Consider the following 189,132-nt stretch of genomic DNA (forward strand, 5'->3'; position numbering starts at 1 on the left):
TCTCCTTCGAGGTGCTGGTGCGTGGTCAGAGACCACCAGCATCGAAGGAGACCCGCCCTCATCGGCGGAGCCACACGGGTGAGCACTTACGGTGAGCAGGACTGAGCATTTTCAATGAGCGCCATCATCGGTCCGGCGTCGGATCGTCCTTCGTTCCGGTGTTCACTGCAAAAGCGCCGAGTGCAACGGCAAGTCCAGCCTGAATCGAGAAGAAGAATGTGTTCGCAGTCGCTCGCCGAGCGGAGACGCGGTCGGCCATCTCCACGGCAAGTTTGTACTGTTCGAACACACATGGGTCAAGGGGCTGCGCCGGATCAGCGGGTGTCATCGACTGCCGCCGATCAGGGCCTTCAGGTTGTCCCAGGTCCATCGATAGATCTGGTCCGTAGTCTTCGCTGAAGACGGCTTTCGGCAGGTCTGCCCCGACCGGCCCCAGAGAAGAAAGTAGTTGATTCCTTCCTCCTGGGCGAGGGATAGCTCGTACGCAACGCCACTCGCGGTGTTGGTGTTCGTCCCGCAGATGACCGCAACGACGTCGGACGCGCGGATCCTTCTACGGGCTTCTTCCTTCCACCCCGGCGACGCTGTCTTGATTGACCAGTCACTGATCTCGAACGGAGAGTCGGGATTCTTCGACTGGCCGATCAGGAAGTTCTTTAAGTCGAGGTCGTAATCGTAGTCGAAGCTGACGAACACGCGAGTCTTGGCCACTGCACGCCTTCCAGCGAGATGAGTTCGGGTAGTGCACGGAGTCGGGGGCCACGCCGTAGCGACCATGGATCCGACCGGGGCATCAGGTTACAGCCAGCGTCTGACAGGCTCCGTTCAGAAGGTTCGATACCACTAAATGAACCCCGGCAGGCAACACGTAGAAACCCTGCACGGAACCCTCCTCTCAACATGGTGAAACAGAGGGCCGCAGACACACATCTGTCTGTCAGGGGATGCTGGACGAGATCACCGATGTATCGATCCCGACAAGCGCACGCCCTCGAACAGGGAGCAGTCGACTCCCGTGCGGATAGATTTCGCCCATGAACTTGCTCGACCAGACTGATCGGCCTCAGCGAACATGGATTGCGCCACGACCCACGTCCCCATGGTTTCTTGCCTGGCTCGCCGGGATAACTCTCGCGATCGCGGTGGCAATTGTGTGGATCGGGGCAGAACGCGCTACCTCACCCGGTGTGTCTGTGTTCGAGGCGGATCTCGCTGGACTCGGTCGGGCGGTTGGCCTCATCGGTGCCGTGTCCATCGCAGTCCCCGGCGCTGTCCTCGCATATCGACGTCAACGCTCTCTCGACGAGTCCAACCAAATCAAGGCCGAGGCCGACTATCTCAGCGCCCGTGCGAACTTCCACTCCCGGCGAGACGGTATTGAGCAGGACCGCCGAACCAGATTTGTCTCAATCGCAGAACAACTCGCGGACCCTGCGCCCATCGTGCGGATGGCGGCAATTTCGGCGATGGAAGCCCTTGCCGATGAGTGGCTCGGCGACATGTACGTGGCTGAGCCTCAGCGCCGCCGAGAAGCACAAGCCTGCGTCAACGTGCTGTGCAGCTACCTGCGCTCCCCATACTTGCACTCCGTCGACAGTGACCGCCCTGCCAGCCTCACCAAGAAGGTAACCAAGACGGCTCAGACCGTGGAACACGCCACGATCGAGGAACACCACGAGTACCGACCTAACGATCTTGAGGTGCGTCTGACCATCGTGCGAGTCATCGCAGCGCACCTTCAACCAGTGACACCGCTCCTCAATCGTTCGTACGACGACGGCCGCAGGTACGGCGGTCTATGGAGCCACATGGACCTCGATCTCACTGGGGCCTACCTCTACAACCCGAATTTCAGCTGGTGTCTATTCGACGGGAAGCTGACACTGGACTCTGCGCGATTGACCGGTGACCGGGTGTCGTTCGAAGGAGCACACTTCACTGGCGAGCAGGCGTCGTTCGAAGGCGCGCACTTTGCTGCCGACTGGGTGTTATTCGGCGGGGCGCACTTCACCGGCGATGCAGAGTTCAGCGAGACACAGTTCATAGGAAAACAGGTGCGGTTCCACAAAGCACACTTCACTGGAAAGCAGGTGCGGTTCCACAAGGCACAATTCACCAGCGCACATGTGTGGTTCCACGAGGTGCACTTCGGAATTTTTCAAGGCGATTGAGTCCACCGGGTGTTAAGCGGCGACTTCCTCGGTGTCCGGTTCGGTCGCCGGGTCTTGGACGGGTTTGTTGATCCAGGCGTCGGCGGGTAGGGCCAGGATCGTTGGGTATGGGTCCGTCGTACCGAAGCGCGCGGGGTGGGTGCGGCGGGCGTCGGCGAGCACTCGAGCACGCTCAGTCGCCTTGGGTGCCGCGAGACCGAAGTGCACATCGGCCGGGGTGTGCAATCCGATTCCGGTATGACGGTGATCGTGGTTGTACCACGCGACGAACGAGTCCATGAACTCCCGGGCGTGGTGCACCGAACTGAACCGCTCCGGGAAACCCGGTCCGTATTTCAATGTCTTGAACAATGATTCGGAGTATGGATTGTCATTGGACACCCTCGGCCGCGAGTGCGACCGGACCACATCGAGGTCCGCGAGCAAGGTCGCGACCGACTTGCTCGTCATCGACGTGCCTCGATCCGCGTGCACCACCTCGGGGATCCCGTGGGTGGCGAAGATATCGGTCATGAACTCGACGGCCAGCAGCCCGGATTCATGGGTCTGCACGTGCGCTCCGACGATGTATCGGGAGTAGATGTCGACCATCACATACGCGTCGTAATACACACCCTTGGTTGGGCCGGGCAGTTTCGTGATGTCCCACGAGTACACCTGCCGCGGGGCTCGCGCCACCAATTCCGGACACGCCCGCGCCGGATGTCGCGCCTGCCGACGCCGGTCGCTGACCTGCCGGTTCTCCCGCAGAATCCGGTACATCGTCGCCACCGAACACAGATAGATGCCCTCGTCGAGCAGGGTGGCGTACACCTCGAGCGGCGCCCGGTCGACGAACCGATCCGAGCACAGCACCTCCACGACCCGGCGGCGCTCGAGCGCGGACAGCTTGTTCGCCGGCGCACGCATGACCGCTGAGACGGATGGGACGGAAGCGGCCGGGCGTTCCCGGGTGCGGGTCGCTGTCGAGCGGGCCACAGCGGTCAATGTTGTTGCGGCACGGGTGGTCACACCGGCTGCGGTGAGGGCGTGGTGGGCGGCTGTCAGTGCTTCTTCCGCGTCTCGTCGGCGTCCGCGCTCTCGGAGAGTTGTTCCAAGAGCGCGTGCGCTTTTCCCATGATGGACAGTGCGGTCTCGGTAGTGGCCAGCTTCTTGTTCGCCCGTTCCAGTTCCCGCTTGAGGCGGGCGATCTCCGCCTGTTCGGGGGTCAGTTTGCCGATCTTCGCGCCCGGCTTCTTGCCCGTGAGGACGCCGGCGTCGCGTTGGCGGCGCCATTCGACGATCAGCGACGAGTACAAGCCTTCGCGACGCAGGTACGCCCCACCCTCGTTGGTCTCGCAGGCCTGCTCGTAGGCGTCGAGGTGCGCGAGTTTGTCCGCTGGAGTGAACGTCCGCCGTGGTTGCGGACCGCCGGCCCTGGGATGGTTCGCCTCGTCCTCCATACGGTCATTGTCCAGGACTGTGATCGAGTTGGTCATGATCGCGGTTGGTCCTTCTCTCGCCCTCTATCGTGGGTTGGCTTGCAATGACCCGATGGACTCAACTCACCCTGACATAGAGGGCTTCGCCGGAGAGCGAGTGTCGTTGTCAGCGGTCATGTAATTCCCCAGGTTGAGGGGTTGGTCCGTCACGTAATTCCTCACCCGGCCGTCACGTAATTCCCCACCCCTGGGGCGTGTCGACCGGGGTGTGGGTGCTGCTGCAGGTTCGCTTCTTCCCAAGGTCCACCAAGGGGGCCTGGGAAGGGGCCCGACGGTGGCAAGGAGAACGTGGACAATGACCGATCTGATGGAGTTGTTCCGGCATTGGCATGCCGGCCGCTCCCAGGTGCAGATCTCGACAGCCCTGGGACTCGACCGCAAAACCATCCGCAAGTACCTCACCCCGGCATTGGCGGCGGGGTTGACGCCGGGCGGCGGCGAGAAGTTCGACGAGAACCTGTGGCGCGAGTTGATCACGGCCTGGTTCCCGGAAGTGGTGGACCCGACGGCGCGGGCGGTGACCTGGTCGGCGATCGCCGCCCACCACGCCTGGATCGAGAACCAACTCGACGAGTCGGTGACCGTGGCGACGATCGCTCAACGGCTGCGCGACGATCGCGGTGTTCCGGTGTCGGAATCGACTGTGCGGCGGTATATCACAACACGATTCGCCGATCGTGTCGCAGCGTCGAAGGCCACGTTTCCCCGCGGACCGGTCCCGCCGGGCGACGAGGGTCAGGTCGACTACGGCAAGCTGGGGATGTGGCGCGATCCGGCGACGGACCGGCGGGTGGCGGTGTGGGCGTTCGCGGTGATCCTGGCGTGTTCACGGATGCTGTTCGTCCAACCGGTGCTGCGGATGGATCAAACCTCCTGGTGCTCCTCGCATGTGGCTGCATTCGAGTTCTTCGGTGGCGCTCCGGCGCGGATGGTGTGCGACAACCTCAAGACCGGGGTGGATCGGCCCGATCTCTACGATCCGCAGATCAACCGGGCCTATGCCGAACTCGCCGACTTCTATCAGGTGCTCATCGATCCGGCCCAGGCCGGCAAACCCAAGGACAAACCACGGATCGAGCGCCCGATGCCCTATATCCGGGACTCGTTCTTCCGGGGCCGCGAGTTCACCTCGCTGACGCAGATGGAGGCCGCCGCGCTGACATGGTGCACCGACGTCTACGGCCGGCACCAGCATCGCGGTCTCGGTGGTGCGCACCCGGCGGTGGTGTTCGACGCCGTCGAGAAGCACACCCTGACACCGTTGCCGCCCAGGCCGTTCGAACCGGTGGTCTACTCCACCGGCAAGCTCGCCCCGGACTGCCACGTCAAGGCCGGTAAGGCGTTGTATTCGGCGCCGTGGCGGCTGATCGGCCGGCAACTGCTCGTGCGCACCAGCGGCGATGTGGTGCAGATCTTCCACGACGAGCAGGTCGTGGCCACCCATGTGCGCCGCCCCTCGGGGAGGGCGACGAATCCCGAGCACTACCCGCCGGAGAAGACCGCGTTCACGTTGCAGACGGTGGTGTGGTGCCGGGCCCAGGCCGAGCAGATCGGGCCCGGTGCGGTCGCGATCGTCGACGAGTTGTCGCAGGTCAACGCGATCCATCGGTTGCGGTCGATCCAGGGCATCATCCGGCTGCGGTCGCGCTACGACGATGCCCGCGTCGATGCAGCCTGCGTCCGGGCCCTCGAGGTCGGTGATCCGCGCTATCGCACCGTCAAGGGCATCCTCGTCGCCGGCACCGAACACGACGGGAAGGACGCCACCGATGCCGGGGTCACCGCCCCGGCGTTGCTGCGCGGGCCGGCTGCGTTCGACACCGAACGCTCCGCCTGAGACCTGTTGGCCGACTATCTATGTCCCTGTTCAGGAGGACTCTGTCATGACCATTCACGATCCCAGCCTGCGTGCTGCGTTGAAGACCTTGAAGCTGACCGGCATGCTCGACACCCTCGACGCGCGCCTGGCGCAAACCCGCGACGGGCAGCTCGGGCACCTCGAGTTCCTGCAGGTGCTCTGCGAGGACGAGATCGCCCGCCGGGAAACCGCAGCCTTGGCCCGGCGGGTGCGCAAGGCCAAGTTCGAGCAGCAGGCCACCTTCGAGGACTTCGACTTCACCGCCAATCCGAAACTTCCGGCCGCGATGCTGCGCGATCTCGCTGCGCTGCGGTGGCTCGACGCCGGCGAATCGGTAATCCTCTACGGACCCGTTGGAGTCGGCAAAACCCATGTGGCACAGGCTCTCGGGCATCACGTGGCCCGCCGGGGCGGGGACGTGCGGTTCGTCAAATGTTCCCGGATGCTCGCCGATCTGGCCGGTGGACATGCCGATCGCACCATCGGCCAACGTATGCGCGAATACACCCGGCCACTGGTGTTGATCATCGATGACTTCGCGATGCGCGAGCACACCACCACCCAGTCCGATGATCTCTACGATCTGGTGTCCGATCGGGCGATCGCCGGCAAACCGTTGATTTTGACGAGCAACCGAGCCCCGAAGGACTGGTATCCGCTGTTCCCGAATCCGGTCGTGGCCGAGTCTCTGCTCGATCGATTGATCAACACCAGCCACCAGATCTTGATGGACGGCCCGTCCTACCGGCCACGCAAGCGCCCCGGAAACCGCACCGCGGCCGCGAACTGAACCAACCCGGGCACCGGCACGGTTACCCTCGACTCAGCACACCCGGACATGGGGAATTCCGTGACGGCTACCCCTGAGGAATTACGCGACGGTCGACAGTGTCGTTTGACGAGACGCACTTTACTGGAGAGCGGGTGTCGTTCGACAAGGCCCAATTCCGTGCTGACAGCACGGAATTCAGCGGGGCGCAGTTCACTGTCGATCGGGTGTCGTTTGAAGGGGCACACTTCGTTGGGGCGGTGTGGTTCGAACACGCACGGTTCATCGCCGATCGGGTGCGGTTCAATCAGACGTATTTCGCTGGCCCGGCGATGTTCGTTGGAGCGCAGTTCGCCGGCGAGCGGGCATGGTTCGAGGATGCGCGCTTTACCAACGCGGTGCGGTTCGAGAGGGCGCGCTTCACTGGTGATGCGGAGTTCAGCGGGGCGCAGTTCACCGGCAAGCAAGTGCGATTCCACGAGGCGCAATTCACTGGCAATCGGGCATCGTTCCAGAACACAGCATTTGCCGAGGGGACCGCTTCATTCACCGGCGCCAACTTGACATCTGTCACACATCTACCGGTTGGCAAGAGCATCAAATTTGACAAGGAAACTGTGTGGCCACAAGGAATTGATACCGCGCCCGAGGGCTGGATTCCTGCCTGACTCGCTCCGACGAACGCACCAACAGCCGCAACGGGTACCGGCATCGGGACTTCGATACCCGCGTCGGCACCCTCGACGTGGCCATCCCCAAGCTGCGGCAAGGTTCGTACTTCCCGGACTGGCTGCTCGAGCGGCGCAAGCGGGCCGAACGTGCCCTGACCTGGGTTGTTGCGACCTGCTACCTGCTCGGCGTCTCGACCCGCCGGATGGAAAAACTCGTCGATACCCTCGGGATCACCTCGCTGGGGGTACCTCCCTGCACGAAGTGCTCGGGGGAGCGAAGTCGCAGGTCTCGGTGATGGCGAAAGACCTCGACACCCAGGTCGAGGCCTTCCGGAACCGACCCCTCGATGCGGGCCCGTACACGTTCGTCGCCGCCGACGCCCTGGTCCTCAAGGTCCGCGAGAACGGACGGGTGGTGAACGTGCACGCCCTGGTCGCGGTCGGGGTCAACGCCGACGGCTACCGCGAGATCCTGGGGCTGGACGTCACCTCCGCCGAGGACGGCGCCGGCTGGCTGACCTTCTTCCGCGGGTTGGTCGCCCGCGGCCTGACCGGGGTGCGGTTGGTGACCTCCGATGCCCACGCCGGCCTCGTCGCGGCGATCGGCGCCACCCTGCCCGGCGCCTCCTGGCAGCGGTGCCGCACCCACTACTCGACGAACCTCATGGCCGTCACACCGAAGTCGTCGTGGCCCTGGGTGAAGACGCTGCTGCACTCCGTGTACGACCAGCCCGACGCGGATTCCGTTCACGCCCAATACGATCGAGTGATCGATGCCCTCGAAGCCAAGCTGCCGAAGGTCGCCGAGCACCTCGACGCCGCCCGGGTCGACCTGTTGGCGTTCACCGCGTTCCCCAAGCAGATCTGGCGGCAGATCTGGTCCAACAATCCGCAGGAGCGGCTCAACAAGGAGATCCGCCGCCGCACCGACGTGGTGGGGATCTTCCCGGACCGCACCGCGCTGATCCGACTTGTCGGAGTGGTGCTGGCCGAACAGCACGACGAGTGGATCGAAGGCCGCCGCTACCTCGGCCTCGACGTACTCGCCCGTTCCCGCACCGACAAGCCCGCCGACAGCGTCGCCGAGGACACCGAGGAGGTGACACCGGCCTTGACCGCCTGATCCACCGCCGAGGAATCACGCGACGACGTCGTACACCACCTCACGGGACTTGACCGAGGTCCTTTTCTCAGCCCAGTAGGTGTCGGTATCAGTGAGCCCCCGAGGCTCCAGCCGAGGCGCGGTACGTCTGGTCGTGTACACACCCCGCACCTCCATTCCAGTCTTCTCACCTATTCGGACGTCACCTGCGACGGAGTCGGTGGGTGGGGATCGTCGCCGGTGGGGTGTGGGGCATGGGAGTCCACAGTCGTCGACAGCGGCGCACACAGTGGAGGTTGCCGACCTGCTTGACCGGCATCGACACCACCGGATCGACCTGTCGCTGACGATCAACCCCACAGGGCCCGGCTCCGGGCAGAAGCTCCGCTGCGAAGGGGACTTCGTCAGCCACCGGGGGAGGGCGGCGGGCGTTGTTGTGAGAAGACACGAAGATGTCAGTAGTTTGACGACACGAGAATGTCAGGAATGCCGACAGCGTCCTCGGCCACCCTTCCCAGGTCAGCACTCATAATCAGCTGTCGCCTTCACTGACATCCGACGTCGCCTGCCGCTAACCTGCAATGTCGTTCTCCAGTTCAGGCCGCTGACATCCCGACGTCGCCTCTCAGACCCATCAACACGAGAGCCGAGATTCCTACATGTAGGTTCTCGTCCGATCTGTCACTGACGGAGGTTCGTTGACCTGCGGTTTCTCACCAACAGGTCCCAGGCGAATTCTCAGTAAGGTGTCCCAATCCTCGGACATTCCGGGCACTGCGCGTCTATGCCATCGCTGCGACCTGCACAAACGCCGAGGTGATGTCGTCCTCGGACATGATCTTGAGAAAACGACAAGTTCGAAGAGAAGCCGCAAAACCGACAAAACGGTCCAGGTCTCGCTCACCCGGGGGTTTGTCACTCGTGGTTTGGGCGCGGTCGGTGACGAGAATCGTCCTTCCCACACCGTCTCCTTCGAAACCGCAGCTGAGCGCGTTTTCTGCCGCAGAACTGTCGGAGCACCCCGGTAGGGTGCCCGGCGTGACACTCGACCAGGACAAGACCGACCGCGACGCTGCGGTATGGCCCCTCGCGGCCGCGGCGCCGGTGCTCGCCGAGCCGGTGCAGGCGCGGATCGGCGAGGCGGTGACCGCGGCCCGCTCCGCCGGCACCCGCCGCGCCTACACTGCCGCCTGGCGCCGCTTCACCACCTGGTGCACCGCCGAAGGACATCCGGCGTTGCCGGCGCACCCGGCGACCGTGGCCGCGTACCTGGTCGCCGCCGCCGACACCCTCGGCGAGGACGGTCGGCGGGCGTACGCGCCGTCCACGCTGGCCAAGTGGGTGGCGGCGATCGCGCACGAACACCGCACCGCCGGCCACCACTCCCCCACCAGCCACGAGCTGGTCCGCGCGACCGTGGCCGGGATCCGCCGCGACTACGCCACCGCCGGCGACCGGCCCCCCGCCCCGCGGGCACCGCTGCTCACCGCCGACATCGTCGCGATCGTCGCCAAGGCCCGCGCCGAGGTCGCCGGGTGGGCGGACGAGGTGCTCGAACGCCGCGACAGCGCGATCCTGCTGCTCGGGTACGCCGGGGCGCTGCGCCGCAGCGAACTGGTCGGCTTGACCTACTCGGATGTGCGGATCCACCGGCTCGACGGAGTGCACCTGCGGCTGCGCAAATCCAAGACCGACCAGGAGGGCCGCGGCACGGTCAAAGCCTTGCCGTTCACCGCTTCACACAGCAGTTGCCCGCCGTGCGCGTATCTGCGCTGGGTCCAGGTGGTGGCGGCGTTCGACACCGGCGGCCGGCCCGCGGTGATCCGGCTGCTCGGCACTGCTGCGCCGTTCGACGAGCACCTCTGCCGCGGCCCGCGTCCGCGCACCGCGGCGGAGGCGCCGCTGCTGCGGGCGATCCGCAAGAACGGCAACCTCTCCCCACCGCGTTGTCGGGGGCGGCGGTGCACCAGGCGATCCGTCGCCGCGCCGCCCGTGCCGGCTACGACCCCGAGTTGGTCGCCCAGCTCGGTGGGCATTCGCTGCGGGCCGGGTTCGTCACCCAGGCCTTCCGCAACGGCGCCGACGCGCACGCCATCATGCGCCAGACCGGCCACACGAGGCCCGCGATGCTCGAGGTCTACGCCCGCGAACACGCACCCCTGATCAACAACGCCGTGACGAACCTCGGATTGTGACCGACATGAACAGCTCCGTCGACGATGCGTCCGCCGCGATCGACCCCGCCGAGACGCTGCCGGTCCGGGACCGGCACCCGTGGGCGTTGTTCACCGACTGGTGCACCGCCTTCGGTTACGAGGTGCTGCCCGCCGACCCGCTGACCGTGGCGAAGTTCGTGCGCGACAACCCTGCAGCGGTGGCCACCCAGCGGCGGCGGCTTAGCGTGATCAATACCGTGCACACCCGCGCCGGCCTGCCCTCACCCGGACGCAGTGAGACGATCCGGCAGCTGCTCGACACTGCCCGCCGCACCCGGCTCGCAGAGATCGCCGCGATCGTCGCGAACCGCGTGCCGTCAATCCCCACCACCGGATGGCCGCAGGGCCTGTTCGGCCGCCGCGACCGGCTGCTGATGGTGCTGGCCGCCGCCGGCCTCGGGTTCACGCAGATCAGTCGGCTGCGCCGGGGCGATATCGTCTGCACCAACGACACCGTGTCTGTCGACACGGGCGACGGCCAGCGGCGGGAGCTGACGCAGGCGGTCGCCGGAGTCGATCCGGTGGCGGTGTACCGGGACTGGGCCGAGATCCAGTCCTTCCTCGACGAGCACCCCAACACCAGACTGCTCGCCCAGCACCTGACCGGAGACGACGAATCGTTCGGCACGGTGGTGCCGGACCGGCGCCGAACCTGGCCGCTGCTGACCCCGATCGATCGGTGGGGGCATACCCCGCTGATGCCGCTCGCGATGACCGCTCAGTCGGTTGCCGCTGTGGTGCGGGCACACCTGATCGGCCGGGTGCCTGTGCATCGACCGTTGCCGATCCGCGTACAGCTTGATGAGGATGGTCGGGACGCGTCGTTCACGCAGGACGGCGCCCTCGATCCCGACTACTACGAGCGCGGGGTCGCGGCCCGACACGCCGCCCAGCAACGACTCGGCGACATCGCCGAGGTGTTCGACGAGATCGGACACCGAGCTGACGCCCTGCTCGAGGAACTTCTAACTCTCCTGAACGACGTGCGCGGAGAGCCTGGCCGGGTGGATTTGCCCGCGAAGTAGGCACAGCAGAGGCGGCCGGAACTTCCTGGCTTTCGCGCGCACAGCGTCCGCAGCGGTCCGAGCTCGGGAGGCCACCGGGGGGCTCTCGCAACAGTGTCGACGGAGCTCCCTCGTGTACCGGCCTGCTGATCCTCCCGTCCAGTGTGTGGGCCTCGGGATCGGGTTCGGGGGCATAGCCGGAACGGGGGTCCTGGATCACCTCGGCGCGCCCACGGCCAGCCGGCGTCGTCTCGGTGTTGCGTAGGTCGCCATGAGGAAGCATGGACTCAGCGCGCGGAATTCCGGAGGAGTGGGACAGCTTGGTGAGAATCCGCTAGGTACAGGTCGGTGAGAAAATGCAGGTCAAGGGCCTGCGTCAGTGACAGATGCCACCGTCCGTCTCGCTGACCAAGCCGCCGATAGCATCCTCACCCGGCCTGGGGTGGCTGCTGACGCACGGATGAGCAACTCTCGAGGGTGTCGAACACATTGGGATTCCCCGTTGCATGCTGTGCGCAGTTCGGCGGTCGCCGCTGATGCCTCCGGCAGCCGGTAGAAACAGGAGCCTTGGGGCGTTCCTCTCTGAAGTCCCGGAGGACCGTTGACACGTTCTGTCGTTCAACATACTGTATGCGAATGCATGATACTGAACACACGCAACCTTGCCTGTGAGATTTGGCACAGAGGAACTCTGTGGGGGGGTTCCGCGCCTTGACGCTCCGGTTGGACGAGAAGCAGTCACCGGGCAGCGGGTGAAAGAACCGAATCACATGCGACAGAAATCGAATGGAGTGTTCTAATGACGTCCCACGACGCGGTCGGTCCCGAATCGTCTCGTCCTCCCGCTTCGAGTACGCACTCGAAAAGGATGGAGATACGCGCCGTCACCAGCGGTGCACTGGGTTCTGCCCTCGAGTACTTCGACTTCGCATTGTATGGCGTGCTTTCCGCAACGCTCTTTCCCCAGCTGTTCTTCAGTGACCTGGGGCCGACGGGAAGTCTGCTCGCCTCGTTTGCCACCTTCGGTGTCGGATTCGCCGCCCGGCCACTGGGCGCCCTGGTCTTCGGCTACCTCGGAGATCGGTTCGGGCGCAAGCCGATCTTGCTCACCACGCTGGTGATGATGGGGATCGCGTCCATGTCGATCGGTTTCCTGCCTGCCGGGCAGGGGATCGGCGTCGCAGCGATTCTCGTGGGCTTGCGCTTCATCCAGGGCGTCTCGCTCGGCGGCGAGCTGGTGGGCAATCAGCTGATGACCATGGAACACGGGGATCAGAGCCGGCGTGGTCTGCTCGGATCGGTGATCACCGTCGGCTCACCCTTGAGTCAGGTGCTCGCCAATCTGGCGCTTGTCGCACTGAGTACCTCGCTCACCACGGAACAGTTCGAGTCGTGGGGTTGGCGCATTCCGTTCCTGTCGAGCATTCTGCTGGTGGTCGTCGCCATCTTCATCCGCCTCAAACTCGAGGAGACCCCGGCCTTCGTTGCGGAAGAGGAAACCCGCGCTGCAGCGCCCAGCGCAGGCGGCAAGGGACTGGCCGTGCTGTGGTCGCATCCGCGTACAGTCATCACACTCATCCTGGTCTGGGGCGGTCCCGCACTGTCCTTCTATCTCGTGGCGGTCTACGGGCTCAGCCATCTGACGAAAAACACCGGCATGTCCCGCGACAGCGGCTTCCTGCTGCTGATGATCGCCAACGCGGTGTCGATCGTGGGTTGCCTCGGTGGCGGCTGGCTGTCCGACCGCATCGGACGCAAACCGGTGATGGTCGCCGGCATGTTCGGATGCATCACGGGCATCGCGGTGTTCTTCCCATTCTCGGGACCTGACCACGTCGTCATCACCGGTGCCAGCATGGCCCTGGTGCTCACATCCATCCAGGTCATGGCCGGCGTGCAGCCGGCGCTCTTCGCCGAACAATTCCCCACCGAGGTGCGCTTCTCGGGGGCGGCGCTCTCGCACTCCATCTCGAACTTGATCTTCGCCTCACCGTCCGCGTTCGTCGCCGCAGCTCTGGGAGCGGTCGGCGGCACCGGACTGGTCGCCGGATTCACCTTGGCCATCCTCGTGGTCTCGACCATCGCCGTGACACGGACCCGCGACGGACGCCACCTGGACCTCGCCGCCTACACCGAGATCAAGAAGACAGGCGACAACGGATCGGACTCGGAGTCAGCCCCGGCCCGACAGACGGTGTGAGGTAGTCCCGCGCCGGGTCGGATAGGGTCCGGCGCGACAAGTCCAGCAGTTCCGCCCGGCAGCACCCATTCTGCCGCCGGGGTGGCGGGGGCGGGGGCGGGAACCGAGGGTAGCAACCCGGCTCCCGCCCCCGCCTCGGTGTACGTACCCGAAGCTTTCACACCCTCGTATCCTGATTCACGATTCCGTACATTGGGAGGGGCGGGGACTGCCCCGTCGGGGACGGTCCGCACTCGCGTGAGTGTCATCCGGATGGGCCGACGAAGCCCTGCAAAGATGTGCAGACAAATCAACGAAGAGGTGGAAGTGGGAATGCCCAGCACGGACAACGCGCCGGCCCGCGGGGCCGAGCACAGAACGGTCAGCCGGGTGATGGCGATTCTGGAGGTCGTCATCGCCAGCGAACCGGAAGGTCTGCGTCTCGGTGAACTGTCGGACGCCATCGGGGCGCCCAAATCGTCGATCCACGGATACGCCAGAGGGCTCGTCGCCACCGGTTACCTCCGCGAGCACGAGGGGCGATACCTACAAGGACCCGCAGTGTCGACGTTGCTCGCCCTCGGGGGACAGCAGGTCCCCGTCGGGTACCATCATGCGCTGGAGCAACTTTCGAAGGCGTGCGACGAAACCGCCATCCTCTCGATGCTCGTGGGTGACTCCGCCATCATCGTTGATCTCGTCGAGCCGACCCAGACCATCCGTGCATCACCGCCGTTGCACCAGCGCAACCCGCTGTGGCCTGTGAGCTACGGCAAATGCTTCCTCGCCTTCATGGAGCCGCGGCGCAGAGACGCCTACGTCCGGCGGATCACCGACGACCCCGCCGAACGAGCCCGGATCACCGAGGAACTGGCGACCGTGCACGACACCCACATCGGCTACAACCGCGGCGAACGCTACCCGGATCTTTTCGGCGTGGCGAGCCCGATCCTGCTGCAAGGCCGGGACGTCACCATGGCCATCGGCCTGGCCGGACCGGCCGCAAGGATGGAAGCACAACTCGACAAAATATCGAAGAGCGTCCTCGAAGCCGCGGAGCTGCTGTCGAACACAGGTGTCCGAGGCTGAGGCTCGACTCGATCACGGACAACGGCTCGCGCCTCCCGAAATATGTTCGGGCGGCGCGAGCCGTTGTCCGTGATCATCTTTACGCGGTGCCGTGCAGGTCTCTGACGCTACGGTCGAGCGCCTCACGGTGCTCCGGCGCGGCAATCCGGGCCAGCTTCCGGGCACGCTCGGCATCGGTGCACCCCGTGAGCACGGCGACACCGTACTCGGTGACGACCGCATCCACATCCACCCGCCCCGTCGTGACGAGCCCGGACAACGTGGGGACGATCGTCGAGGTCGCACCCCCGGCCGGCGAGGACACCGTCGAACGCAACGCAATGATCGATCGGCTACCCGTGAGCGCCGCGGCCCGGCTGAAATCCACCTGACCGCCGACAGCTCCGATGTACCGTCCGCGTGCGAGTTCCGCACCGACCTGGCCGGACAGATCGATTTCGATCGCCGAGTTGACGGACACGAACGAGCGCAGCTGTGACAACACCACCGGTGAATGGGTGTACGACGTAGCGCGAAACTCGATGGGCAGCTCTGAAATTCGGAGATATCCGTCGTTGGTGCCGAAGGCCGATCCGGTGACGACGACGCCCGGGTCGATCTCTTTGCGGGCCCCGGTGAGGACGCCTTTGTCGATCAGGTCGAGCACTCTGTCGGTGATGATGCCGCTGTGGAACCCGAGATCGCGGTGGCCCGTCAGCGCGTCGAGTACCGCGTTGGGCAACGACCCCACTCCCATCTGGAGCGTGTCCCCGTCGTCGATGAGCGAGGCGACATGGCCGGCGATCCGTCGATCCACCTCGTCCGGAGCCCTGACGGGAACCTCGAGGAGGGGGCGATCGGTCTCCAGCACGGCAGCGAACATCGACAGCGGCACGCGAGGGCCGCCTGTGGTGGCCGGCATCCTATGGTTGATCTCCGCGATGAGGATCCGCGTGTAGGGTAGAGCGTCGGCCATGTAGTCGACCCCCACCCCCAACGTGACCAGCCCCTTCTTGTCCGGCGGTGAAACCTGGACGATGCCGACATCGCACGGGAGTCGGTCGGCGGCGAACATGCGTGGCAGCGCGGAGTAATGGCAGGGCACCACTTCGAGCCGGCCACCGCGGGAAGGATGGCGCAGCTCGCCGAGGGCCCCGTAGGAGGTCATCGTCAGCGTATCGGGCAGCTCCCCTTTCAGCCGGGGATTCCAGGACGCGCCCACGAAGGCCGTGACGGGACCGATCCGATCGGCGGCGTCGAGTACCGCATCGACCAGGGGAGTCGGCTCGGCGCCGCCCTGGCCCCACCAGATGCCGTCTCCCGAGCGGATCAGGCCCGCAAGATCCATCACGGCTGCACTCACACTCTCTGGACGAGGGTGGCCGTGCCGAGGCCTCCGCCGCAGCACATCGTCACCAGTCCGATCTCCACATCTCGACGCTCCATTTCGGCCAGCAGTGTCGCAAACAAGCGTGACCCGGTGGTGCCGACCGGATGTCCGAGGGCGATGGCGCCTCCGTTGACGTTGACCCGCTCCATGTCGGGCTTGAGTTCCTGCTCCCAGGCGAGCACGACCGAGGCAAAGGCCTCGTTGATTTCGACGAGGTCGATGTCGTCCATCGCCATGCCGTTGCGCTCGAGCAACTTCCGTGTCGCGGGAATCGGACCGGTCAACATGATGGACGGGTCGACGCCGACTGTCGTCTGGTCGACGATGCGGGCGCGCTTCGCCAACCCGAACCGGTCGACGGCATCGTCCGAGGCGAGGACCAGACCGGCGGCACCATCGGTCATCGGTGAGGACGTCCCTGCGGTGACGCGACCGGTGTCGGGCCGGAACACCGGCGTCAGCACCGCGAGAGAGTCCGTGGTGGTGCCGGGGCGGATGCCCTGATCCGACGTGCGCAGTGCACCGTCGAGATGCAGCGGCACCATTTCGCGTTCGAACCGTCCCTCGGCCACCGCGTCGGCGGCACGCCGGTGCGACCGCACGGCGAATTCGTCCATCGCCTCGCGGCTGATGCCCCACTGCTCGGCGATCCGTTCGGCGGCCTCGCCCATGGACGGAAAGTCCCATGCCTCGAGCAGCGCGGCCGGCCATGCCGGGCCGTAGAGTTTTTCGATCTCCCCGGCCGCGGACATCGGGATGTGACCCATGTGCTCGACGCCACCGGCGATCACGACGTCGTGGGTGCCGGAGACGACGAATGCGGCGGCCATGGCGACCGCGGTCTGCGCGGACCCGCAGCGACGGTCCACCTGGACAGCGGGCACGGTGGGTGAGTAGCCCGCCGACAGCCAGGCGTTGCGGCCCACGTTGCGGGACTGTTCACCGAAGGGCGAGGTGGTGCCGACGACGAGGTCCTCGACGTCGGTGTCGGCCAGGCCGGTGCTCGCGAGCAGCGCCTTGTAGACCTCGGCAAGCATCGTGGTGGGGTGCATCTCGCGGTACCACCCCTTCTCACGGTGACCGCGTCCCATCGGTGTGCGGAGCGCCTCGACGATCCAGGCGTTCCGGCCGGCGAAAGCCATCAGATCACCATCCCGCCGTCGACGGGCAGTACCTGTCCGGTGATGTATCCCGCGGCATCACTGGCGAAGAAGACGAACGTGTCGGCGATCTCGTCCGGGTACGCCCATCGGCCGAGAGGGATACGCGCAAGCGTTGTGGCGGCGAGTTTTTCGTCTGTGCGGATCGTCGTCGTCATCTTCGTCGCGGCGAGTGGCGCGACCGCGTTGGCCGTGATCTTCCGTTTGGCGAGTTCCTTGGCGAACGACTTCGTCAGACCGACGATGCCGGCCTTGGCGGCGCTGTAGTTGACCTGTCCGATCGTGCCGACCAGACCCGCCGCGGAGGTCACGTTGATCACGCGGCCGGTACCGTCGTCCGGCAGGTAAGGCAGCGCGGCCTGGGTCACCGTGAACGTGCCGCCGACGTGCACATCGAGGACGAGTCGGAACTTTTCGGGGGTCATCTTGGGGAACATCGCGGGAGCGATGACTCCGGCATTGTTGACCACGATGTTGAGGACGCCGTCGTTGAGGTTCGCTGCCTGCTCGACCGCGGCAGCGGCCTGGTCGGCGTCTGTCACGTCGAGGGCGGCCGCCTGGGCGTGCCCGCCGGCCGCGGTGATCCGGTCCACGACCGCAGCGGCCGCGTCCTTGTCCATATCGGTGACCAGCACAGACGCACCGGCGGCGGCATAGGCTTGGGCCACGGCCGCGCCGATGCCGCCGCCGGCACCGGTGACCAGAGCCGAGCGACCGGTAAGAGTGAACGAATTGGACATCAGTAGCTCCTGGGCAGTCGGAGAACGTGCTCTCCGAGGAAGTTGAGGATCATTTCCTGGCTGATCGGCGCAATCCGGGTCAGCCGCGCTTCCCGGAAGTACCGGGCGACGTGGTATTCCTCCGAATAACCCATACCGCCGTGGGTCTGCAGCGCGCGGTCGGCGGCGTCGAACCCTGCGTCGGCGCACAGGTACTTCGCGGTGTTGGCTTCACGGCCACAGGGCAATCCCTTGTCGTAGAGCCAGGTGGCCTTGCGGAGCATCAGCTCGGCGGCGTCGAGTCGTGCCAGCGAGTCGGCGAGCGGGAATGCGATGCCCTGGTTCTTGCCGATCGGCCGGCCGAAGACTTCACGCTCGTTGCCGTACCGGACCGCGGCGCGCAGGGCGGCGCGTCCGATGCCGAGTGCTTCGGAGGCGATGAGGCACCGCTCGGGATTGAGACCGTCGAGGATGTACTTGAAACCCTGGCCTTCTTCTCCGACGCGATGTTCCTCGGGGATACGCAGATCGTCGATGTACAACTCGTTGGAGGTGACCGCGTTACGCCCCATCTTCCGGATCGGGCGGATGTCGACGTGGGCGCGGTCGAGGTCGGTGAAGAACAGCGTCAGGCCGTCGGTCTTACGGGCCGAGTCCTCGTATTTCGCTGTGCGGGTGAGAAGCAGGATCTTCTCCGACTCGACCGCCTTGGAGATCCACACCTTGCGGCCGTTGACGACGTAATCGCTGCCGTCGCGGCGAGCGAAGGTGGTGATGCGGGTGGTGTCGAGACCGGCACCCGGCTCGGTGACGCCGAAGCAGACGTGCAAATCGCCGTCGGCGATCCGGGGAAGGTTCTCCTTCTTCATCTCCTCGGAGCCGTGCACGATCACCGGGTGCATGCCGAAGATCGACATGTGGATCGAGCTGGCACCGTTCATGCCGGCTCCCGACGCGGCCACTTCCTCGAGCAGGATCGAAGCCTCGGTGATTCCGAAGCCACTGCCGCCGTACTCCTCGGGTGTGGTGATGCCGAGCCACCCACCCTGCGCGAACGCGTCGTAGAACTCGGTGGGGAAATCGTGGGCCTGGTCCTTCTCGAGCCAGTACGTGTCGTCGAATTTCGCGGCCAGTTCGGCCACTGCTTTTCGGATGGTCTGCTGGTCCTCGGTGAGCTCGAAGTCCACGTCCCGGCCTCCTCAGCATTCGTAAGTATGAATGCCGATACGATATAGTGAATGTACGGTATGGTCAACGGGCGGTCGACGACGGTTCTGATCCCAGCTAGCGGACCGGCGATTCGCGCGACCGCGCCGGCAGATGATCGAGATCGATAGAGCGGAGGCTCCATGCGCAACGAAGATGTAGGAGGCCCGGGCCGCACCCGGTCGGCTGCGACCGAGGAGGTGCTGACCGCCGAACCGGCATTCGACACGACCGGACGAGGCTCCCGGCGAATCGTACAGCGCGGCCTGTGGTTCGACGAGATGGAACTCGACACCGTCTACGAGCACCGGCCGGGCCGGACGGTCACCGAAGCCGACAATGTCCTGTTCACGACGCTGACCATGAATACCCAACCGCTCCACCTCGACCAGGCGGAGAGCGAGCAGCTTGCGCCCTTCCATGACCGCCTGGTGAACTCGATGTTCACGTTGTCCACGCTCGTGGGATTGTCGGTGGCGCAGTTGACCCAGGGCACAATTGTGGCCAACCTGGGGTTCTCCGAGGTGAAGTTCCCGCACCCGGTGCGCCACGGCGACACCATCTACGCCGAGACCGTCATCGCGAACAAGCGCGAATCCCGCAGTCTCCCGAACGCCGGCATCGTTACCTTCACCCACGCGGCACGCAACCAACGCGGCGAGATCGTCGCCGAAGCGACCCGCGCCACGCTCGTGAGGAAACAGCCATGAGACAGTGGTCCCCGCCTCCCGGATGGCTGTTCTGCCCCGCCGATCGACCGGAACGATACCGAAAAGCATTGCAGCGGGCCGACATAGTAGTCCTCGACCTCGAGGACGCCGTCGCACCCGAACGTAAGGCCACGGCCCGCCGGGCCGTGGCCGAGCTCGTGAACGATGGCGCCTACGACTTCGAACGAACCGTGCTTCGCATCCACGGTGCCGGCAGCTCCGAACACACAGCCGACCTGCAACTGCTGGGCGAGACCTCCATCGTGCGCATCATGCTGGCCAAAGCCGAGCGGGCCGACGACCTCGCGCCACTCGGCCACCTCAAGGTGATCGCCTTGATCGAAACGCCGCTCGGTGTGGATCAATGCTCATCGCTCGCGGACGCCGCGTGCGTCACCGCTCTGATGTGGGGCGCCGACGACCTCGTCGCCGGCCTCGGCGGACTGTCGTCCCGATACCCCGACGGTCGGTATCGCGACATTGCCCGATACGCCCGGTCGCGGGTTCTCGTTGCCGCCAAAGCCCGCTCCTTGATCGCCATCGATGCCGTCTACATGGACATCCCCGATGTGGATGGACTTCGCACCGAGTGTCTCGACGCGGTGGCGGTGGGTTTCGATGCCACTGTCGCGATCCACCCCACGCAGGTCGACGTCATCCGCGATGCGTACGCGCCGTCCGCCGATCAAGTGCGATGGGCCCGGGACCTGTTGGCGGCGACGAACGACGGCCGCGGCGTGACCACCTTCGAAGGTCGGATGGTCGACGGTCCGGTCTATGCGCAGGCACGCCGCATCCTCGCTCGGTCGCGCCACACCGGCGAGCGAGGCGAACGCGCGACCGAGCCGGCGACGGCCTGACACCCCCGTCGAGAGAAATGTTCAGCGCGGACGCGCTGCACACCAGGAAGTGAAGGACTCGGACATGGCAGTAATGGTGACCGGAACGGGCTTCGTCGGAAGCTACGTCGTCAGAGACCTGTTGAAAGCCGGCAAGGAGGTCGTCCTCTACGGTTACTTCGGCGGCAGGGGAGAACCGGCGGACATCGAGCTGCCCGATCTGAAATTCCTCGACTACCTGCTCGGAGGAGATCTTTTCGACAAGGTCTCCGTCATCGTGGGTGACATCTCGGACCAGGCGGCCGTCAGGTCGGCCGTCGAAACCAACGACATCGACTCGGTCGTGCATCTCGCCTCGATGGTCGGCGCCGCCTCGGAGGCCAACGCGCCGGCCGCCGTGCGGGTCAATGCCGGGGGAACGGCAAACGTCTTCGAGGCCGCCGCCCAGCTCGAGTTGAACAAGGTGGTCTGGGCGAGCTCGGTCACGGTCTTCGGACCCCGTTCGGAGGGACCGCAGGGCGTCATCACCGACGACAGCGACTACGACCCCGACGGCGTCTACGGGGCAACCAAGGTGTTCTCCGAATATCTGGCCACCCGGTACTACGAGAACTTCGGGCTCGACACCGTCGGGCTGCGTTTGAGCCGGGTCTACGGCTTCGGTGAGCACGTCAAGGCGGGTCGGGGATCCGGTACGACGTGGTTGCTCGACGCGCTTCATGCCGCGGCTGTCGAGTCCGGCCCAGCGAGGTTCCTCTTCGGGGATCACAGCCTCGACTTCCATTACGTCGAGGATGTATCCGACGCCTTCGTCCGGGCACTGGAAGGTCCGGACGTCGGCGGCAGATGCTTTCTCACACACGGCGATTACCGTCCCATCAAGGGGGGTTACGAGTTCCTCCGTGCCATGCTGCCGGGGGCGGATCTCTCGTTGGAGAACGGTAGTGGAGCCGACCTGCCCGCCGGCTCCACCATGGCGTGGGCTCGTCGCTACGACGCGAGCAGGGCCGAGGCCGAACTCGGCATTCGCAGCCGTTACTCGATGGAAGAAGGTCTCTACCGGACCGTGAGCCAGTATCGCCGGTATGCAGGGCTACCGGAGGTTTCCCGCCCCGCGGCGAGGTGACCTCTGCCGCTCCGGGATACCGACTCGCCGACCACCTAAGCACCTCGGCCGGAGCCGACCGACCGCGGCGTATGTAATATCGTATGCACATATGTAATCCCGACCGACCCAAAACCTAAACCTAAACCTAAACCTAAACCACGGTAGTTCTCACCCCCGAGCCCACGACGCGGCTCCCGAATCGTGATCCACCGGCGGTGTGGCCGTCCAAGGCTGCACTCCTGATGGAGATTTCCGGGAAGGTGGGAGGACGTCGAAGTCGACGTGGACGAGCCCCGGGCCCACGAAGTGACCTGGCGTATGCGGCAGCAGGTTGGGCGATCGTCGAAGCGGTCGGGTCCAACGTGACACATCCAGGCCCTGCACCACCCGGAATTGAGGGAGACAGATGACCGACACCACCGCACTGCCCGTTCGTCCCGCGAGTTTCGACGAGCTCACGGCGTTGATCGGCAAGGAGCTGGGACCCACCGACTGGCATGACGTCACCCAGGAACGCGTCAATGCCTTCGCCGACGCGACCGGCGACCACCAGTGGATTCACATCGATCCCGAGCGCGCCGCCGCCAGCCTGCTCGGCGGCACGATCGCGCACGGGTTGTACAGCCTGTCCCTCGGACCGGCACTGTCGGCGACCCTGCTGCGGTTCGACGGTTTCGCCCACAGCTTGAACTACGGCTACAACAAGGTGCGTTTCCCCGCGCCGGTGCCGGTGGGTTCACGCATCCGGATGCGCGCCACCGTGCAGTCGGCGGAACAGGTCGGGGGCGGCATTCAGGTGACGATGAGCCAGATCGTCGAGCGCGAAGGCTCCGACAAGCCGGTGGTCGTGTCCGAGTCCGTCGCCCGCGTCGTCGAAGCCGGATAACCCTGATACCGGATGGCGGCGGTCGCCGCGGTTCCGCTCGGCGACGTGAACCGGCTCGGCGCACGGTGCCGCGACGTCGGGCGCGAGCGTCCATACGGTTGAGAAACTGGACGGATCGCTCGATGTGCTGCGGCCAAGTCCAGCCTCGCTACTGCGTATCACGCGTCAGCTCGGCAGTGATGTCACGACCACGCCAACGATTTTCGTCAATTTGTCCAACGCTGACACGGCGGCGCCGATCGCGGGCTCGAGTTCGTGCCACACGCCGAGCGCGCCGCCAGCGAGGACGCACCCGGTCTCGGACCGGGTGGACACCGTGTTCACGCGACCCGCCGCACCCGCCGCCAATTCCCCTATACACCCTCACGAACTCGGGAACGGAGGGTGCGGCCGCCAGGAGGATTCTGTCGACGGGGCCCGGACGTCGGCGACAGATGCTTTCTGACACATGGCGATACTCGGCCCATCGAGATGGGTTACGAGCTCCTCCGCGCACTGCTGCCGAGGGCGGATCCCTCGTTGCAGAAGGGCGGGCGGAGACGACCTGCTCGCCGGCTCGGGTAGACCCGCACAACAGCGACATTGGCTCACGGTCCGGTAGAGACCTGAGGTTTTCCCGCCTCCGCGTCGAGGTGACCTCTCCCGGTCCGGGATGCCGGTTCGCCGGCCGGCGAAGAACCTCTGCCGAAGCGTTGACCGACTGTGATGTACGTTATATCGTATGCAAGTACGTAATCGCGAAGGCCTGCTCCCGACCTCCTGACGCCGCTCCCCACTCGTGAATACACCGGCGGCGGCACCGCGGGCTCAGCCATCGCACGAACCGCGGCGCGACCACCACGCGGCTACGGCGCTCGGACCCCGCAGACCGAGCAGAGCCACCCACCACTGGGCACGTGTCGCCTCCGCGCCAGAGGAACGAAAGGAACGAACCGATGAAGTCCAAGGCTGCACTCCTGATGGAGGTTCCGGGAAAGTGGGAGGTCGTCGAAGTCGACGTGGACGAGCCCCGGGCCAACGAAGTGTTGCTTCGCAACATCGCGGCCGGGCTGTGTCATTCCGATGAGCACCACGCCACCGGAGACAGCGACCGCCAGCACCTGCCGTACTGCGGCGGGCACGAGGGCTCGGCGATCGTCGAAGCGATCGGCCCGGGGGTGACCACGGTCAAGCCCGGCGACCACGTGGTCACGGCATTTCTCCCGAGCTGCGGCCGCTGCCGCTGGTGTGCGCGAGGCATGCAGAATCTGTGCGATGTCGGTGCCCTCATCCCCACCGGCGCGATGCTCGACGGGACGCACCGCATGCATCACGAGGGCCGTGACGTCTCTCAGGCATGCTTTCTGGGTACGTTCTCACAGTGGAGCGTCGTCCCCGAACGCAGCTGTATTCCGATCGACAAGGACATCCCTCTCATCGCGGCCGCTCTCCTCGGATGCGGCGTACCCACCGGCTGGGGATCCGCTGTCACCGCCGGCGGGGTGGTGCCCGGTGACGTCGTCATCGTGATGGGTACCGGCGGTCTCGGAATCAACGCCGTTCAGGGCGCGAAGCATGCCGGTGCCGCGCGGATCATCGCTGCGGACCCGATCGAATTCCGGCGCACCAGTGCACTGTCGTTCGGTGCGACCGACGCCGTGTCCTCGATCGAGGAAGCCACGGACCTCGCACGCTCCCTCACCAACGGTCAGGGTGCTGACGTCGCGATCATCACGACCAGCATCCTCGAAGGCGTCCAGGTCGCCCGAGCGCTCGAGGCAGTCCGGAAAGCCGGAACACTGGTTGTCACCGCGGTTCCCGGCCGCAACCCCGGCGAGCTTCCCATCGATCTCGCGCAGTTCCCCCTCTTCCAGAAGCGCATCCAGGGCTGCTTGTACGGCGCCATGTCGCCCACCCTCGCCGTGCCGAGGCTCCTCGATCTCTACCGCGCCGGGAGCCTGAAACTGGACGAACTGGTCAACCGCACCTTCACTCTCGACGAGATCAACGACGGATGGGCGGCGATGTACGACGGGTCCACACTGCGCGGCATTGTCCTGCACGACACACCGTAGGACGCCTGGCCGGCCCTCCCCAGCGGAGGTGTAGCCGCGCAGTGACGAACATGCCCTGTCCGGACCTGGCCGGACAGGGCATGTTCTTTGTGCAGGAGCATGTTCGCGGTGCGGGATCCCCACGTCTGTACGCTGTCGGTCTCCTGCGCCCCACCATCTACATCACCGGCCCTTGCCAGCTGCGGTGCTGGCCCACCGGCCGGTGCACGATCGACCACGCCGACGGCCCTCGTATGCGGGTGCCGCCGGCTGGTCGATCGTCGGTCAGCGATCGAGGGCCTCGAGAATCGATTTCGTCTCGAGATAGGCATCGAGTCCCTCGACGCTGCCGTCCCTGCCCCAGCCGGACTGCCGATATCCGCCCTGCGGGATGTGAATTCCACCCGCCCGGTGGACGTTCACCCCGACCCGGCCGGCACGCAACTGCCGTGCCACCGCGTGCGCCGACCCGATGTCCCTGGTCCACACGCTCGCGGCCAACCCGTAGTCGGTGTCGTTCGCCAGCGCGACCGCTTCGTCGACCGAGCTGAACCGCATCGCACCGATCACGGGGCCGAAGATCTCCTCCCGCACCACCTTCATCTCGTGGTTCACCTCGGCCATCACGGTCGGTTCGAAGAAGAATCCCTTGCCGTCGACCGGCGATCCACCGCTGACGACACGCGCACCGTCCTCGACGCCGCTGCGGACGTACTCGGCCACCCGGCTCACCTGCCTCGCCGAAATCAACGGCCCCAGGTCGACTCCCGGTTCGCTACCGTGGCCCATCTTCAATGCACGCGCCGCTTCGCCGACACCGTCGACGACCGCGTCGTACACCGAATCGTGGACATACAGTCGCGTCCCGGCCGTGCAGATCTGACCCGCGTTGTAGAAGACGGCCGCGGCCACCGCAGGGATCACCTTGTAGATGTCCGCGTCCGCCAACACCACCACCGGGGATTTACCGCCCAACTCGAGGGTCAGCTTCTTCAGATTTCCGGCAGCAGCGCCGAGAATCAGCTTGCCGACCTCGGTGGAACCGGTGAAGGACACCTTGTCCACACCGCGGTGTGCGGCAATCGCCGCCCCGACCGCCGTCCCCGATCCGGTGACCACGTTCACGACACCGCCGGGTACCCCGGCCTCTTCGAGAAGTGCGGCGACACGCAGCGTCGTCAACGGCGCTTCCATCGCCGGTTTGAGGACGCAGGAGCAGCCCGCGGCCAGGGCGGGGGCAAGCTTCTGCGCCGCCATCACCACGGGGGCGTTCCACGCGGTGATCAACCCTGCGACCCCGATCGGCTCGCGCAGTGTGTACGCATGCACACGCTGCTCCGCCGGGCCGAGCTCGAGGGTTCTGCCGTGGATCTTGTCCGCGAACCCCGCGTAGTAGCGGAACGCGCTGATCGCTTCGCCCACCATCGCATAGGCGTGCGCGAGCGGCAGACCGACGTTCGCACTCTCGAGTCGCGCCAATTCGTCGCGGTGGGATTCGAGGAGATCCGCCACGCGCCAGAGCACAACGCCGCGGTCGGCCGGCGACAGTCGCCGCCACCGACCATCCTCGAACGATCTCCGTGCCACGGCGACGGCCTTGTCCACGTCTTCGGCGTTCCCCCGCGTAACCCGGGCGATGACGTCGCCGGTGCCGGGGTCGAACACGTCGAAGGTCTCACCCGTCAGCGATGCGGTTTCGGCTCCGTCGATGATCATTCCGAGGGGAGTGGCCGGATCGAAGCGTCCGACCTGTGGGGTTACGACGATATCTGTCATCAGAGGTGTTTCGCTTTCGTCAGGAAGGCGTGAGGCGCGCCGGTCGAGGCGTGGTCACCGCGTGCTACTCGCCTCGGAACTGCGGTGTACGGCGTTCCCGAGCCGCGGCGATGCCTTCACGGAAGTCGGCCGTCAGCTTGAGAGCAGTCTGGTCCCTCCAGTCTCTTTCGAGCGTATCGCGCACAGCATCGGCGAGGTCACCGTGAAGTCGTCGACGGATCGCCGCCACCGCCAGTGGGGCCGAGGTGGCGATCTCGGCGGCATAGGACTGGGCCTCGCCGAGCAACTTCTCGTCGTCGGTGAGTCGATCACACAGCCCGATCTGCAGGGCTTCGTCTGCGTAGACCATGCGACCGGTGTAAAGCAGGTCGCTCGCCCGTTGTAACCCGATCAGACGCGGAAGGGTGAGCGAGAGCGCAAATCCTTGGCTGAAGCCCAGTCGTGCGAAGTTGGCGGCGAAGCGGCTCTGGGCGGTGGCGATGCGGAAATCCGCGGCGAGAGCCAACCCGAGGCCGCCGCCGATGGCCGCACCGCGCATCGCCGCGACCACCGGAACGGATCGTTCGAACAGTCTCGGCACCACCTCGTAGATCGGCGAGGTGGCGGCGCCCGGTGCGGCGGTGTCGTTGCTGCCGAAATCGGCTCCCGCGCAGAAGTGCCGGCCGTCGCCGTAGAGCACGATTGCGCGGGCGCCGCGGGTGCTCAGATCGTCGAAGGCATCTGCGAGCGCGGTCAGCAGAGCAGCGCTGAGATAGTTGTAGGGGCCTCGGGCGAAGGTGACGGTACCGACGTGCGAGCTGTCGAGCTCGGTGTCGAGGGCGATGTCGGGTGTCACCGCACTGCCATCTCGACGGCGCTTTCGACCACGTGGTAGTCACCGAGGTCGGCGTTGTTGAGCAGGTGCCAGAACTCGACGAGCTCCCAGGGGTTGTTCCCGACCACGCGTCCCTTGTCGTTGCGGACGTAGGTGGTCATTCCCTGGTGGGTCCAGATCATCTGCTGGTGACGTTCCTGCACGGCCTCGTTGTAGGTCTCGAAGACGTCCTGCCGGCACTCGACTTCGCCGATGCCGGCCTCGAACATCGCTTGCAGGCTCTTGAGGACGTAATTGATCTGGCATTCCATCACGAAGATGAAGGCGCCGCCGTGTCCGAGCTGCGTGTTGGGGCCGTACAGGACGAACAGATTGGGGAAGTCGGGAACGACCGTCCCCAGGTAGGCGCGCGGGTCGGTGTCGTCCCAGGCATCGCGGATGCTCAGGCCGTCGCGGCCCCTGATCGGCAGGGTCGAGAGCATGCGGGCGACGTTGTAGCCGGTCGCCAGGACGATGACGTCGACCTCGTAGCTGTTCCCGTTGCGGGTGTGGATGGTGTTTCCCGAGATGTGGTCGATCCTGTCGTCGGCGTTGTCGACGAGCGTCACCTCAGGACGGGTCAGCATCCGGAACCAGCCGTTGTCGAGCAGCATGCGCTTGCCGTACGGCGGATAGTTCGGGATGACGCGCGGCGCGAGTTCCTGGCGGTCGCCGAGTTCTTCCCGGATGTAGCGTTCGAAGAACCGTCGGTGCCCGGCGTTGATCGCATTGATGGAGTGCTGCGGGTCTTCCCAGTTCGGGTCCTTCTGCAGCGACGGATACACCTTGCTGTCGAAGATCCAGCTGAGCCTGATGCGGTACCAGTGCTGGTACAGGGGGATTTCGCGCATCAGGAACCGGATCGGTTCCGGAACCGGCTTGTGGAACTTCGGGAAGGGTGCCGCCCACTGCCTGGTCCGCTGGAAGATGGTGAGCGACCGAACGTCGTCGACGATGGCGGGCGCCAGTTGCATGGCGCTCGCGCCGGTGCCGATGATCGCGACCCGCTTGTCGGTTAGGTCGAGTGTCGAATCCCAGCGCGCGGTGTGCACCACGGGGCCGTCGAACCCGTCCAGGCCGGGGATATCGGGAACGATCGGCTCGGCGAAGAGCCCGACGGCGCTGATGAGGACGTTGGTACGGACGGTCTCTTCGGTGCCGTCGGGGCCGCGCAGGCGGCTCACCCAGACGTGCTCGCTCTCGTCGTAGTCGGCAGCGAGGACCTCGGTTCCGAACCGGATGTGGTCGTAGATGCCGTTGCGCCGGGCGACGCCACGGAAGTAGTCGTCGATCTCCGCCTGCGGCGGGAAGTACCGGCTCCAGTCGCCCCCGTCGAAGGTGTACGAGTACAGGTGACTCGGCGTGTCGACACTGCACCCCGGGTAGTGGTGCGAGTGCCAGACACCGCCGGTGTCGTTCTGCTTCTCGACGATGATGTACGGAATGCCCGCCTGCTGGAACTTGATCGCCGCGCAGACTCCGGACATCCCGGCTCCGACGATCAGTGCGGTGAAGCCCGGCGGAACGAGTCCGTCCAGCGAGGCGGTGTCCGGTTCGGAGAAGGCCTTCAGGCGGGCGGTCATGATCCCGGCGTACTTGTCGGGAACAGGTGCTCCTTCGGAGGCCGCCATCATCTCGAGCAGCAGCTGCGGCGACGGTTCCGAGATCGCGATCTCACCATTGCGGTGCCAGGCGCGGATCGCGTCGAATGCACCGTTGCGGATCCGGTCCTGGATTTCGGTGGGCAGACCGCCGGTGTCGTTGTCGTCGACACCGCGACTGCGCACCGGCCGGTACGGCTCTTCGAGCCACCGCTTGTCGCCGGTCAGCTGCACCAGCACGAGAAGCAGCGTGGGGATGTTGGCGATGTCGAGTGCTTCGCGCAGCCGGCGGTCGAAGTCGTTGGCTTCCGGCTGGTCCCGGTCTGCGGATTCCGTGGTCGTGTTGGACAAAGCCACACCTTCCCCTCTTGATGAGCGGGCGCCTGATGTTCGCGCTCCGCGATCGCCGATCCAGTGACATACGATATTATGAATACCCATACGGTATATCGAAGATCGTACGGCCGGGTTCCGTTCCGGTCAATACGTGGATCGAGGCGGTTTCGGCCCAGAAGCGGGGTGGATGAAGTGCTGCGGCGACCACCGCGGGGATGCACCGCGGCACGAGGTCCACGCCGGAAAGTGGCGAACACGACGTCAAACCGAGTGGTTTGTCGCAGGATGGAGTGCAGTTTCCCGAAGAATCCGAGCTGCATCGCGCCCGGCGGAACCGAGAGTCGGCCGGTGCTGTGCAATCACCGCCTCGCGATCAGATCGTGGAGACCCTCCCGCAAGGCGACATCCGTCGGCAGCGAGACCTGCCGGTAGAACAGTCTTTTGGTTGCCGCGACGAGGGAGGCGTCGAATCGCGTATACGCCGCAGCCAGCGCGAGCGCCTCCATGTCGGCACGCTGGTCGGCAATGCGATTGACCACGCCGTACGCCAACGCTTCGTCGGCACCGAGCCGGCGACCGGTGGTGACGAGTTCGAAGGCCAGGTTGCGGTTCATGTGCGCGAGAGCACTGGGCATCACCAGCGGCGGATAGGCGCCGTTGGGTAGTTCGGGGTAGCCGAGGGAGAATGCCTCACCTGCTACGACCAGGTCGGCGCTGAGCGCCAACGCGGCACCGGCACCGAGCGCCGGACCGTGGACCGCCGCCACGACGGGAACGGCGAGCGTACTCGGACACGCCAGGACATCCGCCATGATCCTGGCACGGTCGATCACGGCTTCCGTGGGTCCCGTGCGAAATTCCGAGGTGTCGCCACCTGCGCAGAAGACCGGGCCGCACGCCTTCAACACGATCGCCCGCACGGCCGCGTCTGCGGCGGCGGCGGTGTACGCCTCCCGTAATTCGGTGAGAAGCTGCGTGTCGAGCGCATTGCGCTTGGCGGGCCGGTTGAGCGAAATGACGCGCACGCGACCGCTGCCGATTTCCTCGTCCTCGACCAGCACGGTGTTGTGCCCCTCGGATGTCGATCGGGTCATCTCACTCCTCGAAGGGTTCCGTCTTCCGTTGCGGCAGGGGCATGTCCGCTCAGCCTGCGGTGGTCGTGAACGCAGGACGGACCACGCCTTCGCCTGCGGACCCGAACGCTTCACCGGTCACATTCCCGACCTTATGTGTTTGTAATCTCGTATGCAAATACGATAAGATGAATGACGGGTGCCCCGGGGCAGTGCATCGACCGCGAATTCGGTAGCCCGAAAGCACAGATCTCCACGGGCCACGAGTGTGGGTCCGAACGCGAACCGGTAGCGGCGACTGTTTCCGCTCGCACGAATGCGACCGGCCTATGAGAGGACGCAGCAATATGAAACGTGACGCGACAATGCGGTGGCTTGCCGGCGTGCATGTGGTCCAGGTAGGGCGGTCGGTCGCTCTCCAGATTGCCGGCTCTGCCCTGGGACAACTGGGCGCCGTCGTCAAACAGGTGGCCACCCTGCGAGACGTCGACACCAACGCCGACGTCGTCTTGGTCGACCGGATCGAACAACCGGCAGTCCTCCCGGACGGACACGCCCCCAGCGCCGACGAATACCGCGAATTCGTCGCCGCCAACAACCGCAACGTCTGGGTCACCGCCAGCGCATTCGGGCTGACCGATATCCGCGCCGACATGTTCGCATCCGATCTCACACTGCTCGCCGCCAGCGGCATCCTCGGGCACTCGCGCATCGGGGACGAATTCGCCCCTACGGTGCCGCCGGGCACGGTGGCACTCAAGCTCGTCGGTCACGTCACCGCCGTCGCTGCCCTCCACGGACTTCACGCCCGCCGCGCCGGAACAGGCCCGGTGCACGCGGACGTTTCGGCGCAAGCCGCGATCATCGCGACGGGACTGTCGCTTGAGATGGCGCACGCACTGTCGCGTTGCCCGGACGAAGGCGGCAGTGCCCGCTACGGCGCACCCTCGGGCTTCGTCGACTGTCGCGACGGGGCGGTCTACGTTCTCGTGCTGGAAGAACACCAGTGGCGGGCCTTCCGGTCGGTCATGGGGTCCTCGCTCGAATCGGTCACCACCCTGGAAGACGCCCGGCAGCAGTCCGACCACGTCAATGCCCAGCTGACGGCCTGGGCATCGACCCGCACGGCACAGGAGTGCGAGCAAGTCCTCCAGGCGGCGGGTGTCCCCTGCACCGCCGTCAATGCCGTCGAGACCTTCGCCGAGCGCTCACGCGCGCTCGGGCGGAACTTCGACCTGTCCGGACCCGACTGCCCCGTGCTTCCCACCCAGATCACCGAAGTGCCGAAGGACACCGACGACACCGCCGGGCGCAGACGCCTGTCGGACCTTCGGGTGCTCGACGCCGGACATGTTCTCGCAGTACCACTCGCCGGAGCCTGGCTCGGCGCGATGGGCGCGCATGTCGCCAAACTGGAAGACCTCGACCGGCTCGACGTCTACCGCCGCCGAGGCCCGTTCGTCGACGGCACCCCCGGCCCCAACCGCAGCGCATACTTCAATCAGCTCAATTTCTGCAAACATCCACTGCAGTTCTCGGGCGGCGACTCGTCTCGTGCTGTGGACCTCGCCTCGTTCGACGTCGTGATGGAAAACCTCAGCCCCCATCGCGCCCGGGCCATCGGTGTCGACACCACTTCCGTGTTGGCGCAACACTCACCGAAACTCCTGCTCTCCTCCAGTGGGTTCGGGCGCACGGGCGCCTGGGCCGGTTACCGCGCATACGGCCACAACATCCACGCCTTCGCCGGCCTCGTCAATGCCACCAAGGACGCACGGGGCGGTATGGGAGACATCGGCACGCCCTGGGCCGACCCGCTGACCAGCGTCATCCTCGTCACGTGGACACTGGCCTGGTGCCTGGCGGAATCCCACACCTCCAGCTTGGCGCTGGACATCTCCATGGCGGAACTCGTCGCCGTCCAGATCGCCGAACTCGCCGGCCCCGAGGCGGCCGACCCCTACGACCCACGAGAAGCCGAGACCGAGTTCTTCATGCGCGAACACGCCACGGGACGGCTGCTCGCGATCACCCTCCGCAGCGACGAGGAACGCGCCCGCTTCGAAGCCGCTACAGGTGTTCGGCCGCCGGTGATCGACCGCCGCGTTCCCCTCATCGACCAGGTGCCGACAGCTCAGGACGGCCATGACCTCGAGCAGGCACTGCTCGAGCAAGGACTAACGGTGTCCGTGGTCCACACCTCGGCAGGACTGGTTCGAGACGAATTCGTCAGAAGCACCGACCTGTTCCGTTCCGTGGAGAGCCCGAGCGTGGGCCGGTACGAAGTCACCGGTTTGCCGTGGACGCTCGTCGGTGAACAGGTGCAACCACTGCGACCCGCACCCGAACTTCCGACGCGCGGCTGAGGCAACGCGGTGGATGGTGCCCGGTCGGCACTGAACCGGACCGGCACACCAACCGCCGGCGAGCCACCGGGCGGCAGGAACACCGAACCGCACCGACGTGATCCGGCCGCGACATTGGCAATCATCCTCGCGACCTACTTCATGATCGTGTTCGACAACTCGATCATCTTCACGGGCATCCGCGACATTGCGGAAGACCTGGACCTTTCCGCATATGCGATGTCATGGGTGCAGAATGCGTACACCGCCGTGTTCGGCGGGCTGCTCCTGCTCGGGGCACGGACCGGGGACATTCTCGGCCGCAGGACCACCCTCATTGCCGGACTGACGGTGTTCGCGCTTGCATCGCTGCTGGTCGGAGCCGCCCAGAACGGCGCGTGGATCGTTGCTGCCCGAGCGCTGCAAGGAGTGGGTGCCGCTTTCGCGGCGCCCTCCTCCCTGGCGTTGGTCACGGCAGCCGTTCCCGCCGGGAAACCACGGGTTCGTGCTGTCACGGCCTACGGCATGATGGCGGGACTGGGCACCAGCATAGGATTCGTCGTCGGTGGCGCACTGACGCATTGGGTTTCGTGGCGCGCAGGCTTCGCGATCAACGCGCCGATCGGGGTGGCCCTGATTGCGGCTGCGCTGAAATTTCTTCCGCGCACCAGAGCGGTACCCGGGCGCTTCGACATGACCGGCGCGATCACATCGACGGCAGGCATGGCATTGCTCGCATACGGCATCGTCCAGTGCGGCGTATCCGGGTGGACCTCGCCTCTCGCGTTCGGCCCGGTCGCAGCAGCGGTTGTGGTGCTGACGGTGTTCGTCGTCAACGAGGGGCGCGCCGAGCATCCGATCATGCCGTTACGCCTTTTCGCCAGTGGGCAACGGTTCATCGCCTTCGTGGTGCGGTTGCTCTTTGCCGGATCGATGATTCCCTTTTTCTTCTTCGCGTCCCAGTTCCTGCAGGACACATACGGCTGGAATCCGCTGCAGACGGGACTTGCGTTGGTGCCGGCGACTGTTCTGCAATTCGCCACCTCGATGTGGACGACGCGCCTCACAGCCCGATTCGACAATCCGCCATTGATTCTCGTCGGGCTCGCACTCGTCACGGCAGGTACGGCCTGCGCCACCCAGCTCACCGCCACCAGCACGTACGTCGTCGGTGTGCTGGTACCCATGGTATTCATCGGCGTCGGTCAAGGTCTCACATTCGGACCTCTCACCGCAGTAGGAATCTCCGGCGCCCCATCCGAGGATGCCGGTGCCGCATCGGGGTTGGTGAACACCGCGCATCAGCTGGGAAGCACTCTCGGTATTGCTGCGCTGACCGCAGTCTCTGCACAGGCGATCGATACCGCAGAACGTGTTGCCGCCGCATATGCCGCCGGGGCGGTCATTACGGCCGGCGCTATGGCCGTATCGGGTCTCCTGTTGTTGCCCGGCGCACGAAACGCTGGAGGCCGGTCGCAGTATGTCGACAAGGGAACGGTTGACCTGCCGCACCTGGATCGAGCGCTCCATCGGGGACCAGTTGACGGTCGAGGAGAAGACGCTGCTCGACTTTGCTCTCCCCATCAGGAACGGGCGCCGGTTCCACGGCACGGCGGCCGCCGCCCCGCGCAGTAGCGGGTGGGGCGGCTCCGGCGCGAGCACCCGGGCCGACGACGGTCACCGGATGCGCCGGCAACGCGGCATGCCCCTCGGCGGCGCACCACGCGGCGAATTTCGCGTAGGTGCGGCGGGTGCCCGCGGCGCGGGAGCCGGCCACCGCCGCGGCGATCCGGTCGGCGGTGGCCGGTGCGAGGTCCGGTAGCGCGGGCCCCGCCGGGTGTCAGACAACTATCTCGGACGACGCCTTCCGGATGCGACACCTATCTCGGACATCGCACCGACAACGTGGACAAGGACAGTCCCGGCGACCGAAAACGCGCTCAGCTGGGGGTTTGTGGGAATCGCTGCGTAAATGGCATTTTTCAACACCATCCGGTTAGTCGTAGACCGAATTCAGCGGTGTCTTCATCGTCCCCGCAAGCGGGCGGTACCCCCAGGCCACGACGACCTCGGCGTAACAGCCGCGAAGTTCGTCGCGCAGTGGGTGCGGCACCTCTGCCACAAGTCCGCCGGGCAGGGTCGCTCCGATCGCAGACGTCAGCCTGCGAGGGCATCGGAGGTCACCCGCTTCACCCCGGTCAGCCCGCGGGCGACCAGGGATCGGGAAACGTCGGCCAGCCGGCCCCGTCCTCGGCGGAAGTGGCATCCAACCCCAGGATCTCGCGGTAGCCGTTGGCGTTGACTGGACGTCCTGGCTCGTCCCCGCAACGACAAGCCCGCCGAGACCGTCACCGACCCTGCCGAGGAGGTGAGACTGGCCGTGACTGCATGACCCCTCGAGGAGTCACGCGACGACGTCGCACAGCCGGCACCGGCTCGCCGGGGTGCCCGGCCGACGGCAGCTGTACGCGCTCACCGACGCGATCACGGACCCACCCCCGATCGCACACCGGTCCCTCGACCTGTCCGTGCTCGACCGGGCCGTGCTAAGCACCGCCCGGCGCGCACCGCAGGTGCTGCGGGCGGCCGCGGCTCTCGCCCACGCCCGGCAGCACCGGCAGGCGCGGTGAGCATGGACCGGAAGCCGGAACGAACAGGCGAAACCCTCCCCACGGTTCGAGCGGCCTTCCTAGACTCGAAGCATGACAGCGCTGCGAATCTCCGACGAACCCGTCGACCACTCGAAGATCGAGAAGCGGGCACCGTCGGTGGCTCAGCTCTTCCTCGATCGTGTCGCGGCCAGCCCCGGCACGGAGGCGTTCCGGTTCCCGAAGGACGACGGCTGGGAGAGCGTGACGTGGCAGCAGGTCGGTGACCGCGTCCGCCTGCTCACGGCCGGGCTGATCGCGCTCGGCATCGAGCCCGAGGACCGTATCGCGCTGGCGTCGTCGACCCGGTACGAGTGGGTGATCGTCGACCTCGCGGTGATGTGCGCGGGGGCCGCGACCACGACGGTCTATCCCACCACCAAGGCTCCCGACGTGGGGTTCATCGTGTCCAACTCGGGCAGCCGCGTGGTCGTCGCCGAGGACAAGGCACAGGTCGACAAGCTCGTCGAGCAGCGCGCACAGCTACCGGACGTGCAGCAGGTGGTCGTGATCGACGGCCCCGGGGGCGGGGACTGGGTGATCACCCTGGCCGACCTCGAGGAGCGGGGCCGGCAACTGATCGCGGAGTCGCCGAACGTCGTCGAGGATCGGGTCCGGGAGATTCGGCCGGATCACCTTGCCACCCTCATCTACACGTCCGGCACCACCGGCAAGCCCAAGGGCGTGCGGCTGCCGCACTCGGCGTGGACGTACACCGCCGCCGCCGTCGATGCCCTCGACATTCTCGGCCCGGACGATCTGCAGTACCTGTGGTTGCCCCTGTCGCACGTGTTCGGCAAGGTGCTACTGAGCCTGCCCCTGCAGGTAGGCATGCCCACCGCCATCGACGGCCGGGTCGAGAAGATCGTCGAGAACCTCGCGGTCGTGCGGCCAACCTTCATGGGCGCGGCCCCACGCGTCTTCGAGAAGGCCCACGCGCGCATCGAGGCGATGATGGAGGAAGAGGGCGGCATCAAGAAGAAGATCTTCGACTGGGCCGTCGGGGTCGGAATGAGGGTCTCGAAGGCCAAGCAGGAGGATCGCAACCCGTCGCTGCTGGACCGGTTGCAGTACAAAGTCGCCGACAAGCTCGTCTTCTCCAAGATCCGGGAGCGGTTCGGCGGCCGGCTGAGGTTCTTCGTCTCCGGGTCCGCTCCGCTGGACCGCGAGGTCGCACAGTGGTTCGATGCCGTCGGCATCATCGTCCTCGAGGGGTACGGGCTGTCGGAGACCTCCGCCGCGACGTTCCTCAACCGACCGCTCGCCTACCGCTTCGGCACGGTCGGCTGGCCCTTCCCGGAGACCGAGGTCAAGATCGCCGAGGACGGGGAGATCCTCATCAAGGGTCCCGGTGTGATGAGCGGTTACCACGATCGTCCCGACGCGGACGCCGAGGCGTTCGAGGACGACGGCTGGTTCCACACCGGCGACATCGGCGAGGTGGACTCCGACGGGTTCCTGCGGATCACCGACCGCAAGAAGGACATGTTCAAGACCTCGCAGGGCAAGTACGTCGCGCCGTCCGCCATCGCCGCGACCTTCAAGGGCCTGTGCCCGTACGCGAGCGAGATCATCGTCCACGGCGAGGGCCGGCCGTACTGCGTGGCGCTGGTGGGCCTCGATCCGGAGGCGATCCACGAGTGGGCCCAGAAGAACGGCATGGGCGACAAGTCGTTCGCGGAGATCGCCCGGGACGAGAAGACCCGCGAGCTGATCGCCGGGTACATCGACCAGCTCAACGAGCAGCTCAACCGGTGGGAGGAGGTCAAGAAGTTCACCATCATCGACCGCGAACTGTCGGTCGAGGCCGGAGACCTCACGCCGAGCATGAAGCTGCGCCGCAAGATCGTCATCGACAACTTCTCCGACCGGCTCACCGGGCTGTACGGATAGGCGGCCTATCCTCGGATACATGACGAGTAGCGCGCGACCGAGTTTTACCCAGTACGTCGGATACCTGTTCGGCCGCACGCTCCCCGACTCGCTCCAGGACTGGGTCCGCAACGACCTCGTCGGGCCCGGCGCGACGATGCGTTACCTCGTGCGGTTCACCCTGCCGATCGTGCCGTTCCTGGCGCTGTTCCTGCTCATCCCCGGGCCGGTGTGGATTCCGCTGGCGATGATGGCGCTGCTCTTCATCCCGCTGGTGTACTTCGCGATCGCCCTGATGCAGATCTGGCGGCGGCACCGCCTGGAGCAGCACGGCCTCGACCCCAACCTGCTCGGCGAGAAGGCGCGGGTGCGGGCCGACCGCGAACGCAACGAGTACGAGCGGCGATTCGGGCGCTGAGCCGAGCGGGAGTTTCCTGCGCCGAGGGGGCTGCTACGTAGCGCCCCACCCGCATGTCGGCGCGGCAACCTCCCCCTCAACGCGGTGCTCTGGGAGCGCGGTGCCCTGGGAGCGCGGGGTCCTAGGACAGCACCTCGACGAGCGTGGTCGCCGAGTCACCCGTCATGTACCGCTCGACGCTGTCGAGGTGCCTGCGCCAGAACGCTTGCGCCGCCTCGGCATCGTCTCCTCGCAGCAACGTGACGAGCTTGCGGTTGGCGCGCAACGCCGCGGACGCCCCGGGGCGTTCCGCCGAATCGGCGCGCGTGGAGAGATACAGCGCATTGTGTGCGTCCATGATGTCGAGCAGCATCCCCGCGAGCGCCGCCATCGTCTGGTTCCCGGCGAGTTCCATCACCGCCCGGTGCACCTCGGTGTCGTACTTGGCGAAGGCGGCAGCGTCGCCGAGGAGTTCCTCGCCCCGCTCGACCAGTTCGGCGAGCGTGTCGATGCGCCCGGCCGGGGCATCGGCGAGCAGGCCGACGGCGTCCACCTCGAGTTCGGTGCGGGCGCGGTACACGTCGGCCAGCGGGACACCCCGGTACTGCAGCAGCAGTCCGGTGTAGCGGGCGGCGGTCGAGCCGTCCGGCGCCTGCACGCGGGCACCGCCGTGGGCGCCGCGCAGGACGGTGATGATGCCTTCCGACTCGAGAATGCGGAACGCCTCCCGCAACGTGGGCCGGGAAACGCCGAAGCGTTCCATCAGTGCGGCCTCGTTCGGCAACGGCTCGCCGGCGTGCAGTTCCCCGGTGATGATCTGGCGGCGCAGGCTCGCGGCGATCAGTTCACCTGCCTTGGGCACGCGAACAACCGTCGAGCTTCCGTCGAGTGGCATTTCACCGTCCTGTGTGCGTCATCCATCCCAGCCCCGATGGCTCTTAGGATACAAGAATCTACCGGTTTGAAATCTAAAGAGGCAGATGATCTGTCTCTATCCGTCCCCCGCCGAGTGGACGCCGTCACCCCACTACTCTCGGCGGTATGAGCGAACCCTCCACCAACGACGTTCCGGCCACCGCCGACCTCGCCGACGAGATCGGCCCCGACATCCGCAGCTGCGACACGCAGTTCGTCCAGTTCGGCGGCCGCGAGGTCTTCGCCGGCCGGATCACCACCATCCGCTGCTTCCAGGACAACCTGCTCGTCAAGCAGACCCTGAGCGAGCCGGGCAACGGCGGCGTCCTCGTCGTCGACGGCGATGCCAGCGTGCACACCGCCCTCGTCGGCGACATCATCGCCGGCCGCGGCGTCGACAACGGCTGGGCCGGTGTCGTCGTCAACGGCGCCGTCCGCGACTCGGCCATCCTGCGCACCCTCGAGATCGGCATCAAGGCGCTCGGCACCAACCCGCGCAAGAGCACCCAGACCGGGTCCGGCGAGAAGAACGTGCCGGTGGAGTTCGGCGGCGTCACGTTCAACCCGGGCGAGATGCTCTACAGCGACCACGACGGGATCGTCGTCCGCGCCGAGGACTGACAGGGGCCGGCATGCTCATGGCGCTGCGTACGGCGCGGACCTCCCTGCGTGCCCGCAAGGCGGATCCGGTCCGGCCGCACGAGCACGCCACCTGACGTCGCGGGCCGCCGTCCTCGCGGCCGATGGTGGCGAGGTTCGGCGGCAGTGCCCACACTGGAGGGATCACGGCCGCACGTGCGGCCCGCGACCTCAGGAGACCCTCATGGGCGACAACAACCCGTTCGGATTCGACCCGGAGGACCTCGACCGCGTCTTCCGCGATGCCGGGGAAGGGTTGCGGGACCTCGCCGCCAAGATCGGCCGGTTCGTCGAGCAACCGGACGCCGGGATTCCGTGGTCGAGCATCTTCCCCGACCTCGGCGGCGCACCGCGCACCCGCCCGGCACCGCCCACCGCCGGCGAGACCGGCGACGGCGTGTGGGTGATCTACACGCTCGACGGCGACGGAACCGCCCGCGTCGAGCAAGTTTTCCCCACCGAACTCGAGGCGCTGCGCGCCCACAAGAACAACACCGACCCGCTCCGGTCGGTGCGCTTCCTGCCCTACGGCGTCACCGCCGGCATCCTGGACCGGCGCGAGGACAAGGACCCGGACGAAACCGCCTGACAGCACCTCCGAGACAGCCTTCGTCTCCCGCACCCGGGCATCACCTGCGGGCCGAGCCGGTATGGGGAGGTCGACCGAAAACGGGTGCGCCCCGGCCCGTATGCGCGCAAACTGGTAACCAGGAGGTCATCATGCGAGCGCTGAAGGGCCTGCTCAATTCGGTGCTGGGGATCCTCACGGCCGTGCTCGGGGCGGTGGTGGGGATCCTTGCGGCGGTGGTATGGCTCGTCGGTGGGCTGCTGTGCGTGACGATCATCCTGATTCCGCTGGGTATTCCCGTCATGAGGCTCGCCCGCCGGCTGTTCGCCCTTGGCAAACAGGTGCGGCGTCTCCCCTGAACGTCGCAGGGGATTGAGGATTTCGGAGACTGCAGCTGTGGTCGCACCGGCGCTGCAGGCCGTCACCTCGGGCTCACGCCCCGGCCGTCACGCGTGCGGCGGCGGCCCCGATCTCCACGACGTCGCCGACGTGCAGTTGCCGCCCGCGCCGCACCTCCACCTCCCCGTTGACGCTGACGAGTCCGTCGGCGATCACTTCCTTCGCCTCGGCGCCGGATTCGATCAGGCTCGCCAGCTTGAGGAATTGACCGAGCCGGATGGACTCGTCGCGGATGGGCACTTCGAACACGTCGGACATGCGGCCAGTCTCTCACCCGCAGTGCTTTCGACCCGCCCGACCTCGACCCGCCCGCCCGGCCCACGCCGGGCCCCGCTCTCACGCACACTGGACGAGTGAGCCGACCCGGTATCGTCTGGTTCCGCCGTGATCTGCGGCTGCGGGACCTGCCCACCCTGTTGTCCGTCGCCGACACCTCCGACCGGGCACTCGCGCTGTTCGTGCTCGACGAGTCGCTGCTGCGCCCGTCCGGATCCCCGCGCCGCACCTTCCTGATGCGGTGCCTGCGCGCCCTCGACGAGGACCTGGGCGGACGGCTGCTCGTCACCCACGGCGACCCCGTCACCGTCGTCCCGGCACTGGCCCGGGAACTCGACGCCGACGCGGTGCACATCAGTTCCGACCACGGCCCCTACGGCACCCGCCGCGACGAGGCCGTCGAGCGGACGCTCGGCGATGTCCCGCTGGTGCGCACCGGCTCGCCCTACGCCGTCGCGCCCGGCCGCGTCCGTAAGCCCGACGACACCCCCTACAAGGTGTTCACCCCCTTCCAGCGGGCGTGGCACGAGCACGGCTGGCGAGCCCCGGCCGCCACCGACGCCGGCACCGTCGACTGGATCGACCCCGGCGATCTCGACGCGCGCGTACCGATCCCCGCCGACGACGACCTCGACGGGACCACGCTGCCACCCGCCGGGGAAGCCGCCGCGCTGCACCGCTGGCACGAGTTCCGCGACGACGACCTGCCGCACTACGACACCGAGCGGGACCGGCCGGACCTCGACCGCACCAGCCGGCTCTCCCCCTACCTGAAATTCGGGTGCATCCACCCGCGCACCCTGCTGCACGACGTGCGATCCGACCACGGCGGCCCGGCGAACCGGCTGCGCAGCGAACTGGCCTGGCGCGACTTCTATGCGGACGTGCTGTACCACCGGCCCGACACGGCCCGCCGCAACTACAACCGCCGCTTCGACCACATCACCTACGACAGCGGCCCCGACGCCGAACGTGCCTTCGCCGCATGGAAGGAGGGCCGTACCGGCTTCCCCATCGTGGACGCGGGCATGCGGCAGCTGCTCGCCGAGGGCTGGATGCACAACCGGCTCCGCATGATCGTCGCGTCCTTCCTCGCCAAGGATCTGCATCTGCCCTGGTGGTGGGGCGCCCGGCATTTCATGGACCGGCTCGTCGACGGCGACCTGGCCTCGAACCAGCACGGGTGGCAGTGGACGGCCGGCAGCGGCACCGACGCCGCGCCCTACTTCCGGGTGTTCAACCCGATCACGCAGGGGGAGAAGTTCGATCCGACGGGTGAATACGTGCGCCGTTGGGTACCCGAGCTGCGGGGTGTGAACGGCAAACGCGTGCACCGGCTCCCGGATGGTCCGCCGGACGGGTACCCGGCGCCGATCGTCGACCACGCCCACGAACGGCAGGTGGCACTCGACCGGTACGGGCGGATCGGCGGAAAAGGCTGACCCATCCGGGCCGCGCACCGCTCCGAATGCCGATCGGACGGACCCCCCGTACCGGACGGACAACCGAGAGGAACACGACCATGCGAGAACTCGTCGAAACAGCGTTCATGGCAATCCACACTCCTCTGGTGAACGCATACACCATTCTCATCAACATGATTCCCAGCTGATTCCACGGCGGCGCCGGGAGTTCTCCCGGCGCCGCTCCCGCACACCCGGACCAGGCCGAGGAAGGCACGATGGGCATCACGTACTCGAGCGTCGTCGACGCGCCACGCCGCGACGTCTTCGATTGGCACAGCCGACCGGGTGCGGTCAGGCGCCTGCTCCCCCCGTGGCAGCCGCTGCGGGTGATCACCGAATCCGACTCCCTCGAGTCGGGCCGGGCCGTACTCGGCCTGCCGGGCGGATTGCGCTGGATCGCCGTTCACCAGCCCGACGCCTACGACCCGCCCGCGCGGTTCGTCGACAGCGTCGGCCGCGACGGGCTCACGTCGCTGCCCACGGGGATCGTCATGTCGTGGCGGCACGAGCACAACTTCGAGGCTCTCGGCGGCCGTCGCACCCGCGTCACCGACCGGGTCGACACGCCCGTCCCAGAGTCGCTGCTGAAGCAGACCTTCCTCTACCGGCACCGCCAGCTCGCCGACGACCTCGCCGCCCACCAGTGGTCGCACGAGCAGGGGGTGCGGCCCGCCACGGTCGCCGTCACCGGCACGTCGGGCCTGGTCGGCACCGCGCTGACCGCCTACCTGAGCACCGGCGGCTATCGCGTCGTCAGCCTCGTACGCGGCGAACCGCGCGGCGACGACGAACGTCGCTGGGATCCGGACGCCCCCGCACCCGACCTGTTGGAGGGGGTCGACGCCGTCGTCCACCTCGCCGGCGCCTCGATCGCCGGGCGCTTCAGCGACGCCCACAAGACCGCGATCCGGGACAGCAGGATCGAACCCACCCGGCTGCTGGCCGATCTCGCGGCACGCACGCCGAACGGACCCGCGACGTTCGTGTCCGCGTCGGCGATCGGGTTCTACGGCTACGACCGCGGCGACGAGCCGCTCACCGAGGATGCGCAGCGCGGCACCGGGTTCCTCGCCGACGTCGTCGCCGACTGGGAGGCCGCCACCGCGCCCGCCGCCGCGGGCGGGTTGCGCGTGGTACTGGTGCGGACCGGGATCGTGCAGACACCGCGCGGCGGGCCGCTGCAGTTGCAGCGCCCCCTGTTCGAGGCCGGGCTCGGCGGCCGGCTCGGCACCGGCCGGCAGTGGCTGTCGTGGATCGACCTCGACGACCTGCTCGACGTCTACCACCGGGCCCTCGCCGACCCCCGCATCGTAGGCCCCATCAATGCCGTTGCGCCGGAGCCGGTTCGCAACGACGAATACACCCGCACACTGGCGCGGGTGCTGCACCGGCCGGCGCTGCTGCCGGTGCCCGGGTTCGGACCGCGGCTGCTGCTCGGCGAGGAAGGCGCGCGCGAGGTCGCCACGGCCGACCAGTGCGTCGTCCCGCGGTGCCTGGTCGACCACGGGCACCGCTTCCGCCGGCCGAAGCTCGAGGCCTGCCTGCGGCATCAACTCGGCCACATCGTGGAGAACGGATGAGTGGAGAACGGATGAGCGCCCCTCCGCTGCGCATCCTCGTCACCGGGGCTACCGGCTACATCGGGGGCCGGCTCGCCCCGCTGCTGGTCGACGCGGGGCACCGGGTGCGGGTACTGGCCCGTACCCCCGACAAGTTGCGGGACGTGCCGTGGGCCGGCGACGTCGAGATCGTGCGCGGCGACCTGACCGACCCGGAGTCCCTGGCCGTCGCCTGCCGGGACATCGACGTCCTGTACTACCTGGTGCATTCGATGGGCGGGCGCGGCGAATTCATCGACACCGAACGCACGGAGGCCGAGAACGTCGCCGCCGCGGCCCGGGCGGCCGGGGTGCAGCGCATCGTGTATCTCGGTGGGCTGCACCCGGACACGGCCGAGCTCTCCACGCACCTGCGTTCCCGGGAGCAGGTGGGCCGGATCCTCGTGGAGTCCGGCGTGCCCACCCTGGTGCTGCAGGCCGGGGTGGTGATCGGTTCGGGCTCCGCGTCGTTCGAGATGATCCGGCACCTGAGCAACCGCCTGCCCCTGATGACCACCCCGAAGTGGGTGAACAACAAGATCCAGCCCATCGCGGTGCGCGACGTGCTGCACTACCTGGTGGGCGCGGCCACCGCTCCCCTCCCCCGCAGCCGCACCTACGACATCGGCGGCCCGGACGTGCTGCGCTACGGCGAGATGATGCAGGTGTACGCCGAGGTCGCGGGCCTGCGCCGGCGCCGCATCCTGGTGCTGCCCGTTCTCACCCCGAAGCTCGCGGGCCTGTGGATCGGGCTGGTCACCCCGATCCCGCCGTCGCTGGGCCGGGCCCTGATCGAGTCGCTGAGCAACGACGCGGTGGTCGCCGAACACGATATCGACGAGGTGATCCCGCCGCCGCCCGGCGGACTGACCGGATACCGCGAGGCGGTCCGGCTGGCGCTGCACAAGCTCGAGCGCGGCGACGTCGAAACCACCTGGGCGAGCGCGTCGCCCGTCGGCGCCCCCGCCGAACCGCTGCCGTCCGACCCGCACTGGGCGGGGGAGGCGGTCTTCGTCGACGAACGCGCCATCGACTGCGACACCGACGCCGGCACGGTGTGGGAGGTGGTCGAGAGCATCGGCGGCGAGAACGGCTGGTATTCCTTCCCGCTCGCCTGGACGATCCGCGGGTGGCTCGACCGGTTCGCCGGCGGCGTCGGTCTGTCCCGGGGCCGGCGGAACCCGCGCACCCTGCACACCGGGGACGCGCTCGACTTCTGGCGCGTCGAGCGCCTCGAGCGTCCCACCCTGCTGCGGCTGCGGGCCGAGATGCGGGCGCCGGGCGGGGCGTGGCTCGAGTGGCGCATCGAGCCGCTCGATCCCGGCCGGGCCCGGTTGCACCAGCGGGCGATCTTCTTTCCGAAGGGGCTTGCGGGACGCATCTACTGGTACGCGCTCGTGCCGTTCCACGGCATCATCTTCAAGGGCATGCTCGAGAACATCGCCGGCACCGCGCACCGCACAGCGGGGTAGGCGGGCGCACCGAGCTCCTGGCTCCGCCCCCGCCGGTGGCCGAATGTCACATGCGATCGATCGATCCGATGCAATGTGACATTCGGCCGGGCGGAGCGGCACCGGCACGAGTCCGGTACGCGCAGAAGGTGGTTCACACGGTGCAGAGCGGCTTGATCTCCTGCAGGCCCTCGGTGGTGGGCGAGGTGAGCATGAGGCAGCTGTTGTAGCCCTGCTGCTCGACCACGGCCCGGATCTGCTGCCACGCAGCGTCGTCCACGACGGGCGAACGCGAAAGTACGAATCCGGAGATCCGGGTCGGGTCCCCCACGAACGCCCACGAGTAGTCGTCCGCGAGGTAGCTCACGATGTAGTTGCTCGGACCGTCCAGCGAATCCTGGGACGGCACACCGGGGAAGCTCACGTGCAGCGACGCGGTGTCGTTGACCCGCGCGTTGCCGACGATTCCCCGGCGTTCACCTGTGGCGGTGGTGCACGAGTTCTCGACCCGCACGTTGCGCTCGTCGAGCAGCGTGTAGTTCGCCGTGGTGTCGCGCACGCAGTCGAGATTGAACGGAGCGGGATTGGCGGCCAGCTGATACCAGGTGCCCATGTACCGGTTCACGTCCAGCTCCGCCACCGGGGTGAGCGGGGCTGCCTGCGCCGGTGCCGCCACAAGGGCGGCGCCCGCGGCGGCCAGGACGGCCGCCGCGAGGCCTCGGATCATTCGTTTCACGTCGCTCCTCGGGTCCTACCGGGTCCGGGTCACTGCTGCGGCGCCGGCGGCAGCAGGACGGAGTCGACGAGGTAGACGGTCGCGTTGGCCGTCTTCACGCCGCCACAGATAACGTTGGCGTCGTTCACCTTCCATTCCTCGCCTTCACCGGTCACCTCGACGGTACCGCCCTGAACGGTGGTCTGGGTACCTTCGATGTCCGACGGCGCGATCTGGCCGGGCACGACGTGGTAGGTGAGAATGGTGGTGAGGGTGGCCGTATCGGTCTTCAGGCTCTCGATGGTTGCCGGATCGACCTTGGCGAAGGCGTCGTCGACCGGCGCGAACACGGTGAACTCGCCGCTGTTGAGCGTGTCGACGAGATTCACCTGCGGGTTGAGCTGCCCGCTGATCGCCGCGTTCAACTGAGTCAGAATCGGAATGTCGGCGACGGCAGTCCCGACGGGTTGCTGCGCGATGGCCTCCAGCGAGCCCGGCCCGCTGGGAACCTGCTCGGCGTACGCGGCGCAACCCGGACCCACCGGGGCCGACGCCATGGCCTCGGTGGTGGGCGACATCGCCGACGTGGCGCTCTCCATCGCCGACGTGGCCGACGTGGCCGACGTGGCCGACGACGAACCCGAGTCGTCGGACGAGCACGCCGCGACACCCATCATCGCCATTGCGCCGATTCCGACTGCCGCCAAGCTCTTTCGCGTGTTGATAACCATGGCCCCAATTCCCTTCGGTGTCGTGGTCCTTGCGACCACGTCGGTCAGGTGTGTCATCTGCCATTCGGCGCGGGCGGAAGGGCGGATGGGTGGATCTGCAAGATTTTTTCGACCCATCCGATTCCGGCCGCGCTCCGAACAACGGGCATGGAGATCGTATCGAACCGGCCCCGCGCTCATGTGCTGGTTCTGCCAGGCGGCAAGCCGGTCAGCACGTCCGCCGCCCGGCCGTGGCACCTGTCCGCGCTGCGGATGACCTTGCTGACCGAATCCCTGCGTTCCCGGCTGAGCATGTACGACATCACCGTCGGGCAGGTGCGCTACACCCACCGCGGATGGAACGGGGACCGGATGAGTCCCGTCCACGACGCACTGCGCGCCCTCGACGAGGTGCAGCGGCGGCGCGGCGACGTCCGGATCGGGCTCGTGGGCCACTCCATGGGCGGAAGGGTTGCGGCCCACCTCGCGGCACAGCCCGGCGTCGGGGCCGTCGTCGCGCTGGCACCGTGGTGGCCCGACAACGACGGCGCTCTCGTCCCACCCGAGCGACGCCTGCTGGTGGTGCACGGTACCGCCGACACGAGGTGCGATCCGCGCCTGAGCGCGGTCCAGGCGGCCCAGGCCCGCGGACGCGGCGTCGATGCCCAGTTCCGGCCGCTGGCGGGGGCGGGCCACTTCCTGCTCACCAAGCCGGGGTGGTGGCATGCCGTCACCGCCGAGTTCCTCCGTGAATCCCTGGCCCCGGCCGGCCGGCAGGCAGGCGGAGACCATGCCTGACACCCCGCGCGACGTCGCAGTGATCGGCAGCGGTGGCGCCGGCCTGCCGGAACGGGCCGGCGGCGTCACGCTCGAGAATTCGTCCCGGAGGTGATCGCCTTGCTCGATTCGACTCTTGCCTCGCCCGCCGGTCCCGGCCCCCCGAACGGACCGGCCGAGGACGGCTTGAGCCGCCCGAATCGCCCGACTAGGCTTTCGCTCGATGAGCGGACAGGGCCGATGACCGGCGTCGGCGGACGTACCGACACACTCGATGCGCTGCTCGCGCGCGTGGCGGTGCAGGACGCCGCTGCATTCGCCGAGTTCTACGACCTGACCCGCGCCCGCGTGTACGGCATGATCCTGCGCGTCCTGCGCGATCCCGGCTACAGCGAGGAGACCGCGCAGGAGGTCTATCTGCAGGTCTGGCGTTCCGCCTCCGGTTTCGACGCCGCGCAGGGTTCGGCGATGTCCTGGCTGATCACCCTGGCGCACCGCCGGGCCGTCGACCGGGTGCGGTCCGAGCAGTCCGGGGCCGACCGCGAGGCACGCTACGGCGCGAGCAACGTCGACGCGGCGTTCGACGTCGTCAGCGAGGAGGCGGCCCGGCGCGAGGACCGGCAGCAGGTCGCCCACTGCCTGGGCACGCTGACCGATCTGCAGCGTCGGTCCGTCGAACTGGCCTACTTCGGTGGGCTGACGTACCGCGAGGTATCCGAAAAACTTTCGGTCACGCTACCGACCGTGAAATCGAGAATCCGAGACGGACTGCTCCGTCTGCGCAAGTGTCTGGGGGTGCAGGGCGATGACGAGTGAGGCCCGGCCCGGTTTCGGCGATGTGGACCGCGAACTGATCGACCTCGCGGTCGTGTACGCGCTCGACGCGGTGTCCGATGCCGAACGCCGCGACATCGAGTCCCGGGTGGCCGAAGCCGCTCCTGAGGTGGCGGCGGCGTTCGCCCGGGAGACGGCGGCCGTCCGGGAGACCATGGCCGTGGTGTCGGCGTCGACGGCCACCGAGCCGCCGGCCGGACTGCGCGAGCGCCTGCTGGACGCGATCGCCGCCGAATCCGGCCCGCAGGCGCCGCCCGTCGCACCGATCTCGCTGGACGAGCGGCGCGGCCGGCGCCGCAACTTCCTGCTCGCCGCGGCGGCCGCACTGCTGGTCGCCGTGGGCGGATTCGCCGTCGTCGCCCAGCTGCAGGAGGACACCGCACCCACCTCGGCTCAAGTGTTCGCGGCGGAGGACGTGCGCACCACGTCGGGTGAGATCGAGGGTGGCGGAGTCGCCACGGTGGTGTACTCGAAGGACGCCGACGCCGGGGTACTGGTGATGAACAACGTGGCGCCGCCCGCCGAGGGCAGCGTCTACCAGATGTGGCTGATCACCCCCGAGGGCCCGGAGTCCGCGGGCATCATGGACGCCGAGGCGGTGGCTCCGTCCACCACGGCCGTCCTCGAGGGGGTCGGGCATTCGACCGCCCTGGCATTCAGCGTCGAACCGCCGGGCGGGTCGGCGCAGCCGACGCAGATCTTCGCCCAGCTGCCGCTGGACTGACCCGGGGGGACAGACCCCCGCACGCTCGCGGCGGCTCAGCGCTGTGCCGATCGGACCAGTTCGATCAGAAGGGAGCGCAAGGTGGCGGGGTCGGACACCACCGCGGTCGGCTGCGCATCGGTGCGCTCGAGTTCGATCATCGCCCGGTACAACTCGTACCCCGATTCGGTGATCCGGACGCGCATGCGCCGCTCGTCGGCGGGATCGACGGTGCGCGTGGCGAATCCGGACCGCTCGAGGTGCTCGACGGTCCGGCTCATCGTCTGGTCGGTCACGCGGCAGGCCCGGGCGATCTCCCGCTGGGAGCGCGGACCGTCGGCGATCGTATGCAAGGCCACCAGCCCGGCGTGGGTGAGACCGTGGGCGCGCAGAGTCGATTCCCAGGCCTGCTCCACCAGCCGGGCGGCCGTGGACAGCAGCCGGCCGGTCGGCCAGCTCTCGAGGTCGTCGGTCATGAGATACCTTTTCACTATTGTTCAGCTAGCTGAGTAATCTGGGCTCGGCGTACTCGCATTCTCCTGGAGGAAGATTGAACACCGTCACCGCGCCGGCGCGTTCACCTCGTCGCATCCGCTGGCTGCTGCCGGCGCTGCTGCTCATCGCGTGGCTCGCGATCGCCGGCGCCGGCGGCCCCTTCGCCGGCAAGCTCAGCGAAGTCCAGCAGAACGACAACAGCTCGTTCCTCCCGGCCTCCGCGGAATCCACCCGGGCGGGCGAGCTCTATGCGGACTTCACCGACACCCGGTACGTGCCCGCGATCGTCGTGGCCGAACGCCCCTCCGGCATCACCCCCGACGACCTCGCCTACCTCGCGGGGGGGTCGGCCGGCCCGCCACCGGTCCCGTCGCAGGACGGTCAGGCCGCACGCATGATCGTCCCGATCGACAGCACCGGAGAGGTCGGGGACGCCGTCGACGAACTGCGCGCCGAGCTCGCCGATCCGCCCGAGGGGCTGACGGTCTACGTCACCGGTCCCGCCGGGCAGATCGCCGATCTGACGACGGCGTTCGAGGGCATCGACGGCCTGCTGCTGCTGGTCGCCGGTGGCGTGGTGCTGCTGATCCTCGTCGTCGTCTACCGCAGTCCCCTGCTGCCGTTCGTAGTGATCCTCTCGGCGGTGTTCGCCCTAACGCTCGCGAGCCTGCTCGTGTACCTGCTGGCCGGCGCCGACGTCATCGCCCTCAACGGACAGAGCCAGGGCATCCTGTTCATCCTCGTCTTCGGCGCCGCGACCGACTATGCGCTGCTGCTGGTGTCCCGCTACCGCGAGGAACTGCGCCTCGAGCAGGACCGGTTCGCCGCGATGCGCACCGCGTGGCGGGCCACGCTGGAGCCGATCGCCGCGTCGGCGGGCACCGTCATCGCCGGCGTGCTGTGCCTGTTGCTGTCCGACCTGAACTCCAACCGCGGCCTCGGCCCCGTCGCCGCGATCGGCATCGTCGCCTCGTTCGTCGCCTCCATGACGTTCCTGCCGTCCGCACTGGTGCTCCTCGGCCGGGCCGCGTTCTGGCCCAAGCGGCCGACGGCCGACCCCGACGCCGATCGGGACGACCTGGCATCGGCGCACCGGTTCTGGAACGGGCTCGCACAGCGGGTCGGCGCCCATCCGCGGCGGATCTGGGTGGTGTCGAGCCTCGTCCTCGTCGGCTTCGCGATGCTGATGCCGCAGTTCAAGGCCGACGGCGTCGCCCAGTCGGAGATCTTCCTGCTCGAGACCGACTATGTGACCGGCCAGGAGATGCTCGGCAGGCACTTCGACGCCGGCACCGGCTCCCCCACCGTGATCATCACCCGCGAGTCCGCGGCCGGCGACGTCGCCGCCGCTGCCCGCGTCGAGGGCGTCACCGAGGTGGCGCCGGTGACCGGCCCGGACGGTGCGACGACCGTCGTCGACGGCCGCGTCGCACTGCAGGCGACCCTGTCGGATCCCGCCGACTCGACGGCCGCCGAGAACACCGTCGAGCGCATCCGCGACGCGGTCGGCGGAGTGCCGGGGGCCGAGGCCCTCGTGGGCGGGACCACGGCGGTCGATCTGGACACCAAGAACACCGCCACCCGCGACCGCACGGTGATCATTCCCGTCGTCATCGCGGTGGTGCTGCTGATCCTGATCCTGCTGCTGCGGGCACTCGTCGCGCCGGTGCTGCTGATGCTGACGGTCGTCGTGTCCTTCGCGGCGACCCTCGGCGTGTCGTCGCTCGTCTTCGACCATCTGCTCGGGTTCCCCGGCGCCGACCCGGTGGTGCCGCTGTTCGGCTTCGTCTTCCTCGTCGCGCTGGGCATCGACTACAACATCTTCCTGATGACCCGGGTGCGGGAGGAGAGCGCCCGGGTGGGTACCCGGCGCGGCACGCTGCGGGCCCTGACCGTGACCGGCGGGGTGATCACCTCCGCAGGTATCGTCCTGGCCGCGACGTTCTCGGCGCTGGCGGTGATCCCGCTGCTGTTCCTCGCGCAGATCGCGTTCATCGTCGCGTTCGGCGTGCTGCTCGACGCACTGCTGGTCCGGTCGCTGCTCGTGCCGGCGCTGACGATCGACATCGGAAAGCGGATCTGGTGGCCGAGCACGCTCGCGCGCAGGGAGCCGGAGGAGGTCGGCTGACGCGGCCTGTGGGTTGCCCACCCGTACCGAGTTCGGGTGGAATCGACACGACGCAGCGCGCGAAGGCGCGGAGAACGACCTCCGGCCGTACCGACGCGCTCGAGAAGGAGACAGCTCGCGATGCAGATCCAGCTCAACAAGGACAGCCACATCCAGATCGACGACGACATCGCCCGTCGGCTCGAGGAGGAGCTGGCGTCCGCGCTGAACCGGTTCGCCGACCGGATCACCCGGGTGGAGATCCACCTCAGCGACGAGAACGCCGACAAGTTCGGCACCACGGACAAGCGTTGTCTCCTCGAGGCGCGGATCGCCGGCCAGCAACCGATCGCGGTCACCCACAACGCGGGATCGGTGAAGGAGGCCTTCGACGGCGCCGTGCACCGCCTCCACAGCCTGCTCGATTCCAAGCTCGGCCGCTCGACCGACCACAAGGGCGGCCCCTCCATCCGTCACATGGAGGTCGACGAGTAGACGACTCTCCCGGGAGTCGTCGGGACGAGAATCGCCGCGCCGCTCCGGAATCCGCGCCGGGAAACGACTGGGCGGATTCCGGTACGGCGAGCGAATTCCGGTGCGGCGGCGCGGTGGACGCGCCGCAGTTCCTCGTCCCGCACCGTCGACCGTTCAGGACGGCACGACGTGTCCCGCAACGCCGCCCCCGACGGCATTGCGGGACACGCTGGGGGCCGCCGACCCGGCACGGCAGGTATCGCAGGCGCGTGACACGACCCCACGGGACCGAGCGTGTTCAGCTCAACCCGACACCGAGACCGAACGTCACGCTCAGCCACTTGAGGAACGCGCTGAACGCAACGCCCAGATCGAATCCGGCAGACATCGGACTCTCCTTCACCCTCGAAGATCCCGACCCGACCTCAGTGTATTACCATCGAAAGAGTCACACCACCAACGGATTTCGGGCAAATACCCCGGAGGGGACTTCTCGGGCGGTAGCGCGGGCTACGGCCCGAACCCCCACCACCTCGAAAACGGCGCGTCTCCGGCAACACCGCCACCGCAGGCGGGTACCGACGACAGGGCGCCGTTCCGGCGAACTGGACTTTATTTTTTTGTTGGGTATGGTCGGGGCCAGTTTGCGATTGCCGATTCGGAAAGGATTGACAATGGCCGCCAAGTCCGCCGTCAAGAGTTCCAAACAGTCCGCCCGCGCCCTGAAGGAGCGGCGTGCGGAAAAACGAGCCAAGGCGCTCGAGTCCACCCAGTTCCTCCGCAAGCGGAAGAGCTGACCGCGAATCTACGACCACCGATCCGAACGAAATGGATTTCACGACAACAGTTCTCGAGAGACTCTACGCGCAGCTCGGAAGCGAGATCGCCCTCGCGGACCCCGGCGGCGAATTTCTTCCGGGATATCACCGGGGAATTCGGACCGCGCGACTGTACGTCCTCGACGAATTGGCTCGCCATTCCGCACTGCCTGCCACCATCAGAAAAACGACGAGAGAATCGCACCTCCCATGAACACGGCACAGCACGCGCTCGGGAGAATTCGAGCGAACCTGGAAAATGATCTGGAGACCCTCGGCCGCGCCGAGCACACCCGCGGGTTCCGCCGGGGACTGCGCGAGGCGTTGACTCGCGTGACGGAACTCGAGGACGCCACCGCCGCGGGCTGACCCTCCCGGATCCCTCCGCCCCGGCCCGGGCGCTGCGTCCCCGGGCCGGGGCGGAGCGCTTCGCGCCGGAGGCGCCGACCTCGTCACCGTGCCGAAAGCGAAGAATCAGATGCCGCGCCGGTATACCGATGTTGTTGCCACGCCTGCCGAACCGATGCCGTCCCCGGCTCGGGCCGGGGTGCTGAAGGTGATGTTCCTGCCGCTGGACGTCGCAGCGAGCAGGCTTCCTCCCGCCGTTCCCGCCGTTGCCGGCACGGAGCCGTTCCTCCCGGCACGCATAGCCGACGCCCCAGGTGCCGATCACGTCGAGCGGGCACCGAGCCTGCTGGCGTTCCGGCACCTCATGGACCCCGGCGACGGCCCCGTCACCTTCGGACCGGTCCGGCGTCCGGCGGCGGACACTCCACCGTCGGCGCCCGGCCGGACCCATGTCGGCGCGCCCGGCGCGTGTGCGTCCCTGTGGGAGGTGCCCGGCGGCGGACTGGTGCTGGTGTGCGAGGAGCTGACCGCCGAGGCGCCCGGTACCGTGCTGACCTGGCACAGCGATCCCCTCTTCGACGGTGCCGACACCGGATTCCGTCGCGCGCTCGACGCATTTCTGGCGCCGTTCCGGGTGACCGCCGATGCCGGCCTGGTCGACGTGTTCCCCCGGCTCGACACCCGGCTGCCCGACCCCGCGGTGTACCGCCCGCTCAGCGAGGTGGTCGTTCGCACCGCTCGTCCGCTCGAGGCCGAGCGCACCGTCGAGGGACTGGTCGTGGAGGTCGCCGGGGACGGGTCCGAGGCGGTGCGCCGGCTCGTCGGACCTCCCCGCTCCGGCACCCTGGCCGCCGGGGTGTCGCGGGCATCCGGACAGTTGCGCACCTGGCATCCGGAACCGTTGGCCGATGCGCCGGTGCGGACCGGGGCGCGGCTGGGCGTCCGCGACGACGCCCGGGCGATGCTGGTCGATCTCGGCGCCGCAGACCGTCACGGTTACCTCGGGGACGGCACCCGCGAGATGCTCTACCACCTGATCTGCTGGGTCGGCGCCCGGGCACACCTGCACACCGATCGGCGCCGGCTGCTCGGGCACCTGCGCACCCACCGCTCACACGACCGTGCGCAGCTCCTCACCGCGCTCGACGAGGTGGCCGACGTGCGTGCGCGCCTGGTCGAGGTGGCGCTGCTGTGCGCTCCCCCCGACGACGCCCCGGGACGGATCGCGCCGACGCGGTTGCGCTCGCTGCTCGCGCACCGGGCGAGCGCGGAGATCGACGGGGCACGAGCCGAGTTGACCGAGCTGTGCGCCACCGCCGACCTGGTGCTGCACCGGCGCCTGCACACCGCTCGCCCCCGGCCGCAGCCGCTGCCCGCCGCGCCCGCCGTCCTGTCGGCGATCGCACTTCCGGCAGCGGCGACGACGGCGCTGCTCGTCCCGCTGCAGCATCTGCACCCCCCGGCGCTCGTGCCGGCCGCCGTGTCCGCCGCGCTGGCCGTGGCGTTCCTGGCGGCACCGCGACGAGGTGGTGATGCCGCCGGACTCGTGCCGTTCCGGCGTCGGGGCCCGCGGGCGCTGCGCCGCCGGGGTCCCGGACCCGGGGTGTAAAGAACTCGTCAGGACATCGGCCGCGGGCGTCAAGATTCCGTATGGATCGCGGTCCACGGACGGGCGCGGTGCAACAGTGTGGTGCGGGGCGCCGATCGGCGCCTGATTCGTGTCTACGACAAGGGAAGACGACATGGCCGACACCGCGTACGTGGTGCTGATCCTGGCAGGGTTCCTGGTGTGCGCTCTGGTCCTGCGCGCACTGCATGTGCGAGGTGAGAGCCGATGACCTGGGCAGGGGTGGCGAGCGTCGCGCTCGTCGTGCTCGCGACGGCACTGGTGGTGTACCTGCTGATCGCGCTGCTCGATCCGGAGAGGTTCTGACGATCCGATGACTCCAGCTGTTGCCGCGGGACTGCAGATCGGCCTGGTCGTTGCAGTCCTGGCGTTGGCCTACGTTCCACTCGGCGACTACATGGCGAGGGTGTACACGACCGACACCGACCTGCGGTGGAAGGACCTGCGGATCGAGTCCCTGATGTACCGGCTGTGCCGGATCGATCCGCGCGCAGAACAGACCTGGTACGGATACGCCGCGAGTGTGCTCGGTTTCTCGCTTGCGAGCGTGCTCTTCCTGTACACGGTGCAGCGACTCCAGGGTGTCCTGCCGCTCGGCCAGGACCTGGGTGCGGTGAGTCCGTCGGTGGCGTTCAACACGGCGGTCTCGTTCGTCACCAACACCAACTGGCAGTCCTACGTGCCCGAAACGACGATGAGTCCCCTGACCCAGTCCGCCGGGCTCGCGGTGCAGAACTTCGTCTCGGCGGCGGTCGGCATGGCGGTCGTGATCGCCCTGATCCGTGGCCTGGTGCGCGTCGGGCGCGTCGGCGAGATCGGCAACTTCTGGGTGGACCTGGTGCGCGGGACACTGCGGATCCTGCTGCCCTTGGCATTCGTGATCGCCCTGATCCTGCTGAGCCAGGGCGTGATCCAGTCGTACCGCAGCGGCTTCTCGGCCACCGGGCTGGACGGCAACGTGGTGACCAACGCCCTCGCCCCCGTCGCCTCGCAGGAGGCGATCAAGGAACTGGGCACCAACGGCGGCGGCATCCTCGCCGCGAACTCGGCCCATCCGTTCGAGAATCCCACCCCCGTCACCAATATCGTCGAGATCCTCGCGATCCTGCTGATCCCCGTCGCGTTGACCCGCACGTTCGGCACGATGATCGGCAACCGACGGCAGGGCCTGACCGTCCTCGGTGTGATGGCGGTGCTCTACGGCACCGTCCTGGCGGTGGCGCTGGCCGCCGAATCCGGTACGCGGGGTGTGGCGGCGAACGCCGCCGGCGCGATGATGGAGGGCAAGGAAGTCCGGTTCGGGATCCCCGGTTCGGTGCTGTTCGCGGTGTCGACCACCGGCACGAGCACCGGTGCGGTGAACTCGGCGCACGACAGCATGTCCCCGCTCGGCGGTGGGGCCGTCCTGCTGAACATCCTGCTCGGCGAGATCGCGCCCGGCGGGGTCGGCACCGGCCTGTACAGCATGCTGGTGCTCGCGGTGATCGCCGTGTTCGTCGGGGGCCTGCTCGTGGGGCGCACGCCCGAGTTCCTCGGCAAGAAGCTGCGCAGGCGCGAGATCACCCTTGCCGCGCTGGTGGTGCTGGTGATGCCGACGCTGGTGCTGACCGGCACCGCGATCACCGTGATCCTGTCCACCACCACCGGGTACCTCGGCAACTCCGGGGATCCGGGCACTCCGGGCGCGATCCACGGGTTCACCGAGGTGCTCTACGCCTATGCCTCGGCGTCGAACAACAACGGCAGCGCGTTCGGCGGGCTGACCGTGACCAGCGACTGGTTCCAGTCCTCGCTCGGCATGTGCATGCTGCTCGGGCGGTTCCTGCCGATCGTGTTCGTCCTGGCCCTGGCCGGATCGCTGGCCGCCCAGCGGCGCACGCCGGCCGGTGCGGGCACGCTGCCCACCACCGGTGCGGCCTTCGCCGGGCTGCTCACCGGAACGGCCGTCCTCGTTGCGGCTCTCACCTTCTTCCCGGCCCTCGCCCTGGGCCCCGTCGCGGAGGCGTTGCAATGACCCTCGTCTCCCCCTCGGCGCCTCACGCGCACCTGCGGCGCCGCGACCACGGCTCTTCCTCCCGCCCCGCGGCGGAGATCACGGAGATACTTCGGTGACCATCGACCTTCATTCCCACCGGGAGACCATCGCCTCCCACCCGCATCGTGTCGGCGGGGGCGTGTTCAGCCCCCGTCAGCTGGCAGACGCCCTGCCGGGAGCGATCCGCAAGCTCGATCCCCGGCATGTGGCGCGGAATCCGGTGATGTTCGTCGTGCTGGTCGGGTCGGCGGTCGCCACCGTCGCGGCGATCGTCGAACCCACCCTGTTCGCCTGGTCGATCGCGGCGTGGCTGTGGTTCACCGTGCTGTTCGCCAACCTCGCCGAGTCGGTCGCCGAGGGGCGCGGCAAGGCGCAGGCGGCGAGCCTGCGGAAGGTCAAGCAGGACACGACAGCCCGTCGCCTCGCCGGTCCGGCCGCCGAGGAATCCGTATCGGCCACCGAGCTGCGCGTGGGCGATCTCGTCGTGGTGGAGACCGGTCAGACGATCCCCGGCGACGGCGACGTGGTCGAGGGCATCGCCACGGTCGACGAGTCGGCGATCACCGGAGAATCGGCGCCGGTGATCCGCGAGTCGGGTGGCGACCGATGCGCCGTCACCGGCGGCACCACCGTGCTCTCCGACCGCATCGTCGTGCGGATCACCGCACCACCCGGGCAGACCTTCGTGGACCGGATGATCGCTCTCGTCGAGGGGGCCGCCCGGCAGAAGACCCCCAACGAGATCGCCCTGAACATCCTTCTCGCGGCGTTGACGATCGTGTTCCTGCTCGCGGTCGTCGCGATCGGTCCGATGAGTGCGTACGCCGGCGCCGAGCAGGGACCGGTCGAGCTGATCGCGCTGCTGGTGTGCCTGATTCCCACCACGATCGGTGCCCTGCTCTCCGCGATCGGCATCGCCGGGATGGACCGGCTGGTGCAGCGCAACGTGCTGGCCATGTCCGGTCGTGCCGTCGAGGCGGCCGGGGACATCGACACCCTGCTGTTGGACAAGACCGGCACCATCACCTACGGCAACCGACGCGCCACCGCACTGCACCCCGCTCCCGGCGTCACGGATCTCGAAATGGCTTCTGCGGCAAGGCTGTCGAGCCTGTCCGACGGAACCCCCGAGGGGCGCAGCATCGTCGAGCTGTGCGCCGAGCGGTTCCACCTCGATCCGAGCCCGTCGGACGCCGAGCGCTCCGCCGAGTTCGTCGCATTCACCGCGCACACCCGGATGAGCGGCCTCGACACCGCCGGAGACGCCGGCATCCCGGTTCGCATCCGGAAGGGCGCCGCCGACGCGGTGACCCGCTGGGTGGCCGAGCAGGGCGGACGGATGCCCGAGGCGGTGAGCACCGTCGTCGACGACATCGCCCGCGGCGGCGGAACACCGCTCGTGGTGGCCCGATCCGACGATCGCGGCGCATCGGTGGTCGGCGTCGTCGAGCTGTCCGATGTCGTCAAACCCGGCATGGCACAGCGGTTCGCCCAGCTGCGGGCGATGGGCATCCGCACGGTGATGATCACCGGGGACAACCCCCTCACCGCGAAGGCGATCGCGGCCGAGGCGGGGGTCGACGACTTCCTGGCCGAGGCGACCCCCGAGGACAAGCTGGCGCTGATCCGCTCGGAACAGCAGGGCGGACGGCTGGTCGCGATGACCGGTGACGGTACCAACGACGCGCCCGCCCTCGCCCAGGCCGACGTGGGGGTGGCGATGAACACCGGCACCTCCGCGGCCAAGGAGGCGGGGAACATGGTCGACCTCGACTCCGATCCGACGAAGCTGATCGAGGTGGTCGAGATCGGCAAGCAGCTGCTCATCACGCGCGGGGCGCTGACCACCTTCTCGCTGGCGAACGATCTCGCGAAGTACTTCGCGATCCTGCCCGCGTTGTTCAGCGGGATCTACCCACAACTGGCGGGGCTGAACATCATGGGACTGGCCACCCCGCAGAGCGCGATCCTGTCGGCGGTGATCTTCAATGCCCTCGTGATCGTGGCGCTGATACCGCTGGCCCTGAAGGGTGTGCGGTACCGGCCGGCGAACGCGTCGTCGCTGCTGGGACGGAATCTGCTCGTCTACGGCCTCGGCGGGGTGATCACCCCGTTCGTCGGGATCTGGCTGATCGACCTCGTGGTGCGTCTGGGAATCGGGTGACACTGATGGGATTCGGTAACTTCTTCGCAGGGTTGATGCGGCAGGCGCGGGCCGGCCTGCTGATGCTGGTCGCACTGACCGTGATCGTCGGAGTGGCCTATCCGGCGGCGGTGTGGGCGGCGGGACGGCTCGGTTCGGCGAGCGCCGAGGGCTCGCCACTGACCGACACGAACGGTTGCGTCGTCGGCAGCCGGCTGATCGGCGTCGATCCGCAGGTCGCGCCCGGCGAGCCCGATCCGTTCTTCCACACTCGGGTCGTCGGCTCGGTCGCCGACGGAGACGCCGTCGCGCCGGGCGACCCGGCCGCCGCACTGCCGTCCAACCAGGGCCCGAGCAGCGAGGTGCTGGCCGTCTTCGTCGACGAACGGCGTGCCGTGATCGCCGCACGCGAGCAGGTGCCGCCGCAGGAGATTCCGGTCGATGCGGTCACCGGGTCCGGCTCCGGCGTCGACCCCCACATCTCCCCTGCCTACGCCGCGGTGCAGGTGCCGCGGGTGGCGCGGGTCACCGGCATCCCCGAGCAACGGGTCCGGGAGCTGGTCGCCGCGCACACCGAGGGCCGGCAACTCGGGTTCCTCGGCGCCGAACGAGTGAACGTGCCCGAGCTGAACGTGGCGCTGGGACTGACCGCACCCGACTGCGACGAGGTCCCGTCGGGTGGATGATGGCGTCGTGACCGGTACTGCGCGCACCGCCGCCCCCGAGGCGTCGCGCCGGGGGCGGCTGCGGATCTACCTCGGTGCCGCCCCCGGCGCGGGCAAGACGTTCGCCATGCTGGGCGAGGCCCATCGGCGGATCGCCCGGGGCGGTGACGTGGTGGTCGCGATCGTGAACACGCACGGTCGTGCCCGCACCGCCGAACAGCTGGCCGGCCTGGAGACCGTCCCGCCCCGGCGGACGACCTACCGAGGCACCGTGCTCGACGAACTGGACCTCGACGCCGTGCTGGCCCGCCGGCCCGCCGTCGCCCTGGTCGACGAGCTCGCCCACACCAACGTTCCCGGCAGCCGCCACGCGAAACGGTGGCAGGACGTCGAGGAACTGCTCGACGCGGGAATCGACGTGCTGTCGACGGTGAACATCCAGCATCTCGAGTCCCTCAACGACGTGGTCGAACAGATCACCGGCGTGGTGCAGCGCGAGACCGTCCCCGACGACGTCGTGCGCCGCGCCGACCAGGTGGAGCTGGTGGACATCACCCCGCAGGCCCTGCAGCGGCGCCTGGCGCACGGGAACGTGTATGCGCCCGAGAAGGTCGATGCCGCGCTGCGCAACTACTTTCGGGAGGGCAACCTGACCGCCCTGCGCGAGATCGCCCTGCTCTGGCTCGCCGACCAGGTCGACCTCGCGCTCGCCAAGTACCGCGGCGAACACGCCATCACCGACACCTGGGAGGCCCGCGAACGGGTCGTCGTCGCCGTCACCGGTGGACCCGAATCGGAGACCCTGGTCCGGCGCGCGAGCCGGATCGCCGCCAGGGCCGGCGCGGAGCTGATGGTGGTCCATGTCGTCCGTGGTGACGGGCTCACCGGGGTATCGGCGCCGCAGATGGGGAAGGTCCGGGCTCTGGCAGCCAGCCTGGGGGCAAGCCTGCACAGCGTCGTCGGCGACGACGTGCCCACCACGCTGCTCGACTTCGCGCGGGAGGTGAACGCCACCCAGCTGGTGCTCGGCACGTCCCGGCGCCCGCGGTGGGCCCGCATCCTCGACGAGGGCATCGGGGCGGCGGTCGTCCGCGACTCCGGCAAGATCGACGTGCACATGGTGACCCACGAGCACACCGCCCGTGGGCCGAGGATGGCGTTGCTGGGCCGCCACGAGCGGCGACTGCAGTCCTGGATCGCGGCGATCGTCATCCCCGTCGTCGCCACCGGCGTGATGGCGCTGATCGACCACTTCACCGGCTTCGAGGGCCAGAACACGCTGTATTTCGTCGTCGTGCTCGCCGTCGCGCTGTTCGGCGGAATCGGTCCGGCCGTCGTCGCGGCCCTGCTGTCGGCCCTGCTGCTCAACTTCTTCTTCACCGAGCCGCGCTACAGCTTCACCATCGCCGAGCCGGCCAACTTCGTCACCACCGTGGTGCTGCTCGTCATTGCCGTAGCAGTCGCCGCACTGGTCGATGCCGCCGCGGCCCGTGCCCGCGAGTCCCGGCTCGCGTCCCAGGAGGCCGAACTGCTCGCCCTGTTCGCCGGCGCGGTTCTGCGGGGTGCGGACCTGCCCCGGCTGCTCGAGAAGGTCCGGGAAACCTACGCCCAGCACGGCGTCAGCCTCGTCCGCACCGACCGGGAGCCGGCACAGGTGCTGGGGACGGCCGGCTCGGCGCCACCGACGTCGATCCAGGCCGCCGACACCGTCTGCGAAGTCGACGACAGCGCCTATGCCCTCCTGCTCGGTGGACCGCAGCTACGCGCCCGCGACCGCCGGATCCTCACCGCGGTGGCCGGACAGGCCGCCGGACTGGTCCGGCAGCAGGAACTCGCCGCCGAGGCCGCCCAGGCGTCGGCCCTGGCCGAAACCGACCGCCTGCGGCGGCTGTTGCTGTCGGCGGTGAGCCACGACCTGCGCACCCCGCTCGCTGCCGTCAAGGCCGCGGTGTCGAGCCTGCGCAGCACCGATGTCGAGTTCTCCCCCGAGGACACCGCGGAGCTGCTCGCGACCATCGAGGAATCCACCGACCAGCTCACCGGCCTGGTGTCGAACCTGCTCGACTCCTCCCGGCTCGCGGCCGGGGTGATCACGCCCGTCCTGCAGCCGGTGTACCTCGACGAGGTGGTGCACCGGGCCATGGTCACGCTTTCGAGCGGCGGTTCGGACACCGCCCGCAACGTTCGCGAACGCATCGAGGTCGACGTCGACGACACCGTGGTCGGTGCGGACAGCGGGCTGCTCGAACGGGTCCTGGCCAATCTTCTCGACAATGCCCTGCGCTATGCACCCACCGGTCCGATCCGCGTCGGCGCCGACACCTCCGGTGACCGCACCACCGTCACCATCGCGGACTGCGGTCCCGGACTCGCACACGGCGACACCGGCAACGTCTTCGCCGCCTTTCCCCGCGCCGGGGACCACCGCAGCAGCCGCGGGGCGGGGCTCGGGTTGACCGTCGCCCGCGGATTCGCCGAAGCGATGGGCGGGACCGTCACCGCCACCGAGACACCCGGTGGCGGGACGACCATGGTGGTCGAGCTCGCCGCCGCGCCGGCAAGGGTGCCGCGATGACCCGCATCCTCGTCGTCGACGACGAACCACAGATCCTGCGTGCGTTGCGCATCAACCTCGCCGCACGCGGGTACGAGGTGATCACCGCCGGCGACGGACGCTCCGCCCTCCGAGCCGCCGCCCAGCAGCATCCCGATGTGATCGTCCTCGACCTGGGCCTGCCGGACCTCGACGGGATCGAAGTGCTCGCCGGGCTGCGCGGCTGGTGCACGGCCCCCGTCATCGTCCTCTCGGCACGCACCGACGCCCTCGACAAGGTGGCCGCCCTCGATACCGGAGCCGACGACTACGTCACGAAGCCGTTCGGGATGGAGGAGTTCCTCGCCCGCATCCGCGCCGCGGTCCGCCGGGCCGGCACCACCCCGGACACGACCGAACCGACGATCGACACCGACGACTTCACCGTCGACCTCGTCGCGAAGAAGGTCACCCGCGACGGCGCTCCGGTGCACCTGACCCCCACCGAGTGGGGGATGCTCGAGATGCTGGTGCGCAACCGCGGCAAGCTCGTCGGCCAACGGGAACTGCTCGAAGAGGTGTGGGGGCCGTCCTACACGACCCAGACCCATTACCTGCGGGTGTATCTCACGCAGCTGCGCCGCAAACTCGAACCCGATCCTGCCCACCCTCGCCACCTGCTCACCGAACCGGGAATGGGATACCGCTTCGAACCGTGAAGCAACTCTCGCGGGACGAAGCCGGACGGTCCGAGCAGCGCCGCCGGACGTCCGGCACGACGGATTCGTAACCAAATCCCGGTTCCGAGCAGCACGACGTCCCGGGCGGCGCTACCGTCGACGCATGTCAGCGGACGTTGCTGCGGCACCTGCGGCGCACCCCCACCTGCCTGCCCGGCCCCGCGGCCGCATGAACTCGGTCCCGCACGTGGTGGGCCTGACCCTCGGGATCTTCGCCGTCGCGGTGGCGCTGTGGTCGATCTCCCCCACCCTGCGCTACTTCGTCCATACGCCACGGGAATACGTGGACACGTATCTGTTCGACGCTCCCGACACCAGCCTGTCGTACGCGCTGGTGCTCGGCCTGCTCGCGGCGGCACTGGCGAGCCGCAAGCGGATCGCGTGGTGGATCCTCACGGTGTACCTGGCCGGATTCGCGATCTACAACGGGTTCGTGGCGGTGTCGGACCGCAGCATCGACGCGGCGATCGGTCTGGTGCTGCAGGTCGCGGCGGTCGGGCTCCTGCTCGCGGCGTATCCGGAGTTCTACACGCGGGTTCGTCGCGGGGCGGTGTGGAAATCGCTGGGCGTCCTCGTCGCCGGGCTCGCCGTCGGCACCCTGATCGGGTGGGGGCTCGTGGAACTGTTCCCCGGGACCCTGCCGTCCGACGAGCGGTTGCTGTGGGCGGTCAACCGGGTGACCGCCCTGTCCCTGCTCGACAACGACCAGTTCAGCGGGCGCCCACACGGATTCGTCAACACCCTGCTCGGCCTGCTGGGGGCGCTGGCGCTGATCGCGGCGGTGATCGTGCTGTTCCGCTCGCAGCGGGCGACCAACGCACTGACCGGGAGCGACGAATCCGCGATCCGGGGCCTGCTCGAGCGTGGCGGCGACGATTCGCTGGGCTACTTCGCGACCCGCCGCGACAAGGCGGTCGTCTTCGCACCCAGTGGTAAGGCCGCGGTGACCTACCGCGTGGAGGTCGGGGTGTGCCTCGCCAGCGGGGACCCCGTCGGCAATCCGGAGGCGTGGCCGCACGCGATCGACGAGTGGCTCGCGCTCGCTCGGGGTTACGGCTGGGCGCCGGCCGTGATGGGTGCGAGCGAGGCCGGCGCCACCGCCTATCGCCGGGCCGGTCTGTCGGTACTGCAACTCGGCGACGAGGCCATCCTCCACACCGCCGGATTCTCGCTCTCCGGCCGGGAGATGCGGCCCGTGCGCCAGGCCGTCTCGCGTGCCCACAAGCAGGGGGTGACGGTGCGCATCCGCCGGCATCGGGACGTCCCCGAGGCGGAGATGGCACAGGCGATGCGACGTGCGGACGAATGGCGGGACACCGAGACCGAGCGCGGATTCTCGATGGCCCTCGGGCGCCTCGGCGACCCGCTCGACGGGAACTGCCTGCTCGTGGAGGCGATGTCCCACGACGAGGTGGTGGCGATCCTGTCGCTGGTGCCGTGGGGGGCCGACGGCGTGTCGCTCGATCTGATGCGCCGAAACCCGCAGGCGCCCAACGGTGTCGTGGAGATGATGGTGTCGGAGCTCGCCGCCCACGGCGGCGAGTTCGGGATCACGCGGATCTCGTTGAACTTCGCGGTGTTCCGCTCGGTGTTCGAGGAGGGCGCACGGATCGGCGCCGGCCCGGTGCTGCGGCTGTGGCGTTCGGTGCTCGTGTTCTTTTCCCGCTGGTGGCAGCTCGAGGCGCTGTACCGGTCGAACGTGAAGTACCAGCCCGAGTGGGCGCCGCGGTTCCTGTGCTTCGCGGACAACAGGGTGCTGCCCCGGGTCGGGATCGCGTCGGCGATCGCCGAAGGTTTTCTCACGCTGCCCAGCTTCGGCCGGGAACGAAGCGCCCGCCGCCACACCGGGACGCAGACGTCCGCTCCCCCGGTGCTCGTCGAGTCCGGCACCCTGCACGACGACGGTGCCGCCCCCGACGTCGAGCCGGCGCCGGAGTCGCGCACCGGTCCCCGGCGGCCGGAACAGGTGCGGGTGCGGATGACGAAGCTCGAACGGCTCGTGGAGTCGGGTGTCGACCCGTACCCGGTGGCGAACCCCCCGTCGTACACCGCCGCGACGGCCGTCGCCGCACCCGAGGGCACCGCGGTGCGGATCGCCGGCCGCATCCTGCGGCTCCGGGACTTCGGCGGCGTGCTGTTCGCGGTGCTGCGGGACTGGTCGGGCGACGTGCAGATCCTCGTCGACCGCGGCCGCGTCGGCGGCCGCCGCTTCGTGTTCGACCTCGGCGACCTCGTCGAGGTGAGCGGGGTGACGGGCCGCAGCCGCAGCGGCGAGCTCTCGGTGCTCGCGGAGGACTGGCGACTCGACGGCAAGTGCCTGCACCCGCTGCCCGACAAGTGGCGGGGCCTGACCGATCCCGAGGCGCGGGTACGCCAACGGTACGTGGACCTCGCGATCAACCGCACCGCGCGCCGGCTGCTCACGGCCCGCAGCGCGGTGGTGCGGTCGCTGCGCGAGCAGCTGCAGGCCCGCGGCTACCTCGAGGTGGAAACACCGATCCTGCAACCCGTGCACGGCGGCGCCAACGCCGCCCCGTTCACCACCCACATCAACGCCTACGACCTGGACCTGTACCTGCGGATCGCACCCGAGCTGTACCTCAAGCGCCTGTGCGTGGCGGGTATGGAACGGGTCTTCGAGATCGGCCGGGTGTTCCGCAACGAGGGCGCGGATTTCAAGCACAACCCGGAGTTCACGATCCTCGAGGCCTACGAGGCACACGCGAACTACGAGGTCATGCGGGTGCTGGCGCGCGAGCTGATCCAGGCCGCGGCCGTCGCGGCCCACGGACGCGAGGTGATCGTCCGGCCCGGCCCCGACGGGCGGCCCGTCGAGATCGACATCTCCGGCGAGTGGCCGGTGAAGACGTTCCACGGGGCGGTCTCGGAGGCACTCGGCACCGAGATCGACGCGCAGACCCCCGTCGAGGAGTTGCGCCGGCTGTGCGACGAGCACGAGATCCCGTACAACCCCGAGTGGGACGCCGGCGCGACGGCGCAGGAGATGTACGAGCATCTCGTCGAATCCCGAACCGAGTTCCCCACCTTCTACACCGACTTCCCCACATCGGTCTCCCCGCTCACGCGCCCGCACCCGACGAAATCGCTCGTCGCCGCCAAGTGGGACCTCGTCGCGTGGGGCATCGAGCTGGGGACGGCCTACAGCGAGCTGACCGACCCGATCGATCAGCGTGCCCGGCTCACCGATCAGTCGCTGCTCGCCGCGGGCGGCGACGAGGAGGCCATGGAGCTCGACGAGGACTTCCTGCAGGCACTCGAGCACGCCATGCCACCCACGGGCGGCCTCGGCATGGGCGTGGACCGGATCGTCATGCTCGTCACCGGCGGCAGCATCCGCGAGTCCCTCGCGTTCCCCCTCGCCAAGCCGCGCGCTCGACGCTGAGGCCCCGGTTTCACGTGAAACACCGGGTCGACCGAGCGCGCGTTCGGTCGCCGTGGCATCGTGGTGACGTGCAGCTTCTCCTGATTCGCCACGCCCTTCCCGAGCTCGCCCGGGTCAGCGAGGGACGCGCCGACCCGTCGCTGACCGACGAGGGCCACGCACAGGCCGCGCGGCTGCCCACCGCGCTCGAGCCCTACCGCATCGCGCGGCTGTTCAGCAGTCCGCAGCGCCGCGCCCTCGAGACCGCGGTGCCGCTCGCCGAGATCCGGGGGCTGCCGATCACGCAGCTCGAGGGCCTGGCGGAGTACGACTACCACCTCGACCACTACATCCCGTTCCACGTCGCGCAGGAACTCGCGCCGGATGCCGTGGCGCGCATCCGCGCCGGTCAGCTGCCCGATTTCGTGGATGCGGAAGAATTCCGCACCCGCGTTCTCGCCGCCACGCAGCACATCGTCGACACCTGCGACCACGGGGACACCGTCGCCGTGTTCGCCCACGGGGGCGTCATCAACGTCCTGCTCCAGGATCTGCTCGGGCTCGACCGGCCGCTGATGTTCCCCATCGAGTACACGTCGGTGACCCGCATCCTCGTCTCCCGTAACGGCGCCCGGCGGGCCGCATCGGTCAACGAGACCGGGCACGTGCGCGACATGCTCCGCGTCTGATCCGGCCGGATGCCGGTAGTTCGTCGCAACCGGTGTGAAGCGGACCGGATCCGGGTATCGGTACGAGGTGGGCGGAGCCGCGACGACGCGGGCTCCGCGAGGGCGCAGCCGACCGGGCGGTGAGTATCCGTCGGGGGGCGACCGCTGGCCGGCGTCGACGATGCCGGGCCTCACGACCGAGAATCGACGAGCAGGAGATTGCCATGATGAGAGCTCTGACCTTCGCCGCCGGCGCCGCCGTGGGCTTCGTAGTGGGCACCAGGGCCGGGCGCGACACCTACGAGAAGATGCGGGACCAGTCCGCGCAGCTGTGGAACAAGCCTGCCGTGCAGCAGAAGGTCACCGAAGCGAGGGCGACCGTGCAGGAGAAGGCACCGCAGGTGCAGGAGAAGGCCGGCGACCTGGCGAAGAAGGCCGCCGAGAAGGCCCACCTCTCGGGTGGCGGCAACATGGCGCCCGACGCCGCCGGGGGTGGGCCCGCCGTGACTTCCCCCGCCGTCGGCGCGCCGATCGTCCCGCCTGCGCCGGAGGGCAAGCACTCGCTGTAGAACCCCGGCCGCGAATCGGCCCGGTGCCGCATCGGCCGCATTCCGATGCGGCACCGGCGTGCGTACTCGCGTGCCGAACGGGTACACCGAGCGCATACGAGCCGGGTACGAACGGCCCGGCCCGACACGATTGCCACAGGAGGCGACATGACCAGACCCGACGGCGACGGCGACCCGGCAACCACCGACACCGGCAGCGGAGCCCCGGGCGCCGACGACGACGTCCTGTCCGACCCCGCCGAGTGGTCCGGGGAAGGCGGCGCCACCGAGGAGGGCCCGTCCACCGACGTCGAGAACGGGTGAGATCGGACCGGTCTCGAGCCGCTACGCCACGACCGTGAGCGGATGGATCACCGGCGCGGCCGCGAGATGCTCCCCCACGGTCGCCAAGGCGGACGTGAGGTGCCGGGAGGTCATGTGCGCATCGAACGCCTCCTGACCCGTCCAGACCTCAACCGTGACGAACGTGCCGGGCGCCGAGGCGGATTCGAACACCTCGTACGAGACGCAGCCGTCCTCGTCGCGGCTCGCGGCGGCCAGCGCCGCCAGCGCGCCGCGCACCGCATCCTCCGACCCGGGCTTCGCCGGAATGGTCGCAACCACGCGCAGTTCCGTCATCTCTCGACGGTACCGCGCGCGCTTGCCGTGCACGAGCGGCCCGGGCGAGGAAGATGTAACCCATGGGATCGCGGATCGCGGAGATGCGCCGATGGCGCGCAGGGACAGTGGTACATCAGCGCCTGCACGACCTGACCGGGACGCTCGCCGTGGTCACCGGGGCGGGCAGCGGTATCGGCCGCGCGACGGCCCGGGCGTTCTCCGACGTGGGGGCGATCGTCGTGGTCGCCGACCGCAACCTCGACACCGCCCGCGAGACCGCCGAGATGCTCAACACGCCCGACCCCCAGGCCGGCGCCTCCCGGACGGTTTTCGGCGGCGGCGCGCACGCGTACGAACTCGACGTCGCCGACGAGGAGCAGGTGCGGCGGTTCGCCGCGACGGTCCGCTCCCAGCACGGCGTGCCGGACGTGCTCGTCAACAACGCCGGCATCGCCGTGATCGGCACCTTCACCGGCACACCGCAGGAGACGTTCGAGCATGTCATGGACGTCAACTTCTGGGGTGTGGTGTACGGGTGCCGGGCGTTCGGGGAGCAGATGCTCGAGCGCGGCACCGGCGGGCATATCGTGAACGTCGCGTCGGCGGCCGCGTTCACCCCACAGAAGAGCCTCGTCGCCTACTCGACGAGCAAGGCCGCGGTACTGATGTTCACGGACTGCCTGCGGGCGGAACTGATGGTCCACGGGATCGGCGTGAGCGCGATCTGTCCGGGGCTGGTGGGCACCAACCTGGTTCCCAGCGCCGAGATGGTGGGACTCGGCCTCCGGGAGCAGCGCAAGCTCCGCGAGCGGGTCACGGCGCTGTATCGCACCCGAAGCTACCCACCGCAGAAGGTCGGTGAGGCGATCGTCGCCGCGGTGCGGCACAACCGAGCCCTGGTCACCGTGATGCCGGAAGCGAAGGCCCGGCAGTGGATCAGCCGGCTCGCCCCACCGGCGATGCGATTCGGCGCGCGCTTCGAACTGGACCGATGAGCGCCGTGCGGTGCTGCACCGGCCGGCGCAGCACCGCACGGCGTTCTACTTGGCGAGGAACTCGAGCAGGGCCGCGTTGACCTCTTCGCCGTGCGTCCACAGCAGCCCGTGCGGGGCGCCTTCGATCTCGACGTAGTCGGCTGCGGGCAGGCGCTTGGCGAACTCCCGAGCGGTGGCGTCGATGGGCAGGATGTTGTCGGCGGTGCCGTGGACGATCAGTGCCGGCACGTCGATCTTCGGGATGTCCTCGCGGAAGTCGGTGAGCCAGGTGGGTTGGGCGGCGACCGACGCATACGGTGAGGCCCCCGCGGCCACCTGCCAGCTGGCTCGCAGAGCCTCCTCGCTCAGTCGAGTGCCGAGGTAGTCGTCGGTGTTGAAGAAGTTCCGGAAGAAGTCCGTGAAGAAGGCGTACCGATCCGCCTCGACCGCGGCCCGCAGACCGTCGAAGACCTCCCGGGGTACACCGGTCGGATTGTCGTCGGTGCGTAGCAGGAACGGTTCGAGGGATCCGAGGAAGGCCGCCTTCGCCACCCGCTGCGAGCCGTGGGTCCCCAGGTAGCGGCCGACCTCACCGGTGCCCATGGAGAAACCGACGAGTACCACGTCCCGCAGATCGAGGGTGGACAGGACGGTGTGAAGGTCCGCGGCGAAGGTGTCGTAGTCGTAGCCGATCGTCGGCTTGCTCGAGCGTCCGAAGCCCCGACGGTCGTAGGTGATGACGCGGTAGCCGGCCTCGAGCAATACGGCGGTCTGCTTCTCCCACGACGTGCCGCTCAGCGGATAGCCGTGGATGAGTACCACCGGTTGCCCGGAACCGTGGTCCTCGTAGTAGAGCTCGATCGGGGTGGAGTTCTCGGTGCCGACGGCGATGTAGCCCATCATGGTCCTCTCGTAGCTGGAGACGTACCACTGGTTTCGGAAAGCCAGGTGCGAGCCTATAGCGATCTCTCGGACATCTCCGCCCGTCACCACGAATTGACCGCCGACACCGGCATACCCGTGTACTTCTGCGAGCCACACCCACCCTGGCACCGAGGAACATCGATCGGGAGACCCTGCGCGAACTGGCCGATGCGGGCAACGGGATCGCTCTGGACCGGCTGGCCGACCTCGCCGATACAGCCGGTGACCTCGGGGAGCTGAGCGAGTTGTTGGACGAGGGAGCCGTGCACGCCGGGTTCCTGCTCACTCGGCTCGCGGACCTGACGGTCCGTCAGACCTTGGACGCCAGCCAGTTCCGCAGCCACGTCGTGGCCGAGGTGCCGTTCACGTCGACCGCGTAGTTGGAGTAGTCCTGGTGGATCTGCGACTCGTAGAACTGCCGGAGCTTGATCTCGCGTTCGTCGTTGGCCTGCTCGGTGAGCTGGGACTGCAGGATGGGCAGACCGCCCGCGTTCATCAGGTCCAGGTAGATGGCGTCGGCCTCGGCGCGGTACCGGTCGACGGCGGACGGGTCGCCGCCGGAGGCCATCGCGAGGAATCCGGCGGCGCGCGTGACGAAATCGTCCTTGGGCGTCGAGCAGTACAGGTCGCCCACGGCGCAGAAGGTGCGGACGTCGCCGCTGACGAATCCGAACCCGCCCATGCGGGGCCCGCCGGCGCCGTTGCCCGCGACGGGCGGGCCGACCAGGGTGTCCGCCTCGGAACGGCGCGGGTCGGAGAGCAGGCCGACCGCGGCAAGCCGATGCGGCGGGACCACACCGAAGCCCGTGCCGATCTCGGCGGCGAGATCGCCGGCCGCGTCGGCGCCCTGGCTGTAGCCGACGAGGGCGAACCGGGCGCCGGGGCACGCGGCCGCGGTGGCGGCGACGATGCCGCGGGCGTTGTCGACGGCCTCCTGCCGCGAGGCACCGTAGACCTCACCCTCCCACGGGAACGCCGTCGCGGCGTACCGGACGTAGTCCACCCGGGTGCCGGCGGGAAGGCCGGAGGTGACCGCGGCGAGCATGCCGTTGCCCCGCTGGGGATCGGGGGTGTTCGAGGTTTCCCACGTGCCCGGCACGGCGACGACCTGTAGCTTCGGGCATCCGGCCGGGTCGGCCTGGGCCGCGGGGGCCGTCGCGACCGACCCCACCACGGTCGCCGCGGCGACCGCCACCAGCGTCAACGCACTTCTCAACCCCACCACGGCCCCCTGAGGTCTCCTGCCGATTTCGACTCCGTCACGAAATGATGCCTAAGAAATATGACACAAAGATGAACGGGATGGGAGAGCATCTTTACTCGCGCAGGACGGTCACCACTCCTCCGCCGATGTTGGTGACGAACACGTTCCCCGCCCCGTAGTCGACCGCCGTCCCCACCGTGCCGCGGTCCACCACGCGCTGCAGCTGCCCCGGACGGTCCACGACGGTCACCGCCGAGCCGCCGATGTTGGTGACGAAGACGTTGCCGGTCAACGGATCCGTGACCACGACGCCGGGAGGCAGCAGCTCCGCCGGCAGCGGTCCGACGGTCGGATCGTGGTCCGCGATCGTCACGTTGCCGGCGCCGATGTTCGTCACGTAGACGCCGTCGGTGCCGGCGTCGAGCGTGAGTTCGGGGGTGAGGCCCGCGAGCGGGGACGCCGCCGGCCTCTCCGCGGACGGCGGCGGCCCGGCGAGAGTGCGGTCGCGGTCGACGGTGACCGTGCCGACGCCGAGATTGGTGACCGCGACGTTGCCGTTACCGCCGTCCACGCGCATCTCGACGGGCGCGCCGGAGGACTCACCGGCCGCACTGGTGGCCGGCCGCGGCGGCACGGTCACCGACACGCCACCCGGTCCCAGGTTCGTGATGCACGAGTTACCCGCTCCCCCATCGACTCCGAGGAGGCGCAGGCCGTCGTACCCGACCACCGGCGGGGCCTGCGGCGTGCCGTTCACGGTGACGGCGCCGCCGACGTTGCGTACGCACTCGCCGGGGGCCTGCGCGCCGGCGGGAGCGGCCGCCAGTACCGCCACGGTTCCGGCCCCGAGCATTCCGGCCGCAAGTGATCGTCTCGTGATCCGGTGACCCATGCGCACGACCATAACGCGCGAACCGTCCCGAACGGACGAAACGGAAAGGGCGCGCCCACCGGATTTCCGGTGGGCGCGCCCGTCGTGGGTTCTGCTACCTCAGCGCTGTCACACCGAGCGCTCAGCGCTGTCGCATTGAGCGCTCAGCGCTGCGGCATCGTGGTGGTGGTGATCGGCGAAGGGAGCACCGTTGCACCCTCGAGGTACCGATCGACCGCCGCCGCGCAGGAACGACCCTCCGCGATGGCCCACACGATGAGCGACTGACCACGGCCCATGTCGCCGGCGACGAAGACGCCGTCGACGTTGGTGGCCCACTCCGTCGAGCGGGCGACGTTGCCGCGCTCGTTCAGGTCCACGCCGAGGTCGGTGAGCAGGCCCGGCTTCTCGGGGCCGACGAAGCCCATGGCGAGCAGCACCAGATCGGCCTCGAGTTCGAAGTCGGTGCCCTCGACCTTCTCGAAGCGGCCGTTCACCATCTTCACCTCGTGCGCCTTCAGGGCGGCGACCTTGCCGTCCTTGCCGACGAACTGCTCGGTGTTGACGGAGAACACGCGCTCGCCGCCCTCCTCGTGCGCGGAGGACACGCGGTACATCAGCGGGTAGGTCGGCCACGGGGTCGACTCGGCGCGCTGCTCCGGCGGACGCGGCATGATCTCGAACTGGTGCACGCTGGCCGCGCCCTGACGATGCGAGGTGCCGAGGCAGTCGGCGCCGGTGTCACCGCCACCGATGATGACGACCTTCTTGCCCTTCGCCGTGATGGTCGGCTCCGGCAGGTCGCCGAGCTGCACGCGGTTGGCGATCGGCAGGAACTCCATCGCCTGGTGGATGCCGTCGAGCTCACGACCGGGGATCGGCAGGTCGCGGGCCGCGGTGGCGCCACCGGCGAGCACGACCGCGTCGAACTGCTCGCGCAGCTCGTCGGCGGTGATGTCGACACCGACGTTGACGCCCGCCTTGAAGACGGTGCCCTCGGCCTCCATCTGCGTGAGGCGGCGGTCGATGACGGCCTTCTCCATCTTGAACTCGGGGATGCCGTAGCGCAGCAGACCACCGATGCGGTCCTCGCGCTCGAACACGGTCACGGCGTGGCCGGCGCGGGTGAGCTGCTGCGCTGCAGCCAGACCCGCCGGACCGGAGCCGACGACCGCGACCTTCTTGCCGGTCAGCTTCGACGGCATGACCGGCGCGACCCAGCCCTCGTCGAAGGCCTTCTCGATGAGCTCGACCTCGACCTGCTTGATGGTCACCGGGTCCTGGTTGATGCCCAGGACACACGAGGCCTCACACGGCGCGGGGCACAGCCGGCCGGTGAACTCCGGGAAGTTGTTGGTGGCGTGCAGACGTTCGATGCCGTCGTTCCACTTGCCCTTGTAGGCCAGGTCGTTCCACTCGGGAATCAGGTTCCCGAGGGGGCAACCGTTGTGGCAGAACGGGATACCGCAGTCCATGCAGCGGCTGGCCTGGACCTGGAGGGTGTCGAGCGGGAACGGCTCGTACACCTCCTTCCAGTCGAGCAGCCGCAGCGGAACCGGCCGGCGCACAGGGGTTTCGCGCGAGCCGTGCTTGAGGAAACCGGTCGGATCAGCCACGAGCCGCCTCCATGATCGCCTCGTCCACGTTCGCGCCTCGAATCTCGGCGTCCTTGATTGCCATGAGTACCTTCTTGTAATCGCGAGGCATGACCTTCGCGAAGTGACTGACCTGCTGCGACCAGTCGGCCAGAATGCGGGCTGCAACCTCGGAGCCCGTCTCGTCACGATGGCGCTCGATGGCGCCCTTGAGCCAGAGGAAGTCCTCGCCCTCGAGGTCCTCGAGATCGACCAGCTCGGTGTTCAGGTTGTCCTCGAAGTCGCGATCGGGGTTGTACACGAACGCAACACCACCGGACATGCCGGCGCCGAAGTTGCGTCCGGTCTTGCCCAGAATGACCACCTTGCCACCGGTCATGTACTCGCAGCCGTGGTCGCCGACGCCTTCGACGACGGCCGTGGCACCCGAGTTACGCACGGCGAACCGCTCACCCGCCACGCCGCGGATGAGGGCCTCGCCCCTGGTGGCACCGAACAGGATCACGTTGCCGGCGACGATGTTGTCCTCGGCGACGAAGCCCGGCGCCGCGTTCAGCGGCGGGCGGACGACGATCCGGCCACCGGACAGGCCCTTGCCGACGAAGTCGTTGGCGTCGCCGAACAGCCGCAGCGTGATGCCCTTGGGCACGAACGCGCCGAAGCTGTTGCCGGCCGAACCGGTGAAGGTGATGTCGATCGTGTTGTCCGGCAAGCCCTCCCCGCCGTACACCTTGGTGAGCTCGTGGCCGAGCATGGTGCCGACGGTGCGGTTGACGTTGGCGATCTTGGTCTCGATCGTCACCGGCGTACCCGACTCGAGCGCCGGCCTCGCCTGCGTGATGAGCTCGTTGTCGAGCGCCTTGTCCAGCGCGTGGTCCTGCTCCTTGGTGCAGTGCAGGTCCTGCTCGCTGAAGATCGGCGAACGGGTCTGCTCCAGCAGCGGCGACAGGTCCAGCTTCGAGGCACGGTAATGGTCGACGGCCTTGGTGGTGTCGAGCATGTCGACCCGGCCGATCGCCTCGTCGAGGGAGCGGAAGCCCAGCTCGGCCAGGTACTCGCGCACCTCCTCGGCGATGTAGAGCATGAAGTTCTCGACGAACTCCGGCTTGCCGGTGAACCGCTTGCGCAGCACCGGGTTCTGCGTCGCCACGCCCACCGGGCAGGTGTCGAGATGGCACACGCGCATCATGATGCAGCCGGACACCACCAGCGGAGCGGTGGCGAAGCCGAACTCCTCACCGCCGAGCAGGGCGGCGATGACCACGTCGCGGCCGGTCTTCATCTGCCCGTCCACCTGCACGACGATGCGGTCGCGCAGACCGTTGAGCAGCAGCGTCTGCTGCGTCTCGGCGAGGCCGAGCTCCCACGGCGCACCCGCGTGCTTGAGCGAGGTCAGCGGGGAGGCACCGGTGCCACCGTCGTGACCGGAGATCAGCACCACATCGGCGTGGGCCTTCGACACACCCGCGGCGACGGTGCCGACACCGATCTCGGAGACCAGCTTCACGTGGATGCGGGCCTGCGGGTTGGCGTTCTTCAGGTCGTGGATCAGCTGCGCGAGATCCTCGATCGAGTAGATGTCGTGGTGCGGCGGCGGCGAGATCAGGCCCACGCCCGGCGTCGAACCACGCACCTCGGCGACCCACGGGTACACCTTGTGCGGCGGCAGCTGACCACCCTCACCCGGCTTGGCGCCCTGCGCCATCTTGATCTGGATGTCGGTGCAGTTCGTCAGGTAGTGCGCGGTGACACCGAACCGGCCGGAGGCGACCTGCTTGATCGCCGAGCGACGCCAGTCGCCGTTCTCGTCCGGGGTGAAGCGGTCCGGATGCTCGCCGCCCTCACCGGAGTTCGAGCGGGCGCCGAGACGGTTCATGGCGATCGCGAGGGTCTCGTGCGCCTCCGCGGAGATCGAGCCGTAGCTCATCGCGCCCGTGGAGAACCGCTTGACGATCTCGCTCGCCGGCTCGACCTCCTCGAGCGGCACCGCCGGGCGGGCATCCTTGCGGAACTCGAACAGGCCACGCAGCGACGCGAGCCGCTCCGACTGGTCGTCGACCAGCTTGGTGTACTCCTTGAAGATCGAGTACTGCCCGGTGCGGGTGGCGTGCTGGAGCTTGAACACCGTGTCCGGGTTGAACAGGTGGTACTCACCCTCGCGGCGCCACTGGTACTCGCCGCCGACCTCGAGCTCGCGGTGGGCGTGCTCCGACGGACGGTCCATGAAGGCGAGGGAGTGCCGGGCGGCGACGTCCTGGGCGATCTCGTCGAGGCCGATGCCTCCGAGCTGCGACTGCATCCCGGTGAAGTACTCGTCGACGATCTCCTGCGAGAGGCCGATCACCTGGAACAGCTGCGCACCGGTGTAGGAGGCGAGCGTGGAGATGCCCATCTTGGACATCACCTTGAGCACGCCCTTCGACGCGGCCTTGATGTAGTTCGCGAGGGCCTTGTCGAGGGTGATGCCGTCCGGCAGGTCGCCGTTCTGCAGCAGCTCGTCGATGGTCTCGAAGGCCATGTACGGGTTGACCACGGCCGCACCGAAACCGCACAGCGCGGCGATGTGGTGCACCTCGCGGGCGTCGCCGGCCTCGACGAGCAGGCCCACCTTGGTGCGGGTCTTCTCGCGGACGAGGTGGTGGTGCACCGCGGAGGTGAGCAGCAGCGACGGGATCGGCGCGAGATTCTCGTCGGACTCGCGGTCCGACAGCAGGATCAGGCGCGCGCCCTTCTCGATGGCCTCGGAGACCTCGCCGCGGATGTTCTCGAGCGCGCGGCGCAGACCCTCGCCGCCCTCGGCGACGGGGTACAGACCACGGATGATGACGCTGTTGAAGCCGGGGAACTTACCGTCGTCGTTGACGTGGATCAGCTTCTGCAGGTCGTCGTTGTCGATGACCGGAGCGGAGACGAGGATCTGCCGGCACGAGTCGGCGGTCGGGTTCAGCAGGTCGCCCTCGGGCCCGAGCATGCCGCCCAGGCTGGTGACGACCTCCTCGCGGATGGCGTCGAGCGGCGGATTGGTGACCTGCGCGAACAGCTGCGAGAAGTAGTCGAACAGCATCCGCGGACGCGAGGAGAGCACCGCGATGGGGGTGTCGGTGCCCATCGAGCCGAGCGCCTCGATGCCGGTCGCCGCCATCGGCTTGACGAGGAGGTCGACCTCTTCGTTGGTGTAGCCGAACACCTGCTGCCGCAACACGACCCGCTCGTGCGACATATAGGTGTACTTGCTCTCGGGCAGATCCTCGAGCCGGGCGATGCCCTGGTCGATCCACTCCTGGTAGGGGTGCTCGGCGGCGAGGGCGCTCTTGATCTCCTCGTCGTCGATGATGCGGCCCTGCGAGGTGTCGACGAGGAACATGCGACCGGGCTGCATGCGCAGCTTGCGCACGACCTTCTGCGGTTCGATGTCGAGCACGCCCACCTCGGAGGCCATGATCACGAGGCCGTCGTCGGTGACCCACACGCGCGACGGGCGCAGGCCGTTGCGGTCGAGGACCGCGCCGACGACGGTGCCGTCGGTGAAGCACACCGACGCCGGACCGTCCCACGGCTCCATGAGCGCCGCGTGGTACTCGTAGAACGCGCGACGGGCCGGGTCCATGGACTCGTGCCGCTCCCACGCCTCGGGGATCATCATGAGCACGGCGTGCGGCAGGCTGCGGCCGCCGAGGTGCAGGAGCTCGAGCACCTCGTCGAAGCGGGCCGTGTCGGACGCGCCCTCGGTGCAGACCGGGAAGATCTTCTCGAGCTTCTCGCTGCCGCCGAACACGTCGGAGTCGATGAGCGCCTCGCGGGCACGCATCCAGTTGGCATTGCCGGTGACGGTGTTGATCTCGCCGTTGTGGGCGACGCGGCGGAACGGGTGCGCCAGCGGCCACGACGGGAAGGTGTTGGTGGAGAAGCGCGAGTGCACCAGGCCCAGCGCCGACTCGACGCGCTGGTCCTGCAGATCGAGGTAGAAGCCCTCGAGCTGCGGCGTGGTGAGCATGCCCTTGTAGACGAAGGTCGACGCCGACAGGCTCGGGAAGTACACCGTCTCGCTGCCGGGGCCGTCCTGGCCGGCGCCTTCGCGGCCGAGCTCGTGCTCGGTGCGCTTGCGGACCACGTAGGCCCGGCGCTCGAGCTCGAGGCCACCGAGGGTCCGGTCGGGCGAGGTGACGAAGATCTGGCGGAAGCTCGGCATCGCCTGCCGGGCCAGCGTTCCCAGGTCGGCGGGGTCGACGGGAACCTCGCGCCAGCCGAGGACCTGCAGGCCCTCCTCGGCGACGATCGCGTCGACCGCGGCGACGGCCTCGTCGGCGGCCTTCTCGTCCTGCGGCAGGAAGGCGATGCCGGTGGCGTAGAAGCCGATCGGCGGCAGGTCGAAGTCGACGACCTCACGGAGGAAGCGGTCGGGGACCTGGATGAGAATGCCGGCACCGTCGCCGGTGTTCGACTCGGAGCCCGCTGCGCCGCGGTGCTCGAGGTTCACCAGGGCGGTGATCGCCTTCTCCACGATGTCCCGGCTGCGGCGACCATGCATGTCGACGACGAATGCGACACCACAGGAGTCGTGCTCGTTCGCCGGGTGGTAGAGCCCTTGCGGCCCGGGAAGATGCTTCATACCTAGCCTTCGTTGCGTTAGATTGCAGCGACGACCAGCAGCGCTGATGGCCATCTACTTGCGTGAGCAAGTACCGACACGTGGTGGATCGGCACCGATCACCGTTCAGTATCCGCCCTTCCGCGACGATGCGGGTGCCAATTTTCGGCAGCTCGGGCCGGACCTCCCGGTCGGCTTGGACGTCGTGTGTCCACCGTGTTGCATACAACGATATGTCAGTCTCCGGGGGACGACGCAACCAAGGCTATCCTATCCATCCCTAACGAGCCGGTGACCGCCCGTTAACACGCGGTTGACGCGCGGCCGGGCGGCGCGCCTCGTCACCGCAGCGCGCGCACCATCCGGCGGAGGTCGTCGCGCGGGTCGAGATCCGCATCGTCCGAGGTCAGACGGTGCAGGATCATCCCGTCGAGGTGGTCGGTGAGCACGCGCGCCCCGGCGACGGGATCCGAGGATCCGAGGGCGGCGAGCACCGCCAGACCCATGCCCCGCAGTTCGTCGCGGCGTCGCTGCACGGACCGTCGCAGCGACGGCGAGGCGGTGGCCTCGACGAACAGCGCGAACCGGGCGCGGGTACGTACGGCATCGGGGCCTGTCGCGAACATCACGTACCCGGCGAGCATTTCGACGAGCTCCTCCTCGGTGCGCGGGAGGTTTCCGCCGCCGAGGACGGCGACGTCGGCCCGGTCACGCTCGACAAGGCGGTCGAGGACGCCCTCGAGCAGGGCCCGGCGGGTGCGGAAGTAGTTCGACGTGGAACCGGCCGGCACGCCGGCGGCCGCGTCCGCCCCGCGATGGGTGAGCCCGCGCAACCCTTCCCGGCCGAGCAGGTCGATCGCGGCGTCGAGCACCGCTGCGCGCTTGTCGGTCACCTCTCGATACTACAACAGTAGTGACATGACACTACATCCGTAGTACCTTGACTTCATGACCAGGAACAACAGCGGCAAGGCCGCGATCCTCGGCGGGGGCATCGGCGGGCTCACCGCAGCGAATGCACTGATCCGGCGGGGCTGGCACGTCGACGTGTTCGAGCGCTCCCCGGCGCTGCCGCCCACCGGGACGGCCCTGGGAATGTGGCCGGCCGCGCTCGACGCACTCGCCTCGGCAGGGCTCGGCGGCGGCGTCGAGCGCCTCGGCGTCGCACTGGACCGCGGCGCGATCCTGCGGCCCGACGGCCGCGAGCTCGCACGGTTTCGCACCCGGCGTCCCGCCGTACTGCTCTCCCGGCCGGCCCTGCTGGACCTGCTCGCCGCGGGCCTGCCCGACGAGGTGGTACGGCTCGGCCGGTCCGCTCCGCCGCTGACCGAGCTCGCCGGCTACGACGTCGTGATCGGCGCGGACGGCATCAACAGCCCGACCCGTGACGCCCTCTTCGGCCCGGACCGCCGGCCCGTCCACGCCGGCATCGCGGCGTGGCGCGGCTGGGTGGACGGCACCGTGGACACCGCGACCGAGACGTGGGGGGCGGGCGCGCTGTTCGGGATCACGCCCCGCGAGGGTGGCCTGATCAACTGGTTCGCAGCCGTCCGTGCGCCGGCCGGCACCACCGGCGGCGTCGGCGACCTCGTCGCCCGGTTCGGCGACTGGCATCCGGCCGTGCGCGACGTGCTGAACCGCCTGGATCCGGCGACGGTGCTCCACCACGAGATCTACCAGTCCCCGCCGCTGCCGTCGTACGTGCGCGGCAACGTCGCACTGCTCGGCGACGCCGCCCACGCCATGACCCCCAACCTCGGCCGCGGTGCCTGCGAGGCGATCGTCGACGCGGCCACCCTGGCGGATCTGCTCGCCCGGTTCGACGTGCCCGAGGCGCTCGGCCGCTACGACCGGGCCCGGCGACGCACCACCCGGCTCCTCGTGCGGGCGTCGCACGCGGCGAGCCGGGTGACCACCGCCGAGCGCTGGACGGGCCTGCGCGACGCAGTGGTCGGCCTCGCGACCCGGCGAGGGGCGTGACGCGTCCACCGGTGCGTCTGACCTGCTGTACTGCAACAACTTTCGAACGGAAGCCGACGTCCGCACCGGACCCCCGGCCCGGCGACCACGCTCGTGTTCCCCCGAACCCGCCCCACGGCACTGCACGCGGCCGTACCCTTCGCGCCATGAGCCCGGACCTCGAGGGGCACGGCGGCGATCACGCCGCGGCGGTGGCCCGCGCCCACGGTGTCGAGACGATGTTCACCCTCTCCGGCGCGCACGTGTTCCCGCTGTACGACGCCGCGGTCAAGGGTGAAGCACGCATGCGGCTCATCGACGTGCGCCACGAGCAGACCGCGGTGTTCGCCGCCGAGGCCACCGGCAAGCTCCTGCGGCATCCCGGGCTGGCCGTGCTCACCGCCGGGCCGGGCGTGACGAACGGCGTCAGTGCCGTCACCCAGGCGTACTTCGCGGGGTCGCCGCTGGTCGTGCTCGGCGGCCGCGCACCCAACGCCCGCTGGGGCACGGGCAGCCTGCAGGAACTCGACCAGCCGCCGCTGCTGTCCACCGTCACGAAGGTGTCCGAGACGGCGGCGACCGTGGCGCGCATCGGCCCGCTGGTCGACGAGGCGTTCACGGCGGCCCGCACGTCGCACCGGGGGCCGGCGTTCGTGGACGTGCCGATGGACGAACTGTTCGGCCGCGCCACCCTGCCGCGTCCGTCGCCGCCGGCTGCGGTCCGGCTCGAGCCCGACTCCGAGGCGCTGACGGAGATCGCCGCCCTGCTCGCCGAGGCACGGCGGCCGCTGCTGGTGCTGGGCACCGACGTGTGGGCCGATCACGCCGAGGAGGCGGCACTGCGGTTCGTCGACGAGGCCGGCATCCCGGTGATCACCAACGGCATGGGCCGCGGGGTGGTCCCGGGTGGGCATCCCCTGCTCGTCACCAAGGCCCGCGGCACCGCGGTGGGGGCCTGCGACCTGGCGATCGTCGTGGGCACGCCGCTGGACTTCCGCCTCGGCTACGGCCGGTTCGGTGGGCGCGACGGCGCGCCCGCGGCCCGAGTGGTGCACGTGGCCGACTCCCCCGGTCAGGTGTCGGCACACGCCGAACTCGCCGGCTCGGTGTCCGGCGACCTCACGGCGTGCCTCGACGGCATCCTCTCGGCGCTGTCCTCGCGCCCGGACACGGACGTCTGGGTGACCGGACTGCGCGACGAAGCAACAGCCGCCGCGGAGCGCGACGCCGCCCTGTTGGCCGCCGAGGCCGATCCGATCCACCCGGCCCGGATCTACGGTGAACTGCTGCCGCGGCTGGCCGACGACGCCGTGGTCATCGGCGACGGCGGCGACTTCGTGTCGTTCGCGGGCAAGTTCGTCGAGCCGAAGCGGCCCGGGCAGTGGCTCGATCCGGGGCCGTACGGATGTCTCGGCGCCGGCCTCGGCGCGGCCGTCGCGGCGCGGGTGGCGCGGCCGTCGAGTCAGGTGGTGCTGCTGCTCGGCGACGGTGCTGCCGGTCTGTCGCTGATGGACATCGACACCCTCGTGCGGCACGAGCTGCCCGTGGTGATCGTGGTGGGCAACAACTCGGCGTGGGGGCTCGAGAAGGGACCGATGCAGCTGCTGTACGGGTACGACGTGGCAGCCGACCTGGCGCCGGGCACGCGGTACGACCTGGTTGCGACCGCGCTCGGGGCGGGCGGTGAGCTGGTGACGGATCCGCGGGAGCTCGGTCCGGCGCTGGACCGGGCCTTCGCGTCCGGGGTGCCGTATCTGGTGAACGTGCTGACGGACGTCGCGGCGGCGTATCCGCGGGGCACCACAGGAATCTGAGAGCGGCCGGATCATCTAGCACGCGAACGTAACAACCCCATAAATAACAACTGACCGCAGCGATTAAATCAACTGCGGTCAGCGGTATCGAAAGGGTAACAGGGGGTGGTTAGGGTACGGAAACAAAAGTTCCGTGAAGTGAGTCACATCAGGTTTGGCCCTGTTCAGCCCCGGGAACCGTCCCCGGATGCGGTTACACGGAGATGTCCGTCACGCAGAAACTGATTGAACACTCAACTATCTGGGAAAATGTCCCGAGTCGGGCAAAACAGTCCGTGCATCCTGCATGTAGGACGCAGGTACGTGCCAGACTGCTCGCCATGAGCACGACCCGCATGGCAACCCGCACGACCGCCCGGCCCGCGCGAGGGGGCGCGACGAACCTCGTCGACCTCGCGGCGGCCGCCGACGAGCACGCCGTCGCCGACGCCCATCAGGGCCAGGTGTTCCTCGGCATCCTCCACCGCGAGAACGACAGCGTCGCCGCGGCACTCACGACCGCCGAGACCTGCGCGCGGATCGAACGCGGCAGCGGCTCCGTCGCCGCCGCACAGCGATACGAGGCGGAGGCCCGGCGGCTGCGCGAGACCCAGCGGGAGCTGCACTGCATGATCGCGAACCTGCGGACGCGCTTCGCGGCGTCCGGCTCGTGAGCGGACGCGCCGAGCGACCGGACAACGACTCGGGCCCCCGATCCGTGTGGATCGGGGGCCCGAGGTGATGGTGGGCGAAGGGGGACTTGAACCCCCACGTCCCGAAGGACACTGGCACCTGAAGCCAGCGCGTCTGCCATTCCGCCACTCGCCCGAGCGACTGGAGAACAGTAACACACCCTCCCGCCGAACAACGATTCGCCTGTACAGAGGTCCTTTGCCGGCGCTGCACCGGCCCGCCGGGGCAGGGCCGCCCCCTCCACCGGGCCGGATCGGACGAAAAGTCGATACCATGCAGAAGCGAGCTCTGCATTGCGACACGCAGACCGGAAAGGGGGTCGCCGTGGGTATCGCGCAGCGATTCGAGCGCAAGCTGCAGGCTGCCGTCAGCGACGTGTTCGCGCGCGTCTTCGGTGGCGGTGTAGTTCCGCAGGAAGTGGAGGCCGCGCTCCAGCGCGAGGCCACCGACGGCGTCCAGCAGCTCGACCGGGGCCACATGCTGGCTCCCAACCGGTACGTGATCACGATCAGCGAATCCGATCACGAAGCCCTCGCCGCGGATCGGGACTTGACGGTGAAGGCGTTCGCGCGTCACCTTGAGGACTTCATCCGCGAGCAGGGGTGGCAGACCTACGGTCAGATCCAGGTCGCATTCGAGTCGTCGGCGGCACTGCACACCGGGCAGTTCCGCACGCACGGGTCGGTCGACCCCGACGTCGGGCGCTCACCGGTGCGCGCCCCGGCCTCGCGGACACCGCACAACCGTTCAACCGTGACCCCCGACCCAGGAGTTGGCTCGATGACGCAGAATCCAGGCTACGACCCAAGCCGTGACCCCGCCGAGAGCGCCGAACCGCAGTACGCGCGGAACGGTCACGCGCACGTAGGCCAGGATCAGCGCTACCAGCAGGGCCAGCGGAACGGCGGGGCGTACCCCGCCGCGCAGGCGCCCTACGGCGGCGAGCAGCAGGGCGGTTACGACGCCGGCGGCTACGACCAGCAGGACTACGGCCGGGCCGGCGGCCACGAGGACCGGGGCTACGGCGAGGAGCGGGGATACGGCGGCCACTCCGGACAGGCGTACAGCCAGGACTACGGGCGCGACTACTCCCCGCAGTACCCGTCGCAGCAGGCCTACGGCGACGACCGCTACCAGGGCGGGTACGGCCAGCCCGGCGGCTACGACCAGGGCTACGCCGACCAGGGTTACGGCCAGCAGGGCTACGCCGGACAGGGCTACCCCGACCAGGGCTACGCGGATCAGGGTTACGGCCAGCAGGCCTACCCAGACCAGGGCTACGCGGATCAGGGCTATGCGGATCAGGGCTACGGCGCCGGCGCGTACCAGCCGCCGCAGGCCGGCCGGGTGCTGACCGCGACGCTCCAGCTCGAGGACGGCAGCGGGCGCTACTACCAGCTCCGGGAGGGCAGCAACATCGTCGGACGCGGGCAGGACGCCCAGTTCCGGCTGCCGGACACCGGTGTCTCCCGGCGCCACATCGACATTCGCTGGGACGGGCAGGTGGCCATGCTCTCGGATCTCGGTTCGACCAACGGCACCACCGTCAACGGTGCGCCCGTGCAGGACTGGCAGCTCGCCGACGGCGACGTGGTCCGGGCGGGACACTCGGAGATCCTGGTGCGCATTCTCTGAGCGCCGGGGACCGAGACCCGATCGGAACCGGCACGAGACCCATCCGACGCGTCGGCAACGCGCCGGACGATGCGTCTCGTCGCCCGGGGTCCGTATTGTGGGTGACCGCAGCGCACCGGACGACACCGCACCGGGCCGATACGCAGAAGGAGGGCGAGCCGTGCAGGGGCTGATTCTGCAGCTGACCCGGGCGGGGTTCCTGCTCCTGCTGTGGTTGTTCATCTGGGCGATCCTGCGCACGCTGCGGTCGGACATCTACGCCGGTGCCGCGCGTCCGGTCCCGCGTTACTCGCCGCGCAACCAGTCGGTGCTGCCTTCGCTGGGCCGCGGCAAGTCCGCGAAGTTCCTGGTGGTGACCCAGGGCGCGCTCGCGGGCACCCGCATCACGCTCGGCACCCAACCGGTCCTGATCGGCCGGGCCGACGACTCGACCCTCGTCCTCACCGACGACTACGCGTCCACCCGGCACGCCCGCCTGTCGCCGCGTGGGTCGGACTGGTACGTCGAGGACCTGGGGTCGACCAACGGCACGTACCTGGACCGTGCCAAGGTCACCACCGCCGTCCGCGTACCCCTGGGCACTCCTGTCCGGGTCGGGAAGACCGTGATCGAGCTGCGCCCGTGACCCTCGTACTGCGTTACGCCGCCCGTAGCGACCGCGGCTTGGTTCGTTCCAACAACGAAGATTCCGTGTACGCGGGGGCCCGCCTGCTCGCCCTCGCCGACGGAATGGGTGGCCACGCCGCCGGCGAGGTCGCCTCGCAGCTGATGATCGCGGCGCTCGCCCACCTCGACGACGACGAACCCGGCGGGGACCTGCTCGGCAAGCTCGCCGCCGCCGTGCGCGAGGGCAACGCCGCCATCGCCGATCAGGTCGAGGAGGAACCCGAACTCGACGGCATGGGCACCACGCTCACCGCCATCCTCTTCGCCGGCAGCAAGCTCGGCCTCGCCCACATCGGCGATTCGCGCGCCTACCTGCTGCGCGACGGCCAGCTCACCCAGATCACCCGCGACGACACCTTCGTGCAGTCCCTCGTCGACGAGGGCCGCATCACGCCCGAGCAGGCGCACAGCCACCCGCAGCGGTCGCTGATCATGCGCGCCCTCACCGGCAGCGAGGTCGAACCGACGCTCACCGTGCGCGAGGCGCGCGCCGGCGACCGCTACCTCATCTGCTCCGACGGCCTGTCCGACGTCGTCAGCGACGAGACCATCGCCAACACCCTGAGCGAGGGCACGCAGGACGAGTGCGCCGACCGGCTCATCGAACTCGCCCTGCGCAGCGGCGGCCCCGACAATGTCACCGTCGTCGTCGCCGACGTCATCGACCTCGACTACGGCCAGAGCCACCCGATCGTCGCCGGCGCCGCGTCCGGGGACGACGAGGACACCCCGCCGCCCAACACTGCCGCGGGCCGCGCCGCCGCGATGCGTCCGCCGCGGGCCACGCCCAAGCGCGTCGTCGTGCAGAACGAGCCCGAGCCCAAGCGCAAGCGCAGCCGGATGTGGTTCCCGCTCGTCGCGATCGTGGTGCTCGGACTGCTCGTCGCCGGGGCCGCCGTGGGCCGCACGATGATCCGCAGCTACTACTACGTCGGCGACGAGGACGGCCGCGTCACGGTGCTGCGCGGCGTGCCCGGCAACATCCTCGGCTACTCGCTGCAGGAACAGTCCCTCGTCGGCTGTCTCGCCGACGACGGAACCTTGACCCTGACCTCCCCGCAGGAGGCCGACTGCCGCGTCATGCTGGTCGACGACCTGCAGCCGGCCGCCCGCGAGCAGGTGCGGGCGGGCCTGCCCTCCGGATCCCTCGACGACGCGCGCACCCAGATGAACCGCCTCGCCGAGAACGACCTGCTCCCGGTGTGCGTCGAGGAACAGCCGGCGCCCGCACCGGCTCCGGCTCCGGCGCCCGAACCGGCGCCCGCACCGGCCCCGACGACCCCGCCGGCAGCTCCCGCGTCGGAGCCCGCACCCGCCGCGGCACCGGCCCCCGCACCGACCCCGACGCCCGAGCCGACGCCGGCGGTTCCGCAGGTGCCGGGCCAGAACTGCCGGGTGGGCGCCTGATGTCGGTGTCCCACGCACCCGGAGCCTCCTTCCCCAGTCCTCCCGGAGGTTTCGCCCCGGCTCCCGTCGTGTCCACGCGGCGGGGCACGGAGCTGCTGCTCATCGTCGCCGCCATCGCGATCACCACGGTGTCGCTGATGCTGGTCGAGGCGAGCCAGGAACAGACCGTGACCCTGGATCTGGCCAAGTACGGGCTGACGTACGCGGTGCTGTTCCTCGCCGCGCACCTGGCGGTGCGCCGGTTCGCGCCGTACGCCGACCCGCTGTTGCTCCCGATCGTCGCGCTGCTCAACGGCCTCGGACTGGTGCTGATCCACCGGCTCGACCTCGCCGACGAGGAGAACGCGCTCTACCTCGGTCAGCCGATCCCCTCCCCCGACGCCAACCAGCAGGTGCTGTGGACGGCGCTCGCCATCGCCGGCTTCGTCGCGGTCCTCGCGCTGCTGCACGACTACCGGCTCCTCGCCCGGTTCAGCTACACGCTGGGCCTGATCGGCCTCGTCGCCCTCGCCGTCCCGGCCCTGCTGCCGTCCCGCTTCTCCGAGGTCAACGGCGCCAAGATCTGGATCCGGCTGCCCGGGTTCAGCATCCAGCCCGGCGAGTTCGCCAAGATCCTGCTCATCATCTTCTTCGCCTCCGTGCTGGTGGCGAAGCGCGACCTGTTCACCACCGCCGGCAAACACGTGCTCGGCATGGACTTCCCCCGCGCCCGCGACCTGGGCCCGATCCTGGCCGCGTGGATCCTCTCGATCGGCGTCATGGTGTTCGAGAAGGACCTCGGCACGTCGCTGCTGCTGTTCGGCACGGTGCTGGTGATGCTGTACATCGCGACCGAGCGGGTGGGCTGGCTGCTCATCGGCGGTGCCCTGCTCGTCGTCGGCTTCTACTTCGCGTACCAGATGTTCGGGCACGTGCGGGTGCGGGTGGAGACCTGGCTCGACCCGCTGGCCGACTACAACAACACCGGCTACCAGATCTCGCAGTCGCTGTTCGGTCTCGCCACCGGCGGCGTCGCCGGCACCGGGCTCGGCAGCGGACGGCCCGCGCAGGTGCCGTTCGCCAAGACCGACTTCATCGTCGCCGCGATCGGTGAGGAACTCGGGCTCATCGGCCTCAGCGCCATCCTCGTCCTGTTCCTGATCCTGATCATTCGGGGATTGCGCACCGCGATCGCCGTCCGTGACAGCTTCGGCAAGCTGCTGGCAGCCGGCCTGTCGTTCACCATCGCGATCCAGCTGTTCGTCGTCGTCGGCGGCGTCACCAAGCTGATCCCCCTCACCGGTCTCACCACGCCGTTCATGTCCTACGGCGGCTCGTCGCTGCTGGCGAACTACCTCCTGCTGGCACTGCTGGTGAAGATCTCCAACGCGGCCCGCGAACCCGCCGCACCACGCAAGAAGGCACCGCCACCGATCGCGGACGCGCCGACGGAAATGCTGGGGCGCGGATGAACGCACCGCTCCGCAAGGTCGCGATGGCGGTGATGTTCATGGTCGTCGCGCTGCTCGCAAACGCCACCTACGTGCAGGTCATCAAGGCCGACGACCTGCGCACCGACCCGCGCAACTCCCGGGTGCTCATCGACGAGTACTCACGCCAGCGCGGCCAGATCTCCGCGAGCGGACAGGTCCTGGCGGTGTCGGTCCCCACCGACAGCCGCTACAAGTACCTGCGCACGTACCCGGCCGCACCCGAACAGCCGATGAGCCCGCTCGCCTATGCACCCGTGACCGGGTTCTACTCGATGCAGTACGGCAGTACCGGGCTCGAGCGCACCGAGGACGAGGTCCTCAACGGCTCCGACAACCGACTGTTCGGCCGGCGCTTCTTCGATCTGGTCTCCGGGCGGGACCCGCGCGGCGGGAACGTGGTCACCACCGTCGACCCGGTCATGCAGCAGGTGGCCTACGACGAGCTCACCTCCAAGGGCTACACCGGCTCGGTCGTGGCCATCGAACCGAGCACCGGCCGCATCCTGGCGATGGTGAGCACCCCGAGCTACGACCCCAACCGGCTCTCGGGTCACGACGGCGCCGCCACCTCGCAGGCGTGGGAGGAACTCAACGCCGACCCCGACAAGCCCATGCTCAACCGCGCCATCTCGCAGACCTACCCGCCCGGCTCGACGTTCAAGGTCGTGGTGACCGCCGCGGCCCTCGCTGCGGGCACCACCCCCGACGACCAGTTCACCGCCGCGCCGAACATCACCCTCCCCGACACCGCGACCACGCTGGAGAACTACGGCGGCGCGACGTGCGGCGGCGGCCCCACCGCCACCCTGCGCGAGGCCTTCGCCCGCTCCTGCAACACCGCCTTCGTCGAGATGGGCCTGAAGACCGGCAAGGACGCCCTCGCCGAACAGGCCGAGGCGCTGGGCATCGGCGAGTCCGTGGACATCCCCGTCCCCGTCGCGGCGAGCACGATCGGGCCGATCCCCGACGGCGCCGCGCTCGGCCAGTCGAGCATCGGTCAGCGTGACGTCGCGCTCACCCCGCTGCAGAGCGCCGTGATTGCCGCCACAGTCGCCAACGGCGGCGTCCGGATGCAGCCGCATCTGGTGTCGCAGTTGCAGTCGCCGGACCTGTCGGTGCTGGCGGAGACCACGCCGGTCTCGGCGGGACAGGCGATGTCGCCGCAGGTCGCGGCCACCCTGACCGACCTGATGATCGGATCCGAGAACTTCTCCGGCGGCGAGGGGAAGATCCCGGGGGTCCAGATCGCGTCGAAGACCGGTACCGCCGAGCACGGCGACGACCCCCGTAACACTCCCCCGCACACGTGGTATATCGCCTTTGCGCCCGCCCAGCAGCCGACAGTTGCCGTGGCGGTCATCGTGGAAGACGGTGGCGACCGCGCACTCGCCGCCACGGGAGGCTCGGTTGCCGCGCCGATCGGACGTGCCGTGATCGCGGCGGGAATGCAGAGAGGCTGATTATGGCTTTGCACAGCGGCGCCATGATCGCCGACCGTTACCGGCTGCAACGGCTCATCGCCACCGGCGGCATGGGACAGGTGTGGGAGGGGCTCGACACCCGTCTCGACCGCCGGGTGGCGGTGAAGGTCCTCAAGGCCGAGCTCTCCGGCGACGCCGACTTCCTGACCCGCTTCCGGTTCGAGGCCCGCACCACCGCACAGCTCAATCACCCCGGCATCGCCGGCGTGTTCGACTACGGCGAGACCACCGACGCCGAGGGCCAGTCCATCGCGTACCTGGTGATGGAACTCGTGCACGGCGAGCCCCTCAACGCCGTCCTCGCCCGGGTGGGCCGCCTGTCGCTGCCGCACACCCTGGACATGCTCGAGCAGACCGGGCGGGCGCTGCAGGCTGCCCACGACGCCGGAGTCGTGCACCGCGACGTCAAACCCGGGAACATCCTCATCACCCCCACCGGCCAGGTGAAGATCACCGACTTCGGCATCGCCAAGGCCGTCGACGCGTCGCCGGTGACGCGCACCGGCATGGTCATGGGCACCGCTCAGTACATCGCGCCCGAGCAGGCTCTCGGCCAGGAGGCGACGTCGGCGAGCGACGTGTATTCGCTCGGCGTCGTCGGGTACGAGGCCCTCGCCGGCCGGCGACCGTTCCTCGGCGACAGCGTCGTCACCGTCGCGATGAAGCACGTGCAGGAGACGCCCGCGCCGCTGCCCACCGACCTGCCGGCGGGGGTGCGTGAGCTCATCGAGATCGCCATGACGAAGGATCCGGCGTACCGGTACACCAGCGGCGGCGAGTTCGCCGACGCCGTCTCCGCGGTGCGCGCCGGCCGGCCGGTGCCGCCGCCGGGCAACGTGCCGCCGGTCACCGGTGCCACGCGGATCCTGCCGCCCGGGGTGCCGGGCACCACCGCGCCCACCGCCGCGACCCGCGCGCTCGGTCCGACCCCGCCTCCGCCGTCGCGGCCGTACTACGCCCCGACGTACGCGAACGGCGGCGACCGGCCGCCCACCGGACCCACCCCGTCCGGCGACAAGCGCTCCCCCAGCCCGAAGACCCTCGCCTGGGCGGCCGGGGCGGCGGTGGCCCTGGCGCTCGTCGCGTTGGCGCTGGTGCTGCTGGGCGGCGACAATTCGGGTGACGCGGGCCCCGCGCGGTCCACGACGACCACGCAGGCCCCGGCGACCACCACCCGCGCCACGACGACCACGCGGCCGCCGCGGACCACCACCGCGACGGAGGAACCGACCACCACGGCTCCTCCCACCACGACGCAGGCGCCCACCACGACCCCCGAGCCGACGACGACCACTCCGCCGCCGACCACGACGGAGGCGCCGACGACCACCACGGCGCCGACCACGACGACGGCCACGACGACCACTGCCGCCACCACCACGACGGCCGAGACGACCACCACCACGGTCTCGTTGCCGGAGGACGGCGACGGTGGTCTCGAACCCGGAGCCATAGACAACCCGTTCACCCCGATCGAGCCAGTCACCCGAGGACAGTCATGACCACACCCCGCAAGCTCTCTTCCCGCTACGAGTTGGGTGAGATCCTCGGCTTCGGTGGCATGTCGGAGGTGCACCTGGCCCGGGATCTGCGGCTCGACCGCGACGTGGCGATCAAGGTGCTGCGCGCCGACCTCGCCCGCGACCCCACGTTCTATCTCCGGTTCCGCCGCGAAGCCCAGAACGCGGCCGCGCTGAACCACCCGGCGATCGTCGCCGTGTACGACACCGGCGAGGCGGAGACCGAGGCCGGCCCGCTGCCGTACATCGTCATGGAGTACGTCGAGGGCGATACGCTGCGCGACATCGTGCGCTCCCAGGGGCCGATGACCCCGAAGCGGGCCATGGAGGTCGTGGCCGACGTGTGCGCCGCCCTGGACTTCAGCCACCGCAACATGATCGTCCACCGCGACGTCAAGCCCGCGAACGTCATGATCACCCGTTCCGGCGCGGTCAAGGTGATGGACTTCGGCATCGCCCGGGCCATCTCGGACGCCGCGAGCCCGATGACGCAGACGGCCGCGGTGATCGGCACCGCCCAGTACCTGTCGCCGGAGCAGGCCCGCGGCGAGCAGGTCGACGCCCGCTCCGACGTGTACTCGGTGGGCTGTGTGCTGTTCGAGATCCTCACCGGCAAGCCGCCGTTCCAGGGCGACTCCCCGGTGGCCGTCGCGTACCAGCATGTCCGTGAGGATCCGCCGCTGCCGTCGTCGGTGAACTCCGCCGTCCCGCCGGAGCTGAACTCGGTGATCCTCAAGGCGATGGCGAAGAACCCCGCCAACCGCTACCAGAGCGCCGCCGAGATGCGCAGCGACCTGATCCGCGTGCTCAGCGGCCAGAAGCCCAGCGCGCCGATGGTGATGACCGACGAGGACCGCACCACCATCCTCGGGGCCGTCGACGGCGCCGGGACACCGCGCAACGGCGCGGACCGCGGGGCCGCCGGAGTCGTCGCGGGTGGGACTGCGGCCGCGCCGCAGCGTTCCCGGGCACTGCGCAACACGCTGCTGGGCCTGGCCGCGGTCGTGATCGTCGGCATCGTCGGCGTGTTCCTGTGGACCTCGGGCCCCGGCTCGAGCGCCGCGCAGATCCCCGTCCCCGACGTGCGCAACCTCGCCGCGGAGATCGCGGAGAGCAGGCTGCAGGATGCCGGGTTCGAGGTGTCGGTGCAGATGAAGCCCGACGCGGTGGTCGCCAGCGGCAACGTCGTCAACACCCGGCCGGTCGCCGGGGTCCAGGCCGAGGAGGGCAGCACCGTCACGCTCGAGGTCTCGAGCGGGCCCGAACAGGTGCAGATCCCGCGGCTCGCGGGCATGAACCAGCAGGAGGCGCTGCAGACACTGGCCGAGGCCGGGCTGCGGCTCGATCCGAATGTGGCGCGGGCGCCGTCGTCGGCGGCCGAACGCGACACGGTCGTCGACCAGAGTCCCGCCGCGGGAGCGGACGCCGACCGCGACAGCGCGGTGAGCGTGACGCTCGGCAGCGGTCCCGAGCAGATCCGCGTGCCCAACGTCGTGGGTCAGGCCACCGAGGTGGCTCGCGACAACATCGAGGCCGCGGGCTTCACCGTCGTGGTCGACGAGATCGACTCGAGCCAGCCGGCCGGGACGGTCGTGTCGAGCAGCCCGGCAGGCGGAACCAGCGCGACGAAGGGCGACACGGTCACCATCCAGGTGTCCAACGGGAATCGCATCGAGATGCCGGCGTTGACGAACAGGACGGTGTCCGAGGCGCTGACGGCGCTGCGGGCGGCCGGCTGGACGGGTTCGCCGGCGCAGCTCGTGCAGAACCGTGAGGCCACCCTCGACCCGGAGCTCGTGGGCAAGGTCATCGCCCAGCAGCAGCCCCCGGGGTCGGAGATCTCCAAGTCGGAGACCATCACCGTGGGTGTGGGCGTGCTGGGTATCCGCTGAGCTGCGCTCCGGATGTCGGTCCGCGAAGCGGACGGCTCAGGCGGCGCCGCCCGCGAGCGCCTTCGCCATCTCCGCCTCCAGCCGGGCCACCAGCTGCTCGTCCGGCGCCTCGCCGCACACGGCCAGCCAGTTCGCCAGCATCCGGTGACCGCCCTGGGTGAGGACCGACTCGGGGTGGAACTGGACGCCATGGATCGGCAGCTCGCGATGCCGCAGGGCCATGACGATGCCGCTCTCGGTGTACCCGGTCGGCACGAGCTCGTCGGGCATCGTCTGCGGTAGCACCGTGAGCGAGTGGTAGCGCGTCGCGGTGAACGGATCCGGCAGGCCGGCCAGCACACCGGTGCCGTCGTGCCACACCGAGCTGGTCTTGCCGTGCAGCAGCTCCGGGGCACGGTCGACGGTCGCGCCGAAGGCGGCACCGATCGCCTGATGGCCCAGGCAGACGCCGAGCAGCGGTGTGCTCGCGTCGGCGCAGGCACGCACGAGGTCCATGCTGGCGCCGGCCCGCTGCGGGGTGCCCGGACCGGGGCTGAGGAGGATCCCGTCGAACTCGGCCGCGATCCGGTCCGCGGCGCCGGGGCCGGTGAGTCGCTCGTCGTCGTTGCGCCACACCTCGGCCCGGGTACCGAGCTGCCCCAGGTACTGCACGAGGTTGAAGACGAAGCTGTCGTAGTTGTCGACGACGAGGATGCGCATGCGGAAAGGGTACCGACCCGTCAGCGCAGCGTCGTTCCGCCCGTGTAGGCGGGTACCGACAGGGAATCGGACGCCTGCTGCGTGTAGCCCAGCCCGTAGCGGGCCGCGTACTGCTTGTACACGCGGATGCCCGGCTCGGCGGCCAGCGCCGCCTCGAGCCGTGCGGGGTCGCCCAGCGCGGTGATCACGTACGGCGGGGAGTACGTGCGGCCGTGCAGCAGCAGGGTGTTGCCGATGCAGCGCGGCGCCGACGTCGCGACGATCCGCTGATCCTGCATGGCGATCGCCTCCGCCCCGCCGGCCCACATCGCGTTGAGCACGCTCTGCACGTCCTGCTGGTGCACCACGAGATCGTCGGGCGACGCGTCCGCCGGATACCGGCCGTCGGCGCCGCGCGGGGCATCGGTGAGGCTGACGGTGACCCCCGGGCCACGGCGTGCGGTCAGCCCGGCCGGGTCCTCGAGGGCGGCGGTGTCGGCGAGCACCGCGGCGACGTCGTCGTCGGTGGCCGCGGCCTGCGCCTGCAGCTCGGCGACGCGTCCCGCGAGGTCGTCGCGGGTGGCGGCGAGCTCATCGGCCTTGGCCTGCGCCGCCCGCACGAGATCGGACAGCCGCGCGGAGTCGCTCACGCGCAGTTCCGCACCGTCGGAGACCCCGCGGGTGGTGCCGAGCAGCAACCCGGCGAGCAGGCACACGGCCAGCGCGGCGGCAGTCCACCCGAGCGCGCGGGCCCGGCCGTCCGACACGTGGACCCTCCGTTCCGGATTCTGCGTTAGCGTGTACTCACACTGGCAGTACACATCAGGTAGCTGCCCAACCTACCTGTCCGCCCCGCGCGGTACCGCACGAACGAGGACGTCATGCCCAAGTCGAAGGTCCGGAAGAAGACCGACTACACGATCAACCCGGTGAGCCGAACCCCCGTGAAGGTGAAGGCGGGCCCGTCGAGCACCTGGTACGTCGCGCTGATGCTCGGCTTCATGCTCGTCGGCCTGGCCTGGCTGGTGGTGTACTACCTCGCGGCCGAGCAGATCTCGTGGATGAACGACCTCGGTGCGTACAACTTCCTCATCGGCTTCGGGTTCATGATCGTCGGCCTGATCATGACCATGAGATGGCGGTGAGGTTACAGGGATGTAGTTCATCCCCACCTGTGGACAAACCTGTGGATGAACTGGGGAAAGCTCCCCGTGGCGACTGAACCGCTCCGCTGGTCCACACCCCCGCTCGCGATCGCCGCGCTCACGGCGGGCGGAATCGTGCTCGCCGTCGCCGCGGCAACGACGGCCGATGCCGCCGGTCGCACGCTCGTCGGGCTCGCGGCCGTGGTGGCGTTCGCGGTCGCGGCCCTCGCGGCCCGTCAGCGCCCGCGGCTCGAGGTGCTTCCGGACGGCGCCGGGCTGGCCGTCACCCGTCTGTCGGGACGACACGAGCTGCCCCGCGCGTCCCTGATGCGGGTGCGGATCGTCGCGTATCCGCGGCTCGGCCGTCGCGTGCCGATGCTGGAGATCGACGTGCGCGATCCCCGCGGCGACGAGCAACTGCTGATCTTCGGGCGCTGGGACCTCGGCACCGACCCCCGCACGGTGTACGACGCGCTCGCGGTGCGGGGGCTGGCGCCGGATCAGACGCCGAGCTGAGCCCGCAGGCGCAGGACCGCCAGTACGAGGACCAGCACGGTGACCACCGTGACGGCTGCCAGCGCGAGCCAGCCCGTCCGGACGAAGCGGGCACGGTCGTCGCCCGCGCCCAGCGCCCGCGGCGCGAACAACAGCGCCGCCGTCGCCGCCGCACCCGCGGCCAGGCCGCCGAGGTGTCCCCACAGGGAGATGCCCGGGATGGTGATGCTGATGACGACGTTGAGGACGACGATCATCAGCACCGGCGCGGGGCTGCGCCGCAGCCGCATCAGGATCACCGCCTGCGCGCCCAGCAGGCCGAACACGGCGCCGGAGGCACCGGCGGTCACGGCGTCGGTCTGGAGCAGCATCACCGCGGCGGAACCGCCGAGGATGGACACCAGGTATACGGCCAGGTACCGGAGCCGGCCGAGGACGAGTTCGGTGTCACGCCCGATCACGTACAGCGCGAACATATTGACCGCGAGGTGCAGCACACCGAAGTGCAGGAACCCGCTGCCGAGCACGCGGATGTACTCGTCGCGCACCGCGATCATCGGCGGCCACAGCGCCCACTCGAAGAACAGGCTCGACGAGCGCTCGTTGTTCATCACGCTGCCGGACTGGGCGGCGGTGATCGCGAAGATCGCGGTGTTCAGCGCGATCAGGATGTACGTCACGAGGGGGGTGTTCGTCTGCGCCCGCATGGGCGCCCCCGCGACGGTGCGGGCCTGCGGGACATCGCGCTGGGCGGCCACGACGCAGTCGACGCATTGCTGACCGACCGCGGCGGGCCGCAGGCAGTCGGGGCAGGCCGGTCGCCCGCATCGGCTGCACGAGAGCAGGGTCGGGCGATCGGGATGCCGGACGCACCGCGGCTGGGGCGGGTGGCCGCCCCCGCCGGCCGCGTGGCCCCAGCCGGGGTTCGTCATATCGGTCTCTTCCGGAGATTCAGGAGATGGTGATGCTCTCGATGACGACGGGCTCGACCGGGCGGTCCGCGCGGTCCGTCGCCGTCGTGGCGATCGCGTCGACGACCTTCTTCGACGCCTCGTCGGCGACCTCACCGAAGATGGTGTGGCGCCGGTTCAGGTGCGGGGTCGGCCCGACGGTGATGAAGAACTGCGAACCGTTGGTGCCCGGGCCGGCGTTGGCCATGGCCAGCAGGTAGCTGCGGTCGAACTGCAGCTCGGGGTGGAACTCGTCGGCGAACTGGTAGCCCGGGCCGCCACGACCGGTGCCGGTCGGGTCGCCGCCCTGGATCATGAAGCCGTCGATGACGCGGTGGAAAACCGCACCGTCGTAGAACGGGCCACTGGTCTCCCCCTTGGCGTTCTGGGTCTTGTACTCCTTGGTGCCGTTCGCGAGGCCGACGAAGTTCTCGACAGTCTTCGGAGCGTGGTTGCCGAAGAGCGAGATCACGATGTCGCCGCGGTTGGTGTGCAGAGTCGCGGTTGCGGTCTTTTGAGGTGAAGTCACCCCTCCATCGTGCCATCCGGGTCTGCGACACCGGGGCGGTCCGTCTCGCGAACCCCGGCCGCGGGGGTCCGCTGTGCAAAAGTGGGTACATGACGAGTGTGAGCGAGTCCAGAACCATGATCGGGTCCGGCGCCGGCAGCGAACTCGTGCGCCCCCCGAAGAAGTCCGAGGGCGCCGGTGGCTACCTGAAGCTCGCAGGGCAGGGCGCTACCGCCCTCGCGCGGGGGCCGCTCTTCACCGGCCTGTTGGTCGCCCGCAAGGGTCTCGGCATCGCCCGGAACATGGCCGGAAGCCGGGAGTGCCGCCGCGCGCGAGCCGCGGCGACGATCGAGGCAGCGCCCCGCGGACGGGGCCGCAGGATCCTGGTGACGGTCGGCGCGCTCGGCGTCGTCGCCGCCGGCGGAGTGGTGTTCTACCGCAGCCGCCTCGGGGATCATCCGCCTGTCGCGCCGGAGCCGCCGCGGATCGAGCCGGTCACCCCCGAGCCCGGGCCGGTCGCGACACCGGAGGCGGCCGCGCCGAAGCCTGCGGCTGCCACGCCCGAGGCGAAGCCCGGGCCGGCCACGACGCCCGAGGCCGTGGCCCCGAAGCCCGAATCGGCCGCGCCGGGGAAGGCCGCACCTCGGGCCGAGGGCGGGACGGCCGCCCCCGCCGTGCCCGCGCCGACGCCGAAGGCGACCCCGACGGCAGCCGCGACGCCGAAGGGCGAGCCCACCACCGTCCCGAAGGGGACGGCCGATGCGCCCGCCGCCCCGAAGGGGACCGCCGATGCGCCCCCGACCGGAAAGCACGCGGCCAAGGAGGAAACGGCTCCGAAGCCGGCCGCCGAGCCGAAGAGCGAGGCCGTCGGCAACAAGGGAACCGCCGCGAAGCCGAAGCCGTCGGCCGGTCCCGCGGGGGGCCCGAAGAAGCAGGACTGAGTTCCGCCCGGCGTCACGGGACGGAATCGGATCCGGGGCAGGTCGCGTCGATCGCGGCCTGCCCTTCCTTCTGCAGTTGTCGTTCGGTGACGCGCACTTCCAGGTCGACGATCCGGCCGGCCACGACATAGATCAGGACGGTCAGCAGCAGCACAACGGGTACGGACGCGAGGAATTCCATGTCGGCCTCCAGCGGTGGTCCGCGCGGGCGGGAAGGTGGAGGTGCTCGGGTACGTCGTCGATGACATGTCCAGCGTACGGACACGAGCGGGGGCTCTGTCGCGACGGCAGCCCCGCCAGACCGTGATCCGCCCCACACCCGCGCCGTCGGTTACTCATGGGTACCGATCCGCCGAATCGCGTGATGTACCTCACAGAACAGGTGGATACTCGCCGGTAGCAGTCCTATCGGGGAGGCATCACATGGCACAACAAATACACGCCAGCGAGGAACAGTCGCGCGCGCTCGCAGAGGAGTCCCGCGAGACCAGCTGGCACAAGCCGTCGTTCGCAAAGGAGTTGTTTCTCGGACGTCTGACCCTCGACCTCATCCATCCGTTCCCGCGGCCCACCCCCGACGAGGAGGCCCGTACCGAAGGGTTCCTGGCAGAGCTTCGCCGCTTCTGCGAGGGTGTGGACGGTAGCCGCATCGAGCGCGAGGCCCGGATCCCCGACGAATACGTCGCCGGATTGGCCGAGCTCGGCTGCTTCGGCATGAAGATCTCCCAGGAGTACGGCGGCCTGGGACTGTCGCAGGTTGCCTACAACCGCGCGCTGATGCTCGTGGCCAGCGCCCACCCGAGCCTGGGCGTCCTGCTGTCGGCGCATCAGTCCATCGGAGTGCCCGAACCCTTGAAGCTGGCCGGGACACCCGAGCAGAAGCGCGCCTTCCTCCCGCGGTGTGCGCGGGGGGCGATCTCGGCCTTCCTGCTGACCGAGCCCGACGTGGGTTCCGATCCCGCCCGTCTCGCCTCGACTGCGGTGCCGGTGGAGAACGGCGACGCGTACGAACTCGACGGCTTGAAGCTGTGGACCACCAACGGAGTGGTCGCCGAACTGCTGGTGGTGATGGCGCGGGTGCCGCGCAGCGAGGGCCACCGCGGTGGCATCTCGGCGTTCGTCGTCGAGGCGAACACCCCGGGCATCACCGTCGAACGCCGCAACTCGTTCCTGGGCCTGAAGGGGATCGAGAACGGGCTCACGCGGCTGTACAAGGTGCGGGTGCCGAAGGAGAACCTCATCGGCCGCGAGGGCGACGGCCTGAAGATCGCCCTGACCACCCTCAACGCCGGCCGGCTCGCGATCCCGTCGATGTGCGCCGGTGCCGGCAAGTGGGCACTCAAGATCGCCCGGGAATGGTCCGGCACCCGCGTCCAGTGGGGTCGACCGGTGGGCCGGCACGATGCGATCGCCGGCAAGATCGGATACATCGCCGCCACCACGTTCGCCCTCGAGGCCGTGGTGGAACTGACCGGCCAGATGTGCGACGAGGACCGCAACGACATCCGCATCGAGGCGGCACTGGCCAAGCTGTGGTCCAGCGAGGTGGCCTGCGAGATCGCCGACGAGCTGATGCAGATCCGAGGGGGACGCGGCTACGAGACGGCGGCGTCGCTCGCGGCCCGGGGCGAGCGGATGGTGCCCGCCGAGCAGCTCCTGCGGGACCTGCGGATCAACCGGATCTTCGAGGGTTCGAGCGAGATCATGCGGCTCTTCGTCGCCCGCGAAGCCGTCGATGCCCACCTGCGGGTGGCGGGTGAGCTGGCGGATCCGAAAGCCACTCTGGACACGAAGGCCCGGGCCGCCGCCAAGGCGAGCGGCTTCTACGCCAGGTGGCTGCCCCAGTTGGTGGCGGGCAAGGGCCAGCTACCCACCTCGTACGGCGAATTCGGTCCCCTGGCACACCATCTGCGCTACGTGGAGCGGAGTTCACGCAAGCTCGCTCGGTCCACGTTCTACGGCATGGCCCGGTGGCAGGGTGGTCTGGAGAAGCGGCAGAATTTCCTGGGGCGGCTCGTCGATATCGGCGCGGAACTGTTCGCCATGTCGGCGAGTTGCGTGCGGGCGCAGATGTACCACACCGACGGCCACCCCGATACGGACGCGGCCTACGAACTCGCCGACGTCTTCTGCCTCCAGGCGAAGCTCCGGGTGGACTCGCTGTTCGCCGCGTTGTGGACGCACACCGACGATGCCGACCGGCAGCTCACGGCCGACGTCCTCGACGGACGCTACACCTGGCTGGAGAAGGGCGTGATCGATCCCAGCGAGGGCACGGGCCCGTGGATCGCCGAATGGTCGCCCGGGCCGTCGGTGGAGCAGAACCTCGCCCGCAGATTCTTCGCCGCCGACCATCCGGTGGTGTGAACGGGCCGCCGGCCGCGCGGGCTCCGGTCAGCCGCGACAGCAATCGCTGTCGCGGCTGACCGCCCTGTCCGCGGATCCGGCGCCGTCGTGGGTCAGAAGGCGCCGCAGCTGGACGGGGCGGGCCGATCCGCGAACCGGTCGTTCAGGTAGGCGACCGCCTCGGGCATCCCCGTGACCAGAGGAAGCGCGTGATTGACGGCCAGGCCCGGCAGGACGGGCGGGGTGGTGTTCGGGGAGAACTGGACGGTGGCGCCGAGTGCGCACCAGTCCACCGCGAGCTGGTGGCCCTGTCCGTAGGGCACGATGTCGTCCATCGTCCCGTGCTGCACGAGTACCGGCACCGACGGCTGCAGACGTCCGATCCGCTGCGCGGCGATGGCTTCCTTCGCCTCCGGCAACCGATCGACGACCACGCTCAGCGGCTCACCCGTGCGGGTGTAGTCGCTCGTGCGCTGGAAGCCGTAACGGAAGATCGTCTCCGGCGCGCACTGGTTCGCCACCGAATGCAGCATCTCGCGTCCACGGTCGTTGACCTCGGCGTCGATGAGATCCCGGAGCTCGGGGTAGGCCTCGCCGAGGCCGTTGATCGTGTAGCCGATCACGCCGGTGAGCGCCGTTCCGTCGACCTGGCTGAGCGTGGCCTCGAGGTCCGCGGGCGGCGCGCCGGCATAGGCTCCCACGACGTTCAGCTCGGGCGCGTAGGTCGGCTGCAGTTCTGCGGCCGCAGCCACGGCACCGCCGCCCTGGGAGTACCCCCACAGGCCGACGGGACCCTCGGGGGTGATGGACGTGGCGGGCAGGCTCTGCGCCGCCCGGACCGCATCCAGCACCGCGTGCGCCTCGGCGAGCCGGTTGACGTACGTGTGGTGCCCCGGCGTGCCGAGCCCGTCGTAGTCGGTGACGACGACGGCGATGCCCTGGAGCAGCATGGTGTTGATCGAGAGCAGTTCGTACTCGGTGAACAGGTCGAGCGGCGGGGTGTAGGACACGAGCGAGTTCAGCTGCTTGGACGGGGCACACTGGTCGCCCTGGCCCTGGGTGCCCGGCGCGATGGCGACGAGCGGTCGCGGGCCCGGCCCGTTCCAGGGCAGCGACGGCTCGAGATAGGTGCCGCCGACGGCGCCGGGTTCGCCGTTCGCGTCGAGGCTGCGGTACAGCAGCCGGGTGCCCTGCGCGGGGAACACGCCCTGCGGCGACGGGACGCGAATGGAGAGGTCGGACGGCTCGCTGCGGAGGACGTCGCCGGAGGCCCCGACCAGATCGAGCGGAGGATCGTAGAAGTTCGCGTCCGCGCTCGCCGTCGCGGGCGTGGCAAGCATCGCTCCTGTCAGTGCCGCGGTCGTCGCCGCAGCGCCGATCCACCGTCTGGTGCGCCCCATCCCCATCCCCATGGTCCCTTCACAGGTAGCTATCCGTGTGTCGGACGACACAAGCGGTACGCACTGTAACACCTAACTTACCGGCGCGTAAGTACGTGATCCGGGGCTCGCGAACCCCGATTCGAACCGCGGTCCGTCGTTCGCCCCCGGGCATCGCCGCTGGTCGGGGACAATCCGGTCATGACCGGGGAGCGCAGCGAACCGCAACTGCACCGACTGACCACACCGCACACCGCCGCCGTCGTCGGGATCGTGTTCGCCGTCCTGTTCGCGACGAGCATCGTCCTGATCCGTCAGGCGATCCCCGCCGATCCCTTCGGCAGCACCGAGTGGCTGGACGCCGGCCGCTCACGGCTCACCGTCGCGCTGACGCTGGCCCAGTTCGCCTGCATCGCGTTCCTGTGGTTCATCGGTGCGCTCCGGCATCGGCTGGGAGACCTCGAGGACCAGTTCTTCTCGACGGTCTTCGTCGGCAGCGGCCTGTTGTTCCTGGCGCTGATCCTCGTCACGATGGCCAGCGCCGGCGGGCTGCTCCTGGCGGACCAGGCGGAGGCGGTGCCCGCCCAGGAATCCGCTGCCTTCGCGCACGCACTGATCCTGCAGATCAGCAACGTCTATTCGATCCGCATGGCCGCGGTCTTCATGATCTCGCTGGCCACCATCTGGCTGCGCACCGGACTCATGCCCCGATGGCTGGTACTACCCACGTACCTGCTCGCCCTGGTCCTGCTGTTCGCGGTGACCGAGGCGCTGTGGCTCACGCTCGTCTTCCCGGCGTGGGTGATCGTGATCAGCGTGTTCCTGCTGACCCACGCCCGGCAGGCGTTCCCGCCCCGGCGGGCGTTCCGGCCGAGAACCTGACGGTGCCGCGGCGGCGGAGCGGCGTCAGTCGTCGCCGGGCTGGGCGGACAGGGCGTTCTGCACCCGGTGGGTGGCCGCGTCGTCCCAGCCGTCGGGGGTGAGGATGTCCGCCCACAACTGCGCGGCGTCCGGGCCGTACGCGTGCCCGAACCCGGACGGGACCTCGGCGGAGAACACCATGTCGAGCGTGACCTGCCAGAACGTGACGAACGGCAGCCACCGCATGCCCGGATCCACATCCGGGCCGAGCGGCTCGCGCAACCAGTCCGGCTCCCGCAGCAACAGCCCGCTCGACCACCAGGTGATCGGATCGCTCGCATGCTGCCAGAACACGATCCGCGGGAACGCCCACGCCCCGGGCAGGTCCGCATCGCCGGGGCGGGACGCGAACCGGAGGTGGCGGCCGCCCTCGACCACCGGTAGCCGCTCGAGCGACCCCGGGTCGCGGTCCGCGGTGATCTCCCCCCACGGCTGCGCGAAGTTCGGGGTACCCACCAGCAACGCCCCGTCGGTCCGGGCGACCAGGTCCGGCCCCGACGCGAACGCCGCCTGACCGCCGTACGAGCCCAGGCTCTCGCCGAACACCACCAGCGTCGGCCGCTCCGGCTCGGGCCGCGCCGACCACGCCGCATACACCGCCTCGAACAGCGCCCGCCCCGCCAGCCGGGGCGTGTCCCGGTCGGCGACGAACGACAACGCACTCGGCAGGAACGAGTACTGCATCGCCGCGATCGCCGAATCCCCGCCGGCGACGTACTCGAAGGCCCCGGCGACGTTCGCGTTGACCCAGCCGCGGCCGGTGGTGGTCACCACCGCCAGCACCCGGCGGTCGAACGCGTTCGTGCGCTCGAGCTCGGCGACGACCCGGGCCGCGATGCCCTCGACCGTGGCGGCGGACTCACGGCCGGCATAGACCCGGATCGGGGTGCGCGCCGGCGCCCCCGTGACGGTCTCGATCTGCTCGGCGCTCGGCCCGCCCACGACGAAGGTGCGGCCCTCCCGGCCCAGGGTGTCCCACGCCTCGTGCGAGGCCGGGGATCCGGACCGTTCCGGCAGCCCGGGCTGCACCACACCCGGTGCGGTGCCCTGATCGGCCACCTCCGCCGAGCGTTCCGCCAGCCCCAGGACGACCCGGTTCACAAACCCGTTGAGGAACAGGACCACGAGCACCACCACGGCGATCAGCGCCCCGAGCCGAGCGGCCGGCGCCGGGACGTGCCGGCCCCCGTACCGGATGAGGTGCCGAGTCCCCGAGCGCAGTCCCCGACCCACCGCCAGTAACGCCAGCGCCACCGGCACCGCGATGACCGGCACCAGCAGATAGAGCCATCGGGAAGCACGCTCGACCCCGACGAGATCATGGACGATCTGCTGCCACCACGATCCCAGGATCAGGAACAGGGGAACCACCACGAGGGCGATGCCCGCCAGAATCCGCCAGCCGACCCGCCGGGTCCGCTCCGACCACCGCGGGTCGATGCCGCACCCCCGGACCACCCAGGCGATCAGGCAACCGATCCCGTAGCCGGTCACCAGGCTCAACCCCGACGCCACGCCCTGCAGATACCACACCCGCGGCAGCAACGACGGCGTCAGCGACCAGACGAAGAACAACAGCGCGAACCCCAGACCGACCGGATGGAACAGGCGCCCGTAGGCGCGCACGCGCTGCGCTGACGTCACGCGCGGATCCTAGTGGGCACGGCAATCTCCCGCGCGGTCCTACGGCGCGGCTTCCCCGGACGTGGCCGAGTCGGTAGCAAGATGTACGCCGATCGTTGTCTACGGGAGGTTTGACATGGCTGTGGGAGTCGGTCTCCGGATCGGGAGCGTGGTGTCCACCGCGGTGCTCGCCTCCAACGACCCCGGCAGCCCCGATCCCGTCGTCATAGCCCGTGACACCGTCCTGCACATCGACTCCGACGGCACCACCGTCCTCGGCGGCGCCCCGCATCCCGCCGGCGAGGCCCGCTACCTGTCGGGCTTCCTCGGCCGCGTCGGCGATCCCGCCGGCGTCACCGCCAGTGACGGGCGCATCTACCGGGCCGAGGACTCGATGGCCACGGCGATCGCCTGCCTGTTGCACGAGTGCCAGCCGCTGCCGCCGGACGGCGGGCCCGACGGGGGTCTGCCCGCTGTCACCGCCACCTACCCGTCGCGGTGGGACCAGTCCACGGTGGCCGCGCTGCGGGCCGCGCTCGACTACGCGGATCTGCGGCACATCGCCCTCGTCTCGGACGCCGAGGCCGCGGCCACCTGGTACGCCTCGGAGATCTCGGAGACCCCCGGACAACTCGTCGGCATCTTCCACGTCGACGACGGCGGCTCGACCGTCAATCTCGTGCGCTCCGGTGTCTCGGCCGGCAAGGCGTTCCGCTTCGCCGCCAAAAGCGCCCCGTCCCCCGCGGCCCAGCTGGCCACCGCGCTCGGCGCGTTCGGCTGGCTTTCGCACAACCTCGACGCCGTGGTGGTGATGGGCGACGGGTTCGTCGCGCGCGACCGCTCGCATGTGCAGTCCATCGCGGACAGCCTCGCCGCGAAACTCGGCGTGCGCACCCTCGTCGGCCCCGGCCCCGAGCAGACCGCCGCCCTCGGTGCCGCCATCCTGGCGGCGGGTTTCACGCCCGCGCGCGTGGTCAAGGCGCGGATCGGACTGCCACCGTCGTACGACGTCACCGACGTCCTCACCGGTGGCATCCCACGTATCCGTGAACTCGAAGCGGCCGAACGAGCGAGGGCCGAGGCGGCCGCGGAACGAGACCGGGCGGCCGGCGCACCGGCGAGCCCCGCACCCGTCCCGGCGACGACCGCCTCCGACCTCCGGTCCGGCGACGCCCGGTCCGATGACACCCGGTCCGATGACACCAGCGCCGACGAGGCCTCGGGGGCGACGGTCACCACCGTCACGACGCGGCCGAGCCGGAACTACCCGGCGATCGGGGCCGTGGTGGCAGTGATCCTGCTGCTGGCCTTCGCGGCCGTCGCGCTGCTCTGACCATTCGGGTTGTTACTACCGCGGAGTTCAGCCCTCCGTCAGCGAGTTCAGCGCCGCGGCGTCCTCCGCGCCGAACTTGTCCTCGAGCACCTCGGGGCTGTAGTCGAGGTCGATCTCCTCGAGTGGTCGGCCGCGCGCGGATTCGATGGCCCCGAGCCGCCGCTGGGCCCGGTCGGCCGCGTAGGCGACGAACTCGTCGGGGTCGAGGCCGAAGGGCTGCTCCTCGAACTGGTCGTTGACCCACTGGATCATGCCGAGCGCCAGCGGCAGCAACTCCCCCATGCGTTGCTGCACGACATCCCAGTTCGAGTCGTCGGCAGCGACGTGGCGGCGGCACGTGAACGTGCCCCATGCCATGTGCCGGCGTTCGTCGTCGCCGATCCGACGCACGAGTTCCTGCATGCCGGGCAGGATTCCGCGTTTCGTGCACACCTTCTGCCAGGCGTAGTACCCGGTGAGGGCGAGACTGCCCTCGATGACGTGGTTGTAGGTGACGCTGGCGCGGACCTGGTTGGCGGGACTCGGATCGGTCTCGAGGACGCGCAACGAATGGGGCAGTTCCTCGTAGAACAGCTGCCGGTAGTACGGATTGTCCGCGACGTAGGGGTGCAGGTCCGCGGTCAGGCCCACCGCGTCCATCCACAGGCGGAAGACCTGGGTGTGCTTGGCCTCCTCGAAGCAGAACTGGGTCAGGTACATCTCGTCGCCGAGCCGGCCCTCGGCGGCCATCGCCCGTAGGAACGGCTGGATGTCCTGTGTGACGGCCTCCTCGCCGGCTACGAACTGCGCGACGAGATAGGTGGCGCTGCGGTGCTGTTCGCTGTTGAGCTCGTTCCAGTCGGCCGCGTCCCGGCTGAAGTCCAGCTCGAGCGGATCCCAGAACTTCGCATTTCCCTTCGCGAACAGCCGGAGCGGGAAGGCGTCCCAGTGCAGACCTCCCGCGCGCAGGGTTCCGAAGCCCTGACGTTCCGGCAGTGCTGTGGTCATGAGCGTGCCCGCCTTCCCTCGACCCGGATGGACGCGTGTCCATATCGACGGTAGCGCCATTTCGGCGGGGCGTGACGGGAACCATACAAACTGTAGGTACGACGAACCCCCGGCCGGATTGTCGAGCAGATCCCGGCCGGGGGCGCTGCCCGTCAGCCCTCGAGCAGGGTGTCCCCCGGATATCCGCCGGGGCCGAATCCGGGTGGGACGGCGAACACCGCCGACCCGATCGGCGTGATCCACGGGTTCAGCGCGTCGTGCTCGGCGAGCCGCTGCTGCACCGGAACGAACTGGGCGTCCACGTCGGCCTGGTACGACGCGAACAGCAGCCCGGCGCCGTCCGGGTCGTCATAGTTGTAGCCGCGCCGCAGGAACCGCTCGTTCGCGTTCCGGGGCCGCGCCCGCGCGAGGTGCGATTCCGGTGGGATCACCGGAATGCCGTGGACGTCGGTGGCGGCGAAGTCCGGATCGTCGTGCTCCCGGTTGCCGGTCAACGGCGCCCCTGAGGCCAGGTCCCGGCCCACTGCGAGTTCACGGGCCGGCCGGTCCAGCTCGTCCCACGTGTCGAGTTCCATGCGGATACGCCGCACCACCACGGACGTGCCCCCGGCCAGCCAGGCCGGGGTGCCGGGATTCCACACCTGCCGGTCGAAGTCCGTGCTTCCCGCGGCCGGGTTGACCGTGCCGTCGACCTGGCCCATGAGGTTGCGCATCGTAGTGCCGGCGGGCTTGGTGCCCGCCGCGTTGCGGAACCCGCGCTGAACCCAGCGCACGGTGGCCAGCGACCGCACGCTCTTGGCGAGGGTGCGGGTCGCGTGCGAGACGGTGACCGGGTCGTCGGCGCAGACCTGCACCAGCAGATCACCGCCCGACCAGCGCTCCTCGAGGCGATCGATCGAGAACGCGGGCAGCGGCCGCAGCCACTCGGGCCGCTGCGCCGCGAGGCCGGCCGCGTCGAACACGGCGGGACCGAATCCGACGGTCACGGTCAGCCGCGCGGGATCGTGGGCGAGTTCGGGCTCGGTGTCACCGAGGGCAGGACTGCCCTCGGTGAGCCGGCGGCCGTCCTCGGCCCACACCTTCATGATCCCGACGAGCGCCCGCCGGTCGAGGCCCGGGCGCAGATCCAGGGCGACGAACGCGGCGAAGGCCTGCGGTTCGGTGTCGATGCCGGCCTGGTGCACACCGTGGAAGGCGACGGTGCGCCCGCCGGTGGGCTCGGGCTCCCGCGTGGCGGCATAGCCGAGGCCCGTCCCGATCCCGGCCGCGCCGATGCCCGCGACGCCGAGGACGGCGGCGCCGCCCCCGAGGAGGCGCCGCCGGCTCAGCTCAGCCACCGTGGTTCGCCCCCATGCCGGCGCTCGGCTGGTAGTTCTCCCGCGCGCCGGAGAAGTCGCGGACCTGCGCGGTGAACTCGGTGGTCGAGCCGTCCTCGAAGGTCAGCTCGAAGGTCACGTCGGTGCCGGGCAGGACGGGCTCGACGAGGTCCATCAGCATCAGGTGGTCGTTGCCGGGTGCGAGGGAGTGGGTGCTGTGCGCGGGGATGACCAGGCCGTCCTCCTTTTCGCGCATCACCATGGCGCCGCCGTCGCCGGCCGCCATCTCGTGGATCTCGGTGCGTGCCGAACTGGGGCTGGCGGCGGAAACGATGTGGATGTCGGTGTCGCCGGTGTTCTCGAGCTCGGCGAAAGCGCCGGTCATGCCGGATTCGGCGGCCTTCGCCCACGCCGAGGAGACGGTGAGCGAGTCCGCGGAGGCGGCGGCCGGCTCGTCGGACGAGCATCCGGCGGCGAACAGGGTCGCGGCCGCGGCGGCAGCGAGGAACAGGGTCTTCTTCATGAGGTTCTCCGAAATCGGTCCGGGTGCGCACGCGTGCGCGCGGTCCCGCGTAGCGGTGACCGTGAGGTGGGCTGGGATCAGACCGTGAGGGGAGGACCTCGAGTGCCCAGACCTGCGGCGACGAGCAGGCCGCGCCGCACCCGGGGATGGTGTGCGACGGGCGTCCAGCCGGGAACGGCGACGGGCGCCGGCGCGAACGGCGGCACAATCGCGCGCCGCACCGCGGTGAGCCCGACGCGGCAGCCGTGTTCGGCGCCGCGGACGAGCAGCGCCGCGACGACGATCGCGGCCGTGTGGGCGGCCAGCATGCCTGCGCCGGGAACGTGGACGTGTCCCGCGTCGAGGGAGAGGACGCCGTGGCCCACCACCTGCCCGGCGGCCAGCACGCCGACGATCGGCAGGCGCGTGCCCGCGGCGAGCAGACCCACCGCGGCCGCGGCGGCGAGCAGCAGCACCGCGGATGCCTGTCCCGGCGCGGACCCGCCGGCGAGCGCGTGGGCGGCGATGCTCACCGCCCCCGACATGCCGCCGACGAAGGCGCCGCGCACGCGTGCGACGAAGTCCTTCTCGGCAGACATGCAGCCAGGATACGCGCCCACTACTACCGGAAGTAGTAACCGGCCTCACAGAACTTGTCGACACGTTGTCGATATGATGTCGACTGTCCGTCGATAAAACCCTTCCTCAGGAGCCCCCATGTTCCTCGCGCTGCGCGAACTATGGTTCGCGCGCACCCGCTTCCTCCTCATGGGAGCCGTCGTAGCCCTGGTGGCGGTGCTGATGGTCATCCTGTCCGGCCTGTCGTCCGGCCTCGTGGCAGACGGCGTCTCGGCCCTCCAGCGCACCCCGGTCCAAGCCTTCGCCTTCGCCGAGGGCACCCGCACCGACTCGGCGTTCTCGCGATCCGTCGTCACCGAGGACCAGGCCGCCGCGTGGCGCGCGCGGCCGGACGTCGCCGACGCCGCGCTGCTCGGCAATACCATCGTCAACGCCCGGACCGCGTCCGGCACACCGGTCGACCTCACGCTCTTCGGCGTCGAACCCGGCTCGTTCCTCGAACCGGCGCCCGCCGAGGGGCGTCCCCTCACCGGCGACACCGACGTCCTGGTCAGCGACACCGTGCGCGAGGCGGGCATCGCCGTCGGCGACACCATCGTCCTCGAGCGCCTCGGCACCGAACTCACGGTCGCCGGCTTCACCGCCGACAAGCGCACCTTCGGCCACGTGGACGTCGCCTACCTGCCGCTGCGAACCTGGCAGGCGATCCATGCCGGCACGCGCGCCGGCGAGCTACCCGATCCGCGCGTCTACACCGAGGCGAGCGTCGTCGCCGTCCGGGGTGTCGACGACCGACTGCCCGACCTCGCCGCGGGCGATGCCGCGGCCGGCACCGCCGCCAACACCCTCGAGGAATCCTTCGACGCCTCCCCCGGCTACTCCGCCGAGATGATGACGATGGCCCTCATCAAGAGCTTCCTGTACGCGATCTCCGCCCTCGTCGTCGGCGCCTTCTTCAGCATCTGGACCGTCCAACGCTCGCGGGAACTGGCCGTGCTGCGGGCCATGGGCGCCTCCACGGGTTTCCTCCTGCGCGACGGCCTGGCACAGGCGATGGTCGTGCTCCTCGCGTCGGTGACCGCCGGAGTCCTCCTCGGCCTCGGCCTCGGGTCGGGCCTCGAGGGCAGCGGCATGCCGTTCGCGCTCGAGACCGGCCCCGTCGCGTCCGGCGCCGCGATCCTGGTCCTGCTGGGACTGCTGGGCGCGGCCGTCGCCGTCGTCCGCGTCACCCGCGTCGATCCCCTCACCGCACTCGGAGAGAACCGATGACCACCTCGACCATCCCCACCACCGGCCTGGCCCTGTCCGGCGTCACCCTCCGCTTCGGTGACGGCGACAACACCGTCGTGGCACTGGACGACGTGAACCTGCACGTCGCCGCCGGTGAGCTCGTCGCGATCGTCGGGCCCTCGGGCGCCGGCAAGTCGAGTCTGCTGGCCGTCGCCGGCGGTCTCACCCGCCCCACCACGGGCGTCGTCACGCTGGCGGGGATCGACGTCTCCGCCCTGCCGGATCGGGCACTGACCCGGCTGCGGCGAGAGCGCGTGGGCTTCGTCTTCCAGTCCGGGAACCTCGTTCCCGCCCTGACCGCCCGCGACCAGCTCCGGCTGGTCCCGAAGATCACCGGTCGCCCCGGACGTGATCCGGACGAACTGCTCGGGGCGGTCGGGATGAGCCCTCGCGCCGACCGGCGACCCGGACAGCTCTCCGGCGGCGAACGCCAGCGGGTCGGCATCGCCCGGGCCCTCGTCTCGCGGCCGGCTCTGCTGCTCGTCGACGAACCGACCGCCGCCCTCGACCGCACCCGCAGCCACGAGGTGGTCGAGTTGCTTGCCCGGGAAACCCACGATGCGGGGGTGGCTGGCATCATGGTCACCCACGACCACGACGTGCTGGAGCACTGCGACCGCATCCTGGAGATGGTGGACGGCAGGCTGCACGCCCGCGGCTGACCGCACGAGGAGGGCCCGTGCCGAAGATCTCTGCGGCTACCGTCGCCGAGCATCGCGCAACCCAACTGCGGGCACTCCTCGATGCGGCTCACGCACTGTTGACCGAGTCGCCGGAGCGCCCGCCGGGCCTGGGCGAGGTCGCGGCCCGGGCCGGACTCGCCCGCTCCAGCGTCTACCACTACTTCCGGTCGCGGGAGGATCTGCTGCGCGCGGTCGTCGAGGACATGTTCCCGCGCTGGAACGCGAAGGTGATCGCCGCCATGGACGAGGCCGGCGATCCGGCCGGCCGGGTACTCGCGTACGTCGACGCCAACCTCCGGCTCGTCGCCGAGGGCGAGCACGCGCTCGTCGGAGCGCTCGCCACCGTCACGCCGCAGGCCTTCACCGACGAACGCATGCAGACGCTGCACCGCGATCTCGTACTCCCCCTCGTCGAGGCCCTTCGTGAGCACGGGACCACGCATCCGGAACTGGCCGCCGAACTGGTCGGCGCCGTGGTCCACAAGGGCACCGAACTCATCGAATCCGGCCGGAACCTGGAGGAGGTCCGCCGGGCGGTCCGCGATCTGCTCGAGCTCATCGACGTTTCACGTGAAACGCGCTGAAATCGTCCGGGTGCCTCTATTGACAATAGACTGTCAAATTGACAGCATATTGTCATGACTGAGACAGTGCATGTCGCCGTGTACGACACCTTCGCCGACTGGGAGGTCGGCCATGCGATCGCCCACATCAACAAGCCCCTCTGGCACAAGCACCCCGGCCGCTACGCCGTCGCCACCGTCGGCGCCACGCGCGAACCCGTCACCACCATGGGCGGAATCCGCATCCTCCCCGACACCATCCTGGACGAGGTGCGGCCGGAGAACAGCGCGATGCTCGTCCTGGCCGGCAACGATATCTGGAACACCGAGCAGTTCACCCCCTTCGCCGAACGGGCGCGCGACTTCCTCGAGGCCGGGGTCCCGGTGGCCGCGATCTGCGGGGCCACGGGCGGGCTCGCCCTCGCCGGCCTGCTCGACGATCGCGCGCACACGAGCAACGCCGCCGAGTTCCTGGCGAGTGTGGGCTACGCGGGCGGGGGTCTCTACCGCGACGAACCGGCCGTCACCGATCGGAATCTGATCACCGCGAGTGCCACCGCCCCGGTCGAGTTCGCCCGCGCGATCCTCGAACGCCTCGAGGTGTTCGAGCCGCACGTCCTCGAATCCTGGTTCAAGCTCTACGGCCGACGCGACCCCGCCGGATTCTACGAACTCATGGCCGGATGAGCGAGCATCCGGAACAGGAACTGCTCAGCGGCCTCGCCCTGACGTCGTTCCGGCTCAACGGACAGTTCCTCGAGGTCGCCGAATCCCTCGCGCGTCCGGCCGGGCTCACCGCGGCGTGGTGGCAGGTCCTCGGTGCCGTGCTGCGCGAACCCCTGCCGGTCGCCGGCATCGCCCGCGCGATGGGGATCACCCGCCAGAGCGTGCAGCGGATCGCCGACCTGCTCGTCGAGCGAGGCCTCGCCGAGTACCTGCCCAACCCGGCCCACCGGCGCGCCAAGCTCGTCGCGCCGACCCCGGCGGGACGCGAGGCGGTGACCGGGATCGATCCGGCGCATGCCGCCTTCGCCCGTCGCCTGGCCGACGCCGTGGGCGAGGAGGACCTGGCCGGCGCACTGGCCGCGATGCGCCGACTCTCGGCGGTCCTCGACGAGCTCGCCGAGTAGAAGTGACCGGGCACGACGACAGGCCCGGACATCCGTGATGTCCGGGCCTGTCATCGATATTCGAGTGTGCGTTGTGGAGCCTAGGAGATTCGAACTCCTGACATCTGCCTTGCAAAGGCAGCGCTCTACCAACTGAGCTAAGGCCCCGTCTGCCGCCTCAGCGGCCGGTGACCTCGTGCCATTCGTCCTCGCTCCGCAACATCCAGGCGAGTCCGACGGCCACCAGCACCACGGTTCCCACAGTGAGAAGAACCTTCATGCTCGCTGCCCTTTCGGCACGGGGAGTGGGCCTAGGAGGACTTGAACCTCCGACCTCTTCGTTATCAGCGAAGCGCTCTAACCGCCTGAGCTATAGGCCCTCGAACCGAGTTGGAACACTACCCCACCGAGCCGCGAAGTCCAAAATCGGCTCGGCGGGGTCACGTTTTCCCAGCTCAGTCCGGGTCTGCGAGGGTGACCTGCACGCCCCCGACGAGGTCGGTGCACAGGTTGTAGATGAACGCCCCCAGGGTGGCCAGAGCGGTCAGCAGGATCGTGTTGACCAGCCCGATCACCGTCGCGTACCCGAAGACCTGCCCGGCAGTGATGAGGCCGCCCCCACCGGTGTCGGACACCATGTCGGTGAAGGCGCTGTTGAGCCGTTCCCACACGCCCATGCCCGCGAGCACGCCGTACAGCAGGCCCACGGCGACCATCCACACGAAGAACAACGAGACGGAGATCACCGAGGAGATCTTCAGCATCGACCACGGATCGATGCGGCGCAGCTGCACGGTCGCGCGCAACGGCTCACCCGGGACCCGGGCCGCGGCCGCTACCGCGGCAGCCGGTTGCGCAGCCGTGGATTCCTCGGCCGGCGCGGACGGCAGCGGATGCTTCACCGTCGACAGATCCGGCAGGTCCTTAGCCAGGTCCTTGCGTTCGATGTGCCGCGTCGGACCGTCGATGACGGCCGCCTTCGTCTTGGCCGCCGACCGGTCCGCACCCGGCATCCCCGTCGTGGGCGCGTTCATCGAGGCGGCCGCCGTGCCGGTGACCACCGGGCGGGTGGGCGGCGTCGCGGCACCGGACCGGCCGCCGGCCGGATTCACACCGGGGCGAGCCGCCGCCGGCTTCGCCGGGGCCGCGCCGGGCCGCGTGGCGGGCTTGTCACCCCCGGGCCGCGTGGCGGGCTTGTCACCCACAGCATCGCCCGACGTGGGCACCGCGGGACGCCCGGTCGAGGACGACGTCTGACCCGGGCGGGCCAGATTCGTCTGCGGCACGTTCTGCGGCGCCTCCTGCTGACTCCCGCGCTGCCACGGCGGCGTGGGAGACCCGCCCGGCCGTTGCTGCCCGGGACGCCCCACCGGCGATGTCCCGCTCTCCGGCGTGGCGGGACCCTGCTTCGTCGCGCCGTCGGCCGGCGCGCCCGGGTTCGCTCCCGCGAGGGGGTTCCGGGCGGCACCCGGCGGGTCCGACGGCGCCGCGGCGCCCTCCGGCTTCACCTCGGGAGCCTGCTTCCCGGGCACCTCTCGTCCGTTCTGCCCCTTCGGCGGCTGAGCGGGCGGCCCCTGCTCGGCCCCGTTCGGTCCCTGGGGAGTGCTCACTTACGACTCCTTCGCTTCGAGTACGGCGCTCTCCTCGGGCTCGTCGGCGTTGCGTGCGATCGCCAGCAACGTGTCCCCCTCCCCCAGGTTCATCAACCGCACACCCTTCGTCTGTCGGCCGGCCTTGCGCACCTGCTTCGCGGGGGTCCGGATGACACCACCGCCCGAGGTGATCGCGTACAGCTCGTCGTCGTCGTCCACGATGAGCGCTCCGACCAGAGTGCCACGCTTGCGGTCGTACTGGATGGTCAGCACGCCCTTGCCGCCGCGGCCCTGTGCCATGTAGTCCTCGATCGGGGTGCGCTTGGCGTACCCGCCGGACGTCGCGACCAGCAGGTACGTGCCCTCGCGGACCACGTTGAGGGAGAGCAGGGCGTCGTCCTCGTTGAACCGCATGCCCTGCACACCGGAGGTCGCCCGGCCCATCGGCCGCAGCGCCTCGTCGCTCGCCGCGAAACGGATCGACTGTCCCTTGGCGGAGACCAGCAGCAGGTCGTCGTCCGACGAGCACAGCACCGCGCCGACCAGTTCGTCGTCGCCGCGCAGGTTGATCGCGACGATGCCGCCGGACCGGTTGGAGTCGAAGTCCGACAGGCGCGACTTCTTGACCAGGCCGTTGCGGGTCGCGAGCACCAGGTACGGGGCGTCCTCGTAGGTCTTGAGCCGGATGACGCCCTGGATCCGCTCGTCCGGCTGGAAGGCCAGCAGGTTGGCCACGTGCTGGCCGCGCGCGGTGCGGTTGGCCTCCGGCAGCTCGTAGGCCTTCGCCCGGTACACCCGGCCCTTGGTGGTGAAGAACAGCAGCCAGTCGTGCGTGGACGTCACGAAGAAGTGCTTGACGATGTCGTCCTGCTTGAGGTCGGCACCCTTGACGCCCTTGCCGCCGCGCTTCTGGGACCGGTACAGATCGGTCTTGGTGCGCTTGGCGTAGCCGGTCTCGGTGATGGTGACGACCACGTCCTCGCGGGCGATGAGGTCCTCGTCGGAGACGTCGCCGTCGGCCGCGACGATGCGGGTGCGACGGTCGTCGCCGTACTTGTCGACGATCTCCTTCAGCTCGTCCCGCACGATCGCGCGTTGGCGCTCGGGCTTGGCGAGGATGTCCTTGAGGTCGTCGATCTCGCGCTCGATCTCGGCGAGTTCGTCGACGATCTTCTGTCGTTCCAGGGCGGCGAGGCGGCGCAGCTGCATCGCCAGGATCGCGTCGGCCTGGATCTCGTCGACGTCGAGCAGCCCGATCAGGCCGGTGCGCGCGTCCTCCACCGTCGCCGAGGCGCGGATCAGCGCGATGACCTCGTCGAGCGCATCGAGCGCCTTGACGAGACCGCGCAGGATGTGGGCCCGCTCCTCCGCCTTGCGCAGCAGGTACCGCGTCCGGCGGACGATGACCTCGACCTGATGGTTGACGTACAACCGGATCATCTGGTCGAGCCGCAGGGTGCGCGGCACGCCGTCGACGATCGAGAGCATGTTGCAGCCGAAGCCGGTCTGCAGCTGCGTGTGCTTGTAGAGGTTGTTGAGGACGACCTTCGCCACGGCGTCACGGCGGACGGTGACGACGATGCGCATGCCCACACGGTCCGACGACTCGTCGTGGATGTCGGAAATGCCGGCGATCTTGCCGTCCCGGACCTGCTCGGCGATCGAGGTGATCAGGTTGTCCGGGTTGACCTGGTACGGCAGTTCGGTGATGACGATGGAGGTCTTCCCCCGGGCGTCCTCCTCGATCTCCACGACACCGCGCATCCGCACCGAGCCGCGACCGGTGGTGTACGCGTCCTTGATGCCCTGGCCGCCGACGATCAGGCCCGCCGTCGGGAAGTCCGGCCCCTTGATGCGCTCCATGACGGCCGCCAGGGTGGCTTCCTCGTCGGCCTCGTAGTTCTCGAGCGCCCAGTAGATCGCGTCGGCCACCTCACGGAGGTTGTGCGGCGGGATGTTGGTGGCCATGCCCACCGCGATGCCGCCGGAACCGTTGATCAACAGGTTGGGGATACGGCTGGGGAGAACCACCGGCTCGAGCGTGCGGCCGTCGTAGTTCGGCTGGAAATCGACCGTCTCGTGGTCGATCTCCCGCAGCATCTCCATCGCGAGCGGCGTGAGCCGGCACTCGGTGTACCTCATGGCGGCTGCGCCGTCGTTGCCGCGGGAACCGAAGTTGCCCTGGCCGTCCACGAGCGGGTAGCGCATCGACCACGGCTGCGCGAGTCGCACGAGCGTGTCGTAGATCGAGGCGTCGCCGTGCGGGTGGTAGTTGCCCATCGTCTCGGCGACGGCACGTGCCGACTTCACGTAGCCGCGGTCCGGGCGGAACCCGTTGTCGTACATTGCGTACAGGACGCGGCGGTGCACCGGCTTGAGACCGTCCCGCACATCGGGCAGGGCGCGGCCCACGATCACGCTCATCGCGTAATCGATGTAGCTGCTCTGCATCTCCTGCTGGATGTCGACGGGCTCGATGCGGTCGTGCCCCGGCCCCTCCGGCGGCAACGTGGTGTCGGTCATGAGCTCCTTCTTCTACTCGGCTCGAACGCCGCGGGCTTCCGCCCGGCGCGCGTCTCGCAACCACACGAGTCTATAGGTGCAGGTCAGCTCGCACACCGACCGATGCGGCGATTCCGCTCGACCGACCCTGCACGTCGCCCGGAATTCGCGTCACGATCGCGCCGGAACGGTCCGCGACGAGTCGGTGCCGTCGTCGTCGGTGGTCCAGCGGGCGAACTCCTGTTCCAGTGCCAGATCCCTCCGGCTGGGGGCGAGCAGCAGCGCCGCGATGGGCACGGTGAGAACGACGATGCCGAGCACGAAGGAGGGGAACAGCAGGGCGGTGACGGTCTGGCCCGCCGGCAGCGGGACGGTCGGATCGACCTGGACGCGCACACCGGCCATGCCGGTGTAGTGCAGCGCGACGACCGCGCAGCCCATGAGCAGGGCGGCCGGCACCCGGAGCGTCCACCGGTCCGCGGCCTGCGCGAGCCACAGGGCGACCGTGGCCGCGACGACACCGATGGCCACCGAGGCCACGACGAACGCCGTGTCGTGCTCGAGCGAGCCCTGGATCCGGATGGCCCACATGCCGCTGTAGTGCATGAGGCTGACCGCCAGGCCCATCCCGACGCCGCCGACGAACAGGCGGACGAGCGACGGGACGCGGTTCACCCACGCGGCGCGGGAGCTCACGAGCCAGAGCCCGAACCAGGTGGCGCCCACCGACAGCGCGACGGAGAAGACGGTCGGTCCCAGCGCGTAACGGACCGCGGTACCCGGGACGTCGAAGCCCATCATCCCGATGAAGTGCATGAGCCAGACGGCCACACCGCCGACGGACAGGGCGGCCATGGCCATCCAGCGGCGGTGGCCGCGGCCGGTCGGGGCGATCAGCGCCTGGCGGGCGCAGGAGAGCCCGACGAACGATCCGACGACGGAGGTGGCATAGGCGAGGAAGAACACCCACATCCCCATGGAGAAGTGGTGCATTTCGTGCGACATCGTGACCTTCTGAGCGTGGCACGCGGAAGTCGGTCCGCACTCGTGCGGTGGCGCGCCACACCGAATCGATACGGGCTGCGACTTCGCCCCCTCGACAGCGATCGGAGCGTATCGCATCGATGTAATTCGGACGGGGGCAGGTCCCGCCCCCGTGCGCTCAGGTGGCCGGATGCCGGGGATCGGCCGGGCTGTGCTGCTGCGCCCACGCCTCGGCCTCGGCCTCCAGTGCGGCCGCCACCCGGTCGGGAGCCATGAGCAACGCCATGATCGGGACCGTCAGGATCAGCATGCCGAGCACGAATACCGGGAAGAGGACGGCGAACACCTCGACCCCCGACGGCGCCGCGGTCGCCGGATCCACCGTCACCTGCACCGCCGCCATCGCGAGGAAGTGCACGCCGATCACCGCCGCGCCGGCGAAGATGCTGCCGACGATCCGCATCCACCTGCTGTCGGCGACCGTGACCAGCCACAGGACCACCACCGCGGTAAGGCAGGCCGCCACCACGGACGCCGCCACGTAGGTCATGTCGTATGCGACAGTGCCCTGCAGTTCCATCGCCCACATGATCGAGTAGTGCACGCCGGCGATCCCGGCGCCGAGGACCAGCGACCCGCCCAGCAGCCGTGCCGCCACGGCACCGCGCGACGGCCGGGCCCGGCGCGACACCCGCTTCGGCTGCACGACCACCATGGCGACGAAGGCGGACACCAGCGCCACCGCCATCGAGAAGACGATGCCGAGCAGGTCGTATCGGATGATGCTGCCGTCCACCGTGAAACCCGCCATCGGCAGGAAGTGCGCCAGCCACACCCCGACACCCCCGGTCGAGAGCGCGGCTCGCATCAGCCAGTACAGCCGCGCCCGTTCCGAACCGGCGGACAACGACTTACGGGCACTGGCCAGTCCGACGAGCAACCCGATCGCCGACGTCACGTACGCCAGGACGATCACCCACGTGCCCATGCCGAACAGGTGCACGTGCGTGTCCATCAGGGCGCTACCGGCTGGTGCAGCTTGCGCAGCGCGTACTCGGTGACCGTCACGAGCGCCGACTTGGCGGACTCGCGCTGCCGAGCGTCGATCGAGACGATCGGCACGTCCGCCGAGACCGCCAGGGCCTGACGGATGTCCTCGGTCGGGTACCGCGGGGCGTCGTCGAATTCGTTGATCGCGACGATGAACGGCAGGTTCCGGGCCTCGAAGAAGTCGACCGCCGCGAAGCTCTCGTCCAGACGCCGGGTGTCGATGAGCACGATGGCACCGATGGCACCTCGGATCAGGTCGTCCCACATGAACCAGAACCGGTGCTGCCCCGGCGTACCGAACAGGTACAGCACGAGATCCTCGGCGAGGCTGATCCGGCCGAAGTCCATCGCGACGGTCGTGGTGGCCTTCTGCGGCGTCGCGCTCAGGTTGTCGACGCCGTCGCTGGCGTTGGTGACCAGCGCTTCGGTGCGCAGCGGAACGATCTCCGAGACCGCCCCCACCAACGTGGTCTTGCCGACACCGAAGCCCCCGGCGATCACGATCTTCGTCGAGGTCACCCGCTTCGGGGAGTTAGAGTTCGCGAAGTCCACTGAGGACCCTTTCAATCAGCTCACGACGCTCCGCGTCGCTCGAATCGTCTTTCAGGGTGGCCAGGATCCGTACGTGCCCGGCTTCGACGAGATCCGCCACGAGTACGCGCGCCACCCCGATCGGCACACCCACCCGCGCCGCGATCTCGGCGACCGACGGGGACTCTCTGCACAAAGCCACGATCGTGGCATTGATGTTGTCCAGGTCCCGGGCACGGTCGTCCGTACCCGGGAGGACCTGGATCAGTGCCTCCAACGCCAGCTCGACCGCGGGGCTGGTCCGTCCCGAAGTCAGTGAGTACGGCCGGACCAGACTGGGCTGGGCCGGCGGCGACTCCGGCTTGCGTTCTTCCATGGCCACCTCGACGTCAGGACCCCAGACCGATGCGCGGAGTGGCCTCGACCGACGCCCCCACACGATCGACCAGGAGTGCCATCTCGTAACCGACCTGTCCGATGTCGCACTCCGAGGCGGTCAGGGTCGCAAGGTGCGAGCCGTCACCCACGCTCATCAGCAGCAGGTAACCGTGCTGCATCTCCACGACGGACTGGAGCACTCCGCCGCCCTCGAAGAGCTGGGACACGCCGTTGGACAGGCTGGCCAGGCCGGACGTGACGGCAGCGAGCTGCTCGGCACGGTCGACAGGCAGGTGTGCGCTGGCCGCCATCAGGAGGCCGTCCGCGGACACGAGCACGGCGTGGGAGACGCCGGGAACCTCGCGCGCGAAGTTCGACACCAACCAGTCCAGAGGACGAGTTACGTCGGATCCATGGTCAATGTTCATCGAACTCCCTGTTCGTCGGTCTGGGTGGACGCGTGCGCGGAGGCCCGCCCGTTGCGAACCCCTTGCTGGTGACGGCTCAGGTTGGCCCGGATGGCCTCCGGGTCGCGCCGCCGAACAGCCGGCACAGATCCGGTCGCCGGGGAGGCGACCGCACCGGGCACCAGCCTATGACCGGGTGCACGTCGCGGAAGACCCGCGGTGGTGAGTTGCTCCACCGGGGCTTGCGCCGCCTCCTGGGCGGCCCTCCAACCGACGTCCGCCCGCGAGTTCCACTCCGGCCGACGGTCCTCCGGCAGGCTCGTCGGATCGACGAGCCAGCTCGACATCATGTCGGCGAAGATCGGCGTGCCGGCACCCGGACGCAGCGTGTTGACGTCGGGCCGCGGCTGGAAGAACGCGGCCGTCTTGGCCGGGTTCGTCCGGTACCGATGCCGTGCGGCGCGGCCCGGCTGCCCGTCGGCTGCTGCGCTGCCGTGGCCGGCGGACGGGTCTGCGGCCTGCTCGGAATACTGCTGCGGCAGGGAGGAATCGGCGGCGGCCGGCGGCGTCGGCAGCCCGGGAGTGCTCCCGGGCCGGCGCTGCGGCAGACCATTGCCCGAAGCACCGTTCCCCGGCACAGCAGCGGACGGCTGCGGCGACAGGCCCGGCGTAGCCCCCGGCCGGCGCTGCGGCAGACCATTGCCCGCGGTGACCGGAACCGGCTGCGGCGACAGGCCCGGCGTGGCCCCCGGCCGGCGCTGCGGCAGACCGCTGCCCGCGGACGACGGAGCCGACTCGGGCGAGGCCGGAGCGGACGCGGCGGGAGCAGGAGCAGACGAGACCGTCTCCGAGCGGCGCGGCGGCAGGACCGGCGTCGGACCGGGTTGCCGCCGGGGCAGTTCCGACAGCGGCGTGGGCTGGCGCGGCGCCGGACTCGGGGTGACACCCGGCTGACGCTGCGGCAGACCGGGAGTCGAGCCGGGGCGGCGCTGCGGCAGACCCGGAGTGGTCCCCGGCTGACGCTGCGGCAGACCCGCGGACGGCTCCGGGGGAACGGGTGCCGGCTGACGCTGCGGCAGCGGCGATCCCGGCGCGGGGGTGCGTTCCGGCAGGGCCGGGGCCGCGACGTCGCGCGGTGGCCGCGGCGCGAGGGCCTCGGCCGGACGGCCGTCCTCGCCCATGCGCGGCTGCGGCCCGGTCTGCGACAGGGCGAGCGGCGAGACGAGGAGCACGTCGGGAATGTGGACGCTGGCGGTGATGCCCGGGTTGCGCGCGGTGTCGAACGTCGGGCGCAACCGCACGGTGAGGCCGTGCCGCGCCGCGAGGCGCGAGACCACGAACAGACCCATGTGGCGGGCGGTGTCGGGACCGACCTCGCCACCGAGAGCAAGCCGCTCGTTGATCGCGTCGAGTTCCTCGGCCGGGATCCCGATACCGCGGTCGGCGATCTCGACGAGCAGGCCACCGTCGACGGCCCGTGCGAAGCTGAACGTCACGGTGCTGTCCGGCGGGGACGCCCGCAGCGAGTTGTCGACGAGCTCGGCGAGCAGGTGGACGATGTCCGTGGCGACCGTGCCGCTGAGTGCGCCTTCCGGCGTCGAGCCGATCTGGACGCGCTGGTAGTCCTCCACCTCGGACATCGCGGCACGGAGGATGTCACCGAGCTGTACGGGCGCGGAGTGGCCGCGCCGCATCCGGGTGCCCGAGAGGATCAGCAGGTTGTCGCCGTTACGGCGCATGCGCGCCGCGAGGTGGTCGAGGCGGAACAGACTCTCGAGCCGGGCCGGATCCTTCTCCTCGTACTCGAGTCGTTCGATGAGGCCGAGCTGCTGCTCGACGAGCGACTTGCTGCGCCGGGCGAGGGTCTCGAACATGTCGTTGATCTGCAGGCGGAGGTGGGCCTGCTCACCGGCGAGGCGCAGGGCCTGCCCGTGCATGTCGTCGACGGCGCGGGCGAGCTGGCCGACCTCCTCGGTCGTGTGCACCGGGACCCGCGTGAACTCGATGTCCTCGACGTTGTCACCCACCTTGATGCGGTCGATGGCGTCGGGGAGTTCCTGCCGGGCGACCTTGAGAGCGCCGTAGCGCAGGCGGCGGATCGGGCCGACGAGCGACCGCGACACGAGAAGCGCCAGGACGAGCGCGGCGAGCAGGGCGCCGAGCACGATCGCGGTGTCGCGGAGGGCGGCGGAGCGGGTATCGGAGGCGCGGGCGAGAACGGTCTCGCTGATCGCGTCGGACGCCTCGTCGATGAGGGTGCCGTAGACCTCGACGCTCTGCAGCAGCGACGAGCGCAGGTTCAGGATGGGCAGCGGTCCGTCGCCGGCGGCGTCGATCATCGCGGTGCGCTCGGCGACGCCGTTGCGCAGCTCCTGGATCTGGGCGTCGGACGCCGGATACGACCGGGCGAGCGTCTCGAGCATGGCGAGCTCGGAGCCGGACGCGGACACCAGGGTGGTGCCCGGCTGGTCCGGGTCCCGCAGGATCGCCACGATGCCCATCACCTGATCGAACAGGTAGCGCTGGGACGCCCAGGCGTCGACGAGCCGGGTGCCCTCGGCGAGCACGGACGGATCCTCGATCGGCTCGACGATCGCCTCGACGATGCGGATCAGGTCCTTGCGGATGGCATTGGTCTGCTCGTTGAGCTCGGGGAGCGGGATGTTGCCGGCCGCAATACGGTCTCGCAGCGCCTCGGCGGCGGCCACGGTGCGGGTGAGGTCCGCGGCGATGACCGGATCCAACTCCGGGTTCTGGGACACCGCCCGGACGCGTTCCAGTGTCGCGTCGAGGTTCTCGATCTCGTTCGTGATGCCGGTGCCGGCGGCCAGCGTCGCGGAGGCGGTACCGAAGGCGGTACCGAAGTCGACGAGGTCGGGCACGACGGCCACCTGGTCGGCAGCGGACGAGAAGTGGACGGCGTTGGAGAGCTCCTGCTGCACGCGCAGGCCGCCCAGCACCATTGCCACGGTCACGGGAACGGCGAGAACGGCGGTCACCTTCCAGCGAAGGCCCCACCCTTCGATGTTCCACCACCGCTGCCGAGGTGGCGATTCGTCACTCATCTTCACAGCTCACTTTCCACCCGGTTCCCGCCGCCGACCCACACCCGCGCCACACCGCTCGGTGTCGAGGAGGTGCGGCTGCGGGTGGAGTGGTCGGAAGAGACGTTCCTGAGTGCACGCACCATATCCGTCCGAGTGCGGATAACGAAAGGAGCACGACCACTCCCGGAACCGGCGGGAGTCGCGCCTCGAGCCGGTCACCGAGCCGAAAACTCTACCGACCAGTAACATTCGCGGCCCGCGAACGCGCACCCGACGCGCCGAAGGGCGGCGAAAGCGGTGGTGTGAACCTCGTCACACACCCCTTCCGCCGCCCTCTCCGGCGCCGTGGAACCCGGTCAGACGTCCAGGAAGCGAACATCCTTGGCGTTACGGGTGATGAAACTGCGACGTGCCTCCACGTCCTCGCCCATCAGGATGCTGAACAGTTCGTCGGCTGCGGCCGCGTCGTCGAGCGTCACCTGACGCAGCACGCGCACGCTGGGGTCCATGGTGGTCTCCCACAGTTCCTTGGCGTTCATCTCGCCGAGACCCTTGTAACGCTGGATGCCGTCGTCCTTGTTGATCTTCTTGCCGGCGGCGAGACCACGCTCGAGCAGGCCGTCGCGCTCCCGGTCGGAGTACGCGAACTCCGGCTCGGAACGCTGCCACTTGAGCTTGTACAACGGCGGCTGCGCCAGGTACACGTGGCCATGCTCGACCAGCGGACGCATGAAGCGGAACAGCAGCGTCAGCAGCAGCGTGGCGATGTGCTGGCCGTCGACGTCGGCGTCGGCCATCAGCACGATCTTGTGGTAGCGCAGCTTCGCGATGTCGAACTCGTCGTGGATACCGGTGCCGAAGGCGGTGATGATCGCCTGGACCTCGTTGTTCTTCAGCACGCGATCGATGCGCGCCTTCTCGACGTTGATGATCTTGCCGCGCAGCGGCAGAATCGCCTGGTACATCGAGTCGCGCCCCGACTTCGCGGAGCCACCGGCAGAGTCGCCCTCGACGATGTAGATCTCGGACTTGCTCGGGTCGTTCGACCGGCAGTCCGCCAGCTTGCCGGGCAGCCCGCCGAGATCGGTGGCGGACTTGCGCCGGACCAGCTCACGCGCCTTGCGGGCGGCGACCCGGGCCTGCGCGGACGAGACCGCCTTCGTCACGATGGTCTTCGCGTCGGCCGGGTTCGCCTCGAGCCAGTGCGACAGGTGCTCGTTGCAGGCCTTCTGCACGAACGACTTGACCTCGGTGTTGCCGAGCTTGGTCTTGGTCTGGCCCTCGAACTGCGGTTCGCCGACCTTGACCGAGATGATCGCGGCCAGTCCCTCGCGGATGTCGTCGCCGGTGAGGTTCGGATCCTTGTCCTTGAGGAGCTTCTTGTCCTTCGCGTACTTGTTGACCACCGAGGTCAGGGCCGCGCGGAAGCCCTCCTCGTGGGTGCCGCCCTCGTGGGTGTTGATCGTGTTGGCGAAGGTGTGGACCGACTCGGAGTAGCCCGAGTTCCACTGCATCGCGACCTCGAGTTCGTGGCCGGTGCCCTTCGCGGTGAAGCCGACGACCGAGTTGTGGATCGGCTGCTTGGTGCGGTTGATGTGCCGCACGTAGTCCTCGAGGCCGCCCGGGTAGTGGTAGACGCGGGTCTTGACCTTGTGATGCTGTTCGGCCTCGGCCTGTTCCTGCTCCTCGGCCTTCTTCGGTGCCTCGGCGAGTTCGCTGACGACCTCGTCGGTGACCTCCTCGGGGGCGACACGCTCGTCGGTCAGCGTGATCGTCAGGCCCTTGTTGAGGAAGGCCATCTCCTGCAGGCGCCGCGCAACCGTCTCGAAGTTGTAGGTCGTGGTCTCGAAGATGTCCGGGTCCGACCAGAACCGGACGGTGGTGCCGGTGGCCCTCGTGGGCTCGCCCTTGATCAGTTCCCCGGGCTTCGACGACAGGTACGTCTGCTCCCAGTGGTAGCCGGCATTGTCGATCTCCACCTCGAGCCGGGTGGACAGCGCGTTGACCACCGAGATGCCGACGCCGTGCAGACCGCCGGAGACGGCGTAGGCATCGGAATCGAACTTGCCGCCCGCGTGCAGCTGGGTCAGCACGACCTCGACGGTCGGGATGCCGGAGGCGTGCATTCCGACGGGGATGCCGCGGCCGTCGTCGACGACCTGCACGCCGCCGTCCTCGAGAAGGGTCACCTCGACCTTGGTGGCGTGGCCGGCCATCGCCTCGTCGACCGAGTTGTCGACGACCTCCCAGATCAGGTGGTGCAGGCCGCGCTCACCGGTGGAACCGATGTACATGCCGGGGCGCTTGCGCACCGCCTCGAGACCCTCGAGGACGGTGATGGAGGAAGCACCGTACTCACTGTTGCTCTTGTTCGACTTCTGGGCAGCCACGGGTTGGTAGCTCTCCTTCTTCCGCCTGGGTCTCGCGCACACGCGCACGCATTCGGAATTCATCCTACTGCCCGGAAGCGTACTTGCCCCGTCCGACACAGGACGGGCCGCCGACGCCGCTCACCGGCCCGCAGGCGCGGCGTCGCGAGTGCGGGAGGGTGAATCGCTAGGGCGACGAGGTTCGGACAGTGTGCCGCGCCTCGACGTCGCGCACGAAGCGCGCGGTCGCGGCCGCGAGCTCCCCGGCATGCGAGCGTGGCGACCAGTGCCCGGCGTCGAGCGGTTCCCGGCGCAGATCGGCGACCCACTTCTCGGTGTCCTCGTACCCGACCGGCCGCACCGCCCGGTCCCGCAGGCCCTGGATCAGCTGAACGGGGACGTCGGTGCGCCGCTCGCGCGGCGCGCGGAGCCGCCGGCGCAGGTTCGCCCGGTACAGCTTCAGGCCGTGCACCATGTCGTCGGCGAGCGTGGGTGCGACGGGCCCGATCAGGGCCGGGTCGGAGCGGTCGAAGAACCCGACGAATCCCGGCCAGTGCCGGGAGAACCACCACCGCAGCGCGGGCACGGGCAGGCCGGGGGTCTGGAACAGCACCGTGTAGGACGACGCCACGGCCTGCTCGAGCGGGCCGAGCGGGCGCCGCTCGCCCAGCCGGCGACGCATCCACAGCGCGAGGTGGTCGAGGTTCGGCCCGGACACCGAGGTGTACGACGCGATCCGCTCCGCCGCCGCGGGTTCGCACACGGCCTCCCAGCCCAGCACCGACCCCCAGTCGTGCCCGAGCAGGTGCACGGGCGCGTCCGGGCTCACCGCGTCGATCACCGCGAACAGGTCCGCGGCGAGCAGTTCGAGCCGGTAGGCCGCGACGTCGCGCGGCACGGTCGAGGCGCCGGCACCGCGGTTGTCGAACCGGACGATCCGGAAGTCGCCGGCCAGCGCGGGCACCACGCGGTCCCACAGGGCATGCGTGTCGGGCCAGCCGTGGACCAGCACGAGGGTGGGCCCCTGTGGGTTGCCCTCCTCGACGACGTGGAGCCGGACGGCTCCGTTCGTGACGGTACGAGTGGTCATGTTCTCCCTCAGAGGTCGAGTACGAGCCGGCCACCGTCGGCGCGCGAGACACAGACGAGCATCTCCTCGCGACGTTCCTCGGGGGTGAGCCGGTTCTCGCGGTGGTCGGGGGTGCCGGACAGGACCCGCACCCGGCAGGTTCCGCAGAACCCCTGCCGGCACGAGTAGCCGATGCCGGGACGGCGCCGGCGGATCACCTCGAGCGCCGATTCGTCGGCCGGGACGGCGAGCACCTCTCCGGTGCTCGCCAGTTGGACCTCGAACGCCCGGCCGTCGACGACGGGTGGGGCGCCGAACCGCTCGAAGTGCAGGGCCGACGCTCCCGTGGCGTCGATGCCGGCACGCACCGCGTCCAGCATCGGGGTGGGCCCACAACAGTAGACGGCCCCGCCGGCGGGGGCGCCGGCGAGCAGGTCGGCGCCCGTCGGCGTGCCGTACTCGTCGTCCGGGCGTACGGAAACCCTTGACGGATACCATGTTCCGATCTCGTCGAGGAACGGCATCGCGGCCCGGGTGCGCCCGGTGTAGACGAGCCGCCAGTCCATTCCGGCACGGTCCGCGGCGCGGGTCATCGCCAGGACGGGAGTGATGCCGATCCCGCCGGCGACGAACAGGGCCGCACCCTCGGCGACGAACGGGAACCCGTTGCGCGGACCGCGCACGGCCACCGGGTCACCCGGTTCGAGGGCATGCATCTCGAGCGACCCTCCCCCGCCGCCGGGGAGCCGGCGAACCGCGACGGTGTATCGGGTGCGGTCCTCGTGATCGCCGCACAACGAGTACTGCCGTTGCCGCCCGGAGGGCAGATGGAAGTCGAGGTGGGCACCCGGGTGCCACGCCGGCAGCTCGGCGCCGCCCGGGGCGCGCAGCGTCAACCGCACCACGTCGCCGTCGGCCGTCACCGGGTCCTTTTCGGTGACAACCAGATTCAGCTGCAGGTCGGGCTCCCCGGCACCGGCGGCGCCGTCGTAGCCGAGAGCCGTGACGAGACGCAGGTAGCTCTCCACGACGGATCCGAGCAGGCCCATCGCACGGTCGGTCCGGTTCCGCCCGTGCAGGTCCGACGGGCGACGGTGCCGCGGCAGCACCCCGGTCATCGGGCTGCCGCCCGGGCCGCGGGGGAGGACGCCAGATAGCGGACCGCCTGACCGGTCGAACCCTCGTGGCTCGGGTGGTACGAGCGGTGGAAGTACCGCGACATGCGCCTGCCGAGGTCCACCGGGCCGGGTAGCGTGCCACGGCGACTCGCCGCCAGCCAATCCGAAAGATGAGGTGCACGAACATGTTTCGATGCACGCGCCAGGTCCGGGTCGTGGGCCATGAGGAATCGGGCCCCGCGGATCCACAGCCACACGAGGACCGGGGTGACGAGGAGCTGGGTGCGGATCCGCCGGGCCTCCCCGGGGTCGAAGTAGCGCATCACGTCGTAGGCGACGCTGCGATGCTCGACCTCCTCGGCGCCGTGCCAGCGCAGCAGGTCGAGCATGGTCGGATCGGTGCCCGCCGCGTCGAGGCCCTTCGCATTGAGGACCCAGTCCCCGAGGAACGCCGTGACGTGCTCGACGGCGGCGATGATGGCGAGCCGCTCGACGAGGTAGTTCTCCGCGCGCAGTCCGGTCAGCGGTCGCCGGCCGAGCAGCCGGCCGAACAGCCACCGCATCTGGTCCGTGAACGGGGTGGGATCGAGACCCTTCGACTCGAGTTGCTCGAGTACCCCCTGGTGAGCGTGGGAGTGCACCGATTCCTGGCCGATGAATCCCACGACGTCTTCGCGCAGTTGTTCGTCCTCGATGAGCGGCAGCGCCTCCTTGAACGTCTCGACGAACCACTCCTCCCCCGCCGGCAGCAACAGATGCAGGACGTTGAGCACGTGGGTGCTGAACGGATCGCCCGGCACCCAGTGCAGGGGCAGCGCGCTCCAGTCGAACTCGACGTTGCGGGCCTGGAGCAGGACGCGGTCCGGTTCGATGAGTGATGTGGACATGGACGTACCTCCCGATGCGGACGTGTGCGGCAGCGCACAACCGGCTGATTTCAACGTAACATCGGGTTACATATAAATCCAGGGCCGGATCAGCCGTACGTGTCCCGCGGCCCGCGGCCGCGGACGTGCCGCTCCCCCTTACGCCAGCTCGGCGCCGTCGGCCCCGTGATCCGCAGCTCCTTGACCACCCCGTGCCCGACCGCGGCGGCGATCTTCGCGAGGATCTGTGCCTGCATCATGCGCAGCTGTGTCGCCCACGCGGTCGACTCCGCCGAGACGTGCAGCACCCCGTCGCGCAGCGTCGTCGGCGACGCGTGCGAGGCGATATCGTCGCCGACCACGCGCGCCCAACTGCCCAGCACCGTGCCCTCCGACACGCGCCCCGACCATCCCCGCTGCTTGGCCAGCGAGTTCGCCAGCGCGCCGAGCGGCTGCGGGTCCCGCTCGTCGGGGCCCGGGCCCGACCAGCCGCGACGGCGGCGCCGTGGCCGCAGCGCCCCGCGCGACGCGCGTCCCTGCCCCACCGACTTCCCGCTCGCCTTCGCGGCCGCACGGGCCTCCTCCAGCGCACGACGGGCCAGGTCGATCCCGCGCAGCGGCGGCTCGGGTGGTTGTTCGCCCGGGTTCTCGGTGCTCATCGCAGTGCTCCGTCCACGGTTCCGTCCAGATCCGGCTGTGAGGGATCGCCGCCGTCGAGCCGGGTCAGCATCGAGAGCCGTCCCCGATCGGTGTCCTCGGCCCGCACCCCGAACCGGACCGCGGCCAGCTCCGCCGGCACGTCCTCGGGGACCGCGGCGGTGATGAGTACCTGCTCGGCCGAGGCCGCGACGGCGGCGAGCGCGGTGCGGCGACGCCGATCCAGCTCGGCGAACACATCGTCCAGCATGAGGACCGGATCGGTGCCGTCGGCCCGCAGGAGCGAGAAGGCGCCCAGGCGCAGCGCCAGCGCGAACGACCAGGACTCCCCGTGGCTGGCGAAGCCCTTGGCCGGCTGATCACCCAGGATCAGATCGAGCTCGTCGCGGTGGGGGCCCACCAGGCACACGCCCCGCTCGATCTCCTTCGTCCGCGCCTGCGCCAGCCGGGTCAGGAACGCGGCCTCGATCACCTCACGGTCGTCGGATCGCGGCGCGCGGGCCGGGTCGGCGAACTCCGGCGGCAGCACCTCGCCCACCGTGGTGCGGTAACGGAGCAGCGCCGGCCGTGACTCGGGGGCGATCGAGCGGTACGCCTCGGCGACGTGCGGGGCGAGCTCGTGCAGCAGCGCGACGCGGGCCGCGAGCAACTCGGACCCGTGCGCCGCGAGATGGCCGTCCCACACGTCGAGCGTCGCCAGTGCGCTCGCCCCGTCGCCGGACCGGCTGCCGCGGCGCAGCGCGCCCCCGGCCGTCTTCAGCAGGGCCGAGCGCTGTCGCAGCACCTTGTCGTAGTCGGCGCGGACCCCGCTCATCCGCGGGATGCGGGTCGCGAGCAGCTCGTCGAGGAACCGGCGCCGGTCACCCGGGTCACCCCGCACCAGCGACAGGTCCTCCGGCGCGAACAACACCGTCCGCAGGATGCCGAGGATCTCGCGCGGCCGCCGGGTCGGGGACTGGTTGATCCGGCCCCGGTTGGGCCGGCCCTCGTTGAGTTCGACGTCGATCCCCAGTTCCCGGCCGCCGTTGACGACGACCGCACCCACCTGGGCGCGCGACGTCCCGCTCCGGAACAGCGGGGCATCGCCGGACACCCGGTGCGAGGTCAGCGTCGACAGGTAGCCGAGCGCCTCGAGCAGATTGGTCTTGCCGTGCCCGTTGCGACCGAGGAACACCGTCGGCCCCGGTGCCAGATTCAGCGAAACGGCTTCCCAGGAACGGAAGTCGCGCAACGAGAAGGTGCGAACGTACACGGGCCCCGACCGTTTCCTGCCCCCGGGTCAGCCCGGCAGGCGCACCGGCATCAGCAGATAGGTGTAGTCGCTGTCCGGGGCGGCGAACGTACCGGAGGCGTCGGGCTCGGGCGCGTCCTCGAGCGCCGGTCGCAGCACCGCGGGACGGCTCGGCGTCGTGAAGCCGAACGACACCTTCTCGCTGTGCAGCGAGCCGAGGCCGTCGAGCAGGTACCCGGGGTTGAACGCGATGATCAGCGGCTCGCCCTGGAACTCCGCGGCGAGGGACTCCTCCGCGCGCCCGGCGTCGTCGCCACCGGCCGACAACAGCAGCCCGCCTTCGGTGAACTCGAGCCGCACCTGTGCCCCGCGCTCGGCGACGAGCGCGACGCGCTTGATCGCGTCCACGAGTGGCGCGATGTCGACGGTCGCCATCGCGGTGTGCTCGGTCGGCAGCAACTGGCGGAACTTGGGGAATTCGGCGTCGAGGAGGCGTGTGGTGGTGCGCCGGCCGTCCGCGACGATGCCGAGCAGGCCCTCGGCACCGACCGACGAACCGGCGCCCAGCGCGAGCTGGACGGGCGAATTAGAAGATCCACCAACGGTTTTCGCCGACTCGGAGAGAGTCTTGGCCGGCACGAGGACCGCGGCGGTCGCGGCGTCGGCGGTGGGCATCCACTCGATCTTGCGGACCGCGAGGCGGAACCGGTCGGTGGCCGCGAGCACCATGTGGGTGCCGTCGATCTCCACACGGATACCGGTCAGCATCGGCAGGGTGTCGTCCTTGCCGGCCGCGACTGCGACCTGGCTGATCGCCTCGGCGAACACCTCCACGGGCAGCGAACCGGTCTGTTGCGGCAACTCGGGCAGCTGCGGGTAGTCCTCGACCGGCATGGTCGGCAGGGAGAACTTCGCGCTACCGCAGTTGATGAGCACCCGCGTTCCGTCGAGCACCACGTCGACGGGCTTGTTGGGCAGCGCGCGGGTGATGTCGGCGAGCAGGCGGCCCGACACGAGTACCTGCCCGGGGGTGATGACCTCTGCGGAGACATGGACCTGCGCGGAGACCTCGTAGTCGAATCCGGAGACGGTCAGTCCCTGCTCGTCCGCGCCGAGGAGGACGCCGCCGAGCACCGGCACCGGCGGCCGCGACGGAAGACTGCGCGCAACCCACGCGACGGAGTCGGCGAAGTCCTCGCGAGCGACACGAAACTTCATGCTTCCAAGCTCCATCGCCCGGCGGATCCTTTCGCTCTGATGGCTGTCGATCGATTCAACGAAGTCTGGCACAGGACCCCGACACCGAGGTCGGCAGTGGGGACGTCGCTCCACGGTATGCGCTCGTGGAGCACTTGGAAAGCCGGAGGCTCGAGGGGAACGCGGCTCTCGAGACCCTGTGCACTCGAGTCCTCCACAAGCCTGTTTTGAAAGAGGAGTCTTCGAGAGAAAACACAGAAGTAGTAATAGGGGTTGTGGAATCTGTGGACGAACGACCGTCTACGCTGGTGGGGCGGGCTTCTCGAGCCCCGCGCTCTCGAGGATGAACTCGAGGAATTCTCGAGGACAGATGTGGACATCTCGAGAGTGTTCAACATCGGTACACCGTCCGTCCACAAAGATCCCACGTTGTACACACGGTTGTCCACAAGTGTGAGTCACTGCCCATCCGTCTCGAGAATCACACCCACCGCCCACCGCCGGCCCGTCTCCGGATACGACGAAGGGCCCGGACGCGATCGTCCGGGCCCCTGCCGCAGGGCGGTACGGCTCAGCGCTTGGAGCGCTGCTTGATGCGCGCGGTCAGCTCCTGCACCTGGTCGTAGACCTTCCGCCGCTCGGTCATCTCCTTGCGAATCTTCTTGTCCGCGTACATGACCGTCGTGTGGTCCCGGCCGAAGGTCTGCCCGATCTTGGGCAGCGAGAGGTCGGTGAGCTCGCGGCACAGATACATCGCGATCTGTCGCGCCTGGGCCAGCGGCCGCGCCTTGCCGGGCCCGCACAGGTCGTCGATCGAGATGCCGAAGTACTCGGCGGTCACCGCCATGATGGTGGCCGAGTTGATCTCGAGAGCCGTCGAGTCGGGGATGAGGTCCCGCAGCACCACTTCCGCCAGCGTCAGGTCCAGTGGTTGCCGGTTGAGGGACGCGAAGGCCGTCACCCGGATCAGCGCACCCTCGAGTTCGCGGATGTTGCGTTCGATCCTGCTGGCGATCAACTCGAGGACGTCGTGGGGCACGTCCAGCCGGTCCATGCGTGCCTTCTTGCTGAGGATCGCGATGCGGGTCTCGAGTTCGGGCGGCTGGACGTCGGTGATCAGGCCCCACTCGAACCGGGTCCGCAGGCGCTCCTCGAGCGTCGCGAGCTGCTTCGGGGGACGGTCGGACGACACCACGATCTGCTTGTTCGCGTTGTGCAGGGTGTTGAAGGTGTGGAAGAACTCCTCCTGGATACCTTCCTTGCCCTCGATGAACTGGATGTCGTCGACGAGGAGGATGTCCGTCTCGCGGTACCTGCGCTTGAACGCCACCTTGCGGTCGTCGCGGAGGCTGTTGATGAAGTCGTTCGTGAACTCCTCGGTGGAGACGTACTTGACCCGCATCCCCGGGAACAGGCGCTGCGCATAGTGCCCGGCAGCATGCAGCAGGTGCGTCTTGCCCAGGCCGGAGGCACCCCAGATGAACAGCGGGTTGTACGCGCGGGCGGGCGCCTCGGCGATCGCCACCGCGGCCGCGTGGGCGAACCGGTTCGACGCTCCGATGACGAACGTGTCGAACGTGTACTTCGCGTTGAGGCTGCTGCTGCCGGTCGGTGCCGCGGCGGCGGGCGGCGGCGGCTGGGTGAAGTAGGACGGCCACGACTCCCGGACCGCGGTCATGGCCTCCCGGTCGTCGTCGACCTCCTCGAGTTCGCCCGTGTCGACCTCGAGCATGCCGTGGTCGAGGGAGGAGGGGCGGCGCCGCCGGAACGGATGCACCATGTCGCGGGGGCCGGTCTCGCGCGGTCCGGTGGGAATCGGCCGCGTATCGAACGCGTGGGGCTCGGGCGCGCGGGGGTCCGGCGGCAGGCCCTCGAGGGGCAGCGTGTCCCGGGGCACGGCGTAGGGGTCCTCGGCCGGATCGTCGACGGCCGCGGAGGGCTCGATGCGCACCCCGAGTCCTTCGACGCGATGCCCGAGGGTGCGGTGGAGCGCGCGGAGGATCGGCTCGCGCAGATCCCGCTCGATGGCCTCCTGCGCGAACGAGGACGGAACCGACAGGAGGGCGAAACCCTGCGCCAGGGTGATCGGCCTGACCAGGGCGAGCCACGCCTTCTGGCCCTTGCTGAGGCCTTCGCCGTCGGCGGTCAGCTCCGCGACGACGTCCGGCCACACGTCGGCCAGCGCGTTCGGCTCGTCGTTCACGTCGCGTCCTCCCCAGTTCTCTCGATCCGAATTCCACACGATTATCCACAGATGTGGACAACCACAGGGTGGCGGCCTGTGGGATGTGGATTGGGAGTTGTAGAGAGCGGGGCACACCGAGGACGAGACGCGAGGTCCGGCTCGGACACGAAGTGCCCAGTGTGACATGTCTCGAGAAGCCCGGCGCGCGCGGCCCGGGCTAGCGACTGCGGGTGCCGGCCCGCGCGCAGACCGGCGGCCGGGCGCAGCGCCGGTGCCCGCGCGGCGGAAGCGAGTGGCCCCGCTCACCGCGGTGGTGGGCGACGAGGAACAACCCCGGCGAAACCATGAACGGGAGCGTACCGGAATGTGAACGGAGTCACACGACTTCGTGTTGCGAACGTGACGCACGGGAAAATGGGTGTGCGGCGTGTCGTCTTGCGTGTGCCGAGCCGGCGCGGTTTGATTTCGTGCTTGCCGCCGAGTAGCCTCGAACAGTCACTCATACAGCAGTGACGGATCCGTGCTGCCACGCAGTATTTTTCGCGTACGGCACGTGTCATGCGATTTCCGTACACGTTGGACCGAGGACGCCGACCGGCGTCATAGAACTTCGAGGAGTGTTGACCGTGGCCAAGGGCAAGCGGACGTTCCAGCCGAACAACCGACGCCGCGCGCGCGTTCACGGCTTCCGTCTCCGGATGCGGACCCGTGCGGGTCGCGCGATTGTGTCGGCGCGTCGCCGCAAGGGCCGCACTTCGCTCACCGCCTGATCCCCGATTCCGGGAGCTCGGGGTGCTACCTGAGCCGTATCGCCTGCGGCGCCGCGCGGACTTCTCCGAGACCGTTCGTCGTGGCCGCCGGCAGGGACGGCGAGATCTGGTCGTTCACGCGATCGAGCGGGAGCAGGCCGAGCTGGTGGTGAGTTTCGGCGGTCCGCGGTTCGGATTCGTCGTGAGCAAGGCTGTCGGGCCGGCGGTGATTCGACATCGAGTCGCACGCCGGCTTCGTCATATCTGTGCGACTCTCGTCGACGAGGTTCCCGCCGGCGCAGACGTCGTCGTCCGGGCGCTTCCGGGTGCCGCCTCGGCCTCCTCGCAGGAACTCGACCGGCAGGTTCGCTCCGGCCTCGCCCGACTGGGCCTGGTCGCGACGGCGCGGCGGCCGGGATGAACGCGGGCGGCGTGCTGCGGTCGGTGCGCTCCGCGCCGGCCCGGATGTTGATCTTCTGCATCGAGCTCTACCGCACGTACGTGTCTCCGACACGCATGCCGACCTGCCGTTTCACCCCTACCTGCAGCGAATACGCCGTCGAGGCGTTGCGTACCCGGGGGTTCGTGGTCGGCTCCGTGCTGACGGTCGTCCGCCTGCTCAAATGTGCGCCCTGGCACCCTGGGGGTTGGGATCCGGTGCCCGAGCGGCGGCATCGATCGGTCGACCGGGGTCCCTGACCGGCACTGAAGACTTCGGACCGACGCCGCTGGGTGGCGACCTTGGACGACCTGAGGAGTACATAGAGCCGTGCTCGACTTCATCTACTATCCCGTGTCCTGGATCCTCTGGGTCTGGCACAACGCCTTCACGGCCCTGCCGGGACTGGAGCCCGACGACGGCGCGACGTGGGCGCTGTCCGTGGTGTTCCTCGTCTTCACGCTGCGCGCGATCCTGTACAAGCCGTTCGTCAAGCAGGTCCGGACGACGCGGCAGATGCAGGAACTGCAACCGCAGATCAAGGCGCTGCAGAAGAAGTACTCCAACGACCGGCAGCGGCAGGCCGTCGAACTCCAGAAGCTGCAGAAGGAACACGGCTTCAACCCGTTGATGGGTTGCCTCCCGGTGCTGTTGCAGGCGCCGGTGTTCATCGGTCTGTTCCACGTGCTGCGCTCGTTCAACCGCACCGGGGAAGGATTCGGTCAGCTCGGCCTGTCGCCGGAGGAGAACGCCCAGCTCGGCAACTATGCGTTCAGCCCGGAGGACGTGCAGTCCTTCCTCAGTGCGCGCCTGTTCGGCGCGCCGATCTCGGCGTGGATCACCCAGCCCGAGGCGTCGCTGGTGGCGTTCGAGCCGTTCGGCGGCATCCCCTCCCGCCTCGACATCGCGCTCGTGGCGATTCCGCTGATGATCGTCGCGGGCATCGCGACCCACTTCAACTCCCGCGCGTCCGTCGCGCGGCAGAGCGCGCAGGCTGCGGCGAATCCGCAGGCCGCGATCATGAACAAGCTGGCGCTGTGGGTGTTCCCGCTCGGCGTCATCGTCGGCGGCCCGTTCCTGCCGATCGCCATCCTCCTGTACTGGGTGAGCAACAACATCTGGACCTACGCCCAGCAGCACATCGTCTTCCGCAAGATCGACCAGGAGGAAGAGGCCAAGAAGCAGGCCGCGATCGCACGCCGCAGCGACAACGCCCCCAGGCCCGGTGCCCGCCCCGATCGGGCCGCGAAGAAGAAGGCTCCGTCCACCACCGGGGAGGACGCTGCCGCCGGCGCCGCCGAGGCTTCGGAGATCTCGCTGGAGAAGCCGGCCGCGGACGACACCTCCGGCGGTGCCAAGCCGTCCGCCCCGCCGGCCGGAGGCCCGAAGAACGTCGCCGGATCGAAACGCCCCAGCGGCTCGAAGAACTCCAAGCGCAAGCGGCGCTGACCGAAGAAGAGAGAGCGAATCATGGCCAGTGACCTGGACAAGGCACAGGAGGATGCCGACGTGACCACCGAGACGCCGGATCTCGATGCGGATTCCGACTCCGAGGACGATCTCCTGATCGAGGAGGGCGAAATCGCCGGTGACTACCTCGAGCAGCTGCTCGACGTCCTGGACTTCGACGGCGACATCGATCTCGACGTGGAGGGTGACCGTGCGGTCGTGAGCATCGACGGCGGCAAGGACCTGTCCAAGCTCGTCGGCCGCGACGGCGAGGTGCTCGATGCCCTGCAGGAGCTCACCCGCCTCGCGGTGCAGCAGGTCACCGGCGAGCGCAGCAAGCTGATGCTCGACGTCGCGGGGTGGCGGGCGGGTAAGCGCGCAGAGCTCAGCCAGCTCGGCACGGCCGCCGCGAAGCGTGTACTCGAGACCGGGGAGCGCGAGGAGCTGACCCCGATGACGCCCTTCGAGCGCAAGATCGTCCACGACGCCGTGGCCAAGATCGAGGGTGTGTCCAGCGAGAGCGAGGGCGCCGAGCCGCAGCGCCGGGTCGTCGTCGTCAAGAACTGACCGGCCAGCAGTATCGACCGGACAGCAGTGAGTGGGAGGGATCTCGGCGGGTGCGTCGGGATCCCTCCTTTCTTCGAGGCCAGTGTCGTCGGGAGAGGATGTTTCACGTGGAACAGGACGAGACGCGCATCCACGAGATCGCCGTTCGCGTCTTCGGTGAGCGACTCGGTCTTGCCGAGCAGTACCGGGACTCCCTCGCTACCGACGGTGTGGAGCGCGGACTCATCGGGCCGCGCGAGGTCCCCCGCCTGTGGGACCGCCACCTGCTCAACTGTGCTGTGCTCGGTGAACTGATCGACGAAGGCGAACGTGTCGTCGATGTGGGCAGCGGCGCCGGGCTTCCGGGTATCCCGCTGGCGATCGCCCGCCCCGATCTGCACGTGACCCTCGTCGAACCCCTGCTGCGACGGTCGGTGTATCTGGCCGAGTTCGTCGAAACGCACGGCCTGACCAACGTGCTCGTCATCCGCGGCCGTGCGGAGCAGCCCGGCGTCGTGAAGGAAGCCGGCGGATCCGACGTCGTCACCTCGCGTGCGGTGGCGCCGCTGGCGAAGCTCGCCAAGTGGTCGCTGCCGCTCGTACACGAGGGCGGACGGATGCTGGCGCTCAAGGGCTCCAGCGCGGCGGAGGAGATCGAACGCGATCGCGACGAACTCGCTCGTCTCGGTGCGGGCAATCTCGAGGTCCTCGAGTGCGGTGTGGGTCTGCTCGAGACCCCCACCCTCGTCGTGAAGGCGGAGCGAATGCCGCGGCCGGCGCGACGACGCAAGAAGCGCTGATCAGGTTTCACGTGAAACCACTCCCCTCCCCCACTCGAGCGACCCACCGCCTCGAGTGCGCCGACTCGAGATGTGCGCGACTCGAGACTCTCGAGCTGAACGGTCCTCTCGAGCAAATGCCACTGTTTTCGCTGCAACCCGTGCGATCCGGCCCCCGCGTCCCGATGGCGTGACGCGGAAGGCCGCATCCTGTCGGCCCCTGCATCGCCCGCCCCTCTCCTCGTGCGCCGCGCCCGGAAATCCCCTCCTCGACAGCGAACTCCGGTTCTGCACCGCCGCGACCGCGCGGAAGTCCGCCGTCTGTCGTTCCTTTGATCCCGGTTTCGTCCGAAGTTGTTGCCTACCTTGGCCGTTGGGATCAATGACGGAATTCGTCCGGGAGCGCGGATCTTTCGCGTCAACCGCCCTTCCATCCACCCGATGACATTTCGTCACTGTGACAGGTGATCTCCCGTCCGCCCGGGTGACGCCCGGTCCGGCGTCTCCGTCCGGCGTTGTTTCACGTGAAACGACACCGGCGGGGGTTCTCTGTTTCACGTGAAACGTCAGGTTTCACGTGAAACATCCTCTTCGTCGGCGACGTCGTCGCACTCCTCCCGAAGGTGGATGGGATACTGGTCGAAACGAGGAAACGGAGTGGGCCGGCAGGGTCGCTAACCTGCGCCGGCGCAACCCGCTTTCCGGGTTCACGCATCAGCCACTACGCCTCGGCTCACTCCGCCCGGTCGCGGGACCGAAACGGTGGCCGGCCGGGGTGGTCGGTCGTGGACCACCGGCGTGGATTCGCGAGGGGGATGTACCGTGCCAACCGGGTGTGTCGACAACAAAGGAGCGGTCAATGTCGGGTGGATCTGAATCCGCTGTTTCACGTGAAACCGAGGCGCAGAGGCCGACGGGAGCCGCGTCCGAGTCCGTCGAGGACGAGTTCTCTCCGATTCCGTACGGGGGGCTCTCGCCGTTGGACACACCGATCGGCGCCGCCGCGCACCGAGCCAGCCAGGTACTCCACCCGAGTTCCGTGAACGCACTCCCCAAGCCGACCCACCGCCGCATCATCACGATCGCGAACCAGAAGGGCGGCGTCGGCAAGACCACGTCCACGGTGAACCTGGCGTCGGCCCTCGCCGTTCAGGGGTTGACCGTCCTCGTCGTCGATCTCGATCCCCAGGGCAATGCCAGCACCGCCCTCGGAGTGCCGCACCACTCCGGTGTCCCGTCGAGCTACGAGGTACTCCTCGGGGAGGTGAAGGCCGCCGAAGCCATCCAGCAGAGCCCGCACAGCGAGCGCCTGTTCTGTATCCCGGCCACCATCGACCTCGCCGGCGCCGAGATCGAACTCGTCTCGATGGTTGCGCGGGAGAACCGTCTCAAGAACGCTCTCTCTCCCGCCGCGCTCGGCGATGAGGACTTCGACTACGTCATCATCGACTGCCCGCCGTCGCTGGGTCTCCTCACCGTCAACGCGCTCGTGGCGGCGAAGGAGGTGCTCATCCCCATCCAATGCGAGTACTACGCGCTGGAGGGCGTCGGCCAGTTGCTGCGCAACATCGAACTCGTCCAGTCGCACCTCAATCCCGAACTGCACGTCTCGACCGTGCTGCTCACCATGTACGACGCCCGCACCAAGCTCGCCGATCAGGTCGCGGAGGAGGTTCGCGCCCACTTCGGCAGCGCGGTGCTGCGGTCCGTCATCCCCCGCAGCGTGAAGGTCTCGGAAGCTCCCGGTTACGGGATGACCGTTCTCGACTACGATCCAGGTTCGCGCGGTGCGATGAGCTACCTCGACGCGGGACGCGAACTGGCGGCACGCGGGTACCGGAACGAGAAGCAGGGGAACGAATGAGCGCGACACGCAAAGGCGGGTTGGGGCGGGGTCTGGCATCGCTGATTCCGACCGGCCCGGCGGCCGCCCCCGGCCTCGGCAACGCCGCGGCCGACGTGATCATCGGCGACAACCGCAAGAACGCGGCTCCGAGGACCACGTCGAACAAAGCCACCGCCACCGAACAGGCGACTCCCCCGAGCGAGAAGGCCGCGGGCAACGGCGCCCCGGCGCCGGCGGACGCGACCCTCCCCTCCCCCGCCGGAGCGGTCTACCTCGAGATCGAGGCGGACAAGATCGAGCCGAACCCGCGCCAGCCACGGCAGGTCTTCGACGAGGAGGCGCTCGCCGAACTCGTCCACTCCATCCGTGAGTTCGGGCTCATGCAGCCCATCGTCGTTCGCAGGCTCGACGGAGAGCGGTACCAGCTCGTCATGGGCGAGCGCCGGTGGCGTGCCGGCCAGGAGGCCGGTCTCGCCACGATCCCGGCGATCGTCCGTGAGACCGACGACCAGTCCCTCCTGCGTGATGCGCTGCTGGAGAACATCCACCGGGTCCAGCTCAACCCGCTCGAGGAAGCGGCGGCGTATCAGCAGTTGCTCGAGGAGTTCGGCGTCACCCATGAGGAACTGGCGGCCCGCATCGGCCGATCCCGGCCGGTGGTCACCAACATGATCCGTCTGCTCAAGCTGCCGATCCCCGTCCAGCGGCGGGTCGCGGCGGGTGTGCTCTCCGCGGGGCACGCTCGCGCGCTGCTGTCGCTCGAGGCCGGACCCGACGCCCAGGAGGTGCTCGCCGCGCGCATCGTCGCCGAGGGCCTCTCCGTGCGGGCCACCGAGGAGGCGGTCATGCTGGCGAACCGCGGCGACGGGAAGGACGCCGCACCGCAGCAGCGCCGCAAGCCCATCCAGATGCCCGGCCTCCAGGACGTCGCGGAGCGCCTGTCCAATTCCTTCGACACCCGCGTCACGGTCAGCCTGGGGAAGCGCAAGGGCAAGATCGTCGTGGAGTTCGGCTCGGTCGACGACCTCGAGCGGATCGTGGCGATGATGGAATCTCAGGCCAACCCCTCTTGACGCCTCGGCACGTCAGGACGACAGTCGAGGATACGGACTTGGAGGCTGAGTAACCCAGTGTCGACTCGAGTCACAACACTCACCCTGGGCGGAATGGATCAGCTGTCGGCACACGCCCGGCGCTGTGTGTTCTGGGAGATGGACCCCGCGGCGGTACACGACGCGGGCGGGTTCTACGATCCGGAGTTCGAGAAGGAGGCATGGCTGTCGATGGTCATGCTCCAGTGGGGTTCCTGTGCCCAGGTCGCCACGCTCGACGACAAGCCCGCCGGTAGCGCGTTCTACGCCCCGCCGAACATGGTGCCGCGCGCTCAGCTGTTCCCGACGTCCCCGGTGAGCGCGGATGCCATCCTGCTGACCACCGTCCGGATCGAGCCGCTCGCGGAGGGCAGCGATCTCGGTGCGGCACTGATCCGCGCGGTGATCTCCGATCTGGTCCGCCGCAACGTGCGCGCGATCGAGGCGTTCGGATATCGGACTGCCGGCGAGGACGAGAGTGACGTCCCCGGGGCAACGGCCGCACGGGACTGCTCCCCCGCCGAGTGCATGGTCGAGGCCGGCTTCCTCGAGGACATGGGTTTCGAGGTCGTCGCTCCCCATCACCGCTTCCCGAGGTTGCGGCTCGAACTCGATCGCGACCACGAATGGAAGGTGGGGGTCGAGGCGGCCCTGGATCGGCTGCTCGAGGAGGCCGCGCTCACCGTCGCGGGCATGTCGGGACGTACCCCCGTGGGGGCGGCCCGCTGAGCGAACCGCTCAGCGGGTCTCGGTGATCGACAGTTCCTCGGCGAGCAGTTCGGCGAAGGTGTAGGTGCCGGTGGGCTGATCGTCCTGACCGAGCAGGTACAGCCGCTTGACCGAGATGAGGATGGCTTCGGCAATGATGTCGCGCGAACGCGGGTTGCCGAGGACCACAGCGTCCTGCGTGTTCGTGAGGTAGCCGAGATCGATCTGCACGGTCGGCATGTTCGTCAGGCGGAGCAGGTCCCAGGTGCGACCGTGGCTGCGGCAGTCCCGCAGCGGCGTGCGGGCCGTCACCTCGCGCTGGATGAATCCGGTGAGCACCTGACCGATCATCGACTCGGAGCCGTGCGCGTTGCCGTAGTGGAAGCTCGCGATGCCGCTCGCGGCCGGATTGGGGCTGCTGTCGCAGCGCAGGGAGATCATCAGGTCCGCGCCGAACGCGTTGGAGGTGCCGGCCCGCTCGATGTTCGACGGATTCGCGTGGTACGGCCGGGAGAGGAAGGTCTCCATTCCCGTCGCGGCCATGCGGCCCTCGAGGCGACGCGCGAGGTCCCACAGGATGTCGGCCTCGGAGATGTCGCCGTGCGGGCTGCGCACGATGATGCCGTGGTCGCGGCCACCGAGGCCGGGATCGATGACGATGCGCTTGCCGCTCAGGTGCGGACCGGACCGGCGGACGATCTCCTCCTCGCTGATGGCGTGCGGCGATCCGCCGGTGACCCGGGTGCCGAGCAGTTCCAGCGACCGGAGGGTCTCCGCGCCGCAGATGCCGTCGGGTGCGAGGCCGATCTCCCGCTGGAAGGAGCTCAGGGCCTCGTGGGTGCGGGGCCCGAAGTAGCCGTCGACCCGGTCCACGTAGAACCCGAGATCCTGCAGGCGCCGCTGCAACGTCGCGACGTCGTCGCCGTAGAGCGGTGCGGAGAGCTGATAGATGAGGGTGCGGGCGCCGAGCCGATACGAGGCTTCCTTCAGCGACCGGTATGTGGCGGGACCGACGATGCCGTCGACGAGCAGACCGCGCTGCTGCTGGAACGCACGCACCGCGCTGTCGAGCTCACGGTCGAACACCGCATCGGAGCCCACCCAGCTGTCGCCGGCGGAGACGTCGGACTCGCCGTGCAGAAATCCGAGGCCGGTGAGGGTGCTCCGGATTTCGGCGACGGCAGGGCCATGGTCGCCGTAGCGCAGTCGGTGCATGTCTCGGCCCTTTCCGTGCTGCTGACCTGCTGTGCCCGGTGTGACACCAGACCATCGTTCGATTGTCGCAGATGCGCCCGGATCACGAATAATCCGGGCGCATCCGTGTCGACGAGGAAACGGTGACTCAGAGCACGTCGGCGAGGTCGCGGAGGAGAGCCGCCTTGCCCTTTGCACCGACGATCGTCTTCACCGGCTTGCCACCGGAGAACAGGATCATCGTCGGGATCGACATGACCTTGTAGTCGCGCGCCGCGGCGGGGTTGGCGTCGATGTCGAGCTTGGCGATCTTGAGCTTCTCGGAGTGCTCCCCGGCGATCTCCTCGAGAACGGGAGCCACCATCTTGCACGGGCCGCACCAGGTCGCCCAGAAATCGACCAGTACCGGCTTGTCGGACTGCAGGACGTCCTCGACGAACGAGGCGTCGGAGATGGTGACGGTGTTCTTCTCGGCCACGATGGCTCCTACTCGATGGGTGTGGAAGGGGTCAGTATCCGGCGTTGACGGTGATCGGGTGGCGGTCTTCCTGCTCGGCGAGCCAGCGTTCGGCGTCGAGCGAGGCGGAGCAGCCGGTGCCGGCGGCGGTGATGGCCTGGCGGTAGAGGTGGTCGACGAGGTCGCCGGCGGCGAAGACGCCCGGCAGGTTGGTGGCGGTGGTCGGGGTCTGCACCTGGACGTAGCCGGCGTCGTCGAGGTCGATCTGGCCGCGGACGAGTTCGCTGCGCGGGTCGTGGCCGATCGCGACGAACATGCCGGTCACCGGGACGGTGCTGCGCTCGCCGGTGACGGTGTCCTCGAGAACCAGGCCGGTGACGGCGGTGTCGCCGAGCACCTCGACGGGCTTGGCGTTCGTGACGATGCGGATCTTCTCGTTCGCGCGGGCGCGGTCGAGCATGATCTTCGAGGCGCGGAATTCCTCGCGGCGGTGGATGAGGGTGACGCTGCGGGCGAAGCGGGTCAGGAAGGTGGCTTCCTCCATGGCGGAGTCGCCGCCGCCGACGACGGCGATGTCCTGGTCGCGGAAGAAGAAGCCGTCGCAGGTGGCGCAGGCGGACACGCCGCGGCCGAGGAGCTGCTCCTCGCCGGGGATGCCGAGGTAGCGCGCGGCGGCGCCCATCGCGAGGATGACGGCGCGGGCGTGGTAGGTCTGTCCGTTGGCGACGACCTTCTTGACCGGGCCGGTCAGGTCGAGTTCGTCGACGTCCTCGGTGCGGATGTCGGCGCCGAAGCGCAGGGCCTGCTCGCGCATCTGGTCCATCAGGTCCGGTCCCATGATGCCCTCGCGGAAGCCGGGGAAGTTCTCGACCTCGGTGGTGGTCATCAGGGCACCGCCGAACTGGGTTCCCTCGAACAGCAGCGGGGACAGCTCGGCGCGGGCGGCGTAGATCCCGGCGGTGTATCCGGCCGGGCCCGAACCGACGATGATCAGGTCGTGGATCGTGGATTCAGTGGTCATGCGAGCCTTCCGGTGTCTGCTGGTGCTTCTGTCTGCTGGTACTTCGATACGGGACGGTCGAGCCTGGAGGCCCGTGACCGGGACGTCGGTGGTCCACAAGACGTCAGTGGTCCACAACATGGGTCAACAACAGGGTAAGGGGTGTTGTTCCTCGAGTGCCGTGCGTCACGCCACACGGAGGCGTACCCTGCCCCACCCGGACGGCAAGCGGACGGCAAGGGAACGGCAAGGGCGAATCGTCACGCTGACGGTATGACCGTAACTCCCGCACTGCTGTACCGCCTCGGCGCCGTGTCCGTCGTCGCCGCGTTCCCGTTGAACCTCGCCGGCGGCCTCCTGCATCCCGTCGTCGACGGCGCCGCGCATTCGGTGCCGGCGCTGTCCGCTCCGATCAATCCGCTCCCCCACGTCCTCCTGCTGTCGGGAACGCTGCTGCTGATGCTCGGTGTGCCCGCGCTGTACGCCTGGGTCTCCTCCGGAACCGGAATGCTCGGGCTCGTCGCCTACGTCACATCCTTCCTGTCCTCGGTGCTGGTGGCGTTCTCGCACCTGGTGATCGAAGCGTTCGTCTCCGTGCCGTTCTCGCGTGATCCGGCGACGGTGGGGGCGATCTCCGGGTCGGACACCCTCCTCGTCTACGAGCCCTATGTGATCCTGCAGACCGTCAGCGGACTCGTCTTCATGGGCAGCATGATCCTGTTCGGCATCGCGCTGATCCGTTCGCGCGCGGTACCGGTGTGGATCGGCGCCCTCATGGCGGCGGGCGGTGTCGTTCTCCTGCTGCCGATTCCGGCGATGCCGGGTGTGACCGGACTGGTCGTCGAAATTCCACGCGGTTGCGCGTTCGCGGCGATCGGGTTGTGCGTCCTGTCCGCGACACGACGGAGCGGGCTCAACGCCACGCCGCCCACGCCGGGTCGTGCAGTTGTGCCGACACCGTCGCGGTGAGTGCCGCGGCCGCATCGCGGAATCGGTGTGCCGAGTCCGCATCGCCGAGCAGCGCCGCGGTCTCGGCGAGGGCAGCGTCCACGGGGCCGGCGTGGAACGAGCCGGAATCCAGGCCGGCGATGCGGCCGCTGAACGGCAGCAACTGCGCATGGCAGTCCCGGGCCGTCGCCGTGTCCGCGAGCCGGGCCGCGGCACGGGCGCGCAGGCATGTCATGGCCAGCCAGTAGTAGTCGCGCCGGAACGGCCGCTGGGCGCGCCACAACTGCCGCGCCCGTTCGTGTTCTCCGCTGTCGAGCAGGGCGAGGACCAACGGGAACCGGACACTGTGCGGCCGTGCCGATTCGAGTGCGGACAACTCGGCGACGAGCGGAGCGAAGTCGTCGCGCGCTGTCGCCACACCGATGCGTCCGACGGTATCGATCCATCGGGCCGACGCGGTACCCTCCGCCTCGAGTTGTGCTGCGACGGTGTCGTATCCGCGCCGTGCGCCGTCCTCGTCGCCGGCGAGGAGGCGCACCAGCGCGCGGAACAGTTCGACCACGCCGAGCAACTGGGAGAGCTGCCGGCCGGCCGCGTACCGCACGGCGAGTTCGGCGTGGCGACGGGCCTCGTCGAGTTCGGTGTCTGCGGCGGCGGCGAGGAACCACTGGAAGTGTGCCTGCGCCTGATACGCGGCGTCCCCCGCGTCGCCGGCGACGGTGAGGAGTTCCGCGGCGATGTCACGCCGCTGCGCCACGAGGTCCGGGCCGTACGCGACGAATCCGAGGGCGTTGAGTGCACGGCAGCGCAGCCCGGCGTCGGCGGTGCCCCGCGCGAGGGCGTGCGCGCGGCGGGCCGCGGCGAGGGCGGCCACCGAGTCGGCGCCCTCGAGTTCGAAGACGGCGGCCGCGGACAGCACGGCGACGGTGGCCTCGGGCAGCGTGTGGATGCGGTGGTGCAGTACGTCGGCGATCCCGGCCGGCACGTCGTGATGGAGTGCCCGGACGCCCTGGTCGGCGATCAGCAGAGCAAATTCTCTGACGAACAACGGATTACGGTCGGTCCGGGCGACGAGCAACGCCATGTCCTCGGGCGGCAGGGCGACGACGCCACATTCGCGGACGAGGCGGGCGATGCCGTCGTCGGTCAGCGGGGCGAGGCGGATCTGCCGGCCGGGGCATGCGTTCGTCGCCGCACGGACGGCGGCGAGTTCGCTCCCCGCCTCGGTGGGCCGATAGGTGGCGACGGCGAGCAGCGGCCGGGTTCGCAGGGCGGCGAGGGTGAGGCGCAGCAGGTGCAGGGTCGGTTCGTCCGCGCGGTGCATGTCGTCGAAGACGAGCAGCAGCGGACGGTCGGCGGCGATGCGGCCGAGGTGCCGGGCGAGGGCGCGGGCGAACCCGAACGTGTCGAGGCCGGTGCCGGGCACGGCCAGCCGGGACGTCATCGTGGCCGTGCCGTCGGGGTCGGTGTGGGCGAGGGCGTCGAGGATCTCGATCCAGGGCCACCCCGGTGGCGCACCGTCCACCTCGGGGCAGTTGCCGCGGGCAACCTGCCAGCCGTCGCCCTCGAGGGCGACGGCGAGCAGCGTGGTCAGATGGGTCTTGCCCGCCCCGGGCTCCCCGGCCAGCCACGTCAGACGCGTCTCACCGCGGGCGGCGCGTCCGGCCTCGTCCAGCAGGACGCCGAGTTCGGCGGGGCGGACGTGGTCGGCGACCGGCGCTCGTTCCCGGGCAGGACCGGCCGTACCGGTGAGGATCTCGTGCTCGACGGCCTGCAGTGCCGGACCGGGGTCGAGGCCCAGTTCGGTGGCCAGGTACTGCCGCGAGCGGCGGATGACGGCGAGGGCGTCGGCCGGGCCGTCGGCGCGGTACCGGGCGCGCGCCAGGAGTGCGACGGCGCGTTCGCGGCCGGGGTCCGCCGCGACGATGTCGCTCAGCGACGCGATGAGCGGCGCGACGGGAGCACCGAGTTCGAGCGCGGTCTCGGCGTACTGTTCCACCGCCGTGCGGCGCAGTTCCCCGAGCCGGTCGGATTCGATTGCCGCCCAGGGGTATCGATCGATGTCGGACAGCGGTTCCCGCCACCGCTCGAGGGCCTGCCCGAGGTGCCGGAGCTGGTCGTGAGGTGCGGTGACGGCGCGGGTGACGGCGTCCTCGAAGGCCCACGCGTCCACCGCGGCGACAGGCAGGTTCAGCGCGTACCCGGCGGCACTGCGTGGCAGCGGGTCCCGGCCCGGACCGAGCACCCGGCGCAGGTGGGAGATGTGCGCCTGCAGCGCCGCCACCGGTTTGGCCGGCGGTGCCCCGCCCCACAGGTCCTCGACGAGCCGGTCGGCGGAGACCGGGTGCCCGCGTGCCGCCACCAGACGGGCGAGCAGCGCACGACGGACGGGCCCGCCGAGGGCGACGGGCTGCCCGTCGACGAGCGCGGCGACGGCGCCCAGCACCCGCACCTGCACGGGCGGGGTCGTCGCGTTCGTCACCGCCCACCGTCCATGGTGTTGCAGGATAGCTGCGTCCGGCGCACCGTCAGGCGCTGTGCTCCACGTCGCGCAGGGATTCGCGCACGACGCACCGGGTTCCGGTGTAGATGGTGGGCATGCACTTGTTGCAGTGGATGCACAGCCCTTCGCGCACGTGCTCGTCCCGGAACTTGTTGACGAGGTACGGGTCTCGCAGCAGCGCCCGGCCCATCGCGACGAACTCGAATCCCTCGTCGAGCGCGTTCTCGATGGTGTCGATCCGGTTGATGCCGCCGAGGAGGATGAGCGGGATGCGCAGCTCGGACCGGAACTGCCGAGCCATCGGGCGGAAGAACGCCTCCTCGAAGGGGTAGGTCGGGAAGAGCCGCGGCCCGTAGAACCGCAGTCCCAGCCCGACGAGCCTGGGCTGGGACGCGACGAACTCGGCCAGCGGGACGTCGCCGCGGAAGAAGTACATGCCGTTGAGCAGGGAGCTGCCGCCGGTGAGTTCCATCGCGTCGATGTGGCCGTCGGATTCGATCAGCCGCGCCATGGGCAGGCTCTCGTCGAGCCACAGGCCCTTCGGGACGCCGTCCGTCATGTTGAACTTGACGATGACGGCGACCGAGTCGCCGGCCGCCCTGCGGACCGCCTCGAGAACGCGCCGGGGAAATGCGGTTCGCTTCTCGAGACTGCCGCCGTAGCGGTCGCTGCGCTTGTTGAGATTCGGGCTGAGGAACGAGCTGAGCAGATAGTTGTGCCCCAGGTGCACCTCGAGCGCGTCGAATCCGGCCTCGACGGCGCAGCGGGTCGCGTTCTCGTAGTCGGTGACGACCTGATCGAGCTGCGCGAGACTCGCGCCCCGCACCAGGCCCATGGCGGGGGCGCTGATGCGGGTGGACGGGGCGAGGGTCTTCGTCCCGTTGGAGATCTGGTTGGCGACGAGTCCGGCGTGCCCGATCTGCGCCGAGGCGAGCGCGCCCTCCGCGTGCACGGCGTCGGTGAGCCGGCGCAGGCCCGGCACGGTGTCGCGGTCGAGGACGACGGTGTTGCGGTGTACGCGCCCGCCGGGTGCGACGGCGCAGTACGCGACGGTGGTCAGTGCGGTGCCGCCGCGGGCGACCTCGGCATGGAACTCGACGAGTTCGTCGGTGACACGACCGCCGGGCATGACGCCCTCGAACGTCGCGGCCTTGAGGATGCGGTTGCGCAGGGTGAGCGGTCCGAGTCGAACGGGTTCGAACACGGCGGGTCGCGACGAGGTCATGCCCCTACTTTCGATGCCAGTGGTTCTGTAACGTGTTGCAACTATAGTGCCGCGCCGTGCCGTGCACCACAATTACCGGTGATGACCGCATCCCACCGCTCCCCCACGCCCGCCGGCCGCCCCCGCGATCCGCGCATCGACGCCGAGGTCCTCGCCGTGACCCGCGCGATGCTGCTCGAGGTCGGCTGGGAACACCTGAGCCTGCGCGGCATCGCGGTCCGGGCCGGGGTGAGCCGGGCGGCCCTCACCCGGCGGTGGCCGTCGAAGGCGCACCTCGTGCTCGACTCGCTTCTCGGTTCCGCGCCGGACCTGACCCCGATGCACGGGACGGGCCGCCGCGGCTGGATCGAATGGGTCGTCAGGGGCAGCGCGGACCTGTTCGCCCGCCCCGACGTCCGCGCCGCCCTGCCCGGGCTCATCGCCGCACTCCGCGATCACGACGATCTGCGGAACACCCTGTGGCGCACCTTCAGCGGCCCGAGTACGGCACTGTTCTCCCACGGCGACGGCTCCTCCCCCGCCGACCTCGACGCACGTGCCGTGCTCGTCCTCGCCGCGGGTGCGGCGCTGTTCGCGAGCATCGTTGCGGCCGAGGACGACACGTCTGCCCTGCGGGAGCGGATCCTCGATCTGTTGCTACCCGCCGCGGACGGTTGAACTCCCTGCGGCTCAGCCGATCTGACGGATCACCAGAGTCGCCGGATCGGAAGCGCCGCATCCCGTGCCCACCACCAGTGCCGTCAACCGCGGCGACGCGGCATCACCCAGGACCAGCGCGACCGCCTCCCGGCCGTCGAACCGGATCGTGCGTGACCCCAGCAGTGGCCGGGATTCGTCGATGCCGTTGGCCTCGAGGCATTCTCGAAGCACTGCGTGATCCGACAGCGGGCCGGTGTCGGACGTGCCGATCATCGCGCGCCACGTTGCCGGGTCGAGCACGTCGGCACCGGGCGCAGCAGAAGCCGGCGCAGCAGCGGCGGGCGCGGCCATCGGCGCCGCGGCATCGGGGCGTCCCGCGCCGTGGGCGGTGACGGCGAATCCGATCGCCACCGCCGCCGCGGCCCCGGTCCCGGCCGCGGCGAGCAGCCACCGTCGCCGGCGGCGCGCGGCGGCATCGGCGGCCAGTGCCGCATCGATCCGGGCCGCCACTTCCGGCGGGATCGGCGGGCTCTCAACATCTTCGGCCGCACCGAGGGCCCGGAGCCGGCGGCCGACGGAGTCGAGCGCGGCGATCACCGCCATGGCGTCCGGATCCCGCCGCACCGCCGGCCACAATCCGGCGGCGAGGTCGTCGTCCAGGACCCCGGCGTGCAGGTCGGCGAGCAGGTCGGCAGAATACGGCGGCTGCGGCAGCTCGTCCTCGGTCATCCGCTGTCCTCCCCGCCTTCCGGTGCCCTCACCAGGATAAGACGGCCGCCGATCACGATCGGTTCCCCGTATCCCGCAGGTCACCGAGAAGCACCGCGAGCCGACGGCGCCCGCGCGCGCAGCGGCTCTTGATCGTGCCCTCGGGAACACCGAGCCGCCGGGCCGCCTCGCTCACCGGCCAGCCCTCCACGTCGACCGCGACGACCGCGGCGCGCTGCTCCGGTGGCAGGGTGAACAACGCCGCCTCGATGTCGAGCGCAATCTCCCGCTCCGCGATGCGATCCCGTTCGTCGCGGGCATCCGTGCCGTCGTCGTACAGCGGGACGGTCGGTCGCGCCTTGTTGCGCCGGATGCGGTCCAGGCACGCGTTCACCACGATGGTGTGCAGCCAGCTGCGGACCGCCGCGGTGTTCCGGAATTTCCCCGCCGTACGATGCGCCGACAGCAACGCCTCCTGCAGGGCGTCCGCGGCATCCTCGGGCGAATAGCTGGTGCGGCGCGCCACCTGCCACAGATGGTCGTAGTGCCGTTCGAGCAGTTGCGCGAACGCGCGTCGGTCCCCCGCCGCGTGCGCCGCCAGTAACTCGGCGTCGGACACGGCAATTCCTGCGATCCCCCCCAAAATTCGCACGCGCGGATGGTAGCCGATCGAGGTGGGCGACCGGAGGTGCGTGCGCCGGGCTACTCGGCGGCGGTGAACGTCACCTCGGCGATCGAGCTCTTGTTGCCGCCACCGGACGTGCTCAGTCCCGTGATCCACACCAGCACATCGGAGGTGCGGCCCTCGGCCTCGACGGGGATCTCCGTGACGCCGGACCGCAGCGTCGCCGAGCCGATCACCTGGGTCTGGTCCAGGGAGGCCTGGTCCGACGGTGCGCTGCGGATCTCGACCTTCGTGCCCGGGCTGTCCGACGTCACCGACACCGACGAGAGCGCGGCCGGCTCGGCGAGCGCCACCATCAGTCCCACACCGTTCTTCAGGGCGGGAAACGGCTGGAAGTAGGCGTCGGTGCTCCACTCCGTCGACGGATCACCGTCGATCGCCAACCGCGCCGTCGCCGGCGAATCCGGGGTGCCCTGCGGGGAGAACACCGACACCGCCGACACTGCCACCGGTCCCGCCGCTGCGGCCGGGGCCGGCGCCTGGGCGACCGGCTCCGACGGCGCCTCGGAGGTCGGGGTGAGGCCGAAGTCCTGGCTCGTGAGCGGCTCGTCGGAGCTGCCCCCGGCGAGCAGGTTCGCGATCCACCAGCCGATCAGGGCGAGGAGCACCACCGTGGTGATGCCGAGGCCGACGAGCGCGAACAGCATCCGCTCGGATCGCTTCTTCTCCTCGGCGAGAGCCTCCGGGTCCGCGAGGGCATGGTCGGTGGCGCCGGCACTGCGCTGGCCGAGCCGCAGCGCCGGGATCATGTCGGTCTTCTGGTCCACGACCGAGGCCTGGCCGAGGATGTGCTGCACGGTGGCCGCGGTCCGGATTCCGCCGTCGGCCGCGAGCGCACGCACCGCCACCGCGGAGATCTCGAACGGCACCTCCGGCCGCAGCGTGCGGGGCTCGACCGCGATGCCCTCGGCGGTCAGGTCCGCCGGGCGCATCCCGCCGATCGTGCCGCCGGTGTGCGCCGGGGGCTGCTCCCCGGGCGCGGCCTGCTCGGGCAGCGGCCAGCGTGCGGTGATCAGGCCGTAGAGGCTCGCGCCGAGGCCCCGGACGTCGGAGGTCACGTCCGCGTCGGCGAAGGTGGCGGGGAAGGCCAGCACCGCGTCGCCGGCGACACTGATGCGGATCCGGTCGGGGTGATCGATCGAGAGGGCGCCGCCGCTGCGGTGCGCGGCCTCCGCCGCGGCCGCGAGAGCCTGCACAGCGCGGGCCGCGCCGAGCGGGGACGGCTCGGTGCCGGACATCTCGCGCAGCGAACGACCGGGCGTCCACTCGGCGACGACGATGCCGCCCGAGCTGCCGCGGACCACGTCGAGCACGCGGGCGAGCCCCGGTGAGTTGATCCGGCCCAGCCGCAGGGTGCGCGACAGGATGGCCTGCGGACCGTCGGGACCGGTCACGTCCCCGGCGCGCTGCTCGGCGTCGACGAACGTCAGCGCCACCTCGCGGTCGAGCTTGACGTCCTGCGCCTGCCAGAAACGCAGACCGCGCGCGCCGCCGTGCGGGGCGAGCAGACGGTAGCGGCCACCGGCGACCGACGCGCCGGGGATCAGCTTCGGCCCGCGCATCGGGGTGCGCGGCGCGGACCCCGGCATACGCAGCGGAGGCAGCTGGGGCGAGCCGATCGGGATGACGCCGGTGTCGACGTGGGGATCGCGGCGGGGCCGGCCGGCACCGGAGCGGTTCTCGGCCGGGCTGCCGGCGGACTTCTGCGGCGAGGCGGAACGGCCGGGGATGCCGGCCTGCGGGGACTGCGTCGACGTGCCGTCGGCGTCCGTGGACACCGAACCCGGGTCCGTCGATGCGGACTCATCGACCGTGGACTTACCGGTAGCGTGGTCGTCGCTCACCCTCACTCCTTCTTGTTCGACTCGCCCGCCCCGGAGGTAACCGGGAGGCCGTCCGGCATCCGCGAACCGGCGCGATCCGTCCCGGGTGGTACGAACCTGCCGTCGACCAGGGTACGGGAGTTGCCGGTGTGCATCGATGTGGCTCGGCACGTCCCTGATCGCGGGAATCACCTCGGTGACCGCGTCATACGGGGCCACCCCGTAGTCGCCGTAGTCCAGACGCGGCAACACGATGGTCTTCTCGGCCTCCGATTCCTCGAAGCGGGCCGCCTCGAGTTCGGCGATCTCGTCGGCATCCGCCTCGGCGGCGGCCGGCTCGACGGGCGTGCGCCCGCGCAGCGCGTCGACCTTGCGCCGGACCGCCGCGGTGATCGCCAGGATCTCGGGCACCTTCAGCAACCACATCACCGTGAGGGTCACCAGCAGCATCACCGCGCCGGTGATCGCGACCCGCACCATCGAGCCGATGCCGCCGAACCGGTCGCTCAGCGCACCGAGCCGCAGCAGCCGATCGGTGAGCAGCATCGCCGCCGAACCTGCGGCCGAGGCGATCACCACGTGCCACACGGTCCGGCCCACGTTCGCCATCCGCAGGTCGCCGAGGGCGCGGTGCAGCAGGAATCCGCCGATGCACGCCCCGACCGTGAAGGCCAGGCCGGTCGCCACGCCCAGCAGCAGCACCACCTGGTCGTCGTTGCGGGCGACGACGGGCGCGATCGCGGACAGGCCGATCTTCACGGCGGTGATGCCGAGGATGATCCACGTGGGGGTCCACGCCTGCTCGCGTGCGTAGAACACGCGTAGATGGATGAGGACGAGGGCGTACGGGATCAGGGTGAACGCCGACCAGCTGACCGCCTGGCCCAGCCGTTCGGCGTTGCCTTCGCCGAAGCTGCCGTAGCCGTACAGGGCCGTGCCGATCTGCGGGCCGGCGACGGTGAAGAACACGACGATCGGGATCAGCGCGATCATCGTCAGCCGGGTCGCGACCGACAGGTCGTCCACCACCGCCGGGGTGTCCTCCTCGGCGGCGTTGCGGCTCAGCCGCGGCATGATCGCGGTGAGCACCGTGACGCCGAGGACGCCGTACGGCAGCTGCAGCAGCAGCCACGCGTTGTTGTAGATCGCCGGGCCGGCCGCGTCGGCGCTCGACGAGACGTGTGTCGCGAACACCATGCCGGCCTGGCTGATGAGCACATACAGCACGATGGCCGCGGCCATGCCGCCGAACTGGCGCAGCCGGTCGTCGAGCCCCCACAACGGCTTGAGGCTGATCCCCTCGCGGCGCAGCGCCGGCACCAGGGACATCGCCTGGGTCACCACACCGAGGGTGACGCCGCAGCCGAGCAGCAGCAGGTGCGGGTCGCTCATGCGCACCGGGTCGAGGGTGATCTCCCCGGGCAGCAGGAAGTACAGGACCAGGACCGTGATGACGACGATGTTGTTCAGCACCGGGGCCCACGCGCCCGGTTTGAACACCTGCCGCGTGTTCAGGATGGCGGTCAGCAGAGCCGACAGGCCGTAGAACAGGATCGCCGGCAGCAGCAGATACGTCAGCGCCGTGGTCAGCGTCGTCGACACCTTGCCCGTGTCGTCGAGGAAGAACCGGGTGACGAGGACCGGCGCCGCGGCGGTGGCCAGCAGGGCGGCGAGGCCGAGCACGGTGACGGAGACGGTGAACAGGCGCCGGACGAACGCTGTCCCGCCGTCCGGGTCCTCGCGTTCCGCGCGGACCAGCACCGGCACGACGATCGAGGTGAGGACGGCGCCGAGCACGAGCTCGGAGATCATGTTCGGGATCTGGGCGGCCACCGTGTAGGAGCTGGCGACGGCGGCGCCGAGCAGGGTCAGCAACAGCACCTGCTTGACGAAGCCGGTGATGCGGCTGATCAGGGTCGCGAAGGCGATCGAGCCGGTCGCGGCGAGCAGGCCGGGGTTCTTGCGCGGGGCCGGCTCCGCCGCCGCGGGGGCGGGCGGGGCGACGTCCTCACGGGTCGGGTTCCCGGTCATCGTTTCTCGTACCCTTCGTCGGCTGGATCGGGCTCGCCGCGGAAGCGGTGCAGGAGACGACGGCCCGCCAGGAACAGCAGCAGCGCCCCCGCACAGCCGGTGACGATCGCGAGAACCTGGCCGTACGCGTTGGACCGTACCGTCACGTTCGTCGGGGTGCCGAGCGGCAGCCCGGACTCCGTGGTCAGGGCGAACTCGACACCGATCTTCCGCGAGTCGCTGATCTGCGCCGGCACCGTGAGGGTGCGGCTGCCGCGCGGGGGCAGCTGGGTGGGCCCGATGTCGGTGATCTTCATCGCCGACGGCGCGTCCACGTGCAGCCGCACGGTGATGCCCACGGGCAGATCGTTGCGCGCGACCAACAGTAGGGGACTCTGTTCCGAGGTCAGCGTGTAGACGCCCCCCGGTGAGAGCACGGTCACTCCCGCGAACATCCCGTCGACGGCGTCGCGTACCTCTTCGCCGCGCTGCCCCGCGTCGCGCGCGGCGGCGTCGGGGTCGGGCCCGCGCCGGCCCGCCAGGCTCATCGCGCGCAGCAGGTCCTCGCGCAGCGGTGCGGTGAACTGCTGCGGTGTCAGCTGCGCCTGCGGATCCTCGACGAGCGCCTCCTGGAACGAGTCGAGCCGGGGTGCCTGCTCGCGGGCCGCGTCGATCACCTCGGCCGACGCACCGTCGACGATGGCCTGCTCCGGGTAGGACAGCGCGACGGTGGAGGCGTCCCCGGCGGCGGGTGCGAACAGGGTGTCGAACGGACGCGGGGTGGCCAGGCCGGAGCGGATCAGGGTGCCGACCATCGACAGGACCGCGGCGGCGTCGTCGCCGGACGCACTCCACGACTGCGGCGGCACGAACAGCGCGGAGCCCGGGGCCGCGGGCGCGCCGTCGCCGGTGGACACGGTCCGGGTGGCGTTCTCCGACGTGCGCAGCGCGGACCAGCTCAGGGCGCCCAGCGCGTCCTGCAGCCGGGCGCCCGGGGAATCCTCGGTGAGGTCGTAGCGGGCGTCCTCGGCGGTGAACGACGGCGTCTGGGGAGCGTCGCCCAGCGCGGCGAGCGCGGTGGCGGCGGCGCTGTCGAACAGGACCGTGGACAGGCCGTCCACCCCCCGCACGGGCATCGGACCCGTGCCCGCGTCCGAGTCCGCGGCGTCGACCGCCGTGTCGGCGAGCAGGGTCGTCACCGGGCCGTCGGCGGCGAGCAGCGCCCCCGCCTGCTCGGTGAGCACCCCGGCGTCGGGCCAGACCACGTCCTCCCGGGTCGTGGTGATCCCGAGGATCGTGTTCACGATCTCGGTCGGTGCGGCGAGCGCGGGTCCGGCGAGAGAGGCGTCGTCGAGTTCGGCGAGGGCGGCCACGTCGACCTGGGCGAAGGGCACCGCGACCGTGCACATCGAGGCGGCCAGGGTGCGCAGCCGTTCCAGCCACGCGCCGGCCGCGGCCGTCCCCTCCCCGTCGTGGGCGTCGCCCATCGGTTCGGCCGTGTCCTCGACCACCAGGTAGCCGCGGGTCATGTTGGCGACGGTGACGAGCAGATCGGGGTCGACGGCCAGGCACATCGCGTCGGCGACGCGGCGGTCCTCGGCGGTGGCCGCGCGCTCGGCAGCGTCGAGCAGTCCGTCGAGCCGGCCGCCGTCGGCGAGCGACGCCGCGAGGTCGTCGTCGACGAGACGGACCGGGTCCGTCGCCGATCCGGGCACCCCCGCCGCGAGGCGTGGGCGGTCCGCGAGCGGCCACAGCATCGTGACCCCCACGGGTGCGGACGTGTCCGGGGGCACGGGCCGGCTCTCGCTGTTCTCGCCCGCGGGCACCCCCAGCACGGGCAGCAGGAACCGGGCGTCGTCGAGCCGTGCCTGACCGCCGTACTCGGGAGCACCGTTGACGTTGACGAGCAGCGGATACACCCCGGGGGTGTCGATACCCAGCGAAGGGCTGTCGGCCGAGCGCAGTGCCAGCTCGAGGCGGAACTGCCGCTGCTCACCCCGCTCGAGGACGTCGGTGACCGATTCGAACGGCCCGGTGCGGTCGTAGGCGGTCTGATCCCAGGTCAGCGCCGTGCGCAGCTCCTCGGCGGAGCCGACCGCCGGGGCGCGCTGCAGCCGCACGGCGATGTCCTCGACATCGCGGTCCCCGACGTTCTCGAGCGTGCCGGTCACGGTCACCACCGGCTCGCTGCTGGTGGATATCGTCGTCGGCGTCACCGAGTCGATGCGCAGCTCGAGGAAGCGCGGGGCGTCGGACGCGTCGCTGCGCGGCTGGGCGACGGCCATACCCGCCGTCGTCAGGACGAGCGCGAGCACGGCGAGAACGGCCGCCGCGGCCCGGCGAGCTGCCGAGGTCATCCGAGACGGGCCTCCGGTCCGCCGGGTCCGAGCAGCATCGACGGATCCATCTCGGCGATCAGCTGGTCGGCGACGTCGGCGAGCCTGCGCTCGTCCGCGTACGCCAGGCGCGAGCGCAGCTCCGGTAGCGGCACCCAGGCCACCTCGGTGACCTCGACATCGGCGTCGGAGAGCTCGCCGTCCAGGTAACGCAGCAGGTAGTGGTGCACGGTCTTGTGGACGCGCCGGCCCTCGGTGACGAACCAGTAGTCGATGCTGCCGAGCGTGGCGAGGACGGTGCCGTGGATCCCGGTCTCCTCGTGGACCTCGCGCATCGCCGTCTGCTCGGCGGTCTCGCCCTTCTCGATGTGGCCTTTCGGCAGCGACCACAGCAGCCGGCCGCGCCGGTCGGTGCGGCCGATCAACGCCGCGCACAACTTGTCGGGGGGCCCGCCGAGGCCGTCGACCACCAGTCCCCCGGCCGATGTCTCGCGGACCGTGCGCAGGTGAGGCTTCGCCGCGTCGGAGGTGGCCCGGCCCCCGGACTTGGCGCCCGCGCCACGCCGCCGCGAGGTGCGGCGGTTGCGGTTGGCACGTTCTGCGGGCGACACCTCATCGATACTAGTTGGCGGGACGTGCCCGGCGGTTCAACCAGGCACGTCCGGATCGCGCGACTGCGCGTTCGGCCACCTCGGTAAGGTTCGAAGACGTGAACTCTCCCTCCACCGACACCGAGCGGCGCGCCCGACTGCTCGCCGGGGCCGACGCGACGCTGCGTGCGCTGTCGGACATCCTGGCCCCGCTCGGTGAGCGCTTCACCGCCGCCGGTCACGAGCTGTACCTGGTGGGAGGGAGCGTCCGCGACGCGGTGCTCGGTCGCCTCGGCACCGACCTGGACTTCACCACCGACGCGCGGCCCGAGCAGGTGCAGGCGCTGCTGCGCGGCTGGGTCGACCACCAGTGGGACACCGGCATCGACTTCGGCACGATCAGCGCGGTCAAGGGACCGGAGCAGATCGAGATCACCACGTTCCGCAGCGACGCGTACGACCGCGTCACCCGCCACCCGATCGTCGAGTACGGCACCAGCCTCGAGGACGACCTGATCCGCCGCGACTTCACCGTCAATGCCATGGCGGTGCGGATCGGCCCGACCGGCGCTGAGGACTTCGTCGACCCGCTCGGCGGGATGGACGCCCTGCTCGCCGGGGTCATCGACACCCCCGCGATGCCGAGCGAGTCGTTCCACGACGACCCGCTGCGGATGCTGCGCGCGGCGCGGTTCGTCTCCCAGCTCGGGTTCGGGCTGGCGGAGCGGGTGCACGACGCGATCGTGGCCATGGGAGACGAGATCCTGCGGATCAGCGCCGAGCGGGTGCAGGCCGAGCTCGACAAGCTGATCCTCGGTGCCTACCCGATCGAGGGCGTCGACATCATGGTCGAGACCGGCCTCGCCGAGCGGGTGATCCCGGAGATCCCGGCGATGAAGCTCGAGATCGACGAGCACCATCAGCACAAGGATGTGTACTGGCATTCGCTGACCGTGCTCAGGCAGGCCATCGACCTCGAGGACGGGAATCCGGATCTCGTGCTGCGCTGGGCGGCCCTGTTGCACGACATCGGCAAGCCCGCCACGAAGCACAACGAGCCGGGCGGCGGCGTCAGCTTCCACCACCACGAGGTCGTCGGGGCCAAGCTCGTCCGCAAGCGGATGCGGGCCCTGAAGTACTCCAAGCAGATGGTCGACGACGTCAGCCAGCTCGTGTTCCTGCACCTGCGGTTCCACGGCTACGGCAAGGGCCAGTGGACGGACTCGGCGGTCCGGCGCTACGTGCACGACGCCGGTGACCTGCTGCCCCGGCTGCACAAGCTGGTCCGGGCGGACTGCACCACCCGCAACAAGCGCCGGGCCGCGGCGCTGCAGGCCACCTACGACGATCTCGAGACGCGCATCGAGCGGATCGCCGAGCAGGAGGACCTGGCGAAGGTGCGGCCCGACCTCGACGGCAACGCCATCATGGAGCTGCTCGGCCTGAAACCCGGCCCGCAGGTCGGGCAGGCCTGGAAGTTCCTCAAGGAGCTGCGGCTCGACCGGGGTCCCCTCGACCGCGACGAGGCCGAGGCCGAGCTGGTGAAGTGGTGGGCGCAGCAGCCGAAGCCCTAGCGGCCGGGTAGCCGGACCGGTGCGGGTCCGCGCGACCGCCGCCCTCGCCACCGAACACACGCGGCCACCGAACACACGCCCGAGTTCTGATCACGCTGCGGTTACCCAAAGTCGTGACTCATTCCAGAAAAGTGCGTCATAGTATCCACGTGCCCTCGACGCGGGATTACGTGGAGCAGTTGCGTACGGCGGAGCTGCGCGTGACCCGGCCCCGGATCGCAGTGCTGGAGGCGGTGCACGAGCATCCGCACGCCGACACGGAGACGATCTTCGGAGCCGTGCGCACCGTTCTGCCCGACGTGTCCCGGCAGACCGTGTACGACGTGCTGCATGCCCTGACCGATGCGGGTCTGGTGCGGCGGATCCAGCCGTCCGGTTCCGTCGCCCGCTACGAGTCGCGTGTCGGGGACAACCACCACCACCTCGTCTGCCGGTCCTGTGGGGCCATCGCCGACGTCGACTGTGCCGTCGGCGAGGCGCCCTGCCTGACCGCGTCCGACCAGAGCGGCTTCCTCGTCGACGAGGCCGAGGTCATCTACTGGGGCAGGTGCCCCGACTGCTCGGCAGCACACGCTTCGCGATCACATCCGTGATCACCGTCCGATTCACCGAAACCCGGAAGGAAGGGCCGACGTGTCCAACAGTGAAAGCGAAAATCCGGTAATCCCGTCCCCCGAGCCGAAGCCGCATCGGCCCAGGACCAACCGGGACTGGTGGCCGAACCAGCTGGACCTGCAGGTTCTCCACCAGCACTCGCCCCTCTCCAATCCGATGGGCCCGGACTACAACTACGCCGAAGAGTTCGCGACCCTCGACGTCGAAGCCCTGAAACAGGACATCTTCGAGTTGATGACGACGTCGCAGGAGTGGTGGCCGGCCGACTACGGCCATTACGGGCCGCTCTTCATCCGGATGAGCTGGCATGCCGCGGGCACGTACCGCATCGCCGACGGCCGGGGCGGTGGCGGCAAGGGCGCCCAGCGTTTCGCCCCCCTCAACAGCTGGCCCGACAACGCGAGCCTCGACAAGGCGCGGCGGTTGCTCTGGCCGATCAAGCAGAAGTACGGCCGGAAGCTCTCGTGGGCGGACCTGCTGATCTTCGCCGGAAACTGCGCCTACGAATCGATGGGGTTCAAGACGTTCGGCTTCGGCTTCGGGCGCGAGGACATCTGGGAGCCCGACGAGGTGTTCTGGGGACCCGAGGACACGTGGCTCGGGGACGAGCGTTACGGCGGGGAGAGGGAACTCTCCGGCCCGCTCGGCGCCGTGCAGATGGGCTTGATCTACGTGAATCCGGAAGGGCCCAACGGTAACCCGGATCCGATCGCCGCGGCCCGGGACATCCGGGAGACGTTCGGCCGGATGGCGATGAACGACGTCGAGACTGCGGCGCTCATCGCCGGTGGTCACAGCATCGGCAAGACCCACGGCGCCGCCACGGCCGACCACGTCGGTCCCGAGCCGGAGGCCGCTCCCATCGAACAGCAGGGTCTCGGCTGGAAGAACTCCTTCGGCACCGGCGTGGGCGGGGACGCGATCACCAGCGGTCTCGAGGGCGCCTGGACGCCTACCCCCCGGCAGTGGGACAACAGCTTCCTGGAAACCCTGTACGGCTACGAGTGGGAGAAGACCAAGAGCCCCGCCGGTGCGTGGCAGTGGATCCCGAAGGACGGGGCCGGAGCCGACGCCGTCCCCGACGCCCACGACCCGTCGAAGCGGCATTCGCCGGTGATGCTGACTACGGACCTCTCGTTGCGACTCGACCCGATCTACGGGCCGATCACCCGGCGCTGGCTGGACAACCCGCGGGAGTTCGAGGAGGAGTTCGCGAAGGCCTGGTACAAGCTGCTGCATCGCGACATGGGACCCGTCTCGCGCTTCCTCGGACCGTGGGTCCCCGAGCCGCAGCTGTGGCAGGACCCGGTTCCCGCGGTCGATCACGAACTGATCGGAGCGGACGACATCGCCGCCCTCGGGAGCAAGATCCTCGAATCGGGGCTGTCCATCCCCCAGCTGGTCTCCACCGCGTGGGCGTCGGCGGCGAGCTTCCGCGGCACCGACAAGCGCGGCGGGGCCAACGGGGCACGCATCCGTCTCGAGCCGCAGAAGAACTGGGAGATCAACGAACCGGACCGAGTGGCCGACGTGCTGCAGACCCTCGAACGGATCCAGCAGGACTTCAACAGCGCGCAGTCTGCGAAGAAGGTCTCGCTCGCAGACCTGATCGTCCTGGCCGGATGCGCCGCCGTCGAGCAGGCGGCGAAGAACGCCGGCGTCGAGATCACGGTCCCGTTCGCGCCGGGCCGCACCGATGCCTCGCAGGAGCAGACCGAGGTGGAGTCGTTCGCCGTGCTCGAACCCGCGGCCGACGGGTTCCGCAACTACCTGCGGGCCGGCGAGAAGCTGCCGCCGGAGCGGCTGATGCTGGAGCGGGCGAACCTGTTGACGTTGACCGCTCCGGAGATGACGGTTCTCGTCGGCGGGATGCGGGCCCTGAACACCAACTTCGGGCAATCCGCCCACGGCGTGTTCACCGATCGGCCCGAGGCACTGACCAACGACTTCTTCGTGAACCTGCTCGACATGCGCACGGAGTGGAAGGTGTCCGAGTCGACCGAGAACGTGTACGAGGGCCGCGATCGTGTCACGGGCGAGGTCAAGTGGACGGCCACGGCCGTCGACCTCGTCTTCGGTTCGAACTCGCAGCTGCGCGGTATCGCCGAGGTCTACGGCAGCGCCGACGCGCAGCAGAAGTTCGTGCAGGACTTCGTCTCTGCGTGGAACAAGGTGATGAACCTCGACCGCTTCGACCTCGCCTGAGCACCGCCCGATGATCGGCCCCCCGGGGCCGATCATCCACACCCTCGTGCGGCATCCCGCCGGCTGACACAGCCCGCGGGATGCCGCGCGCCGTTCCGGCGCTCGGGGGCCGCCGATCGGCCGTTCGGGCCCTCTCACCGCCCCGGGCGGCGAATCGTGAGCCAGATGTCACCGGGGACTCACCACGGTTAATGCCCACGAAACACGATGTCGGGAGCATGAGACCTGGCCGGAGGAACGTGGCCGACCCAGGTGAGGAGCGGTTCGATGCAGGGCGAGATCACGAAGGTCAAGACCGCCTGCTCATACTGCGGCGTGGGCTGCGGCATGGTGCTGGAGGTCGGCCTCGACCCCGCCACCGGCGCCCGCCGGGTGCTCGACGCGTACGGCGACAAGGAGCACCCCACCAACTTCGGGCGCCTGTGCACGAAGGGGGCGACCAGTGCCGAGATGCTGGCCGCCGGCGGACGGATGGAGACCGCGTACCGTCGCGCCGAACGCGGCGGCGCGCCGGTGCCCGTGGAGGTCGACGCCGCGATCGCCGAGACCGCCCGCCGGTTGCGGGAGGTGCTCGACGAGCACGGACCCGACGCCCTGTCCTTCTACGTCTCCGGCCAGATGTCCCTCGAAGCCCAGTACCTGATCACCAAGCTCGCGAAGGGGTTCGTCGGCACCAACAACGTCGAATCCAACTCGCGGTTGTGCATGGCCAGCGCCGGCACCGGCTACAAGCAGTCGCTCGGCGCGGACGGCCCGCCCGGCTCCTACCAGGACTTCGACCACGCGGACCTGTTCTTCGTCAGCGGCGCGAACATGGCCGACTGCCACCCCATCCTCTTCCTCAGGATGATGAACCGGGTCAAGGCCGGCGCGAAGCTCGTCGTCGTCGACCCCCGGCGCACGGCCACCGCCGAGAAGGCGGACCTGTTCCTGCAGATCGCGCCGGGGACCGACCTGGCGCTGCTGAACGGCCTGTTGCACCTGATCGTCGAGAACGGGCACGTCGACCGGGCGTTCGTGGCGGAATTCACCGAGGGCTGGGACGCCATGCCCGGGTTCCTCGCCGACTACACCCCCGCACGCGTCGCGGAGATCACCGGACTGGACGAAGAGGACATCCGCACGGCCGCGCGGTGGATCGGCGAGGCCGGTGACTGGATGTCGTGCTGGACCATGGGCTTGAACCAGAGCACCCACGGCACCTGGAACACCAACGCGATCTGCAACCTGCATCTGGCCACCGGCGCGATCTGCCGCACCGGCAGCGGCCCGTTCTCGCTCACCGGCCAGCCCAACGCCATGGGCGGCCGCGAGATGGGCTACATGGGGCCCGGCCTGCCGGGGCAGCGCTCCGTCCTCGTCGACGCCGAGCGGGCCTTCGTCGAACAGCAGTGGGGGCTGCCGCCCGGCGCGATCCCCACCACGGTCGGCAAGGGCACCGTCGACATGTTCGAGCAGATGGCCGCGGGCGTCATCCGGGCCTGCTGGATCATCTGCACCAATCCGGTTGCCTCCGTGGCCAATCGGCGCACCGTCGTCGAAGCTCTCGAGAAGGCCGATTTCGTCGTCGCGCAGGACGTCTTTCTCGGGACCGAAACCACCGCGTACGCAGACGTCCTGCTGCCGGGAGCGCTGTGGGCGGAGTCGGAGGCGGTGATGGTCAACTCCGAGCGCAACCTGACGCTGCTGCAGCAGGCGATCGACCCCGTCGGACAGGCCCTGCCGGACTGGCAGATCATCGCGCGCGTCGCCTGCGCAATGGGCTACGCCGAGGCGTTCACCTACTCCTGCCCCGAGGAGATCTTCGAGGAGATCACGCGCTTCTGGAACCCGAAGACCGGATACGACCTGCGCGGAATCACGTACGACCGGTTGCGCGAGACCCCCGTGCAATGGCCGTGCCCGCCGGACGCCGGGACCGACCGGAACCCGATCCGCTATCTCAACGACGGTGTGAGCCAGACCCTGCTGCGGTCGGAGGACGGCACCGCCCCCCGGCTGCGGTTCGCCACCGCCACCGGCAGGGCCGCGTTCCACCCCCGACCACACATGCTGCCGGCCGAGATGCCCGACGACGACTTCCCCGTCGTGCTCGGCACCGGCCGCGTCCAGCACCAGTGGCACACGCTTACCAAGACGGGGAAGGTCGCCAAGCTCAACAAGCTGAACCCCGGACCCTTCGTCGAGATCAATCCCGGCGATGCGCAACGACTCTCGATCGCGGACGGTGACCAGGTGGAGGTCGCGTCCCGCCGGGGCCGGGCGGTGCTGCCGGCCGTGGTCACCGACCGGGTACGGCCGGGATGCTGCTTCGCCCCGTTCCACTGGAACGACATGTTCGGGGAGTACCTGTCGGTCAACGCGGTCACCAACGACGCCGTCGATCCCGCGTCGCTGCAGCCGGAGTTCAAGGTGTGCGCGGTGTCGCTGACCAAGGTGGCAACGCCCGCCCGGCCCGAACCGTCGGGTGCTCCGGCCGACCGGCTCGCCTCGACGCTCGGACTGGGGGACGTCGCGCCGCCCGTGCTCGATGATCTCGAAAAGCGTTATCTGACTGGATTTCTCACGGGATTCCGGGAGTCCGGACAGGTGGGTGTGCCGGTGCTCCCGGCGTCCGCTCCCCTTCCGGCTGCCACCCGGGCATGGGTGGACGGGCTGCTCGCGGGGCACTTCGCGCACGCCGTACCGGACCGCGACGAGGCCGACGGTGTGCCGCCGGTGGTGGTGGCGTGGGCGTCGCAGACCGGCAACGCCGAGGAGTTCGCCCGGATGTGCGCCGACCGGCTCCGCGCCGCGGGCCGGCCCGCCGCCCTGGTCGGGATGGACGACTACGACGTGTCCGCGCTGACCGGGGTCCGCGACCTGCTCGTCATCACCAGCACCTTCGGCGACGGCGACGCCCCGGACAACGGCACCGCCTTCTGGAACGCCCTCAACAGTGACGACACGCCCCGCCTTCCCGACACCCGCTACGCCGTGCTGGCGTTCGGGGACTCGAGCTACGACGACTTCTGCGGTCACGGCCGCCGCATCGACGAGCGGCTCGCCGAACTCGGGGCCACCCGGCTCACGCAACGGGTGGACTGTGAGCCCGACTACGACGAACCGGCCGGTGAATGGCTCGCCGTCGTCGAGCAACTCGTGCGTCCCGACGGTGCCACACCGGCCGCGCCCGCCCCGGGACCCCCGGCGAAGTCCGAACCCGCCTACAGCCGGAAGGTACCGCTCGTCACCCGGCTGACCCGGAACGTCCCGCTCAGTGGACCGGGGTCGTCGAAGGACGTGCGCCAGTTCGGATTCGAGCTGTACGACCCGGACTTCGTGTACGAGGCGGGAGACGCGCTCGGCGTGATGCCCACCAACGGGCCCGAGACGGTCGACGAATGGCTGCAGGTCACCGCGCTCGACCCGGAAACACCCGTGGAATTCGCCGATCTGCCGACCATTCCCCTGCGCGAGGCCGCCACCCGGCACCTCGAGATCGCTCGGGTGACCCCGGAGCTGCTGCGGTTCGTCCACGAGCAGACCCAGAGCGCGGAGCTGGCCAAGCTGCTGCGACCGGGTAACAAGATCGAGCTGCAGCAGTGGTTGTGGGGCAAACAGGCGATGGACGTGATCTCGGCGTATCCGTTCAAGGCGCCGATCGAGGAGTGGGTGCCCGTGCTCAAGCGGCTGCAGCCCCGCATGTACTCGATCTCCTCGAGCCCGCGGACCAACCCCCGCGAGGTGCAGCTGACCGTCTCGGTGGTGCGTTACAGCTACGAGGGCATCGGCCGGGCCGGGGTGTGCTCGAGCTTCCTCGCCGACCACAGTCACGGCGTCGACATCCCCATCTTCGTCCAGCGCAGCACCCACTTCCGGCCGCCCCGGACGCCGGACACCCCGATGATCATGGTCGGTCCCGGCACCGGCATCGCGCCGTTCCGCGCCTTCCTGCACGATCGTCGCGAGATGGGCCACACCGGCCGGAACTGGCTGTTCTTCGGCGATCAGCGGTCGTCCACCGACTACCTGTACCGGGACGAGATCGAGGCGATGCACGCCGACGGCTTCCTCACCCGGCTCGACCTGGCCTTCTCCCGCGACCAGCGGCAGAAGGTCTACGTGCAGGACCGGATGCGCGAGCACGGGGCGCAGCTGTGGAAGTGGTTGCAGGACGGTGCCCACTTCTACGTGTGCGGCGACGCGAGCCGGATGGCGAAGGACGTCGACGAGACACTGCGCGAGGTGGTGCAGGTGCACGGCAGGCTCGACGAGGAGGACGCCGAAACGTACGTCAAGCAGCTCGCAGCCGAGAAGCGCTACGTGCGCGACGTGTACTGATCCGCAAAATCGTTTCGCCACCCTTGATAGGTCCGTAGAAGCGGAAGTAATGTCTGCTTTGTGACGCAGATTCGCATCAAGGACGCCGCCCGGCTGCTCGGCGTCAGCGACGACACCGTCCGGCGGTGGATCGACCAGGGCGCCCTGCCCGCCGGCAAGGACGGGGCCGGCCGCAAGATCGTCGAGGGAGCCGACCTTGCCGAGTTCGCCCGCCGTCAGGCGGACGAGGCACCCGATCTGCTCGGCGTGGGCAGCTCCGCCCGCAACCGGTTCGCGGGGATCGTGACCCGCGTGGTGTCCGACACCGTCATGGCGCAGGTGGAGATGCAGTGCGGCCCGCATCGCGTCGTCTCGCTGATGAGCACCGAGGCCGTCCGTGAGCTCGGCCTCGAACCGGGCAGCCTCGGGGTGGCCGTCGTCAAGGCCACGACGGTGATCGTCGAAACCCCGGCGGGTGCGTCGTGAGACGGTGGGAGGCAGTCGTCGTCGTGCTCTCGGCGCTGATGCTCGCCGCGTGCGGCTCCGGTGGCGACGGCGACCCTGCGCCCGCCACGGCGGTCGCCGGCGAGCTGACCGTGTTCGCGGCCGCGTCGCTGCAGGTACCGTTCCGGGAGATCGAGGTACGATTCGAGGCCGAAAATCCGGGCACGGATGTCGTTTTCGACTTCGCCGGCTCGGCCGACCTCGTCGCGCGGTTGTCCCAGGGTGCCCCCGCCGACGTCTTCGCCTCCGCCGACACGGCGAACATGACCAGGGCCGTCGATGCCGGTCTCGTGGCCGGCGAGCCCGTGAACTTCGCGGCCAACACCCTCACCATCGTCACCGAACCCGGAAACCCCGAGGACGTGCAGACTTTCGCGGATCTGAGCCGTCCCGGACTCGACGTCGTCGTGTGTGCGCCGCAGGTACCGTGCGGCGCCGCGGCCGCCCGCGTCGAGGACGTCGCCGGCGTCACCCTCGAGCCGGTCAGCGAGGAATCCTCGGTGACGGACGTGCTCGGCAAGGTCGCCACCGGGCAGGCCGACGCCGGGCTCGTCTACGTCACCGACGCTCTGCGGGCCGGCGACGACGTGACCGCCGTGCCGTTCCCCGAGTCCGCGGCGGCCGTCAACACCTACCCCGTCGCCGTCCTCGCCGACGGCGCAAACCCCGTGACGGCGGCGGCGTTCGTCGCGTACGTGACCGGCCCCGAGGGACGACGGATCCTCGCCGAGAAGGGATTTGCGGCCCCGTGACGCGCGTCCGGCCGGCCGGGCTGCCGACGTGGATCTACGTCCCCGCGATCATCGGCGGCCTGTTCGTCGCCCTGCCGCTGCTGTCGCTGATCCTCGCCGTCGACTGGCGGCGCTTCCCGGAACTGGTGACGTCCGAGGCATCTCTGCAGGCCCTGACGCTGAGCCTGCGCACCGCGGTGGCCGCCACGGTGCTGTGCGTCCTGCTCGGCGTGCCGATGGCGACCGTGCTCGCGCGCAGCACCGTGCGTTTCCTTCCGGTCCTGCGCTCGCTCGTGCTGCTGCCGCTCGTGCTGCCGCCCGTGGTCGGCGGGATCGCACTGTTGTACACCTTCGGGCGCCGCGGACTGATCGGCGAGCACCTCGAGCTGCTCGGAATCCGTATCGCGTTCTCCACCACGGCAGTTGTCCTCGCGCAGACGTTCGTCGCGCTGCCGTTCCTGGTGATGAGCCTCGAGGGTGCCCTGCGCACCGCCGGCACCCGGTACGAGGCGGTCGCCGCGACGCTCGGGGCGCCGCCCACCACCGTCTTCCGCAGGGTCACCCTGCCGCTCGTGTTGCCGGGCCTCGCGTCCGGCACCGTGCTGGCCTTCGCGCGGGCCCTCGGCGAGTTCGGGGCCACCCTCACCTTCGCCGGCAGCCTCCAGGGTGTCACCCGCACGTTGCCGCTCGAGATCTATCTCCAGCGCGAGACCGACGCCGACGCGGCGGTGGCGTTGTCGCTGCTGCTCGTCGTGACCGCCCTCGTGATCGTCGTCGCCGCACGGGGGCGGCGGATCGCGGGCGGACTGTGACCGGCCTGCGGCTGCGTGCCCGGGTCGGGTCCCGCGACGTCGACCTCGCTGTCGCCGTGGAGTCCGGCCGCGTGCTCGCGGTCCTGGGACCCAACGGCGCCGGCAAGTCGACGCTGCTGAACGTGATCGCCGGGTTGCTGCAGCCCGACGACGGTCGCATCGAACTCGACGGACGCGTGCTCACCGACACTGCGGCGGGAGTGGCCGTGCCGCCGCACCGTCGCGGGGTAGCCCTGCTCGCGCAGCAGCCGCTGCTGTTCCCGCACCTGAGCGTCCTCGACAACGTCGCGTTCGCTCCCCGCAGCGCCGGCCGTGGCCGATCGGCCGCCCGCGCCGCGGCGTTGCGGCAGCTCGCCGCCGTCGACGCGACGGAACTCGCCGACCGCAGGCCGCACCAGCTCTCCGGGGGACAGGCCCAGCGCGTCGCGATTGCCCGCGCGCTGGCGGCCGACCCGGGGTTGTTGCTGCTCGACGAACCGATGGCCGCCCTGGACGTGACGGCCGCCCCGGCCGTGCGGTCGCTGCTGCGCACCGTCCTGCGCGGTCCGGGACGCACGGCGCTGGTGGTCACCCACGACCCCCTCGACGCCCTGGCGCTCGCCGACCGGGCCGTGGTGCTCGACGACGGCCGGATCGTCGAGGAGGGCACGGTGCGCGACGTGCTGTCCCGGCCGCGCAGTGCCTTCGCGGCCCGCATCGCGGGCCTGAACCTGCTCGCCGGCACCGTCACCGCGGACGGACTCGACACCCCCGTCGGCCGGGTCCGTGGTGTGCTCGACGGCGACTGTGCCTCAGGGAATTCGGCGGTGGCGGTGTTCACCCCCGCCGCCGTCGCGGTCTATCCCGAGGAACCCCACGGCAGCCCCCGCAACTCGTTCGCCGTCGTCGTCGGCGAACTCGAGGTCCACGGTGCCACCGTCCTCGTCCGGGCCGCCGAGTCCGGAATCACCGCCGAGGTCACCACGTCCGCGGCTGCCGATCTCGCGCTCGCACCGGGTGCGACGATGTGGTTCGTCGTCAAGGCCACCGAGGTCCGCATCCATGCCGCCCGCTGACCGAGCGAATGTATCGTTCCGTCGGACTGAGGAGGTGAACGATACATTCGCTCGGCTCGCGCTGCGCGCGAGAGGGATTCAGTTCAGGCGGGCGCGCATCAGGTAGACGTTGTAGCTGTCCCACTCGGACACGGTGAAGTACAGGTCCGCGCCGTGGGACCACGGGTGCATGAAGCCGCCGTATGCCTTCGGGTAGTCCGAGGTCCGTACCAGCGTCGCGGCATCGGACCAGACGCCCTGCGGCGAATCCGACTCGCGGAGAACGATATCGCCCGCGATCGGTTCCAGGTAGCTCATCTGCCAGCGGTCCCGTCCGGCGTCGAACCGCACCGACAGCTCGCTCGCCGCGCCGTCGACGAGCGGGGTGGCGAGCTGCTCGAAGACGGGCATCCAGCGGTCGTGCACCCAGTACTGGTACGCGGAGGGATTGAGCACGTCGTCGACCGGCACGCGGGCCAGGCCCACCGACCCGATGCGGCCGTTCGGAGTGCCGAACATGTAGACGTGGTCGCCGTGCGGCACCATCGTCGCGACCTGGAACCGGCCGAGCCCGAACACGTTGTCCCAGCGGGCATGCGGGTCCTTCATCCACGTCTGGCCGTGGTCGTCGGAATAGGCGATGCCGCCGTGGTTGGTGTACCACATGCCCGGCACGACGCTCCACCGTCGCACCGACATGTAACTCAGGTACTGGCGGTCGCCGATCGCGAAGCCGGAGGTGGGGATGACGGTCGTCTCGAAGTTCTTCACATGCCGGGCGTCGAGGATCTCCGCGGCGTGGCAGGGGCTGTCCTGCACCATCGCGTCGATGGTGAGGCCGTCCGACAGGTCGGTGTCGCGGCTGAATGCCAGGACGTTGCTGCGCCAGTCTCCGCCGGCCCCGCCCGGCGGCGTCCATTCGAGCCCGAACGTGTCACCGAAGGCGAGGGCGACCTCGCCGGGGCGCGTCTCCCACACGATGCCGAGGTCGGTGCCGTGCACGGCCCAGCGCGCATCGGTGCGGTTCTCCGAGCCGGGACCGGTCAGCTGGGAGACCAGCTCGACGTCGCCGACGGCGGGGAGGGGCGGCCGGGCGGTGACGATACCCGGCTCGAACGGCGGGTTCTCCCGTGGCGGGGCCGGTGGGACGGGTGCACCCGGCGCGCCGGGCACGGGAATCGGGATCGTCTCCGGCTGCGGATCCAGCTCGACGCGCGGCAGGAAACTCGAGGATCCGCTCGAGCCGGCGGACCCACTCGACCCACTCGAGCCGCTCGAGCCGCTCGAGCCGCCGGGCAGGGCGTCGGGAGCGTCCGGCGCGAGACCGAGGTCCGGGCACGGGTCGGCGCACGGGTCGGCGGGCAACGGCTCCTGCGGCACGCGGGTGTTGTCCGGCGCCGGGCCGGGGATCGGGACCGGCACGATCTCGGGGTACGGCAGGGGGATCTTCACCACGGGCGGGATGTCGATCCGTGGCAGCTGCGGCGCGTCGGGGTCCGGGGGCTCGACCGCGGGATCGAAGCCCGGTTCGCCGCACGAGTTGACGGGCGGGGCGGGCGACGACTGGGCGGGCAGCGCGAACAGCGGCAGGGTCGACGAGACCAGGGCGAGAACAGCCAGCGGCGTGCGGTGCCTGCGTGCCATCGCGTTCTCCTCCGGATACTCGGGGAAATGCCCCGGAGAACCTAACAAATCCGGCGCCCGAAACCGCGGAGACTCACATGCGGAGCCGGCGGATCGTCGTCGCCGCGACCAGACCGGCGACGTACACCGCCACCCCGGCGAGCGCGAGCGCCGGGCTGCGGCCGTCGGGCGCGACGACCAGGGCGCCCGCGACGATCGCCGCGAGGAACGCCATGTTGAACACGGTGTCCTGCAGGGCGAAGACCTGCCCGCGACGGGCGTCGTCGATCTCGATCTGCATCGCGGCGTCCCCGGTGAGCTTGATGGTCTGACCGACGAGACCCAGCAGGAATGCGGCGACGAGCAGTCCCGTCTCGTCGAACCCGGTGACCAGGACGAGCTGGACGACGCCCGCGCAGATCAGTGCCGTGACGACGGTGCGGGGCCGGCCGAGGCGCGGGATGACCAGCGGGGCGGCGACCGCCGCGACGAGCATCCCGGTGGCGGTGGCGCCCACGGCGACGCCGAACCCGACGAGCCCGCCCGGCAGCGTGGCCCCGTCGGCGTCGCGCAGCACCAGCACCATGATGAGCGTGTCGATGCCGAACACGATGCGGTGCGCACCGATACCGATCATCGCGACCGTGACCCCCGGCGCCTCCCACACCGCCGTGGCACCGGTGTGCAGACCGGCGGCGACGGCCCGGATCGGGTGGCGCAGCACGGCACGGTCGGGACCGAGCGCATGACGGGCGAAGCCGCCGGCGGCGAGCGCGGCGACCACGGAGCCGGAGACGCCGAGCGCCACCGCCACCCCGGAGCCGAAGTCGCCTTCCCCGACGAGGCCGATCGTGGTGACCGCGATGCCCGCCCCGAGGGCAGAGATCCCCGATCCTACCGTCGCGAGCACGGAATTGACCGGTACGAGCCATGATTGGCGCACCACGTGCGGGAGGGACGCCGACACCCCGGCGAGCACGAAGCGACTGACGCCGACGGCGGCGAGCGCGAGCAGCAGCAGCGGGGTGGATCCGCCGCCGGTGAGGAGCAGCGCCGACATGGCGAGGATGAGCACGCCGCGCAGGGCATTGGCGGCGAGCAGCACCAGCCGGCGGTCCCAGCGGTCGAGCAGCGCGCCGGCGAACGGCCCGACCACCGAGTACGGCAGCAGCAACACCGCGAATCCCGCGGCGATCGCGGCGGGATCGGTCTGGCGCTCCGGATTGAACAGGATCGCCCCACCGAGCGCGGCCTGGAACAGTCCGTCCCCGAACTGGCTGGCGAAGCGGACGACCGTCAATCGCGCCAGTCCCGGCGATCGGCGCAGAGCCGTCGCCGTGGACCGCCACGCTTGCCGTCTCGACTCCCGCACAGTGTCCGACACTATCCGTCCGGTGCGAGGTCGCCCCGCGACGACGGTTCCGCCTCCCCGGCGAGGTTTTCCGGCCTACCCTCGGCGCAACCGGCTACTTCCGGAAGAGGGGACGTCCCGTCATGTGCCGACTGTTCGGGCTGACCGCCGCGCCGCACCGGGTGCACGCCACCTTCTGGCTGCTCGACGCATCGGATTCGCTCGCCCGGCAGAGCCGGCGTGAACCGGACGGCACCGGGCTCGGGACATTCACCGACGACGGCCGCCCGGTGGTGGAGAAGCAGCCCCTGGCGGCGTACGAGGACCGCGCGTTCGCCACGGAGGCGAAGGAGCGGCGTTCGCAGACGTTCCTCGCCCACATCCGGTTCGCCTCGACGGGAGGCCTGGACGTGGGCAACACGCATCCGTTCGAGCAGCGCGGGCGGCTGTTCGCCCACAACGGCGTCCTCGGCGATCTGCCGCGGCTCGAGGCCGAGCTCGGCCCGTACCGCGACCTGGTGGCGGGTGAGACGGACTCGGAGCGGTTCTTCGCGCTCGTCACCCGGCGCATCGACGAGCACGGCGGCGACGTCGGCGCCGGCCTGACCGCCGCGGTCCGGTGGGCCGCCGAGAATCTGCCCGTCTACGCGTTGAACGTCGTGCTCACGACCGCGACGCAGTTGTGGGCGCTGCGTTATCCGGACACCCACGACCTGTTCGTCCTCGAGCGTCCCGCCGGCGGCCCGCACGGCGGCCGCCATCTCGAGCACGCCAGCGAGGCCGGCACGGTCCGGGTGCGTTCGGGCCACCTGGCGCGGCAGCCGGCGGTCGTGGTCGCCAGCGAGCGCATGGACGAGGATCCGGGCTGGTCGGACCTGCGCTGCGGGGAGCTGCTGCACGTCGACGGCGAGCTCCGGGCCACCCGCACCGTCGTCGTCGACGAGCCCCCGCGGCACCCGATCACCCTCGCGGACCTCGACGAGCGGGCGGCCGCCTCCCAGACCGGGAAGTGAGTGTCACCGCTCGCGCCACCACCGCACCGTCGCGGCCGCGGCCTCGGGCAGCGGCGTCGGGCGCAGGCCGAGGAGTTCCTCGCTGTACGCGGAGTCCATGACGAACGGATCGGTGAACTGGTAGAGCATCTCGGTCAGTTCGCGGGCGTCGCGGTTGACCAGCGCGGCACCGCGCAGCATCCAGGTGGGAATCGTGCCGACCTTCGGAGCCGGCACCTGCGCGGCCGCGGCGAACGCGGCGACGAGGTCGCGCTGCGTGCCGGCCGGACCGGTGGGAGCGTGCAGGACCCGGTTCCACACCGCCGGATTCGCCGCGGCCGCGATCATGGCGGCGGCCAGGTCCGGCACGTACGTGAACGAGTGCGAAACGTCGGGTGAGCCGAGCACGCGGGGGCTGCGCCCGGCCAGGATGGCCGGCACCATCCGCTCGCCCGCGTGGGCGGTGCGGGCGTGGGGGCCGAAGAAGTCGGACGCGACCACGCTCACGGCCGGGGTGGCGCTTTCGGCGCGGCGGTCCAGCAGCCGGGCCCGCACGCCCCGCTTGCCGGTGGTGCTCGCGCGCGGCGAGTCCTCGGTCATGACCCGGTCCGGTTCGCTGTAGGAGTACAGGCTCTCGGGGAAGACCACCACCGCGCCCGTGCGCCCGGCCGCCTCGAGGACCGTGCTCTCCGCCGCCGGCAGTTCGCGCTCCCAGGTGTCGGCGCGGTAGGCCGAGCCGTGGATGCAGTGGTACACGGCACCGGCACCCTCGAGCGCGGGGCCGAGCCGGGCGGGATCGGAGACGTCGACCCGGCGGCGTTCGACGAGCGGGTGTTCGGGGCCGTTGCCGGAGCGGGTGAGGACGCGGACGCGGTGGCCCCGGTCGGCGAGTTGTTCGGCGACGGTCCAGCCGACGGGCCCGGCTCCGGTGACGACCTGCAGATTCGACATGGTGGTCAGCTCCTTCGAAATGTGAGCACTGCTCTCTGTCTGACATCACGATGCGCTCCCGGGTGCGCAAAGTCAAGAGCAGTGCTCACTTTTGTTGACGGTGCTCGCACATCTGGCAGGGTGAGGGACATGACCGGAACCCCCCGCGCCCGCGCCCGGCAGCAGACGATGGCCGACATCCTGCGGATCGGCCGCGAACACCTCGCCACCCACGGAGCCGCCGCGCTGTCCCTGCGCGCCGTCGCCCGCGACCTCGGCGTCGTCTCCTCGGCGGTGTACCGCTACGTCGCCAGCCGCGACGAACTGCTCACCCTCCTCGTCGTCGACGGCTACACCGAACTCGCCGACACGGTCGACGAGGCGCTCGCCGACGTCGCCGCGGACGCCCACGCCGAGCAGTTCCGCGTGCTCGGCCACGCGGTGCGCGCCTGGGCGCTGCGCGAACCCGCGCGCTACGCCCTGCTGTTCGGCAGCCCGGTCCCCGGCTACCACGCCCCCGCCGAGCGGACCACGGGTCCGGGCACCCGCGTCGTCGTCCGGCTCGTCCGCATCCTCGGCGACGCTTACGCCGCCGGCACCCTCCGCATCCCCACCACCGTCGCCGTGCCGGACATCCTCACCGCCGACCTCGGCCGGATCCGCGCCGAACTCGGCACCGGCGTTCCCGACGCCGTCCTCGCCCGCGGCGTGCTGGTCTGGGCCGCCCTGTTCGGGGCCGTGAACTTCGAGGTCTTCGGCCAGTACGGCACCGACACCTTCACCGACCCCGGGCAGCTGTTCGACCATCACCTCACGGTGCTCGCCGAGACCGTCGGGCTGTCCTGAACAACTCCCCCGCCTTGCCGCCACGCGGCGTCGGCGACGGTGGGATGATGTCGGGGTGGCGCAGCATCAGGACGAACCCGAGGACCGCACGGCACCGGCGACACCGGCCGTCCGGCCCGGAACCCTGCTCGTGTCGGCCACCGACCTCGTCGAGCCGACCTTCCGGCGAACGGTCGTCTACATCATCGAGCACGGCGACGTGGGCAGCCTCGGCGTGGTGCTCAACCGCACCAGCGACACCGCGGTCCAGGCCGTGCTGCCGCAGTGGACGGCGCTGAGCGCCGATCCGAAGGCGCTCTACGTCGGCGGCCCCGTCCGGCGGGACTCGGCCCTGTGCCTGGGCACGCTGCGCGTCGGCGTCTCCGTCGAGGGCGTGCCGGGGGTGCGCCGGATCGACGGGCGGGTGGTCATGATCGACCTCGACTCCGACCCGGCCGTCATCGGCCCGCTCGTGGAAGGCATCCGCATCTTCGCCGGCTACGCCGGGTGGAGCGCCGGCCAGCTCGATGGCGAGCTCCGCAACGACGACTGGATGGTCATCTCCGCCCTCCCCCAGGACATCCTCGGACCGCCACGGGTCGACCTGTGGGCGCGGGTGCTGCGCCGGCAGCCGCTACCGCTCGCATTGCTGGCCACCCACCCCATCGAGGTCGAACGGAACTGAGCGACCCGGCGGTCAGTGCGCGAAGTGCTGCTCGCTGGAGTGCCGGAGCGGTCCCTCCTTGCGCAAGTCGGCGCACACCCGCTCGAGGTCGGCGAACAGCTGCCGCGCGAGGTCGGCGCTGAACCCCTCCCGGACCACGATCCGCAGGACCGCCACGTCCTGGGCGTCGGCCGGCATCGTGTAGGCCGGCACCTGCCAGCCGTGTGTCCGCAGCTCGTGCGAGACGTCGAACACGGTGAAGCCCGGATCCCCGGTGAGCTCGAACGCGATGACCGGGATGGCGGTGCCGTCGGAGATCAGGCGCATCCCCTCGATCCCGGCGATCTGCTCGGCCAGCCGGCACGCGGTGGACCGTAGCGTCTTCATCACCCGGCGGTATCCGTCGCGGCCGAGCCGCAGGAAGTTGTAGTACTGGCCGACTATCTGGTTCCCGGGCCGGGAGAAGTTCAGGGTGAAGGTCGGCATGTCCCCGCCGAGGTAGTTGACCCGAAAGACCAGGTCCTCGGGCAGGTACTCCTTGTCGCGCCACACCACGAACCCGATGCCCGGGTAGGTCAGGCCGTACTTGTGCCCGCTGACGTTGATCGACACCACACGCGGCACCCGGAAGTCCCACTCCAGTTCCGGATGCAGGAACGGCACGACGAATCCGCCGCTCGCCGCGTCGACGTGCAGCGGCACGTCGGGACCGCCCGCGTCGGCCACGTCGTCGAGCATCCCGGCGATCTCGGCCACCGGTTCGAGCTCACCGGTGTACGTGGTACCCAGGATCGCGACGACACCGATCGTGTTCTCGTCCAACGCCTCCCGCACCTGATCGGAGGTGATCACGTAGCGGCCGGGTTCCATCGGCAGGTACTTCGCCTCCACGTCGAAGTAGCGGCAGAACTTCTCCCACACCACCTGAACGTTGCTGCCCAGCACCAGATTCGGACGTGAGGCGTCCTGGCCGGCCGCCTGCCGCCGGGCCCGCCAGCGCCACTTGAGCGCCAGGCCCGCGAGCATCACCGCTTCGCTCGAGCCGATCGTGGACACACCCGTCGCGGACGCCGCATCGACGTCGGACAGTCCCGGCGCGTGGAACAGGTCGGCGACCATCGCCACGCAGCGTTCCTCGATCGCCGAGGTCGCCGGGTACTCGTCCTTGTCGATGAGGTTCTTGTCGAACGTCTCGGCCATGAGTACATCGGCCTGCGGCTCCATCCACGTGGTGACGAAGGTGGCGAGATTCAGCCGCGAACTGCCGTCGAGCATCAGCTCGTCGTGGATGTACCGGTACGCCTCCCCCGGATCCATCGAGTGCTTCGGCAGCCGCAGCGCCGGAACCGGCTCACTGTCGATGCGCCCGGTGTACGCCGGCTCGAGGACTCCGTCTGGGTGCAACTGCTTCCGATGGCTCACGTCGGCCTCCGTACTCGTCGGCAATCGCTCCCATTAGACCGGATCAGCCGCGTACGCGCGGGCTGTTCGCGTAGCCCGCGTCCTCGGATCGCACCGGTCAGCGACGATCGGCGAGGGTGTTGAGCGCGCCGGCCATGCGCTCCGCCTGCGACGCGGTGACGGTGAACTCCTGCCCTCCGGCGACGGTGACCACCAGCGCGGGGCCGGTGATCGTGACGAGGCCGTACCGGCCCCGGCCCTTGGCGCGTAATCCCCACCCGCCCCAGTCCTGGAAGGGACGCACGTGAGCGACCTTCGCGCCGACGATTTCGTCGAGACCGTAGTCCACCGCGGTCATTCCGAGGTTCTGCACCCGCACGCCCGTGTCGTCGACGACGACGCGGAACCGCAGCAGGCTCAGCACGAGCACGGCGACCGGCAGGAAGATCGCCAGCGGCCACCAGCTGCGCGCCGCGCCGCACACGAGGACCGCGGGCGCCAGGACCAGCGCCGCGAGCACCAGAGTGGTGCGGGTTCCGGTGCCGACCTGCTCGACGATCGGCAGCTCGACCGGTCCGCGCGGCAGCGCCGGATCGGGGCGGGCGACGGCGGACCGCCGGACCCGGTGGTCCCGCAGCAGCGACGCCCCGAGTATCCCGACGGCGACGCCGAGCGCGACGCCCGCGCCGATGCTCCACATCGGCAGCTGTGCCTGCTCGGCCGGCGCGTCCAGTTGGCCCGCGAGCACCGTCGCGCACAGGGTGAACAGCAGGCCGGTCACCCCGAGACCGAGCACCAGCATGTAGCGCCGCATCATCAGCATTGCGGGGGCCAGCGCCGCGATCGCGCTGCAGCCGCCGCCGACCAGCAGGATCACCAGCGCCATCGTCCACGAGAACGATGCCGGGTCCGAGAATCCGTCCGGTGCCGACCCGGACCAGTGCGTGGCGATCCGCGGGGGCAGGCGCGACTCCCACAGTCGCGGCAGCAGCAGCGCCACCCCGGCGGCGACGAGGGGCAGGCCCAGCCCGAACAGGGCCCCGGCGGGGTCGATCACGCGGCGGGTGGTCACGGGCCCAGCGTAGGGAAGGGCGAAACCGCCGCCTCGCGCCTCCCGACCTCCCCCGAATGTGGGATTGAGCGCCGCCCTCGTCGGTCGCACGCTCGAAAGCAAGGGTTCGAGCACGACAGGATCGAGGTCGACGACATGACCACCACCAAGTCCACCGCATTGACCGACGACGACATGGACGTGATGACGCTGCTGCACGCCGCGTTCCGCCGCGACGCCGCGCGCCTGGCGCACGTGGCCCAGACCTACGGCACCGAGAACGACGAGACGCACGACGCCCTGCTCGTCGGGTGGCACGGCTTCAGCCGGGAACTGCACCACCATCACAGGATCGAGGACACCCACATCTGGCCGCTGATGCGCCGCAAGTTCGCGGACCGCCCCGACGACCTCGCGGTGCTCGACGACATGGAGGCCGAGCACTCCCTCATCGATCCGACGCTCGCCGCGCTGGAGGACGCGTTCGACGACCGGGAGCACGGCCCGCGGCAGGTGCCGCATCGGATCGACGACCTCGTGGCGCTGCTGCAGTCGCATCTCGCGCACGAGGAGCGCGACGCGTTCCCCCTCATCAAGGAGATGATCACCGCGCAGGAATGGCAGGCGCTGTCCAAGGCCGCCGTCAAGGAACTGGCCTACAGCGACATCGCCCAGCTGGGGCCGTACGTCGTCGAGGGAGCCACCCCCGAGCAGGCCCGCCGCGTGCTGAGCGAGCTGCCCGTGCCGCTGCGGCTCGTGCACCGGTTCTGGTGGAACCCGCGCTACCGGCGCGTGCGGCGCTGGGAATGAGCCTCGCAGGCCGAGTCGCCGGGGACGCTCGGTTCAGCTTCTCGGGGCCGAAGCCGGCTCCAGGGACCGTCGTTCGGTGAAGAAGCCGTCGGGGCCGATGCGCTGCCCGAGGCGCGGTACGTACTCGGTGTGTGCCAGCTTGGCGACCAGGCTCGCACGGCTGTTGACGCCGGTCTTGGCGAACACGGCCTTGAGGTGATCCTGCACCGTGTACGGGCTGATGCCCAGGACGTGGGCCATCTCATGACGGGTCCTGCCGGCGAGAAGCTGCGTGAGTACCTCCGACTCGCGCCGGGTCAGCCCGTGCGCTGCCGCGACCAGGCTCACGATCTCCGGGAGTTGCGCCCGCTCCACGGTCATCAGCACGCGCCGCGGCGGGTGTTCGCCGTCGAACCGCCCGACGCGGATCACGACCCACTCACCGTCGAGGGTGCGGGCCCGCAAGACCGCGGAATCCGACCCGGATCGCCGCAGCCACAGTGCTGCCGACACCGCGGGCGCGGTGGGCACGGGCCTGCCGGGCGGCCCCCAGCCGAGCCGTTCGAAGTACTCGAGTGCGGGGGCGGTGATCGACTCGAATTCGTCGTCGGGGCCGACGATCGCGACGGCAGGTCCCTCGGAGCCGGGGTGGGGGGTGCGCGTGCCGTCGCGGAACAGGGTGGTGCGCAACCCCTCCCCGATGTCGGTGAGCACCGTGCCCAGGGTCTCGAGCTCCTCGTCGGCGAACTCCCGGCCGGGTCGCCTGCTCATCGTGCACGCGCCCCAGCAGGCTCCGTCGCGGCCGCGGAAGAGCATGCGCACCTCGTCCTGCATCCCGTAGGGCGCGAGCAGTTCGGCATACTGCCGGCTGCTCCTGACGCGGTTGCCGGTCACCTCGCGGAGCGTCCGGATGGGGACCTCCCGGTGCAGCAGCGAGTCGAACCGGCCCGGTTGGGGGTCCCCGCCGTACTCGAACTCGAGGGCGGACGCATAGGCCCGCGGAACCTCGTATCCGCGGGTCGTCAGGGTGGTGGGGACGAGAGCCGCGGGATCGGTGGTGGCCAGACAGACCCCGTCGTACGGCACCCGGGCGCGGATCGCGTCCAGGACCACCTCCCGGAACTCGGCGGCGTCCGTCGCCGCGGCGGCCGCGTCGCGGATCGTGGACTTCAGCCGGGCACCGGCCAGCGCCGGAGTCACCTTGTCAGTATCTCCTCCGGACGCGGGGTTGAGAACCACTCGGCCGGAGGGAACCGCGCTCAGGCGGTCACACGGCGCCTTGCGCTGCGCTCAGGCGGTCACCCGGCGCCGTGCGCTGCGCTCAGGCGGTCGGCTCGCAGGCGCCGCGCAGGCTGCACGCCCCGCACGACGTGCCGCACCCGGCGGTCTCGGCCGGTGCGCTGGCCGCCGCGACGCGGGCGCCGATGGAGCCGCCCACACCGGCGGTGAAGAAGGCCGCGATCACGGCACCCACGACGGCGATCAGACCCGGGACCGTATCGAGCGCGAGCGCGCCCACGCCGCCGAGGACGAGCAGGCCTGCCGCGCCGAGCTGACTGGGGGCGGCGACCTTGTTGGCCAGGGCAAACGTCGTCTCGTCGCGCAGGGCGTCGGCGGTGCGTACGCCCGCCCACCGGTTACGCGGCAGCCGCCCGGTCAGTCCGGCGACGGCGATCCCGCCGACGGCGAGAGCGAGCACGAACAACACGATGGCGACGATCAACACCCCTCGAGGATACGTGGGAGGCACAGCCGCTGGGCGGGCCGGGTCGGGCCAGGCTCTACCCTGGTCGGAGGTAAATGACGTCAGCCAAGTAGATAGCGACCACCGTGACTCGTCCTGCGCAGCCCTCCACACCGTCGTCCGACGCCACCCCGCAACACCGATACACCGCCGATCTCGCCGGACGGATCGAGCGGCGTTGGCAGGATCTGTGGCGGGAGCGCGGCACGTTCAACGCGCCGAACCCGGTCGGCCCGCTCGCCGGCGACGTCCCCGAGGACAAGCTGTTCGTGCAGGACATGTTCCCCTACCCGTCCGGGTCGGGCCTGCACGTGGGTCACCCGCTCGGCTACATCGCCACCGACGTGTACGCCCGGTACCACCGCATGCTGGGCCACAACGTCCTGCACACACTGGGCTACGACGCGTTCGGGCTGCCGGCCGAGCAGTATGCGGTGCAGACGGGCACGCACCCGCGCACCACGACCGAGGCGAACATCGAGAACATGCAGCGGCAGCTGCGCCGGCTGGGGCTGGGCCACGACGAGCGCCGCTCGGTCGCGACGACGGACGTCGACTTCTACCACTGGACCCAGTGGATCTTCCTGACGATCTACAACGCCTGGTACGACCCGGAGCAGAACAAGGCGCGCCGCATCGACGAGCTCGCCGCCGAGCTCGACGCGGGCACCCGCACGCTCGCGGACGGACGCGACTGGGCGTCGCTGTCGCAGGCGGAGCGGCTCGCCGCCCTCGACGAGTACCGGCTGGTGTACCGCTCGGACTCCCTCGTCAACTGGTGCCCGGGTCTGGGCACGGTGCTGGCCAACGAGGAGGTCACCGCCGACGGCCGCTCCGAGCGCGGCAATTTCCCGGTGTTCCGCAAGCACCTGCAGCAGTGGATGATGCGGATCACCGCCTACTCCGACCGCCTCATCGACGACCTCGAGTACCTGGACTGGCCCGAGAAGGTCAAGACCATGCAGCGCAACTGGATCGGGCGCTCGCACGGGGCGCAGGTGAAGTTCGCCGTCCGGGGCGAGCGAAGCGCCGGGGAATCCGCCGCCGATCATCCGGATGCCACGATCGAGGTGTTCACCACGCGCCCCGACACGCTGTTCGGCGCGACCTACGTCACGCTGGCGCCCGAGCACGCACTCGTCGACGAGATCGTCGCCTCTGCATGGCCGGAGGGTGTCGACGAGCGCTGGACCGGTGGCGCCGCCACCCCGGCCGAGGCCGTCGCCGCCTACCGGGCGTCGATCGCCGCGAAGTCCGATCTCGAGCGGCAGGAGAGCAAGGAGAAGACCGGCGTCTTCCTCGGCGCCTACGCCGTCAACCCGGTGAACGGGCAGTCGCTGCCCGTGTTCATCGCGGACTACGTGCTCACCGGGTACGGCACGGGCGCGATCATGGCCGTGCCCGGCCACGATCAGCGAGACTGGGAGTTCGCCACCGCGTTCGGCCTGCCGATCGTGGAAGTTATTGCGGGCGGCGATATCTCGGAGGAGGCGTACACCGGCGACGGGGCGCTCGTGAACTCCGGCCACCTGAACGGGCTGAGCGTCGCCGACGCGAAGAAGGCGATCATCGCGAAGCTCGAGGAGTCCGGTGCGGGCACCGGCACCATCCAGTACAAGCTGCGGGACTGGCTGTTCGCCCGGCAGCGGTACTGGGGAGAGCCGTTCCCCATCGTCTACGACACCGACGGCAACCCGCACGCTCTGCCGGAATCGGCTCTGCCGGTGGAACTTCCGGACGTCGAGGACTATGCGCCGGTGTCGTTCGATCCCGAGGACGCGAGCTCGGAGCCGTCGCCCCCGCTGGCCAAGGCCGACGAGTGGGTGAGCGTCGAGCTCGACCTCGGCGACGGGCTGCAGCACTACACCCGCGACACCAACGTCATGCCGCAGTGGGCCGGCAGCTCGTGGTACCAGCTTCGCTACATCGACCCGACGAACCCGGACGAGTTCTGCGCCAAGGAGAACGAGGCGTACTGGACCGGTCCGCGCCCGCAGGTCCACGGCCCGCACGACCCGGGTGGGGTCGACCTGTACGTCGGCGGTGTCGAGCACGCCGTGCTGCACCTGCTGTACGCGCGGTTCTGGCACAAGGTGCTGTTCGACCTCGGCTACGTCACCTCGTCCGAGCCGTACCGACGCCTGTTCAACCAGGGCTACATCCAGGCGTACGCGTATACCGATTCGCGCGGCGTGTACGTGCCCGCAGACGAGGTCGAGGAGCGCGACGGGAAGTTCTTCCACCGGGGTGAGGAAGTCCACCGCGAGTACGGGAAGATGGGCAAGTCCCTGAAGAATTCCGTTGGGCCGGACCAGATCTGTGACGACTACGGCGCCGACACGCTGCGTGTGTACGAGATGTCGATGGGCCCGCTGGACCAGTCCCGGCCGTGGGCGACGAAGGACGTCGTCGGGGCGCAGCGGTTCCTGCAGCGGGTGTGGCGGGCCGCGATCGACGAGGAGACCGGCGCGCTGCGAGTCACCGACGCCGTGCCGACCGACGAGACGCTGCGCGCCCTCAACAAGGCGATCGCGGGCGTGTCCGACGACTACGCGGGCCTGCGCGACAACACCGCCATCGCCAAGCTGATCGAGTACACCAACCACCTCACCAAGGCATACCCGGACGGGGCGCCGCGGACGGCGGTGGAGCCGCTCGTGCTCATGCTGGCCCCGGTGGCCCCGCACCTCGCCGAGGAGCTGTGGTCGCGGCTCGGGCGCACCGAGTCGCTGGCCCACGGTCCGTTCCCGGTGGCGGACGAGAAGTGGCTCGTCGAGGACACGGTCGAGTACCCGATTCAGGTCAACGGCAAGGTGCGCAGCCGTATCACCGTGCCGGCCGACGCGGACCGGGAGGCGATCGAGGCCGCGGCGCTCGCGGACGAGAAGATCGCCGCCATCCTCGAGGGTGCCGCGCCGCGGAAGGTGATCGTCGTACCGGGCAAGATGGTGAACGTGGTCAAGTAGGCGGCTGCGCCGCCGTGGTGTCCTTTCGGATCACCTCCGATCCGGAAGGACACCACGCACGAAATCGACGACGTCGTCGAGCACGTCGTCGCGGTTGGTCTCGTTGAAGATCTCGTGCCGTGCCCCGGGATACGCCTTCGACGTCGACCGTGGTCCGGCGAACGTGGCCCAGCCCTCGCGGCTGCCCGAGAGCGGGACGAGCTGGTCGTCCTCGCCGTGCAGCCACAGCACGGGCACGTCGCCGACGGTGCCCGCCCCGGTGACGGCATCGAGGCAACGCTGCAGTGCCTCGACGGTGGGCCGCTTGAAGGGGCCGTGCCACACGAGTGGATCGTCCACGTACGCGCGGCCCACCTCCGGGTCGCGCGACAGCGTCGCGGGGTCGATGGGGACGTCGGGGATCTCCTCCGTCGCGAGCATCGCCTCGAGGGCGGGCCAGCGGCCCAGCACCGGACCGGACAGCACCACCGCGGCGAGTTCGGAACCGTAGCGCTGCGCGTAGCGGGCGGCGATCAGCCCGCCCATGGAGTGTCCGACGAGCACCACCGGCAGGCCGGGGCGCTCGCTGCGGGCCTTGACGTCGAGCAGACGGAAGTCGTCCACGACCTTCTCGAAGTCCTCGATCAGGACGCGTTCGCCCTCGCTGAGTCCGTGCCCGGCGTGGTCGACGGCGTAGACCACGGCACCGTCGGCGACCAGCCGGGTGGCCACGTATTCGTAGCGGCCGGCGTGCTCGCCGTAGCCGTGGCACAGCAGCACGACGTACCGCGGGTCGTCGTGGACCCAGCACCGGGCGGACAGGGTGCCGGCGTGCCCGGGCAGGGGGAAAGCGGTGGTGTCGCTCATCGAGGCTCCTCATGATGTGGCCGTCTGCCAGAACAGCCAAGCACTGCCGACGGCTCCGGCGCGGTATTCGCGCCGTCGGCGCCCGGGTGTCGCGTCGTCGTGCGGTGCCGGCCCCTGTGACCGGGTCGGCACCGCACGAGGGAACTCGTCGGCGGCCCGGTTCGTCGTATTCTGTGACAGGAAGTCGTCGTCTATTGCAGAGAGAGCCATGAGACGCGCCAAGCGCAAACCTCGAAGACCCTCCCCGCCCCCGAGTGACGCCCCGTCCGTCACCGCCCCTCGGACTCCGCCGTGCTGACCGTCCTCGGTATCGCACTCGGCATCCTCGTGGTCCTGGCCATCACGGCCCTGACCGGCTATTTCGTGGCCCAGGAATTCGCCTACATGGCGGTGGACCGCTCCCGGCTGAAGGCGCGTGCCGAAGCCGGCGACGCCGCCGCGACCCGCGCCCTGTCGGTCACCCGCCGCACCTCGTTCATGCTCTCCGGCGCTCAGCTCGGCATCACCGTGACCGGCCTGCTCGTCGGCTACGTCGCCGAACCGCTCATCGGCAGCGGCCTCGGGGAGCTCCTCGGTGGTGTCGGCATCCCCACCGCGGTCGGGGTGGCGGTCGGCACGGTGCTGGCGGTGTTGTTCTCCACCGTGGTGCAGATGGTCTTCGGTGAGCTGTTCCCGAAGAACCTTGCGATCGCGCGGCCCGAGCCGGTTGCTCGATGGCTGGCGCTGTCCACCACGCTCTACCTGAAGCTGTTCGGCTGGTTGATCAGGTTGTTCGACGCCTCGTCGAACCTGCTGCTGCGCGCGCTGCGGATCGAACCCGTCCACGACGTGGAGCACTCGGCCACCGTCCGCGACCTCGAGCACATCGTGGCCGAATCGCGCGACGCCGGCGATCTGCCCAAGGAGTTGTCGACCCTGCTCGACCGGATCCTCGACTTCCCGACCCGCACCGCCGAGCACGCCATGATTCCGCGGGCCCGCGTGGACTACGTCCGTGCCGGGGAGCCCGTGACGCAGGTGCTGGCGAGGATGAGCGAGGGCCACACCCGGTACCCGGTCGTCGGCTTCTCCGCCGACGACCTGCGCGGGGTGGTGCATCTGCACGATCTGCTCGCCCTGGACGCGACGACCGGGACGGCCGGGACGGTGTGCCGGCCCGCGGTGATCGTGCCCACGACGCTGCCGCTGCCCGATGTGCTGGCCCGGTTGACCGAGGGGCAGGAGGAGATGGCGTTGGTGGTCGACGAGTACGGCGGCTTCGCCGGCGTCGTCACCGTCGAGGACATGGCCGAGGAACTCGTCGGTGAGATCGCCGACGAACACGACACCGCCGTCGAGGCGCAGGTGATCACCCGTCTGGGTGAGGGCTGGGTCATCCGCGGCGACATGCACCTCGACGAGGTCGCCCGCACCCTCGACCATGATCTGCCCGAGGGCGACTACGAAACCCTTGCCGGCCTGGTCATCGCCGAGTTCGGCGGCCTGCCCGCCGTCGGCGACACCGTCGCGATCCCGCTGGATCCCGACCCGGCCGATCTGGTGCACGAGAGCGCACCCCCGGCGCGGACGCTGATCGCCGAGGTCCGCGAGATCGACCGGCGCGTGCCGTCCTCGGTGCTGGTGACCGTGCGCACCGACGGCGAGGTGACCGGCGATGAGTAATCCCTGGATCGTTCTCGCCGTGACGATCGGCCTGATCGCGGCGAGCGCATTCTTCGTCGCGGTCGAGTTCGCGCTCATCGCCGCCCGCCGGCACCGCCTCGAGGACGCCGCCCCGCACAGCCGTGCCGCCCGCGCGGCGCTGCGCAGCGCCTCGGAGCTGTCGGTCCTGCTCGCCGGGTCCCAGCTCGGCATCACCGTGTGCACCCTGGCCCTCGGTGCGGTGACCAAGCCCGCCGTGCACCACTGGCTCACTCCCGTGTTCGAGGACTGGGGCGCTCCGCTCTGGCTGGCCGACGTCGCCGGCTTCGTCCTGGCGCTGATCATCGTGACGTTCCTGCACCTGGTGGTCGGGGAGATGGCCCCGAAGTCCTGGGCGATCGCGCACCCCGAGAAGTCGGCGACCATGCTCGCGCTCCCGATGCGCGCGTTCATGTGGCTGACCCGGCCGGTGATCGTGCAGCTCAACCACCTGGCCAACTGGTGCCTGCGCCGGGTCGGGGTCGACCCGGTCGACCAGGTCGGCGCCGGGCAGGATCCCGACGCGTTGCGGCACCTGGTCGAGCACTCGGCCACCGTCGGCACCCTCGACGAGCGCTACCACGGGCACCTGACCAGCGCGCTCGAACTCGAGGCCCTCACCGTCGGCGACATCGTCACCCGCGAGGCCCGTCCGAGCAGCGTCCCGCCCGCCGCCACCGCCGCGCAGATCCAGGACACCGCCCGGCGCACCGGGCACCTGCGGCTGCTCGTGCGGGGCAACGGACACGTCGACGGGGTGGTGCACGTGCGTGACAGCCTGCACGCCGCTGAGGGGGTGACCGCCGCCGAGTTGATGCGTCCGGCGCTGACCCTCGAGACCACGGTGCCGGTGTACGAGGCGCTGCGCACCATGCGTGACACCCGCAACCACCTGGCCACCGTCACCGACAACGGCCGGGTGGTCGGGTTGATCACCCTCGCCGACGTTCTCGAACGCCTGCTCCCGACGGCCGACGCGGGGGCCTGATCTCCCGGCGTGGGGTCCCGGTGCGCGGGCCGAGGCGCAGGGGCGGCAACGCTGGGCATTCCCAGTCCCGGCGTGCGCTGCTAACCTCCGTTGCTAGAACACGTTCTAGCAACGGAGGTTTTCGCATGGCCCCGACTCCCGCCGCGATCCGCGCCACCGTCGAGTCCTACATCCGGTCGGTCGCGAAAGGGACCACCGACGAGGTGCTTGCCCTCTACGCTCCCGGTGCCACGGTCGAGGACCCGATCGGCACGGACGTTCGCACCACCGAGGCGTCCCTGCGTGAGTTCTACTCGATGATCGAGCCGCTCGCCCAGACCGGCGAGTTGCTCACCCTGAAGATCGCCGCCGGCAACGCGGCCTTCCTGTTCCGGCTCACCACCCACCTCGACGCGCAGGATCTCGTCATGGAGGTCATCGACGTCATGACGTTCGACGACGACGCGCGGATCACGAGCATGAAGGCCTACTGGAGCCAGGAGGACATGCAGACCGTTCCCGCCTCCTGAACCCGAACTGTTTCACGTGGAACATCCCCCTCCGGAGGCCGTGCGATCGGTATCCGAACCGCCGCCGCGTTCCTAGACTGGGAGCCGTATCCCGCGTCTTCCCGGTGAGGAGACACGACATGGCCGACGGTCCCGGGTGGCCGCCATGACCGGGTCGGCGCTCGTCGACATCCTGCTGGTCCTGGTGTTCGTCCTGATCGGCGGCGTCTTCGCCGGCACCGAGCTGGCCTTGGTGTCGCTGCGCGAGAGTCAGATTCGTGCACTCGAGGAACGCGGCGGGCGTGGCCGCCGGACGGCCGCGCTGGCGAAGGATCCCAACCGCTTCCTGTCCGCGGTGCAGATCGGCGTCACGGTGGCCGGGTTCTTCTCCGCCGCCTACGGCGCCTCCACCATCGCACCGAACCTCGCCCCGGCTCTCGAGTCGTGGGGGCTGCCCGCCGCGGCGGCCGGTGCCGCCGCCCTGATCGGCACCACACTGGTGATCGCCTACCTCTCCCTGGTGCTCGGCGAACTCGTCCCCAAGCGCATCGCCCTGCAGCGGGCCACCGGGGTGTCGCTGCTGACCGCACCGGCCCTGGACCGGTTCGCCACCCTGATGCGACCGGTGATCTGGCTGCTGTCGGTCTCCACCGACGGACTCGTCCGGCTGCTCGGAGCCGACCCGGCGCGCCGGAGCGAGGAGATCACCCACGAGGAGCTGCGCGAACTGCTGCTCGGCCATTCGGCGGTGCCGGAGGACGAGCGCACGGTGCTCGCGGAGGTCTTCGACGCCGGACAGCGATCGCTGCTCGAGGTGATGCGTCCGCGCACCGAGGTCGACTTCCTGCCCGCCGACACCCCGATCCCGGCGGCGCGCGAACAGGCGCTGGCGGGTACGCACAGCCGGTACCCCGTCGTCGGATCGTCGCTCGACGACGTCGTGGGCTTCGTGCACCTGCGCGACCTGCTGCTCGCCGATCCGGCCAACGCCTCGACCGTCGCCGACGTGTGCCGGCCCATCCTCTCGCTGCCCGGCTCCAAACCGGCACTCGCGACACTGTCGCTGATGCGCCGGAACAACGACCAGATCGCCGTCGTCGTCGACGAGTACGGCGGCACCGCCGGGATCGCGACGCTCGAGGACATCGTCGAGGAGATCGTCGGCGAGATCGGCGACGAGTTCGAACCGACCGAGCAGGCCTCGGTCGCGCCCGCTTCGGCGCAGCCCGAAACGCAGCAGGTGGACGGTCTGCTGATCGTCGAGGACTTCGAACGCGCCACCGGGATCGGGCTGCCGGAAGGCCCCTACGAGACCGTCGCGGGGTGCATGCTGCACCGCCTCCAGCGCCTTCCACGACTCGGCGACAGCATCACCGTCGACGGCCATCGCCTCACCGTGAGCGAGTTGGACGGCCGCCGGATCGCCCGCCTCCGGCTGACGTCCGACGGCTGAAGCCGACCGAAACCACCCGAGACGCGGAGGGGTTCCGCCTACCATGGGCGGGTGGCCGCCGACACCGCTGCGCGCGGATGCGGGATGGTACTCGCGCTGACTGCGCTCGCCGTGGGGGGATGCTCCACGGACGGTCCGTCGCGAACCGAGCCGATACGCCTGGACCTCGCGACGTCGCGGGGTGAGCATCCGTGGAGCGGCCTGCTCCTGCCCGACCAGGTTCCTGTTGCCGTTCCACCGGCACCGCAGGCCGAGCTTCCCGTTCCCGACGGCGGCCCGGTGACGGTGTCCGGAGACCGGACCGGGCTCTACGGCGGCAGCCTGGAGCGTGAGCTGTGCGACCGTGAGCGGCTCGCTGGCACGCTCGAGCAGGACCCGGCCAAGCAGGAGGCCTGGCTCGACGTATTCGACGTCGCCGACGCCCGGGGATACCTGCGCACACTGACGCCGGTGCTGCTGCGTGCGGACACCCGGGTCACCGATCACGAGTATCGCGGCGGGCGCGCGGTGCCCGTGCAGTCGGTCCTCGAGACCGGAACCGTCGTTCTCGTCGACGACCGGGGCGTCCCCCGCGTGCGGTGTGCACCGGGGAGCCCGCTGCTCTCCCCCGTCCTGTCCTCGGGTCAGGATCTCGAAGGCGAGGGCTGGTCGGGCCTCGACGAGGAACGGCTGTTCGTGGTGCAGCCGGGTGCGGCACCCGTCGGTGAATTGACCGTCGTCGACGTCACCACCGGAAATCTGCTGGCGGTGCCCATCGGTGCCGGCCCCAAGCAGCCGGCACCCGGGGCGATCGACCCGGTACCGCCGCCCGCACCGGAACCGTCTCCCGCGCCGGTGCCGGACGTGGACATCGCGGCGCCCGCGCCGCGGGCCCCGGCGCCACCACCGGAGCCGCCGCCACCCCCCCC

At 69.6% G+C, this 189,132-nt stretch carries 161 protein-coding genes, 3 tRNA genes and 3 pseudogenes; 94 read left to right on the top strand and 73 right to left on the bottom strand.

Annotated elements, in window-relative coordinates; genetic code table 11:
* Positions 1–124: 124 nt before the first annotated feature.
* A complete protein-coding gene (locus ACWPOB_RS13315) occupies positions 125–370 on the bottom strand; it encodes a RipA family octameric membrane protein (RefSeq protein ID WP_455401114.1) in 246 nt (81 codons plus the stop codon).
* Positions 325–711, bottom strand: a complete 387-nt coding sequence (locus ACWPOB_RS13320) for a TIR domain-containing protein (protein ID WP_455401115.1) — start codon at positions 709–711, stop codon at positions 325–327. The genes ACWPOB_RS13315 and ACWPOB_RS13320 overlap by 46 nt, the downstream gene beginning before the upstream one ends.
* Before the next feature lie 323 nt (positions 712–1,034).
* Between ACWPOB_RS13320 and ACWPOB_RS13325 the strand changes: the two genes are divergently transcribed.
* Positions 1,035–2,171 (top strand): pentapeptide repeat-containing protein, encoded by a 1,137-nt coding sequence (locus ACWPOB_RS13325; RefSeq protein ID WP_455401116.1) that lies wholly within the window; start codon positions 1,035–1,037, stop codon positions 2,169–2,171.
* A gap of 12 nt (positions 2,172–2,183) precedes the next feature.
* On the opposite strand, the gene ACWPOB_RS13330 is transcribed toward ACWPOB_RS13325, so the two are convergent.
* Positions 2,184–3,613, bottom strand: a protein-coding gene (locus ACWPOB_RS13330; protein ID WP_374703804.1) for an IS3 family transposase whose coding sequence is annotated in 2 segments (ribosomal slippage) — positions 2,184–3,247 and positions 3,247–3,613 — 1,431 coding nt in all. Because the reading frame shifts where the segments join, the coding sequence is not laid out codon by codon here.
* Positions 3,614–3,947: 334 nt separating this feature from the next.
* Here ACWPOB_RS13330 and istA point away from each other — a divergent pair.
* The 4 genes and pseudogenes from istA to ACWPOB_RS13350 form a co-directional block, all read left to right on the top strand.
* Entirely contained in the window at positions 3,948–5,489 is a 1,542-nt protein-coding gene (gene istA / locus ACWPOB_RS13335; RefSeq protein ID WP_455401117.1) for an IS21 family transposase, read from the top strand.
* 46 nt (positions 5,490–5,535) lie between these two features.
* Positions 5,536–6,300 (top strand): IS21-like element helper ATPase IstB, encoded by a 765-nt coding sequence (gene istB, locus ACWPOB_RS13340; RefSeq protein ID WP_206003689.1) that lies wholly within the window; start codon positions 5,536–5,538, stop codon positions 6,298–6,300.
* 98 nt (positions 6,301–6,398) lie between these two features.
* Entirely contained in the window at positions 6,399–6,947 is a 549-nt protein-coding gene (locus ACWPOB_RS13345) for a pentapeptide repeat-containing protein (protein WP_455401118.1), read from the top strand.
* A 2-nt stretch (positions 6,948–6,949) separates the two neighbouring features.
* Positions 6,950–8,073 (top strand): annotated as a pseudogene (locus ACWPOB_RS13350) (IS256 family transposase); the annotation flags it as partial.
* A 761-nt stretch (positions 8,074–8,834) separates the two neighbouring features.
* Here the strand turns inward: ACWPOB_RS13350 and ACWPOB_RS13355 are convergent.
* On the bottom strand, positions 8,835–9,014 hold the full coding sequence (locus tag ACWPOB_RS13355; protein ID WP_455401119.1) for a hypothetical protein: 180 nt from the start codon (positions 9,012–9,014) through the stop codon (positions 8,835–8,837).
* 142 nt (positions 9,015–9,156) lie between these two features.
* Between ACWPOB_RS13355 and ACWPOB_RS13360 the strand changes: the two are divergent.
* From ACWPOB_RS13360 to ACWPOB_RS13375, 4 genes and pseudogenes are all read left to right on the top strand, one after another.
* Positions 9,157–10,247 (top strand): annotated as a pseudogene (locus ACWPOB_RS13360) (tyrosine-type recombinase/integrase).
* A 5-nt stretch (positions 10,248–10,252) separates the two neighbouring features.
* Positions 10,253–11,293 carry a hypothetical protein gene (locus ACWPOB_RS13365; protein WP_455401120.1) on the top strand — a complete coding sequence of 347 codons (1,041 nt, stop codon included), beginning with the start codon at positions 10,253–10,255 and terminating at the stop codon, positions 11,291–11,293.
* Between the two features lie 847 nt (positions 11,294–12,140).
* The gene (locus tag ACWPOB_RS13370) at positions 12,141–13,472 is read left to right on the top strand and encodes an MFS transporter (protein ID WP_455401121.1); all 1,332 of its coding nucleotides are present in this window, start codon (positions 12,141–12,143) and stop codon (positions 13,470–13,472) included.
* A gap of 237 nt (positions 13,473–13,709) precedes the next feature.
* On the top strand, positions 13,710–14,540 hold the full coding sequence (locus tag ACWPOB_RS13375) for an IclR family transcriptional regulator (protein WP_455401122.1): 831 nt from the start codon (positions 13,710–13,712) through the stop codon (positions 14,538–14,540).
* Between the two features lie 79 nt (positions 14,541–14,619).
* On the opposite strand, the gene ACWPOB_RS13380 is transcribed toward ACWPOB_RS13375, so the two are convergent.
* Genes ACWPOB_RS13380 through ACWPOB_RS13395 form a run of 4 tightly spaced genes read right to left on the bottom strand, consistent with a single transcriptional unit; the run spans position 14,620 to position 18,975 of the window.
* Complete coding sequence (locus ACWPOB_RS13380; RefSeq protein WP_455401213.1) at positions 14,620–15,870, bottom strand: acetyl-CoA hydrolase/transferase family protein; 1,251 nt, start codon at positions 15,868–15,870, stop codon at positions 14,620–14,622.
* A gap of 8 nt (positions 15,871–15,878) precedes the next feature.
* Positions 15,879–17,051, bottom strand: a complete 1,173-nt coding sequence (locus ACWPOB_RS13385) for a thiolase family protein (protein ID WP_455401123.1) — start codon at positions 17,049–17,051, stop codon at positions 15,879–15,881.
* On the bottom strand, positions 17,051–17,809 hold the full coding sequence (locus ACWPOB_RS13390; protein ID WP_455401124.1) for an SDR family oxidoreductase: 759 nt from the start codon (positions 17,807–17,809) through the stop codon (positions 17,051–17,053). The genes ACWPOB_RS13385 and ACWPOB_RS13390 overlap by 1 nt, the downstream gene beginning before the upstream one ends.
* Positions 17,809–18,975 carry an acyl-CoA dehydrogenase family protein gene (locus tag ACWPOB_RS13395; protein WP_455401125.1) on the bottom strand — a complete coding sequence of 389 codons (1,167 nt, stop codon included), beginning with the start codon at positions 18,973–18,975 and terminating at the stop codon, positions 17,809–17,811. The genes ACWPOB_RS13390 and ACWPOB_RS13395 overlap by 1 nt, the downstream gene beginning before the upstream one ends.
* Before the next feature lie 300 nt (positions 18,976–19,275).
* Here ACWPOB_RS13395 and ACWPOB_RS13400 point away from each other — a divergent pair, with 300 nt between their 5' ends.
* From ACWPOB_RS13400 to ACWPOB_RS13420, 5 genes are all read left to right on the top strand, one after another.
* Positions 19,276–19,704 carry a MaoC family dehydratase gene (locus tag ACWPOB_RS13400; protein WP_455401214.1) on the top strand — a complete coding sequence of 143 codons (429 nt, stop codon included), beginning with the start codon at positions 19,276–19,278 and terminating at the stop codon, positions 19,702–19,704.
* A complete protein-coding gene (locus ACWPOB_RS13405; protein ID WP_455401126.1) occupies positions 19,701–20,564 on the top strand; it encodes an HpcH/HpaI aldolase/citrate lyase family protein in 864 nt (287 codons plus the stop codon). Before ACWPOB_RS13400 ends, ACWPOB_RS13405 begins: the two co-directional genes overlap by 4 nt.
* 64 nt (positions 20,565–20,628) lie before the next feature.
* Positions 20,629–21,669, top strand: a complete 1,041-nt coding sequence (locus ACWPOB_RS13410; RefSeq protein ID WP_455401127.1) for an NAD-dependent epimerase/dehydratase family protein — start codon at positions 20,629–20,631, stop codon at positions 21,667–21,669.
* A 388-nt stretch (positions 21,670–22,057) separates the two neighbouring features.
* On the top strand, positions 22,058–22,537 hold the full coding sequence (locus tag ACWPOB_RS13415; protein WP_455401128.1) for a MaoC family dehydratase: 480 nt from the start codon (positions 22,058–22,060) through the stop codon (positions 22,535–22,537).
* 935 nt (positions 22,538–23,472) lie between these two features.
* Positions 23,473–24,591 carry an NDMA-dependent alcohol dehydrogenase gene (locus ACWPOB_RS13420; protein WP_165037503.1) on the top strand — a complete coding sequence of 373 codons (1,119 nt, stop codon included), beginning with the start codon at positions 23,473–23,475 and terminating at the stop codon, positions 24,589–24,591.
* A gap of 264 nt (positions 24,592–24,855) precedes the next feature.
* Here the strand turns inward: ACWPOB_RS13420 and ACWPOB_RS13425 are convergent, their stop codons facing one another.
* From ACWPOB_RS13425 to ACWPOB_RS13440, 4 genes are all read right to left on the bottom strand, one after another.
* Positions 24,856–26,346, bottom strand: coding sequence for an aldehyde dehydrogenase family protein (locus tag ACWPOB_RS13425; RefSeq protein WP_455401129.1), 1,491 nt, complete (start codon positions 26,344–26,346; stop codon positions 24,856–24,858).
* 64 nt (positions 26,347–26,410) lie between these two features.
* Positions 26,411–27,181 carry an enoyl-CoA hydratase/isomerase family protein gene (locus tag ACWPOB_RS13430; RefSeq protein WP_455401130.1) on the bottom strand — a complete coding sequence of 257 codons (771 nt, stop codon included), beginning with the start codon at positions 27,179–27,181 and terminating at the stop codon, positions 26,411–26,413.
* Positions 27,178–29,151, bottom strand: a complete 1,974-nt coding sequence (locus ACWPOB_RS13435; RefSeq protein ID WP_455401131.1) for a flavin-containing monooxygenase — start codon at positions 29,149–29,151, stop codon at positions 27,178–27,180. The genes ACWPOB_RS13430 and ACWPOB_RS13435 overlap by 4 nt, the downstream gene beginning before the upstream one ends.
* A gap of 344 nt (positions 29,152–29,495) precedes the next feature.
* Positions 29,496–30,197 (bottom strand): enoyl-CoA hydratase/isomerase family protein, encoded by a 702-nt coding sequence (locus ACWPOB_RS13440; protein WP_455401132.1) that lies wholly within the window; start codon positions 30,195–30,197, stop codon positions 29,496–29,498.
* 479 nt (positions 30,198–30,676) lie between these two features.
* Here ACWPOB_RS13440 and ACWPOB_RS13445 point away from each other — a divergent pair, with 479 nt between their 5' ends.
* Together ACWPOB_RS13445 and ACWPOB_RS13450 are read left to right on the top strand one after the other, a co-directional pair.
* Entirely contained in the window at positions 30,677–32,575 is a 1,899-nt protein-coding gene (locus tag ACWPOB_RS13445) for a CoA transferase (RefSeq protein ID WP_455401133.1), read from the top strand.
* A 9-nt stretch (positions 32,576–32,584) separates the two neighbouring features.
* Positions 32,585–34,189: an MFS transporter gene (locus ACWPOB_RS13450; protein WP_346772789.1), complete on the top strand. Its 1,605-nt coding sequence runs from the start codon at positions 32,585–32,587 to the stop codon at positions 34,187–34,189.
* A 420-nt stretch (positions 34,190–34,609) separates the two neighbouring features.
* Here ACWPOB_RS13450 and ACWPOB_RS13455 read toward each other — a convergent pair.
* A pseudogene (locus ACWPOB_RS13455) lies at positions 34,610–34,857 on the bottom strand (transposase); the annotation flags it as partial.
* Positions 34,858–34,998: 141 nt separating this feature from the next.
* Here ACWPOB_RS13455 and ACWPOB_RS13460 point away from each other — a divergent pair.
* The 3 genes from ACWPOB_RS13460 to ACWPOB_RS13470 all read left to right on the top strand — a co-directional run bounded on the left by ACWPOB_RS13460 (position 34,999) and on the right by ACWPOB_RS13470 (position 37,492).
* Positions 34,999–35,184, top strand: coding sequence for a hypothetical protein (locus ACWPOB_RS13460; protein ID WP_455401134.1), 186 nt, complete (start codon positions 34,999–35,001; stop codon positions 35,182–35,184).
* Positions 35,185–35,256: 72 nt separating this feature from the next.
* On the top strand, positions 35,257–37,095 hold the full coding sequence (locus tag ACWPOB_RS13465) for an AMP-dependent synthetase/ligase (protein WP_100056808.1): 1,839 nt from the start codon (positions 35,257–35,259) through the stop codon (positions 37,093–37,095).
* Positions 37,096–37,114: 19 nt separating this feature from the next.
* Positions 37,115–37,492: a DUF5313 family protein gene (locus ACWPOB_RS13470; RefSeq protein WP_006931544.1), complete on the top strand. Its 378-nt coding sequence runs from the start codon at positions 37,115–37,117 to the stop codon at positions 37,490–37,492.
* A 121-nt stretch (positions 37,493–37,613) separates the two neighbouring features.
* On the opposite strand, the gene ACWPOB_RS13475 is transcribed toward ACWPOB_RS13470, so the two are convergent.
* Positions 37,614–38,366: a FadR/GntR family transcriptional regulator gene (locus tag ACWPOB_RS13475; RefSeq protein ID WP_100056807.1), complete on the bottom strand. Its 753-nt coding sequence runs from the start codon at positions 38,364–38,366 to the stop codon at positions 37,614–37,616.
* 146 nt (positions 38,367–38,512) lie between these two features.
* Between ACWPOB_RS13475 and rraA the strand changes: the two genes are divergently transcribed.
* The 3 genes from rraA (at position 38,513) to ACWPOB_RS13490 (ending at position 39,952) form a co-directional block, all read left to right on the top strand.
* The gene (gene rraA / locus ACWPOB_RS13480) at positions 38,513–39,007 is read left to right on the top strand and encodes a ribonuclease E activity regulator RraA (RefSeq protein ID WP_455401135.1); all 495 of its coding nucleotides are present in this window, start codon (positions 38,513–38,515) and stop codon (positions 39,005–39,007) included.
* A 202-nt stretch (positions 39,008–39,209) separates the two neighbouring features.
* A complete protein-coding gene (locus ACWPOB_RS13485; RefSeq protein WP_455401136.1) occupies positions 39,210–39,614 on the top strand; it encodes a hypothetical protein in 405 nt (134 codons plus the stop codon).
* A 131-nt stretch (positions 39,615–39,745) separates the two neighbouring features.
* Positions 39,746–39,952, top strand: a complete 207-nt coding sequence (locus ACWPOB_RS13490) for a hypothetical protein (protein WP_455401137.1) — start codon at positions 39,746–39,748, stop codon at positions 39,950–39,952.
* A 73-nt stretch (positions 39,953–40,025) separates the two neighbouring features.
* On the opposite strand, the gene ACWPOB_RS13495 is transcribed toward ACWPOB_RS13490, so the two are convergent.
* Complete coding sequence (locus ACWPOB_RS13495) at positions 40,026–40,250, bottom strand: RNA-binding S4 domain-containing protein (RefSeq protein ID WP_455401138.1); 225 nt, start codon at positions 40,248–40,250, stop codon at positions 40,026–40,028.
* Positions 40,251–40,345: 95 nt separating this feature from the next.
* Between ACWPOB_RS13495 and ACWPOB_RS13500 the strand changes: the two genes are divergently transcribed.
* The 3 genes from ACWPOB_RS13500 to ACWPOB_RS13510 all read left to right on the top strand — a co-directional run bounded on the left by ACWPOB_RS13500 (position 40,346) and on the right by ACWPOB_RS13510 (position 44,804).
* On the top strand, positions 40,346–41,710 hold the full coding sequence (locus ACWPOB_RS13500; RefSeq protein WP_455401139.1) for a cryptochrome/photolyase family protein: 1,365 nt from the start codon (positions 40,346–40,348) through the stop codon (positions 41,708–41,710).
* Positions 41,711–41,949: 239 nt separating this feature from the next.
* Positions 41,950–43,314, top strand: coding sequence for a TIGR01777 family oxidoreductase (locus ACWPOB_RS13505; RefSeq protein ID WP_455401140.1), 1,365 nt, complete (start codon positions 41,950–41,952; stop codon positions 43,312–43,314).
* Between the two features lie 11 nt (positions 43,315–43,325).
* Positions 43,326–44,804: an SDR family oxidoreductase gene (locus tag ACWPOB_RS13510; RefSeq protein ID WP_455401141.1), complete on the top strand. Its 1,479-nt coding sequence runs from the start codon at positions 43,326–43,328 to the stop codon at positions 44,802–44,804.
* 133 nt (positions 44,805–44,937) lie between these two features.
* Here the strand turns inward: ACWPOB_RS13510 and ACWPOB_RS13515 are convergent, their stop codons facing one another.
* The gene (locus tag ACWPOB_RS13515; RefSeq protein WP_455401142.1) at positions 44,938–45,519 is read right to left on the bottom strand and encodes a lipocalin family protein; all 582 of its coding nucleotides are present in this window, start codon (positions 45,517–45,519) and stop codon (positions 44,938–44,940) included.
* A gap of 29 nt (positions 45,520–45,548) precedes the next feature.
* Positions 45,549–46,229: a fasciclin domain-containing protein gene (locus ACWPOB_RS13520; RefSeq protein WP_455401215.1), complete on the bottom strand. Its 681-nt coding sequence runs from the start codon at positions 46,227–46,229 to the stop codon at positions 45,549–45,551.
* Between the two features lie 147 nt (positions 46,230–46,376).
* Here ACWPOB_RS13520 and ACWPOB_RS13525 point away from each other — a divergent pair, with 147 nt between their 5' ends.
* From ACWPOB_RS13525 to ACWPOB_RS13535, 3 genes are all read left to right on the top strand, one after another.
* Positions 46,377–47,006 (top strand): dienelactone hydrolase family protein, encoded by a 630-nt coding sequence (locus ACWPOB_RS13525; protein ID WP_455401143.1) that lies wholly within the window; start codon positions 46,377–46,379, stop codon positions 47,004–47,006.
* 219 nt (positions 47,007–47,225) lie between these two features.
* The gene (locus tag ACWPOB_RS13530) at positions 47,226–47,801 is read left to right on the top strand and encodes a sigma-70 family RNA polymerase sigma factor (RefSeq protein ID WP_100056803.1); all 576 of its coding nucleotides are present in this window, start codon (positions 47,226–47,228) and stop codon (positions 47,799–47,801) included.
* A complete protein-coding gene (locus ACWPOB_RS13535; RefSeq protein WP_455401144.1) occupies positions 47,791–48,543 on the top strand; it encodes an anti-sigma factor in 753 nt (250 codons plus the stop codon). The genes ACWPOB_RS13530 and ACWPOB_RS13535 overlap by 11 nt, the downstream gene beginning before the upstream one ends.
* A gap of 35 nt (positions 48,544–48,578) precedes the next feature.
* Here the strand turns inward: ACWPOB_RS13535 and ACWPOB_RS13540 are convergent, their stop codons facing one another.
* Entirely contained in the window at positions 48,579–48,998 is a 420-nt protein-coding gene (locus tag ACWPOB_RS13540) for a MarR family winged helix-turn-helix transcriptional regulator (RefSeq protein ID WP_006931511.1), read from the bottom strand.
* Positions 48,999–49,072: 74 nt separating this feature from the next.
* Between ACWPOB_RS13540 and ACWPOB_RS13545 the strand changes: the two genes are divergently transcribed.
* From ACWPOB_RS13545 to ACWPOB_RS13615, 15 genes are all read left to right on the top strand, one after another.
* The gene (locus ACWPOB_RS13545; protein ID WP_455401145.1) at positions 49,073–51,145 is read left to right on the top strand and encodes an MMPL family transporter; all 2,073 of its coding nucleotides are present in this window, start codon (positions 49,073–49,075) and stop codon (positions 51,143–51,145) included.
* Positions 51,146–51,265: 120 nt separating this feature from the next.
* Entirely contained in the window at positions 51,266–51,619 is a 354-nt protein-coding gene (locus ACWPOB_RS13550) for an HPF/RaiA family ribosome-associated protein (protein ID WP_455401146.1), read from the top strand.
* Between the two features lie 653 nt (positions 51,620–52,272).
* A complete protein-coding gene (locus ACWPOB_RS13555) occupies positions 52,273–52,395 on the top strand; it encodes a hypothetical protein (protein WP_455401147.1) in 123 nt (40 codons plus the stop codon).
* A 231-nt stretch (positions 52,396–52,626) separates the two neighbouring features.
* Positions 52,627–52,785 (top strand): hypothetical protein, encoded by a 159-nt coding sequence (locus tag ACWPOB_RS13560; protein ID WP_455401148.1) that lies wholly within the window; start codon positions 52,627–52,629, stop codon positions 52,783–52,785.
* A 154-nt stretch (positions 52,786–52,939) separates the two neighbouring features.
* A complete protein-coding gene (locus ACWPOB_RS13565) occupies positions 52,940–54,373 on the top strand; it encodes a hypothetical protein (RefSeq protein ID WP_455401149.1) in 1,434 nt (477 codons plus the stop codon).
* Between the two features lie 225 nt (positions 54,374–54,598).
* Positions 54,599–54,697: a K(+)-transporting ATPase subunit F gene (gene kdpF, locus ACWPOB_RS13570; protein WP_100055923.1), complete on the top strand. Its 99-nt coding sequence runs from the start codon at positions 54,599–54,601 to the stop codon at positions 54,695–54,697.
* 7 nt (positions 54,698–54,704) lie between these two features.
* The gene (gene kdpA, locus ACWPOB_RS13575; protein WP_455401150.1) at positions 54,705–56,405 is read left to right on the top strand and encodes a potassium-transporting ATPase subunit KdpA; all 1,701 of its coding nucleotides are present in this window, start codon (positions 54,705–54,707) and stop codon (positions 56,403–56,405) included.
* Positions 56,406–56,499: 94 nt separating this feature from the next.
* Entirely contained in the window at positions 56,500–58,590 is a 2,091-nt protein-coding gene (gene kdpB / locus ACWPOB_RS13580; RefSeq protein WP_455401151.1) for a potassium-transporting ATPase subunit KdpB, read from the top strand.
* Between the two features lie 5 nt (positions 58,591–58,595).
* Complete coding sequence (locus ACWPOB_RS13585) at positions 58,596–59,255, top strand: potassium-transporting ATPase subunit C (RefSeq protein WP_455401152.1); 660 nt, start codon at positions 58,596–58,598, stop codon at positions 59,253–59,255.
* 7 nt (positions 59,256–59,262) lie between these two features.
* On the top strand, positions 59,263–61,809 hold the full coding sequence (locus ACWPOB_RS13590) for a DUF4118 domain-containing protein (protein ID WP_455401153.1): 2,547 nt from the start codon (positions 59,263–59,265) through the stop codon (positions 61,807–61,809).
* Entirely contained in the window at positions 61,806–62,486 is a 681-nt protein-coding gene (locus tag ACWPOB_RS13595) for a response regulator (RefSeq protein WP_100055927.1), read from the top strand. The genes ACWPOB_RS13590 and ACWPOB_RS13595 overlap by 4 nt, the downstream gene beginning before the upstream one ends.
* 124 nt (positions 62,487–62,610) lie before the next feature.
* Positions 62,611–65,910: a bifunctional lysylphosphatidylglycerol synthetase/lysine--tRNA ligase LysX gene (gene lysX / locus ACWPOB_RS13600; RefSeq protein ID WP_455401154.1), complete on the top strand. Its 3,300-nt coding sequence runs from the start codon at positions 62,611–62,613 to the stop codon at positions 65,908–65,910.
* A gap of 68 nt (positions 65,911–65,978) precedes the next feature.
* The gene (locus ACWPOB_RS13605; protein ID WP_455401155.1) at positions 65,979–66,578 is read left to right on the top strand and encodes a histidine phosphatase family protein; all 600 of its coding nucleotides are present in this window, start codon (positions 65,979–65,981) and stop codon (positions 66,576–66,578) included.
* 203 nt (positions 66,579–66,781) lie between these two features.
* Positions 66,782–67,126 carry a YtxH domain-containing protein gene (locus tag ACWPOB_RS13610; protein WP_100055929.1) on the top strand — a complete coding sequence of 115 codons (345 nt, stop codon included), beginning with the start codon at positions 66,782–66,784 and terminating at the stop codon, positions 67,124–67,126.
* Positions 67,127–67,273: 147 nt separating this feature from the next.
* On the top strand, positions 67,274–67,429 hold the full coding sequence (locus tag ACWPOB_RS13615) for a hypothetical protein (RefSeq protein ID WP_455401156.1): 156 nt from the start codon (positions 67,274–67,276) through the stop codon (positions 67,427–67,429).
* A gap of 21 nt (positions 67,430–67,450) precedes the next feature.
* Here the strand turns inward: ACWPOB_RS13615 and ACWPOB_RS13620 are convergent, their stop codons facing one another.
* Positions 67,451–67,744, bottom strand: a complete 294-nt coding sequence (locus tag ACWPOB_RS13620; RefSeq protein ID WP_100055930.1) for a putative quinol monooxygenase — start codon at positions 67,742–67,744, stop codon at positions 67,451–67,453.
* 62 nt (positions 67,745–67,806) lie between these two features.
* Here ACWPOB_RS13620 and ACWPOB_RS13625 point away from each other — a divergent pair, with 62 nt between their 5' ends.
* On the top strand, positions 67,807–68,721 hold the full coding sequence (locus tag ACWPOB_RS13625) for an SDR family NAD(P)-dependent oxidoreductase (RefSeq protein ID WP_455401157.1): 915 nt from the start codon (positions 67,807–67,809) through the stop codon (positions 68,719–68,721).
* 45 nt (positions 68,722–68,766) lie between these two features.
* On the opposite strand, the gene ACWPOB_RS13630 is transcribed toward ACWPOB_RS13625, so the two are convergent.
* The 6 genes from ACWPOB_RS13630 to ACWPOB_RS13655 form a co-directional block, all read right to left on the bottom strand.
* Entirely contained in the window at positions 68,767–69,600 is an 834-nt protein-coding gene (locus ACWPOB_RS13630; RefSeq protein ID WP_455401216.1) for an alpha/beta fold hydrolase, read from the bottom strand.
* 334 nt (positions 69,601–69,934) lie between these two features.
* On the bottom strand, positions 69,935–70,849 hold the full coding sequence (locus ACWPOB_RS13635; protein ID WP_455401158.1) for a cutinase family protein: 915 nt from the start codon (positions 70,847–70,849) through the stop codon (positions 69,935–69,937).
* A gap of 91 nt (positions 70,850–70,940) precedes the next feature.
* Positions 70,941–71,720, bottom strand: a complete 780-nt coding sequence (locus tag ACWPOB_RS13640) for a YncE family protein (protein WP_455401159.1) — start codon at positions 71,718–71,720, stop codon at positions 70,941–70,943.
* Positions 71,721–71,863: 143 nt separating this feature from the next.
* The gene (locus tag ACWPOB_RS13645; protein WP_100055933.1) at positions 71,864–73,315 is read right to left on the bottom strand and encodes a glutamate synthase subunit beta; all 1,452 of its coding nucleotides are present in this window, start codon (positions 73,313–73,315) and stop codon (positions 71,864–71,866) included.
* Positions 73,308–77,903, bottom strand: a complete 4,596-nt coding sequence (gene gltB / locus ACWPOB_RS13650; protein WP_100055934.1) for a glutamate synthase large subunit — start codon at positions 77,901–77,903, stop codon at positions 73,308–73,310. The genes ACWPOB_RS13645 and gltB overlap by 8 nt, the downstream gene beginning before the upstream one ends.
* 320 nt (positions 77,904–78,223) lie before the next feature.
* Positions 78,224–78,775 carry a TetR/AcrR family transcriptional regulator gene (locus ACWPOB_RS13655; RefSeq protein ID WP_100055935.1) on the bottom strand — a complete coding sequence of 184 codons (552 nt, stop codon included), beginning with the start codon at positions 78,773–78,775 and terminating at the stop codon, positions 78,224–78,226.
* 55 nt (positions 78,776–78,830) lie between these two features.
* Between ACWPOB_RS13655 and ACWPOB_RS13660 the strand changes: the two genes are divergently transcribed.
* The 3 genes from ACWPOB_RS13660 to ACWPOB_RS13670 all read left to right on the top strand — a co-directional run bounded on the left by ACWPOB_RS13660 (position 78,831) and on the right by ACWPOB_RS13670 (position 82,308).
* The gene (locus ACWPOB_RS13660; protein ID WP_455401160.1) at positions 78,831–79,862 is read left to right on the top strand and encodes an FAD-dependent monooxygenase; all 1,032 of its coding nucleotides are present in this window, start codon (positions 78,831–78,833) and stop codon (positions 79,860–79,862) included.
* Between the two features lie 146 nt (positions 79,863–80,008).
* Complete coding sequence (locus tag ACWPOB_RS13665) at positions 80,009–81,655, top strand: acetolactate synthase (RefSeq protein WP_100057948.1); 1,647 nt, start codon at positions 80,009–80,011, stop codon at positions 81,653–81,655.
* 320 nt (positions 81,656–81,975) lie between these two features.
* Complete coding sequence (locus ACWPOB_RS13670) at positions 81,976–82,308, top strand: hypothetical protein (RefSeq protein WP_100057949.1); 333 nt, start codon at positions 81,976–81,978, stop codon at positions 82,306–82,308.
* 68 nt (positions 82,309–82,376) lie between these two features.
* Here ACWPOB_RS13670 and ACWPOB_RS13675 read toward each other — a convergent pair.
* Positions 82,377–82,462 (bottom strand) — tRNA-Leu (locus tag ACWPOB_RS13675).
* Between the two features lie 138 nt (positions 82,463–82,600).
* Here ACWPOB_RS13675 and ACWPOB_RS13680 point away from each other — a divergent pair.
* The 7 genes from ACWPOB_RS13680 (at position 82,601) to pknB (ending at position 92,400) form a co-directional block, all read left to right on the top strand.
* Positions 82,601–83,962 carry an FhaA domain-containing protein gene (locus ACWPOB_RS13680; RefSeq protein WP_455401161.1) on the top strand — a complete coding sequence of 454 codons (1,362 nt, stop codon included), beginning with the start codon at positions 82,601–82,603 and terminating at the stop codon, positions 83,960–83,962.
* A 160-nt stretch (positions 83,963–84,122) separates the two neighbouring features.
* Positions 84,123–84,587, top strand: coding sequence for an FHA domain-containing protein FhaB/FipA (locus tag ACWPOB_RS13685; RefSeq protein ID WP_006942182.1), 465 nt, complete (start codon positions 84,123–84,125; stop codon positions 84,585–84,587).
* The gene (locus ACWPOB_RS13690; RefSeq protein WP_455401162.1) at positions 84,584–86,035 is read left to right on the top strand and encodes a PP2C family protein-serine/threonine phosphatase; all 1,452 of its coding nucleotides are present in this window, start codon (positions 84,584–84,586) and stop codon (positions 86,033–86,035) included. The genes ACWPOB_RS13685 and ACWPOB_RS13690 overlap by 4 nt, the downstream gene beginning before the upstream one ends.
* Positions 86,035–87,486, top strand: coding sequence for an FtsW/RodA/SpoVE family cell cycle protein (locus ACWPOB_RS13695; RefSeq protein ID WP_455401163.1), 1,452 nt, complete (start codon positions 86,035–86,037; stop codon positions 87,484–87,486). Before ACWPOB_RS13690 ends, ACWPOB_RS13695 begins: the two co-directional genes overlap by 1 nt.
* Entirely contained in the window at positions 87,483–88,967 is a 1,485-nt protein-coding gene (locus ACWPOB_RS13700) for a peptidoglycan D,D-transpeptidase FtsI family protein (RefSeq protein ID WP_100058523.1), read from the top strand. Before ACWPOB_RS13695 ends, ACWPOB_RS13700 begins: the two co-directional genes overlap by 4 nt.
* 2 nt (positions 88,968–88,969) lie before the next feature.
* The gene (locus ACWPOB_RS13705) at positions 88,970–90,490 is read left to right on the top strand and encodes a serine/threonine-protein kinase (RefSeq protein ID WP_455401164.1); all 1,521 of its coding nucleotides are present in this window, start codon (positions 88,970–88,972) and stop codon (positions 90,488–90,490) included.
* A complete protein-coding gene (pknB, locus tag ACWPOB_RS13710) occupies positions 90,487–92,400 on the top strand; it encodes a Stk1 family PASTA domain-containing Ser/Thr kinase (protein ID WP_100058593.1) in 1,914 nt (637 codons plus the stop codon). The genes ACWPOB_RS13705 and pknB overlap by 4 nt, the downstream gene beginning before the upstream one ends.
* A 36-nt stretch (positions 92,401–92,436) precedes the next feature.
* On the opposite strand, the gene ACWPOB_RS13715 is transcribed toward pknB, so the two are convergent.
* Together ACWPOB_RS13715 and ACWPOB_RS13720 are read right to left on the bottom strand one after the other, a co-directional pair.
* Entirely contained in the window at positions 92,437–93,099 is a 663-nt protein-coding gene (locus ACWPOB_RS13715) for an aminodeoxychorismate/anthranilate synthase component II (RefSeq protein WP_100058592.1), read from the bottom strand.
* Between the two features lie 20 nt (positions 93,100–93,119).
* Positions 93,120–93,845, bottom strand: coding sequence for a DUF881 domain-containing protein (locus ACWPOB_RS13720; protein WP_455401165.1), 726 nt, complete (start codon positions 93,843–93,845; stop codon positions 93,120–93,122).
* Positions 93,846–93,959: 114 nt separating this feature from the next.
* On the opposite strand from ACWPOB_RS13720, the gene crgA reads away from it, so the two are divergent.
* Together crgA and ACWPOB_RS13730 are read left to right on the top strand one after the other, a co-directional pair.
* On the top strand, positions 93,960–94,223 hold the full coding sequence (crgA, locus tag ACWPOB_RS13725) for a cell division protein CrgA (protein ID WP_006942200.1): 264 nt from the start codon (positions 93,960–93,962) through the stop codon (positions 94,221–94,223).
* A gap of 45 nt (positions 94,224–94,268) precedes the next feature.
* On the top strand, positions 94,269–94,739 hold the full coding sequence (locus ACWPOB_RS13730) for a PH domain-containing protein (protein ID WP_455401166.1): 471 nt from the start codon (positions 94,269–94,271) through the stop codon (positions 94,737–94,739).
* On the opposite strand, the gene ACWPOB_RS13735 is transcribed toward ACWPOB_RS13730, so the two are convergent.
* A complete protein-coding gene (locus ACWPOB_RS13735) occupies positions 94,724–95,650 on the bottom strand; it encodes a rhomboid family intramembrane serine protease (protein ID WP_100058736.1) in 927 nt (308 codons plus the stop codon). The two genes, ACWPOB_RS13730 and ACWPOB_RS13735, sit on opposite strands and share 16 nt — an antisense overlap.
* Before the next feature lie 19 nt (positions 95,651–95,669).
* Complete coding sequence (locus tag ACWPOB_RS13740) at positions 95,670–96,197, bottom strand: peptidylprolyl isomerase (protein ID WP_006942206.1); 528 nt, start codon at positions 96,195–96,197, stop codon at positions 95,670–95,672.
* Positions 96,198–96,286: 89 nt separating this feature from the next.
* Here ACWPOB_RS13740 and ACWPOB_RS13745 point away from each other — a divergent pair, with 89 nt between their 5' ends.
* Entirely contained in the window at positions 96,287–97,117 is an 831-nt protein-coding gene (locus ACWPOB_RS13745) for an alginate biosynthesis protein AlgP (protein WP_455401167.1), read from the top strand.
* A gap of 13 nt (positions 97,118–97,130) precedes the next feature.
* Here the strand turns inward: ACWPOB_RS13745 and ACWPOB_RS13750 are convergent, their stop codons facing one another.
* Positions 97,131–97,298, bottom strand: coding sequence for a hypothetical protein (locus ACWPOB_RS13750; RefSeq protein ID WP_164528058.1), 168 nt, complete (start codon positions 97,296–97,298; stop codon positions 97,131–97,133).
* A 242-nt stretch (positions 97,299–97,540) separates the two neighbouring features.
* On the opposite strand from ACWPOB_RS13750, the gene ACWPOB_RS13755 reads away from it, so the two are divergent.
* Positions 97,541–99,484: an acyl-CoA dehydrogenase family protein gene (locus ACWPOB_RS13755; RefSeq protein ID WP_100057067.1), complete on the top strand. Its 1,944-nt coding sequence runs from the start codon at positions 97,541–97,543 to the stop codon at positions 99,482–99,484.
* A 92-nt stretch (positions 99,485–99,576) separates the two neighbouring features.
* Here ACWPOB_RS13755 and ACWPOB_RS13760 read toward each other — a convergent pair whose 3' ends face one another.
* On the bottom strand, positions 99,577–100,863 hold the full coding sequence (locus ACWPOB_RS13760; RefSeq protein ID WP_455401168.1) for a lipase family protein: 1,287 nt from the start codon (positions 100,861–100,863) through the stop codon (positions 99,577–99,579).
* 180 nt (positions 100,864–101,043) lie between these two features.
* On the opposite strand from ACWPOB_RS13760, the gene ACWPOB_RS13765 reads away from it, so the two are divergent.
* Positions 101,044–101,724: a hypothetical protein gene (locus tag ACWPOB_RS13765; protein WP_100057068.1), complete on the top strand. Its 681-nt coding sequence runs from the start codon at positions 101,044–101,046 to the stop codon at positions 101,722–101,724.
* A gap of 24 nt (positions 101,725–101,748) precedes the next feature.
* On the opposite strand, the gene ACWPOB_RS13770 is transcribed toward ACWPOB_RS13765, so the two are convergent.
* The gene (locus tag ACWPOB_RS13770; RefSeq protein ID WP_455401169.1) at positions 101,749–103,407 is read right to left on the bottom strand and encodes an alpha/beta hydrolase; all 1,659 of its coding nucleotides are present in this window, start codon (positions 103,405–103,407) and stop codon (positions 101,749–101,751) included.
* Between the two features lie 115 nt (positions 103,408–103,522).
* On the opposite strand from ACWPOB_RS13770, the gene ACWPOB_RS13775 reads away from it, so the two are divergent.
* Complete coding sequence (locus ACWPOB_RS13775; protein ID WP_455401170.1) at positions 103,523–104,719, top strand: hypothetical protein; 1,197 nt, start codon at positions 103,523–103,525, stop codon at positions 104,717–104,719.
* Between the two features lie 27 nt (positions 104,720–104,746).
* Here the strand turns inward: ACWPOB_RS13775 and ACWPOB_RS13780 are convergent, their stop codons facing one another.
* The 4 genes from ACWPOB_RS13780 to ACWPOB_RS13795 all read right to left on the bottom strand — a co-directional run bounded on the left by ACWPOB_RS13780 (position 104,747) and on the right by ACWPOB_RS13795 (position 108,123).
* Complete coding sequence (locus ACWPOB_RS13780; RefSeq protein ID WP_100057070.1) at positions 104,747–105,706, bottom strand: R2-like ligand-binding oxidase; 960 nt, start codon at positions 105,704–105,706, stop codon at positions 104,747–104,749.
* A gap of 152 nt (positions 105,707–105,858) precedes the next feature.
* The gene (locus tag ACWPOB_RS13785) at positions 105,859–107,043 is read right to left on the bottom strand and encodes a Dyp-type peroxidase (RefSeq protein WP_455401171.1); all 1,185 of its coding nucleotides are present in this window, start codon (positions 107,041–107,043) and stop codon (positions 105,859–105,861) included.
* Positions 107,036–107,545 carry a copper chaperone PCu(A)C gene (locus ACWPOB_RS13790; protein WP_455401172.1) on the bottom strand — a complete coding sequence of 170 codons (510 nt, stop codon included), beginning with the start codon at positions 107,543–107,545 and terminating at the stop codon, positions 107,036–107,038. The genes ACWPOB_RS13785 and ACWPOB_RS13790 overlap by 8 nt, the downstream gene beginning before the upstream one ends.
* A 77-nt stretch (positions 107,546–107,622) precedes the next feature.
* The gene (locus tag ACWPOB_RS13795) at positions 107,623–108,123 is read right to left on the bottom strand and encodes a hypothetical protein (RefSeq protein WP_455401173.1); all 501 of its coding nucleotides are present in this window, start codon (positions 108,121–108,123) and stop codon (positions 107,623–107,625) included.
* Positions 108,124–108,241: 118 nt separating this feature from the next.
* Between ACWPOB_RS13795 and ACWPOB_RS13800 the strand changes: the two genes are divergently transcribed.
* Genes ACWPOB_RS13800 through ACWPOB_RS13820 form a run of 5 tightly spaced genes read left to right on the top strand, consistent with a single transcriptional unit; the run spans position 108,242 to position 111,769 of the window.
* Positions 108,242–109,372: an FtsX-like permease family protein gene (locus tag ACWPOB_RS13800; protein WP_455401174.1), complete on the top strand. Its 1,131-nt coding sequence runs from the start codon at positions 108,242–108,244 to the stop codon at positions 109,370–109,372.
* Positions 109,369–110,055 (top strand): ABC transporter ATP-binding protein, encoded by a 687-nt coding sequence (locus ACWPOB_RS13805; RefSeq protein ID WP_455401175.1) that lies wholly within the window; start codon positions 109,369–109,371, stop codon positions 110,053–110,055. The genes ACWPOB_RS13800 and ACWPOB_RS13805 overlap by 4 nt, the downstream gene beginning before the upstream one ends.
* Positions 110,056–110,072: 17 nt before the next feature.
* The gene (locus ACWPOB_RS13810; RefSeq protein WP_100058304.1) at positions 110,073–110,660 is read left to right on the top strand and encodes a TetR/AcrR family transcriptional regulator; all 588 of its coding nucleotides are present in this window, start codon (positions 110,073–110,075) and stop codon (positions 110,658–110,660) included.
* A gap of 54 nt (positions 110,661–110,714) precedes the next feature.
* Positions 110,715–111,326: a type 1 glutamine amidotransferase family protein gene (locus tag ACWPOB_RS13815; RefSeq protein WP_100058303.1), complete on the top strand. Its 612-nt coding sequence runs from the start codon at positions 110,715–110,717 to the stop codon at positions 111,324–111,326.
* Complete coding sequence (locus ACWPOB_RS13820) at positions 111,323–111,769, top strand: MarR family winged helix-turn-helix transcriptional regulator (protein ID WP_455401176.1); 447 nt, start codon at positions 111,323–111,325, stop codon at positions 111,767–111,769. Before ACWPOB_RS13815 ends, ACWPOB_RS13820 begins: the two co-directional genes overlap by 4 nt.
* A gap of 74 nt (positions 111,770–111,843) precedes the next feature.
* On the opposite strand, the gene ACWPOB_RS13825 is transcribed toward ACWPOB_RS13820, so the two are convergent.
* From ACWPOB_RS13825 to dnaA, 18 genes are all read right to left on the bottom strand, one after another.
* Positions 111,844–111,916 (bottom strand) — tRNA-Ala (locus ACWPOB_RS13825).
* A 138-nt stretch (positions 111,917–112,054) separates the two neighbouring features.
* Positions 112,055–112,128: transfer RNA gene (locus ACWPOB_RS13830), tRNA-Ile, on the bottom strand.
* 75 nt (positions 112,129–112,203) lie between these two features.
* Positions 112,204–113,358: a DUF3566 domain-containing protein gene (locus tag ACWPOB_RS13835; protein WP_455401177.1), complete on the bottom strand. Its 1,155-nt coding sequence runs from the start codon at positions 113,356–113,358 to the stop codon at positions 112,204–112,206.
* The gene (gene gyrA / locus ACWPOB_RS13840) at positions 113,359–115,863 is read right to left on the bottom strand and encodes a DNA gyrase subunit A (RefSeq protein WP_100057817.1); all 2,505 of its coding nucleotides are present in this window, start codon (positions 115,861–115,863) and stop codon (positions 113,359–113,361) included.
* Between the two features lie 150 nt (positions 115,864–116,013).
* Positions 116,014–116,847, bottom strand: coding sequence for an MHYT domain-containing protein (locus ACWPOB_RS13845; protein ID WP_455401178.1), 834 nt, complete (start codon positions 116,845–116,847; stop codon positions 116,014–116,016).
* A gap of 157 nt (positions 116,848–117,004) precedes the next feature.
* Positions 117,005–117,841, bottom strand: a complete 837-nt coding sequence (locus ACWPOB_RS13850) for an MHYT domain-containing protein (protein ID WP_100057815.1) — start codon at positions 117,839–117,841, stop codon at positions 117,005–117,007.
* Positions 117,841–118,395, bottom strand: a complete 555-nt coding sequence (locus ACWPOB_RS13855) for a GTP-binding protein (RefSeq protein WP_006934480.1) — start codon at positions 118,393–118,395, stop codon at positions 117,841–117,843. The genes ACWPOB_RS13850 and ACWPOB_RS13855 overlap by 1 nt, the downstream gene beginning before the upstream one ends.
* A 13-nt stretch (positions 118,396–118,408) precedes the next feature.
* Entirely contained in the window at positions 118,409–118,783 is a 375-nt protein-coding gene (locus ACWPOB_RS13860) for a DUF742 domain-containing protein (protein ID WP_006934479.1), read from the bottom strand.
* 13 nt (positions 118,784–118,796) lie between these two features.
* Complete coding sequence (locus tag ACWPOB_RS13865) at positions 118,797–119,213, bottom strand: roadblock/LC7 domain-containing protein (RefSeq protein WP_006934478.1); 417 nt, start codon at positions 119,211–119,213, stop codon at positions 118,797–118,799.
* Positions 119,210–122,257 (bottom strand): ATP-binding protein, encoded by a 3,048-nt coding sequence (locus ACWPOB_RS13870; protein ID WP_455401179.1) that lies wholly within the window; start codon positions 122,255–122,257, stop codon positions 119,210–119,212. The genes ACWPOB_RS13865 and ACWPOB_RS13870 overlap by 4 nt, the downstream gene beginning before the upstream one ends.
* Before the next feature lie 338 nt (positions 122,258–122,595).
* Positions 122,596–124,629 carry a DNA topoisomerase (ATP-hydrolyzing) subunit B gene (gene gyrB, locus ACWPOB_RS13875; protein WP_455401180.1) on the bottom strand — a complete coding sequence of 678 codons (2,034 nt, stop codon included), beginning with the start codon at positions 124,627–124,629 and terminating at the stop codon, positions 122,596–122,598.
* A 166-nt stretch (positions 124,630–124,795) separates the two neighbouring features.
* Positions 124,796–125,698 carry an alpha/beta fold hydrolase gene (locus ACWPOB_RS13880; protein WP_100057591.1) on the bottom strand — a complete coding sequence of 301 codons (903 nt, stop codon included), beginning with the start codon at positions 125,696–125,698 and terminating at the stop codon, positions 124,796–124,798.
* A gap of 8 nt (positions 125,699–125,706) precedes the next feature.
* The gene (locus tag ACWPOB_RS13885; protein WP_455401181.1) at positions 125,707–126,795 is read right to left on the bottom strand and encodes a PDR/VanB family oxidoreductase; all 1,089 of its coding nucleotides are present in this window, start codon (positions 126,793–126,795) and stop codon (positions 125,707–125,709) included.
* On the bottom strand, positions 126,792–127,682 hold the full coding sequence (locus tag ACWPOB_RS13890) for a metal-dependent hydrolase (protein ID WP_100057590.1): 891 nt from the start codon (positions 127,680–127,682) through the stop codon (positions 126,792–126,794). The genes ACWPOB_RS13885 and ACWPOB_RS13890 overlap by 4 nt, the downstream gene beginning before the upstream one ends.
* An 89-nt stretch (positions 127,683–127,771) precedes the next feature.
* Positions 127,772–128,320: a DUF721 family protein gene (locus tag ACWPOB_RS13895; RefSeq protein WP_043799108.1), complete on the bottom strand. Its 549-nt coding sequence runs from the start codon at positions 128,318–128,320 to the stop codon at positions 127,772–127,774.
* A complete protein-coding gene (recF, locus tag ACWPOB_RS13900; RefSeq protein WP_100058257.1) occupies positions 128,317–129,570 on the bottom strand; it encodes a DNA replication/repair protein RecF in 1,254 nt (417 codons plus the stop codon). Before recF ends, ACWPOB_RS13895 begins: the two co-directional genes overlap by 4 nt.
* 27 nt (positions 129,571–129,597) lie before the next feature.
* Positions 129,598–130,782, bottom strand: a complete 1,185-nt coding sequence (gene dnaN, locus ACWPOB_RS13905) for a DNA polymerase III subunit beta (protein ID WP_100058258.1) — start codon at positions 130,780–130,782, stop codon at positions 129,598–129,600.
* 535 nt (positions 130,783–131,317) lie between these two features.
* Complete coding sequence (dnaA, locus tag ACWPOB_RS13910) at positions 131,318–132,949, bottom strand: chromosomal replication initiator protein DnaA (RefSeq protein WP_100058259.1); 1,632 nt, start codon at positions 132,947–132,949, stop codon at positions 131,318–131,320.
* A gap of 608 nt (positions 132,950–133,557) precedes the next feature.
* Here dnaA and rpmH point away from each other — a divergent pair.
* The 9 genes from rpmH to ACWPOB_RS13955 all read left to right on the top strand — a co-directional run bounded on the left by rpmH (position 133,558) and on the right by ACWPOB_RS13955 (position 140,559).
* Complete coding sequence (rpmH, locus tag ACWPOB_RS13915) at positions 133,558–133,701, top strand: 50S ribosomal protein L34 (RefSeq protein ID WP_006934459.1); 144 nt, start codon at positions 133,558–133,560, stop codon at positions 133,699–133,701.
* A gap of 22 nt (positions 133,702–133,723) precedes the next feature.
* Positions 133,724–134,101 carry a ribonuclease P protein component gene (gene rnpA, locus ACWPOB_RS13920; RefSeq protein ID WP_006934454.1) on the top strand — a complete coding sequence of 126 codons (378 nt, stop codon included), beginning with the start codon at positions 133,724–133,726 and terminating at the stop codon, positions 134,099–134,101.
* Positions 134,098–134,379 carry a membrane protein insertion efficiency factor YidD gene (yidD, locus tag ACWPOB_RS13925; RefSeq protein ID WP_100056990.1) on the top strand — a complete coding sequence of 94 codons (282 nt, stop codon included), beginning with the start codon at positions 134,098–134,100 and terminating at the stop codon, positions 134,377–134,379. The genes rnpA and yidD overlap by 4 nt, the downstream gene beginning before the upstream one ends.
* A gap of 70 nt (positions 134,380–134,449) precedes the next feature.
* Complete coding sequence (gene yidC / locus ACWPOB_RS13930) at positions 134,450–135,568, top strand: membrane protein insertase YidC (RefSeq protein WP_455401182.1); 1,119 nt, start codon at positions 134,450–134,452, stop codon at positions 135,566–135,568.
* A 21-nt stretch (positions 135,569–135,589) separates the two neighbouring features.
* Positions 135,590–136,135 carry a Jag family protein gene (locus ACWPOB_RS13935; protein WP_100056988.1) on the top strand — a complete coding sequence of 182 codons (546 nt, stop codon included), beginning with the start codon at positions 135,590–135,592 and terminating at the stop codon, positions 136,133–136,135.
* Between the two features lie 98 nt (positions 136,136–136,233).
* The gene (gene rsmG / locus ACWPOB_RS13940) at positions 136,234–136,914 is read left to right on the top strand and encodes a 16S rRNA (guanine(527)-N(7))-methyltransferase RsmG (protein ID WP_100056987.1); all 681 of its coding nucleotides are present in this window, start codon (positions 136,234–136,236) and stop codon (positions 136,912–136,914) included.
* Between the two features lie 838 nt (positions 136,915–137,752).
* Positions 137,753–138,757 (top strand): ParA family protein, encoded by a 1,005-nt coding sequence (locus tag ACWPOB_RS13945; protein ID WP_455401183.1) that lies wholly within the window; start codon positions 137,753–137,755, stop codon positions 138,755–138,757.
* Entirely contained in the window at positions 138,754–139,812 is a 1,059-nt protein-coding gene (locus tag ACWPOB_RS13950; protein ID WP_455401184.1) for a ParB/RepB/Spo0J family partition protein, read from the top strand. Before ACWPOB_RS13945 ends, ACWPOB_RS13950 begins: the two co-directional genes overlap by 4 nt.
* A 57-nt stretch (positions 139,813–139,869) precedes the next feature.
* A complete protein-coding gene (locus ACWPOB_RS13955; protein WP_006934444.1) occupies positions 139,870–140,559 on the top strand; it encodes a hypothetical protein in 690 nt (229 codons plus the stop codon).
* Between the two features lie 9 nt (positions 140,560–140,568).
* Here the strand turns inward: ACWPOB_RS13955 and ACWPOB_RS13960 are convergent, their stop codons facing one another.
* The 3 genes from ACWPOB_RS13960 to trxB all read right to left on the bottom strand — a co-directional run bounded on the left by ACWPOB_RS13960 (position 140,569) and on the right by trxB (position 143,210).
* Positions 140,569–141,753 (bottom strand): N-acetylmuramoyl-L-alanine amidase, encoded by a 1,185-nt coding sequence (locus tag ACWPOB_RS13960; RefSeq protein WP_100056984.1) that lies wholly within the window; start codon positions 141,751–141,753, stop codon positions 140,569–140,571.
* 127 nt (positions 141,754–141,880) lie between these two features.
* Positions 141,881–142,210 carry a thioredoxin gene (gene trxA, locus ACWPOB_RS13965; RefSeq protein ID WP_006934442.1) on the bottom strand — a complete coding sequence of 110 codons (330 nt, stop codon included), beginning with the start codon at positions 142,208–142,210 and terminating at the stop codon, positions 141,881–141,883.
* A gap of 31 nt (positions 142,211–142,241) precedes the next feature.
* Positions 142,242–143,210, bottom strand: a complete 969-nt coding sequence (gene trxB, locus ACWPOB_RS13970; RefSeq protein ID WP_072633805.1) for a thioredoxin-disulfide reductase — start codon at positions 143,208–143,210, stop codon at positions 142,242–142,244.
* Positions 143,211–143,462: 252 nt separating this feature from the next.
* Between trxB and ACWPOB_RS13975 the strand changes: the two genes are divergently transcribed.
* A complete protein-coding gene (locus ACWPOB_RS13975; protein ID WP_455401185.1) occupies positions 143,463–144,158 on the top strand; it encodes a hypothetical protein in 696 nt (231 codons plus the stop codon).
* Here the strand turns inward: ACWPOB_RS13975 and ACWPOB_RS13980 are convergent.
* Positions 144,103–146,619: a BTAD domain-containing putative transcriptional regulator gene (locus ACWPOB_RS13980; RefSeq protein WP_455401186.1), complete on the bottom strand. Its 2,517-nt coding sequence runs from the start codon at positions 146,617–146,619 to the stop codon at positions 144,103–144,105. The genes ACWPOB_RS13975 and ACWPOB_RS13980 overlap by 56 nt on opposite strands.
* A gap of 46 nt (positions 146,620–146,665) precedes the next feature.
* Complete coding sequence (locus ACWPOB_RS13985) at positions 146,666–147,865, bottom strand: NADH:flavin oxidoreductase (RefSeq protein WP_100058485.1); 1,200 nt, start codon at positions 147,863–147,865, stop codon at positions 146,666–146,668.
* A gap of 81 nt (positions 147,866–147,946) precedes the next feature.
* Between ACWPOB_RS13985 and ACWPOB_RS13990 the strand changes: the two genes are divergently transcribed.
* Positions 147,947–148,522, top strand: coding sequence for a helix-turn-helix domain-containing protein (locus tag ACWPOB_RS13990; RefSeq protein WP_455401187.1), 576 nt, complete (start codon positions 147,947–147,949; stop codon positions 148,520–148,522).
* Positions 148,523–148,534: 12 nt separating this feature from the next.
* Here ACWPOB_RS13990 and ACWPOB_RS13995 read toward each other — a convergent pair whose 3' ends face one another.
* From ACWPOB_RS13995 to ACWPOB_RS14015, 5 genes are all read right to left on the bottom strand, one after another.
* Positions 148,535–149,233 carry a hypothetical protein gene (locus ACWPOB_RS13995; protein WP_455401188.1) on the bottom strand — a complete coding sequence of 233 codons (699 nt, stop codon included), beginning with the start codon at positions 149,231–149,233 and terminating at the stop codon, positions 148,535–148,537.
* Positions 149,234–149,285: 52 nt separating this feature from the next.
* Positions 149,286–149,831: an RNA polymerase sigma factor SigM gene (gene sigM, locus ACWPOB_RS14000; RefSeq protein ID WP_100058998.1), complete on the bottom strand. Its 546-nt coding sequence runs from the start codon at positions 149,829–149,831 to the stop codon at positions 149,286–149,288.
* Positions 149,832–149,914: 83 nt separating this feature from the next.
* A complete protein-coding gene (gene murJ, locus ACWPOB_RS14005) occupies positions 149,915–153,751 on the bottom strand; it encodes a murein biosynthesis integral membrane protein MurJ (protein ID WP_455401189.1) in 3,837 nt (1,278 codons plus the stop codon).
* Entirely contained in the window at positions 153,748–156,087 is a 2,340-nt protein-coding gene (locus ACWPOB_RS14010) for a glycoprotein (RefSeq protein ID WP_455401190.1), read from the bottom strand. Before ACWPOB_RS14010 ends, murJ begins: the two co-directional genes overlap by 4 nt.
* The gene (locus ACWPOB_RS14015) at positions 156,084–156,677 is read right to left on the bottom strand and encodes an NUDIX hydrolase (protein WP_006934418.1); all 594 of its coding nucleotides are present in this window, start codon (positions 156,675–156,677) and stop codon (positions 156,084–156,086) included. The genes ACWPOB_RS14010 and ACWPOB_RS14015 overlap by 4 nt, the downstream gene beginning before the upstream one ends.
* 98 nt (positions 156,678–156,775) lie before the next feature.
* Between ACWPOB_RS14015 and ACWPOB_RS14020 the strand changes: the two genes are divergently transcribed.
* From ACWPOB_RS14020 to ACWPOB_RS14055, 8 genes are all read left to right on the top strand, one after another.
* Positions 156,776–158,230, top strand: coding sequence for a CCA tRNA nucleotidyltransferase (locus tag ACWPOB_RS14020; protein WP_100056889.1), 1,455 nt, complete (start codon positions 156,776–156,778; stop codon positions 158,228–158,230).
* Positions 158,231–158,379: 149 nt separating this feature from the next.
* The gene (locus ACWPOB_RS14025; RefSeq protein WP_455401191.1) at positions 158,380–158,823 is read left to right on the top strand and encodes a Fur family transcriptional regulator; all 444 of its coding nucleotides are present in this window, start codon (positions 158,380–158,382) and stop codon (positions 158,821–158,823) included.
* Between the two features lie 40 nt (positions 158,824–158,863).
* Positions 158,864–161,050 (top strand): catalase/peroxidase HPI, encoded by a 2,187-nt coding sequence (gene katG / locus ACWPOB_RS14030; RefSeq protein ID WP_455401192.1) that lies wholly within the window; start codon positions 158,864–158,866, stop codon positions 161,048–161,050.
* A 267-nt stretch (positions 161,051–161,317) separates the two neighbouring features.
* Positions 161,318–165,373, top strand: coding sequence for a molybdopterin-dependent oxidoreductase (locus ACWPOB_RS14035; protein ID WP_455401193.1), 4,056 nt, complete (start codon positions 161,318–161,320; stop codon positions 165,371–165,373).
* 60 nt (positions 165,374–165,433) lie between these two features.
* Complete coding sequence (locus ACWPOB_RS14040) at positions 165,434–165,838, top strand: TOBE domain-containing protein (protein ID WP_006934412.1); 405 nt, start codon at positions 165,434–165,436, stop codon at positions 165,836–165,838.
* Positions 165,835–166,608, top strand: coding sequence for a molybdate ABC transporter substrate-binding protein (modA, locus tag ACWPOB_RS14045; RefSeq protein ID WP_455401194.1), 774 nt, complete (start codon positions 165,835–165,837; stop codon positions 166,606–166,608). The genes ACWPOB_RS14040 and modA overlap by 4 nt, the downstream gene beginning before the upstream one ends.
* Positions 166,605–167,399 carry an ABC transporter permease gene (locus ACWPOB_RS14050; protein ID WP_455401195.1) on the top strand — a complete coding sequence of 265 codons (795 nt, stop codon included), beginning with the start codon at positions 166,605–166,607 and terminating at the stop codon, positions 167,397–167,399. Before modA ends, ACWPOB_RS14050 begins: the two co-directional genes overlap by 4 nt.
* Complete coding sequence (locus ACWPOB_RS14055; RefSeq protein WP_455401196.1) at positions 167,396–168,454, top strand: sulfate/molybdate ABC transporter ATP-binding protein; 1,059 nt, start codon at positions 167,396–167,398, stop codon at positions 168,452–168,454. The genes ACWPOB_RS14050 and ACWPOB_RS14055 overlap by 4 nt, the downstream gene beginning before the upstream one ends.
* A gap of 78 nt (positions 168,455–168,532) precedes the next feature.
* Here the strand turns inward: ACWPOB_RS14055 and ACWPOB_RS14060 are convergent, their stop codons facing one another.
* Positions 168,533–170,077, bottom strand: coding sequence for a DUF4185 domain-containing protein (locus ACWPOB_RS14060; protein ID WP_455401197.1), 1,545 nt, complete (start codon positions 170,075–170,077; stop codon positions 168,533–168,535).
* A 73-nt stretch (positions 170,078–170,150) separates the two neighbouring features.
* Positions 170,151–171,428: an MFS transporter gene (locus tag ACWPOB_RS14065; RefSeq protein WP_455401198.1), complete on the bottom strand. Its 1,278-nt coding sequence runs from the start codon at positions 171,426–171,428 to the stop codon at positions 170,151–170,153.
* 122 nt (positions 171,429–171,550) lie between these two features.
* Between ACWPOB_RS14065 and ACWPOB_RS14070 the strand changes: the two genes are divergently transcribed.
* Positions 171,551–172,420, top strand: coding sequence for a class II glutamine amidotransferase (locus ACWPOB_RS14070; RefSeq protein WP_455401199.1), 870 nt, complete (start codon positions 171,551–171,553; stop codon positions 172,418–172,420).
* Between the two features lie 3 nt (positions 172,421–172,423).
* Here ACWPOB_RS14070 and ACWPOB_RS14075 read toward each other — a convergent pair whose 3' ends face one another.
* A complete protein-coding gene (locus ACWPOB_RS14075) occupies positions 172,424–173,350 on the bottom strand; it encodes an NAD-dependent epimerase/dehydratase family protein (RefSeq protein WP_455401200.1) in 927 nt (308 codons plus the stop codon).
* Between the two features lie 129 nt (positions 173,351–173,479).
* Between ACWPOB_RS14075 and ACWPOB_RS14080 the strand changes: the two genes are divergently transcribed.
* Positions 173,480–174,175, top strand: a complete 696-nt coding sequence (locus tag ACWPOB_RS14080) for a TetR/AcrR family transcriptional regulator (protein ID WP_455401201.1) — start codon at positions 173,480–173,482, stop codon at positions 174,173–174,175.
* A gap of 55 nt (positions 174,176–174,230) precedes the next feature.
* Positions 174,231–174,839, top strand: a complete 609-nt coding sequence (locus ACWPOB_RS14085; RefSeq protein ID WP_006934398.1) for a YqgE/AlgH family protein — start codon at positions 174,231–174,233, stop codon at positions 174,837–174,839.
* A gap of 12 nt (positions 174,840–174,851) precedes the next feature.
* Here ACWPOB_RS14085 and ACWPOB_RS14090 read toward each other — a convergent pair whose 3' ends face one another.
* Both ACWPOB_RS14090 and ACWPOB_RS14095 read right to left on the bottom strand, forming a co-directional pair.
* On the bottom strand, positions 174,852–176,240 hold the full coding sequence (locus ACWPOB_RS14090) for a glutamate decarboxylase (RefSeq protein ID WP_455401202.1): 1,389 nt from the start codon (positions 176,238–176,240) through the stop codon (positions 174,852–174,854).
* Between the two features lie 97 nt (positions 176,241–176,337).
* A complete protein-coding gene (locus tag ACWPOB_RS14095; protein WP_455401203.1) occupies positions 176,338–177,291 on the bottom strand; it encodes a DUF1648 domain-containing protein in 954 nt (317 codons plus the stop codon).
* Positions 177,292–177,426: 135 nt separating this feature from the next.
* On the opposite strand from ACWPOB_RS14095, the gene ACWPOB_RS14100 reads away from it, so the two are divergent.
* The gene (locus ACWPOB_RS14100) at positions 177,427–178,080 is read left to right on the top strand and encodes a hemerythrin domain-containing protein (protein WP_455401204.1); all 654 of its coding nucleotides are present in this window, start codon (positions 177,427–177,429) and stop codon (positions 178,078–178,080) included.
* A gap of 33 nt (positions 178,081–178,113) precedes the next feature.
* Here ACWPOB_RS14100 and ACWPOB_RS14105 read toward each other — a convergent pair whose 3' ends face one another.
* Both ACWPOB_RS14105 and ACWPOB_RS14110 read right to left on the bottom strand, forming a co-directional pair.
* On the bottom strand, positions 178,114–179,259 hold the full coding sequence (locus ACWPOB_RS14105; protein WP_455401205.1) for a response regulator transcription factor: 1,146 nt from the start codon (positions 179,257–179,259) through the stop codon (positions 178,114–178,116).
* A gap of 121 nt (positions 179,260–179,380) precedes the next feature.
* Complete coding sequence (locus tag ACWPOB_RS14110; protein WP_006934385.1) at positions 179,381–179,785, bottom strand: SdpI family protein; 405 nt, start codon at positions 179,783–179,785, stop codon at positions 179,381–179,383.
* Positions 179,786–179,889: 104 nt separating this feature from the next.
* Here ACWPOB_RS14110 and leuS point away from each other — a divergent pair, with 104 nt between their 5' ends.
* On the top strand, positions 179,890–182,769 hold the full coding sequence (leuS, locus tag ACWPOB_RS14115; RefSeq protein WP_455401206.1) for a leucine--tRNA ligase: 2,880 nt from the start codon (positions 179,890–179,892) through the stop codon (positions 182,767–182,769).
* A gap of 30 nt (positions 182,770–182,799) precedes the next feature.
* Here leuS and ACWPOB_RS14120 read toward each other — a convergent pair whose 3' ends face one another.
* On the bottom strand, positions 182,800–183,615 hold the full coding sequence (locus ACWPOB_RS14120; protein WP_455401207.1) for an alpha/beta hydrolase: 816 nt from the start codon (positions 183,613–183,615) through the stop codon (positions 182,800–182,802).
* 291 nt (positions 183,616–183,906) lie between these two features.
* On the opposite strand from ACWPOB_RS14120, the gene ACWPOB_RS14125 reads away from it, so the two are divergent.
* The 5 genes from ACWPOB_RS14125 to ACWPOB_RS14145 form a co-directional block, all read left to right on the top strand.
* Positions 183,907–185,277 (top strand): hemolysin family protein, encoded by a 1,371-nt coding sequence (locus tag ACWPOB_RS14125; RefSeq protein WP_455401208.1) that lies wholly within the window; start codon positions 183,907–183,909, stop codon positions 185,275–185,277.
* Positions 185,270–186,283 (top strand): hemolysin family protein, encoded by a 1,014-nt coding sequence (locus ACWPOB_RS14130; protein WP_455401209.1) that lies wholly within the window; start codon positions 185,270–185,272, stop codon positions 186,281–186,283. The genes ACWPOB_RS14125 and ACWPOB_RS14130 overlap by 8 nt, the downstream gene beginning before the upstream one ends.
* Positions 186,284–186,408: 125 nt before the next feature.
* Entirely contained in the window at positions 186,409–186,792 is a 384-nt protein-coding gene (locus tag ACWPOB_RS14135) for a nuclear transport factor 2 family protein (RefSeq protein ID WP_455401210.1), read from the top strand.
* 145 nt (positions 186,793–186,937) lie between these two features.
* Positions 186,938–188,224 (top strand): hemolysin family protein, encoded by a 1,287-nt coding sequence (locus ACWPOB_RS14140; protein ID WP_455401211.1) that lies wholly within the window; start codon positions 186,938–186,940, stop codon positions 188,222–188,224.
* Positions 188,225–188,275: 51 nt separating this feature from the next.
* Positions 188,276–189,132 (top strand): DUF6777 domain-containing protein (locus ACWPOB_RS14145; RefSeq protein WP_455401212.1); only part of this gene is annotated, 857 nt, incomplete at its 3' end.

Source organism: Rhodococcus sp. 2H158 (assembly GCF_053764755.1).

Coding starts and splice junctions, on each gene's coding strand:
- ACWPOB_RS13315 (WP_455401114.1), bottom strand. CDS start 370: ATGGACCTGGGACAACCTGAAGGCCCTGATCGGCGGCAGTCGATGACA.
- ACWPOB_RS13325 (WP_455401116.1), top strand. CDS start 1,035: ATGAACTTGCTCGACCAGACTGATCGGCCTCAGCGAACATGGATTGCG.
- istA (WP_455401117.1), top strand. CDS start 3,948: ATGACCGATCTGATGGAGTTGTTCCGGCATTGGCATGCCGGCCGCTCC.
- istB (WP_206003689.1), top strand. CDS start 5,536: ATGACCATTCACGATCCCAGCCTGCGTGCTGCGTTGAAGACCTTGAAG.
- ACWPOB_RS13365 (WP_455401120.1), top strand. CDS start 10,253: ATGAACAGCTCCGTCGACGATGCGTCCGCCGCGATCGACCCCGCCGAG.
- ACWPOB_RS13370 (WP_455401121.1), top strand. CDS start 12,141: ATGGAGATACGCGCCGTCACCAGCGGTGCACTGGGTTCTGCCCTCGAG.
- ACWPOB_RS13385 (WP_455401123.1), bottom strand. CDS start 17,051: ATGGCTTTCGCCGGCCGGAACGCCTGGATCGTCGAGGCGCTCCGCACA.
- ACWPOB_RS13390 (WP_455401124.1), bottom strand. CDS start 17,809: ATGTCCAATTCGTTCACTCTTACCGGTCGCTCGGCTCTGGTCACCGGT.
- ACWPOB_RS13400 (WP_455401214.1), top strand. CDS start 19,276: ATGGAACTCGACACCGTCTACGAGCACCGGCCGGGCCGGACGGTCACC.
- ACWPOB_RS13405 (WP_455401126.1), top strand. CDS start 19,701: ATGAGACAGTGGTCCCCGCCTCCCGGATGGCTGTTCTGCCCCGCCGAT.
- ACWPOB_RS13410 (WP_455401127.1), top strand. CDS start 20,629: ATGGCAGTAATGGTGACCGGAACGGGCTTCGTCGGAAGCTACGTCGTC.
- ACWPOB_RS13415 (WP_455401128.1), top strand. CDS start 22,058: ATGACCGACACCACCGCACTGCCCGTTCGTCCCGCGAGTTTCGACGAG.
- ACWPOB_RS13420 (WP_165037503.1), top strand. CDS start 23,473: ATGAAGTCCAAGGCTGCACTCCTGATGGAGGTTCCGGGAAAGTGGGAG.
- ACWPOB_RS13425 (WP_455401129.1), bottom strand. CDS start 26,346: ATGACAGATATCGTCGTAACCCCACAGGTCGGACGCTTCGATCCGGCC.
- ACWPOB_RS13465 (WP_100056808.1), top strand. CDS start 35,257: ATGACAGCGCTGCGAATCTCCGACGAACCCGTCGACCACTCGAAGATC.
- ACWPOB_RS13470 (WP_006931544.1), top strand. CDS start 37,115: ATGACGAGTAGCGCGCGACCGAGTTTTACCCAGTACGTCGGATACCTG.
- ACWPOB_RS13475 (WP_100056807.1), bottom strand. CDS start 38,366: ATGCCACTCGACGGAAGCTCGACGGTTGTTCGCGTGCCCAAGGCAGGT.
- rraA (WP_455401135.1), top strand. CDS start 38,513: ATGAGCGAACCCTCCACCAACGACGTTCCGGCCACCGCCGACCTCGCC.
- ACWPOB_RS13485 (WP_455401136.1), top strand. CDS start 39,210: ATGGGCGACAACAACCCGTTCGGATTCGACCCGGAGGACCTCGACCGC.
- ACWPOB_RS13490 (WP_455401137.1), top strand. CDS start 39,746: ATGCGAGCGCTGAAGGGCCTGCTCAATTCGGTGCTGGGGATCCTCACG.
- ACWPOB_RS13495 (WP_455401138.1), bottom strand. CDS start 40,250: ATGTCCGACGTGTTCGAAGTGCCCATCCGCGACGAGTCCATCCGGCTC.
- ACWPOB_RS13505 (WP_455401140.1), top strand. CDS start 41,950: ATGGGCATCACGTACTCGAGCGTCGTCGACGCGCCACGCCGCGACGTC.
- ACWPOB_RS13510 (WP_455401141.1), top strand. CDS start 43,326: ATGAGCGCCCCTCCGCTGCGCATCCTCGTCACCGGGGCTACCGGCTAC.
- ACWPOB_RS13520 (WP_455401215.1), bottom strand. CDS start 46,229: ATGGTTATCAACACGCGAAAGAGCTTGGCGGCAGTCGGAATCGGCGCA.
- ACWPOB_RS13525 (WP_455401143.1), top strand. CDS start 46,377: ATGGAGATCGTATCGAACCGGCCCCGCGCTCATGTGCTGGTTCTGCCA.
- ACWPOB_RS13530 (WP_100056803.1), top strand. CDS start 47,226: ATGACCGGCGTCGGCGGACGTACCGACACACTCGATGCGCTGCTCGCG.
- ACWPOB_RS13535 (WP_455401144.1), top strand. CDS start 47,791: ATGACGAGTGAGGCCCGGCCCGGTTTCGGCGATGTGGACCGCGAACTG.
- ACWPOB_RS13540 (WP_006931511.1), bottom strand. CDS start 48,998: ATGACCGACGACCTCGAGAGCTGGCCGACCGGCCGGCTGCTGTCCACG.
- ACWPOB_RS13550 (WP_455401146.1), top strand. CDS start 51,266: ATGCAGATCCAGCTCAACAAGGACAGCCACATCCAGATCGACGACGAC.
- ACWPOB_RS13555 (WP_455401147.1), top strand. CDS start 52,273: ATGGCCGCCAAGTCCGCCGTCAAGAGTTCCAAACAGTCCGCCCGCGCC.
- ACWPOB_RS13560 (WP_455401148.1), top strand. CDS start 52,627: ATGAACACGGCACAGCACGCGCTCGGGAGAATTCGAGCGAACCTGGAA.
- ACWPOB_RS13565 (WP_455401149.1), top strand. CDS start 52,940: ATGCCGTCCCCGGCTCGGGCCGGGGTGCTGAAGGTGATGTTCCTGCCG.
- kdpF (WP_100055923.1), top strand. CDS start 54,599: ATGACCTGGGCAGGGGTGGCGAGCGTCGCGCTCGTCGTGCTCGCGACG.
- kdpA (WP_455401150.1), top strand. CDS start 54,705: ATGACTCCAGCTGTTGCCGCGGGACTGCAGATCGGCCTGGTCGTTGCA.
- ACWPOB_RS13585 (WP_455401152.1), top strand. CDS start 58,596: ATGGGATTCGGTAACTTCTTCGCAGGGTTGATGCGGCAGGCGCGGGCC.
- ACWPOB_RS13595 (WP_100055927.1), top strand. CDS start 61,806: ATGACCCGCATCCTCGTCGTCGACGACGAACCACAGATCCTGCGTGCG.
- lysX (WP_455401154.1), top strand. CDS start 62,611: ATGTCAGCGGACGTTGCTGCGGCACCTGCGGCGCACCCCCACCTGCCT.
- ACWPOB_RS13610 (WP_100055929.1), top strand. CDS start 66,782: ATGATGAGAGCTCTGACCTTCGCCGCCGGCGCCGCCGTGGGCTTCGTA.
- ACWPOB_RS13615 (WP_455401156.1), top strand. CDS start 67,274: ATGACCAGACCCGACGGCGACGGCGACCCGGCAACCACCGACACCGGC.
- ACWPOB_RS13620 (WP_100055930.1), bottom strand. CDS start 67,744: ATGACGGAACTGCGCGTGGTTGCGACCATTCCGGCGAAGCCCGGGTCG.
- ACWPOB_RS13625 (WP_455401157.1), top strand. CDS start 67,807: ATGGGATCGCGGATCGCGGAGATGCGCCGATGGCGCGCAGGGACAGTG.
- ACWPOB_RS13630 (WP_455401216.1), bottom strand. CDS start 69,600: ATGGGCTACATCGCCGTCGGCACCGAGAACTCCACCCCGATCGAGCTC.
- ACWPOB_RS13640 (WP_455401159.1), bottom strand. CDS start 71,720: ATGGGTCACCGGATCACGAGACGATCACTTGCGGCCGGAATGCTCGGG.
- gltB (WP_100055934.1), bottom strand. CDS start 77,903: ATGAAGCATCTTCCCGGGCCGCAAGGGCTCTACCACCCGGCGAACGAG.
- ACWPOB_RS13660 (WP_455401160.1), top strand. CDS start 78,831: ATGACCAGGAACAACAGCGGCAAGGCCGCGATCCTCGGCGGGGGCATC.
- ACWPOB_RS13665 (WP_100057948.1), top strand. CDS start 80,009: ATGAGCCCGGACCTCGAGGGGCACGGCGGCGATCACGCCGCGGCGGTG.
- ACWPOB_RS13670 (WP_100057949.1), top strand. CDS start 81,976: ATGAGCACGACCCGCATGGCAACCCGCACGACCGCCCGGCCCGCGCGA.
- ACWPOB_RS13680 (WP_455401161.1), top strand. CDS start 82,601: ATGCAGAAGCGAGCTCTGCATTGCGACACGCAGACCGGAAAGGGGGTC.
- ACWPOB_RS13695 (WP_455401163.1), top strand. CDS start 86,035: ATGTCGGTGTCCCACGCACCCGGAGCCTCCTTCCCCAGTCCTCCCGGA.
- ACWPOB_RS13700 (WP_100058523.1), top strand. CDS start 87,483: ATGAACGCACCGCTCCGCAAGGTCGCGATGGCGGTGATGTTCATGGTC.
- ACWPOB_RS13705 (WP_455401164.1), top strand. CDS start 88,970: ATGGCTTTGCACAGCGGCGCCATGATCGCCGACCGTTACCGGCTGCAA.
- pknB (WP_100058593.1), top strand. CDS start 90,487: ATGACCACACCCCGCAAGCTCTCTTCCCGCTACGAGTTGGGTGAGATC.
- ACWPOB_RS13715 (WP_100058592.1), bottom strand. CDS start 93,099: ATGCGCATCCTCGTCGTCGACAACTACGACAGCTTCGTCTTCAACCTC.
- crgA (WP_006942200.1), top strand. CDS start 93,960: ATGCCCAAGTCGAAGGTCCGGAAGAAGACCGACTACACGATCAACCCG.
- ACWPOB_RS13730 (WP_455401166.1), top strand. CDS start 94,269: ATGAACTGGGGAAAGCTCCCCGTGGCGACTGAACCGCTCCGCTGGTCC.
- ACWPOB_RS13735 (WP_100058736.1), bottom strand. CDS start 95,650: ATGACGAACCCCGGCTGGGGCCACGCGGCCGGCGGGGGCGGCCACCCG.
- ACWPOB_RS13745 (WP_455401167.1), top strand. CDS start 96,287: ATGACGAGTGTGAGCGAGTCCAGAACCATGATCGGGTCCGGCGCCGGC.
- ACWPOB_RS13750 (WP_164528058.1), bottom strand. CDS start 97,298: ATGGAATTCCTCGCGTCCGTACCCGTTGTGCTGCTGCTGACCGTCCTG.
- ACWPOB_RS13755 (WP_100057067.1), top strand. CDS start 97,541: ATGGCACAACAAATACACGCCAGCGAGGAACAGTCGCGCGCGCTCGCA.
- ACWPOB_RS13760 (WP_455401168.1), bottom strand. CDS start 100,863: ATGGGGCGCACCAGACGGTGGATCGGCGCTGCGGCGACGACCGCGGCA.
- ACWPOB_RS13765 (WP_100057068.1), top strand. CDS start 101,044: ATGACCGGGGAGCGCAGCGAACCGCAACTGCACCGACTGACCACACCG.
- ACWPOB_RS13775 (WP_455401170.1), top strand. CDS start 103,523: ATGGCTGTGGGAGTCGGTCTCCGGATCGGGAGCGTGGTGTCCACCGCG.
- ACWPOB_RS13780 (WP_100057070.1), bottom strand. CDS start 105,706: ATGACCACAGCACTGCCGGAACGTCAGGGCTTCGGAACCCTGCGCGCG.
- ACWPOB_RS13790 (WP_455401172.1), bottom strand. CDS start 107,545: ATGAAGAAGACCCTGTTCCTCGCTGCCGCCGCGGCCGCGACCCTGTTC.
- ACWPOB_RS13795 (WP_455401173.1), bottom strand. CDS start 108,123: ATGTCTGCCGAGAAGGACTTCGTCGCACGCGTGCGCGGCGCCTTCGTC.
- ACWPOB_RS13800 (WP_455401174.1), top strand. CDS start 108,242: ATGTTCCTCGCGCTGCGCGAACTATGGTTCGCGCGCACCCGCTTCCTC.
- ACWPOB_RS13805 (WP_455401175.1), top strand. CDS start 109,369: ATGACCACCTCGACCATCCCCACCACCGGCCTGGCCCTGTCCGGCGTC.
- ACWPOB_RS13815 (WP_100058303.1), top strand. CDS start 110,715: ATGACTGAGACAGTGCATGTCGCCGTGTACGACACCTTCGCCGACTGG.
- ACWPOB_RS13820 (WP_455401176.1), top strand. CDS start 111,323: ATGAGCGAGCATCCGGAACAGGAACTGCTCAGCGGCCTCGCCCTGACG.
- gyrA (WP_100057817.1), bottom strand. CDS start 115,863: ATGACCGACACCACGTTGCCGCCGGAGGGGCCGGGGCACGACCGCATC.
- ACWPOB_RS13845 (WP_455401178.1), bottom strand. CDS start 116,847: ATGTCGCACGAAATGCACCACTTCTCCATGGGGATGTGGGTGTTCTTC.
- ACWPOB_RS13850 (WP_100057815.1), bottom strand. CDS start 117,841: ATGGACACGCACGTGCACCTGTTCGGCATGGGCACGTGGGTGATCGTC.
- ACWPOB_RS13860 (WP_006934479.1), bottom strand. CDS start 118,783: ATGGAAGAACGCAAGCCGGAGTCGCCGCCGGCCCAGCCCAGTCTGGTC.
- ACWPOB_RS13865 (WP_006934478.1), bottom strand. CDS start 119,213: ATGAACATTGACCATGGATCCGACGTAACTCGTCCTCTGGACTGGTTG.
- ACWPOB_RS13870 (WP_455401179.1), bottom strand. CDS start 122,257: ATGAGTGACGAATCGCCACCTCGGCAGCGGTGGTGGAACATCGAAGGG.
- ACWPOB_RS13880 (WP_100057591.1), bottom strand. CDS start 125,698: ATGACCACTCGTACCGTCACGAACGGAGCCGTCCGGCTCCACGTCGTC.
- ACWPOB_RS13885 (WP_455401181.1), bottom strand. CDS start 126,795: ATGACCGGGGTGCTGCCGCGGCACCGTCGCCCGTCGGACCTGCACGGG.
- ACWPOB_RS13890 (WP_100057590.1), bottom strand. CDS start 127,682: ATGTCCACATCACTCATCGAACCGGACCGCGTCCTGCTCCAGGCCCGC.
- ACWPOB_RS13895 (WP_043799108.1), bottom strand. CDS start 128,320: ATGAGCACCGAGAACCCGGGCGAACAACCACCCGAGCCGCCGCTGCGC.
- dnaN (WP_100058258.1), bottom strand. CDS start 130,782: ATGGAGCTTGGAAGCATGAAGTTTCGTGTCGCTCGCGAGGACTTCGCC.
- yidD (WP_100056990.1), top strand. CDS start 134,098: ATGAACGCGGGCGGCGTGCTGCGGTCGGTGCGCTCCGCGCCGGCCCGG.
- ACWPOB_RS13935 (WP_100056988.1), top strand. CDS start 135,590: ATGGCCAGTGACCTGGACAAGGCACAGGAGGATGCCGACGTGACCACC.
- rsmG (WP_100056987.1), top strand. CDS start 136,234: ATGTTTCACGTGGAACAGGACGAGACGCGCATCCACGAGATCGCCGTT.
- ACWPOB_RS13945 (WP_455401183.1), top strand. CDS start 137,753: ATGTCGGGTGGATCTGAATCCGCTGTTTCACGTGAAACCGAGGCGCAG.
- ACWPOB_RS13950 (WP_455401184.1), top strand. CDS start 138,754: ATGAGCGCGACACGCAAAGGCGGGTTGGGGCGGGGTCTGGCATCGCTG.
- ACWPOB_RS13960 (WP_100056984.1), bottom strand. CDS start 141,753: ATGCACCGACTGCGCTACGGCGACCATGGCCCTGCCGTCGCCGAAATC.
- trxB (WP_072633805.1), bottom strand. CDS start 143,210: ATGACCACTGAATCCACGATCCACGACCTGATCATCGTCGGTTCGGGC.
- ACWPOB_RS13975 (WP_455401185.1), top strand. CDS start 143,463: ATGACCGTAACTCCCGCACTGCTGTACCGCCTCGGCGCCGTGTCCGTC.
- ACWPOB_RS13985 (WP_100058485.1), bottom strand. CDS start 147,865: ATGACCTCGTCGCGACCCGCCGTGTTCGAACCCGTTCGACTCGGACCG.
- ACWPOB_RS13990 (WP_455401187.1), top strand. CDS start 147,947: ATGACCGCATCCCACCGCTCCCCCACGCCCGCCGGCCGCCCCCGCGAT.
- ACWPOB_RS13995 (WP_455401188.1), bottom strand. CDS start 149,233: ATGACCGAGGACGAGCTGCCGCAGCCGCCGTATTCTGCCGACCTGCTC.
- murJ (WP_455401189.1), bottom strand. CDS start 153,751: ATGACCGGGAACCCGACCCGTGAGGACGTCGCCCCGCCCGCCCCCGCG.
- ACWPOB_RS14010 (WP_455401190.1), bottom strand. CDS start 156,087: ATGACCTCGGCAGCTCGCCGGGCCGCGGCGGCCGTTCTCGCCGTGCTC.
- ACWPOB_RS14035 (WP_455401193.1), top strand. CDS start 161,318: ATGCAGGGCGAGATCACGAAGGTCAAGACCGCCTGCTCATACTGCGGC.
- ACWPOB_RS14060 (WP_455401197.1), bottom strand. CDS start 170,077: ATGGCACGCAGGCACCGCACGCCGCTGGCTGTTCTCGCCCTGGTCTCG.
- ACWPOB_RS14070 (WP_455401199.1), top strand. CDS start 171,551: ATGTGCCGACTGTTCGGGCTGACCGCCGCGCCGCACCGGGTGCACGCC.
- ACWPOB_RS14075 (WP_455401200.1), bottom strand. CDS start 173,350: ATGTCGAATCTGCAGGTCGTCACCGGAGCCGGGCCCGTCGGCTGGACC.
- ACWPOB_RS14080 (WP_455401201.1), top strand. CDS start 173,480: ATGACCGGAACCCCCCGCGCCCGCGCCCGGCAGCAGACGATGGCCGAC.
- ACWPOB_RS14100 (WP_455401204.1), top strand. CDS start 177,427: ATGACCACCACCAAGTCCACCGCATTGACCGACGACGACATGGACGTG.
- ACWPOB_RS14120 (WP_455401207.1), bottom strand. CDS start 183,615: ATGAGCGACACCACCGCTTTCCCCCTGCCCGGGCACGCCGGCACCCTG.
- ACWPOB_RS14130 (WP_455401209.1), top strand. CDS start 185,270: ATGAGTAATCCCTGGATCGTTCTCGCCGTGACGATCGGCCTGATCGCG.
- ACWPOB_RS14135 (WP_455401210.1), top strand. CDS start 186,409: ATGGCCCCGACTCCCGCCGCGATCCGCGCCACCGTCGAGTCCTACATC.
- ACWPOB_RS14140 (WP_455401211.1), top strand. CDS start 186,938: ATGACCGGGTCGGCGCTCGTCGACATCCTGCTGGTCCTGGTGTTCGTC.